Origin of the sequence: Ruthenibacterium lactatiformans (genome assembly GCF_000949455.1) — a bacterium.
Taxonomy (GTDB): domain Bacteria; phylum Bacillota; class Clostridia; order Oscillospirales; family Ruminococcaceae; genus Ruthenibacterium; species Ruthenibacterium lactatiformans.
In genome coordinates, this window is sequence record NZ_JXXK01000004.1 from 1 (window position 1) to 171,803 (window position 171,803).

At 60.4% G+C, this 171,803-nt stretch carries 152 protein-coding genes and 2 pseudogenes; 56 read left to right on the forward strand and 98 right to left on the reverse strand.

Annotation, left to right across the window (positions count from 1 at the left end; all coding sequences use genetic code 11):
* From TQ39_RS04135 to TQ39_RS04145, 3 genes are all read right to left on the reverse strand, one after another.
* On the reverse strand, positions 1-261 hold a 261-nt coding region (locus tag TQ39_RS04135; protein WP_167541522.1), incomplete at its 3' end, for an ABC transporter permease.
* Between the two features lie 6 nt (positions 262-267).
* Entirely contained in the window at positions 268-834 is a 567-nt protein-coding gene (gene rfbC / locus TQ39_RS04140) for a dTDP-4-dehydrorhamnose 3,5-epimerase (protein WP_040910399.1), read from the reverse strand.
* Positions 835-1,031: 197 nt separating this feature from the next.
* A complete protein-coding gene (locus tag TQ39_RS04145; protein WP_050004669.1) occupies positions 1,032-1,778 on the reverse strand; it encodes a M23 family metallopeptidase in 747 nt (248 codons plus the stop codon).
* Positions 1,779-2,053: 275 nt separating this feature from the next.
* Here TQ39_RS04145 and TQ39_RS04150 point away from each other — a divergent pair, with 275 nt between their 5' ends.
* Genes TQ39_RS04150 through TQ39_RS04165 form a run of 4 tightly spaced genes read left to right on the forward strand, consistent with a single transcriptional unit; the run spans position 2,054 to position 5,835 of the window.
* A complete protein-coding gene (locus TQ39_RS04150) occupies positions 2,054-2,983 on the forward strand; it encodes a carbohydrate kinase family protein (protein WP_009324977.1) in 930 nt (309 codons plus the stop codon).
* Positions 2,980-3,897, forward strand: coding sequence for a pseudouridine-5'-phosphate glycosidase (locus tag TQ39_RS04155; protein ID WP_050004671.1), 918 nt, complete (start codon positions 2,980-2,982; stop codon positions 3,895-3,897). The genes TQ39_RS04150 and TQ39_RS04155 overlap by 4 nt, the downstream gene beginning before the upstream one ends.
* 51 nt (positions 3,898-3,948) lie before the next feature.
* Positions 3,949-5,337, forward strand: coding sequence for a zinc ribbon domain-containing protein (locus TQ39_RS04160; RefSeq protein WP_050004672.1), 1,389 nt, complete (start codon positions 3,949-3,951; stop codon positions 5,335-5,337).
* Positions 5,338-5,361: 24 nt separating this feature from the next.
* Positions 5,362-5,835 (forward strand): LURP-one-related/scramblase family protein, encoded by a 474-nt coding sequence (locus tag TQ39_RS04165; protein ID WP_050004673.1) that lies wholly within the window; start codon positions 5,362-5,364, stop codon positions 5,833-5,835.
* A gap of 457 nt (positions 5,836-6,292) precedes the next feature.
* Here TQ39_RS04165 and TQ39_RS04170 read toward each other — a convergent pair whose 3' ends face one another.
* From TQ39_RS04170 to TQ39_RS04265, 20 genes are all read right to left on the reverse strand, one after another.
* Positions 6,293-6,925, reverse strand: a complete 633-nt coding sequence (locus tag TQ39_RS04170; RefSeq protein WP_050004674.1) for a DUF4230 domain-containing protein — start codon at positions 6,923-6,925, stop codon at positions 6,293-6,295.
* A gap of 255 nt (positions 6,926-7,180) precedes the next feature.
* Positions 7,181-7,555 carry a hypothetical protein gene (locus TQ39_RS04175; RefSeq protein ID WP_050004675.1) on the reverse strand — a complete coding sequence of 125 codons (375 nt, stop codon included), beginning with the start codon at positions 7,553-7,555 and terminating at the stop codon, positions 7,181-7,183.
* Between the two features lie 282 nt (positions 7,556-7,837).
* Positions 7,838-8,104 (reverse strand): hypothetical protein, encoded by a 267-nt coding sequence (locus TQ39_RS04180; RefSeq protein WP_050004676.1) that lies wholly within the window; start codon positions 8,102-8,104, stop codon positions 7,838-7,840.
* Between the two features lie 140 nt (positions 8,105-8,244).
* On the reverse strand, positions 8,245-8,544 hold the full coding sequence (locus TQ39_RS04185) for a hypothetical protein (RefSeq protein WP_050004677.1): 300 nt from the start codon (positions 8,542-8,544) through the stop codon (positions 8,245-8,247).
* A gap of 1 nt (position 8,545) precedes the next feature.
* Entirely contained in the window at positions 8,546-9,013 is a 468-nt protein-coding gene (locus TQ39_RS04190) for a threonine/serine exporter family protein (protein WP_050004678.1), read from the reverse strand.
* On the reverse strand, positions 9,010-9,801 hold the full coding sequence (locus TQ39_RS04195) for a threonine/serine exporter family protein (protein ID WP_050004679.1): 792 nt from the start codon (positions 9,799-9,801) through the stop codon (positions 9,010-9,012). The genes TQ39_RS04190 and TQ39_RS04195 overlap by 4 nt, the downstream gene beginning before the upstream one ends.
* Positions 9,801-10,391: a hypothetical protein gene (locus TQ39_RS21195; protein ID WP_009324994.1), complete on the reverse strand. Its 591-nt coding sequence runs from the start codon at positions 10,389-10,391 to the stop codon at positions 9,801-9,803. The genes TQ39_RS04195 and TQ39_RS21195 overlap by 1 nt, the downstream gene beginning before the upstream one ends.
* A 4-nt stretch (positions 10,392-10,395) precedes the next feature.
* Positions 10,396-11,181, reverse strand: a complete 786-nt coding sequence (locus TQ39_RS04205; protein ID WP_009324996.1) for a GNAT family N-acetyltransferase — start codon at positions 11,179-11,181, stop codon at positions 10,396-10,398.
* A gap of 11 nt (positions 11,182-11,192) precedes the next feature.
* A complete protein-coding gene (locus TQ39_RS04210) occupies positions 11,193-11,960 on the reverse strand; it encodes an acylneuraminate cytidylyltransferase family protein (protein WP_009324998.1) in 768 nt (255 codons plus the stop codon).
* A 4-nt stretch (positions 11,961-11,964) separates the two neighbouring features.
* Positions 11,965-12,891, reverse strand: a complete 927-nt coding sequence (locus tag TQ39_RS04215; protein ID WP_009325000.1) for a Gfo/Idh/MocA family protein — start codon at positions 12,889-12,891, stop codon at positions 11,965-11,967.
* 3 nt (positions 12,892-12,894) lie between these two features.
* Positions 12,895-13,872, reverse strand: a complete 978-nt coding sequence (locus TQ39_RS04220; RefSeq protein ID WP_050004680.1) for a Gfo/Idh/MocA family protein — start codon at positions 13,870-13,872, stop codon at positions 12,895-12,897.
* Positions 13,873-13,989: 117 nt separating this feature from the next.
* On the reverse strand, positions 13,990-14,280 hold the full coding sequence (locus TQ39_RS04225; protein ID WP_009325004.1) for a hypothetical protein: 291 nt from the start codon (positions 14,278-14,280) through the stop codon (positions 13,990-13,992).
* Positions 14,277-15,476 carry a UDP-N-acetylglucosamine 2-epimerase gene (neuC, locus tag TQ39_RS04230; protein ID WP_009325006.1) on the reverse strand — a complete coding sequence of 400 codons (1,200 nt, stop codon included), beginning with the start codon at positions 15,474-15,476 and terminating at the stop codon, positions 14,277-14,279. Before neuC ends, TQ39_RS04225 begins: the two co-directional genes overlap by 4 nt.
* 66 nt (positions 15,477-15,542) lie before the next feature.
* Positions 15,543-16,538 carry an N-acetylneuraminate synthase gene (neuB, locus tag TQ39_RS04235; protein ID WP_009325008.1) on the reverse strand — a complete coding sequence of 332 codons (996 nt, stop codon included), beginning with the start codon at positions 16,536-16,538 and terminating at the stop codon, positions 15,543-15,545.
* A 91-nt stretch (positions 16,539-16,629) separates the two neighbouring features.
* On the reverse strand, positions 16,630-17,673 hold the full coding sequence (locus TQ39_RS04240) for a sugar phosphate nucleotidyltransferase (RefSeq protein WP_009325010.1): 1,044 nt from the start codon (positions 17,671-17,673) through the stop codon (positions 16,630-16,632).
* Between the two features lie 25 nt (positions 17,674-17,698).
* The gene (locus TQ39_RS04245) at positions 17,699-18,859 is read right to left on the reverse strand and encodes a LegC family aminotransferase (protein WP_009325012.1); all 1,161 of its coding nucleotides are present in this window, start codon (positions 18,857-18,859) and stop codon (positions 17,699-17,701) included.
* A 92-nt stretch (positions 18,860-18,951) separates the two neighbouring features.
* Positions 18,952-19,638, reverse strand: coding sequence for a hypothetical protein (locus tag TQ39_RS04250; protein WP_050004681.1), 687 nt, complete (start codon positions 19,636-19,638; stop codon positions 18,952-18,954).
* Positions 19,635-21,677: a hypothetical protein gene (locus tag TQ39_RS04255; protein ID WP_050004682.1), complete on the reverse strand. Its 2,043-nt coding sequence runs from the start codon at positions 21,675-21,677 to the stop codon at positions 19,635-19,637. Before TQ39_RS04255 ends, TQ39_RS04250 begins: the two co-directional genes overlap by 4 nt.
* 44 nt (positions 21,678-21,721) lie before the next feature.
* Positions 21,722-23,347 carry a DUF2142 domain-containing protein gene (locus TQ39_RS04260; RefSeq protein ID WP_050004683.1) on the reverse strand — a complete coding sequence of 542 codons (1,626 nt, stop codon included), beginning with the start codon at positions 23,345-23,347 and terminating at the stop codon, positions 21,722-21,724.
* A gap of 68 nt (positions 23,348-23,415) precedes the next feature.
* Positions 23,416-24,399, reverse strand: a complete 984-nt coding sequence (locus tag TQ39_RS04265) for an NAD-dependent 4,6-dehydratase LegB (RefSeq protein WP_009325020.1) — start codon at positions 24,397-24,399, stop codon at positions 23,416-23,418.
* Positions 24,400-24,879: 480 nt separating this feature from the next.
* Here TQ39_RS04265 and TQ39_RS04275 point away from each other — a divergent pair, with 480 nt between their 5' ends.
* The 5 genes from TQ39_RS04275 (at position 24,880) to TQ39_RS04295 (ending at position 30,836) form a co-directional block, all read left to right on the forward strand.
* On the forward strand, positions 24,880-26,409 hold the full coding sequence (locus TQ39_RS04275) for an MBOAT family O-acyltransferase (protein ID WP_050004685.1): 1,530 nt from the start codon (positions 24,880-24,882) through the stop codon (positions 26,407-26,409).
* 13 nt (positions 26,410-26,422) lie between these two features.
* A complete protein-coding gene (locus TQ39_RS04280) occupies positions 26,423-27,484 on the forward strand; it encodes a hypothetical protein (RefSeq protein WP_050004686.1) in 1,062 nt (353 codons plus the stop codon).
* 3 nt (positions 27,485-27,487) lie between these two features.
* Positions 27,488-28,804 (forward strand): surface carbohydrate biosynthesis protein, encoded by a 1,317-nt coding sequence (locus TQ39_RS04285; protein WP_050004687.1) that lies wholly within the window; start codon positions 27,488-27,490, stop codon positions 28,802-28,804.
* A gap of 249 nt (positions 28,805-29,053) precedes the next feature.
* On the forward strand, positions 29,054-30,172 hold the full coding sequence (locus TQ39_RS04290; RefSeq protein WP_050004688.1) for an N-acetyl sugar amidotransferase: 1,119 nt from the start codon (positions 29,054-29,056) through the stop codon (positions 30,170-30,172).
* Positions 30,173-30,269: 97 nt separating this feature from the next.
* Complete coding sequence (locus TQ39_RS04295; protein ID WP_050004689.1) at positions 30,270-30,836, forward strand: GNAT family N-acetyltransferase; 567 nt, start codon at positions 30,270-30,272, stop codon at positions 30,834-30,836.
* A 10-nt stretch (positions 30,837-30,846) separates the two neighbouring features.
* On the opposite strand, the gene TQ39_RS04300 is transcribed toward TQ39_RS04295, so the two are convergent.
* Together TQ39_RS04300 and TQ39_RS04305 are read right to left on the reverse strand one after the other, a co-directional pair.
* Positions 30,847-31,308: an 8-oxo-dGTP diphosphatase gene (locus TQ39_RS04300; protein WP_050004690.1), complete on the reverse strand. Its 462-nt coding sequence runs from the start codon at positions 31,306-31,308 to the stop codon at positions 30,847-30,849.
* A gap of 1 nt (position 31,309) precedes the next feature.
* The gene (locus TQ39_RS04305) at positions 31,310-32,494 is read right to left on the reverse strand and encodes an MFS transporter (RefSeq protein WP_050004691.1); all 1,185 of its coding nucleotides are present in this window, start codon (positions 32,492-32,494) and stop codon (positions 31,310-31,312) included.
* A 460-nt stretch (positions 32,495-32,954) separates the two neighbouring features.
* Between TQ39_RS04305 and TQ39_RS04310 the strand changes: the two genes are divergently transcribed.
* Positions 32,955-33,515: a GNAT family N-acetyltransferase gene (locus TQ39_RS04310; RefSeq protein ID WP_050004692.1), complete on the forward strand. Its 561-nt coding sequence runs from the start codon at positions 32,955-32,957 to the stop codon at positions 33,513-33,515.
* A gap of 102 nt (positions 33,516-33,617) precedes the next feature.
* On the opposite strand, the gene TQ39_RS04315 is transcribed toward TQ39_RS04310, so the two are convergent.
* Together TQ39_RS04315 and TQ39_RS04320 are read right to left on the reverse strand one after the other, a co-directional pair.
* Complete coding sequence (locus TQ39_RS04315) at positions 33,618-35,933, reverse strand: transglycosylase domain-containing protein (RefSeq protein ID WP_050004693.1); 2,316 nt, start codon at positions 35,931-35,933, stop codon at positions 33,618-33,620.
* Positions 35,934-35,970: 37 nt separating this feature from the next.
* Positions 35,971-36,183 carry a DUF896 domain-containing protein gene (locus TQ39_RS04320; protein ID WP_009325111.1) on the reverse strand — a complete coding sequence of 71 codons (213 nt, stop codon included), beginning with the start codon at positions 36,181-36,183 and terminating at the stop codon, positions 35,971-35,973.
* A 622-nt stretch (positions 36,184-36,805) separates the two neighbouring features.
* On the opposite strand from TQ39_RS04320, the gene TQ39_RS04335 reads away from it, so the two are divergent.
* Complete coding sequence (locus tag TQ39_RS04335; RefSeq protein WP_050004694.1) at positions 36,806-37,456, forward strand: epoxyqueuosine reductase QueH; 651 nt, start codon at positions 36,806-36,808, stop codon at positions 37,454-37,456.
* Between the two features lie 104 nt (positions 37,457-37,560).
* On the opposite strand, the gene TQ39_RS04340 is transcribed toward TQ39_RS04335, so the two are convergent.
* The 12 genes from TQ39_RS04340 to TQ39_RS04395 all read right to left on the reverse strand — a co-directional run bounded on the left by TQ39_RS04340 (position 37,561) and on the right by TQ39_RS04395 (position 51,149).
* The gene (locus tag TQ39_RS04340) at positions 37,561-38,103 is read right to left on the reverse strand and encodes a phosphoribosyltransferase family protein (RefSeq protein ID WP_009325114.1); all 543 of its coding nucleotides are present in this window, start codon (positions 38,101-38,103) and stop codon (positions 37,561-37,563) included.
* 40 nt (positions 38,104-38,143) lie between these two features.
* Positions 38,144-39,223, reverse strand: coding sequence for a SulP family inorganic anion transporter (locus TQ39_RS04345; RefSeq protein ID WP_009325115.1), 1,080 nt, complete (start codon positions 39,221-39,223; stop codon positions 38,144-38,146).
* Positions 39,224-39,363: 140 nt separating this feature from the next.
* A complete protein-coding gene (locus TQ39_RS04350; RefSeq protein WP_040910408.1) occupies positions 39,364-40,095 on the reverse strand; it encodes a gamma-glutamyl-gamma-aminobutyrate hydrolase family protein in 732 nt (243 codons plus the stop codon).
* A gap of 391 nt (positions 40,096-40,486) precedes the next feature.
* Entirely contained in the window at positions 40,487-41,560 is a 1,074-nt protein-coding gene (locus TQ39_RS04355; RefSeq protein WP_050004696.1) for a hypothetical protein, read from the reverse strand.
* 100 nt (positions 41,561-41,660) lie between these two features.
* Positions 41,661-42,983: a competence/damage-inducible protein A gene (locus TQ39_RS04360; protein WP_050004697.1), complete on the reverse strand. Its 1,323-nt coding sequence runs from the start codon at positions 42,981-42,983 to the stop codon at positions 41,661-41,663.
* A 40-nt stretch (positions 42,984-43,023) separates the two neighbouring features.
* Complete coding sequence (gene thiI / locus TQ39_RS04365) at positions 43,024-44,196, reverse strand: tRNA uracil 4-sulfurtransferase ThiI (RefSeq protein ID WP_009325119.1); 1,173 nt, start codon at positions 44,194-44,196, stop codon at positions 43,024-43,026.
* 107 nt (positions 44,197-44,303) lie between these two features.
* Positions 44,304-45,437 carry a cysteine desulfurase family protein gene (locus TQ39_RS04370; protein ID WP_242853450.1) on the reverse strand — a complete coding sequence of 378 codons (1,134 nt, stop codon included), beginning with the start codon at positions 45,435-45,437 and terminating at the stop codon, positions 44,304-44,306.
* A gap of 156 nt (positions 45,438-45,593) precedes the next feature.
* On the reverse strand, positions 45,594-47,003 hold the full coding sequence (locus TQ39_RS04375; RefSeq protein ID WP_050004699.1) for a hypothetical protein: 1,410 nt from the start codon (positions 47,001-47,003) through the stop codon (positions 45,594-45,596).
* Complete coding sequence (locus TQ39_RS04380) at positions 47,000-47,893, reverse strand: hypothetical protein (protein ID WP_050004700.1); 894 nt, start codon at positions 47,891-47,893, stop codon at positions 47,000-47,002. The genes TQ39_RS04375 and TQ39_RS04380 overlap by 4 nt, the downstream gene beginning before the upstream one ends.
* Positions 47,890-49,497: a sensor histidine kinase gene (locus TQ39_RS04385; protein WP_009325124.1), complete on the reverse strand. Its 1,608-nt coding sequence runs from the start codon at positions 49,495-49,497 to the stop codon at positions 47,890-47,892. Before TQ39_RS04385 ends, TQ39_RS04380 begins: the two co-directional genes overlap by 4 nt.
* Positions 49,494-50,159, reverse strand: a complete 666-nt coding sequence (locus tag TQ39_RS04390; RefSeq protein WP_050004701.1) for a response regulator transcription factor — start codon at positions 50,157-50,159, stop codon at positions 49,494-49,496. The genes TQ39_RS04385 and TQ39_RS04390 overlap by 4 nt, the downstream gene beginning before the upstream one ends.
* A gap of 144 nt (positions 50,160-50,303) precedes the next feature.
* Positions 50,304-51,149, reverse strand: coding sequence for a DegV family protein (locus TQ39_RS04395; protein ID WP_050004702.1), 846 nt, complete (start codon positions 51,147-51,149; stop codon positions 50,304-50,306).
* A gap of 174 nt (positions 51,150-51,323) precedes the next feature.
* On the opposite strand from TQ39_RS04395, the gene TQ39_RS04400 reads away from it, so the two are divergent.
* Entirely contained in the window at positions 51,324-52,991 is a 1,668-nt protein-coding gene (locus TQ39_RS04400; protein WP_156146186.1) for a formate--tetrahydrofolate ligase, read from the forward strand.
* 104 nt (positions 52,992-53,095) lie between these two features.
* Here the strand turns inward: TQ39_RS04400 and TQ39_RS04405 are convergent, their stop codons facing one another.
* From TQ39_RS04405 to TQ39_RS04415, 3 genes are all read right to left on the reverse strand, one after another.
* A complete protein-coding gene (locus TQ39_RS04405) occupies positions 53,096-53,842 on the reverse strand; it encodes an amino acid ABC transporter ATP-binding protein (protein ID WP_050004704.1) in 747 nt (248 codons plus the stop codon).
* On the reverse strand, positions 53,829-54,548 hold the full coding sequence (locus tag TQ39_RS04410; RefSeq protein WP_009325130.1) for an amino acid ABC transporter permease: 720 nt from the start codon (positions 54,546-54,548) through the stop codon (positions 53,829-53,831). The genes TQ39_RS04405 and TQ39_RS04410 overlap by 14 nt, the downstream gene beginning before the upstream one ends.
* A gap of 118 nt (positions 54,549-54,666) precedes the next feature.
* The gene (locus tag TQ39_RS04415) at positions 54,667-55,581 is read right to left on the reverse strand and encodes a transporter substrate-binding domain-containing protein (RefSeq protein WP_009325132.1); all 915 of its coding nucleotides are present in this window, start codon (positions 55,579-55,581) and stop codon (positions 54,667-54,669) included.
* Between the two features lie 347 nt (positions 55,582-55,928).
* On the opposite strand from TQ39_RS04415, the gene TQ39_RS04425 reads away from it, so the two are divergent.
* Positions 55,929-57,044, forward strand: a complete 1,116-nt coding sequence (locus TQ39_RS04425; protein WP_050004706.1) for an SLC13 family permease — start codon at positions 55,929-55,931, stop codon at positions 57,042-57,044.
* Positions 57,045-57,184: 140 nt separating this feature from the next.
* Here the strand turns inward: TQ39_RS04425 and TQ39_RS04430 are convergent, their stop codons facing one another.
* Together TQ39_RS04430 and TQ39_RS04435 are read right to left on the reverse strand one after the other, a co-directional pair.
* Complete coding sequence (locus tag TQ39_RS04430; RefSeq protein ID WP_009325136.1) at positions 57,185-58,177, reverse strand: GGGtGRT protein; 993 nt, start codon at positions 58,175-58,177, stop codon at positions 57,185-57,187.
* Positions 58,178-58,195: 18 nt separating this feature from the next.
* The gene (locus TQ39_RS04435) at positions 58,196-58,888 is read right to left on the reverse strand and encodes an iron-sulfur cluster assembly scaffold protein (RefSeq protein ID WP_009325137.1); all 693 of its coding nucleotides are present in this window, start codon (positions 58,886-58,888) and stop codon (positions 58,196-58,198) included.
* Between the two features lie 312 nt (positions 58,889-59,200).
* Between TQ39_RS04435 and TQ39_RS04445 the strand changes: the two genes are divergently transcribed.
* From TQ39_RS04445 to TQ39_RS04470, 5 genes and pseudogenes are all read left to right on the forward strand, one after another.
* Positions 59,201-59,446: a hypothetical protein gene (locus TQ39_RS04445; RefSeq protein ID WP_009325138.1), complete on the forward strand. Its 246-nt coding sequence runs from the start codon at positions 59,201-59,203 to the stop codon at positions 59,444-59,446.
* A 195-nt stretch (positions 59,447-59,641) separates the two neighbouring features.
* Positions 59,642-62,394 (forward strand): annotated as a pseudogene (gene secA, locus TQ39_RS21815) (preprotein translocase subunit SecA).
* 424 nt (positions 62,395-62,818) lie between these two features.
* The gene (locus tag TQ39_RS04460; RefSeq protein WP_009325140.1) at positions 62,819-64,657 is read left to right on the forward strand and encodes an ABC transporter ATP-binding protein; all 1,839 of its coding nucleotides are present in this window, start codon (positions 62,819-62,821) and stop codon (positions 64,655-64,657) included.
* Positions 64,657-66,495 (forward strand): ABC transporter ATP-binding protein, encoded by a 1,839-nt coding sequence (locus TQ39_RS04465; RefSeq protein ID WP_050004708.1) that lies wholly within the window; start codon positions 64,657-64,659, stop codon positions 66,493-66,495. Before TQ39_RS04460 ends, TQ39_RS04465 begins: the two co-directional genes overlap by 1 nt.
* Positions 66,496-66,563: 68 nt before the next feature.
* The gene (locus TQ39_RS04470; protein WP_050004709.1) at positions 66,564-67,127 is read left to right on the forward strand and encodes a GNAT family N-acetyltransferase; all 564 of its coding nucleotides are present in this window, start codon (positions 66,564-66,566) and stop codon (positions 67,125-67,127) included.
* A 153-nt stretch (positions 67,128-67,280) separates the two neighbouring features.
* Here the strand turns inward: TQ39_RS04470 and TQ39_RS04475 are convergent, their stop codons facing one another.
* Positions 67,281-67,616 carry a winged helix-turn-helix transcriptional regulator gene (locus TQ39_RS04475; RefSeq protein WP_009325143.1) on the reverse strand — a complete coding sequence of 112 codons (336 nt, stop codon included), beginning with the start codon at positions 67,614-67,616 and terminating at the stop codon, positions 67,281-67,283.
* A 120-nt stretch (positions 67,617-67,736) separates the two neighbouring features.
* Here TQ39_RS04475 and TQ39_RS04480 point away from each other — a divergent pair, with 120 nt between their 5' ends.
* Positions 67,737-68,309, forward strand: coding sequence for a flavin reductase family protein (locus TQ39_RS04480; protein ID WP_371418111.1), 573 nt, complete (start codon positions 67,737-67,739; stop codon positions 68,307-68,309).
* Between the two features lie 129 nt (positions 68,310-68,438).
* Here TQ39_RS04480 and TQ39_RS20700 read toward each other — a convergent pair whose 3' ends face one another.
* Positions 68,439-69,227 carry an AraC family transcriptional regulator gene (locus TQ39_RS20700; protein ID WP_050004710.1) on the reverse strand — a complete coding sequence of 263 codons (789 nt, stop codon included), beginning with the start codon at positions 69,225-69,227 and terminating at the stop codon, positions 68,439-68,441.
* Positions 69,228-69,333: 106 nt separating this feature from the next.
* Between TQ39_RS20700 and melA the strand changes: the two genes are divergently transcribed.
* Positions 69,334-70,656 carry an alpha-glucosidase/alpha-galactosidase gene (gene melA / locus TQ39_RS04490; protein WP_050004711.1) on the forward strand — a complete coding sequence of 441 codons (1,323 nt, stop codon included), beginning with the start codon at positions 69,334-69,336 and terminating at the stop codon, positions 70,654-70,656.
* Between the two features lie 145 nt (positions 70,657-70,801).
* On the opposite strand, the gene TQ39_RS04495 is transcribed toward melA, so the two are convergent.
* From TQ39_RS04495 to TQ39_RS04515, 5 genes are all read right to left on the reverse strand, one after another.
* Positions 70,802-71,020 carry a hypothetical protein gene (locus TQ39_RS04495; protein ID WP_040910232.1) on the reverse strand — a complete coding sequence of 73 codons (219 nt, stop codon included), beginning with the start codon at positions 71,018-71,020 and terminating at the stop codon, positions 70,802-70,804.
* A 176-nt stretch (positions 71,021-71,196) separates the two neighbouring features.
* A complete protein-coding gene (locus TQ39_RS04500; protein ID WP_009325147.1) occupies positions 71,197-71,550 on the reverse strand; it encodes a DUF1667 domain-containing protein in 354 nt (117 codons plus the stop codon).
* A 3-nt stretch (positions 71,551-71,553) separates the two neighbouring features.
* Complete coding sequence (locus TQ39_RS04505) at positions 71,554-72,816, reverse strand: NAD(P)/FAD-dependent oxidoreductase (protein WP_050004713.1); 1,263 nt, start codon at positions 72,814-72,816, stop codon at positions 71,554-71,556.
* Entirely contained in the window at positions 72,806-74,248 is a 1,443-nt protein-coding gene (locus TQ39_RS04510; protein WP_009325149.1) for an NAD(P)/FAD-dependent oxidoreductase, read from the reverse strand. The genes TQ39_RS04505 and TQ39_RS04510 overlap by 11 nt, the downstream gene beginning before the upstream one ends.
* A 628-nt stretch (positions 74,249-74,876) precedes the next feature.
* Entirely contained in the window at positions 74,877-75,731 is an 855-nt protein-coding gene (locus TQ39_RS04515; RefSeq protein ID WP_009325150.1) for a putative manganese transporter, read from the reverse strand.
* Positions 75,732-75,987: 256 nt separating this feature from the next.
* Here TQ39_RS04515 and TQ39_RS04520 point away from each other — a divergent pair, with 256 nt between their 5' ends.
* Positions 75,988-77,496, forward strand: coding sequence for a 4Fe-4S dicluster domain-containing protein (locus TQ39_RS04520; RefSeq protein WP_009325151.1), 1,509 nt, complete (start codon positions 75,988-75,990; stop codon positions 77,494-77,496).
* Between the two features lie 79 nt (positions 77,497-77,575).
* On the opposite strand, the gene TQ39_RS04525 is transcribed toward TQ39_RS04520, so the two are convergent.
* The 4 genes from TQ39_RS04525 to gap all read right to left on the reverse strand — a co-directional run bounded on the left by TQ39_RS04525 (position 77,576) and on the right by gap (position 82,116).
* Positions 77,576-78,589 (reverse strand): GDSL-type esterase/lipase family protein, encoded by a 1,014-nt coding sequence (locus TQ39_RS04525; protein ID WP_050004714.1) that lies wholly within the window; start codon positions 78,587-78,589, stop codon positions 77,576-77,578.
* A gap of 32 nt (positions 78,590-78,621) precedes the next feature.
* A complete protein-coding gene (locus tag TQ39_RS04530) occupies positions 78,622-79,620 on the reverse strand; it encodes a GDSL-type esterase/lipase family protein (RefSeq protein ID WP_050004715.1) in 999 nt (332 codons plus the stop codon).
* Between the two features lie 55 nt (positions 79,621-79,675).
* Positions 79,676-80,887 (reverse strand): GDSL-type esterase/lipase family protein, encoded by a 1,212-nt coding sequence (locus tag TQ39_RS04535; RefSeq protein ID WP_009325154.1) that lies wholly within the window; start codon positions 80,885-80,887, stop codon positions 79,676-79,678.
* A gap of 215 nt (positions 80,888-81,102) precedes the next feature.
* Positions 81,103-82,116 carry a type I glyceraldehyde-3-phosphate dehydrogenase gene (gap, locus tag TQ39_RS04540; RefSeq protein ID WP_009325155.1) on the reverse strand — a complete coding sequence of 338 codons (1,014 nt, stop codon included), beginning with the start codon at positions 82,114-82,116 and terminating at the stop codon, positions 81,103-81,105.
* A 264-nt stretch (positions 82,117-82,380) separates the two neighbouring features.
* On the opposite strand from gap, the gene TQ39_RS04545 reads away from it, so the two are divergent.
* Positions 82,381-83,091: a sensor histidine kinase gene (locus tag TQ39_RS04545; RefSeq protein WP_050004716.1), complete on the forward strand. Its 711-nt coding sequence runs from the start codon at positions 82,381-82,383 to the stop codon at positions 83,089-83,091.
* Here the strand turns inward: TQ39_RS04545 and TQ39_RS04550 are convergent.
* From TQ39_RS04550 to TQ39_RS04585, 9 genes are all read right to left on the reverse strand, one after another.
* Positions 83,042-83,911, reverse strand: a complete 870-nt coding sequence (locus TQ39_RS04550) for a stage II sporulation protein R (RefSeq protein ID WP_050004717.1) — start codon at positions 83,909-83,911, stop codon at positions 83,042-83,044. The genes TQ39_RS04545 and TQ39_RS04550 overlap by 50 nt on opposite strands.
* A 159-nt stretch (positions 83,912-84,070) precedes the next feature.
* Positions 84,071-85,420, reverse strand: coding sequence for a magnesium transporter (gene mgtE / locus TQ39_RS04555; protein ID WP_050004718.1), 1,350 nt, complete (start codon positions 85,418-85,420; stop codon positions 84,071-84,073).
* Positions 85,421-85,850: 430 nt separating this feature from the next.
* Positions 85,851-86,141, reverse strand: coding sequence for a hypothetical protein (locus TQ39_RS21575; protein WP_242853451.1), 291 nt, complete (start codon positions 86,139-86,141; stop codon positions 85,851-85,853).
* Positions 86,142-86,144: 3 nt separating this feature from the next.
* Entirely contained in the window at positions 86,145-86,318 is a 174-nt protein-coding gene (locus tag TQ39_RS21580; RefSeq protein WP_242853452.1) for a hypothetical protein, read from the reverse strand.
* Positions 86,319-86,360: 42 nt separating this feature from the next.
* A complete protein-coding gene (gene ispE, locus TQ39_RS04565; protein ID WP_009325161.1) occupies positions 86,361-87,233 on the reverse strand; it encodes a 4-(cytidine 5'-diphospho)-2-C-methyl-D-erythritol kinase in 873 nt (290 codons plus the stop codon).
* A gap of 15 nt (positions 87,234-87,248) precedes the next feature.
* Positions 87,249-87,452: a hypothetical protein gene (locus TQ39_RS04570; protein ID WP_009325162.1), complete on the reverse strand. Its 204-nt coding sequence runs from the start codon at positions 87,450-87,452 to the stop codon at positions 87,249-87,251.
* Between the two features lie 16 nt (positions 87,453-87,468).
* Entirely contained in the window at positions 87,469-88,614 is a 1,146-nt protein-coding gene (locus TQ39_RS04575; protein ID WP_050004719.1) for a DUF362 domain-containing protein, read from the reverse strand.
* Positions 88,615-88,617: 3 nt separating this feature from the next.
* Positions 88,618-89,787: a pyridoxal phosphate-dependent aminotransferase gene (locus TQ39_RS04580; RefSeq protein WP_009325164.1), complete on the reverse strand. Its 1,170-nt coding sequence runs from the start codon at positions 89,785-89,787 to the stop codon at positions 88,618-88,620.
* Positions 89,787-90,260, reverse strand: a complete 474-nt coding sequence (locus TQ39_RS04585) for an Lrp/AsnC family transcriptional regulator (protein WP_009325165.1) — start codon at positions 90,258-90,260, stop codon at positions 89,787-89,789. The genes TQ39_RS04580 and TQ39_RS04585 overlap by 1 nt, the downstream gene beginning before the upstream one ends.
* Before the next feature lie 272 nt (positions 90,261-90,532).
* On the opposite strand from TQ39_RS04585, the gene TQ39_RS04590 reads away from it, so the two are divergent.
* From TQ39_RS04590 to TQ39_RS04630, 9 genes are all read left to right on the forward strand, one after another.
* Positions 90,533-90,802 carry an ACT domain-containing protein gene (locus TQ39_RS04590; protein WP_009325166.1) on the forward strand — a complete coding sequence of 90 codons (270 nt, stop codon included), beginning with the start codon at positions 90,533-90,535 and terminating at the stop codon, positions 90,800-90,802.
* A 15-nt stretch (positions 90,803-90,817) separates the two neighbouring features.
* Positions 90,818-92,179, forward strand: coding sequence for a PFL family protein (locus TQ39_RS04595; protein ID WP_050004720.1), 1,362 nt, complete (start codon positions 90,818-90,820; stop codon positions 92,177-92,179).
* 492 nt (positions 92,180-92,671) lie between these two features.
* Positions 92,672-93,166, forward strand: coding sequence for a helix-turn-helix domain-containing protein (locus tag TQ39_RS04600; RefSeq protein ID WP_009325168.1), 495 nt, complete (start codon positions 92,672-92,674; stop codon positions 93,164-93,166).
* A gap of 178 nt (positions 93,167-93,344) precedes the next feature.
* Positions 93,345-93,560, forward strand: a complete 216-nt coding sequence (locus TQ39_RS04605) for a DUF378 domain-containing protein (RefSeq protein ID WP_009325169.1) — start codon at positions 93,345-93,347, stop codon at positions 93,558-93,560.
* A 263-nt stretch (positions 93,561-93,823) separates the two neighbouring features.
* The gene (gene tsaE, locus TQ39_RS04610) at positions 93,824-94,249 is read left to right on the forward strand and encodes a tRNA (adenosine(37)-N6)-threonylcarbamoyltransferase complex ATPase subunit type 1 TsaE (protein ID WP_050004721.1); all 426 of its coding nucleotides are present in this window, start codon (positions 93,824-93,826) and stop codon (positions 94,247-94,249) included.
* Positions 94,246-94,938: a tRNA (adenosine(37)-N6)-threonylcarbamoyltransferase complex dimerization subunit type 1 TsaB gene (gene tsaB, locus TQ39_RS04615; RefSeq protein ID WP_009325171.1), complete on the forward strand. Its 693-nt coding sequence runs from the start codon at positions 94,246-94,248 to the stop codon at positions 94,936-94,938. Before tsaE ends, tsaB begins: the two co-directional genes overlap by 4 nt.
* A 62-nt stretch (positions 94,939-95,000) precedes the next feature.
* Positions 95,001-95,447, forward strand: coding sequence for a ribose 5-phosphate isomerase B (gene rpiB / locus TQ39_RS04620; RefSeq protein WP_009325172.1), 447 nt, complete (start codon positions 95,001-95,003; stop codon positions 95,445-95,447).
* A gap of 51 nt (positions 95,448-95,498) precedes the next feature.
* Positions 95,499-96,128: a uracil phosphoribosyltransferase gene (upp, locus tag TQ39_RS04625; protein WP_009325173.1), complete on the forward strand. Its 630-nt coding sequence runs from the start codon at positions 95,499-95,501 to the stop codon at positions 96,126-96,128.
* A gap of 52 nt (positions 96,129-96,180) precedes the next feature.
* Positions 96,181-98,187: a hypothetical protein gene (locus TQ39_RS04630; RefSeq protein ID WP_050004722.1), complete on the forward strand. Its 2,007-nt coding sequence runs from the start codon at positions 96,181-96,183 to the stop codon at positions 98,185-98,187.
* A 242-nt stretch (positions 98,188-98,429) separates the two neighbouring features.
* Here the strand turns inward: TQ39_RS04630 and TQ39_RS04635 are convergent, their stop codons facing one another.
* A complete protein-coding gene (locus TQ39_RS04635; RefSeq protein WP_009325175.1) occupies positions 98,430-98,792 on the reverse strand; it encodes a hypothetical protein in 363 nt (120 codons plus the stop codon).
* 241 nt (positions 98,793-99,033) lie between these two features.
* On the opposite strand from TQ39_RS04635, the gene TQ39_RS04640 reads away from it, so the two are divergent.
* Positions 99,034-99,240 carry a helix-turn-helix domain-containing protein gene (locus tag TQ39_RS04640; protein ID WP_009325176.1) on the forward strand — a complete coding sequence of 69 codons (207 nt, stop codon included), beginning with the start codon at positions 99,034-99,036 and terminating at the stop codon, positions 99,238-99,240.
* Positions 99,241-99,292: 52 nt separating this feature from the next.
* Here TQ39_RS04640 and TQ39_RS04645 read toward each other — a convergent pair whose 3' ends face one another.
* Positions 99,293-99,511, reverse strand: coding sequence for a hypothetical protein (locus TQ39_RS04645; RefSeq protein ID WP_009325177.1), 219 nt, complete (start codon positions 99,509-99,511; stop codon positions 99,293-99,295).
* A gap of 411 nt (positions 99,512-99,922) precedes the next feature.
* On the opposite strand from TQ39_RS04645, the gene TQ39_RS04650 reads away from it, so the two are divergent.
* Positions 99,923-100,636 carry a M15 family metallopeptidase gene (locus TQ39_RS04650; RefSeq protein WP_050004723.1) on the forward strand — a complete coding sequence of 238 codons (714 nt, stop codon included), beginning with the start codon at positions 99,923-99,925 and terminating at the stop codon, positions 100,634-100,636.
* Between the two features lie 297 nt (positions 100,637-100,933).
* On the opposite strand, the gene TQ39_RS21200 is transcribed toward TQ39_RS04650, so the two are convergent.
* The 6 genes from TQ39_RS21200 to TQ39_RS04675 all read right to left on the reverse strand — a co-directional run bounded on the left by TQ39_RS21200 (position 100,934) and on the right by TQ39_RS04675 (position 108,494).
* On the reverse strand, positions 100,934-101,089 hold the full coding sequence (locus TQ39_RS21200) for a hypothetical protein (RefSeq protein WP_167541523.1): 156 nt from the start codon (positions 101,087-101,089) through the stop codon (positions 100,934-100,936).
* A gap of 121 nt (positions 101,090-101,210) precedes the next feature.
* On the reverse strand, positions 101,211-102,635 hold the full coding sequence (glgA, locus tag TQ39_RS04655) for a glycogen synthase GlgA (protein WP_050004724.1): 1,425 nt from the start codon (positions 102,633-102,635) through the stop codon (positions 101,211-101,213).
* A 75-nt stretch (positions 102,636-102,710) separates the two neighbouring features.
* Positions 102,711-103,832: a glucose-1-phosphate adenylyltransferase subunit GlgD gene (gene glgD / locus TQ39_RS04660; RefSeq protein ID WP_009325180.1), complete on the reverse strand. Its 1,122-nt coding sequence runs from the start codon at positions 103,830-103,832 to the stop codon at positions 102,711-102,713.
* Positions 103,826-105,040 (reverse strand): glucose-1-phosphate adenylyltransferase, encoded by a 1,215-nt coding sequence (locus tag TQ39_RS04665; RefSeq protein WP_050004725.1) that lies wholly within the window; start codon positions 105,038-105,040, stop codon positions 103,826-103,828. The genes glgD and TQ39_RS04665 overlap by 7 nt, the downstream gene beginning before the upstream one ends.
* Before the next feature lie 95 nt (positions 105,041-105,135).
* Positions 105,136-107,151: a 1,4-alpha-glucan branching protein GlgB gene (gene glgB / locus TQ39_RS04670; protein ID WP_082052118.1), complete on the reverse strand. Its 2,016-nt coding sequence runs from the start codon at positions 107,149-107,151 to the stop codon at positions 105,136-105,138.
* Positions 107,152-107,558: 407 nt separating this feature from the next.
* Positions 107,559-108,494, reverse strand: coding sequence for a magnesium transporter CorA family protein (locus TQ39_RS04675; RefSeq protein WP_050004727.1), 936 nt, complete (start codon positions 108,492-108,494; stop codon positions 107,559-107,561).
* A gap of 460 nt (positions 108,495-108,954) precedes the next feature.
* Here TQ39_RS04675 and TQ39_RS04680 point away from each other — a divergent pair, with 460 nt between their 5' ends.
* From TQ39_RS04680 to TQ39_RS20100, 3 genes are read left to right on the forward strand one after another with little or no spacing between them, the layout of a single operon-like run.
* Positions 108,955-109,194 (forward strand): FeoA family protein, encoded by a 240-nt coding sequence (locus TQ39_RS04680; protein ID WP_050004762.1) that lies wholly within the window; start codon positions 108,955-108,957, stop codon positions 109,192-109,194.
* Positions 109,194-111,269 carry a ferrous iron transport protein B gene (gene feoB / locus TQ39_RS04685; RefSeq protein ID WP_050004728.1) on the forward strand — a complete coding sequence of 692 codons (2,076 nt, stop codon included), beginning with the start codon at positions 109,194-109,196 and terminating at the stop codon, positions 111,267-111,269. The genes TQ39_RS04680 and feoB overlap by 1 nt, the downstream gene beginning before the upstream one ends.
* Before the next feature lie 37 nt (positions 111,270-111,306).
* Positions 111,307-111,453 (forward strand): FeoB-associated Cys-rich membrane protein, encoded by a 147-nt coding sequence (locus TQ39_RS20100; RefSeq protein WP_009325186.1) that lies wholly within the window; start codon positions 111,307-111,309, stop codon positions 111,451-111,453.
* Between the two features lie 91 nt (positions 111,454-111,544).
* On the opposite strand, the pseudogene TQ39_RS04690 reads toward TQ39_RS20100, so the two are convergent.
* The 3 genes and pseudogenes from TQ39_RS04690 to TQ39_RS04700 all read right to left on the reverse strand — a co-directional run.
* A pseudogene (locus TQ39_RS04690) lies at positions 111,545-112,822 on the reverse strand (NAD(P)-dependent oxidoreductase); the annotation flags it as partial.
* A 200-nt stretch (positions 112,823-113,022) separates the two neighbouring features.
* Positions 113,023-113,460, reverse strand: a complete 438-nt coding sequence (aac(6'), locus tag TQ39_RS04695; RefSeq protein ID WP_009325188.1) for an aminoglycoside 6'-N-acetyltransferase — start codon at positions 113,458-113,460, stop codon at positions 113,023-113,025.
* A 155-nt stretch (positions 113,461-113,615) separates the two neighbouring features.
* On the reverse strand, positions 113,616-114,824 hold the full coding sequence (locus TQ39_RS04700) for a nucleotidyltransferase family protein (protein ID WP_009325189.1): 1,209 nt from the start codon (positions 114,822-114,824) through the stop codon (positions 113,616-113,618).
* A gap of 179 nt (positions 114,825-115,003) precedes the next feature.
* Here TQ39_RS04700 and TQ39_RS04705 point away from each other — a divergent pair, with 179 nt between their 5' ends.
* Positions 115,004-116,203, forward strand: coding sequence for an acetate/propionate family kinase (locus TQ39_RS04705; protein ID WP_009325190.1), 1,200 nt, complete (start codon positions 115,004-115,006; stop codon positions 116,201-116,203).
* Between the two features lie 93 nt (positions 116,204-116,296).
* Here TQ39_RS04705 and TQ39_RS04710 read toward each other — a convergent pair whose 3' ends face one another.
* The 6 genes from TQ39_RS04710 to TQ39_RS04735 all read right to left on the reverse strand — a co-directional run bounded on the left by TQ39_RS04710 (position 116,297) and on the right by TQ39_RS04735 (position 125,191).
* Positions 116,297-118,228, reverse strand: a complete 1,932-nt coding sequence (locus TQ39_RS04710) for a GGDEF domain-containing phosphodiesterase (RefSeq protein ID WP_050004730.1) — start codon at positions 118,226-118,228, stop codon at positions 116,297-116,299.
* Positions 118,229-118,334: 106 nt separating this feature from the next.
* Positions 118,335-119,366: a hypothetical protein gene (locus TQ39_RS04715; protein WP_050004731.1), complete on the reverse strand. Its 1,032-nt coding sequence runs from the start codon at positions 119,364-119,366 to the stop codon at positions 118,335-118,337.
* The gene (locus tag TQ39_RS04720) at positions 119,363-120,847 is read right to left on the reverse strand and encodes an RND family efflux transporter (RefSeq protein WP_050004732.1); all 1,485 of its coding nucleotides are present in this window, start codon (positions 120,845-120,847) and stop codon (positions 119,363-119,365) included. The genes TQ39_RS04715 and TQ39_RS04720 overlap by 4 nt, the downstream gene beginning before the upstream one ends.
* Positions 120,848-120,853: 6 nt before the next feature.
* Positions 120,854-121,708, reverse strand: coding sequence for a carbohydrate ABC transporter permease (locus TQ39_RS04725; RefSeq protein WP_172616002.1), 855 nt, complete (start codon positions 121,706-121,708; stop codon positions 120,854-120,856).
* Positions 121,705-122,640 (reverse strand): carbohydrate ABC transporter permease, encoded by a 936-nt coding sequence (locus TQ39_RS04730; protein WP_242853453.1) that lies wholly within the window; start codon positions 122,638-122,640, stop codon positions 121,705-121,707. The genes TQ39_RS04725 and TQ39_RS04730 overlap by 4 nt, the downstream gene beginning before the upstream one ends.
* 142 nt (positions 122,641-122,782) lie before the next feature.
* Entirely contained in the window at positions 122,783-125,191 is a 2,409-nt protein-coding gene (locus tag TQ39_RS04735) for an extracellular solute-binding protein (protein WP_167541524.1), read from the reverse strand.
* Positions 125,192-125,391: 200 nt separating this feature from the next.
* Between TQ39_RS04735 and TQ39_RS04740 the strand changes: the two genes are divergently transcribed.
* Together TQ39_RS04740 and TQ39_RS04745 are read left to right on the forward strand one after the other, a co-directional pair.
* A complete protein-coding gene (locus tag TQ39_RS04740; RefSeq protein ID WP_050004734.1) occupies positions 125,392-126,078 on the forward strand; it encodes a response regulator transcription factor in 687 nt (228 codons plus the stop codon).
* Positions 126,075-127,442, forward strand: a complete 1,368-nt coding sequence (locus TQ39_RS04745; RefSeq protein WP_050004735.1) for a sensor histidine kinase — start codon at positions 126,075-126,077, stop codon at positions 127,440-127,442. Before TQ39_RS04740 ends, TQ39_RS04745 begins: the two co-directional genes overlap by 4 nt.
* Before the next feature lie 76 nt (positions 127,443-127,518).
* Here the strand turns inward: TQ39_RS04745 and TQ39_RS04750 are convergent, their stop codons facing one another.
* Together TQ39_RS04750 and TQ39_RS04755 are read right to left on the reverse strand one after the other, a co-directional pair.
* A complete protein-coding gene (locus TQ39_RS04750; protein WP_050004736.1) occupies positions 127,519-128,871 on the reverse strand; it encodes a glycoside hydrolase family 1 protein in 1,353 nt (450 codons plus the stop codon).
* A 13-nt stretch (positions 128,872-128,884) separates the two neighbouring features.
* Positions 128,885-131,320 carry a glycoside hydrolase family 94 protein gene (locus TQ39_RS04755; protein ID WP_050004737.1) on the reverse strand — a complete coding sequence of 812 codons (2,436 nt, stop codon included), beginning with the start codon at positions 131,318-131,320 and terminating at the stop codon, positions 128,885-128,887.
* A gap of 507 nt (positions 131,321-131,827) precedes the next feature.
* Between TQ39_RS04755 and TQ39_RS04765 the strand changes: the two genes are divergently transcribed.
* The 5 genes from TQ39_RS04765 (at position 131,828) to TQ39_RS04785 (ending at position 136,891) form a co-directional block, all read left to right on the forward strand.
* Positions 131,828-132,835 (forward strand): LacI family DNA-binding transcriptional regulator, encoded by a 1,008-nt coding sequence (locus TQ39_RS04765; protein WP_009325202.1) that lies wholly within the window; start codon positions 131,828-131,830, stop codon positions 132,833-132,835.
* 60 nt (positions 132,836-132,895) lie between these two features.
* A complete protein-coding gene (locus tag TQ39_RS04770; RefSeq protein ID WP_009325203.1) occupies positions 132,896-134,323 on the forward strand; it encodes an ABC transporter substrate-binding protein in 1,428 nt (475 codons plus the stop codon).
* A gap of 74 nt (positions 134,324-134,397) precedes the next feature.
* The gene (locus tag TQ39_RS04775) at positions 134,398-135,330 is read left to right on the forward strand and encodes a carbohydrate ABC transporter permease (protein WP_050004739.1); all 933 of its coding nucleotides are present in this window, start codon (positions 134,398-134,400) and stop codon (positions 135,328-135,330) included.
* Complete coding sequence (locus TQ39_RS04780; RefSeq protein WP_009325205.1) at positions 135,327-136,220, forward strand: carbohydrate ABC transporter permease; 894 nt, start codon at positions 135,327-135,329, stop codon at positions 136,218-136,220. The genes TQ39_RS04775 and TQ39_RS04780 overlap by 4 nt, the downstream gene beginning before the upstream one ends.
* 203 nt (positions 136,221-136,423) lie before the next feature.
* Positions 136,424-136,891, forward strand: coding sequence for a spore coat protein (locus tag TQ39_RS04785; RefSeq protein WP_009325206.1), 468 nt, complete (start codon positions 136,424-136,426; stop codon positions 136,889-136,891).
* A 61-nt stretch (positions 136,892-136,952) separates the two neighbouring features.
* Here TQ39_RS04785 and TQ39_RS04790 read toward each other — a convergent pair whose 3' ends face one another.
* Complete coding sequence (locus tag TQ39_RS04790) at positions 136,953-137,543, reverse strand: TetR/AcrR family transcriptional regulator (protein ID WP_050004765.1); 591 nt, start codon at positions 137,541-137,543, stop codon at positions 136,953-136,955.
* Positions 137,544-137,804: 261 nt separating this feature from the next.
* On the opposite strand from TQ39_RS04790, the gene TQ39_RS04795 reads away from it, so the two are divergent.
* Both TQ39_RS04795 and TQ39_RS04800 read left to right on the forward strand, forming a co-directional pair.
* Positions 137,805-139,892 carry an efflux RND transporter permease subunit gene (locus TQ39_RS04795; protein ID WP_050004740.1) on the forward strand — a complete coding sequence of 696 codons (2,088 nt, stop codon included), beginning with the start codon at positions 137,805-137,807 and terminating at the stop codon, positions 139,890-139,892.
* The gene (locus TQ39_RS04800; protein ID WP_050004741.1) at positions 139,889-142,210 is read left to right on the forward strand and encodes a hypothetical protein; all 2,322 of its coding nucleotides are present in this window, start codon (positions 139,889-139,891) and stop codon (positions 142,208-142,210) included. The genes TQ39_RS04795 and TQ39_RS04800 overlap by 4 nt, the downstream gene beginning before the upstream one ends.
* A gap of 69 nt (positions 142,211-142,279) precedes the next feature.
* On the opposite strand, the gene TQ39_RS04805 is transcribed toward TQ39_RS04800, so the two are convergent.
* Positions 142,280-142,465 (reverse strand): hypothetical protein, encoded by a 186-nt coding sequence (locus tag TQ39_RS04805; protein ID WP_050004742.1) that lies wholly within the window; start codon positions 142,463-142,465, stop codon positions 142,280-142,282.
* A gap of 268 nt (positions 142,466-142,733) precedes the next feature.
* On the opposite strand from TQ39_RS04805, the gene TQ39_RS04810 reads away from it, so the two are divergent.
* Positions 142,734-143,309, forward strand: a complete 576-nt coding sequence (locus TQ39_RS04810) for a xanthine phosphoribosyltransferase (RefSeq protein WP_050004743.1) — start codon at positions 142,734-142,736, stop codon at positions 143,307-143,309.
* An 86-nt stretch (positions 143,310-143,395) separates the two neighbouring features.
* On the opposite strand, the gene TQ39_RS04815 is transcribed toward TQ39_RS04810, so the two are convergent.
* Genes TQ39_RS04815 through TQ39_RS04830 form a run of 4 tightly spaced genes read right to left on the reverse strand, consistent with a single transcriptional unit; the run spans position 143,396 to position 146,866 of the window.
* Positions 143,396-144,352, reverse strand: coding sequence for a carbohydrate kinase family protein (locus TQ39_RS04815; protein WP_050004744.1), 957 nt, complete (start codon positions 144,350-144,352; stop codon positions 143,396-143,398).
* A gap of 10 nt (positions 144,353-144,362) precedes the next feature.
* Positions 144,363-144,764: a VOC family protein gene (locus tag TQ39_RS04820; RefSeq protein WP_431978761.1), complete on the reverse strand. Its 402-nt coding sequence runs from the start codon at positions 144,762-144,764 to the stop codon at positions 144,363-144,365.
* A complete protein-coding gene (locus TQ39_RS04825) occupies positions 144,761-145,795 on the reverse strand; it encodes a zinc-dependent alcohol dehydrogenase (protein WP_050004766.1) in 1,035 nt (344 codons plus the stop codon). Before TQ39_RS04825 ends, TQ39_RS04820 begins: the two co-directional genes overlap by 4 nt.
* Before the next feature lie 39 nt (positions 145,796-145,834).
* Positions 145,835-146,866, reverse strand: a complete 1,032-nt coding sequence (locus TQ39_RS04830; protein WP_050004745.1) for a zinc-dependent alcohol dehydrogenase family protein — start codon at positions 146,864-146,866, stop codon at positions 145,835-145,837.
* Positions 146,867-147,095: 229 nt separating this feature from the next.
* Here TQ39_RS04830 and TQ39_RS04835 point away from each other — a divergent pair, with 229 nt between their 5' ends.
* From TQ39_RS04835 to TQ39_RS04870, 8 genes are all read left to right on the forward strand, one after another.
* On the forward strand, positions 147,096-148,211 hold the full coding sequence (locus TQ39_RS04835; protein WP_050004746.1) for an ROK family protein: 1,116 nt from the start codon (positions 147,096-147,098) through the stop codon (positions 148,209-148,211).
* A gap of 34 nt (positions 148,212-148,245) precedes the next feature.
* On the forward strand, positions 148,246-149,898 hold the full coding sequence (locus tag TQ39_RS04840) for a response regulator (RefSeq protein WP_050004747.1): 1,653 nt from the start codon (positions 148,246-148,248) through the stop codon (positions 149,896-149,898).
* Positions 149,895-151,694, forward strand: a complete 1,800-nt coding sequence (locus tag TQ39_RS04845; protein WP_050004748.1) for a cache domain-containing sensor histidine kinase — start codon at positions 149,895-149,897, stop codon at positions 151,692-151,694. The genes TQ39_RS04840 and TQ39_RS04845 overlap by 4 nt, the downstream gene beginning before the upstream one ends.
* Before the next feature lie 276 nt (positions 151,695-151,970).
* On the forward strand, positions 151,971-152,963 hold the full coding sequence (locus TQ39_RS04850) for an ABC transporter permease (RefSeq protein WP_009325219.1): 993 nt from the start codon (positions 151,971-151,973) through the stop codon (positions 152,961-152,963).
* Between the two features lie 18 nt (positions 152,964-152,981).
* Positions 152,982-153,896 carry a carbohydrate ABC transporter permease gene (locus TQ39_RS04855; protein ID WP_050004749.1) on the forward strand — a complete coding sequence of 305 codons (915 nt, stop codon included), beginning with the start codon at positions 152,982-152,984 and terminating at the stop codon, positions 153,894-153,896.
* A gap of 69 nt (positions 153,897-153,965) precedes the next feature.
* Positions 153,966-155,549 (forward strand): extracellular solute-binding protein, encoded by a 1,584-nt coding sequence (locus TQ39_RS04860; protein ID WP_050004750.1) that lies wholly within the window; start codon positions 153,966-153,968, stop codon positions 155,547-155,549.
* A 77-nt stretch (positions 155,550-155,626) separates the two neighbouring features.
* A complete protein-coding gene (locus TQ39_RS04865; protein WP_050004751.1) occupies positions 155,627-157,093 on the forward strand; it encodes a sulfatase family protein in 1,467 nt (488 codons plus the stop codon).
* A 39-nt stretch (positions 157,094-157,132) separates the two neighbouring features.
* On the forward strand, positions 157,133-158,506 hold the full coding sequence (locus tag TQ39_RS04870; protein ID WP_050004752.1) for an FAD-dependent oxidoreductase: 1,374 nt from the start codon (positions 157,133-157,135) through the stop codon (positions 158,504-158,506).
* A 103-nt stretch (positions 158,507-158,609) separates the two neighbouring features.
* Here TQ39_RS04870 and TQ39_RS04875 read toward each other — a convergent pair whose 3' ends face one another.
* The 8 genes from TQ39_RS04875 to TQ39_RS04910 form a co-directional block, all read right to left on the reverse strand.
* Entirely contained in the window at positions 158,610-159,926 is a 1,317-nt protein-coding gene (locus TQ39_RS04875) for an FAD-dependent oxidoreductase (RefSeq protein WP_050004753.1), read from the reverse strand.
* A gap of 58 nt (positions 159,927-159,984) precedes the next feature.
* On the reverse strand, positions 159,985-161,280 hold the full coding sequence (locus TQ39_RS04880; protein WP_009325225.1) for an FAD-dependent oxidoreductase: 1,296 nt from the start codon (positions 161,278-161,280) through the stop codon (positions 159,985-159,987).
* 171 nt (positions 161,281-161,451) lie between these two features.
* Positions 161,452-162,363: an AraC family transcriptional regulator gene (locus TQ39_RS04885; RefSeq protein WP_009325226.1), complete on the reverse strand. Its 912-nt coding sequence runs from the start codon at positions 162,361-162,363 to the stop codon at positions 161,452-161,454.
* A gap of 6 nt (positions 162,364-162,369) precedes the next feature.
* Complete coding sequence (locus tag TQ39_RS04890; RefSeq protein WP_050004755.1) at positions 162,370-163,260, reverse strand: carbohydrate ABC transporter permease; 891 nt, start codon at positions 163,258-163,260, stop codon at positions 162,370-162,372.
* Positions 163,261-163,274: 14 nt separating this feature from the next.
* Positions 163,275-164,195, reverse strand: coding sequence for a carbohydrate ABC transporter permease (locus tag TQ39_RS04895; RefSeq protein ID WP_050004756.1), 921 nt, complete (start codon positions 164,193-164,195; stop codon positions 163,275-163,277).
* Positions 164,196-164,324: 129 nt separating this feature from the next.
* Positions 164,325-165,662, reverse strand: coding sequence for an ABC transporter substrate-binding protein (locus tag TQ39_RS04900; protein ID WP_050004757.1), 1,338 nt, complete (start codon positions 165,660-165,662; stop codon positions 164,325-164,327).
* A gap of 281 nt (positions 165,663-165,943) precedes the next feature.
* Positions 165,944-167,212 (reverse strand): Gfo/Idh/MocA family protein, encoded by a 1,269-nt coding sequence (locus TQ39_RS04905; protein WP_050004758.1) that lies wholly within the window; start codon positions 167,210-167,212, stop codon positions 165,944-165,946.
* A gap of 70 nt (positions 167,213-167,282) precedes the next feature.
* Complete coding sequence (locus TQ39_RS04910) at positions 167,283-169,163, reverse strand: beta-N-acetylhexosaminidase (protein ID WP_050004759.1); 1,881 nt, start codon at positions 169,161-169,163, stop codon at positions 167,283-167,285.
* Between the two features lie 323 nt (positions 169,164-169,486).
* Between TQ39_RS04910 and TQ39_RS04915 the strand changes: the two genes are divergently transcribed.
* Positions 169,487-170,638 carry a Gfo/Idh/MocA family protein gene (locus tag TQ39_RS04915; RefSeq protein WP_050004760.1) on the forward strand — a complete coding sequence of 384 codons (1,152 nt, stop codon included), beginning with the start codon at positions 169,487-169,489 and terminating at the stop codon, positions 170,636-170,638.
* Positions 170,639-170,840: 202 nt separating this feature from the next.
* Here TQ39_RS04915 and TQ39_RS04920 read toward each other — a convergent pair whose 3' ends face one another.
* Entirely contained in the window at positions 170,841-171,407 is a 567-nt protein-coding gene (locus TQ39_RS04920) for a 6-carboxytetrahydropterin synthase (RefSeq protein ID WP_050004761.1), read from the reverse strand.
* Positions 171,408-171,803 lie beyond the last annotated feature (396 nt).

The window sequence follows — 171,803 nt, forward strand, 5'->3', positions numbered from 1 at the left end:
TGTTCCTTCATTGAAAAAGTTGAACAGCAGCTGCCCAATGATCAAATATACGGAAAAATTTTCGATACCGCTGCCGCGCATGTCAAAAAGCGTGGAAAACACCACCACCATGACGACATTCATCAGCAGCGGGTTGAGCACGCTCCACACCACGCCCAGCACGCTGCGGCGGTATTTCAGCTTGAAATCACGGCCGATCAGGTTCTGCAGCAGATAGCGGTATCGCCAGAAATCTTTGGCGTAAGCCTTCAGCATCTGCATCCCGGTTTACCACCTTTCAAAGAATTCATAGGTCTGCTCCTTGAAGCCCCTGTGCTCCCCATCCTTGGCGGAAAGGCGGATCTCGCCGTCCACCGCGGGCCACACGATGCCCACGTCCGGGTCATCCCACTTCACGCCGCCCTCGGCCGCGGGGTCGTAATAGTCGGTGCATTTGTAAGTAAACTCCGCTTCTTCGGACAGCACCAGAAAGCCGTGGGCAAAGCCCTGCGGGATATAAAACTGCTTCTTATTTTCCGCAGAGAGCGTCACGCCCACCCATTTGCCGAAGGTCTCGCTGTTCGGGCGGCAGTCCACCGCAACGTCGAACACCTCGCCCGACACCACGCGCACCAGCTTGCCCTGGGTATGCTCCTTCTGGAAGTGCAGCCCGCGCAGCACGCCCCTGGTGCTTTTGCTCTGGTTGTCCTGTACAAAGGGGCCGGGAATGCCCGCGGCAGCGAATTCCTCCGCCTGATAGGTCTCCATAAAATAACCCCGGCTGTCGCCGAACACCGTAGGTTCGATGATGATCACGCCGGGGATCTCGGTTGCGATAAAATTGAATTTGCTCATAAACAAGAACAGTCCTCTCCTGTTTTTTCATTCCGCAGCAGGCCCGTCCGCATGGAACAAGCCAAGTATAGAATATCATAAAACGGCCTCGCGTTCAAGGTATCCCGCGCATGCGGGCTTCCAAAGGCCGCGCGCAGCAAAACGCGGCGCGCGGACAACGGGTCTTCCCGTCCGCGCGCCGCCGTTCGTGCGCAGCCTTATTCTACCGGGGCGAAATATTCCGCCGGGTCCACATAAGCGCCGTCCTCCAGGAACTCCAGATGCACATGCGTTTCCATGGCGCTCTCGGCGGGCAGCTCGCCCACCGTGCCCAGTGCGTCGCCCACGGCCACGGTGTCGCCCTCTTTCACAGCGATGTCCGCAAGGCCGCATACGCGTACCGTCAGCTTTCCGGCGTTCAGCTCCACAACGCCGCCCCACTGGGGGTCCTCATAAGCGCGGGCCACCACAGCGCCGGTGGGCGCCGTTACGGCGTCGCCCGCCGCGCCGGCCAGGTCCATGCCGTTGTGGGTGCGCCAGTCCTTCATGGTGTCGTTGAACACCAGCTCGTCACCACTGAAAGCCTGCAAGGCCGCCCCAGCCCGCGGCGATGCGAACGAGGGCGTTTGCACCGGCTGCGAGCTTGCAGGCGCGGCGGGCGCGGATGAAGCAGGCGATGAGCTGGGCGCAGATGAAGCCGTACTTTGCGGCTTCGATGACGAGGATGGCGATGTGGGCGCCACGGGCACGTCCTCCTGCTTTTCTTCTACGGGGGTATGCTGTTCTTCCTGCCATGGAATGTCCTCCTCACCTTGGATCTGCGGCGCGGGGTCCGCGCCCAGTTTGTCCATCATGCTGTTGATGGCAAGGAAGCTGGCCGTGGCCGCGCCCGCGATGACGAGCGTCAACGCCAGATAAAAGCCCTTGCCCTTCCAAAAGCTTTTGGATTCCTGATTGTTTTTCATATTTTTCCTCCCTGCCGTGTTGCCGCCCTGGCCCGCGCGCGGCGCGCTGGCTGCGGCTGCGGCACATGATAGTAGTATTTTGGACAGGCGCGCCCCGAATATACATGCGGCCGGCCACGCGGTACGGCCGCAAAAAAATTTACATTTCCGCCGCACCGTGCGTTTTAGCCGGGCTTGCGTTTTTAATCTTAAAAAAGTACAATAATGCTATATACTTCCCGGCCGCATGCCGCCCGTTTGCGGGGCGCGGCCTTTTCAGAAAGGAGGCTCCTCCCATGGCGGGATACATTGCCGGGATCGGCGGCGCGAATGTAGACATCCACGGCCAAAGCGACGCTCCCATCGTAATGCGGGATTCCAACCCCGGCCGCCTGCATCTTTCGGCGGGCGGCGTGTGCCGCAACATCTGCGACAACCTGTGCCGTCTGGGCCTGACGGTGGAGCTGTGCAGCGCTGTGGGCGGTGATGCATACGGCGACATGCTGCGCGGCGCCTGCACCGCCGCGGGCATCGGGACGCGGCATCTGGCCGTGTTCCCCGCCCAGAATACGTCCGCCTACATTTCCATCATGGACAGCGAGGGCGACATGCTCGTAGCCATGAGCGACATGCATATTTTAAAAGAGGCTCTGACACCCTCGTATGTGGAGGGGCTGCTGCCTGTGCTGAACGGTGCGGACGTCTGCGTGGCGGACGCAAACCTTTCGGCCGGCGCGCTGGAAACGCTCGCCACACGCTGCACCGTCCCGCTGATGCTGGACCCCGTATCCACGGCATGGGCGCGCAACGCCGCGCCGCTGGCGGGATACTTCCACACGCTCAAGCCCAACCTCATGGAAATGGAAGTGCTTTCCGGCATGCGCATCACAAACGAACGCGAGCTGGACGCCGCCTGCGGCATGCTGCTGGAAAAAGGCGTGTACCAGGTGTTTGTAAGCCTGGGACGCGAGGGGCTTTATTTCAGGCGGCAGGGCTGCGGCGCGCTGCGCAAAAAAAGCCGCCCCTTCCCCATGAAAAACGCCACCGGCGCAGGCGACGCCACAATGGCCGGTATCGTGTATGCATGGGTGAACGGCCTTTCGCCCGGGGACACGCTGGATTTTGCGCTGGGCGCGGGCCTTGCGGCCATCGACAGCGCCGATACCATCAACCCGGCGATGAGCCCCGCGCTCGTCGCCAAGCTTGTAAAGGAGTATGTATTATGAATTTGAAAGAATATCTGTCCATCACGCCGGAAATCTCCGCCGCCATCCGTGACGGCAAGCCCGTTGTCGCGCTGGAGAGCACGATCCTCTCCCACGGCATGCCCTACCCCGACAACCTTGCCTTTGCGGCCGAGGTGGAGCGCATCGTGCGGGCGGAGGGCGCAGTGCCCGCCACCATGGCGATCATCGACGGCGTGCTGAAGGTGGGCCTTACGCAGGACGAACTGGAGCTGATGTGCAAAGGCGAAGGCGTGGCCAAGGTATCCCGGCGCGACCTTCCCATCATGGTGGCGGAAAAGCGCACGGGCGCGACGACAGTGGCCTCCACGATGATCCTTGCCAGCCTGGCGGGCATCCGCGTGTTCGCCACGGGCGGCATCGGCGGTGTGCACCGCGGCGCGGAAAAGACCATGGACATCAGCGCCGACCTGCAGGAGCTGCGCCAGACCTCGGTGGCCGTGGTGTGCGCCGGCGCGAAGATGATCCTGGATATCGGCCTGACACTGGAGTATCTGGAGACCATGGGCGTTCCCGTGCTGGGCCTGCGCACAGACGACTTTCCCGCGTTCTACTGCCGCAGAAGCGGCTTCGGCGTAGATTACAACGCCAAAGACGAGGCTGAGATCGCCCGCATTGCCAAAACGAAGTGGGACCTGGGCCTGGCGGGCGGCATACTCATCGGCAACCCGGTGCCCGAGGAATATGCCATGGACTTTGACGAGATGACAGCCGTCATCGAAAAGGCCATTGCCGGCGCCAACGCCGAGGGCGTGCGCGGGAAGAACATCACCCCCTACCTGCTGGCGCACATCGTGGAATACACAGGCGGCCAGTCTCTCAAGACCAATATCCAGCTTGCGTACAACAATGCCCGCGCGGCCGGCAAAATTGCCGTGGCCTACGCCAAGCTGTAAGCGCCCGCCGCCCTGCGGCGGCTGAAAATCAAGAAAACACGAGGAAGTGCAATGGACACCTGCAAAAACTGCGGCAAGCCGCTGGAAAACCCGGACCAGGAGCTTTGCCCGGCCTGCCGCGCCGTGGAAAACGCAAAGGCGCGGACCAGGCGGGAGGAAAAAGCCGGGCATGCGCGCCGTCGGCGCATGAACCGCACCACGCGCAAAATGCTCATCGCCGTTTGCGTGCTCGCCGTGGTCTTCACAGGCCTGTGCGTCACGGCCACAGTGATGTATGACAAATACAACCCGGACGAGTTCATCGCGTCGGTGGACGCCGCGCTGGAGGCGGGCGACGCCCGCGCGCTGAAAAATCTGCTCAAGGGCGAGGACCTGACGGTCTCCGACGAGGGCGCCGCCGCGCTGTGCCGTGCTTTCACAGACGCGGCGCAGCGTGAAGCGCTGCGCGGACAGCTGGAGGACCAGGTGGTAGACGGCGGCGCACAGGGGGCGTTCCCCGCGCTGGGCGTGGAAAAGGAATCGGTGTTCTTCGGCTACAGCCGCTATTCTCTCACCGTCCACAGCGTGCGGCTGCTGCTCAGCTCCCCGGTGCAGAACCTGCGTCTTTCGCTGGACGGCGTGCCCCGCACAGGCGAACAGACGGCGGACGGAATTTTGTATCAGAACCTGTTCCCCGGCCTGTACACCTGCACGGTGACGGGCACCACCGCTGCCGGGCAGGCGGTGGAGGGCGACGCGACGGACCTTGCGCTGCTGTCCTCCGTCGAACCCACTGTGTTCAGCGGCGCCCTGCCCATCGCGGATATCACGGTGTCCGGCTGTGTGAACGACGGCGCGGTCATCACCGTGGACGGCGCGGCTGTGGAGCAAAAGCCTGTGAACGGCGTTGTCACGCTGCCGCAGGTGGCCGTGGGCAGCACCATCGGTATGCAGTATACGGCTCCGTGGGGCGCTGTGACGACAGCCTCCGTGCAGTTCGCAGACAAAACGGTCACCACACTGGCGTTTGAAAACCCGGTGACTGAGGGCGGCGTACCCGCGGCCGGGGAGCTGAACACGCTGCTCACCGCCCATTATGCCGCATATCTGGATGCGCTGAACAATCAGGACACAGCGCTGATCTCCGGCTGCACCGAGGAATACAAAGCCGCGCTCGCACAGGGCGTTGTCTCCGACACACACAAGGCTAACCTGTATGTGATGGGTACCGCCGAGTGCAATCCCGCCGCCATCAAGAGCACCGCGGCGGACGGCACTGCACGCGTATCGTGCTATGTGAAGCTGACATACACGCATTCAGACCGGGAATCCCACGAGGAGACGCCGGCCACGGCATACCGTGTGTACACGTTCACCTGGGCCGACGGCTGGAAAGTGAGCGCCTCGGCGGACTCCACGGAAGAAGCCTACAATACCGCCTCGATGGATGCGCTGCCCTGAAAATCATAAACCGGAGGATACGGCATGAAGCTCTTGTTCAAACAACGCATGTTTTCATGGTTCGACAGCTATGATATCTACAACGAAGCGGGCGACGCCGTCTACGAGGTCAAGGGCGTGCTGAGCTGGGGCCACTGCCTGAAGATCTTCGGCCCGGACGGCGCGGAGCTGGGCACGGTAAAAGAAGAGGTATTCTCTTTCCTGCCGCGTTTTGTGCTTTACGTGGGCGGCGAATGCGTGGGACAGATCAAAAAAGAATTCACGTTTTTCAAACCCGTGTTTACGCTGGACTGCAGCGGCTGGAGCATCGAGGGCGATATGTGGGAATGGAATTACCTTGTCAGCGATGCGGACGGCCGCACGGTAATGACCGTGCAGAAGGAATTACTGAACTGGACGGACACCTACGTGCTGGACATTGCCGACAGTGCCGACGCACTGTACTGCCTGATGGTGGTGCTGGCCATAGACGCCGCCAAATGCTCGCAGAACGGTTGATCGCGTGCTTACAAAAATAAAAAGTGTTTTCGCGGGACCTGATTGCGGAGTCCGCCTATGGTGTCGCTCTCTTAGTATTAAGAGAACAAGCAAAGAGCGGTTCCTGTGGGGCTGGTAACCGGCCAGGCCGGTTTCGCCGCAGGCGAAACGGAGGTGAAAGCCGACGCGCGCCGAGGCGTTCCGTTCCGCTTAAGAAATCGAATTTTCAATTCCACATCAAATTTGAGTTTGCTGTAAAAGCAAAAGCTGCTGAATCGCTTGTCCCATCGAACGATTCAGCAGCCTTTTTATTTGCAGCGTTCTCCATGCAGCACAGACAGACTGCATTTTTATCAAAGCGGCTCTTTTATTTATGCCGTCAGGAGCAAAGCAAAGTAGAACAGCACGATCGCTGCTGCGATTGCTCTCACGATCAGCAAAAGCATCTTCTTCATAAGCACATCCTTTCCCGGCGTTTTTATTTATTGATGAACCTTATTTCATACTCTTCCAAGTTGTACACGTTGCCGAAAAAACCTCGCAAAATCGTTTCAGCATTGCTTCGCGCATTGTCCAGCAAGCCGTTTGCAACTGCATCCGTTTCCGCATTTTGAACCAGATTTTTCAGCGCCTCATTGTTTTCTTCCATCTTGATCTGTTTAAAAATGCTTTCGTCTTCATGGTACAGTTTAAACGAATCCCATTTCAGCTCACTGCTCAGTATTTTTGCCTCCGGTAATCTCACTGTAATAGCGGTGTCCTTTATCTCCCATTCAATTTCCGTAAAGTCAAAGCCTGCTTTTATAACTATATCATAGCTGTATATGTATTTGCTTTGTGTAAACGGTATTGTCACACCAAAAAGCTCTCTTGAGCCTTCTGTAACATTTACCGACGTGCAATAGGCCGTTTGTGTGGCCAATTCCCCAATGTTTTCAAATCCCAGTTTCGTCGATTTACTTTCAGATAAAACAACACTGCGTATGCCCAATCCAACAATAACCAGCAGCAGCAGCGCTGCCAGTGCTGCTGCAATTCCCGCGGCCAGCCTTGAGGCAAGCATCCTTTTAAACATGGCCTTAAACCCTTGCTTTTCCTTTTTTCCAACCATAAAATTACCTCCTCATTGTTTTGTACATTCTAAAGATCCGCGAATCCGTAACACCTCCCTTGTATATAACCTGCAAATTTCGCGAATCTAAAACATACTTATTTTGATAAATTATATCAAACTCCCCGCATATTTCGACACGCTCCTTCCTGTTTTTAAAATCATCTTTCCGCTATGAGCCGTTCCGCCTCTCCATCTCCACATAAAAACAGAACAGCATGGATAACATCCACACTGTTCTGCCTTTTCTTCTCTCTATTGAAAATCCTTGTTCGGCCCCTGCCGTCCCCGGCGCTGGCGGCGGCGCTTCATGCCCCAGCCCGCTCCCCAGAAGCCGTACCCCACGGCCAGATAACCCGCGCAATATGCAAGCTCCGGCACAGTGTGGAAAACCAGCCACACTCCCAATGCGTACAGCGCGGGATGCACCAGCGGCAGCCACAGGGTGTTCCATTTGCGCTGTGCGGCCGAATGGCTCGCCAGCGCGATGTAAAGCGGGTATACCGCCAGCCAAAGCGCCATCGTGAACATCATGCCCGCTTCGGGCGGCACAAAGCGCACGCCCGCATACGGCACGCCGAAAAACAGCACAGCCCAGACCAAAAGGTTTCCAAGCATCCACCGCAGCATACAGCATTGCCTCCTGTTCTTTCCGTAGTTTTTATAGTTTTGCACAGCAAAGCTATAAAAACCTCATCGTAATGGCCGCAGGCCGGGGCCGGCCCGCATGGCCTAAAAATAGCCTGCGGCTATTTTTTAGTGATTTGATAAAATTGCAATCTTTTTATAGGTCCTTATATAAGCAAAGGGTGATGTTATCACACCCCAAAAGGCAATCTAAGACAACCATGTTTAAACCATTATTGCGAATCTCTCCAACCCTTGCACAAACTGGGAGTTGTGATATTGGTATTATTTAAGCAGCAACAAATTAGTTTGTTCCAAAATGTCTGTTTTAGAAATATCATATGGCATTGGGTCAACGTCCTCAAAGCAATCATTCGATGCATATGAACGATTATCAGTCCACTCTAATATCCACCAGCTTTGAAGAGTGGTAACTTTGAAAAAATCACCATTCAATGTCCAACATTTACCAGATGGCTGTAGTTCAATTTTATTAGCACCAAGTTCCAAAAAGCGTTTTTCACAAATCCTTTTGATTTCATCTTGAGTCATGCAACCACCGCCTTTACAAATTCTTATTTGTTTGATTGGAATGCAGCATGCATAATGGCATTTCTTTCTATCTGCCCATATCACTTTATGTCACCATAGAAAATTCAGACACCATTCTGGCGCCAAAGCGCAAAACCGCCTTACTCTTCCTCCGCCGTTATTTTTCCGCGCATGATACGGCTGGCAGCACATACCACGTTCGCGGCCGCAAGCGCGCCCACGGCATACGCCGCGGCGACAAAGGCGTTCAAAAAACGCTCCCGGGACCAAAAATCGCCCAAAAGATGGTCGCTGAACAGCAGCGGCGCCAGCACACCGCGCACCGAAATACCGTCATTAATCTCCGGCACAAGGCTGGCGAAGAAATTGTATCCCAGATCCGCCGCGGCCAGCACGGCCAGAACCAGTGCGCACAGCAGGACGGCCTGCAATTTTTTCATCTCATCGCTCTCCCTTTTTCTTCCCGGCACACGGCGCGAACGCCTCGAACAGCCGCCCCGGCAAAGCCAGAACCAGCACGATGCCCACGGCCAGGGCCACGGCGATCTTGAACGTCTCCACACCTTTGGCCACGGCCATGGCGTTGTCGCCCATGATGAAATAATAGGCGGTATAGTAAATGCCCGCGCCGGGCACCAGCGCGAAGATGCCGCTGATGAGGAACACTGTGGCCGGGCACCGCCGCACCACTGAAAACACCCGGGAAAGCAGCGCCAGCATCAATGAGGCCAGCAGCGAGGCCACGGCCACCGAGGGCTGCCATTGCAGGTACAGCCAATAGCAGCCCCAGCCCACGGCGCCCGTCACGCCCGCCCAGACAAATTCCCGGGGCGGCGCGTTTACCAGAACGGCAAAACCCACCGTCGCCCCGAAGGCTGCGGCAAGCTGCACCAGAAGCTCCCATATCATATCGTCACCCCCGGCAGCAGAGCCGCGCCCTTGAGCACCAGGCCCACGCCCAGCGCGATACCCGCCGCAATGAGCACCGCGTCGATGGCGCGAATGGTACCCGAGAGGTAATCGCAGTTGGCCACGTCGCGGATGCCGTTTGTCAGCGCGACGCCCGGCACCAGCGGGATGATGCCCCCGATGATGACCTTATCCAGGCTGCACGCAACGCCCGCCAGCCCCAGCGCCTGCACACAGGCAAGGCTGACCAGCGCCACCACGCCCGCCGAAAGCATGTTGGAGACCAGCTTGTTCAGCGGCGTGCGCGCGCGCGCCAGCGCGCGGGTGAACAGCCCCACGGCAAAGCCCGGCGCCAGCGCCGTGAATGCGTCCACGGCCGAGCCGCCGAACAGATAGCAAAAGCACGCGGCGGAAAAGGCCGAGGCCGACACCATCAGCCAGCCCGGCAGCCCACGTGTGGCGCGGATCTGTGCAAGCCGCGCAAAGGCTTCCTCCAGCGGCACGCGCCCTGCCACGATCTCCCGCGAGAGCGCGTTCACCGCCGAAATGCGGCCCAAATTCATCTCCACGCGCGGCGTGCTGCGCACCGCCGCGCTCTGCACCGCACCGCCGTCCTCCATCGAGGCGAACAGCCCATTGGTAAGTACATATACATGAAAGCTGCGCGCGCCGTAGCTGCGCGCGATGATCTCCATCGTCTGCTGCACGCGGTAAATTTCCGCGCCGTTGGCCAGCAGCGTTTCGCCCGCGTCCACGCAAAGGTCCAAAATGCGCCTCTGTCCCTCCATCAGCGCCCCGCCTCCGTATTGGTGATGAAATATTCCTTCAGGCTGGGCGTGATGGTGAGGGAGTCCAGCTGCGGATACAGCATGTTGAAATCCAGCTTCACCTTGTCTTTCGCGCCCCTGCACCCCAGGTCCAGCGTGCGCAGCGCGCACAGCCCCCGCAGGGGCGCAAGGCTCTCCAGCTTTACGGCGCTCCAGGCGCTGTACTGCAAAAACAGGTGCTCCAGCGCCGCAGCGCCGTCCAGCCCGCTGATGTCCCGCAGCTTTTTGCAGTCCGTCACAGCAAGGCCCCGCAGCGCGGGCGTGCGCGCGGTATCCCACAGCGCGGCCACCGCCGGGCAGCGGCGCACATACACCCATTCCAGCGCGGGAAAATTTTCAAGGAAGGAAAGGCTCTGCAGCTCCGGACAGCTTTCGATGAGCACCGTCCGCAGCGCGTCTGGCTCCGGCACGGCCTCAAGCGCGGCGCGCAGGCCCGCGGCGGGCACATTCTCCAGCACCAGCGCGCAGCCGTCATCCGTCGTGCCGTCCAGCGCAAGGCTGTAAAAGCCATGGTATTGCTCCAGTATTTCGGGCGAGACATGCAGCGCCATGCTCTTACTCCTTCGCTTCGGTGTAAAGATCGGGCAGGCCGCCCTTGAACGCGCGGTATTCCCGCACCGGCGTACCGCGGAAGCCCAGCTTCTCGTACAGACGGATGGCCGCCGGGTCGTCGGCGTAGAGGAACACGTCGGTATACCCCATATCCGGGTTGCGTGCAAAGCCCAGCATCGCCAGCACCGCCGCGGCCGCGTAGCCCTGGCCGCGGAAATTTTCGGCCGTATATACGTCCGACAGATAAAACGCACTGCCGTACCCCTCGCCCACGCAGAAGCTGACGGGGATCTCAGCGCGGTTGTATGCAAACGAAACGCGCGCGCCCGCGCCCAGCTGCTTGTCGATGAGCCGCAGGCCAAAGTCCTTTTCGCCGCAGCTCTCCGTCACAAGCTGCGCCGCCGCTCCTGTCAGGGGCGCGCCTGCAAAGATCTGCACCGGACATTTGTGCACCAGCAGCTCGGGGCTTGTATGCGTCAGCAGCATCATACGCTGGCATTCAAAGGTGTGGACGGCATAGCCGTGCGCCTCAAAAAAAGCGCGGCTCTCCTCCAGCGTCACGCTGTCGGGCTTGGAATAGAATTTTGGCGTGACGTCAAGGCCCTCATAGTAGCTTTCCACAGCCGCAAGGCTCTGCTCGGCCTCCTCCATGCGCTTGAGCACGGCATAGTTGGAGTCAAAGCTCTCGGGATTTTCCCTGTCGCGGAACGCGCGGTAAAACGGCGTTTCGGTATATTCCAGATAGCGCTTGGCGCAGTGTATCTCGTGTTTTTCGCTTGGTGTCGCCATAGTTTCCCAGTCTACTTTCTGATATTATTTTGAATGGCCCCGAACGCGGGGTAGGTGGCATACAAATAATGGGCGATGGCCTCCATCAACAGGTAGTCCTCTTCGGAATCGATGTCGATGATGCCGGTGTCGAACATCTGGTACATGCCGCATTTGCCGTCCCAGACAAAGCCCGTGGTGTTCTCGATGAGGAAGCGCCGCTCGAACACATAAATGGACGCGTTGATGTCGAACACAGGCGGCGTCTGCTGGCGCGCGGTATTGTGGTGGTCGATGACCTTCTCCACATGGTCTCCCGCGAGCTTTGCCATATTCATGTACGGTGTGCGGCGGCTGGGCGTGACGGAAAAAATCAGGTCCAGGTCCGGCCGGGATGCCTTCACCTCATACGCGCCCTCAATATCGCCCGTCTGGCGCAGAGGGCTGGTGATATCCAGGTCGATGAGAGTATCGTATTCGTATCCCTTTTTCTGCTCCATCTGCCGCAGGCTGTACTGGTACACGGGCATTTTTGGCACGATGTCGCCGCACAGCTCCTCGGGGCGCGGCAGCACCGTCACCTCGGGATATTTTTTGGTGATAACGTCGATGAGCAGCCCGCTGTCTGTGTTCAGGCACACGTCGACGGCAAGGTCCGGCCTGCTCCGGATGAACAGCTCCGCCGCAGAAAGGCTGTAATACGAGAGCGGGTGGCCGTCGAAGATCTTCAGGTTCTTATTTTTAAACCCCTTGCTGCCCGCGCGGCCGCAAATGGTGATGAGCACACGCTTTTGTTCCATACTTTTACAGTTCCCCCAATGTGAGTTTTAATACGTCAAGCGCGGTCTCGGGCGTGTTCACGCTGGGTCCCGCGCCGCTTTGGGCGTAATCCAGAAAATAGGCCATCTCCCGCAGATAACGCTCGTTCACAGGCTCTGCGTAATTCTGCACCGTGCCGTCCTCCAGCGTCAGCGTGCCCGCACCGAAATCCGCCGTGACCGTGCCGTTTTTGCACAAGAGTTCGATACTGCGCCGGTATTCCCGGCCGAAGTAATCCAGGTGCACCTCGCACAGCAGCGTGGGGTATTGGGCTATATAGACGGAAAGGTCGTCCGAATCGATCTCCAGATGGCTGTACGTCCCTTTAAAATTATACATCTTTTCCGGCTTGCCGAAAAGCTCCACCAGATAATCCCATTCATGGATGAGGTCGATGGTGACGCCGCCGCCCATGTCCTTGTGGGCGGAATACACGGTGCGGTAATCCACGCCGGGCCTCCAGCCGGGCAGGTAGGACGAGCACAGCACCCGGGCCGAATACACCGACAGCGCCGGCAGCGCCTTCTTGAGGGCCAGCATCGTGCCGCACCAGCGCATGGGGGCGGCCACATAGGCCTTCTGCCCCGGGGCCAGGCAGTCCGCAAGGGCCCGGTCCGTGCGTTCAAAGATCGGCTTTTCTATAAAAAGAGTATCCGCTTTGCCCCGCAGATTTTGTAACATCCCGAAATGCAGGTGCGTCGGGTTCGTGATGAACGCCGCATCATAGCGGGCGTGTTCGGGCAGGGATGTGAATTCGCCCGCCAGCAGCGCGCGCGTTTCCTCCGGAAGCGCACGGGCCGAGGAGCGAAGCGCCCACGCGCGCACCGGAATGTCCTTTTGCGCCGCCACCGCGTGCAGGTTTTTCAAATGCCGCGTGCCGATGCTGCCCAGCCCTACAAACAATACGTCCATGCCTTACGCCCCCTCGATGCGTTCGATGAGCGCGATGGCCTCTTTGTCCTTTTCAAAGGACCACCGGGGCTGTTCCCGCCCGGCCAGCACGCCGAAAAAGTTCGTTATTTCATCTACATAAGCGTTCTCCACAATATTGTCGCTGTACCGCGCATCATGCTCGAAGCTGCCGTAGGTGTCCACAAATTCCTTCTCCCTGGTTTCGGCGTTGTAGCTGTACAGCGCCCTGGGGTTGCCCTCCCAGAACAGGTGCAGCCCTTCGCCGAATACCTCAAAGTTCCGCACGGCTTTGGGGCTGACGACATCCGCCGCCAAAAGGCCCTTGGTCCCGTTCTCGTGGCGCAGCGTGACGAAATAGCTGTCCGGATAATCGATTTCCAGACCGCTGAGCTTGTCCTTTTCCGCATAGACGTGCTTCACCGGACCGAAAGCGTCCAGCAGCCAGGGCAGATCGATGCCGAAGATCTCCCGCACGCCCCCCGTGCGCCGGTCGCCCACAAAAAAGTTTTTATAATTTTCCCACGGGTGCCAGTCCGGCAGATACTGCCCGATGTGGTAGATGTAATTGACGGGCTTTGCAAACGCCGCCACCCGGCGCTTGATGTACTGCGTCTCGGCGCGGTAGAGCATGGTGCTGCTCAAAAACAGCGGCAGGCCCTTCTGCGCGGCTTTTGCAATGAGCGCGTCGTAGCCGTCGTCCACCAGGTTCAGCTCGGTGAATACAGGCAGGCCCGCGTCCAGCAGCTCGCCGATGATGCCCGCGTGGGTAAGGGGCGCGGTACACACGAACGCCGCGTCAAAGCGCCGCGCCGCCACCGCCGCCGCGATGCTCTCATACGGCTCGATGCCCAAAGCCCGCGCTTCTTCCCTGCGCGCGGGGGCGAAATCCACGCCCGCCAACGCCGCCGACGGCTCCACGCCCCGGATGAGGCGCGCACGGCGTTTGCCCATGCTGCCCAGACCTACGACCAAAAGTTCCATATCATTTCCTCCCCGTGCCGCGCAGTGCACAGCTCTCTTTTCAATATCGGTGTATCGCTTCCGGGAGCAAACCCCGCATGGACCCTTTTACCGACCCGCCGCCTCGGGGCGTTCCGTTTATGCCCCCGCCGTCCATGCGGGAAAACAGGCCCAAACGCACAGTCCCAGCACCACGACCAGCGTCCCGGCGAAAACGAGGATGCGCCGCGGGCGCTTTCGCCGCGCGAAAACCAGCAGCACAAGCTGCACCAGCAGCACCGCCGCAAACAGAGGCAGCGCCGTGCGCACCACGCGCAGGGCTGTATCCAGCGCGCCGTCCCAGTAAGCGGGCACCAAGGTGTTCAGCTGTCCCAGCGCCGTCAGCGCCGTTTTCCACATCTCGCGGAAGGAATCCGCCAATCCGCTCATCGGCTGCCCTCCTTTTCCCACCCCGGCACGGGGCCGTCGTAAAACAGCTTGGGCTTTCCAAGCGACGGGCTCTGCACGAACGCCTCCAGCCGCCGCACGATGCGCCCGCTGGTGTCGCCGCCGTTGTAAGGGCTTTTCGCTTGCCGGGCCTGCGCGGCAAAGGCGGGCGAAAGCGCCTTTTGCAGCGCCGCATACACAGACGCCTCGTCCGCCGCGCAGCAGATGATATTGGCGCTGAGCAGCCGCCCCTTCTGCCTGTCGCCCACGTTGACGCAGGGCACGCCCAGCGAGGGCGTTTCCACTACGCCGGAGGACGAGTTGCCCGCCACCACGGCGCAGTATTTCATGGCCGAAAGGTACCGCAGTACGCCCATGCTGGTAAAGGCGACATACTGTCCGGGGCGCGCCGCGCACACCGCGTCGATCCGCGCGTTGATGTCGGCGCCGCCCGCATCCGCGTTGGCTTTGGTAAATACGGCGGCCAGCCCGCAGCGCTCCAGCGCGGCGCACAATGCGTCGAACTGCGCCGCCGGGGACGCGCCGCCCGCTGTTTCGGGGTGGTAGGTCACCAGCGCATACGGGCGCTCCAGCCCGAAGCCGATGCTTTCGGCCAGCGCCGCGCGGGACAAAAGCGGCAGGCTGCGCAGGTTCTCGTCCCCCAGGCCGCCCACATTCTCCACCGCGGCCGGGTCCTCCCCCATGCGGATGAGCCTCCGGGCGTAAACTTCACAGGACGGAAAGTGCAGGGACGCCATCTTCGTCAGGCAGTGGCGGAACCAGTCGTCCGCCGCGCCCGCCGTCACGTCACCGCCGCTGATGTGCGCCAGCGGGATCTCCAGCAGCGCGGCCGCCGCGCCCGCGGCAAATATCTCATACCGGTCCCCCAGCACAAGCACCGCGTCGGGACGGTTTTGGCTGAAATAATCGGTAAAGCGCTCCATCGTATAGCTGACGGTGCGCGCAGTAGCCAGCGGAGAGCCGGTGCCGAACTTCAGGATGGGGATGCGCGCCGCGATGGGCATGCCGTCGGCTTCGATCTCGCTGACGGTGTTGCCGAACTCCGGCGCAAGATGCGCGCCCGTCACCACAAGGCGCGGCTCGATGACGTCGCTTTGCAGCAGCTTTTGCAGCACAGGCCGAAGAAGGCCGTATTCGGCGCGCGTGCCGGTGACGACGCACAGGCTTTTTTTCGTCATCTGAATCCCTCCCGGTTTATGAAATAAAAGCTTCCGCGCCTCGTCGGCGGAGTCCTCTCTTTTCGCTCACAGCTCGATCTTCTCGTCCTCGCTGAACGCGCGTTTGGCCGTTTGGCCCAGAACCTCGTGCCAGCGCATGGGCGAAACGCCGTCTCCCGGACGCTTGGTGGTGAGGTTTTCCTCCGTGAACGCCTCACCCGCGGCAATGGCGCGCCGGGCCACGATGCTCTTGCGGGCAATGGCCTTGTTTTTCGCCTCGCTGGACGTCACATGCTTGCGGCCGTCGCCCAAAGCCTGCTCCGTATTGCGCACCGCGCGCACCATGGCCGCAAGCTCCGCCGGGTCCAGGCTGGCTTTGTGGTCCGGCCCTTCCAGCGTTTTGTCCAGGGTAAAGTGCTTTTCAATGACGCACGCGCCAAGCGCCACGGCCGCGATGTCGGCCTCCCAGCCCAGCGTGTGGTCGGAATACCCCACCGCGCAGCCGAAATGGGACGCCAGGTCCTGCATGGCGCGCAGGTTCGCGTCCGCGAATGGCGTGGGATATTCGGTATTGCAGTGCAGCAGCGTAATATCCTCCACGCCGCCGTCCTCCAGCACGGACATCGCGTCCTCAATTTCCGCCAGCGTGCTCATGCCTGTGGAGAGGATGACCGGTTTTTTCAGCGCGGCGATCCGTTCCAGATAGGGCAGGTTCGTGATCTCTCCGGAAGGGATCTTGTATACGGGCAGCTCCAGCGACGCCAGGAAATCGATGCTGTCCAGATCAAAGGGCGTGGAGAGGTATTCGATGCCGATCTCCTCGCAGTAAGCTTTCAGCTCCCGGTGGCCGTCAAAGCCGAAGTGGATGCGGCGCACCATCTCCAGCTGGCTTTCGCCGGCGCCCGTCTGCGCCTTCTGGTATTCGGCCTTTTCGGCAAATTTGCTCACGACCAGCTCCGGCACCGCCGTCTGGTATTTTACGATATCCGCCCCTGCAGTTTTTGCCGCAAGGGCCATTTTTTTTGCGCGCGCAAGGCTGCCGTTGTGGTTCACGCCCGCCTCCGCGATGATGAGCACTGACATATAATTTCCCCCTGTCCGCCCGGTTCCCGCCGGGCCGCTGCGTTTTTCCGGGCCTTGCCCGGCGCGGCTGCCTGTGTTATGCCGCGGCGGCCTACTGCATCTCCAAACGGCGGCGCATGTTGTCCAGCTCCTCCAGCTGGCCCATATCCATCCAGCTGTTCTCGCTCACGGGATACACGCCCACGCGCCCGCCCGCGGCGCGCACATCCGCGATGATATCTGTAAAAGGGATCGGCTCGTTGTACGCAAGGCCGTCGATGACCGACGGCTCCACCACATACACACCCGTGTTCGTGAGGAAATTCATCTCCGGCTTTTCAGTGATGCCGCTGATGTCGCCGTCGCCGCCCAGCTCCACCACGCCGTACGGGATGGTGAAATGCTTCACCGCGCACACCATGGTGATGACGTTGCCCTTTTCCTTATGATACTGGTAGATATCCCCGAAGTCCGCGTCGATGAGGATGTCGCAATTCGTCAGAAAAAACGTCTGCGTAACTTTTCCCTTCAGCAGGCTCAGGCCGCCCCCGGTGCCCAGAGGCGTGTCCTCGTCCACATAATCCACGGTGTAATCCTTTTGCAGATCGTTGAAATAGCTCTTGATCATGCTCTTTTTGTAGTTTACGATCATCGTAAACGCGCTGCAGCCCACATCCGCAAAGCGGTGGATGATATGCTCCACAATGGGCATTTCCCCAATGGGGATCAGGGGCTTGGGCAGTATTTTGGTGTAGGGATACAGACGCGTGCCCAAACCGCCCGCCATGATGACCACGGGCGCGCATGCTTTTTTATGTGTGTCGATGTCCAGCCCGCCCGCGAACACCACGTCCTGCACCCTGCCCCGCTTGTCCAGCAGCGGCAGCGCGCCGATGCCGTGTTCCAGCAGCGCGGTCTTGGCCCGCGCCCGCGCCTCCATGGGCAGCGCGTATGGGCTGTAATTCGCCGCCTCCCGCACCGGCCCTTCCAGCGGCAGGCTCTTCAGGATGTAGCGGCGGATATCGCCGTCCGTAACAACGGCGCGCAGCACACCCTCCGGCGCGACGAACAGCACGCCCAGGCCCGTTTCGTCCAGCTTGCGCATTGCATCCAGCACCGAAATGTCCTCGGTGATGAAAAGGTCGTCCACGCGCATCTTTTTTCCCCCTTCCGCCATGCTTTTACAGCGCCAGCAGCGCGTCCACCACGCGCTGAGCATCCTCCCGCGTCAGGTTCGTGGAGCACGGCAGGTTGACGATCTTCGCGCGGAAATCCTCGGCCATTGCAAGGCCGTAGGTCTCGTTGCGGCCGTAGTCCGCCTGCTCGTGGATGAGCGCCCACACCGGGCGCGTTTGGATGTTCTGCGCCTTGAGCGCGGCGATAACGCCGTCCCGCGTGTGCCGCGCGTCCTCCAGATACAGGCTGTAAAACCACTTGTTGGAGCGCACGCCGTCCCGGAAAGGCAGAATGCGGTATCCGTTTTTTCCGTCCAGCCGCTCTTTATAAAAATCGTACATTTCGTTTTTGTGGGCAATAAAGCCTTCCAGCTGCTCCAGCTGTGCCAGGCCCAGCGCAGCCTGCAGGTTCGTCAGGCGGTAATTGTAACCTACCTCGTCATGCACGAATTGCAGCTCGTCCGCTTTCGCCTGGGTGGAAAGATGCTTCGCCCGCTCCAGCCAGTCCGCGTGGTTGGACACCACCATGCCGCCCGCGCCCGTGGTGATGATCTTATTGCCGTTGAAGCTGTACACGCCGATGTCGCCGATGGTGCCGGCCATTTTGCCCCTGTACGGTCCCTCGGTGTAATAAGTGCCCAGCGCCTCGGTGGAATCCTCAATGAGGACCAGGCCGTACTTCCGGCACAGCTCCACCAGCCCGGGCATATTGGCCATATTGCCGAACACATGCACCGCCAGAAGCGCTTTCACGTGCGCGCCCGTGTGCCTGTTCACGCATTTGCCGTCCCGCTGTTCGGTGTTGGCGGCAAGCCACTCCCCGGCCAGCGCCGGGCACAGGCACAGGCTCTCGCCGCAGCCGATGAACACGGGCTCCGCGCCCGCGTAGCGGATGGGATTCACTGCGGCAATAAACGTGAGCGCGGGCGCGAGCACCTCATCGCCGCGGCCCACGCCCGCCATGAGCATGGCCAGATGCAGGCCTGAGGTACCACTGTTGCAGGCCACGGCCCGGGGCATGTGGGTGTATTCGGCGATCTTTTCCTCAAACTCGGACACCTTGCTGCCACCCGTGGACACCCACTCGCTGATAACGGCTTCGTTTACATACTGCTTTTCGTTGCCGGAAAAATTCGGTACGGACAGCGGGATAAATTGCTGGCTCATATACTTCGCTTCTTTCCTTTATAAAAATAGCGGGCGGGACGGGCGGCTGCTGCGCCGCCCGCGCGCACGCGGTATCGTTTGCCGCGGCCGCCTCAGGTTTTGCCGCCCGCGCGCCTTGCGCCCAGCGCAGCCGCGGCCAGCGCCAGATATTTCAGCACGGAGGCCGTCAGCAGCGGTACGACGACTAGGCACAGCAGCCAGGGACGCGTGGGCAGGAACCATTCGAAAAAGCCGCGCGGTTCATTGATGATGACGCTCTTCAGCCGGAATTGCATGCCGCTGTAAATGCCGGGGTCCAGCCGTAAACCATACAGCGCACCCCGCGGCAGCGTAAAAGTATATACCCCGTCTTCGGCTTCCTTATGCGCCCACACCCGGTAGGTCGCGTCGTATTCCTCCATGTCCGCCCGCGGTTTGTAGAACACGCTCAGCTCGCCGGGGTCCATATTCAAAAACGTCACCCGAACCGTAACGCGTCGCACATAAGCGGGCACGCCCGTGGGCGATACGGCGGCAAGGTCCAGCTCCATGCGCGGGTCCACACTGGTAGAGGTGTATAAATCGCCCTCCTGTTCCAGGTCCGTCAGAGCAAATACGTCTTCCTGCGCGCCGGAAATCTCCGTCTGCGCCACGTTGCCCCGGGCACGCTGGTATGCGTCCTCGGCAAACCCGTACAGAGACGCCAGTATGCTGCCTGCCAGAAACACCGCATAGCAAAGCGCCACCAGCCGCCTGTCGTTTTTCCAGATGCTGTTCCAAAAAGCCTTCACACGCTTCACGACGCCGCCTCCTCTCCGTTCAGCGGCACAAAGTGCATATCCGCCCCCGCGCCCTCTACGCGGTACAGCGTGGCGCCGCTTTTCAGGCCGTCGGCAAACAGCGCGCCGTAATTTTCCGCAAAGGCCGCGTCCCATTCATCCATATAGATGGCCGTGCATCCGCTGGCCTCAAGGTAATCGCACCAGACCGCGGGTGTAAACGGCTGGCTGGTGAAGTAGTCCACCTGTTCTTCCGTAAAGAACCCCGGCATCGCGTCGGCCCGGCGCACGATGTCCGGGCTGAATTCCTCCCCTGCGCCGAAGCTGTAATCTACGGCCACATCGGGATAAAATTCATAATAAAGCTGGAACCAGCCCACGCCCTGCTGCGTCATGGACACGATGAACACTTTGTCGTCCCGCGTCAGGTAGTGCTTCGCGGCCTCAACCTGTTCCACCTGCAAACGGCGGCCCGCGTAATGGCTGTCCGGGTAATCCAGAACCGTAAGCTGGGGCTGCAAATATGCATCCGCACGCCAAATGCAGCCTCCGCACAGCGCCAGCAGGAACAGCGTGCCAAGACTACCGGGCTTTGCATTTTTCAGCGAAGCGCACAGCATCGTTACGGCAAACACCAGCCAGCCCGCATAATAGGGATAAATATAGCGGTTGTAATCGCCCAGCCCATAGGCCAGCTCTTCCTTGAACACATACACATAGGTGAAACCCGTGAAGATATAGAACGCCGCAAAGCCCAGCGTGCTCCACAGCGCCGTCCAGGCCGTGCGCACGCGCATGCGCTTGTCGCCCAGCAGGAATGCCGCCAGCAGAATGCTCAAAATCAGCAGCACGGTGATGAAGCCCGAGCCGTTGAAAATACGCCCCAGCGTGCTGTCCGGCGCGCCAACGCTGAACATCGTGAGCCGTGTGTTGAAAAACGCGCTTTTCATCAGCTCCATGATATCGGTAAATTTCTGGGTGCGGCCGATGCCCAGCAGCTCGGCAATGCCCGTCGTCACCATCTGTACCATGCCCATATCGGCCGAGCCGCCGATGTCGAACCGGTTGGAGCCCAGCACAACGCTCATGTGCGCGGCCCAGCCGAAGAACGCGGCCAGCGGGGCGCCCACAAGCGAGGCGCACCAGCACAGCTTTCCGCCAAGGCCCTTCAGCCGGAAGAACGGCACGTCCTCCTTCTGGACGAACAGCAGGTCAAAGCAGATGATGGCGGCCGCAATAAGGCACAGCGCGAAGCCCATGTCCTTGGAAAGGCAGGACGCCGTAACGGCCAGCACCGCGCCCGTCATCAGTATGGGTGTTTTTTTTCGCGGCGCAAAATACAGCACCAGCCCCGCGCCGAACAGCAGGCCCATGGGAATGTCGGAATAGGCGTTCATATACGTCGTCTGCACATAGATGCCGCGCTGATACACGGAAACCATGTATGGCACCAGCGTAAGCACCGCGGCGGCGGGTACGGCAATGTGCCAGTGCCTGCGGCCCAGCATGGAAATGGCGGCCGCGAATACTGCAAAAAACAAAATGTCGTACGCCGCGTACACTTTCCAGGGCACAAATACGCTGCCCAGGAACTGGAACGCATAATCCAGCATGATGATGCCCGGCACAAAGGTGCTCACGCGCATCTCGCCCGGGTTATAGGTATACAGCTGATTCTCGGTCTTGACGACCTTGGGCGCGATGCCCCAGAAGCTGAACTCGTCCCACTCGTTAAAAATAGGCCGGCGCACGGCAAACAGCACGATAACGGCCAGCGACGCCAGCAGGAAATATACCATGGCGGGCGAAAAAAACTCCCGCCAGCGGATGTCCTTGTGCTTGCGCCACAGCCAGACGCACGCGGCCGCCGCCGCGCCAAACCAGACAATGCCCGCAGGCACCAGCATATGCACGCTGCCCAGCGTGCTGTACCAGACCATCGTGCCGCACAAAACAAACAGCGGCGTAAGGCCCGCGGCCAGACGCATTTTTGTGTTGAGGAACAGGCACAGCGCCGTGAGCGCCGCGAAGGTAACGGTCATTTCAACAAAAGCGATCAAACGCAGGGTCCTCCTTTAAAGCGATACGGAGCCGCCGCACAGCGTCACGGCCCGATGTAATACGCCTGGAACAGCAGCAGCGCGCTGACGAGCGCGAAGCAAAAACCGTAATGCAGCACACGCCACGCGGGCGGCGTTTTCTGCGGCAGGCCCGGGCGCAGGTTCTGCAGGGCCATCGTGCGGCCCATCAGCATGGATGCCAGCGCGAACAGCGCAAACAGCGCCCCCAGCAGATAGCGCGTCTGCACGCCGTTGATCTCCGGCAGGCTGACGGGCGTGCTGGTGAGGTACATGCCCGTATAGGTGAAGCCGTACATCAGCACGGCCGTCGCCAGAAACACCCAGGCGGTGCGCAGCTTTTCCCGCGCGCCCTCCAGCGCCGATACGCCCGATGCAAACAGCAGAAAAAGCGGCGCAAAGTAGCTGACAAACGGCACCGTCATGTCCATCCATCCAAAATTCCCAATGGTAAAGAGGTTTGCCTTGTCACGGTAGACGGAATAGAGCAGGACCGCCAGGTAGCGCGGCAGATTGGAAAAAACGAACGCGAGCTGCCGGCCCGGGTCAACGCCGGTGTCCGCATAAGGCACACGGCCATAATTGCTGGCCAGCGCCGTATATCCTGTCAGCAGCGCATATATGATAACGCCCGCGGCCAGGCATACCGCCAGCACGCCCCAGCGCTGCGCGGCGGCCGAAAGCGCCTTTTTTCCCTTGCGGGGCTTCTGCTCGAACGGCAGCAGCAGCAACAGCGGCAGCAGCGCCAGCGTGGTGTATTTTGCGTGGAACGTCAAGCCAAAGCAGAGCGCCAGCACCGCAAGCCTCTTTTTCGTCACAACGTCCGAAAGGCACAGCGCGATAAATATCCATGTCAGGCCCATGAACAGCCCGTCCGAGCTGCACGAGCCGGCCATAAACAGCGACACCGGAGAAATGGCCAGCGCGATCAGCACGGCCGAAAAGCGCCGGATGACCGCAGCCGCGTAACCGCACAATACGGCATAGCACAGCAGGTTCGCCGCGCGCGCCAAATACATACAGGCCAGCGCGTCCGCGCCGAACAGCCGTCCCACGGCCACGCCCAGCGCCTGGGGGAAGTACGGCACCAGCTGCTGCACCGGGGTGAACGCGCCCGGCGCAACCGCCCCCGCAGCTTTGTCCGCGCTGTACCGTGCAAAGGCGTCCGCGATGGTCGGGTCGTCCGGGGCCAGTTTTTCACCGCTGACGCCGTTGATATACGCCCCGGGGAAATCCCGCACCAGCAGATTCACATCGTTTGGGAACTGCTGTTTTTCATCGAACAGGAACTGTCCGCTGCCCACGGCATAAGCCCGCAGGAAATGCATCGTCTCGTCCGGAGCCTGCATGGGCGGGTTGGCAAACACGAAACAGAGCCCGGCCAGAAAAACCAGCACAGCGGTTTTCAGAGCCAGGTTCTGTTTGAGGAAATGCGCGGCCAGAAACACCAGAAGATACACGGCGGAAAAGCCGCCGCAGATGATGAGTGTCGTCGCTGCGGCAAAGCCGGGCATGCCCGCGCCCAACGAGTACGCCACACGCCAGTAATATACCAGCCCCACGCCGCACAGCAGCACAAAGAAATATCCGCAAAGCCAGCGGATGCCGGGCTTTGTCCAAAGCCGTTTGCATTTTTTTGTAAGTTCCGCCATAAATACTCCATTCGCCGCCCGCACGTTGTGTCCTGCAGGCGGCAGATTTGTAATATTTTGTCGATATATTACAAATTGTATGCATCCACTTTATAGCCGTCCATATTTCCGCGCAGCCATTCGATGGTCTGGGCAAGGCCCTGTTCAAAGGTGTAGGCCGGCTGCCAGCCCGTCAGGGCGCGCAGCTTGGAGGCGTCGCCCAAAAGGCGTTCCACCTCGCTTTTGCCGGGGCGCAGGCGCTCAGCCTCACACACCACCCTGGCTTCGGGATTGATCTGCCGGATCAGTTCATCCGCCAGATCGCCGATCGATATCTCGCGGCCAGTGGCGATGTTGATCTCCTGTCCGACGGCGGCGTCGCAATCTGCAATGGCCATGAAGCCGGCGGCCGTATCCTTGACGTAATTGAAATCCCGCGTGGGCGCCAGGCTGCCTAAACGGATCTCCGTGCGGCCCGCCAGAAGCTGGGTGATGATGGTGGGGATAACGGCACGGGCCGACTGGCGCGGGCCGTAAGTGTTGAACGGCCGCACGATGGAAAGCGGCACGTCAAAGCTGCGGTAGAAGCTCTCGGCCAACCGGTCCGCGCCGATCTTGGTGGCAGAGTACGGGCTCTGCCCCTGATACGGGTGCTTTTCGTCGATGGGCACATACTGGGCCGTGCCGTACACCTCACTGGTGGAAGTCACCATCAGGCGCTGGGTGCCCAGGTCCCGTGCTGCCTGCAGGACATTCAGCGTCCCTTTGATGTTGGTGTCCACATAGCTGTCCGGGGAGTGGTAGCTGAACGGGATGGCAATGAGCGCGGCCAGATGGAACACGCGCTCCTGTCCCTGCATGGCGGTGCGCACGCCGTTGGGGTCCCGGATATCGCCCATGAAGATCTCGATCTCACTGCGGATCTCGGGCGCGAGGGAATCGATCCATCCACAGGAATTAAACGAATTATAATAGCAGAAGGCTTTCACTTTTTCGCCTTTTTTCACCAGTTCTTCCGTGAGGTGGCTGCCGATAAAGCCGTCTGCACCGGTCACCATAACAGTATGCGCCATATGGAAAACTCCTTTTCTGCCGGGCTGCGCCGCAAATTCCGGTCTGGTGCGCGCCGCCCGTTTTTTGCTTACGGGTATAGTATATCACGGTATCCGTGTATAAAAGCAGCAGCGCCCGGCCGGGGCCCGCGAAGCTTTCAGCCGCGCGGCGGGGCAGCGGCGGGGCGGACAGCGTTGCCTTCCCGACAGAAGGCAGCGCGGATAGCGCAGCCGATGCGCTGCCGCGTGCCCGAAAACCGCTGTTTCTTTTGCACACCGATACCAGTTAAGTATAATATAAAACGGGCTAAATAGCAATAAAAGGAGGCTTTTTTGTCGGCCGGGCATAAGCGCCGCCGTGCCTTCCGCCTTGCCCCGCGCAGCCGGCAGGCCCCTTCCTTTACAAAACGCCTGTCCCCCTTTATAATGTAACAAGGATTCCCGCGCGCCGGGCCGCGCTCTGCGGCGCGGTCCATACTCTGTCGATATAGGATGTGCGCTATGACATTCAACTCCGTTTCGTTCTTTGCATTCTTCCCGCTGGCGGTGCTTGTATGCCGGCTTGTCCCCAGGCGCTGGCAGAACGCCGCGCTGCTGGCCGTCAGCTATGCGTTTTATTGCTTCAATACCCCTGCATGGCTGCCCGTGCTGGTTCTGGATTCCCTGGCCACGTGGGCGCTGGTGCGCCGCATGGACGCCGCCGAGGGTCTCTCCCGCAAACGGCGGCTCTGGGCCGCGCTGGGCGTAAACCTCGGCCTTCTGGTGCTGCTGAAAGGCGCCTCTCTGCTGCTCCACGGCGCGGCCGTCAGCGCAGGGCTTTGGCAGGCATTGTCCCGTCTGGGCCTCGCCAGTGAAGCGGGCGGCAGCGCTTTTTCCGTCATCCTGCCGCTGGGCATCAGCTTTTTCACGGTGCAGTCCGTTGGCTACGCCGTGGATGTATACCGCAAAAAATACGCGGCCGAGCCGAGCGCCTGTAATTTCGCGCTGTTCGTAAGCTTTTTCCCGCTCATCTCCAGCGGCCCCATCATGCGCGGGGACAAACTGCTGCCGCAGCTGCGCGCGCCCCGCGCCCTGCGTACGGACCGCGCGGCCCACGCGCTGGTCACCTTTGCGCTGGGGCTGTTCTCCAAGGTGGCCGTGGCCGACCTTCTGGCGGTGTTTGCCAACGCTGTTTACGGCGACGTAACGGCGTATACAGGCCTGACGCTCACCTTCGGCGCGCTGTGCTACGGGCTGCAGCTGTATTTTGATTTTTCCGGCTACTCGCTCATGGCGCTGGGCGCTGCCGAACTGCTGGGCCTTCAGCTGACGACGAACTTCGACACGCCCTATTTTTCGCGTTCCATCCGGGAGTTCTGGGGCCGGTGGCATATCTCGTTTTCCTCCTGGCTCAAAGACTATGTTTACATCCCTCTGGGCGGAAACCGCAAGGGCAAGGCGCGCAAATATCTGAACCTGCTGCTCACATTCCTCGTCAGCGGCGTCTGGCACGGCGTGGGGCTGACATATCTCATCTGGGGCGCGCTGCACGGCGTCTACCAGATCGCGGGGGACGCGACGGACAGGCTGCGCGGACGCGTTTACGCAGCGCTGCATGTCAGCCGCACCGGCCGCCTTGCCTGTGCGTGGCAGTGCCTGTGCACCTTTGCGCTGGTAAACGCCGCTTGGGTATTTTTCCGCGCCGCTTCGGTACACGACGCGCTGTATGTGCTGACGGCCCAGTTTCGGAACGTTTCACTGACAGGCCTGCTGGCGGACATCCGCGCCATAGCGGCCTCCTTCAATGCAAAATCTCTTTTGAGCGCTGCATTCCTGGCGTTCGTGCTTTTGGCACTGGCGGGAGGCGTGCTGCTGGACTGTGCCCGCCGCTTCAAAGCGCCGGGCGGGGATCTTTCCGCACGGATGCTGAGCCTGCCGCTTATTTTCCGCTGGCTGCTGTACTACGCGCTGGCCGCGTTCATTTTCGCGGGCTTTTTGATGAACAACGGATACTTCGCCACGGCGGCGAATTTCCTGTACAACAATTTTTAAGGAGGCGCGCCGCATGAAAAAAATTTTGCCCCGCCTGGCGCTGCTTGCCGCGCCGTTCCTGGTTTATTTTGCCCTGTTTTTCGCCTTTGAGCCCTATGATTATTTCGGCGTCAAAGGCGGTGCTTCCAGCGAAGACTCCGTCATCACGCGCGTGCGGGCTTATCTGTCCGCGCCCGAGGACGCCATCATCCTGGGCGACTCACGCATGGCCCATTTCGACATGAATGCCGTGGCCGAGGCCTCCGGCCGCGGCTGGAGCAACCTCGCCTTCGGCGGCGCTTCGCTGAACGAGAGCATCGACCTGTTCTATCTCGCCGCCGAAAACAACCCCAGCCTGAACACCTGCTATTTCGGCGTCAGCTTTTACACCCTGCGTGCCGGCGATTCCCGCAACCGCATGGAGGCCATCGGCACCGTGGTGAAAAACCCCGTTGCCTATATGCTCAATTTCGATTACAACGCCGATATGCTGGGTGAGCTTCTGCTGCGCCTGCAGGGCGTGCAGACGGGCGCGACCCGGGACGCAGGCGCTTGGGAGGCGATCGATTCTGTGGACGAGGACGGCAACGCGCTGCCCGTACGCCGCAACCTGATCGCCTATGCCGCCACGCTGTACCAAAACTGCGCAAAGCCGGGCACACTGCCCGCGATTGAAACAGAGCCTTATATCGACGCCTGGGGCGCAGCGCGGGAGCGCTGCACCAATCCCCGCGCTTTGCTGGACGCGATGCTGGCCGCAACGCCCGCCGACAGCTCCTATTCCCTGAACTGGGAAAACCTGCGGCGTCTGGAGGAGCTGGCGGCTTATTGTGCGGAAAACGGCATTGAACTGACCTTTGTACTGCCCCCCATCGACGATGCGCTGCGGCAGTATCTCGTTGCGCCGCTGGGCCTGGACGAGCCCATGCGCACCATACGGCAGGCGCTTGCGGACACCGGCGCGGCCGTGCGGGATTTTGAGGTAGAGCCGGAAGCCGTTTACGCGGAGGAGCAATACTACGACGGGTTCCACCTGGATGTGGAACGGGGCCTGCCCGAATTTACACGCGCGCTGTTCGGCGCAAAGGAGGCGTAAGCCATGGCACTGGATTTTCTGATTCTGTATGAGCATGTGGTGCGGGAGTACGAGAGCATCCTGCTTTTGAAGGCGGAGCTGGCCCGGCGCGGCTATACCGTGGAGCTCCGCCAGCTGCTGGACCGGAAAAAGCTCAAATACTTCACCCTGAAAAAGCCGAAGGTTCTGGTGTCCAGCTGCATGTACGACGACGAGGCCATCAACAGCCATGTGTACAACAACATCGGCGTGTGCAACAAAGTGGTGAACCTGCACTGGGAGCAGATGCTCAGCGACACGCAGGAGGAAGGCGCGTGGTTCAACTTCGGCGGCAACGCCAAAAAATGCGTGCAGACCTGCTGGGGCAAACGCACGCAGCAGCGCCTTGTGGCCCACGGCATGCAGGAAAAAAACTGCCCCGTGACAGGCGCGGTGATGATGGATTTCCTGCGGCCCGAGTTCCGGGGATATTTCAAGGATAAGGCTGCGCTGTGCCGGGAGCACGGATTGGACCCGGACAAAAAACTGATGCTGTACATCTCCAGCTTCGGCTATGCCAGCATGACGGAGCAGGAAGTAAAGGAGCTCTCCGACATGGCGGGCGAGGATTTCACCGGCTTTGCCGGTACCAACCGCACCAGTATGGAACAGACGCTGGCCTGGTTCGACCAATATCTGGCCGGGCATCCCGAAGTGCAGCTCGTCTACCGCCGCCACCCCAGCGAGTGGAACAGCCCCGCGCTGGAGGCGCTGGCCCAAAAGCGGCCCAATTTCCGCGTGATCTTCGCGGACAGCGTGAAGCAATGGATCGTGGCGGCGGACCAGATCTTCATCTGGATGAGCACGGCCATTGCGGAGGTATACTTCGCGGGCAAAAGCTGCCGCATCCTGCGGCCCGTTCCCATTGAGCACGAGTACGACCCCGTCATTTATAAGGGGGCGGATCACATCACGGATTACGCCGCCTTTGCCGCAGCGGCGGACGCGCCGGACAGCGCGCCCTTCCCCATTGCCAAAGAGGTCATCGAAGGCTACTTTGACAGGAGCGATACGCCCGCCTATGTGCGCATGGCGGATCTGCTGGAGGACGTTTACAAAAACCCTCCGCGGGACCAGCCCTTCAGCCCGCCCTTCCGGCCGCATTTCAATTTGCTCAAGTTCTGCGCGCTCATCGGTGTGCATATGATGTACGCGGTGAAATTCGACCCGGCCCGCCTTGCCGGGGTCGCACCCGGCTTCGCAGATATGGCTTCACGCATTTACGGTTATATCGACAAGGCGCACATTTCCAAAGAGGAGGCGCGCGCCATGGAGGAAAAGATCGCGCGCTTTGTGGGCTGATGCCCCGGCGTCAAAACGGTGCGCGCCGTCCAGCCGGATGGCGGTTCGGCTTCCCCCGCGCGCGCCGCCGCCCGAAGCGCCACGCATTTGGGAAAAGCCGAACTGCCCGGCGCCCCCCGCCCGGCAGAGCCCCTCTTTTGTGCGCAAATGCGCCGCTGCGCCTTGTGCGCGGGCGCAAAATGGGGTACAATAAGAGTGCTTACGATGCGCGGCTTTCTTCCGCGCGGTTTCTTGTAAAGGAGAAAAGCTATGAAATATTGTAAAAAATGCACCATGCCCGACACGCGCCCCGGCATTACGTTCGACGAAAACGGCGTGTGCAGCGCGTGCAACCATTACGCCCACCGCAAGGATGTGGACTGGGACGCGCGCTGGAAGGAATTTGAGGCTATGTGCGATAAATACCGCGGCTGCAACGGCCCCGGCGGATATGACTGCGCCGTGGCCGTCTCCGGCGGCAAGGACAGCCATTTCCAGGTGTATATGCTCAAGGAAGTCATGCGCATGAACCCCATCCTGTTCAGCGTAGAGGACAACTTCCCCATGACGGAGGCGGGCAAGCACAACCTGAAAAACATCAGCGAGGAGTTCGGCTGCACCATCATCTCCTGTAAGCCCAATATCAAGGCGCAGAAAACCCTGATGCGCACCTTTTTTGAAAAATACGGCAAGCCCACCTGGTATGTGGACAGGCTCATCTATACTTTTCCGCTGCATATGGCGGCCAAGTTTAACACGCCTTTCCTGTGCTACGGTGAAAACGTCTCGTTTGAATACGGCGGCAACGCCGATGTAGAGACCTATTCCGCCAAGGACCAGATCGAGAACGGCGTTGCCGTCGGGTTCCCCAAGGAGGAGCTGCTGGGCTACGGCGTGAGCGAGAACGACCTCATCCTCACCGAGGCGCCCTCCGCCGAAGAGCTGGCCAGGCTGGATCCGTTCTATATGAGCTATTTCGTGCCCTGGAACAGCTACAAAAATTACCAGATCGCCAAGGAGCACGGCTTCCATGACCTGTCGCATGAGTGGGACCGCACCCATCACGCGGAAAATTTCGATCAGATCGACAGCCGCGCGTATCTGGTACACTCCTGGCTGAAATACCCGAAGTTCGGCCATGCGGCGGCCACGGACTACACGGCCCGCTACATCCGCTACGGTATGATGACACGGGAGGAAGCCATTCCCATCATCAAGGAGCGGGACGGCGCGCTGGACCCGCTGTGCGTGCGTGACTTCTGCGCGTTCTGCGGCTACACCGAAACCGAGTTCTGGGCCATCATGGACAAGTTCTACAACAGGGACCTGTTTGAAAAGGACGAATACGGCCGTTGGATGCTCAAGGAACCCATCTGGAAAGAGAACTGATTTTTTTAAACACAAGGCGCGCCGCAGTCTGTCGGAAAAGCAAAGCTTTTTCGACAAGCTGCGGCGCGTCGTTTTTACAGTGAACAGGAGGCTTGTTATGGAGCTTGTCCCCGCCGCGCTGGAAACGCGCTGCCTTATTTTGCTGCCCGCCGCGCCCGGGCTGGCCCCAGCCGTGCTGGACTATTACCTTCGCAACGCGGCGTTTCTGGCACCGTTCGAGCCCGAGCGGCCCGCGGGCTTTTATACGGCGGAGCATCACGCGCGGGAGCTTGCCGCCGATGTGCAGCGCGCGGCGCAAGGCACGGGCGTGCGCTTTTATCTTGCGCTGAAAGACGTCCCCGGGCGCGTCATCGGCAGCGTTGCGCTGAACAATATCGTGCGCGGAGCGTTCCAGTCGTGCTTTCTGGGCTATAAGCTGGACGGCGCGCTGTGCGGCCGCGGCTATATGACGCAGGCCGTGGAGGCCTGCACGCGCTTCGCCTTCGGCCCTGCCGCGCTGCACCGGGTGGAGGCGAATGTGATGCCCCGCAACACAGCTTCCCTGCGGGTGCTGGAAAAATGCGGCTACCGCCCCGAAGGGCTGGCGCGCCGCTACCTGCGCATCAACGGCGTGTGGGAGGACCACATCCATATGGTGCGTCTCAACGAGCCGGACAAAGGCTGACATCCCGCGTTCAATACAGGCGTACGCGCCAGTCTGCGGGCGTGCCGGGCGCGCGCTCGTACTGGAATTCCGTCAGATCGTCGCGGTCGAACACCGAAAGAAGCTCCCGGAAATCCTCTACCAACGGATAAGCGTCCAGCGCGTCCCGCTCCACCCACACCATCTCGCCCTCCTCCGATGAACGCAGCGTGCCGGAAAAACGGTCTGTTTTGAACAGCAGAACGATATACCGCTCGTCCGCGTCCGTCTGGAACTGCTTGATCCCGCACAGGCGCGGCGCATGCACGGTGAGGCCGGTCTCCTCACGCATCTCCCGCGTCACCGCCTGCACAAAGGATTCGCCCTTTTCCACATGGCCGCCGGGAAGCGTATAGCCTCGCCAGTCGGCTTTCACCCTGTTTTGCAGCAGCAGGCGCGTCCCGTCATGTACCATGCACAGTACGGTGACGACAGCTTTTTCGCTTCTTGCCATCTTACTGTTCCCCCTTCGGGCGGCGGCGCAGCCGGGACACCGCCAGCAGCAGCAGCACCGGGAACGCACACGCGGCCAGCAGCCCCGCTTTCAGCGCGCCGCCCGCCATGCCGGACACCGCGCCTACAACGCCCGGGCCCAGCGCGCATCCCACGTCGCCCGCCAGGGCGAACAACGCAAACATGGCCGTGCCTCCCTCCGGACAGTGTACCATGGAAAGGCTGAATGTGCCCGGCCACAGAATGCCCACCGAAAAACCGCACAGCGCGCAGCCCGCCAGCGAGAGCAGCGGCCAGGGTGCGAACACTGCCGCAGCATAACCGGCCACGCACAAAAGGCAGCTGGCCGCCATACAGCGTTTCAGGCTGATGCGCGCGCCCCATATGCCGTACAGCGTACGGGACAGGCCCATCATCACCGCAAACGCACAGGGGCCCAGCAGGTCGCCCATCGCTTTGGGCACCTTCAGGCCCGTTTCGGCAAACAGGGACGCCCACTGGGACATCCCCTGCTCGGACGCGCCCGCACATACCATCATCAAAAGGAACAGCCAGATCATTTTGCTTTTCAGCAGTGCGCGCAGCGGCGTGTGGTGCTCGTCGCCCGCCAGCGTGCACAGCGGCACCCGCGCGAACAGCACCATGTTGCACAGCGGCAGCACGGCCCACAGCACAGGCAGCAGCGCCCAGCGTCCGGTGCCCGCCAACGCGAAATACAGGGTTGACAGCACCACCACCCCCACATGGCCCCAGCAGTAAAATGCGTGCAGCAGGCTCATCGAGCCGGCCTTGTCTTCGCTGGGCAGCGCCTCCACGATGGGACTGATGAGCACCTCGGTAATGCCGCCGCCCACCGCGCACAGGCAAACCGCACACAGCACGCCCACATATGGGTCCGCTGTCCGGTACGGCAGAACGCCCAGCGCCACAAGCCCGGCCGCGGCAAAGGCGTGGGCGGCAACGATGGCCCGCCGCGTTCCGATGACATTGATCCATTTTGCGGATAAAAGATCCACCAGCATCTGCACGCCGAAATTCACGGTAATGAGCAGGCTGATGCGGCCAATGGAGATGCCCAGAGACGTCTCAAATACGACGAACAGCAACGGCGTGAGATTGTTCACGACAGCCTGCGTGATGTACCCCAGATAGCTTGCCGCCAGCGTATGTTTATGCGTAAGTTTCATGTACTTTGCCCCCCTGTTGGTTTCCAAAAACACAGTATAGCACATTTTTCGTGCAAATATGATATACTAATAAATATCATAAAAAATAGTGGAATTATTGTAGCAAGCGATAAGGAGTAAAATAGTGCAAACCCTCATGAAGCTGTGTTTGAATGGCTTTGTGGGCTTCTATGTAATCAGGTTCAATATGCTGTCTGACGCTTTTTTGACGCCCGTGCTTACAAAAAGGACTTATAACGAGATATAGCAGGATATAAGCAGAAACGGCAAAGAGCCTTAATTTACAAGGGCTTCACCGCTCCGCTATAAACATTTATAAGAAGATATAAGACGATTTCCATCTATAAGCCGCAGGCTATTTTGAGGGCCATGCAGGCCGTCCCTGGCCTGCGGCCATTGAGATAAGCTTTTTTGCTCTGCTCCCGCGCGGCGTGAACCTTTTCCGGACAAGGAGGTCCCCATGAGCACTGTACGAAAACTGAACGAGTCTGCTTTGCGCGGCATTTACGACGCATACATGCACGAGGCGTTTCCACCTGCCGAGCTGAAGCCCCTGGCCGTGATGCTGAGGCTGATGGAGCGCGGGCGTTACCTGTGTTACGGATATTACCGGAACGGGCGGCTGGCCGCCTATGCCTTTTTTTACCGGCACGACAGCCGCGTGCTGTTGCTGGATTATTTTGCCGTAACGCCCGAGCTGCGCGGCCGGGGCGTGGGCAGCGCGTTCCTTGCCGCTCTGGACGCCGTGCTGAGCGGCGTCTGCATCCTGGGCGAAGTGGAGATGCCCGACAGCCATGACGCCGGCCTGAACGCGATGCGCCTGCGCCGCATCGCCTTTTACGAACGGGCGGGCTTCTCCCTGACGGGCGCGGCCTGCCGGCTGTACGGCGTACGTTACGCTATCATCGCCCGCCGTCTGCCGGCCGGGCTCACGGCGGCGGGGCTCCGTGGGCTGCTGCGGGAGGTGTACCGCGGGCTGGTGCCCGCGCCTCTGCGCCCCTTTGTGCTTCATCTGGAATAACGCGCCGCCTTTTTCCGTGCAAAACAGACGCGCGCCGCGGGAGCGTTCAGCTCCGTGCGGCGCGCGTCTGTTCCTTTTTCATTTCCGTTTTGCGGGACAATGTCATGCCGCATGGTCTCTGCAGACGGCGGGCAGGTTTCCCTGCGTGTAATAGCCTGTCGCCGTGCGCGGGCAGCCGGGCGCGGCCAGCCCGCCGGATTCCGTGCAGTATTCTGCCGTCACGACGCTTTCGTCCACGGGGAACTCCAGCACGGGCAAACCCTGCTGGGCGCGCTCCATCACATATTTCCAGGCCGTGGTGGGCGCATGGGTGCCCGACGCCGTGTTCAGCGCAAAGCCGGAATCATAGCCATACCAGGTGGCCGTTACATAATAGGGCGTCATGCCAACGAACCAGTAATCCCGGTTGTCAGAGGAAGTACCCGTCTTACCCACACTGTCCATTTCGCCGCGCACACGGTAGCCCGCAGCCGTTCCGCTGCCCTGCATCACCTGCGCCAGCAGGCGGTTCATCACATATGCGGTGTCCGTTCCCAGAACCTGCTTTGTTTTCAGTTCCGGCGCGGCGATCTCGCGGCCGTAGCCCGTCTGCACGCTGGTATAACAGTGCAACGTGGTGAAAGAGCCCCCGTTGCCCAGCATCATATACGCGCCCGCCAGCTCATAGGGCGAAATACCGTGGGTCTGGGAGCCCAGGATCATGGGGCCGGAGTCGTTGTCCTCCGGCGTCAGACTGGTGACGCCCAGGCTGTTTTTCATAAAGCGGTAGATATTCCCCACGCCTGCCTGCTCGCCCACGCGCACGGCGATGGTGTTGATGCTCTGTGCCAGTGCGTCCACCACGAGAATATCATCCTCGGCATAGGTCTTGCTGAAATTGGCGGGCCAATCCTTCAGCTCGCCTGTTTTTTCATCCTCCAGCTGCCGCACGGGCGCGTCCAGAAGCGGCGTGGACCAGTTGATCTTGTTTTTTTCCAGCGCCAGCGCATACGCGCCGATGGGCTTCATGGTGCTGCCCACCTGGCGGGGCACGGTGCCGCGGTTCAGCCCGCGGCTCACCTCTTTTTCCCCGATGCCGCCCACAATGGCTTTCAGGCTGCCGTCGTAGCCCACGCTCACCATTGCAGCCTGGGGCGTCTCGACGACGTCCTCCCGGATGGGATCGCCGTTTTCATCCCGGGCGATGGTGCCGTCCTCATTGTATTTCGTGGCCTGCGTTGCCACACCCAGCCCGCTGGTGGGGAAAAAGCTGCTGTATCCGCGCTCCAGCGCGTTTTCCATCACCGCCTGCAGGTCCGGGTCCACCGTGGTGTAAATGCGCAGGCCGCCGTTGTACAGCAGATTGGTCGTCTCGGCGCTGTCCAGGCCATACTGCTCCGAAAGAGCGGCGGACACATCCGTCAGCACCTTGTCGGTGAAATAGGTCGTGACAGGCGTTTCCGCCACCGGCACATTGCCCGGCGAAAGGCCGATGGGCTCGGCCGAGGCGGCATTGTACTGTTCCTCGGTAATATAGCCCTGCTGCCACATCTCGTACAGAATGTAATTGCGGCGGCTCAAATGCTCTTCTTCATGGGTGCGCGGGTCGTACCGGTAAGGGTTTTTGGTGATGGAGGCGATGGAGGCGCACTGGGCCAGAGATAAGTCCTTGGCGGATTTTCCGAACAGCTTGATGCTTTCAGCCTCCACGCCCGCCGTGTTGTCGGTAAAGCTTATGACGTTGAGGTATGCCTCCAGGATGGTCTCCTTGTCGTACTTTGCGTCCAGACGATAAGCGCGCCAGATCTCCCGCACCTTGCGCATATAGCCCTCCAGGCCGCCGGCCTCGTCGTCCCGCGTCAGGTTCTTGATGAGCTGCTGGTCGATGGTGGAGGCGCCCTGCTTGATGCCGTTGCCGAAATAGGTTCCGGTGAGCGCCTTTTTCATCTCGTTGAGCACCGCGTACGCCGTGCGCGTGAGGGAAACGCCGTGATGCTCGTAAAAATGCTTGTCCTCAATGGCCACAAATGCGTGCTGCATGTCCTCGGGAATCTCCGAGAGCGGCACCCATATCTTCTGCTGCGTGGCCTCCAGCCGGGCATACTCCACCCATTCACCGGTTTCCCTGTCCTGCGCATACAGGATGGTCGCCTCCCGGTGCGGCAGCTGCTCCAGATCCAGCCACAAAAAGTCGTTGCGCGTAGAAGCATACAGATAGCCCCCCACGCTGAGGCACGCGGCCAAAAACAGGCACAGCACGCCCAGCAGCACCCTGCGCAGCACGGGACGCCGCCGCTGTCTTTTGCCGCGGGGCGGCTCCGGCCCCGGGCGCGGGGCGGCGCGGCGGGCGCGGGAGGGACGCGGCGGACGCACGGGGCCGCCCTGCTGCACATAGCTCTCCGGCAAGCGGATGTTGCGTTCTTTTTCACGGTCGCGCATGCGGCTCCCTCCTTTCCCCCTGTGTGCCGATTAGACGTTATTGTTTCCGCTTTTGTTTCAGCGGCATACGGTTGCCGTTCGCATCCACAACGACCGTGTTGTCCAACTGTTTTTTCAGCGAGCCCTTCATGGCGTCGATGTACTCTCTACGCAACGATGCCTGCTCCGCTTTTTCTTCAGCGGTAAGCCCTTCGGGCGTACGGCTCTTTTTGGCCAGCGCATTGATGCGCGCGATCTTTTCGTCCGTCATAGCCTGTTCCTCCTTTTTCAGCGCTCCGGCAGCGTTTCTGCGGCGCGGAGCACAGGGTGTTCAATTGATTTTCAATAGCATCCGTGTACAGAAGCATCAGCGCACGAAATGCGCATGGCCGCGGCTGTGGTCGGTTTGGGGTAATTATAGCACAAATACAGATTTTTTGTATGCTTTTAACAAAATTGTAAGAACTGTTTTTACACTTCCCTCCCGGAAAAAGAAATATGCGGCAGCCCTTTTGCAGCGGGCCGCCGCATATTTCTTGTGAAAGGAAGTTCATGAAAAAGAAGTTGGCTTGTTATAATCTATATAAACCCGCAGGCAATGCCGCGCGGGAATGGCTTTGGCCGCCGGGCGGCGGCTTTGCGCGGCCCGGCTTGGAAGAAAAAGGCTTTGGCGGCCTGTGCCGCCGCGCGCTTTTGGCGGAAGACTTCTTCCGCCCGCGCATATCAAAGAGCGTTCGGCTCCTTTTTATCTATATTCGTGCCGCTCTTTGTGGCATGCTTTTAGTATAGAGGGAAGATGTGAACAAAGTTTGATAGAAACTTTAACCTTTTTGTAATATTTGATGAATAGGGCTTGAAGTGATACAATATCAGACAGGAAAGGAGGCGGTGGCATGGCTGTGAATTATCAGCTGGAGCTGGAACGTGAACTGCAGAAAAACGAGGGCAAAACGCCCCGCCTGCTGCTGCACTGCTGCTGCGCGCCCTGTTCCAGCTATGTGCTGGAATATCTTTCGCCCCATTTTTCCATCACGGCGCACTACTACAATCCCAACATCGACACCCCGGAGGAATACGCCCACCGCGCGCGGGAGCTTTCCCGCTTTGTGCAGGAGATGCCTCTGCCCGGCGCGGTGGATGTTTTGGCGGAGCCTTACACGCCCGCGGAATTTTACGCGGCCGTGAAAGGACTGGAGGACATCCCCGAGGGCGGGCGCCGCTGCTATGAATGCTACCGGCTGCGCCTGCGCCGCGCCGCACAGGCCGCGGCGGCGGGCGGATACGATTATTTCACCACCACGCTGTCCATCAGCCCGCACAAAAACGCCGTTTGGCTGGGTGAACTGGGAGAAGCGTTTGCCGCGGAGTATGGCGTGCGCTGGCTGCCTTCGGATTTCAAAAAGAAAAACGGCTTCAAGCGCAGCACCGAGCTGGCCGCCCGGTACGGCCTGTACCGGCAGGATTACTGCGGGTGCGTGTTCTCCCGGCGCGAGGCCGAGGCCCGCGCGGCGCGCAAAAGCGCGCAGAATAAACATGGCGCTTAAACGGGCCCGCAGACATTGAGATGTATCGTTTTGCGGTACAAAAAGCTCCGGCTGCAGAGAAATGCAGCCGGAGCTTTTAATTGTATTTTTCGGCCGTCCCGCTCTCACAGCGGGAACAGGGGCAGTTCCTCCAAAAAGATGATGTCCCCGCGCCCGGCCGCTTCTCCCTCGGCCAGGATCGCCGCCTTTGCCACGATCTCCGCACCGGCCTTTTCCAGCAGGCGCTCAATGGCGCTCAGGGATTCTCCTGTGGAGATCACGTCGTCCACAATGGCCACGCGCCTGCCCTTTACGGCCAGCGCGTCCTTGCCGTCCAGGCACAGCGTCTGCGCCTTCTGAGTGGTGATGGATACCACTTCGTCTACCAGCGGTTCCGCCATATAGGGTTTCACGCTTTTGCGCGCCACGATATAGTACGGCAGCCCCAGCAGACGGCTGACCTCGTGCACCAGAGGGATGCCCTTGGCTTCAGCTGTGACAAGATAATCCACCTTGGGCAGCTTTTGCGCCAGCAAGGGCGCGGCGGCTGTTACCAGCTCACAGTCGCCCAGGATGACGAAGCTGGCGATGGCCAGCTCCGGCGAGATGGGAATGATAGGCAGCTGGCGCGTTACGCCCGCCACATTCAGCTCATAACAATCAGACATAAATCCAATTCCTTTCTCTGCACGGCTCACGCGCCGCCTGTTACAGGCCCAGCCCGGCCCCGAACAACAGCTTGAGGGCGATGCCCGCCAGCATGCCGAAGAACGGGTCTGTAAACGCTGTCACGCCCATGGTAACGCCCGCTACGATGGTGTCTCCCGCGCCTGTGCCCGCGAAAGCCGCCGCCGCGTTGCCCGGCACCGTCACCACCGCGCCCAGGATGAGCAGAAAGCCCGCGATGGACTGGCTGGGCACGTATTTACCGATCTTGGGCAGCAGGCCGCAAAACAGAATGACGGCCATGATGCCCATCATCAGCACACCCGCCGTAACGGGATGGGGCGCGCCCGCCGTTGCGGAGATGATCGCCTCCACAGGCGCGCCGCCGAACAACGCGCTCACCGCGTCGGCCAGGCCGGAGTATATCGTAAGATGGTCCACATTCTGCGAGGCACCCGCGATGCCGCCCGTGATGGAGCCGAACGCGATGTTCGCGCCCACGGTCAGGCAGGCCAATGCCAGCGCACCGCGCAGTACGCTCAGGTTAAAAATGGGTTTTTCTAGCTTCAGGCGGCCCATTTTTTCCGCCGTGCCCACGCCGCCGCCGATGTCCTGTCCGGCCAGCTTCGCCGCCGCGCTGGACACCACCAGCGAGATGACGATGGTATACACCAGATTCTGTCCCAGAAAGAAGTAGACCAGCACCGCCGTAACCACCGAGGTAATGCCAACCAATTTGTTTTCCTTCATCATGCCCAGCGCCAGCTTCGTCAGCACCAGGCCCACGCCCGCCATCATGGCGTTCAGCACGGTTTCGCCCGCAAAGTTCACAATGGCCGTAAGCAGCCCGCACGCGCCCAGCGCAGCCATCGTCACGCCTGCGAAGAATACCATCGAAAGGCGCTCGCGCATGTTTTTGCCCATCGTGCCCGCCAGCACGATCGTCTCGGCCTGGAAAGAGATCGGAGCCACCGAACCAAGCAGCAGGCAGCCGATAACGCCCACGCCAAACCCCAGCGCCGTCGGTACCGAGGCAAAGCCCATGGAAAGCGCCAGCAGCCCCTGCGGGATGCCGTTGAGCACGACGCCGATCGCCGCAAGGATATCCTGTAAAAATTCCATATCCACACACCTGTTTTCTTTATTTGGCCTTTCCCGCACGGGAACAGCCATTTTCATTATAACGGCGCGTGTACGGGCGTGCAAGCATTTGGCAAAAAAGCGCAGCTTTTGTCACGCAAAAAACTGCGCGGGGGCCTTGTTCAGCGCTTTAGGAGCGCGCCTCCGGCCGCCGCATCCACCAGCCAGGTAAAGATGGCCGCATGGTCCGGATGCTCGGGCGCAAGATTCTCCGGGTGCCACTGTACGCCCAGCGCAAGGCCGTCCGCGCTTTCCACCGCCTCCACAAGGCCGTCCGGCGCGTGTGCCGCCGCCGCAAAGCCCGGCGCAACGTCCCGCACCGCCTGGTGGTGAAACGTGTTGCACTCGTGCTGCCCCGGCCCCATGATACGCGCCAGCAGGCTGTCCGGCGCCAGCGTCAGGCTGTGGAACAGTTCGCCGCGCGCCGCACTGTCCTGATAATGGCAGATAGCCGCCCGGCACTGCGCGGGGATGTCCTGCCACAGCGTGCCGCCGAATGCCACGTTCAGCACCTGTGCGCCGCGGCAGATGCCCAGCAGCGGCTTTTTATGCTGCGCCGCGGCGCGGCACAGCGTCAGCTCCACGTTGTCGCGCAGGCGGTCGGTGCTGGTGAGCTGGGGCACCGGGCTCTGGCCGTAATAGGTGGGCGCAACGTCGCCGCCGCCCGGCAGCACAAAGCCGCCGCACAGCGCCAGCCACTGAGCCATGCCCGCGCTCACGGCGTCGGGCGTGGCGGGCAGCAGCAGCGCAAGGCCGCCCGCGCGTTCCACCGCGCGCACGTAATCGTGCCCTGTGGTATAGGCGGGGTGCACCTCCCGCGTGCAGGCCGCGATGATCCCGATTACCGGCTTCATGCTTTCACGCTTCCCTTCGGCGCAGCGCAGGCTCTTCGCCCGCACGCACACATACTCTCTATTGCTTTATTCCATTGTTGTTGGCCTTGTGTCAAAGTCTCTGTTGGCGGCGTGTTGGAACGCGCCGGAACAGCCTTGAGATAACAATGTGTTGGCAAGCGCGGAGACGCTTGCCGGCCAACCGGTAAAAAGCCCGTCGCCATGCCGTTTCCGTCGTATGGGGCAGCCGGCTTTCGGCCTGTTGGCAAGCGCGGTTTTTGCGTGGTCGCCGGCACGGCTTCGGTATGTTGGCTTGCCCGCGCGCCGCGTGTGAGCCGTGGGCTACCTTCCATGTCGATTTTCCCGCCCGCGCCATCCGCCTTTCAAGCGCGCCGCAAGCGCTTTTTTACCATCAGCCGAAGGGATGCACCACACCCGTGTTTCCGCTGCTCTGGGGAGTGGAGGAAGCTCCGCCCGCATCCGGCGTGCCCGAGCCACCGTCCCCGGCGGGCTGGCTCACGGATGCATCCGTTCCCGGCGCGGAAGCCGGCTCCCTGGTGCTGGCGCCGGCACTGACACTGGTGCTGCCGCTCACAGGCAGCGCGCCGCCCGCGCCGTTCCCGCCGCCCAGTGAAAAGTGTGTGAAGAAATACCAGCACGCCACGGCCAGCGCAACCAGCAGCACGGCCAGCACCGCGATGGGCGCGGCATATTTGCTGGAGCGGCGCTTTTTCAGCGGTGCGTTCCAGTCAAAATCAGAGTTCGCCTTGAACATCCGCGCCCGGTCCACAGGCTGCTTCTGCGCCAGGCGGCGCACCATGTCCAGCGCCGACAGCGCCACCACCTTACCCGCGCCCTCGCCGTTCTTGATGCGCTTGATATACACATAGCCCCGGTGCGCCACAGCCAGGTAAACCACCTCGGCTCCGGTGCCCATGCCCACGCTGGCAACGCCGAAATCCGCATGGGCGAACCGGGCGGCCGCCGCCGCGCGTGCCGCCGCGATCTGCGGCGCATTGCCCTCCTCGGCATATTTGTAGACGGCATTCTTGATCTTCGCCACAACGCGGGAATCGTTGTAGCTGCCGTCGCCGAAATCAAATACGCTGGGGCCGCGCTTGGTGTGGGAGAATTCCTCCGCCAGCAGCGCGCCCGTGGCGGGATCCGCCGCAGCGATGGTGGATTCGCTCTGGATCAGCTCGCCCGCCGTAAAATACGCAAGGCTTCCCTTGCCCCGGCCGTAGGCCGCGGGGCCCAGCGCCAGCTCGAACTGCTCGGCCACGTTCTCCGTCAGCTCGGTGGCGGCGGCCTGGGCATACGCGCGCGCCGTCACAACAATCAGCACCTCGCCCGCCTGCCCGTACAGATTCAAGCTGGTGTCCTGCATGTGGGCCAGCTGCTTTGCCGTCTGCTTGAGCGCGTTCATGTCGGGTTCAAACGTGCGCACGACCAATTGCTTTTCCACATTCTTCTCCATAGGTTGCATGCTGTGTCCTCCTTGCCGCCCCGCCGGGATCTTTGCCGCCGGGCCGCTTTTTTATTTTTTCACGCCGGCTCCGGCGGTTCTGGTATGCTACATGCGGGCGCTATACGTCCCGCGCAGGCGTGCCTTTCTGCATCAGATGGGCCGGCTCCTCCGCCGGGAAGGCCGTGCAGGCCGGCTGCGGCAGGCCCAGCGCCAGGCGGCGCACCATCTCCAGCGCGTGCTGCGTGCTGGACAGCCGCACCACCTCGCGCGTGCGGCCCGTGATAACGAGCTTCTGCACATAGACGGTATCGGCGTTGCAAGCGGCCAGATACACAAGGCCCACGGGCTTTTCCGGCGTGCCGCCGCCCGGCCCCGCGATGCCTGTGACGCCCACGCCGAGATCCGCTCCGGCGGCTTCGCGCACGCCCCGGGCCATCTCGGCGGCTGTCTCGGGCGATACGGCGCCGTATGCCTCCAACGTTTCATGCCGCACGCCCAGCATTTTTTCCTTAATATCGTTTGCATAGGTGCACGCGCCGTAGGCGAACACCTCGCTTGCGCCGGGCACGGCCGTGATGCGCTGGGACAGCATGCCGCCCGTGCAGCTCTCCGCCGTAGCCACCGTCAGGCCCCGTGCGGCCAGCTCCTTCACCACCACTTCCTCCAGCGAATCCGCGTCCATGGCATAGACGCAGTCGCCCAGGATATCGTAAAAATGCTTCGCATAGTCCGAACACATGCGCCGGGCCTCGTCCTCCGACGCGGCCTTGGCCGTGATGCGGATGACGACCTCCGCCGTCTTGGCATAAACGGCGGCCGTTGGGTTGGCGTTTTCCAGCAGATGGCCGATCCTGCTTTCCAGATGGCTCTCGCCCACGCCTGTGACGCGCAGCGTCACCGAGTGCAGCACGCTGTCGCTCATGGCAGCCAGCCAAGGCTTGACGCTGTTCAGGAACATGGGCTGCAGCTCCTTCGGCGGGCCGGGCAGCAGCACGGCATATTTGCCGGGCGCGGCCTGGTCCTCGAAGATCATGCCCGGCGCAGTGCCGTTGGCATTGGGGATCTTGCGGCCATGGGTGGGCACCATGGCCTGCTTTTTGTTGTTTTCGGGCATCGTGCGGCCCCATGCCGTGAAAAACGCGCGGATCTTCTCCAGCTCCGCTTCATCAAAGCGCAGCGTGTCGCCGAAAGCGCGGGCCACGGTCTGTTTGGTCAGGTCGTCCTCCGTGGGGCCAAGCCCGCCGGAAAACACCAGCAGGTCGCTGCGGCCGCGTGCCTGGCGCACCACGCTTTCCAGCCGGGCGGGATTGTCGCCCACCACTGTCTGAAAGTGCACGGTAATGCCCAGCGCCGCAAGTTCACGGCTCAAAAACTGCGCGTTCGTATTCAGGATATCGCCCAGCAGCAGCTCGGTGCCGACGGCAATGATCTCAGCTTCCATATTCGTCATCCCCTGGTTTGCAGAAAATAAAGAGACCCGCTCACAGGTTCACATACACCACTTCAGCCTGCGCCGCGGCCTGTGCCTCCAGCTCAGCCAGCCCCGGCATGCCCGCCTCCGCGGCCTCGATCTCATCCAGATGGGGCTTCGTTTTCGGGTGGGGCGGCGTGAAGATGGTGCAGCAGTCCTCATAGGGCAGGATGCTCGTCTCGTAGGTGTCGATCTTCCGTGCGATGTCGGTGATCTCCGTTTTGTCCATGCCGATGCACGGGCGCAGCACAGGCAGGCTCTGGGCCGCGTCCGTGCAGGCGATGGCCTTCAGCGTCTGGCTGGCCACCTGGGCCAGGCTCTCGCCCGTGACAATGGCGTCCGCGCTCTCTTTTTCGCACAGAACCCTGGTGATGCGCATCATGCTGCGGCGCATCAGCACCGTGAACAGGTCCTCGGGAGCGTTGTCGCGGATATGCTCCTGCGCGGCGGTGTAGGGCACCACATATACGTTCAGGTTGCCGGTATAGGGCGTGAGCTTTTTGGCCAGCGTCAGCACCTTCATGCGGGCGCGCTCGCTGGTATAGGGCGGGCTGGCGAAATGCACGCAGGCCAGCGAAAGGCCGCGCTTCGCCATCATATACGCGGCCACCGGGCTGTCGATGCCGCCGGACAGCATCAGCGCCGCCTTGCCGGAGGTGGACACCGGCAGGCCGCCCGCACCGGGCTTTTTGCCGCCGTGGACATACGCCGCAAAATCGCGGATCTCCACCGTCACGTTCACGTCCGGGTGGTGCACGTCCACCTTGAGGTGGGGATACGCCGACAGCAGCACGCCGCCCAGCTCCCGGGCGATCTCCATGCTGTCCATGGGGAACGTCTTGTCCGAGCGCTTGGCGCTCACCTTAAACGTCTTTGCCGCCCGCAGCGCGCCGCACAGGTATTCCTTCGCGGTGTCCGCAATGACAGCAAAGTCCTTGGGGCACACGGCTGCGCGGCTGATGGCCGCGATGCCGAAAATTTTGCCGATGCGCTCCTCCGCCGCGTCGATGTCCTCATCGCCCGCAGGCTCCGCGTACATCGTGCTCTGCGCCTTGTAGATTTTAAAATTCCCCAGGGATTTCAGGCGGCGGCGCATGGTCTTGAGCAGCACGCTCTCGAAGGTGGCGCGGTTGAGCCCCTTCAGCGACATTTCGCCCTGATAGGCCAGAATGATCTCTTTCATATTCTGCAAAATTCCCTTTCGTTAAAGTAAAGGCGGCCGCCCTTACGGGCGCTTCCACAAGAAAACAAAGCCGCGAGTTTCTGCCGGGCGGGCGCGTCCGCCCCCCGTCAGCGGCGTATTTTCGCCAACGTACGCATGCCCTCGGCCAGCGCGTCCAGCAGCGCACGCACATCCTCCGGTGTGCTCTCGCCGGAAAACGAGACGCGCAGTGCGGTGTCCACACGGCTTTTCGGCAGGCCCATGGCCGTCAGCGTATGGCTGGCCTCGCCTCTGCTGCATGCCGAGCCGCTGGATACATACACATCCCGGCTCTCAAGGAAATGGAGCATCGTCTCGCTTTTGACGCCCTCCACCGAGAAATTCACAAGTTCGGGCAGCGCGTCCGCCGGGCTGTTCAGCACAATACCCGGCATTCCGGCCAGCGCGTCCCGCAGCGTTTTATTCAGCGCCGCGATGCGCCCGGCGCGGCCTCCGTCCGCCAGCATCCGTTCAATAGCCCTGGCCATGGCGGCGATATAGGCCACGTTTTCGGTGCCCGGACGGCGCTTTTGTTCCTGCCCGCCGCCCAGAAACACGGGGGCCAGATTGTAGCCGCGGCGCACATACAGCGCGCCCACGCCCTTGGGCGCGTGGATCTTATGCCCGGACACCGCGTAGCTGTCGATGGCCGTTCCGTTCAGCCGCTGCGGGACCTTGCCCCACGCCTGTACGCCGTCGATGTGTACGGCCGTGCGGCTGTTTTTTTCCTTCACCGCTTTGGCCAGCGCGGCCACGTCCAGAATGGAACCGACCTCATTGTTTACATGCATGGCTGTGACGAGGGCTGTTTTGGAGCCGACGGCCCGTACCAGCGCCCCGGCGTCCACATGGCCGGAGGCGTCCGGCCTCACGACGGTGACGCGCCAGCCCTCTTTTTCCAGCGCGGCCACGGGGTTCTGCACGCTGGGGTGTTCGTAGCCCGTGACGACAATGTGGTCCGCCCAGGCGGCGCGCGCCTTCACCGCGCCCAGAACAGCAAGGTTATTGCCCTCGGAGCCGCAGGCCGTGAACACGATCTCCCCCGGCTGCGCGCCCAGGGACGCGGCCACCGTTTCCCGCGCGCCGGACAAAACGAACTCGCTCTGCGCGCCGGGCGCGTACAGCGAGGACGGGTTGGCGTAATGGGCGCGCAGCACCGCGTCCGCTGTGTCGGCCACGGTGTCAGCCACGCGTGTGGTGGCGGCGTTATCCAGATAATGCAAAGGCAAAGCCTCCCAAAAACCATATATAAAATTATTATACTACCAAACAAAGTGCAAGGCAACGGAAAGAAAGAAAAAACAGCGGCCTGTGAGGAAAAGACCACAGGCCGCCGTCATCGGCATATTGACGCCGGAGGGCGCCGCCTCTTCCAAAAATCATCCCATTGCATCGGGCGGCGTCCACATCCGGATATACTGCAGCTCCCCGCTGCCGGCAAACACGGTCTCCGGCGCGGCGAGGGCATAGGACCGGCGCATCCCGCCCCACGGGTCCTCCATTGCCGCCACCGGCACCAGCCATAAACCGCCGTTCGTCCGGGCCAGCGGCAAGGCCGCCGTTTCCCCGCCCGTATACGGTTCTTCAGCCCGCAGCAAAACTTCGCGCAGCTGCCCGTCCCGCACATCGATCAAATAGGCCGGGACACAGCCCGCGCCGCTTGTGCTGAAAGCACCCGCCCATAAATACGGTTCCTGTTCGCCGCAGCATGCCGGAAGTATATCATGAAGACCAAAGTCCAGCCATGGTACGGAGGCCGACGGCCGGAACGAAGCCAGCGCCCGCTGCGTACCGTTAAAAATATCCCGTTCCAAAAGTGTTTTCAGAGAGGCGTCCCCGTCATCATCCTGAATGAACATCTGGTACAGCTTGCCGTCCCGCACATACATGCCGCCAAGATAGCCGTAGCCATCGTACTCCCCATACCAATCCATCTGCGGGCTGCCGAGGCGCATCCGCGTGCCTGCGGCCAAATCATACTGCACCAGCCATTCGTCCATCTGCTGGCCCCGCACCTGCTCTGCCTCGCCGACAGCCACGCCGGGATAAACGCCGTCATCCAGCGGATATTCATAATGCCGCATGAGGAAGCTGCTGCCGGACACGCCCAATATACTGTCTCCGCCTGTCTCAAATACCGTATATTCCCCGGTGGCCAGGTCTACCCGCACGCCGCCGGAGACATTTTCGCTATGGTCGTAATAGCTTCCGTACAGCGCTCCGCCGTCCGTGTAGGAGAAAGAATCGCTGTACACCTCCCAGCCCTGGGGGAATTCCATCACCCTTTTGCGCCGGGCGCCGGAAGCGTCCACCACGTCGATATAAGCCGCGGCCGCCGATGAGGCTGCGTTTTGTACAAACCACGTCCCATACACGGAGCCCATCAGGTAGACGTTCCCGCCAATGGCCGCAACCGCTATATTGTTTCCCTCTATGTACGCCGGGCACGCGGCGTCACTGTGGCCGCAGCCCGGCACGCTGCACAGCGGCGCCTGCGTCAGCGTAGCGTAATCCGTACGTAAAAGCATGGATACGCGCCGGGTAAGGCCGTCCGGCCCGGCGGCGTTCTCGGCCAGCACAGCCAGTTCGTAATAAGCGTCGCCGCCGTTGCTTCCCGTTCCATAGCCGCTCCACTGCACAGTGTCCAGCACACCTACGGCGAACGTGGGCGCGGGCGGCTCCTGCACCGTTTGGGAGGAGGCCGGCGCGCCGGAGGAAGGGGCGTTGGGGGCGGGCGCGCATCCTGCCAGCAGCGCCAGGACAAGGCACAGTGCAAAAATCCGCTTCATCCCATCGCCTCCTCTTCCGGCTGCTCCTCCTGCAGCCGCGCCGTGTCCGCATCCGCTTGTCTGAATGCCCCCGCGCCGAAGGAACGCTGATATTCCTGCCAGCCGCGCACGGTGCTTTCTTCCACGGACGCCGCGCTCAGGCTGAAATACATACGCTGCTGGTCGCCTCCGGCTTCAAATGTATAATCGGGATATGCAACATAAAACCCGCTCTGGCAGGCGAGCAGCAGCCCGGCCGAGGCGGAATACAGACCGTTCTCTGCATATTTCGTACCCTCCGGCCCGGCCCAGTCTGCCAGGCTGTCCATGCCGAGGTATGTTTTGTAGGCCGCGAGCACCGCCGGCGCGTCGGGCTCCGGCAGGCCCGCCCACTCCTCTGCCGTACCCCAGAGCCCCACCACCTTTTGGGACTGGCTCTCCACAGTGACGCCAATGATATAATAGCCCAGATTTTCATCCCGACGGCCATAGCTTATGTAGTTGACAAAGCCCAGGCTATCCTCGCTCTGATACGTGGACAGTCCAATCTGATCCATAAAATAGGCGGCCCACTCCTCCGGCAGCACGCCCGCCGACGCCAGTTCCTCCACATGGAAGAGCAAGCCGTCCGGCTCGACATAATACATGGAATCCGGGCTGGTTCCCGCCCGCTGGTAACCGCTCAGGCTTCCGCGCCGGCTGTATTTTTTCAGCACCCGCGTTAAATACATATCCTCGCCCGTAAGCGCCAGCGCGCCCGCTTTCTGCGTGCGCGCGTGCGGCTGGGCCAGCAGCCCCGCGTCGCCCAGCCACAGCGTCAGGGCGGGCACGGCCGAGAGGGCCAGCGCCAAAACGCCCGTGCACAGCACCGCGGCCGCGGGGCGCGCGAACCATTTCTTCCATTTGTTCACACTGCCGCGCCTCCTTCTTTGCCGTCTGCCGCAGGCAGGCGCACCGTCACCGCGGTGCCCTCCCCTTCAACGCTTTCAATTTGCAGCCGCCCGCCGTGCAGCGCGGCGATCTTCTCGCACAGGGCCAGCCCCATGCCGCTGCCGCCGCCCGCCCGCGCGCGGGATTTATCCACCATGTAAAACGGCTCCGTCACACGCGCCAGCGCCGCGGCCGGGATACCGCAGCCGGTGTCGCGCACCGTCACGTCCACGCCCTGGCCTTCCGCCGCCGTGTGCCAGCCGATGGACACGCGGCCGTCCTTGGGCCTGGCACGGGCCGCGTTCTGCACAAGATTGTAAAGCAGGTCCACCAGCAGATCGGCGTCGCCCCGCACCCGCACGCCCGGCGCGGGCTGGAACACCGGCTCCACCGGCGCAACGGACGGCCCCAGCGCCGCCCTGGCGCGTGCGAACACGCGCTCCAGTTCCAGCGGCTCCAGCGCGGGCGCCTGCTCCCGCAGGCCCAGCAATTGCAGCAACTTTTCCGAAAGCGCCTCCACGCGCCGCGCTTCACTGAAAATATAGTTCGCCGCCCGCTGCTGCTGCTCCGGCTCGCACTGCATGCTGCGCAGCGTGTCCGCATAACCGATGACCGCCGTCATCGGCGTTTTCAGCTCGTGCGTGAACGCGGACATAAAGTCCTCGCGCTGGCGCACCGACAGCTCCAGCGCATCTACCTTTTCCTGCACGGCGGCCGCCATAGCGTCAAAGCTTCGGCTCAGCACGCCGATCTCGTCCCCGCCCGAAAGGCCCGTGCGCTCGCCGTACGCGCCGCCCGCAATGCTTTCGCTCGCCTGTGTCAGACGCGCCAGCGGTTTTGTCAGCCAGCGGGACAGCAGCGCGATCATCGCGCCCGCGCACACCAGCACCACCAGTTCCATTTCCCAGAAGCGCAGCAGCGCACGGTCCCGCGCGGCGAACACGCTGGTCACGTCGTGTCCCGTCAGCAGCGTGACGGGCGGATTGCCCACGGTCTCCACCTCCGCCTCGAACAGCATATACGTCCTGCCGCCGTCCCGGTGCATGCGGTAAGTATCCGTCTGGCCCGTAGGGCCCTCGTCCCAGGGAAACGAGGTATACACCGTGCGCAGCGCCGCGGGCTGCCGCTCTGCATCGGAAGCCGCCTGTGCTTCCGTTTCCGTCTCCGCCGCGGCGGAGGACGTCCCGCCCTGTGCCGCCGCGTCACCGCGGTACAGGGCCACCAGCTTTCCGCCCACATAATCCTCCAGCGAGCTGCCGTAGCGCGCCAGATGGCTGTCCGTCACGGTCTCGCCCCGCGCGGCCACGTCCAACAGGTCGGATTCCAGCGCATAGCATTGCAGCAGATGCTGCACCTCCGCCTGCTGGCCCGCCTCGTTCAGAGCATCGTCGAAGTTTCCGGCCAGTACCACCGCGCCCCCCAGCGAGAGCGCCATGGCCAGCACCAGAAGCATGGCCAGCGTCAGCTTCTGGGCAAAGCCCAGTGCACGGAGCGTCTTTCCGGCGCCGCCTGCCGGGCGGGCCGCGCCGCTTTCCGCCGCCTGCGCGCCCGTCCGCCTGGCGCGGGCGCGCTTTTCTTTTTTCACGGCTCTCCCTCCATTTCCAGAAGATACCCCACCTTATAGACGGTCTTGATATGCTCCTGCCAACCCAGCTTTTTGCGCAGGCGCTGGATGTGCAGGTCCAGCGTGCGCGTGCCGTCATCCATCTCGCCGCCCCAAACACGCTCGAACAGCACGTCGCGGTACAGTGCCGCGCCCCGGTTGCGCAAAAGCTGTTCCAGAAGGTCGAATTCCCGGGGCGTGAGGGCCACCGGCACGCCCGCCTTGGTGGCGCTGCGCGCCACGGTGTCCACCGTAACGTCCCACGCGCGCAGCAGCGCGCCGCCGCGCCCGGTACGGCGCAGCACACTTTCCACCCGCGCCACCAGTTCCGCCACCTCAAACGGCTTCACGATGTAATCATCCGCGCCCAGGTTCAGCCCACGCACCCGGTCGCCCAGAGTGCCCTTAGCCGTGATGAAAATGACAGGCGTGCCCATGGGCCGCAGATACTCCAGCAGCTCATAGCCGTCCAGCCTGGGCAGCATGATATCCAGCAGCACCAGGTCGTAATCGTTCTGTTCGATCTTATCCGCCGCCGCGCAGCCGTCGTTGACGGCCTCGCATTGATAACCTGCCCGCGCCAGGCTCATTTCAATGAGCTGGGCGATTGGTACTTCGTCTTCTACGATCAGGATGCGGTTCATGCCGCTTTCCCCCTTGCATCAGTTTCTACCATCAGAGTAACGGATGAATGTATCAGATTTGTTTCATTCCCGGGCTTATACGCAAAAAACAACCGTCGGGAACGGGCATACGCCCGCCTCCCGGCGGCTGTTGTTTCACATTTTTCAGTAAGCCAGCACGATGCCGCCATCGTAAGCGTATACCGTGGACAGGCCGCTGGTGGGCACCAGGATCACCTCGCGCAGTGCCGCACATTTTTCCAGAAATTCCTTTTTCAGCATCATGGCGCGCTCGGGGCAGTTGCAGTAGCTCAGCACCATCGTCAGGCTGGAGGCTGCGGCCTCCCGCGTGCCTTCGGCAATGAGCTCCACCAAGCGGCGCATGGCGTTCTGGGTGCCGCGCACCTTTTCGATGGCCACGATGCTGCCGTGGCCGTCGTCGCCCATAATGGGCCGCAAAGACAGCATGCCGCCCAAAAGGCCCGCCACCTTGGAGATGCGGCCGTTTTTCACAAGGTTGGAAAGGTCCTCCAGCACGAAGCGCGTTTTCATCCGCGCAATGAACGCCGTCATCTCGGCGACGATGTCCTCGAAGGAATGCCCGCCGTCGATGCGGTCGCGCAGCATCAGGGCGATGAGCGTTTCGCCCGCGGACGCGCTCTCGGAGTCAAAAATATGAATCTTCTTTTCCGGGCTGCGCTCCAGCACCATCTCCCGGCCAACGCAGGCGGCGTTGTAGCTGCCGGACAGCTTGCCGGAGAGCGTCACCACAAAGCTCTCCTCGCTTTTTTCCATCAGCGCGGCGTATTCATCCGGCGAGGGGCAGGCTGTGGAGGGAGCGTTTTTATACGCCTTCATGTCCGCGATGAGCTTTTTTGTGTCGATGCGCTCGTCGTCCACATAGTGGATGCTCCCCACGTCGATCTTCAGGCTTGCGACAGACACGCGCAGCAGGTTGCGCAGCGCGGGGGTAAGGTCGCAGCAGCTGTCTACAATGATCTGGATATCCATTCCTGTTCTCCCTCTACTCTCACAATATATACCATTCTAACTTTTACGGGGCAAAAAGTCAATTGAAAGGCCTCTTCCCTTGTAATCATATCAGAAATTTGTTAAAATTTTATGCGAACGGCGTGTATATTTTACGCACGCCGCAAAAACGGGAGTGAAAAAGGGAGCGTTTGCATGAAAACCGATATCCAGATCGCGCAGGAAGCCGTTTTGGAACCCATTTCCGACGTGGCCGCGTCGCTGGGGCTGAACGGCGAGAGCCTGATCCCCTACGGAAAGTACAAAGCCAAGGTGGACCACCGCCTTGTGAAAAAGCTGGCCGAAAAAAAGGACGCCAAAGTCATTCTTGTAACGGCCATCAGCCCCACGCCCGCGGGCGAGGGCAAAACCACCACCAGCGTGGGCCTGGCGGACGCGCTGCACCGAATGGGCAAAAACGTCGTCCTCGCGCTGCGGGAGCCCAGCCTCGGCCCCGTGTTCGGCGTAAAGGGCGGCGCCGCGGGCGGCGGGTATGCACAGGTGGTGCCCATGGAGGACATCAACCTGCACTTCACAGGCGATCTTCACGCCATCGGCGCGGCCAACAATCTGCTGGCCGCCATGGTGGACAACCATATTTATCAGGGCAACGCGCTGAACATCGATCCGCGGCGCATCACCTGGAAGCGCTGCGTGGACATGAACGACCGCCAGCTCCGCTTCATCACCGACGGCCTGGGCGGCAAGGCCAACGGCACGCCGCGTGAGGACGGCTTCGACATCACCGTTGCAAGCGAGGTGATGGCCATTTTCTGCCTTGCCACCGATCTGGCCGACCTGAAGGCCCGCCTGGGCCGCATCGTAGTGGGCTACACGTATGCGGGCGCGCCCGTCACGGCGGAGCAGATCGGCGCGGCGGGCGCCATGGCCGCGCTGCTGAAGGACGCTTTTGACCCGAACCTGGTGCAGACGCTGGAGCACACGCCCGCGCTGGTGCACGGCGGGCCGTTCGCCAACATCGCCCACGGCTGCAACAGCGTCATCGCCACAAAGCTGGGCATGAAGCTGGCAGATTATGTCGTCACCGAGGCGGGCTTCGGCGCGGACCTGGGCGCGGAAAAATTCCTCGACATCAAGTGCCGCCTGTCCGGCATCGAACCCTCCGCCGTTGTGGTCGTTGCCACGGTGCGCGCGCTCAAGCACCACGGCGGCTGCCCCAAGGCGGAGCTGGGCGTGCCCAGCCTTGAATATCTGGAGGCCGGCAGCGCGAACCTGGCCCGCCATGTGGAAAATATGCAGAGCAAATTCGGCCTGCCGGTGTGCGTGGCCATCAACGCCTTCCCCACCGACAGCCCCGAGGAGCACCAGTACCTGCGGGACCTGTGCGCCCGGCTGGGCGTGCCCTGCGCGCTGAGCGAGGTGTTTGCAAAAGGCGGAGCGGGCGGCCTGGAGCTGGCCGAGGATGTGCTGGGCATTTTGGAAAAACGCCCGGTGCGCTTCACCTATCCGGACGACGCGCCCGTGGCGGACAAGGTCCGCGCGGTATGCAAAAACATATACGGCGCGGCGGACGTGGCGTTTTCCGCCGCCGCAAAAAAGCAGCTTGCGGAGCTGGACACGGGCGGCTTTGGCCGCCTGCCCGTGTGCATCGCCAAGACGCAGTACAGCTTCTCGGACGACGCCTCGCTGCTGGCCGCGCCCTCCGGCTTCACAATGACCGTGCGGGAGCTGCGCCTCTCTGCGGGCGCGGGCTTCGTCGTTGTGGTGATGGGCAATATCATGACGATGCCCGGCCTTCCCAAAAAGCCCGCGGCCGAGGGCATCGACGTGGACGAAAACGGCGTCATCAGCGGCCTGTTCTGAGCGCTTTCAGGCAAACGCCGCACAAAAAAGCATACGCAAACAGCGCCGCTCCAAAGGTGTGCCTTTGGAGCGGCGCTGTTTTTTGCACTTGTTTTCCGGGCGCTTTACAGCACCTTACCGAGAAAATCCTTCAAACGCGGGTTTTTGGGGCTGCCGAAGAACTCCGCCGGAGCGGCCTCCTCCATGATAACGCCCTCGTCGATGAACACCACGCGGTTTGCCACCTCGCGGGCAAAGCCCATCTCGTGGGTGACGACCACCATGGTCATTCCCTCCCGGGCAAGCTGCTGGATAACGTCCAGCACCTCGTGTACCATCTCCGGGTCCAGCGCGCTGGTGGGCTCGTCGAACAGCATCACGTCCGGCTGCATGGCCAGCGCGCGGGCAATGGCCACACGCTGCTGCTGGCCGCCGGAGAGCTGGATGGGATACGCGCCGCCGCGGTCGCCCAGACCCACGCGCTCCAGCAAGCTTTGGGCCAGCTTGCGGGCCTCGTCTTTCTTCATTCCTTTTACCAGCACCGGCCCCGCGCTCACGTTGTCCAGCACCGTCATGTTGGTGAACAGATTGAACTGCTGGAACACCATGCCGATCTTCTGGCGCATCTGGTCGATCTTTGTCTCCTTGGAGGTAATGTCCACGCCCTCAAACACGATCTGTCCGCCCGTGGGCTCCTCCAACAGGTTCAGGCAGCGCAAAAACGTGGATTTGCCCGAGCCGGACGGCCCGATGACCGCCACCACGTCGCCCTTGCAGATGTCGATGTTGATACCGCGCAGCACCTCCACATGCTTGAAGTGCTTCTCCAGGCCCTTGACCTCAATGAGTTTTTCTCCTTTAGCGGGTGACACTCTTGCTCATCCTCCTTTCCACAGCCGCGATGATCTTCGACAGCGGGAACACAATGATAAAATACATGATGGCCGCGATGACATACGGCTCCAGGAAAATATAGGTCTGCTTGGCGATGGACTGGGCGCGGAACATCAGCTCTACAATGCCCACCATGCCCAGGATACTGGTCTCCTTGATGATGGTGACGAACTCGTTGCACATGGCGGGCAGGATGTTGCGCACCGCCTGGGGCAGGATCACATGGCGCATAGCCTTCCAATGGCTCATGCCGATGCAGCGCGCGGCCTCCATCTGGCCGCCGGGCACCGCGCCGATGCCGGAGCGGATGACCTCCGACATATAAGCCGCGGAGTTGAGGCCGACGGCCACCATGCCCCAGAACATGCGGTTGAGGCTGGAATCCGGCAGCTTGAAAACATTGCCCAGACCGTAGTAGATGATGAACACCTGCACCAGCATCGGCGTGGCACGGAACACCTCCACATATGCGGTACAAAAAAATTTGGCAACAGCCTTGAGCGCCTTGACTGCCAGATTGTCGCGGGACTGTACGCTGGCCATACGGCCGGACGCCAGCACGAGCCCCAGCACAAGGCCCATCAGCACGCTCACAAATGCGAACAGCAGCGTATAGCCAAGGCCGTTCCAGTACATATGGCCGTACTTTTCCCATATTTTCAGCATTCGCTCAAATGAAAACATCGTATCCTCCTTCGTGGTAAAACGGCATTCTCCGCCCGCGGGGCGGCAGAAACACAAAGACCGCGGCGGAGGGACGCGCCCTCCGCCGCGTATCAAATTCAATGCGATGTCCTGCAGCTTACTCGATGCCCATGGAAGCAGCCTTCTCCTGCGCTTCCTGGAACCACTGCTCCAGCAGGCCCTCGGCCTCATATGCCGCGATGCGCTCGTTCACCCAATCCAGCAGATCGGTGTTGCCCTTCATCACAGCCACAGCGTTGCCGCCCTCTTCGGGATCGATCTCCACAGGCACCTTGCCGATGGCCAGGCCCTCGACTGTCTGCATATACTGCTCGGCGCTGATCTCGTCGATCATCACAGCCGCGCACTCACCGTTCTTCAGGTTGGCGATGCACTGGGGGAAGTCCGGCAAAAGCAGGGGCTCTGCATCGGGGAACTGCTCCGCCATCAGCGTCTCCTGCAGGGCGGCTTTCTGAGTGGCCATCACCGCGCCGGCCAGGCTTTCCTTGGTGGCATATTTGTCCAGGTTTTCCTCCAGCACCAGCATGCACTGGCCGCCGGCATAGTACATATCGCTCATGTCCACGCTCTTTTTGCGGTCTGCGTTGGGCGTAAGGCCCGCGATGGCCATATCGGCGTTGCCCGCCTGGACCTCAGCCACAACGGAATCGAACGCGATGTTCTGTATATCCAGTTCAACGCCCAGATCATCTGCCAGCGCCTGCGCCAGGGAAGCGTCCAGGCCCACGACATTGTCGTTCTCGTCCAGGAACTCAAACGGCGCATAGCCGGCCTCTGTCGTTACAACGAGCACGCCCTTGGCCTTGATGGCCTCCACGCTGTGCTCCTCCACATTGCCGCCCGTCATTGCGATGCCGTCGTCGGCTTCGGAAGCGGACGTGCCGGACGCGGCCGGAGCGCTTACCGCGCCGGACGAAGCCGCGGGAGCGGAGCTGGAAGAGCCGGAACCGCCGCAGGCGGCGAGGCCCAGCGCCATTACAAGCGCCATGCATACTGCTACAAGCTTTTTCATAAGTACCATTCTCCTCTTTCAACAAGTGCATATTTACAGGCGGGCGCTTCGCAGCGGCGACCGCTGCGGCCGGCCTGTTGTCTGAGTCTTAGTATACATGCATAAATATACAAAGTCAAGTGAATATTTTGCATATTATTTATTTTTCCATTTTCAATAGAAAGCGCGTTCCTCCCTTGCGTTTTGCAGTCGTTTTGCACAATTGCAAATGCCTTTCCCGGCGCGGCGGGCGGGAACGCAGCGTCGATTCCAGTGTTTCTCCCGCAAATTTGGGGCTTCGGCACTGGATACCGCACAAAAATATGTTATGATAATGGATACGGATTTCACGAAAGGAAGCGTACCCCATGCATCTCTCTCCCGCCCGCATTTTGAACTTTATCCGCAGGGAGGCCGTTCTCTGCTGCGCGGCGCTGGCCGCGCTGGCCTCCACTCTTTTTGTGCCGCCCTCCGCGGCGTATATTTCCTATTTCGACTTCCGCGTGCTGTGCCTGCTTTTCTGCCTGATGGCCGTCGTGGCCGGGCTGCGTGGCTGCGGTCTGTTCGAGGCGCTGGCGCTGCGCCTGCTTCGCGGTAAAAAGACACTGCGTTTTCTGGCGCTCATGCTGGTGCTGCTGCCTTTTTTCAGTTCCATGCTCGTCACCAATGATGTGGCCCTGCTCACCTTCGTCCCCTTTGCCATCTTGATTCTGAACATGGCCGATGCTTCCGCCTATGCTCCGTACATCATCGTACTGCAGACCGTCGCGGCCAATCTCGGCAGCATGGCCACGCCTGTTGGCAATCCGCAGAATCTTTTTCTCTACAATCGTTTTGCCCTGTCCCCCGCCGATTTTTTCCGCACCATGCTGCCCCTTGCGGCGGCCAGCCTTGCGCTGCTGTGCATGGGCGTGCTGTTCGTGCCGCCCCGGGCCGTCACCGTCGCCATGGGAGATGTGCACGGATACAACACGCGCCGCCTGCCCGCGCTGAGCGTACTGTTCGTGCTGTGCCTGCTGTGCGTATTCCGTGTGGCACCATACCAGCTCCTGACGGCTGTGGTACTGGCCATGCTTATGCTGTTCATGCGGGACCTTTTTCGGGAAGTGGATTACAGCCTGCTGCTCACATTTGTATTTTTCTTTATTTTCGCGGGCAACATGAGAAAGATCGGCGGGGTGAACGCGCTTCTTTCCGCTCTTATGGACAAGCACGCGCTGCCCACCTGTGTGTTGGTCAGCCAGGTCGTCAGCAACGTGCCCGCCGCCGTCCTTCTTGCGGGCTTTTCACAGGACTGGCGCGCCCTGCTGACGGGCACGAACCTTGGCGGCCTCGGCACGCCCATTGCCTCTCTCGCAAGCCTGATCTCCCTCAAGCTTTATGCCCGCTCCGCGCCGGGCGGCACACGGCGCTATCTGCTCATCTTTTCCGCAGTCAATGTTGCCGCACTGGCGCTTCTGTACGCCCTTGCGGCGGCCGGCTGACCGGCTGCGGCGCTTTTGCCTTTCTGCAGAAGCGAAATACCGCCCCACGCCCCGCCGTCCGCGAGTGCGGCAGAACATAAAACAGCGGCCGCCCCGCAAGGGGCGGCCGCTGCCTTTTGTGCTGTATTTTGCCGGGACGCTTACGCCTGGCTGGCAGCCACGGCGCAGGCCACGGTGGCGCCCACCATGGGGTTGTTGCCCATGCCGATCAGGCCCATCATCTCCACGTGCGCGGGAACGCTGGAGGAGCCGGCGAACTGTGCGTCGCCGTGCATGCGGCCCATGGAGTCCGTCAGGCCGTAGGAAGCGGGACCCGCGGCCACGTTGTCCGGGTGCAGCGTGCGGCCCGTACCGCCGCCGGAAGCCACGGAGAAGTATTTTTTACCGTTCTCCATCGCCCATTTTTTATAGGTGCCGGCAACCAGGTGCTGGAAACGGGTGGGGTTGGTGGAGTTGCCCGTGATGGACACCTCAACGCCCTCCTTCTTCATAATGGCAACGCCCTCGAGCACGTCGTTGGCGCCGTAGCACTTCACCGCGGCGCGTTCGCCGTCGGAAAAAGCCTTCTCGCGCACGACCTTCAGCTCGCCGGTCTTGAAGTCGTAATCCGTCTCCACATAGGTGAAGCCGTTGATGCGGCTGATGATATAGGCGGCGTCCTTGCCCAGGCCGTTCAGGATAACGCGCAGCGGCTCCTTGCGGGCCTTGTTGGCGGTGCGGGCGATGCCGATGGCGCCCTCGGCGGCGGCAAAGCTCTCGTGGCCAGCCAGGAAGGCGAAGCACTTGGTCTCGTCGCGCAGAAGCATGGCGCCCAGGTTGCCGTGGCCAAGGCCCACGGCGCGCTGTTCGGCCACCGAGCCGGGGATGGTGAAGGCCTCCAGGCCCTCGCCGATGGCGGCGGCACAGTCGGCGGCGCTCTTCAGGCCGCGCTTCACGGCGATGGCCGTGCCCAGCGTGTACGCCCAGACGGCGTTCTCAAAGCAGATGGGCTGCACACCCTTGACGATCGCGTCAACGTCGATGCCCTTGGAGAGGAGCATCTCGCGGCAGGCGTCCAGAGACTCCAGGCCGTTTGCTTTCAGGCATGCCTCGATTTTCGGCATGCGGCGTTCTTGACTTTCAAATTTAGCCATTGTTCTTCTCCTCCTCTCTTACTCTTCGCGCGGGTCGATATACTTCGGCGCGTCCGCAAAGCGGCCGTAGGTGCCGATGTTCTTCTCGTAAGCGGTCTTCGGGTCCACACCGTGGCGGATGTCCTCCATCATTTTGCCCAGACGGACGAACTGGTAGCCGATGGCCTCGCCGTTCTCGTCGACGGCGACCTTTGTGATATACCCCTCGGTCAGCTCCAGGTAGCGCACGCCCTTCGCCTTGGTGGAGAAAATGGTGCCCGTCATGCTGCGCAGGCCCTTGCCCAGGTCCTCCAGGCCGGCGCCGACAGGCAGGCCGTCGTCGGAAAACGCGGTCTGGCTGCGGCCGTAGACGATCTGCAGGAACAGCTCGCGCATGGCCACGTTGATGGCGTCGCACACAAGGTCTGTGTTCAGCGCCTCCAGAATGGTCTTGCCGGGCAGGATCTCGCCCGCCATGGCGGCGGAATGGGTCATGCCGGAGCAGCCGATGGTCTCCACCAGCGCTTCCTCGATGACGCCCTTTTTCACGTTCAGCGTCAGCTTGCAGGTGCCTTGCTGCGGCGCGCACCAGCCAACGCCGTGCGTCAGGCCGCTGATATCAGAGATCTGATATGCCTTTACCCACTGGCCCTCCTCCGGGATGGGGGCCGGCCCATGGTTCGGGCCTTTCGTGAGCGGACACATACGTTCTACTTCATGAGAATAAGTCATAGTGATGCTCCTTTGTGATGTTCTTTTGTGTTTCTCTTTTGACAGTTATTTCACATTTGCGCTATCCTATATTATAAAGAAAGCGCTGCTGCATTGCAAGTGCGTGGGGCCGAAAATCAAAACTTTTTCCCCCATTGTGCGCTTTTGCCTGGTTGCCGCTGTCTTCGCTTCCGTTTTGTATAACATTACAAAAAGTTTTCTATAAATTTGTTGACATTAACGATTCACATGCTATACTGTGGTTGACAGGGGAACGTCGGCCTGTCAAACGGAAGTTGTGGAAAATAGAATTGTGAGAGGAGATATGCGGTCATGGCATCTGTTGATATGCATGATATCGACCTGAAAGAATTCAACGAGGTTCTTGCCGCCTGCAAGGGCGATGTGTTTATGGTAACGCCCGAAGGCGACCGCCTGAACCTGAAAAGCAGGCTGTGCCAGCTCATCGGCTTTACCAAGCTGATCGAGGGCGGCAGCATCGCGGAGGCGAAGCTGGAGTGCTCCGACCCCGAGGACCAGCGCAGGCTGTTCCGCTTTAATATGTTCGGCGAAAAGTGAACCGTTTCACCTTTTGGCGCGCCCGCATCCGCGGGCGCTTTTTTTGTGTCCGAACGCGCGGATGCGCACGGTTTTTGCAGCTTCACCGTTTGTTTGTACGAAGTTGGACGGTTTGGTTTGACACCGTATTCTATAAAGTAGTATTATAAAGTGGAATTGTGCGGCGGCGCGCCGCGCGGAAGGTGAGTGAAAAATTTGTCTTTTTTTGAAAAACTGTTCGGCTCCTTTTCCACGAAGGAGCTCAAGAAGATACAGCCCATCGCGGACAGGGTGCTGGCGCTGGAGGCCCGGTACCAGGCCATGACCGACCGCGAGCTGCAGGCGATGACGCCCGCGCTCCGGGAGCGTCTGGCAGGGGGCGAAACGCTGGACGACATTCTGCCCGACGCCTTTGCCGTATGCCGCGAGGCAAGCTGGCGCGTGCTGGGCATGAAACACTTTCCCGTACAGGTGGTGGGCGGCATCGTGCTGCACCGCGCCTGCATCGCCGAGATGAAAACCGGCGAGGGCAAAACGCTTGTCGCCACGCTGCCCGTATATCTGAACGCGCTCACCGGCAAGGGCGTGCACGTCGTCACCGTGAACGATTACCTGGCCAAACGCGACAGCGAGTGGATGGGAAAGCTGTATAAATTTCTGGGTCTTTCGGTGGGGCTCATCATCCACGGCGTCACAGGCGAGGAACGCCGCGCCGCCTACAATGCCGACATTACCTACGGCACCAACAATGAATTCGGCTTCGATTACCTGCGCGACAACATGGTCACCTACAAAGAGCAGATGGTGCAGCGCGGGCATTATTACGCCATCGTGGACGAGGTGGACTCCATCCTCATCGACGAAGCACGCACGCCGCTCATCATCAGCGGCGAGGGCGATAAAAGCACCGATCTGTACAAGCTGGCCGATAATTTTGCCAAGGGCCTGAAGGCCACCGTCGTGGCCGAGCTGGACGACAAAGAGGACCAGGACGAGCAGGTGGACGGCGATTATGTTGTGGACGAGAAAAAAAGACGGCCACGCTTACCGCCAGCGGCATTGCCAAGGCTGAAAAGTACTTCAATGTTGAAAATCTGGCCGACGGCGCGAACATGACGCTGCAGCATCACATCAACCAGGCCATCAAGGCGCGGGGCGTGATGAAGCGGGACGTGGATTATGTGGTGCGCGACGGCGAGGTCATCATCGTGGACGAGTTCACCGGCCGCCTGATGCTGGGCCGCCGCTACAATGAGGGGCTGCACCAGGCCATCGAGGCCAAGGAGGGCGTCACCGTCGCCCGCGAGAGCCGCACGCTGGCCACCATCACGTTCCAGAACTATTTCCGCATGTACGAAAAGCTCTCCGGCATGACGGGCACCGCACAGACGGAGGCCGCCGAGTTTGAGGAGATCTACGGCCTGCAGGTGGTGGAGGTGCCCACGAACAAGCCCGTGGCCCGCACCGACTACAACGACGTGGTGTACAAAACCGAACCGGCCAAGTTCAACGCCGTTATCGAGCAGATCATCGAGTGCCATGAAAAGGGCCAGCCCGTGCTGGTGGGCACCATTTCCATTGAAAAGAGCGAGCTGCTGAGCAAGCTGCTGAGCCGCCGCGGCGTGAAGCACGAGGTTCTGAACGCCAAGCACCACGAAAAGGAAGCTGAGATCGTAGCGCAGGCGGGCAAAAAGGGCGCGGTCACCATCGCCACAAATATGGCCGGCCGCGGCACCGACATCATGCTGGGCGGCAACGCCGAGCACATGGCCAAAGCCGACCTGCGCAGGGAGGGCTTCTCCGAGGAACTGATCGTGGAGAGCACCGGCCACGCCGATACCACCGACCCGGAAATTTTAAAGGTGCGCGCGCGCTATGCCGAGCTGGAGGCCGCGCACAAAAAAGTCATTGCGGAAGAAGCCGCCGAGGTGTGCGCCGCGGGCGGCCTGTTCATCATCGGCACGGAACGCCACGAGAGCCGCCGCATCGACAACCAGCTGCGCGGCCGTGCCGGCCGCCAGGGCGACCCCGGCGCCAGCCGCTTCTTCATCAGCTTGGAGGACGACCTCATGCGCCTGTTCGGCGGCGAGCGCGTCAGCACCATCATGGATTCCCTAGGCGTCGAGGAAGACATGCCCATTGAGAACAAGATGATCTCCGGCACCATCGAGAACGCCCAGAAAAAGCTGGAGGCCCGCAACTTCTCCATCCGCAAAAACGTGCTGCAGTTCGACGACGTGATGAACAGCCAGCGCGAGATCATCTACGGCCAGCGCGGCAAGGTACTGCGCGGCGAGGATGTATCCGAAAATGTTCACACCATGATCCACGAGTCCATTGCGGCCAATGCCCAGCTGTTCCTGGCGGGCGAAGTTGCCGACGACTGGGATTTCGACGGCCTGCGCAGCCACTACCGCGGCTGGCTGGCCAAGGACGGCGATTTCCGCTACACGCCCGAAGCTCTGGGCGAGCTGAAGCAGGAGGACGTTGTGAAGGTCCTGACGGACCGGGCCGACGCCATCTGCGCGGACAAGGAAAAACGCTACGGCTCGCCTTTGATGCGCGAGTTTGAACGCGTCGTGCTGCTGCGCACCGTGGACACCAAGTGGATGGAGCACATCGACGCCATGGAGGAGCTGCGCAAGGGCATCTATCTGCGCAGCTACGGCCAGCGCGACCCTGTGGTGGAATACCGTATCGAGGGCTTCAACATGTTCGACGAGATGGTGGCGTCCATCCGCGAGGACACCTCCCGCATGCTGCTCACCATGGAGCTGCGCACCGAGCAGCCTCTCCAGCGCGAACAGGTGGCAAAGCCCACGGGTGAATCCGGCGCGGACGACGGCAGCGTGAAAAAGCAGCCGGCCAAGAAGATCGCCAAGCCGGGACGCAATGACCCCTGTCCCTGCGGCAGCGGCAAAAAGTTTAAAAAATGTACCTGTGAGCAGTATAAAGACCTGCGCTCGTGACCGGTGAGCGGGCCGCCCTTTTGGGCGGACGTGTTCCGGAGACTTACAACTGAATCGTTACGCTTGGGAGTGGCGCCCGGGCGTGCGCTGCGTTGCCCTGCTGTTCCGCAGGGCAGGCGGCGCCGTCCCGCGCCGCTCCCCCTTTTCTGTACTTTTTGTCGAATTAAATCACTTTATTACAAATTGTATCGCAGATGCAGCAGCCGGAGGCGCTGTCCGGCGGCCTTTTGCACCAGACCCGGTGCAAAAGCGCTGTAAAGGCGTGCCGCTTGCCGGCCTGTTTATATAAATGCGCGCGGAGTGCCGTTACCTTCCGCGCGCCTGAACGCATTATCCACCGGGCGTGCGGCTGCGCCCCAGCACCGGCGCTTTCTCCCTCCCGCGCACCGTGAGCGGCGGAGCGGGGAACGCCAAAGGAGTAATCATGCAACCCGAACAGACCCATCCCCGGCCCCGCGGCTTCCGGCGAAGGCTGCTGGGCGACATTTTTCACGGCGTGAAGCGGTATCTTATCCTGGGCGTGGCGGCGACGCTGTGCGCCACGTTTCTCACCTACGTCACGCCGCTCGTCGTTTCCTTCACGGTGGACAGCGTCATCGGCGACAAAACGCCGGAGCTGCCCGCCGCTCTGTCCGCTCTGTTCCAGCGCATGGGCGGGCGGGCGTATTTCTCGAGCCACATCTGGGTGCTGGCCTCGCTTGTGGTTCTGGTGACGCTGCTGGGCGGCGTATTCACCTATCTGCGCGGCCACTGCATCGCCTTTGCGGGCGAGGGACTGGCCAAGCGCCTGCGCGACAGGCTGTTCACGCATCTGGAGGCCGTGCCATACAGCTATCATGTGGGCGTGCAGACGGGTGACCTTGTCCAGCGCTGCACCAGCGACGTGGAGACGGTTCGCCGCTTTGTGCAGATGCAGGCCATGGAGGTGGTGCGCACCGTGGTGATGGTGTGCACGGCCATTTCCATCATGCTGCCCATCAGCGGCGCGATGACGGCCGTATCCACCTGCCTGCTGCCCATTCTTGTGGTGTTCAGCTTCTTCTATTTCCGCGGCGTGCAGCGGCAGTTCACACGCTCGGATGAAGCCGAGGGCGCGCTTTCCACCACGCTGCAGGAAAACCTGACGGGCGTGCGCGTGGTGCGCGCGTTTGCACAGGAAAGCTCTGAGCTGGACAAATTCACCCGGCGCAACAAGGCTTACCACGATATCACGCTGCACCTCACCACCCTGATGGGCGCATACTGGGGCCTCTCCGACATGATCGGCTATCTTCAAATCGCGCTTTCCGGCGTGTGCGGCGTCTATTTCGCCGTGCACGGCGGGTTCAGCCTGGGCAACGTGCTGCTGTTCACCACCTACACCTCCATGCTCACGTTCCCCATGCGCCAGCTGGGCCGCATTCTGGCGGATCTGGGCAAGGCGGATATTTCCCTGTCCCGTTTGGAGGACATCCTTGCCGTGCCCGCCGAAGCGGAGCCGGGCAAAGCCCTTACGCCGCAGATCGACGGCAGCGTCGCTTTCGAGGACGTGTGCTTCGATTACGGCGACGGCGTGCCCGTGCTTTCCCATGTTTCGTTCACCGTACGGCCCGGCCAGACCATTGGCATCCTCGGCAGCACGGGCGCGGGCAAATCCAGCCTGGTGCAGCTTCTGCAGCGGCTGTACCCCGTCACCGCCGGACGCATCACGCTTTCCGGTGTTGACGTCAACGACATCGAACGCCATCACCTGCGCCGCAACGTGGGCATCGTTTTGCAGGAACCGTTCCTGTACAGCCGCACCATCGGCGAAAACATCGCCATCGCCCGGCCGGACGCGGATCTTTCGGACGTATATGCCGCCGCGCGCACGGCCTCGGTACATGACGTCATCGAGAGCTTCTCCGAGGGCTACGACACCGTGGTCGGCGAGCGCGGCGTGACGCTTTCCGGCGGACAAAAGCAGCGCGTGGCCATCGCCCGCATGCTGCTGCAGGATACCCCTGTCCTGATCTTTGACGATTCCCTTTCCGCCGTAGACGCTGAGACGGACGCCGCCATCCGCGACGCGCTGCATTCCCGCCGCCACGGCACCATGTTCCTCATCAGCCACCGCATCGCAACCATCCGTAAGTCGGACCTGATCCTCGTGCTGGACAAAGGCCGCGTGGTGCAGATGGGCACGCATGACACGCTGGCCGCGCAGGAGGGGCTGTACCGGCGCGTGTGCGCCATCCAGAACGAGCTGCCGCAGGCGGCGTCCCCGAAAGGAGGCGAGGCGTAATGGCACAGAATGATTTTGAAAACAAAAGAGACACTGCCGACCAGAAGATCGACCTGCGGCTGTGGAAACGCCTGATCGCCTATGCCATGCGCCACCGGCGCACGGTGGTCTCCGTGATGCTCGTGCTGCTGGTGGTGGCGGGGATCGACCTTGCCTATCCGCAGCTCTCCCGCTATGCCATCGACCATTTCATCGAGGGCGGCACCACCGAGGGGCTTTGGCTGTACGGCCTTGTATATGCCGCTCTGGTCGTCGTCCAGAGCCTGGGCGTGTTCCTGTTTGTGCGCGGCGCGGGCCGGCTGGAAATGGACATGAGCTACGACATCCGGCAGGATGCGTTTGCAAAGCTCCAGCAGCTTTCGTTCAGCTTTTACGACACCACCTCCGTTGGCTGGCTGATGGCCCGCATGGTGAGTGATATCGCCCGGCTGTCGGATATGATCGCCTGGAGCCTTGTGGACCTGATGTGGGCGGGTGTGTTCGCCGTGGGCATCGTGGCCGTGCTGCTTGCCATGAACTGGAAGCTGGGTCTGCTGGTGCTGTGCATCACGCCCGTTCTGGCCGCGCTGTGCGTGTTTTTCCAAAAACGTATCCTCAAATACCAGCGCGCCGTGCGCAAAACGAACAGCCGCATCACAGGCGCGTTCAACGAGGGCATCATGGGCGCCATGACCACAAAGACCCTCGTGCGCGAGGAGGCCAGTGCCGCCGAGTTCCGGGAGCTGACGGGCGCCATGCGCACGGCCAGCATCCGCTCGGCTTTGCTGAGCGCGCTGTTCATGCCGCTCGTCATGGCGCTGGGCAGTATTTCCACAGCGCTGGCATTGAGCCGGGGCGGCAGCCTGGTGTTCGCCGGAGCCATGGGCTTCGGCACGCTGGCGGCCTTCATCAGCTATACGACGCAGCTGTTTGACCCCATCCAGCAGCTAGCGCGCATTCTGGCCGAGATGCAGTCCGCACAGGCCAGCGCCGAGCGCGTCATCGACCTGCTGGACACCCAGCCGGATATCGTAGACAGCCCCGAGGTGAAAGCCGAATACGGCACCGCTTTTGCGCCACGGCGCGGGAACTGGCCTCCCATCGCGGGCGGCGTGGAGTTCCGGGACGTCACGTTCGCCTACAAAACAGGCGAGACCGTGCTGCGCGATTTCAATTTAAAGGTAGAGCCGGGCCAGACCATCGCCCTGGTGGGTGAGACGGGCGCGGGCAAAAGCACCATCGTCAACCTGGTGTGCCGTTTTTACGAGCCGACCGCGGGCCAGGTACTCATCGACGGTGTGGACTACCGTGAGCGCAGCCAGCTCTGGCTGCACTCCGCGCTGGGCTATGTGCTGCAGACGCCGCACCTGTTCAGCGGCAGCATTGCGGACAACATCCGCTACGGCCGCAAGGACGCCACATTGGACGAGGTGAAGCGCGCCGCCGCCATGGTGCGGGCGGACCGCTTCATCGAAGCCCTGCCCGACGGCTACGGCACAGAGGTGGGCGAGGGCGGCGGCCGCCTTTCCACAGGGCAAAAGCAGCTTGTGTGCTTCGCCCGCGTGGTCCTCTCCGACCCGCGCATTTTCGTTCTGGACGAGGCTACCAGCAGCATCGACACCGAGACGGAACAGCTCATCCAGAACGCCATCCAGACGGTGCTGACAGGGCGCACCAGCTTCATCGTGGCGCACCGCCTGTCCACCATCCGCAGCGCGGACAAGATCCTTGTCATCCGCGGCGGGCGCATCACCGAGGCCGGCACCCACGACGAGCTGCTGGCGCTGGGCGGATATTATTACAGCCTGTACACCCATCAGTACCGCGCAGAAGCCACACGGAACGCCTTCGAGGCATAAACCGCCGCGGCGCCCCTTTTCGGGGCGCCGCGGCCCATCCTTCCAACCGGCAAAGGGGGAAATTTGAAATGAAGCTTCAAGGCACCGTGCCGCTGGAGACCGGACGCCTTGTCCTGCGGCGTTTTTTGCCCGGCGACGCCCCCGCTGTCTTTCACGGCTGGGCCGGCCGGGAGGATTGCTGCCGGTATCTGCCCTGGGAGCCCTGCGCTGCTCTGCAGGAAACGCAGGTGCGGCTGGAAAACTGGCTGGGACGTTACGCGGAGCCGGATTTTCTCCAGTGGGCCGTCACGCTGCGCGAAAGCGGCACGCTGGCCGGCGTCGTCAATCTGCACGGCGTGGATGAGGCGCACTGCTGCGCCGAGACCTCCTATGCTCTTTCACCCGCGTACCGCGGCGCCGGGCTGATGCCTGAAGCCCTGGGGGCCGTTCTGCGCTTTGGCTTCGCACAGGCGGGGTTCAACCGCATCTGTGCAGAAGTACTGGCGGGCAATGCGGCCTCTGTGCGCGTGCTGGAAAAATGCGGATTCCGCCGGGAGGGCATACTGCGCCGACGCTACCGGAAAGACGGGTGCTTTGCGGACGCCTGGCTGTACGCCGTCCTTTCGTCGGAATTCTCCGACCAAAGCAAATGAAAACAACAAAAAGGCCTCCGTCGGAGGAGAAGGCCTCATAAAGAAGTTAAGGGCAAGACAGACCGCAATGGTTTGCCTTGTCCTTTTTTATTGTGTAACCCACTATGACACTTTCGGGGAAAATGCCAGCGGGGAGAACGATAAAGCTGTTATCTATCCCAATTTGTTCTTTTCGCCCCAGATGCACAGCTGGTCCAGAACGGCCATCAGGGATTTTCCTCGGTCGCTGAGGCTGTATTCTACCTTTGGTGGAATTTGCGGATACTCTCTTCTTATAATCAGCCGGTCTGATTCTAACTCTTTTAGGTTTGTACTGAGAGTTTTATCAGATATGTTTTTCAAATACCGTTTCAGTTCATTGAACCGCACGACTTCATACTCCATAAGGCAGTACAGAATGACCATTTTATATTTGCCGGATATGAGAGACAGCGTATAACTGAATCCGGTATCCTCAAAATTCGCGTTCTCAATAAAATTCTTTATCATCGTACACTATCCTTTTAAGTAGTACCTATCCAAAATGACAGTACTTGAATTGTTGACAACAAACACTATAATTATATATAGGATAGCTGATCCTGTCAATTCTAACGATGAAGTGAGGTAATGATGATGCGGACAAAGCTAAGCATCACAGAGGGCATTTTCCCGATGCCTGTTCTGATGGTCGCCACCTACAATGAAGATGGCAGCGTTAACGTGATGAACGCCGCTTGGGGCACCATGCAGGAGCGGGAAACCGTGGTTCTCAATTTAACCGAAACCCATAAGACTGTGAAAAATATTAAGGCACGCGGCGCCTTTACTGTCAGTATAGCCGATGCCGCTCACGTGATAGAAGCGGATTATTTCGGCGTGGAATCCGGGAACAGGACTGCCGACAAGTTTACCCGCAGCGGCCTTACCGTCAGCAAAGCCCAAATGGTAGACGCCCCTGTTATCAACGAGTTCCCACTTTGTCTCGAATGTGAATTTGTTGAATATCAGGATGGCAAATATGGCTGTGGAGTGATTGGAAAGGTCGTCAATGTCACTGCGGATGAAAGCGTTATGGAAAACGGCAAGCTTAATATGTCGTTGGTAAACGCCATCGCCTTTGATCCGTACACTCATGGGTATTACAAGGTGACGGAGCGTGTTGGTGAAGCATTCAAAGATGGTCTGAAGCTGAAAAAATAAAGTTAACGCCCGCTGGAAAGCAAACACTTTTCAGCGGGCGCTAATTTCCTTATGGGAGTTCTTCCGACAGCGGAAGCCTTTTTGTTCTATATTCTTCGCACACAGCACGGCAAAGGCGGCGCGCCCGGCCTATCCCCCCTGCTTTTGCCTGGCACGCGCGGCATAACGGCCGGGCGGCATGCCGTATTTGCGCCGGAACATGCGCGAAAAGGAAAACACATCCGGATATCCCGCCTGACGCGCCGCTTCTTCCTGAGACATGCCGTGCTCCGTCATGAACTGCGCCGCTTTTGCCAGACGGCAGGACACGATGTACTCCTGCGGAGAAAGGCCCGTCTGCTGCCGGAAGAGCCTGCAAAAATAACTGCGGTTCAGGCCCAGCCCCGCGGCGATATCCTGTACCCGCATAGGCTGGGAATAATTCGATTTGATGTAGTTCACAGCCTGTCCCACATAGTTGCCGCCGTGCCCCTGCGCCGGGCCGCGGGCCGCGTCCAGCTCCGCAAACAGCTCATAGAGCTGCGCGCAGATGCGCCACTCCTTTGCAGGCATATCTCCGCAGCCTGCAATGCGCGAAAAATTTTGCAGCGCGCCGGGCAGGCGCAGCACGTCCTGCTCCAGCAGCGCCGCAAAGGGCGGCGCGCAGTCAAATCCGGCCCACATGTATTCCCACGGGTCGCGCATATCCGCTTCGTAATATGTCACCTCGCCGGGGCGTATCACGAATATTTCGCCCGCCTGCAGTGTGTACTCCCGTTTCCCGCGGCGGAATATTCCCTTCCCGCGCACAACATAATGCAAAAGAAAGTATTCCCGCACCGCCGGGCCGAAGGAATGCCCCGGCGCACACGCCTCCACTCCGCATATCCTCGGATTGATGTCTGCCATGTGCAGATTGTCCAGAAGCGTATCCTTCATTTCTCCCGCCGCCCTTCCATCAGTCACATTATGCCAAAAATGCAGCGCAGTTTGCAATACCCTTTCCCGTATTTTTTTGCTAGACTGTGTGTAAGGAGGCGGTACAATGATAAAGATCACATTTATGGGCGCAGGCAGCACGGTCTTTCTGCGCAACGTTTTGGGAGACTGCATCTACACGGATGCGCTCAAGGGCATGGAGATCGCCCTGTATGACATCGACGGCCAGCGTCTGGAACAGAGCGCAGCCATTCTGGAGGCCATCAACAAGGGCAACGGCTGCCCTGCTTCGATCCGCTCTTATCTGGGCGCAGAGAACCGCCGGAAAGCGCTTTCCGGAGCGGATTTCGTCATCAACGCAATCCAGGTGGGCGGCTACGATCCCTGCACCATCACAGATTTCGAGATCCCTAAAAAATACGGCCTGCGCCAGACCATCGGCGATACGCTTGGCATCGGCGGCATCATGCGTGCACTGCGCACCATCCCCGTGCTGGAGGATTTCGCCCGTGATATGCAGGCGGTATGCCCCAACGCATGGTTTCTGAACTATACCAACCCCATGTCCATGCTCACGGGATATATGCTGCGTTATACAGGTGTGAAAACGCTGGGCCTGTGTCACAGCGTACAGACGTGCAGCAAAACTCTGATGGACGCCATCGGCATGAGCGACCGTCTGGAGGGACGCCGGGAGCTGATCGCCGGCATCAATCACATGGGCTGGCTGCTGGACATCCGCGACCGGGACGGCAACGATCTGTACCCTGAGATCCGCCGGCGTGCAAAGGAGAAAAACGCCTCCGAGAAGCACCATGATATGGTCCGCTTCGATTACATTGAAAAACTGGGTTATTACTGTACGGAGTCCAGCGAACACAACGCCGAATACAACCCATTTTATATCAAGGCGCGTTATCCGGAGCTGATCGACCGCTTCAACATCCCACTGGACGAGTATCCCCGCCGCTGCATCCGGCAGATTGCCGAGTGGGATAAGGAATACGCGGACCTCAGCAGCAAGGGCGTGCTGCCCCACGAGCGTTCAAAGGAATACGCATCACGCATTATCGAGGCTATGGTTACGGGCCGCCCCTATAAGCTGGGCGGCAACGTGCTCAACACAGGCGGGCTGATTGAAAATCTTCCCCGTGAGGCCTGCGTGGAAGTGCCCTGTCTGGTGGACGGCGCCGGCGTAGCCCCGTGTTATGTGGGCAGGCTGCCCGTACAACTCGCGGCCATGAACCAGACGCATGTCAATGTACATCTGCTCACCATTGAGGCCGCCGCGACGAAAAAGCGCGAGCACATCTATCATGCCGCCATGCTGGAGCCGCACACCGCCGCCGAGCTCTCCCTGGACGACATCATCCGCTTGGTCGATGACCTGATCGAGGCCCACGGCAGCTGGCTGCCGCAATACCGGTAACGCCGTCTGCTGTCCCGGCGAAGCCCCCCGGCAAAGTCGGGGGGCATATCCGGGCAAAGCCCTATATTGCCAGCATACGCGCCAGATGGCGCAGGCAGGGTCCGCCGGCCACGGAAATTTTACTGCCGGCGGCCCGCAAGCGGGCTTATTTCAGCATCGTCGGCGGCTCTCCTGCTCTGCCTTTCTTCATCTGATGTTCGACGCGCTCCACGATTTTTATCGCATTCTTTCCTGCTGTGTTTGCGTAATATCCTCTGCGCCAGAATTCCCGCCTTTTTTCTCCGCAAAAGGCTTTCCTGCGATATTTTGACGCAACCGTAATATGATATTTGCAATTCCATCCTGTATCCGATAAATTATTCATCTGAACGGCCCGCCCTGTTTTTTCGTTTGTGCAGTTGGCCGGCCGCACTTCCCTATCCTGTCACAGGGATTTTTCATCGTCAGCATTATCCTTCTTTTGTACCGCTCGCCCAGCGAGTGGTTTTCTGCATGCAAAAAGGGAGGGGCTTAGGCCCCTCCCCTTTTTTATTTTCTCCCTTATTCCGCCGCCGGCAGCTCCCGCGTAGCCACGACGTCCACGCCCGTGCCGCACACGTCCGCCAGCACCACGTCTCCGCAATGCACAGGCGCGTGCAGGCATACGCCGTCCAGTGCGTCCATCACGGCAAACATTTTCTCCTTGGGCACGCTGCCCGCGGTTTTCACCGGGCAGCGGCAGATATCCGCGCCCTCCACACGCACGGTGCTCGTCACCACACGCACCGGGTGCGTCAGCTCGTTTTTGCCGTACTCCGCGCCCCGCGGGCAGCCGTTCCCCGTCACAGCCAGCGTGTTTTCATCCACCGTCAGGCGGCAGCCCTTGGGGCACACGATACAAATGATATTCGCCATTTCTCATGCCTCCTCCACGCTGACGGTGATGCAGCCGTCCGCCTTTTCCAGCAGTGCCCTCGGCACGCTGATGCGCTCCATCTCGCCGGGGGCCAGATGCTCGCGCTTGTATGCCGCCAGCTGTTCGCTGCCCGCCGTCACGCGGATGACGGAATTGCCGCACACGCGGTTCACACGGAAAAATACCTCCACGGCTTTATCCACATTGGCCAGGCGGATCTTTCCGGGCACCGTATAGGTGACGGACGCACCGTTTTCCACCTCCAGCACGCGCCCCTCAGGCGCAGGACCCTGCCGTGCGAACCGGGCCGCGGCCGCGCCCGCGCGCTGGCTCTCGCCCGTGACAAAATCCACAAGGTCATGTACATGCACCACGTTGCCCGCCGCGAAGATGCCCGGCACACTGGTCTCCATGTTTTCATACACCATGGGGCCGTTGTGGCGCCGGTCCATCTCCACGCCCGCGCCGCCCGAAAGCTCGTTTTCCGGAATGAGCCCCACGCTCAAAAGCAGCGTGTCGCAGTCGAAATGCATCTCCGTGCCGGGGACGGGAGCGCGGTTTTCATCCACCTTCTGCACGGTCACGCCCGTCAGGCGGCCCTCCCCCTCGATCTTCGTCACCGTGTGGGACAAATACAGCGGGATATTATAATCGTGCAGGCACTGCACGATGTTGCGCGTCAAACCGCCGGAATAAGGCATCACCTCAACGCAGGCCAGCACCTTCGCGCCCTCCAGCGTCATGCGGCGGGCCATGATAAGGCCGATATCGCCCGAGCCCAAAATCACCACGCGGCGGCCCACCATATAGCCCTCAATGTTCAGATACCGCTGGGCCGCGCCCGCGGTGAATACGCCAGCCGGGCGTGCACCCGGGATGGAAATGGCGCCGCGCGTGCGTTCGCGGCAGCCCATGCACAGCACGATGGACGCGGCCTCCAGCACAATGTAGCCGTCCTTTTCATTGACGGCGTGGACGCGTTTTTCCGGCGTGACGGCCAGCACCATCGTGTCCGTCTTTACCTCTATGTTCGTCTTGCGCACCAGCTCGATGAAGCGGCCCGCGTACTCGGGGCCCGTGAGCTCTTCTTTAAAATAATGCAGGCCGAAGCCGTTGTGGATGCACTGGTTGAGGATGCCGCCCAGCGTGTTGTCGCGCTCCAGGAGCAGGATGCGGCCCGCGCCGCCCTTGTGCGCGGCCTCGGCCGCCGCCAGCCCGGCGGGGCCTGCGCCGATGACGATGACGTCGTACCGGTTATTCTCCATGATGCAGGCCCCCTTCCTTCGTGGTGCCGGTGATGATATAGCTGCCGGCCCTGTCCTTCAGGACGTCCTGCTGGGGGATGCCAAGCTCCCGCGCAATGATCTCATGCACCCGGGGGCCGCAGAAGCCGCCCTGGCAGCGGCCCATGCCAGCGGTGCAGCGGCGTTTTACGCCGTCGATGGTGCGCGGCGGGATGGGGCGGTGCAGCGCGTCCACGATCTCGCCCTCCGTCACGGTTTCGCACCGGCAGATGACACGGCCGTACAGCGGGTTTTCCCGGATGGCCTCCGCCTTCTGCTGCGGCGTCATTTCGTTGAATCGTTTTTTGGTGCGGGTGTGGACGAAGCTCTCCTTTTTCTCCAGCGTCACGCCCGCGCCCGCAACCAGCGCCAGCGCGTCCTCCGCAATCGCCGGCGCGCTGGAAAGGCCCGGGCTTTTGATGCCGCCCAGCGTGATGAAGCCGGGCGCGGTCTCCCCAATGATAAAATCGCTTTGGTCGGTATTGGCGCGCACGCCCGCAAAATTGCGGATATTTTCCCGGAAGTTTACGCCCGGCACGCTCTTGACGGCCTTTTCCCGCACGAATGCCAGCGCGTCCGCCTGTGTGGAAACGTCCTCGCGGCCGCTGGGCTCCGCATTGGGGCCGACGATAAGGTTGTAGTGAACCGTAGGCGAAACGAGCACACCCTTGCCGTCGCGGTTGGGACACTGGAAAACAACGTGGTTCACCACATAGCCCTGGCTTTTGTCCAGAAGGTAGTATTCACCCCGGCTGGGAATCGTGGTAAAGCCCGGTTCACCCGCCATCGCGGCCACCAGGTCCGCCTCCACGCCCGCCGCGTTCACCACGGCACGGGCTTCAAAATCGCCTTTTGCAGTATGCAGCCGCCAGCCGCCGCTGATTTTCTCCGCGCCTGTCACAGCTGTTTCCAAATGGAGTTCCACGCCGTTTTCTACGGCGGCCTCGGCCAGCGCCAGCGCCAGATCCCACGGCTCCACAATGGCCGCACTGGGCGCATACAGCGCGCCGCACACCGCATCGGAAAGATTCGGCTCCATGGCCAGCGTTTCCTCCCGCGTCAGCACGCGCACGCCGGGCACGCCGTTCGCCACACCGTTTTCGTACAGGCGGCGCACGGTTGCCATTTCCTCATCGGAAAAAGCCAGCACCAGGCTGCCGATCTGGCGGTATTTGACGTCGAACGCAGCGCACTGCTCTTTCGTCAGCGCACTTCCCCGCACATTCAGCCGCGCCATGGCGGTGCCCGGTTCAGGGTCGTACCCCGCGTGCACGATGGCGCTGTTGGCGCGTGTGGTGCCCATGGAGACGTCGTTCTCCTTTTCAAACACCGCCGCGCGCAGCTTGTGCTGCGACAGCAAATAGGCCACGTTTGCGCCCACGATGCCGCAGCCGATGACGGCCACATCCAGCATATCGTTTCCCTCCGCAGCGGCCCGCCGGCGGCACAGCGGACCAAAACCGCCCGCACCGGGGGACACGCCTTTATTTGCCGCACGCGCTTTGAGGCGCGCCGGATTTTCCGTTGCTCCAGGCAAACTATGTTTCCCATCGCGCACTTCGCGTACCGCTCGTGTTCACTAAGAAACATGGTATCTATGCCGCCAGGCTCATGCTTCGCCTGCGGCTCGCATTCACCAACCGGACATATTATACCATGACGCCGCCACAGGCGGCCTCAACAAAACCGCATTCACTGCGGTTTTGCAGGGTTCAATGTTCTCAAAGCCCTGTGCGCCAGCACAGGGGCGTGTGCAGCGCACACGCGCAGCCGCGTAAGCGGCAACTTTGAGGTTATTATACCATATTTCTAAGCTCACACTTCGCGTACCGCTCGTGTTCACTAAGAAACATGGTATCTATGCCGCTAGGCTCATGCTTCGCCTGCGGCTCGCATTCACCAACCGGACATATTATACCACAAACGGTCCGCCGTGTCATTCGGCAATTGGCGGAAATTGTATGGCGCACGGCCTTTCCCTGTCCCTTGCCCGCACCGCGCAAAAAGCACCCCGCCGTGCGGCGGGGTGCTTTTTGATTTTGCTATGCAAACAGGCTGCAAACCAGGCCCGCCGCCACGCCGATGCCGTACAGCAGCGCCACGATAAATAAATTCTGTTTGGCGTTTTTGTTGGCGCGCAGCAGCACCGCCAGCCCCACGCCTGCGCCCGTGCACAACCCCGCCACCACGCCTCCCAGCGAAAGCTGGCCCGCGGCATACAGCTGGGTGATGAGGACCGAGGACACACAGTTGGGAATGAGCCCCACAAGCCCGGCCAGCACAGGCTGCCACGGGCCGCTGGCCGCCAGGAATGCCCCTATGGCCTCCTCGCCCACCAGAGCCACCAGCGCGCCCAAAGCAATGTTGAACAGCAGAATGAACAAAAAGATGTGCAGCGTGTGCTTGAGCGCCGCCGCCAGGATGCCGTCCCGTTCCTCGTGCTCGTGGCAATCCACAGCGCTGCTGCTGCCTGTGTAGCCGCCGCGCACGCTCTGAGGAATCAGCCTTTTGAACACAAAATCAATGCAGAAGCCCGCGGCAAGCGCCACAGCCAGCTTGATGCCGAGGATCAGCGCCAGCGACCGCCAGTGTTCCGGGTTTGCGATGAGCAGCGGCACCGCCTCGTCGGACGTGGCAAGGAACACCGCCAGCAGGGTACCCAGCGTGACCACCTTGCTGGCGTACAGGTTTGCCGCCATGGCCGAAAACCCGCACTGGGGCAGCAGGCCCAGTACGGCGCCCGGCACAAAGCCAAAGCGCCCGCCGCCCGCCAGTGCTTTTTCGATGCCCTCCGAGTGGCGGTGCTCCACATATTCGATCAGCCAGTACGCCGCGAACAGAAAGGGCAGCATTTTCACGCTGTCCAGCAGCGCGTCCAGTAAAAGTTCCAAAATCAAAACAGGGTTCTCCTTTTCTCACAGCCGGCGCATGCCGCGCCGGAAAATCATACCACTCCCGTATTATATGCCCTTCGCCCGGCCTTTACAAGAAGCCCCCGAGGGGCATCCGCCCGGCGCTGGGCAGATGTACCACTATTTTTTTGTGCGGAGCAAAGAACTTTGTCACGGCGCGCACTTGCGCGGCTTTTTGCACTATGGTATGATACTTTTGTAACAGTCTGTCCACACCTGATTGATAAAGGAGTTTTCACACATGCGTGGTATTTATTCTTCCGTTACCGACATCCGCCGCCAGGTATTCACCGAGGTGGCCCGTATGGCATACGAAGGCGGCGATTACAGCCGCGTTGAGGAGCTGCCGTACAAGATTTTGCCGGGCGAGGTGAGCAAATACCGCGACAGTATCTTTCTGGAGCGCGCCATCGTGGGCGAGCGCCTGCGCCTGTCCATGGGTTTGCCGCTGCGCCCCATCGACGAGCACGCGCCCCTTTCCACCGGTATCGAGGAGGCCGCCCGGCCGGAGAAATACTACGAGCCGCCCCTCATCAATATCATCAAATTCGCTTGCAACGCCTGCCCGGAAAAATCTTTTCACGTGACGGATATGTGCCAGGGCTGCCTGGCACATCCCTGCGTGGAAGTATGTCCCAAGGGCGCGGTGTCCATCGTGCACGGCAAAAGCGTTATCGACCAGAGCAAGTGCGTCAAGTGCGGGCAGTGCGCCAACGTATGCCCCTACGGCGCCATCCATAAGATGGAACGCCCCTGCGCCAAGGCCTGCGGCATGGATGCCATCGGCTCCGACGAGCTGGGCCGCGCGAAGATCGATTACGACAAGTGCGTGTCCTGCGGCATGTGCCTTGTAAACTGTCCTTTCGGCGCCATCGCGGACAAAAGCCAGATCTTCCAGGTCATCCAGTCCATCAACCAGGGCGACCGTGTCATCGCCGCCGTGGCTCCGGCCTTTGTGGGCCAGTTCGGCCCGGACATGACGCCTGAAAAGCTGAAGCCATCCATGAAGCTCCTGGGCTTTGACGATGTGGTGGAGGTCGCCATCGGCGCGGACCTGTGTACCATTGAAGAAGCCAAGGATTTTATGCGCGAGGTGCCCGAGCAGCAGCCGTTTATGGCCACGTCCTGCTGCCCGGCCTGGAGCGTGATGGCGAAAAAGCTGTTCCCGGATTTTGCGCCCTATATCTCCATGGCCATGACGCCCATGGTGCTGACGGCCCGCCTGCTGAAAAAAGAGCACAAAAACTGCAAGGTCGTTTTCATCGGGCCGTGCGCCGCCAAAAAGCTGGAAGCCAGCCGCCGCACCATCCGCAGCGACGTGGACTTCGTGCTCACATTTGAAGAAGTGATGGGCATGTTTGAGGCGAAGGCCATCAAGTTCTCCGAAGTGGCCGCCGGGCCCGAGCTGGTGGAGGCCACCGCCGACGGCCGCGGGTTTGCGGTTTCCGGCGGCGTGGCGAACGCGGTGGTGAACGCCATCCACAAGATGGACCCGGACCGCGAGGTAAAGGTGATGGCCGCCCAGGGCCTGCAGGAATGCAAAAAAATGCTGATGCTGGCCAAGGCAGGCAAGCTGAACGGCTACCTGCTGGAGGGCATGGCCTGCCCGGGCGGCTGCGTGGCGGGCGCCGGCACGCTGCAGAACCCGGTGAAATCCACTGCCGCGCTGAACAAATACAAGGCCAGCGCACCGGAGAAGTATTCAGTGGACAGCAAATACGAGATCACGCTCAACCTTTTGCACGATTGACAGCGGCTCACAGCAGATACAGCAGGGCCCCGGCTTTTCAGCCGGGGCCCTGCTGTTATCTTTCACCGGGGCCGGTGCGTCAGGCATACGGCCCCTCCGTCACGAACTGCTTGTTGTAATCGCTGTATACGGTGTGAGTCAGGATATAATCCGCCCAGGCCGCATAGCCCGTGGGGTTCATGTGAATGCCGTCGTAGGTTCCCACATAGTCCCCGCGCAGGTTTCCGTCTGCGTCTGCCAGAGCCTCCTGTGCGTCCAGATAATAAAGGCCCTTGCTCACGGCCAGCTTGGCGATGGCGTTATTGATAAGACGGATGTGGCCGTTCTCCAGCGGCGGCTGCTTTACACCCTGTTCGGCCGTGGTGGGCGTGATGCTCTGCACATAAATGGGCACGCCCGCGAACCGCTCCCGCAGCTTGTCGAGCAGATCGCTGTAATATTTCAGGAACGCTTCATCCGACTGGCTGATGAGCGCGTTGGTGCCGTACAGCACATAGATATTGCTTGGCGACTGCACCTTGATGTCGTCCCACATCTCAATGCGCGAGCCGTCCGGCCGCTGGCCCACAAAATTTTGCAGCACCTGATTGGGGCTGGTGCTCTTATACGCGCATACTGTTGCCACATCCCGCGTGGGTGCATACAGCGCAAAGCCCTGGGACAGGGAATCCCCGATGAACAGCGCCGTGCGGAAATACTCCGTACTCAGCCTGCCGTTGGCAGGCACGGCCAACAGGCGGGAATCGCTGGCAGTAACGTCGCTTTCCAGCGTGCGCTCCACAGGCACTTCCGTGTTCCAAGCCTGCACGGGCGCCGCTGCCTCCGGCCGGCCGCCCACCTCCTGCGCACCGCCGCCGGAGGGCGTAGATACGCTTTCCGGCGCAGGCGGCGTGCTTTCGGACGATGGCGGGCCCCCGTCCTGCTGCGCGCCGCGCACCGGGAACACAGGCTGGCCGTGGATGATCTTCACCGACGAATAGGAAATGCCGAACAAAAGCGCCACAATGAGCACGCCAAGACCCGCCTGCACCAGAAGCGTCTGGTTGCGGCGGCGTTTGCTGTGCACTTTGTACGGCTTGATATTGTTTGCCAAATTGGTGCCTCCAAAGGATATTTGCGGGCGTGCTAACGGTATGCGCCCCCGTCCGCCAGGGCGAACTGCGCGTTGTGCGCGCTGTATATGGTGTGTGCGGCAAGGTAATCCAGCCACGGGCGGTATTTGGAGCCGTCGAGCAGGTGCAGGCCGTCGCTCCCTGCCAGGTCCGCCCGCAGGTAACCGTTCTCGTCCGCCATCACTTCCCACAGGTCCACATAATAAAGCCCTTTGCTCACGGCCAGCTTGGCGATGGCGTTGTTGATAAGCTTCAGATGCTCCCGTTCTAGCTGCGGTTTCTTCTCGCCGTATTCCTGTGTCGTTGGAGTGATGCTCTGCACATAGATGGGCGTATCCGGGAAACGCACCCGCAATTTGTCCAGCAATTCGCCGTAAAATTTCAAAAAGCCCTCGTCCGTCTGCTGCAGCAGCGCGTTCGCTCCCAGAAGGATATAGATGTTCGCTACATCCTGCTGGACGTTGATCTCGTCCCACATCTCGATTTTGGTGCCATCGGCCCGCTGGCCCACATAGTTTTGCAGGATGCTCTGGGGGTTCACGCCCTTGTAGGCGCACACACGCATCCAGTCCCTGTATTCCGGATACCATGCGAAGCCCTGTGTAACGGAATCCCCGATGAACAGCGCATCGCGGAAATAGTCATCGGATACACGCCCGTTTTCCGGTACGGCCAGAAGGCGGGCATCACTGGCCGTCACATCGGCATCCAGCGTGCGCTCCACAGGGGTTTCGGTGTTCCACGCCTGCACGGATACGGCCGCTGTCACGGACGGCGCATGCGGCTGGCTTTCCAGTGCAGGCCCCGGCGCGGGGACCCCGCCGGGCTGTGCCGGCGGCGCGGCGGACACGGCGGCACGCGCGCGCAGCAGCGGCTGGCCGTAAATGATCCTTACCGCAGCATAGGAAATACCGAACAGCAGCGCCACAATGAGCACGCCAAGGCCCGCCTGTGCCAGAAGCGCCCGGCTTCGGCGGCGTTTGCTATACAGTTTGAACGTGCTCTCTGCCAAGGCCAGTCCCTCCCACAGGGCGTTTTCCGCCGTCCGCGCGTGTGCCGTGTTTTCGTCAGGCCGCCGGGGCCGTGTAATAAGGTGAGCCGGGCAGGTACGGATTCTCCTTGCTGTACGCCGTATGTGTCACAAGGAACTCCCGCCATACATTGTAGCCTTCGTTGTTCAGATGGATGCTGCCCGAAGCAATATCCGCCCGAAGCGCGCCGTTTTCGTCGGCCAGAGCGGAGAACAGGTCCAGATAATGCAGATCCCTGTCATATGCTATTTTCGCCAGGTTTTCGTTCAGCCCCCGGATGCGTTCCACTGAAAAGTTTTCGTCCCCGGCCATCTTCTCCGCCGAGACAGGCGGGATGCCCTGGATGTAATACACCGTATCTTGCGGCAGCTGCGGCAGCAGGAAGTCAAGGAAATCGTTGTAATACTTCAGGAATGCCTCATCGGTAAGCGTAGCCATGGAATTGGTGCCCAGCAGAATATACACCTTTTTAGGCGCCGCGGCCAAGATCTCATCTATGGCGGCCACCTGCTGGCCGCTGATGTTTTCCACAAGGCCCTCCATGAACTGCTTGGGGCCCGCGCCCAGATAAGCGGCGTATTTCGCGTTGGGGATGCCGCTGGAATATTCCTGGAAGCCCCGCGTCAGCGAATCGCCGATGAACAGCGCATCGTCAAAGTAGCTCATATCCACACGGCCCGCCTCCGGCAGCGCCACCAGTGAAGCGGAAGGCTGCGTATACGAAGCGTCTGTTTGCTGTACAGGGCCAAGCACCGCTTCCCCTGTCTGCGCCACGCTGCCGTCCGCCTGAGAGGAAGCAGCCTGAGAAGCCGACAAAGCAGCCAAGCTGCTGGCCGCCGCGCGCTTGGCGGGCAGCTCTATGAGCGTGGTAATGACCCACGAAAGGCTCAGGATAACAACGGCCACACAGGCAAAGAACATACCGCCGCCTGGCGCGCGCCTGCGTTTGCGCGGCTTTGCGGCATAGTGGCGTCCGCCCGCAGCCTGCCCGCGGGGCGCTGTGTGTGCCGGAGCGGGCGCTGCGCGCCGCCGCTGGGCGCAAGCGTCATCCCGGGGGCGTGCCGCTTGAGGAGGACGCTGCTGTGCGCCCGAAGGGTGTCCGGCCGTGCTTTGGGCGGCCGGGCGCGCATTGCCGGGCTGCGCCGGACGCGGGATATGGATGATCTGCTCCTGAATGGCACGGGCACGGGCGTCTACATCAGGGCGCGCCGCGCCGCGGCTCTTTTCCTGCATGTGCCGCTGCTCCATGTGCGCCCTCCTTTCCGGCTCATTTTTACGGATACCAAAAGTACCCCAATATACAAAATATTATACCCTGTTTGTCCCCGTTGTTCAACCGTGATTCCTGCCACTTTTTAGGCGGCAGTGTGTGTTTTGTGTGAAAAAGCTGTAAATGCTGCAGATACAAAGAACAAAAAACGCCCCCGCCTCGTTTGAGAAGCGGGAGCGCCGGAAAACATGGGTTACGCCAGCTCAGCGAAATACTTGATGGTGCGGACCATCTGGCTGGTGTAGCTGTTCTCGTTGTCGTACCAAGACACGACCTGCACCTGATAGGTGTCGTCGTCGAGCTTGGTGACCATCGTCTGCGTGGCGTCGAACAGGCTGCCGTAGCGGATGCCGATGACGTCGGAGGAGACGATCTCGTCGGTGTTGTAGCCGAAGCTCTCGGAGGAGGCTGCCTTCATAGCGGCGTTGATGCTCTCCTTCGTTACGTCCTTGCCCTTGACGACGGCCACCAGAATGGTGGTGGAGCCGGTGGGAACAGGCACGCGCTGGGCGGAGCCGATGAGCTTGCCGTTCAGTTCGGGGATGACCAGGCCGATGGCCTTGGCGGCACCGGTGCTGTTGGGCACGATGTTGGCGGCGCCGGCGCGGGCGCGGCGCAAATCGCCCTTGCGGTGCGGGCCGTCCAGGATCATCTGGTCACCGGTGTAGGCGTGAACGGTCGTCATGATGCCGCTTTGGATGGGATAGGCGTCATTGAGGGCCTTGGCCATCGGCGCCAGGCAGTTGGTGGTGCAGGAAGCGGCGGAGATGATGGTGTCCTCAGCCGTCAGGGTGTTCTCATTCACGCTGTAAACGATGGTGGGCAGGTCGTTGCCGGCCGGAGCGGAAATGACGACCTTCTTGGCGCCCGCGTCGATGTGGGCCTGGGATTTGGCCTTGGAAGCGAAGAAGCCGGTGCACTCCAGCACAACGTCAACGCCGATCTTGCCCCAGGGGAGGTTCGCCGGGTCTTTCTCGGCCAGGATCTCGATCTTCTTGCCATCCACGGTGATGGAAGTCTCGTCGGACTCGACGGTGTGGCCCTCGTAACGGCCCTGCGCGGTGTCATATTTCAGCAGGTGGGCAAGCATTTTCGGGCTGGTGAGGTCGTTGATCGCGACGATCTCGTAACCCTCGGCGCCGAACATCTGGCGGAACGCCAGGCGGCCAATGCGGCCAAAGCCATTGATTGCAACTTTTACTGCCATATTAGTACATCCTCCTTATATTCAGGCACGGTGTGCGCCGCACCCTGCGGCGCTGTATTTTGCCCGTAAGACTATCACTTATTGTACCCCAAAAGCCGCCGGACTGCAAGAGTTTGATAAAAGTTTAACGCCGAAAACACGAACTTCTTACACTTTTGTAACAATCCATACATAGCGGCGTGCAAACTTCATACACTATGTGCAGTTTGACCCTGCGCGCCGCCTCCAGCTCCCTGTGGCGCGCATGCGGAAAGGAGGATTCCCATGGCCCCGACGCCAAACAGCGCACTTCTTGCGGCGCATCTGCGTGAGGATACAGCCGACCTTCTGGCCCTGCTGCCCGCGGCCCGCCGTGCGGCGGCGGGCGGCCCCGGCGGCGGCGAAGCCACGCTGGACGGCATCGCCCGCGCGGCCTACCGCACGCTGCGCACCGCCGAAAACCTGGCCGCTCACGCCGCGCTCTGCACCGCACCGCCCCACCCGCAGCCGGTGTGCGTTACAGCGCTGGCCGCGGCCTACGTCAGCGGCGCGGCGGGTGTGTGCCGCAGCGCGGTGTTCGTGCCCGAATGGCCTCGGGCGCCTCTGTGGGCCATGGGAGATGCGCGGCTGTTTGCCGCCGCACTGGGTAATTTGCTGGCCAACGCGGTGCAGTATGGCGGCGAGCGGCCCGCAATATCCGTGCGTGCGGCGCGGCGCGGGGAAACGCTGCTTCTCACTGTGGCCGACAACGGCCCGGGATGCGCGCCCTCCGCCGGGGACCGCGGCCTGGGCCTTGGGCTTGAGGTTGCACGGCGCTATGCCCGCGCCTACGGCGGCCGCCTGCTGGCAGGCAGCGCGCCGGAACGCGGCGCGTGCTTTTCCCTTTGCCTGCCGCTGTGCCCGCCCGGTGCCGCCCCCAGCGTGCCCGACTATATGGCCGATCGCTTCAGTCCTCTGTACGTGCAGCTTGCGCCTGTGTGCGATCTGCCGTTGTGACCGTCCGCCCGCCGGAATGCTCCGTCCCTGCGCGAGAGGCGTTCTCTTTTTTGTCCGCCCGCCGCGCGTCCTGTTCCGCCCCGTCCGCCTCCTCTTGTGCTTCGTCGTCCTGTTCCGCCTGCCCGTCCGCCTCGGCCATCGTCCGCACCCCCTGGCCGGACAGGCTTTCCTTCAGCCCCTCCAGCCATTCCACAGCCGCAAAGCCGACCTTATAAGAACTGCACACAGCCTGCTGCTCCGCACCGGAATAAGCCGACATGTCCTGCCCGCCGTCGGATGTTGCCGCGGGAACGCACATGGGCGGAAACAGCACGCAGAACCAGTTTTTCCCGGCATGCGCGCCGATCTCCACCCGCACGGCGTCGTAGCGCCCGGCGGGCAGCGTGAAGCCGTCATATTCCCGAGTGGAAAAATACATATTCTCCAGCCGAACCGCTATAGGGTAGCTGTATCCGCGGGAACGCACCGTGCGCTGGGCCACAGCGCGGATGGCCTCCAGGTCCGCCCCGGCGGCGCGCAGCGCCCCTTCCTTTGTCCGTTCGGCAGCGAACATGCCGCCCTCCGCCTGAAGGATCGCATCCCGCACCGCCAGCTTCAGTTCCTGGTCCGCCTCTGAATCGGAGTTGGCCAATATATGCAGGCGCAGCGTATCCTCCCGTACACCCGCACATGCGGCGGAAAACCGGGTAAAGCTGCTCAGGCTCAGCGCCAGCGCCAGCCCCAGCAGGACGGAAAGCTCCCACCGGCCCCGGCGCCCCATGCGGGCAAGGCGTCCGCCCAGCGCCGCGCGCAGTGTCTTGCATTTTTTAAGTAATCTCATCGGTATTCACACTCCCTATGGCCGAAGTGTGGACAGACCTTACGCCAATTATTCCCAGCATTCCCGCAAAACAAAGATTTCACATTTTTACGGCGGTTTTGCCTGCCGGCATGAAAAAGCCGCCGCTCCCGGACACGGGGCGGCGGCTTTTCCGGCGCGTCACAGCGGCAGCAGCCGGTGCGCCACGGCAAAATAGATCACAAGCGACACCGCGTCCACAATGGTGGTGATGAGCGGCGAGGCCATGATGGCCGGGTCCATCCGACAGGCCTTTGCAATGAGCGGCAGCACGCCGCCGATGGTTTTTGCCACGATCACGGTGCACAGCATCGTCAGCGCCACAGTGAGGGCCACCATCTCGCTGCCGGGATAGGTGAGGATCAGCCGAACAAAATTCACCGCGCTGAGCACCACGCCCACCAGCAGGCTGACACGCAGCTCCTTCCACAGCACCCGGGGAAAATCCCGCAGGGTAATCTCGTTCACCGCAAGGCCGCGGATGACCAGCGTACTGCTCTGGCTGCCCGCGTTGCCGCCGGTATCCGTAAGCATGGGAATAAACGTGACGAGCAGCGGCATCGCGGCAATGGCCGCCTCATACCGACCCAGGATACCGCCTGTGATCATGCCGGAGATCATCAGCACCAGCAGCCATACGATGCGGTGCCTTGCCAGGGAAAACACGCCCGTTTTCAGATACGGCTTCTCCGATGGGGCCATGGCGGCCATCTTCTCGAAGTCCTCAGTGGCCTCCTGCTCCATAACGTCCACCGCGTCGTCTACGGTAACGATGCCCACCAGACGTCCTTCCGCGTCTACCACGGGCAGCGACAGGAAGCCGTACCGCTGCAGCAGCCGCACGGCCTCCTCCTGGTCCGTCCCGGTGGCGACGGAGATGACGCCGTCCTCCATCACATCGCTGACGAGCTGGCTGTCCCGCGCCAGCAGCAGGCTGCGCACCGTCACCACGCCCAGCAGCCTGCGGCGGGGGCCAACCACATAGCAGGTGTAGACGGTCTCCCGGTCCTCTCCGGTGCGGCGGATGTGCTCAATGGCCTGCTCCACCGTCATCGTGGGGCGCAGATCTGTAAATTCCGCCGTCATAATGCTGCCGGCGGAATGCTCGGGATACTTGAGGAACTGGTTGATCAGGCCGCGCATCTCCGGTGTGGCGTTCTTCAGGATGCGCTTGACCACATTGGCGGGCATGTCCTCCAGCATATCCACCGCGTCGTCCACGTACAGGTCCTCCACGATGACGGCCAATTCCGCATCCGTCGCCGCGGCGACAATGAGCTGCTGCGTCTCCGGCTCCAGCTCTGCGAACACGTCGGCCGCCACGCCCTTGGGCAGCGTACGGAAAGCCAGCACGGCCTCCTCACCGTTCAGCAGTCCCAAAAATTCTGCAATATCCACTTCGTTCAGCTCCAGCAGGGCCTCGCGCAGAGCCTTAAAGGAACGTTTTTTCAGCAGCGCCTCCAGCGCTGCAAAATCATACTGCCGATCCATTTGTGTTTCCTCCTTCTTCCTGTGTGTCGGAGGACGAACACGGGGTGCCTGCCCGGACAAAAAAGCCGCGGAAGCAGGCACCAGAGGCCCGCCGCCGCGGCAAACAAAACCAAAACACGCAAATGCGGGCGTGCAGCGCGCACAGCCCGCTCTGCGCCCCGAAAAAGAGCGTCAGAAAACAGGCCCGAAGCGCCCTGCGGCCGCCGGTGGTGTCTGATCCGGTTGTCTGCCGGGCAATCCCATACTTCGTCCAACGGGTTCCAAAGACGCTTCCTCCTTTGTCGTTTCAATTTGCGCGGCAGCACAGCGCCCCGCGCCACTCTATTGTACGATGCCCGGCCCGGATTTGCAACCCCTTTGGGCACGGTCCGGCGTCCGCCGCAAAGCGGCCCCGTCCGGCGCACTGCCGGACGGGGCCGCTGCTCCGCTCTCACCGCATTGTTTTTCCGTCTATCATCGCCACCTTGGATGTCCGGCCCATCCATGCGTAATATCTGCGCCAGTCCTCCAGAGATTGCAGCGGGATATCTTCGCCGCGTACAAGGATATGCTCCGCCACCTGCTCCGGCTTCAGCGCGCAGTCGTGTTCCTGTCCGTTTTCCAAGATGACGAACCCCGCCATCACGTCCACATCCACGCCGCGGACGGTGAATTCCAGGAAGCAGCGCGTCCTATACTGTGCGTTCGGGTCGGACGGGGCCGGCGCGCCCAGCGGCAGCATCGCCTACTTCAGCTTTTCCACATCCGTTTCACAGACCATCAGGTCAATGTCGCGGAACACGCCCGTTTTCCCCTTAAAATACAGCAGCAGGGAACCGCCCACGGCCCAGGTGACGCCGCTTTGGTTCAGCGCCCGCGCAATATCGGCCAATACATCCAGCTTGCGTTCTGTTTCCATGGCACAGCGCCTCCTGTTTTTCGGTCCCACAGCGTTTAATCCTCATCCGCGCCCCACGACGCGCGCACCTTTCGCCTCCGGCCGCAGCACCCAGCACTGTGGGTAAACCCGCAGCAGCGCCGCTTTCGCGGCCTGGGCCGGGGCCTCGTCTGCAAACACGCCGAACACCGCCGCCCCACTGCCCGTCATCAGCGCTGCCAACGCGCCGTGGGCGCGCAGCGTTTCGCAGATGGGCTTTGTCGCGGCGCTGGCGCTGGAATATTCCAGCGCGTTCTTCATCTGCGCGCACAGGCCCGCCAAATCGCCCCGTGCGATGGCGGCCGCCGCAGCCGCGCTGTCCGGACGCACGTCGGTACCAATGCGGTCGTACCTTGCATATGCCTGCGGCGTGGAAATGCCGCCCGCGGGCATACATACCGTAAAAAAGCAGGGCGGGCAGGGCTTCAGCGGCTCCAGGATATCGCCCACACCGGTAACCCGGGCCGTGCCGCCCACAATGGAAAACGGCACGTCCGCGCCCACCTGCGCGCCCAGCGCGCACAGCTCTGCCGCGGAAAGGCGCGCACCGTACAGCTCGTTCAGCCCCACCAGAACGGCGGCGGCGTCGGCGCTGCCGCCCGCCATGCCCGCGCGCACGGGCACATGCTTTTCCACCGTGATGGCCGCGCCCGCCAGGAGGCCCGTGCCGTGGAAAAACGCCAGCGCCGCTTTATAGGCGGTGTTGTGCTCGTTGGCCGGCACGCGGGAGCCGGGCAGCGAAAGCGAAAGTCCCCTGCTTCTGCGCAAAGTGACGCGCTCCCGCAGGCTGACAGCCTGCATGATCATATCCAGCGTGTGATATCCGTCCGGCCGGGTCCCCGTCACGTCCAGCGTGAGATTCAGCTTTGCGGGTGCAAGCACGGTGACGCTGCGCATGAAAACGACCTCCCTTTACCGCTGTTCCAGCAGTTCAATGATCCTGAAAATCCCCAACAGCACCATCCCCGCAAAAAGGCAGGCGAGGAAAAGCAGCGGCTCTCTGTAATTCCAGTCGAACAGCATGCCGCCCAAAAAGCACTGCAGCAGAAATACGGCCGCCAGCGTGAGCAGCAGGAGCGCCGAAAGCAAAACAGCTGTTGAAATTCCTTTTTTCATTTCTGCCTCTTTCCGTCTACAGATTGAATATCCCAGCCCGCTTCACATCGATGGCCTTTGCGGGGCACATCTCGTGGCAGCAAAAACAGCGGATGCAGGCCCTCGGCACGATATGCGCCTTTCCGTTTTCCACTGTGATGGTGTGCCCTGGGCATATCTCGGCGCACTTGCCGCAGCCGATGCATTTGCTCCGGTGGATCTTCGGGCGCGGGGCAAGCCACTTTTCCACGCCCGGAACGGCCCAGCGCAGCGCCCGGGGTGCCTTGTCGGCAAAGCTGATGTCTGCAAAGCCCGCGGGCAGTTTATAGTCCGCTACGGGCGCTGCCGCCTGCGTGTCGCCGCGCAGCAGCGCTTCCTCCAGTGCCGCCTCGCACAAGCCGCGGGCATGGGCGGCGGCAAGGTACGGCACCCGCATCGCGGGCATCCCCATCAGGCGGCACACAGCAAGGTCCACCGCATACGCGTCCTCTCCGCCCAGCACCAGCCCCAGCGCCCGGGGCGTGCCGCCCGCGGGGCCGTCGCCCTCCATGGCCAGCACGCCGTCGGCAATGATAAGCTGCGGCCGCACGGTCTCGCACAGGTCCACCAGCATTTCTCCAAACGGCTCCTTTTCCGGGAAGCGCATATGGAATTCGGCTTTCTGCAGGCCCGGCACCGTGCCGAACAGATTTTTCACCGCGCAGGACATGCCCGTCATCACATGGGTCTTGACCTTGGGCAGGTCGATGATGAAATCCGCCTCCAGAACGGGGCGCAGCAGGCTGAACTCCTTCACCCGCACGCCGTCCGTTTTACGCGGCGCTGCCTCGCACGCCGTGTAGGCCAGCGCGCCGTGGCGCTCGCACACCGCCAGCAGGCCGCTGGCCTTATAGATGCTCTTCATCACAGCGGGGTTGTACAGCCCGCCGGGGGAATCCGCCACGGTGATACTTTCAACGCCACGCCGCCGCAGCGCCGCACACACGGCGTCCAGCACGGCGGGGTGGGTGGTGACGGCCTTTTCGGGCGCGTGTTTCGCCACCAGGTTCGGCTTCACAAGCACGCGGCTGCGCGGGCCCAGCGCCCGGGCGGCCGCGCTTTGGGCAAAAATGTCCTCCACGTCCGCGGCCAGCGCCGCGGACGCATAGTCCGGCACGGAATAACAATGTACTTCCTTCCCCATCGCTTACACGCCCAGCTCCTGCAAAAACAGCTCGATGCGGTGCAGCGCCTCGGACAAATGGCCGATGGAATACGAATAGCTGATGCGCACATGCCCTTCGCCGGAATCGCCGAAGGCGTTGCCCGGCACCACGGCTACCTTTTTGCCGAACAGCAGTTTTTCGCAGAATTCCTCGCTGGAAAGGCCCGTTTTCCGAATGGAAGGAAAGGCATAAAACGCCCCCTCCGGCTCGAAGCAGTCCAGGCCCATGCGGTTCAGGCTGCTCACGAGGAAGCGGCGGCGCATGTCATACTCGCTGCGCATGGCCTCGATATCCGCGTCGCAGCGGCGCAGAGCCGTCACGGCCGCGTACTGGCTGGTGGTGGGCGCGCACATGATGGCGGACTGGTGGATCTTCGTCATTACCTTGATGATCGGCTCCGGCCCGCAGGCATAGCCCAGACGCCAGCCCGTCATGGCATAGGCCTTGGAAAAACCGTTCACCACAACGGTGCGTTCCTTCATGCCCGGCAGCGAGGCGATGCTCACATGGCGCTCGCCGCCGTAGGTCAGCTCGGCATAGATCTCATCCGACAGAACGATGATGTCCTTATCCCGCAGCAGCGCCGCGATGGGTTCCAGGTCCTCCCGGCGCATCACGGCCCCCGTGGGATTGCACGGGAACGGGAAGATGATGAGCTTTGTGCGCGGCGTGATGGCCGCCTCCAGCTCCTGCGCCGTCAGCTTAAAGCCGTTTTCAGCTTTCAGCGGCAGCGGCACGGGCACGCCGCCCGTCAGCGTGGTGATGGGGTAATAGCAGACAAAGCACGGCTCCGGGATGATGACCTCGTCGCCGGGGTTCACCAGCGCGCGGATGCACATATCGATGGCCTCGGAGCCGCCCACGGTAACGACGGTTTCCCCGGGCGTGTAGGAAAGGCCCATGCGGCGGGAAAGGTAATTGCAGGTCTCTTCCCGCAGCTCCGCCAGGCCCGAATTGCTCGTGTACCAGGTGCGCCCTTTTTCCAGGCTGCGGATGCCCGCGTCGCGCACCGTCCAGGGCGTTTTAAAATCCGGCTCGCCCACGCCCAGCGAGATGCAGTCCTTCATCTCGGCCGCAATGTCAAAAAATTTGCGGATGCCCGAGGGACGCATGTCGCGCGCGGCGGCGGAAATGATCTTTGCATAATCCATCACAGCAGCTCCCGTTCGTCGGTGGGTTCCAGGCCGTACAGCACGCCGTCTTTTTTATAGGTGCGCAGCACGAAATGCGTGGCCGTGCTCAGCACGTCGTCCAGCGGGCTCAGCCGCTTTGCCACGAACAATGCAATGTCCTGAAAGCTCTTGCCGCTCATCACCAGCGAAAGGTCGTACCCGCCGCTCATCAGCATCACGCTGTCCACCTCGTCAAAGCGGGCGATGTTGGCCGCAACCTCGTCAAAGCCGCAGTCCCGCTTGGGCGAAACGCGCAGCTCGATGATGGCCTGCACCCGGTCGGCTCCGGCCTTGTCCCAGTCGATCAGCGCCTTGTAGCCGTTGATGACGTGGGCCTGCTGGTACGCGTCGATCTGCTTCGCCACCTCCTCGGGCGTGCTCTCCACCATCGTGGCGATATCCTCAAGGCTGATACGGGCGTTTTCCTCCAGGATCTTGAGTATCTTTTCCATGGATGTTCCCCTCTTTCTTCGCTGTACATCTCGCCTCTTCATTTATGAGGCGATATTTATTAGGCGATATTAGGTACATTATAGTAAATCCGGCGCCGAAAGTAAACATCCGCACAAAACACACCGCGCACGGAGCCGGGATTTCGGCGGTTTCGGCTCTTTTCCCCGGCGGATTTTTTTGTTATACTGGTAAAACAGACCGCGGGCCGGACGGGCCCGCCTGCGGACGCCGCGCCCCGACGGCGCGGGCACAACGGAGGAGAGGGAATAAAATGGAAGCTGTTATCACTGTCGTGGGCAACGACAAAGTAGGCATTCTTGCACAGGTATGCACCGCGTGCGCCGAGGCCAATGTAAACGTGGAGGAAGTGACGCAGCGCATCCTGCGCGGCACCTTCGCCATGATCATGCTGGTGGATGTGTCCAGCTGCTCGATGGATTTTACGGCCTTTGCAGAGAAGATGAAGCAGAAGGGCGACGAGCTGGGCGTGGATGTGCGCTGCACCCGGCAGGAAATCTATGACGCCATGCACCGTATTTAAGGAGATGGAGCGCATATGTTGAACACGAACGATATTCTCGAGACCATCCAGATGATCACGGACGAGCATCTGGACGTGCGCACCGTGACCATGGGCATCTCCCTGCTGGACTGTGCGGACCCGGACGGCCGAAAAGCCTGCGAAAAGATCTACCGCAAGATCACCGAAAAAGCAAAGGACCTTGTCAAAACAGCCGAGGACATCTCAGCCACCTACGGCATGCCCATCGTAAACAAGCGCATCTCGGTAACGCCCATCGCCATGCTGCTGGCCAGCGCGCCGGACGCGGACCCGGTGTGGTATGCCAAAACGCTGGACGCTGCGGCCAAGGCCGTGGGCGTCAACTTCATCGGCGGCTATTCGGCGCTGGTGCACAAGGGCTTTTCCGCCGGGGACGAGCGACTCATCCGCAGCATCCCGGAGGCGCTGGCCTGTACGGACTACGTCTGCAGCAGCATCAACGTCGGCTCCACCAAGAGCGGCATCAACATGGACGCCGTCAAGATGATGGGGCCCGTCATCAAGGAAGCCGCGGCGCGCACGCGGGATAAAATGTGCGCGGGCGCGGCAAAGCTTGTCGTATTCTGCAACGCGCCGGAGGACAACCCCTTCATGGCGGGCGCGTTCCACGGCCCGGGCGAGCCGGACTGCGTTATCCACGTGGGCGTCTCCGGCCCGGGCGCGGTGCGTGCGGCTCTGGCCCAGCTGCCCAAGGACGCTTCGCTGGACACCGTGGCCGAGCTGATCAAACGCACGGCGTTCAAAATCACACGCATGGGCCAGCTTGTGGGCAACCTTGCCAGCGAGCGGCTGGGCGTGCCCTTCGGCATCGTGGACCTTTCACTTGCGCCCACGCCCGCGCCCGGCGATTCCGTGGCGAATATTCTGGAAGAAATCGGGCTGGAGAGCTGCGGCTGCTGCGGCACGACGGCCACGCTGGCCATGCTGAACGACGCGGTAAAAAAGGGCGGCGTGATGGCCTCGAACCACGTTGGCGGGCTTTCCGGCGCGTTCATCCCTGTGTCCGAGGACGACGGCATGATCAAAGCCGTGGAGCGCGGCAGCCTATCCATTGAAAAGCTGGAAGCCATGACGGCCGTGTGCAGCGTGGGCATCGACATGGTCGTCATCCCGGGTGAGACGGACGCCGCCGTCATCTCGGCGCTCATCGCGGACGAGGCCGCCATCGGCATGGTGAACACCAAAACGACGGCCGTGCGCGTTATCCCGGCCATCGGCTGCAAGGAGGGCGACGTGCTGGACTTCGGCGGCCTTTTGGGCTATGCGCCCATCCTGCCCGTGAGCACGTTCTCGCCGTCGGTGTTCGTCAACCGCGGCGGACGCATCCCCGCTCCGCTGCAGGCGCTGAAAAACTGAACTTTCTCTGTGCCGCCCCTCTGCGGGGCGGCTTTTTTTATAAAAATGCAGCTTGCACATTCGGCACTGGGATGATACTCTTTAAACAGGTAATAACTCCAAATCTTGTGAAAGAAAGTTCAATTGAAAAGCAGAGAAACTGGTTGCAGCTTGTCAGAAAAGCTGCCTGCGAACAGGGCCTTTCGTCCCGTTCACCGCGCACAGCGGCCTTCGGCGGTCGCTTCGCTCTATACTGGCCCTGCGGGACGTCGCGGGGTTATTTTAAATGAAAAAGTGGCGTCTAAGCGCTAAGAGCCGCGCTTTCAGCGCGGTTGTCCGCAGGGGAGGCTTCGCACCGCTCCGACACGCGCCCGCGGGCGCGGTCACCATCCCTTTTTCAGGCTTTTCCCCAGATGCTTCTTTGCCTTTTTCGACATTCTGATAGGTTGTTCGCTATCTGCGGGATAGAATTCTCATGGACACCGTGGTACTCTAATGCCGGAGGGGATTCTCATGGATCAAGTAAAAATCGGAAAATTCATTGCTGAACTTCGCCGACGGGCCGGACTTACACAGGAAGCCCTTGGCGAAAAAATTGGAGTTACCAACAAAACCATCTCCCGTTGGGAAAACGGAGATTATATGCCGAACATTGAAATGCTTCAGCTTCTCGCTGAGGAATTCAGTATCAGTATCAGCGAAATTCTGGCCGGGGAAAAATTTTCCGATGAAGAATCTCGTCATAAAGCAGACGAAAATGCAATCGCAACAACAAGTACAAGCGCCTTTTCGTTGAAAGAAAGAAAAACATTTTTCAAAAAGAAATGGCGCAGGGAACATTTTTCTCTTTTTGCTGTCCTGGCTTTGATTTTGATTGCCGCCGTCGTATTTCCCCTGGTATTTCACAAACCATGGCTTCTCGGTATAGCACCTTTGGTCGCGCTCGTTGAATACGGCTTTCAAAACAACCGAATGATGGTCTATGTCGAAAAATGCCTATATAAATGAAAGCGGCGCAGCTGTTCCCAGTTCGTGGAACAGCACGGAAGTGCCGCCGCCCCGCTTTCCTTTCGGCCGAACAGCCCCCGGAACGCACCAATCACGCAAAAGGACGCGCCGCACAGGGCACGGCGCGCATATTTTCCCTTTTTGCCGCTCAAACTAAGCGCAGAAAGGATGTGTTCCCATGAATATCTTCTATAAGATCTGCGTTATTCTCATCATCATCGGCGGCATCAACTGGGGCCTCATCGGCCTGTTCAGCTTCGACGCCGTGGCTTGGCTGCTGGGCGGCAGCGCAAGTTTGCTCTCCCGCGCGGTATATACCGTGGTTGGTATCGCCGCGCTGTGCGCCATTCCCAGCCTGTTCGGCAGCGAGCCGCAGGCGCGCCGGGCGGAATAACGCCCCGCGCGTTTTCCCTCTCTTCCGGCCGTCCGGTGCGCCGCGTTCACAAAACGCGTTTTCGGGCGGCCCCTCTCCACGGCAGCGGGCCTCCGCTGCCGTTTTTTGTCGTTCCAATTTCTCCGAAAGCCCCTCCCGGGCGGGATTTCCAGTCCATATCGTGCGCCGCGCACTTTACAGAAACCCCACTTTTGGTATATAATATGCTATAAATGCGCGCACCTGCGCGCACTTTGATACAAACAGCATGCAGGAGGCGCGCCATGGCGGTATACGAAACAGGCAGCAGAGCCGAAACGGCAGCGCTGGGCGAGCGCCTGGCCAAGGTGCTGCGCAGCGGCTCCCTGGTGCTGTTTACCGGAGGGCTCGGCGCGGGGAAAACAGCCTTCTGCGAGGGCATCGCCCGCGGGCTGGGCTGCACCGACGAGGTCTCCAGCCCCACGTTCGCCATCGTGAACGTATACCGCGGCCCTCAGCCCTTCGCCCATTTCGACATGTACCGTATCTCCACCATGGAGGACCTTCAGGCAACGGGCTTTTTTGATTATCTGGACGACGGCGCGGTGGTTGCCGCAGAGTGGAGCGAAAACGTCGCGCCGCTCGTGGCGGGCGAACCCGCTGTTCATGTGGACATCGCAGTGCTGGACGAGCACCGCCGCCGCATCACCATCGAGGGGGCTCAGCTTTGACGATCTTTGGCCTGGATTCTGCGGGAAAGACCGCCGGCATTGCCATACTGCGGGACAGCCGGCTGATTTATGAATGTTATCTGGCTACGGGCCATACACACAGCGAAACGCTGCTTTGCCTGTGCAAAAACGCCTTTGACGCCGCAGGGCTTTCTCCCGCGGAAATAGACGTGTTCGCCGCCGCTGCCGGGCCGGGCAGCTTCACGGGCCTTCGCATCGGGCTGGCTGCCGTCAAGGGACTTGCTTTCCCACACGACACGCCCTGCGCCGCTGTCTCCACACTGGAGGCGTTGGCATACAGCGCGGCTGTGGAAGGCACGCTGCTGTGCGCGCTGGATGCGCGCCGGGGCGAGGTGTACTGGGCCGGTTTTTTCGCCGCGGACGGTGCGGTGGAGCGCTTATGCCCGGACGAGAGCGCGCCCGCCGCTTCCCTGCGCGGGTTTGTGGAAAGCGCGCGGGAGCCGGTGTGGCTGCTGGGCGACGGCGCGCAGCTGGTGGACGAGGCGCTGAACGGCACGGGCAAGACCCGCCTGTATCCCGAAGCCTACCGCCTGGGCCGCGCCGGCGGCGTGTGCCGGGCTGCGCTGGCAGCGGGTGAAACGGTGCCCGCTGCACAGCTTATCCCCGATTACCACCGCCTTTCGCAGGCGGAGCGGGAACGGGCGGCGCGTCTGCAGGCCGCGCCCTGACCGCGCAAAAGATAAAAAACATACCGCGCCGGCTTGCGCCCGCGGACAAGGAGTTGTATCATATGGAGAAACCCGTTGCACTGGGCGCCGACCATGGCGGTTTTGCCCTGAAGGAGGCCGTCCGGGCGCACCTGGACGAACGCGGCGTGCCCTACGTTGATTACGGCACGCACAGCGAAGCATCCGTTGATTATCCCGATATGGCCGTGCCTCCCTGCGAGGCCGTTGTGCGCGGCGAATGCGCCTGTGCATTGCTGTTCTGCGGCACGGGCGTGGGCATCAGCATGGCGGCCAACAAGCTGGACGGAATCCGCGCCTGCTGCTGCAGCGACGCTTTCAGCGCCAAATACACACGCCTGCACAACGACGCCAACGCCCTTTGTCTGGGCGGGCGCGTTGTCGGCCCGGGCCTTGCCTGCGAACTGGTGGACCTGTTTCTGGACACCCCCTTCGAAGGCGGCCGCCATGCGGGCCGCGTCGCCAAGATATCCGCGCTGGAGCAGCGCTGACATACACGCCGAGCCATCCCGGAAAGCCGAACATAAAGGAGACTGAAAACAATGAGCAAAACAATGATCATGGACCATCCCCTTGTACAGCATAAGGTAAGCCTGCTGCGCAACAAAAACACCGGCACCAAAGAATTCAAGGAGCTTGTGTGCGAGCTTGCCACACTGCTGTGCTATGAGGCCACGCGGGATCTGCCCACCGAAGAGGTGGAGATCGAGACGCCCATCGCTGTGGCAAAGACGCGCATGCTGTCCGGCCGCAAGCTGGCGCTGGTACCGATCCTGCGCGCGGGGCTGGGCATGGTGGACGGCATGCTGGCGCTCATCCCGGCCGCTAAAGTCGGGCATATCGGCATGTACCGCAACGAAGAGACGCTGGAGCCTGTGGAATACTACTGCAAGCTGCCCGATGATATCGCCGAGCGCGAAGTCATCGTTCTGGACCCGATGCTCGCCACCGGCGGCAGCGCCGTAGACGCCATCACGCAAATCAAAAAGCGCGGTGCAAAGAGCATCAAGTTCATTGGCATCATCGCTGCGCCCGAAGGCATGCAGCGCCTGCAGGAGGCGCATCCCGACGTGGACATCTATGTGGCCGCGATGGATGAAAAGCTGAACGAGAACGGCTACATCGTGCCGGGTCTCGGCGATGCGGGCGACCGCATTTTCGGCACAAAATAAAACGTTCCCTCCCGCGATGCGGGGATGAACGCTCTATGAGTGGAGCTATGATATGGCAAGACGAGAACTGAGACGAAAAATCACCGCGACGGTGCTCACGGTAACTGCGCTGTGCTGCCTTTTGGGCGTGTGCGCGTGGCTGCTGCTGGGCAGCAATGTGTTCAGCGACACCATCCGCATCATGATGCTGGTATGCACCGTGGTGCTGGGTGTCGCCACCATTGGCTTGCTGGTGGCCAAGGTACAGGAAATCCGTGCGCTGAGGGAGATCATCCGCAGCGAAGACGCCCAGCAGCAGAGCGAGGCCGAAACGCCTCGCCCGGAGCTGGCCCCCCTGCAGACACTGGACCATACCACCATCGAGCTTCCGCCGCTGCCGGACATCCCGGCGCCGGCTGCACAGCCCGCGCCCAAGCAGGCCAAGCAGCAGCCGAAAACCAAGCAGGGCCGCAGCAAAAAACGCGGCCGTGCAATGGAGCAGCCTGCTGCTGAGACTATGGCCCCGGCGCAGCCCGTGCTGCAGCCCATTGAGGTGGTGCCCCCCACGCCCGTCGCCCCGCCGCGCCCTGTACAGCAAGCGCCGCAGCCCGAACAGCCGTCCGTTGAACGCAAGTGGAAGCCCATTGATTTCAACGCCGCCATGCAGCAGCGCCTGGCCGAAGAAGCCGCCGCACGCCAGCGCGCCATAGAGGCCGCGCGGCGCGCCGAAGAAGCACGTTTGGCGGAAGAGGCCCGCCGCGCCGAGGAAGCACGTTTGGCGGAAGAGGCCCGCCGCGCCGAGGAAGCGCGTTTGGCGGAAGAAGCCCGCCGTGCCGAGGAAGCGCGTTTGGCGGAAGAGGTTCACCAGGCCGAGGAAGCACAGGCCGCATCGGCTCAGACGGGCCCCGTCGCAGAGGGCCCCACAGAGGACGCTGCGCCTGCATCTGTGACTGCTGGGCAGACGGACGCGGATGCAATCCCTCTCTCCTGGGACGAGCCTTCGGCTGAGATATCCTTCTCCATTCCGGAGGAACCCGCGCCGCAGCCTGTGGCCGAGGTTTCTTTCTCTATTCCCGCAGAGCCGGAACTTCAGCCTGCCGCACAAGCGGTTCCGGAAGCACAGGCGCAGCCAGCGCCTGTGTTTCCGGAACCGACGGCGGACACTGAGGCCGCCCGCCGCGCAGAAGCGAACGCCATGCGCCTGCAAGCCGCCCGCCATGCACAGGAAGCCCGCCGCTCTGCCGAGAGCCGTGCCGCCGAAGAGGCTCAGCTTGCTGCTGTTGCGCGCCAGGCTGAAGAAGCACGTCTGGCTCAGGAGACGCAGCGAGCTCAGGCATCCCAGACTGCTCAGCCCGCACCTCAGGCGGTACCTTCTCAATGCGCTCCCCAGCCGTCGAAAGCCGAACAGCCCGGTACAAACCAGTGGGTAGCATGGACGCCCATCCAGTTTGATATTCCTGCTGAACCGGTACCGCAGCAGCTTGCTGCGCCTACGCCAGAAACCACCTGGACGGCTGCAGCACCCAATGCCGCCTTCAATGAACCCGCGCGTGTCGCACAGGCCGCTCCGGCACAGGAAAAGGCTCCGCGCAAAGAAAAACGCGGTTTTCTGGGCCTGTTCGGCCGGCGTAAGCAGCAACCTGCGCCCCAACCGGAAGCAGAGCCGGTTCCGGCGCCTGTGCAGGTTCCCGCGCCTCCCCCTCAGCCGGCACCCACGCCGCAGCCCACCGTGCAGCAGCCCGAGGGCGACCAGCGCGTAAAGCTGAATGTGAAGCCGATCTCCTGGCCTGCGCCGCCTCCGCCTTCACGCAACTTTGTGCATCCGCCCCGCTCTACGATGCCGTTTACAGCCATCACACAGGAGCAGATCCAGCAGGCGCAAGCCGTACAGCGGCAAACCGCGCCTGCGGCACAGCCAATATCTGCGGCAGTGCGGGAAACTTCGCCGCAGACCGTTGCTGCTCCCGCTCAGCAGCCCACACAGCAAACCGGCGCTGCAGTTCCTCCTGTTCAGCAGCCCGCTGCACCAAAGGCTTCTCCCGTACAGACGGGTTCTCCCACGCCGTACTGGCAGGAGTAACGCAGCCTCACGGGAGTTGGCGGGAAATACAGCTGTTATTGCCGCAAACAGATTTTAACCAACACAAAACGCCTCCGGGACCACGACAGGTCCCGGAGGCGTTTTTGGCTTTTGGCATCCCATCGCTGCGGCATCTAAATATTCTTCCGAGTTTCCCATCCGCATTCGCCACGCAGTGCATACCCCGCTGCGCGAGACCGCTTGCGGTAGAATGAGCCCCGGAAAAACATCCGTTTTTCCGTTCATCCGCCTTGTCCCGCCTCATCTTGTATTGCCGGGGATGCGATCTGCTCTCTGCGGACCGCATACACCAAACGCCAGACGCCGTTCTCCAGCCGCCACAGCACCCGCACAGACTCACGCCTGCCGGAGCCTCCGGTGCGCACCGCTGTGGCACATACCGCATATTTCGGAGCGGAAAGCATCTGATAACTGTAAAGCCAATTTCCGTCCCCTTTTTCCATTCCCACCATTGTTTGGAATTGCTTCTCTATGTGTGCCAGCCCCGGCGGCGCCGGGCAGCAGACAGCACGCTCCAGCATTGCGCCGCTCACCGTGCAGCACAGCGCCAGCGCCGCAGCAAGACCCACAAACCGCTGTTTCACATATCAGCCCTCCTCCCGGACAGGCTCTCCGAGCTGCTTCTCACAGCCCTTGCACAGGCTCCATCCGTCTCAATCTTCAAGTATGGGCCCGGGAGCCGAAACGGCATCGTCCGCGCGCTTCTAAAATACCCCTCAGTCAACCCCTGCCGGACCTTTTTGTGTATTCTGCGTTCATTATACTCAATATATTTAGTATAGTCAATGATTTGAGTATGATAAAGTGAAGCAAGAGGTGGGGGAAATGATCAGCTACGAGCCGTTTTACCGCACGCTGTACCGGAAAAACATCACAGAATACCAGTTGATCTTCAAGCACGGCGTTTCGGCCAATACCCTGCACCGCATGAAGCACGGCGAGACCATCACGCTGAAAACACTGGATACCCTGTGCTTTATTTTGGATTGCCCGGTGTCGGATGTGATTGAATACCGCAGGGACGGAGAATAACAAAAGAGGCGCGCCTGTAAAGGCACGCCTCTTTTGTCTGTTTCACACGTTTTCAGCTGATGGCTTCGTAAACGCGCTGCAGCTCTTTTTCGTTTTCGCTCACAAGCATCACCGGATGCGTATAATCCAGGCTCATCAGCCCCAGAATACTTTTCGCGTCGGCAATGCTGCCCTTTCCATCGTGCACACCGATCTCATCCACACAATGGGTCGCGGCATTCATGATGTTTTTAACCTCTGTGAAGTTTGAAATTTTGATTTGCTTTACCATAACGCTTTTCCTTTCTGTAACAAACAGGCTCTTGCCCGTGCCGTAAGGTGTCCCATCTAATTTATGGAACGCTTCCCCTATCCTTACATTTGGCATTATAGCACAAATTTATACGTTTGTCTTGTGAAAATCTACCAATGCCGGTACTTTGTTCCTTCTTTCTCACTATTCAACAAATCTACATTTTCGAAGAAGCTGCTTTTGTACATATTTTCAATTATTTCTTTTATAATAGGAGATTTTTGGAATCGTTTCCAGACGGAAAATCGCCATTTTATGCTTGTTTTTACCGTCAAAAAAGCGTTTAGATTTTTGGCTTTACATAAATTGTATTTTACATCCCATATTTACAGTGCTAAAATATAGGAGCGAAAAACACATAAATGATATACGGCAAGGAAGATGATGAAAATGGCTGGCATCAATTTTTACGCTCCAGTACCGCGCGTGCGCAGCGAAAGTCTGCCCGCCTGTCCCCGTCCCCGGGATAACGGCGAATCCCTGGTGCGCATCGACGGGCTGGACGCGCGTATCCGCTATGCAGCCAGCTACCGGGCAGCAGGCATCGCCTGTGCGCCGCAAGGCTGTTGGGTACGCGAGGGGGTCGTGCCGCTGCTGCAGCAGGCGCTTGGCCTTCTGCCGGAGGACTATAGCCTGCTGATTTTCGACGCTTATCGTCCGCTGGCTGTACAGCAGGCGCTGTACGAGGAGTATTCTGCCCTGGTGCGCCGCAGCCATCCTGAATATACGCCGGAGCAGCTTGCCGCCGCAGTGGACGACTTTGTTGCGCTGCCCCACCCCAACCCTGCCCGGCCGGCTCCTCATGCCACCGGCGGCGCACTGGATCTGACGCTTTGCTATCGGGGCAGGCCGCTGCCTATGGGCACAGAGTTCGACGATTTTACGAATCTTGCCCAAACCGCATATTTCGAGACCAACGGAATGGCCGGAGAGGCGGAAGCCTTCCGCAACACACGGCGGCTCCTCTATAATATGATGACCGCCGCGGGTTTTGTGAATTACAGCGAGGAGTGGTGGCATTACAGCTATGGCGACCGTCTGTGGGCCCGCACCTTCGGCAAAACGCCCATTTACGGTTTATGTGACGAAAAAAACGTGGAGTAGGGGATGTTTGAAACAGAGGAAAGACTGTATTTCCCGCAAAAATCGAGCGGTTACAAGGCAAAAATCCTCGGAATACCTGCTGTATTCCGAGGATTTTCAGCGCAGTAAACGCCGATTCCTGTTGGGGAAGACAACTTTTTTGATTTTTCAAGCAGCCCCTGGCCTCCCAACATACAGAACGCCCCGGAACGGCAGTCCGTTCCGGGGCGCAGCTTGGCGAAAAAGCAGCGCTTTTCCGCCAAGCTGCCTACGAACAGGGCCTGCGGCCCCGTTCGCCGCGCACGGCGCGGGGTTATTTTAAATGAAAAAGGGGTTCTCCACCCCTTTTTCAAGCTTTTTCCCCGGACGCTTCTTTTCCTTCTCTGCCTTTTTCGATAGTCTGCGCCCCGGAACGGCAGTCCGTTCCGGGGCGTTCTGCATTCCTGTTCGTGCTTTGGCGAAGGCCAGCGTCATTTAGGCGCTGGCCTGTATTACGGCCTTATAGGCCGCGTGCCAAGCCACCTCTCTTAGGGGTGGGCTTGACTTCCTGCAAAACCGTGTGCAAAAACTTGCCTCTTTACAGCCTGAAGCAGCGTCACCAGAGCTGGCACACCTGCTCGTACATCTCTACATACTGCTTGGCACTGGCGCTCCAGCTGAAATCGCACTCCATGGCGCGCTTTACAAGCTGCTGCCAACCGTCGGGATATTCATACCCCGTTTTTGCGCGCAGCACCGCATTCAGCATGTCGTGGGCATTGTAACTGCGGAATGTGAAGCCGTTGCCCCAGCCGTCGCCGGAATCGTGGATGGAATCCCGCAGGCCGCCCGTCTCGCGCACGATGGGGATGGTGCCGTAACGCAACGCCACCATCTGGGACAAGCCGCAGGGCTCGGATTTTGACGGCATAAGGAACATATCCGCACCTGCGTATATTTTGCGGGCCAGCGAGGGCACAAATGCGATCTTCACGCCCACTGCGCCCGGGTTGCGGGCCGCCAGTTCGCTGAAAAAGCTCTCGTAAGCCGCTTCGCCCGAGCCCAGTACCACAAGCTGCAGGCCGCTGTTGACGATGTCCTGCGCCACATGGCGAACCAGGTCTACGCCCTTGTGGCCCACCAGCCGCGTGACCATGGCCACCACCGGAACAGGCCAATCGTGCAGGCCGAAAATCTCCTGCAGCTCCTTTTTGCACTTGGGCTTGTTCTCCGCAAAACTGTTCGCGTCGAAGTTTGCCGCAAGATTGGGATCCGTAGCCGGGTCGTAGCTTTTGACGTCGATACCATTGAGGATGCCGCACAGCTTATACTGCTTCTGGCGCAGCAGGTCGTCCAGGCCGTGGCTGTACCAGGGGTCAAGTATCTCGCCTGCATAGCTGGGCGAAACCGTCGTCACCTTGTCCGCGCACTCAATGGCGCCTTTCATGAAGTTGACACAGCCGTCATACTCCACCAGGTGCGCGTCCTGCCGTCCAATGGCCAGCGTATCCTCCAGGATCTCCATGCCGTATTTGCCCTGATACTGGATGTTATGGATCGTGAACACGGTTTTGATGCTGCGGTACTGCTCCAGATGTCGGTAATACAGGTTCAGATATACGGGCACCAGCGCCGTCTGCCAATCGTTGGCGTGGATGACGTCGGGGACGAAGTCCACATGAAACAGCATCTCCAGAATGGCGCGGGAGAAAAACGCAAACCGCTCGCCGTCATCGTAAAAGCCGTACAATCCAGTTCGTTTAAAATAGTATTCATTGTCCAAAAAGTAATATTTTACGCCGTTGTGCGTCAATTCAAACAAGCCGCAATACTGGTTGCGCCAGCCTACGGGAACCGTAAAATTTGTGATATAGGTTAGTTTTTCGCGATATTCCTGCTTCATGTCGCCGTAAAGCGGCATTACCACACGGCACGCCACCTTGCGGTTGCGGATGGCGCGGGGCAGGCTGCCCGCAACGTCGCCCAGACCGCCCGACGCGGCAAACGGGGCCGCCTCGCTGGCACAGAACAAAACGTTCATGGAAACATCTCCTTTTCTGCATCAATGCCGATGCAAGCGGGGCGGGCAGTACTGCCCGCCCCGCTCCCGGCCTGTTTACACGACGGTGTTTTTCTCTACATACACCGGGAACGATTCATTCCCGCGCAGGTGCTTGTCGGCGGTGATGGTCACATTCTTGTCGGTGACGATGTAATCCAGCGTGACGCCCGGTTCCACAGTGGTCCCCTGCATCAGCACGCAGTTTTTCACCTTCGCACCCTTGCTCACTTTTACGCCGCGGAACAGCACGCAATTTTCCACCTCGCCCTCAATGATGCAGCCGTCCGCCACGATGCAGCGGTGTACCTGGCAGTCCATGGCGTAGCGCACAGGGGCCTCGTCGCGCACCTTGGTGTATACAGGGCGCTCGGTGGGGAACAGCTGCGCTACATTTTCCGGGCACAGCAGGCGCATATTCTCGTCAAAGTAGCTCTTGATGTCATAGATGCGTGCACGGTAGCCGCTGTATTCATAACCCTGCACATGCAGGATCTTCAAACTGGGGCCCAGAATATCCCGCTCCAGGTACATGCGGTTCTGCACGGCCGCATCCTTTACCATGGCAATGAGCTCCTCGCGGTCCATCACGATGACGCCCATGGAAAGGTTCTGCACACCCATGCGGTAATCGTTCCAGCGGATCTCCGTCACACGGCCTGCATCGTCCATCGTAAACGTATAGTTATCCGTGGTGATGGGCTTTGCGATCTCCGCGCGCTCATATACCATTGTTACATTGGCGCCGCTCTTCACATGCGCGTCGATGAGATGAGCAAAATTGAGGTCAGAGGCCACGTTGCAATCGCTGATGACAACGTATTTTTCCTTTTGCTCGGCCAGAAAGTTCACAATGCTGTACAATGCTTCCACGCGGCCGTGGTACACCTTGCTCTGAGATTGCGCGTAGGGCGGCACGATGTTCAGGCCGCCGCGCTTACGAACCAGGTCCCACTCACGTCCGGAGCCTAGATGGTCCATCAGAGAATGATAATTCTTCTTTGCGATAACGGTGACGTTTTCGATGCCGGCGTTCACCATACCGGAAAGCGTGAAGTCGATCATGCGGTAGCGCCCGCCGAACGGCACGGAAGCCATGGTGCGGTGCTTTACGAGCTGCGGCACCAGCTCGTCATAGGTATTGGGGAAAATGATCCCCAGCGCGTTGATGTTTACCATAAATTCTCACCGTCCTGTACGTCTTTTTCCAGCATCGCCTTCGGCCCCACCTTGGCGTTTTCACCGATGGTGACACCTTCGCCCACAACGGCGACGCCCCATTTGGATTTATCCTCCACATTTTCGGGCCGTGCGCCCACGACGGCGCCCTTTTTAATGGTGACGTTTTCGGCGATGATGGAATAATACACCTCGGCGCCCTCTTCTACGACAGCGCCGGGCATCAGGATGGTGGATTCCACCATGGCGTCCTTTTCCACACGGGCCCCTGCAAACAGAACGCTGTTTGCAACGGTGCCTTCCACCGAGCAGCCCTCGGTGAGCATCGCATTGTCAACCAGCGCGCCGGTGCCGATGTAGTGGCCCGGACGGCCGGAGGTACGGGAATAGATTTTCCATTCCGGGTCCCATACATCCAGCGGAACATTGGGGTCCAACAGGTCCATATTGGCTTCCCACAGGCTGTCGATGGTGCCCACGTCCTTCCAGTAGCCCTCAAAGGGGTACGCAACCATACGCTGCTGGTCCGCCAGCATATTGGGAATGATGTTTTTGCCGAAATCATTGGAGGATGTTTTATCGGCTTCGTCCTCGGTCAGATATTTGCGCAGCTTCTCCCAGGTAAAGATATAGATACCCATGGAAGCAAGATTGGATTTCGGCTCCTTCGGCTTCTCCTCGAACTTGGTGATGACGTTGTTCTCGTCCGCCGTCATGATGCCGAAGCGAGACGCCTCCTCCCAGGGCACCTCCAGCACGGCGATGGTACAGTCGGCATTGCTGTCCTTGTGGAATTCCAGCATCTTGCCGTAATCCATTTTATAGATATGGTCGCCCGACAGGATGAGCACGTACTCGGGGTCGTAGCGTTCAATGAAGTTGATGTTCTGGTAAATGGCGTTGGCAGTGCCCTTGTACCAGTCGGAACCAGTGGCCGTCTGATAAGGCGGCAGCACATGTACGCCGCCGTACAGGCGGTCCAGGTCCCATGGCTGTCCGTTGCCGATGTACTCGTTGAGCAGCAGCGGCTGGTACTGCGTCAGGATACCGACTGTGTCGATGCCGGAATTGACGCAGTTGGAGAGCGGGAAATCAATGATGCGGTACTTGCCGCCGAACGGAACGGCGGGCTTTGCCAGCTTTTTGGTGAGGGCGTACAACCGTGAGCCCTGACCGCCAGCCAGCAGCATGGCGATGCATTCTTTCATGTTTTTCTCCCCTTGCCGGCGCCGGGAACGCGGCGCCCGATTTTATGTTGGCTCCCCGCCGCGCTGGGCGCGCCGGGAACAAAAGGCGGGAACGCCTATGCGTCCTTCGCCTGTTTGCCGGTGGTTTTGCGCGCCGCGGTTTTTCTTGCGGGCTTCGCCCTTGCGCCACGGGCGGCGGCTTTTTTCGGCGCCGGCCCGTCCGCTTTTGCGGGCTTTGCCGCCGGCGTACGCAGAATGACGGCGCTCATGGGCGGCACGCGCAGCGAGATGCTGTAATCAAAGCCGTGCATGGGCTGCTTCTTCGCGCGCACCGGCGCGTTGTGCTGTCCCGTGCCGCCGAATTCCTCCGCGTCGGAATTGATCAGCTCTGCATACTGCCCCGCGCGGGGCACGCCGAATTTATAGTCCGGGCGCAGCACGGGCGCAAAGTTGCACACCGCGATGACCTCGCCGCCTTTTTTATCCCGTCGCAGGAATACCACGACGTTTTGGGACGAATCGTCCGGGACGATCCACTGGAAGCCCTCCCAGGAGAAGTCCTCTTCCCACAGCGCAGGGGTTTCCTGATACAGATGATTCAGCCTGCGCACATATTCCTGCATCTGTGCGTGACGGTCGTAGCCCAGCAGCATCCAGTCCAGCTGCTGGTTCTCATTCCATTCGATGAACTGGGCAAATTCCTGTCCCATGAACAGCAGTTTTTTGCCGGGGTGCGTCATCATATAGCCATAAAATGCGCGCAGCCCCGCAAACTTCTGCTCGTAGTCGCCCGGCATTTTGTTGATGAGGCTGCATTTGCCATGCACCACCTCGTCGTGGCTGATGGGCAGCACGAAATGTTCGCTGAACGCGTAGAAAAAGCTGAACGTCACCTTATTGTGGTTGCCTGCGCGGAACAGCGGGTCCGTGCTCATATAGCTGAGCATGTCGTTCATCCAGCCCATGTTCCACTTGAAGTTGAAGCCCAGGCCTCCCTCACTGGCGGGATGGGACACCAGCGGCCACGCGGTGCTCTCCTCCGCGATGAGCAGCGCGCCGGGTTTACGTTCCAGCACGGCGGTGTTCAGCTTCTGCAAAAAAGCAACGGCCTCCAGGTTCTTGTTGTCGCCGTTGACGTTTGGCTGCCATTCGCCGTCGCGCCGGTTGTAATCCAGGTACAGCATGCTGGCCACGGCATCTACACGCAGGCCGTCGATGTGATACTCCGTCAGCCAGAACAGCGCGTTGGAGATCAAAAAGCTCTGTACCTCGGGCCGGGCGTAATCGAACACCATCGTGCCCCATTCCTTGTGCTCGGCGCGCAGCGGGTTCTGATCCTCATAACAGTTGGTGCCGTCGAACTGGTACAGCCCGAATTGGTCTTTCGGGAAGTGGGCGGGTACCCAGTCCATAATGACGCCGATGCCGGCCCGATGGCATTCATCCACAAATGCCTTGAAATCCGCCGGCGTGCCGTAGCGGCTGGTGGGGGCGAAATAGCCCGTCACCTGATAGCCCCAGCTCCCGTCGAAAGGATATTCCATCAGGGGCATCAGCTCCACGTGGGTATAGCCCATGTCCGTCAGGTAGGGAACAAGCTCCCGCGCAAGCGCCCGATAGTCAAAGGGGTTCCCGTCCGGATAGGTCCGCCAACTGCCCGCGTGCATCTCATAAATGTTCATGGGACGGTCCAGAGGGTCCCGTGCGGCAGCGCGCTTCTGCCATGCGTCATCCGTCCAGTTGTAGCAATCCTCCAGCGCGTACACCTTGCTGCAGTTCGCGGGGCGTGTTTCCGCATGGAAGGCGTACGGGTCTGCTTTGAATACCAGCTCGTCCGCCGGTGTAGTGACGCAGTATTTGTAGATATCAAACTGCCGAATGCCGGGGACGAAACGCTCCCAGATGCCTCCCTGGGGATCGATATTTTTCATCGGAGTGGCCGAGGGGATCCAGCTGTTGAAATCCCCCACCACGGAGACGGCCTTGGCGCGCGGCGCCCAAACACGGAACATCACGCCTTCGGTCTCGCCCACGTTCTCAAAATGCGCGCCGAAAAAACGCTGGCTCTCGAAGTTATTCCCCTGCTTGAATAAGTACACCGGTACATCAGCAGGCGATGCTTTCTGTTTCATTTTGAACATCCTCCCTCTCTCCGGGCGCGGGCTGGGCCGCGCCGCCGCAGCAGGGCGTTGTCCCCGCAGGCGGCACATAAGGCGCCGGCCCTTCCGGCTAAAGCACGAATGAAATGTGCAGCGCCACAGCTTTTATTACCTATAATAATACCTATTTCTTCCACAGTTTTCAAGGCTTTTCTGGTACAATTATGCAACGTCACGCCAAAAATAGCATCTATCTTTATCTATTTTGTACAAAAAAATTGTAAAACCCGCAAAGTCGCTCAAATTCTTTTCCGTTTCCTGTTATTTTTGCACAAAGGACCAGGCGTTTCTTTTATTCCCCCTGCGGCATTGCAAAAAAGAAAACCGCCGCCCGCATATTATGCAGGCAGCGGCGTGTATTGTACATCGAAATATGTCGGTCACAGCCACTTTTTCCGCACCATGACCACGACGGCCACGGCGGTGCAAAGGGCAGCGATACCAATGATGGCGAAAAAGCCGTAGGGCGAGCTTTCAAATGGAACGGGCACATTGGAACCCCAAAGGCCGAAAATGATGGACGGGATGGTAAGAATGATGGTAACGGCTGCCAGCACCTTCATTACGATGTTCAGGTTGTTGGAGATAACGGAGGCGAACGCGTCCATGGTGCCGGACAAAATGTCACGGTAGATATTACTCATCTCGATGGCCTGCTTATTCTCAATGATAACGTCCTCCAGCAGCTCGGTATCATCGGGATAATCCTTCACAAAATCCATGCGCAGCAGCTTTTCCAGCACGATCTCGTTCCCCTTGAGGGAGGTGGAAAAGTACACTAGGCTCTTTTCCAGCCCCAGCATCTGGATCAGTTCCTTGTTCTTCATCGAAAGATGGAGTTCGTTTTCCACACGGCTGCTGGCCTTATCCACCTCGCGCAGATAGAACAGGAACAGCGTGGCGTTGCGGTACAAGAGCTGCAGCGTCATGCGGTTTTTCTTTTTGGTGGAAAAATTCTTCACCGGGCTTTCGCTGAAGGCCCGCGCCAGGGCGCTTTCCTTCAGGCATACGGTGATGATGTTCTCCTCGGTGAGGATGATGCCGAACGGCAGCGTGGAATACACAAAGCCGCGGCCCTGCTGGGCCTCGACGGTGGGCGTATCCACCAGCACGAGCATATGGCCGTCCTCAAAGTCGATGCGGCTGCGTTCTTCCTCGTCGAGCGCGGCGCGCACGAGGTCCGGCTCGACGCACAGCTTGGCACACACGGTTGCCACTTCTTCCTCGGTGGGCGCGCACAGATGCACCCACGCGCCGGGCACGATCTGCTCCAGCTCGCGCAGCTTGCCATCGTCGGTAAGATAAATCGAAATCATACAATATCCCTGCTTTCCGCGCCGAAACGCACAGCCGCAGAGATCAGAAAACGGCGGTGCGCGAAGCGCTGTTCAATTTTTGCGGGCATGATCGCCCTCGAGGATCGCCCTCCACGCACTGTCACTCCCTTTTTGTGTCAGCTTTTGCGGTTCCGCCGCAGAAAAAGCCCCCGCGCGTCCAAGGATTCTTCGGTTCACGAAGTCCCCGCCGAGCAGGAGCTTTACTATTATTAGTTTATGCCCTGAGAGGGCGTTTTGTCAAGGTTTTGCGGCGTTTTCCTGCAGCCGGGGCCAAACGGCGGTTTCGACCGTCCGCATCCGGCTTGCACAAAATTTAATTGCTCTTTTCGGTTATTTTGTCGTTTTCCCGGCTTGACATCCCCGCGCCGCGCGTGTATTCTTATAGCAGAGAGTTAGCTCAGGCTAACATTTTGCATTTGGAGCAATGGGGGAAACGGATATGACGCTGGACAAACTGCCCGTCGGGCAGACGCGGCGCATTGCTGCCGTGGGCGGACAGGGCGCGCTGCGCCGCCGCCTGCTGGACATGGGCCTCACGCCGAAAACACAGGTGACCGTGCAGAAGGTAGCCCCAATGGGCGACCCCATCGAGCTGCGCCTGCGCGGCTATGAGCTTACGCTGCGCCTGGACGACGCGCGGGAAATTGCGCTGGAAGCGCCGGACGGGGAGGCGGAATAATGGTATTTGCACTCGCCGGCAACCAGAACTGCGGCAAGACGACGCTGTTCAACCAGCTCACGGGCTCCAACCAGCATGTGGGCAACTTTCCGGGCGTCACAGTGGACAAAAAAGAGGGCGTCATCCGCGGACATAATACCTGCGAACACCGCCACGGTCCCCGCAGCTGGGGCCATCCCAAAACGCCGGCTCCCGCTGTGTGCGAGATGGCCACCGTGGTGGACCTGCCCGGCATCTACTCCCTTTCACCGTACACCAGCGAGGAGATCGTCACCCGGGATTTTCTCATCAAGGAAAAGCCGGATGGTATCATCAACATCGTGGACGCCACCAACATCGAGCGCAACCTTTACCTCTCCATGCAGCTCATCGAGCTGAACCTTCCCATGGTCATCGCGCTGAACATGATGGATGAAATGCGCGCCAACGGCAACACTGTGGACGTAAACAAGCTGGAGGAGGAGCTGGGCGTACCCGTGGTTCCCATCTCCGCCGCGAAAAACGAGGGCATCGACGAGCTGATCGAGCACGCGCTGCGCGCCGCACAGCTGAAAATGCTGCCCAAGCGGCAGGATTTCTGTTCGGGCGCGGTGCACCGCTGCATCCATTCGCTGGCGCACATCGTGGAGGACCACGCCGAGGCCGCAGGCGTGCCCATGCGCTTTGCCGCCACAAAACTGGTGGAGGGCGACAAGCCCATGATGGACATGCTGCGCCTTTCGGAAAATGAGGTGGAGCTCATCGGCCACACCGTCGCGGAAATGGAAGCCGAGCTCGGCACCGACCGCGAAGCCGCGCTGGCCGATATGCGCTATGCGTTCATTGAAAAGCTGTGCGCCCAGACCGTGGTGAAAAAGGGAGAAAGCAAGGAGCATCTGCGCAGCATGCGGCTGGACCGCGTGCTGACGGGCAAATACACGGCCATCCCCATTTTTCTGGGCATCATGTTTCTGATCTTCTGGCTGACGTTCGGCGTCATCGGCACCTGGCTGAGCGACCTGCTCTCGCTGGGCATCGATGCTGTGACGTCTCTTGTGGACCGCGGGCTCACCGCTTACGGCATCAACCCCGTGGTGCACAGCCTCATCATCGACGGCGTGTTTGCGGGCGTGGGCAGCGTGCTCAGCTTCCTGCCCATTATCGTAACATTGTTTTTCTTCCTTTCCATTCTGGAAGATTCCGGCTACATGGCGCGCGTGGCTTTTGTTATGGACAAGCTGCTGCGCAAGATCGGCCTTTCCGGGCGCAGCTTTGTGCCCATGCTCATCGGGTTCGGGTGCAGCGTTCCGGCCATCATGGCCACGCGCACGCTTTCCAGCGACCGGGACCGGAAAATGACCATCCTGCTGACGCCCTTCATGAGCTGTTCCGCCAAGCTGCCCATCTATGCGGTGTTCACGGCGGCGTTCTTCCCCCAAAACGGCGCTCTGGTGATGATTCTGCTGTATGTGATGGGCATGGTCATCGGGGTGCTGATCGGCCTTTTGATGAAAAATACGATGTACCGCGGCAATCCGGTGCCCTTTGTGATGGAGCTGCCCAACTATCGTCTTCCCAGCCCCAAAAGTGTGGGGCTGCTGCTGTGGGACAAGGCCAAAGACTTTCTCACCCGCGCGTTCACGGTCATTTTCGTGGCCACCATCATCATCTGGTTTTTGCAGTCCTTCGACATCCGTCTCAACGTGGTGGCGGACAGCTCCGCCAGTATGCTGGCGGGCATCGGCAGGGTCATTGCGCCCATATTCGCGCCGCTGGGCTTTACCGACTGGCGCGCCTCTACAGCGCTCATTACGGGCTTTTCCGCAAAGGAGGCAGTCGTCAGCACCATGGCCGTGCTGACGGGCACCACGGTCTCCACCCTGGGCGAGGCACTGGGCGCCATTTTCTCGCCGCTGGCAGCGTTCAGCTTTTTGACGTTCACGCTGCTGTACTCGCCCTGTGTGGCGGCCATCGCCGCAGTCAAACGGGAAATGCGCTCCGGCTGGGGCGCGGCGTGCGTGGCGCTGTTCCAGTGTGCGGTGGCCTGGGTGTGCGCTTGCCTGGTGTACCAGATTGGCAGCCTGTTCCTCCGCTGATACATGTATCTCCGTTTCAACAGAAAGGTATTTTAGGATGGATCTTCTCGATTGGGCGCTGCTTGCGCTGGTGGCGCTGGCTTTTGGGCTGGCGTTGTACAAAACCATCGACAACAAACGCAGGGGAAAGAGCTGCGGCGGCAATTGTTCCGCTTGCGGTGCGGCCTGCTCCCGGCGGAAATAAAGCCGCCGCAGATACCCGTATGCAAAAGGTCCGTGAAGGCAACCGCCTTCACGGACCTTTCCGTTTGTTTTCCGCAGAGGCCCGACAGGCACTACCGCTGCGCGCCGTCCGGCCCCATGGCCCGTCCCTGCGCGGGCATCCCCTGCATATAAGAGTGCATGGCCTCGGCCACCCGCTTGGAGTATGCCACAGCCTGCACCACCGTCTTTGCGCCCAGCACCACATCGCCGCTGGCAAACACGCCGGGCCGCGTGGTGTGGCCCTCTTCATCGGTCACCAGCAGGCCGCGCCGGTCGGTGTCGATTCCCTTCGTAGTGCTGACGATGCGGTTGCGCGGGCCCTGGCTGATGGATACGATCACACTGTCCGCCGGGTACAGCTTCTCCGTGCCCGGTGCCTCGATGAATTCGCCGTTCTCATCCTCGCGTACATCGACGAAGATCACGCCCTCGTCCGTGATCTCCACAGGCGCTTTGCAATATTCAAAATTCACGCCCTCCAGCGTGGCGTAGCTGAACTCATGCTGGCTGGCGGCCACCTCCGGCGTGCGGGAAAAGCAGGTGAGCTGCCGCACGCCCTTGCGCAGCGCGGTGCGCGCCACATCCATGGCCGCATTGCCCGCGCCGATGACGATGACACGCTCCCCCAGGCGGAAACTGTCCGGATTGTTGAGGTAATTGATTGCAAAATGCACATGGCCCAGCGTCTCGCCCTTAATGTGCAGCGCGCGGGGCTGCCATACGCCCGTGCCGATAAAAATGGCGCGGTAGCCGTCACGGAACAGATCATCGATGCCGATGGCGCTGCCGATGGTGGTGTTGGGCCGCACACGGATTCCCTTTCGGATGAGATGGCGGTCCTCGAAATCGTCCAGCACGGTCTTAGGCAGGCGGAAATCCGGAATACCGTAGCGCAGCACGCCGCCAATCTTATCCTTGCCTTCAAAAATGGTCACCTGATAGCCGTACCGCGCCAGGATGACCGCGATGGTCAGCCCCGCGGGACCGGAGCCTACGATGGCCACCCGCATGCCGTTGGATGGCGCGGGGCCTTTTACCATCTTGGTGCTGTACGTGCTGGAAATGTAATTCTCAATGGCGGAAAAATGCACGGGCGCTCCCTTTTTGCCCAGCACACAGTGGCCCTCGCACTGGTTTTCATGGTTGCACACCAGGCTGCACACAGTGGTGAGGGGGTTATTTTCAAACAGGGTGCGCCCTGCCTCGTCCAGCCTGCCCTCCTGCAGCATCGTGATGATCTGCGGGATGGGCGTATGGATGGGGCACCCTTTCTGGCACTGGGGCGCCTTACAGTGCAAACAGCGGTTGGCTTCGTCCAGCACATGGATCGACATGGCGTTTCTCCTTTTCCTCTCAAACTTGTGAAATGTTTATCAGATATTGATATTTGCTTCACATTATGGATTTTTCGCTCATTTTCTATTGTACTGAAAAAAGCCGCAGATGCAAGCCAAATGTTGCGTTTCTGCACGTTCTCTTTACAAATCTGCCCAGCAGCGGCGGTAATTTTTGGCTCACGCATCCCGCAAAGGCTCACTCTCCACGTTCCTCACAGCCGCTTTGTGAAGCAGATGATGCGCCCCGCCTCGGCAAAGCCTGCGCGCAGATGAAACACGGCGCTTGCGGCGTTGTCCAGCCCACAGTCGCTTGCAAATTCGGCACAGCCTTTTTCCCCGGCCCACGCCTCGCAGGCGCGCAGCAGCGCCGTCGCAACGCCCCGGCCCCGGTATTCCTCTTGCACAAACACGCCTTCCAGATACCCCACCGGGCTGGTGTGCGTTCCCTCCACATAGTCGCGCCGCAGGCCGCACTGCGCAAAGCCCACGTCCGCGCCGTCCTCCCGTGCAAGAAACACCGCACCCTCCGGCCCCTGCAGATATCCCGCCAGCTCCTGTTCCAGCTCAGCCTGCGCGTGGCCCGGCCACAGCAGCTGCGCCAGAGCCGCCGCCCGGCCCGCTTCCTGCATCCCTGCCCGAATGATCTCCATGTGTTTCAGCTCCTTTGTATTTTCCCCGTCCGGCGTTTTCCCTTGAAAGAATGCACGATCCGCTCCCGAACAGTGCATACTATTCCCATATCCGGCGTGCATCCTCCAAAAATCGCGGAAGGCCGAAGGGCGCTGCGCGTTCCTTTTCCCGGCTCTTATTTCGCCCCGCTTGTGGGAAACACGGGTTTTGCGGTATATGCAGCGCCCATGGGCGCAGGATGGCGCAGGCACAGGGCCGTCAGGTCCTCGGCCGCGGCATGGGCCGCTGCCACGCGCGCAGCCGGGGCGCTTCGGGCCGCCAGATCCGCCAGTGAATGAGACAGCGGCAGCAGAGCCGCCTGACGTGCGCAGCGCAGTACCGCAAGGCCCGTTTCATTTGCTCCCAGCACATGCAGATAGGGCGGCAGTGCAGGCAGATCCCCGGTGTATCCCAGGGCCGCGTCCAGCACCAGACGGCGCAAACGCGCCGTCGCATATCGTTTTGTCCGCATGGCCTGCACCAGCTCGTCCAGCGTGCCTGCGCCCTGAACGGCGGCGGCGAGCCGGTTCTCCAGGCCCTCGGCCGCGCCCCGCACGGCGCGGAGACCCGCCGCATCCATAGCCCGCAGGCGGGACAGCACCGCAATACCGAACGCGCGCCCGTCCAGAATGTCGCCCTCGGCCTCGGCCTGCATATACAGCCGCAGGCAGGCTGGCGGCACATGCGGCGCGAGAGCCGCCGCTCCCCCGGCCCGCACCAGCGCGCGCAGCGCCGAAGCCGAAGCGTACCGCCCCGGCGCCGCATCCAGCGGGGCATCGTGGGCCGCGCCCCGCCGGGGCAGCGCAAGGGGCACAAGTGCGCTGTGCTGGCGCAGCAGGGCCTTGCAGTATTCCACGCCCAGGATGTCATTGGGCGCGCGCAGCACCGCGCCTGCTCCCGGACACAGCGCTTCCGCCGCCGCCGCGCGGGCGGCGGGGAGCGGCAGGCCCGCGTCCAGCTGCCCGCGCAGCGCTGCTGGAAAGTCCGGGCTTTCCAGCAGCGCTGCGGTTTGGGCGATATCCTCCAGCCGCCGTGTCTCTGTGCCGAAACACAGAGCATCCACACAGCCCAGCGCACTCAGCAGCGCCACACCCGCCGCTGCAAAGCCCTCGGCGGACAGCGTAGCGTAGGGTGCCGGCAGGCTGAGCACCAGGTCCGCCCCGGCGGCCAGCGCAGCCCGGGTACGCACCCGGGCGGGAAACAGCGCCGCAGTACCGCGCTGCACCACGCCCGGGCTGCACACGCACACCACCGCCTCAAAGCCGCGTTTTTTCAGCTCCGCTATCTGCCAGGCGTGTCCGTTGTGGAAAGGGTTGTATTCCGCGATGATACCGGCTGTTCTCATGGCTGCCTCGCTTCTTTCGGCCGCTGTGCACGCATAAATTGCGAATCTTGGCCGTTTTTCTCGCTTTTTCTTGCGCGTTTCCGGCCGTGCGCTTGAAAATGCTTTATAATCATTATATAATAATGGAGCGATTTTAAAAAGCATAACTGCGCTTTTTTGTGAATGGGAGGAAATATCGGATGAAAGTTTTGGTCATCAACTGTGGTTCCAGCTCGCTGAAGTATCAGCTCATCGATATGGAGGGCGAACGCGTGCTGTGCAAGGGCCTGTGCGAGCGCATCGGCATCGAGGGCAGCAAGATCACACACAAGGCCAACGGCGGCGAGTGGGAACAGGAAGTGCCCTTCCCCACCCACACCGAAGCGTTTATGAAGGTCGTTGAAATGATGACCAGCGGCGAGGGCGCCGTCGTGAAGGACAAGAGCGAGATCTCTGCCATCGGCCACCGCGTGGTGCAGGGCGCCGAGTTTTTCACCAAGTCCGAGATCGTCACCGACGCCATCATCGACAAGATCGAGGAGATCGCCCCTCTGGCCCCGGTGCACAACATGGCCCATGTGCAGGGCCTGCGCAGCGCCAAGGCCGTGTTCGGCGAAAAGGTGCCCAACGTTGTCGTTTTCGACACCACCTTCCACCAGACCATGCCCAAAAAGGCGTATATGTACGGCGTGCCGTATGAGATGTATGAAAAATATTCCATCCGCCGCTACGGCGCCCATGGCACCAGCCACCGTTATGTGAGCATGGCCGCCGCCCAGTACCTGAACGATTCCGACCTGAAAATGGTCACCTGCCATCTGGGCAACGGCAGCTCCATCAGTGCCGTGAACGCAGGCAAATGTGTGGACACCAGCATGGGCCTCACCCCGCTGGCCGGCGTGCTGATGGGCACCCGCTGCGGCGACATCGACCCCAGCGTCGTCACCTACATGGAACAGAAGCTGGGATTCCACGGCCAGGAAATGGCTGATTATCTGAACAAGAAATCCGGCCTGCTGGGCATTTCCGGCGTTTCCAGCGATATGCGCGATGTGACGAGCGCCGCCGACGCGGGCAACGAGCGCGCCAAACTGGCTACCGAGATGCTTGCGTATCAGATCAAGAAATATGTAGGTTCCTACGCCGCCGCTATGGGTGGGCTGGACTGCCTGGTGTTTACCGGTGGCATCGGCGAGAACGACAACCGCGTGCGCGCCAGCGTGTGTGAGAATATGGGGTTCCTGGGCATCTCCGTGGACCCCGCAAAGAATCAGCAGCGCACCTCAGATATCCTGGACATCAGCGGCAAAGGCAGCCGCGTGAAGGTGCTGGTCGTCTGCACCAACGAAGAACTGATGATCGCCCGAGACACCAAGGCTCTGGTGGAAGCACGCCGCTGACGCCGCCTTTTCCTTTTGATAAAACCGAAGCGCCCTGCCGCATTTCTACGCGGCAGGGCGCTTTTCATTTCAGCGGCTGCAGCCAGAGCCGTTTCAGGTTCTGCGCGTGCGCCGCGCGCCGCTGCGCATCAGAGCACAAAGCTCCTCTCCCGGCATTGGGCGCGCCAGATAGTATCCCTGCAGCCGGTCGGCACGCAGCGTGCACGCCAGCGCATACTGCTCCGGCGTTTCCACACCCTCCAGCAGGATGCCTCGGCCCATGGCCCGGAACGTTTCCACCACCGCGCGCAGCAAAAGCGCTCCCCCGCCGCCATTCGTCGCGGCTTCCAAAAGGCTTCTGTCCACCTTCACATACTGCAGCGGCAGAGACACCACACTGGAGAGATTGGAATATCCGGTGCCGAAATCGTCCAGATAAAATTCCACGCCCCGGGCGGCCAAAGCCTCCATCACGGCACGCACACGCCGGATATCTCCGGCCAACACGCGCTCCGTTAATTCCAACTTCAGCCGAGTGGGCGCAAGCCCGTGGCGTTCCAGCGTATCCAGCACACGACGTTCCGCATCTGGCGCAAGAAACTGCCGGGCCGAAAAATTCACAGAGACCGCGCATCCATCCAACTCACGGTGTGCACCGAAAAACGCGCACACCTGTTCCAGCATCATCCAGTCCAGCGCAACGATAAGGTCCATCTCCTCGGCCACGGACACCACATCCGCCGTGGGTACGGGCGTCCCATCTGCGCCGCACAGGCGCAGCAAGGCCTCCGCCATACAGGGAGTATCTGCATCCAGCGCGTAGATGGGCTGGTACGCCACACCCGCCGCCTGCCCGCTCAATGTGCGTACGACCACATCCCGCAGCGCGACGCGCCGGGAGAACCGTTGTTCCATCTCTGTGTCAAACGAGAGCGCCTCCGGTGCGCCGGGCAATTTCAGCTGCTGGATGGCGTATTCCAGATGAGCTGTCAGACGCTCGGCTGTGTCGCCAAACCGCGGGCAGGCGATGCCTGCCACGCCCGCGTCCAGACGACAGCACACGCTCCCCGCCTGCCAGGGCGCTGCAAAACGCTCTGACAGTTCCTTTTCCAGCACTGCATAGCCCGCAGCATCCATGCCCGGGAATAACAGCACGAATTCCACGCCGCTGAACCGGCAGGCGACGGCCCGGCGGCCCAGCGCTTCCAGATATGCGCTCACCTGGCGCAGCACTGCGTCGCCGCCGGTGTGCCCGAACTGTTTGTTTACGTCGCCGAAATGGCGCAGGCATACCGCTACGCAATAAAAGGATTGGCCCGAGCGAAGGCACGTGCCCGCCGCATACCACAGCGCGCTGCGGCTGGAAAGGCCCGTCAGAAAATCCGTATTGATGCGCTGGCTCTGGAAATTAAAAAACAGCACCAGCAAAATGCACGCCGGGATAAAGCCCGTCATCATGACGGGCGGGAACAGATACTGCACCGTCCCCAGCACCATCGCCAGAAGGGGCAGCGTGGCCATCATTCGGTGGATGGCGCGCGACGCCATGCGGAACTGCTTTATATAACATATCACCAGCAACAAACAGCACGCCACCAGCAGCGCATACAGCAGCCGGTTGTACGGACCGCGCACATATGTGCCCGCCGCGTCCAGATAAAACAGCCAACCTGTGAACGGGTTTGTGAACACCACCGCCAATGCGGCGGCCAGCATGACGCCGAGGCATATGGCAACGCGCGTGAAGCACGGGCCGCGGCCGTGGATGAGATAGGCCATATAGTAGGTGAGCGCGGCTTCCAGCAGCGGAAAGAACGTAAAATACAGCATATTGAGCGTGTAGCAAAGCCAGCGCGGCAGCAGGCCCGGCACGCCCATCAGCACCACTGTGGCGATATTGAGCAGAGTGGAAAAAAGCGCAAAACCCAGACACGCATAGTATAAGCGCGTCTGGGGCATCTGCGTATAAAATTTTTCACGCGAAAAGCACAGCACCAGTACGATCAGGACACAGGCCAGGCATTCCGCACCGATCTCCCATTCCATAGGGCTCCCCTTTCAAGGGCGGATTTTACTTCTGTGTGCCTATTATACAGGAAATCGGTCAATATTTCTACCGGAAGTAAATATTTTGTAAATTCGGCTTTGACTTTTACGCTTCAACCGCTTTTTCATTCCGCGGCGCGGGTGGGCGGCGCAGCGCAAACAGGCATCCCGCCAGGCACAGCGCGCCCTGCTCCAGAAGCAGCCACTTTACCGCTATGTCCTTGTGCTGGGGCGGCAGAGCGAACCACGCGTCCACCCGCGCTGCCGCGCTTTTGCCCAGCGCCGCCCAAAAGCCGAAATCGCTCCAGCGCGTGGGCACCCAGGCCCCCGGCACCATTGCCAGCAGCACGGGCAGCAGCGCCGCGAAAAACAGCAGCGCCGCGAACAGCAGCGTCTGCCGCTGCCACGGCCGAAGCCGCCGTGCGCCGCGTGCCAGCCGCCACAGCGTGCATGCGCCGCACAGCGCCAACGGCAGCCAGCACAGCGCACAGGCCAGCCCGGCCAGCGCCGGGCCGTCCACCACATGGGCGGGCGTCCCCAGGCCGCTGGCACCGGCAAAGGCCAAGGCCGCCTCTGTGCCCTCCGGAGCGGTTTCCATCGCCGTCAGTTCCACATTGGCGTACTCTGCAGTGCGGCTGTCCGCCGCCTCCTGTGTCACAGTGCGCGCCTCTCCGCTTTCAAACACGCCGCGCACCGTATAACGTTCGCCGTCCAGCTCCAGCTCCAGGCCCGTCACATCCAGCGCTCCCCAAAGCTGCCAGGCCAGCGCGCTGGATACCGCGCATCCGCCCTGGCCTGCCGGGCCGGGCAGCGCACCGTATAAAAGAGGCTCCGTTGCCAGAAGTTCTGCATCGCCGCACACCCGCAGCATCCGGACGGTCTCCTCCCGCCCGTTGGCAGAGGCCGCTCCCTGCCGCACAGCCCAGAATGTGGGCGACCAAGCCGCATTGTTCCGCCCGTCCCGGGCATACTCCAGCGCCGAAGCCACAACGCGCGGCTCCAGCGCTTCGCCGTACCGCAGGGAAATGCCGCCCGCGGCCCGCGCCAGACGCTGCGCGTTCCAGAACAGCAAAACGCAAACCGCAAGGAATGCGCCCCAGAACAGCGCACCGCCCAGATAATACCGCACGCGCCTCATGGCTGCTCCACCCGCACGCTGTCTCCCGCTGCAACGGGTCTGGCGCTGCTTTTTACCAAAACATCCTGGGGCGACAGCGGCCCTTCCACCGCAACACCGGATGCACTTTGTTCCAGGACTGTCACATCCACGCGGGAGAGCACATTGCGCAGGCCGAGGATGGTCTGCGTCTGCTCGACGCGCAGCACGTAGCTGCCTTTGTTGTCCATGCGCACCGCTTCAGGCGGCAACACCATTTCGTATGTGGTGCGGGACAGCTCCGCCGAGGCAGTCACGGGCTGCGTCTTGCGCAGGCCGGCATCCGCAGGTACATCCGCCGTTACGGTAACGCGCCCGTTTTCATCCGGCACGGAGATGGCCCGCACCGTGGTGCTGACAGCCGTGCCGCCCTGCCGCAGTGTCAGCGCGGCGCCCACAGCCAGCTTTTCCGCTTTTCCCGAGTCCAGCGTGAATGTCGCCGTCATGCCTGCGTCCGCCGGGGCCAGCGCGGCCACCGGGGCCTCCGTAACGGTTCCGCCCGGTTCCAGTGTCAGCGTCTCCACCGTACCCGCCGATCCCGCTTTCAGAACGCCGTCGTTTTCCGCCAGCGCCGCCAGCGCGTCCACAACAGCCTGCTGTTTTTCAATGTCCAGCGCGGCCGTCTGGGCGTCAAGGTTGTTTTGACGGTTCTGGAATTCCGTTTCCTGCTTTGATTTTTCATACGCCTTTGCCGCTGTGTCCAGCGCGGCCTGCGCGTCGGCCAAAGCCCGCGCCGCGTTTTCCCCGGCGGTATCGGCGGCGCTCTGCGCGGCAGCCAGCGCCGCCTGCTTTTCAGCCAGCGCCGCGGCCGCGGCGTCTGCCGCCGCCTGCGCCGCAGCCAACGCTTCCTCAGAGGCGGGCGGGTCCGTCTGTGCCCGCAGTTCCGCCAGCGCGGCATTTGCCGCATCCAAGGCGCTTTGAGCCGTATCCGCATCGTTCCGGGCAGCGGCCACGGCCGCGTCGTTCTGCGCTTTCTGGGCGTTGTAATCCGCCTGTGCCCTGTCCCGCTGGGTAGAGGCGGAAGAGAGCGACGAGGTGTCCGCCGTGTCCCCTGCCAGCAGCTTTTCCCGCTGCAGGCGCAGGCGCGCCAGCTCCGTTTTTGCGCGAGCCAGCGCATCCTTCACACCGTCGGGGTCAAACTGTGCCAAAGGCGTGTCCGCCTCCACCCTGCCGCCCGCCGGAACGAAATATTTTTCCAGCACCAGCCCCGTGGGGGCCTTAACGTTCTGCACCTCTCCCGCGGAGAGCGCTGCGTCCGCCGTCAGCCCCTGTACAAGCTCTCCGCGCCGGGGGGACGCCGTCTGCACTACGGCCAGCGTTGCGCCCGCCGTGCCGCGCGCAATCAGCGTACAGACCAGCATGGCCGCAAAGAACTGCGCCACACCCTTCAGCGCGCGGCCCTGTGTGCCGCTCAAGCGCGGCCTGCGGGCCCAAAGGCCCGTGACTTTTTCTTTGATATGCAACGTTGTCTACTCCTTTAATCCGCTGGCCTGGATTCCCAGCTCCAGATATTTCTGCCCGAACCGGAAGATCAGCACCGCCGGGGCCAGCATCACAAGGCTGGCCACCATGGCCAGGCCCAGCTTTTCCGCCGCGATCTGGGGCAGGTACAGCGAAAGCGGCCACAGGGCTTTTGTCTTGAGAAAGGTCATAGGCTGTTCAATGGCGTTCCACGCTTCGAGAAAGCCCAGTACCGCCGCCGAAAGGATGCCCGGCACACCCAGCGGCACGCCGATATGGAAAAAAGTGCGCAGCGGCCCCGCACCGTCGATGGACGCGGCCTCCAACAGCGCGATGGGCACGGCATCGAACCCCTTTGCCATGATAAATACCGGAAATGTACTGAATACACCCGGCAGGATGATGGCCCAAAACGTATCCATGATGCCCATTGCGTCCGCCACCAGATAGCCCGAAACCATCGTGACCTGAAAGGGCATCAGCATCAGAACGATGTACAGCGTGAACAGCGCCCGCCGCCCGCGAAACCGCAGCCGGGAAAACGCCCATGCCGCGGGCGCGCCCACCAGCACCTGTCCCAGCACTTGGGGGAACACGATGGCGCAGGTGTTCCAGAACATGGTGAAAAACTGCGGTGTGTCCAACAAAAGCTCCGCCAGTGGCTGGAGCGTGGGCCAGCTTGGCAGCAGGGGCCAGAAAGCGCTGCCCTCTGCACCCTGCAGCACCGGGCCCAGCGCGGCCCGCAGCTCGTCCAAGGGCATCAGCGCGCCTGTGCCCATGAACCACAACGGCCACCACACCGCCAGCGCAGGCAAAAGAAGGAACAGCACAAGCACCGCGCGGCCCAAATTTTTTCTTTTCATCGCGCGTCCTCCCCGCCCCACAGTTTTTGCAGCAGCAGAATAGCAGCCAGCAGCACCGCCGCGATGAGCACCGCCGCTGCACACAGGCGGCCCACGTCCAAGTCCAGGAACCAGTTGTTGAACAGGTGCTGCAATAGATAGATGCTGTCGTGCGGATATGCTCCGCCCACCAGATATGCCTCACGAAACACCTTAAAGGTGTTGAGCAGGCTGAGCACCGCCGTCATGAACAGCGTGGGCAACAGCCCGGGCAGCGTGACACGCCAAAAGCACTGCCATGCCCCCGCACCGTCCACGCGGGCGGCCTCATACAGGCTGTCGGAGATACCGTCCAGCCCCGCCATCCACAGAATCATGTCATAGCCCGCATTTTTCCAAACATAGGTGCCGATGAGCACCCAGAAAGCCGCGTCTGTGCCCATAAAATCCACCGGCTGCGCGCCCAGCGCCGACAAAACGGCGTTGACGAGCCCCTGCCTGTGGAACAGCGCCTGCCACAGCAGCACGATGCTGGCCACCGGGATAGCCATGGGGATCAGATAGGTTGTTTTAAAAATACGGCCGCCGTCCTTTGCGGCGCGCACGGCCACGGCCAGCAGCAGGCTGACGCACAGCAGCAGGGGCACACACACGCCGATGAAGCGCGCAGTATTGCCCGCCGCCAGGCGGAACGCGCTGTTGCCCAGCACCGAGGCGTAGTTCGCAAACCCCACGAAGCGGCTGCCCATGGCGTCGGTAAAGCTGCGGCGCACCGCGTCCGCAAACGGCACCAGCACGAACACGCACAGCCCCGCCAGGCTGGGCGCGAGGAACAAATACGGCGCGGCGCGGTTCATTTTGTTCGGCGAAATAGAGCCGCGTGGCGTCGGCCGCTGCCGCCACAGCCTGTTCCAGCGCGGCCTCGCCGCTGTATCGTTTTGTTGCTTCGGCATATATTTTTTCCTTTAATTGATCATTCTGATAACTCGGAACCGTAAATTCCTCCAGAAATGCTTCCGCGCCCCAATGCTTCCAATCGCTGAATACGGCATCCGGCCGCTCCTTTCGGGTTTGTTCCTGCCGTTCTGCGGCAGGTCACGCCCGCTTTTCCGCCAGATAGGTGGCAAGCTCCGTCTTTGCTCCCGTCACGGCTTCATCCATAGTCTTTTCACCTTTGCACAGCGCCTCAGCCTGTGCATACAGCTTTTCGGCCACCGTGCTGTCGTCCCGCACGGGTGTCTTCAGCCCGGACAGCAGTGCAGTCCAGTCCACCCGGGGCACATCCGTGCCTATCGTCTGGCCGCGTTCTGCATAGAGCTCCTGCACGTACGCCACCTGTTTTTCCAGGCCGGAGCGCAGCACCGGGAGCCCCTCTCCCAACGAATAATTCTGCACACCGGGCGCGAGCAGCGCCTGTATGAACTGTGCAGCCAGCTCCTGCTGGGCGCTCTGTGCCGCAATGCCGGCAAGCACCCGCGGTGTATATACGCCCTGCTCCATGCCGGGCGCCGGCGTAAGCGCCGCCTGTCCGTCATCGGACATATATGCACCCAGCACATCCCTGAGTATAAACAGCGCCGCGTTTGCCCGGCCGTAGCTGTATTCCATCACGCCCTGCGGAACGTCCGCGGACATTCCCAGCCCGGTGGAGGCATTTGACGTCACCATAAACGCAATACCGCCGTCGTTCGCCTTTTTCCCCAGTCCGTATCGGTCCGAAACCGCCTGCATCACGGAAAACAGTTCCCGCAGAGCGGCTTCGTTCAACGTGCCGTCCCGCACCACGGCGGGTGCGCTGACACTGTACAGCTGGTCGAACAACTCCCGCAGGGTGGTAAAGCTCAGAAGCGGGCGCTGCTCCTCCGGCACAGCTTTGAAAATATCATTGATATCTCCGCTGGCGGCCAGCGCCTCTGGTCCGTCCTGTACCGCCGCGGCCAGCGTCTCCAGGCTGTCCAGCCCTTCCAGTGTCTCCGGCTTTCCCATCAGCACAGGTACGGTAAAACGTGTGGGCACTGCGTACAGCTTTCCGTCCGTTCTCATAGGGTCGACCACCTGCGGGATCAACCCGTCGGCGGAGATCACCTGTGAAAGCTCCGCCAGCACGCCCTTGTCGATGAAGCTCTGCAGCGGCATGCCGTCCAGGATCAGCACATCCGGCCCCTTGCCCGCCACAAGCTCTGTGTTCAGCGTGCGCAGCGCGTCCTCGGCGCTGGCGCCGCCGGAGGTTCCAACCTCAAAATTCACGCGCACATCCGGATTTTCCTGTTGGAAATTGGTGATGGCCGCGCGCACGGTGGGGGAATCGTTCAGAGCGTAAACACGCACCTCCTTGTCCGGCACGGCGCTCACCGTCTCATCAAATACATAGTGCAGCACACGGCCGCCCTCCTCCGTCTGCACGGCCAGTGCAAAGGTGTTGCCCGGCAGCGCCGTAAAGCCGCGCACAGCGGCCAGCGGGGAACCGAAGGTATACATGCTGCCTTCCATCACGGTCTCCGCCAGCGTGCCGCCCGGCACGGCGCGGCGCACGCCTTTTTCAGACAGCAGATACAAGTTGCCGTCCGCGTCTGCCGCAAGGCTGGACGGATAATCCTCTCCACCCGCCGCGCTGGCGGCCTCAGTCTGCATATGCCCGGTCTCCAGATCATACGCCGCCGTGCCGCCCTCGTAGCCGTAGACAAAAAGCGTCGTCCCGTTGCAGGCTGTCAGGCCTCCCATCCAGTTGGGAATCTCATACAGCTTTTTTCCGGTGGCCATATCGTATACAGCCGTTGTGGCGGTATCCTCCGCGCTGAATACGCCCATATCGTCCCCGGACTGCTCCGTGCCGTCCGCAGCTTCTGCGTCGTCCGTCTCTCCGGCGGCGTCCTGCGTGCCGGAAGATGCCGCCTGCGCGCCTGCGTCTTCCCCTGCAGCCCCGTTCTGCACCGCGGCAAAATCGCCCCCAAAGCTGGTGAGCAGCAGTCTGCCGCCCGGCAGCACCTGTGCATCCGCCGCCATAAGCCCGCCCTGCGCGGAAAGGCCCTCCGGCTGCACGGGAGCGGCCGTGCCGTCCGCCGCAACGCGTGCGTAGGCCACCGCGCCCATACCGTCCTCTGTCTGCTCTGTCAACATTACAAAATATTCTCCCTCAGGGGTAACGGTGACCTTTTCGATCTGGCGTTTCTCTCCGAAACTCTCCTGCCAGTCCATCGTATTTTCCGTCCATTCTTTGCCGCTGTCAGCAGAATAAAAATGGGTATATGTATATTGACCGGGCGTCTCGGCAGGCCGGAGCGCGATGTAGTCCAATCCGCCGTCCGGCCGTGCCGTCAGGCTCACCGGGGTACAGCCCGCCGCGCCCGGCGGGGTGATGTCGTTTTCCACGAACCGCCCCTTGGCCTGCATGGGCGTGCCGTCCCCCTGCGCACTTGAACCGCCGCTCGTGCCGGGCTGCGCACCGCAGCCCGTGAACAGCACCGCCGCGGCCAGTACGCCGCACAAAAGTTGTTTTATCTTCACTGTTTCCCTCACCTTTCCGGTATGCTCAAAATGATGCGGAGAGAAGATGCTTCCCGTCCAGCCTGTTTCCATCATAAAAAAATCAACCTTGAAAAGTCCTTGAAAAACAGTGAGGGATTTGTGAAAGCCTCTGTTTTTCAGGGATTTTTAAGGTTGCATCCATTATAATGGTTTTATTGCGGAACAGGAGGGACAAAAACATGCGGATACTGCTTGTGGAAGACGACGAAGCCCTGTGCGCGGCCGTGGCGCCGCTGTTGGAGCGGGAGGGCTACCGTGTGGACGTATGCCGAGACGGCGACGATGCGCTGTACTACATGCGCCAACGGATGTTCGGGCTGTGCATTCTGGACAGGATGCTGCCCGGACGGGATGGGCTTTCGGTGCTGCGCGCAGCGCGGGCCGAGGGCCTGGACACGCCGGTGCTGATGACGACGGCGCTGGGCCTTGTGGGCGACCGAGTGGACGGTCTGGACGCGGGCGCAGACGATTATCTGGTAAAGCCTTTCGACGTACGCGAGCTGCTGGCCCGGGTACGCGCACTGGCCCGCCGCCCCGCTCCTGTGGCGGTCTCCGGCCGTCCCTGCTGCGGGGATCTTACTCTGGACATGGGCACACTGGTGCTGACCGGAGACAAAGAGCAATGCACGCTCTCGAAAAAAGAGGCGGAGCTGCTGGCCGCACTGATGGAAAACGCCGGACAAACATTGTCCCGCAGTTTTTTATTCGGCCGTGTCTGGGGGCCGGGCGCCGACGTAGAGGAAGCCAGCCTGGACAGCTATGTACACTTTATCCGCCGCAGGCTGCGTGCCGTGAGCAGCCGGGTGACAGTGGACACTGTGCGCGGCGTGGGCTACCGGCTGCTGGATGGAGGAACGGGCGCATGAAACGCCGTGCCGCACAGCCTCCCCGCGGCCCGTACACCACGCCGCTGCGCCAGCTGCGCCGCCGCCTGACATTTGTTTTCACCGTGCTGACGGGCACAGTTCTCACGGTATTCCTGGCCATCACCCTGGGGTTGGCACAAAAGCAGACGCAGCTCTCGGCACAGAGCATGTTCGACGCCAGCGTGGACACCCTGATCGTCACGCTGCAGACGGGCAGCGTCTCCGACACGGCTCTTGCCCAGACGGAGGCCGCGGATGGACTGCTCATTTTCATCACGGACAACGGTACCCCGCTGTTTTTCAGCGGCGGCTGGGCGCCCGCTACCCCGCGCGGGACCTTGCTGGAGCGTGCGGCGGAGGCAGGGCTTGCAGAGGGTGTGAATATGGATGCCGCGCCGCGTTCGTCTGTGTATGCCTCCCGCGTCACCGTCACAGTGGAGGGCAACGCAGGCGAACATTATACCGCCGCCGTATGCTCCGTCCCCGGACAGCGCGGCTGGTACGGCCTTGCCGTGCTGCGGGACGACGGGCCTCTGCGCCGGACGCTGACGCGCCAGGCCCTGCTGTATGCGGCGCTGCTGTCGGGCGGGCTGGCACTTCTGGGCGCGGTCAACTGGTTTTTGGCGGGGCGGGCGCTGCGTCCCACCGCCGAAGCACTGCAAAAACAGCGGGAATTCGTGGCCGCCGCCGGACACGAGCTGCGCGGCCCGCTGGCCGTCGTCAAGACGAGCCTGTCGGCCATGCAGGCCAGCCCGGCGGACACGTCGCAGTACCTGGCGGCCATCGGCAGCGAGGCCGACCGCATGGCCCGCCTGGTGGACGATCTTCTCCTGCTTGCAGGCAGCGACGCGGGCACCTGGCGGATGCGTATGGAACCTGTGGATGCCGATGCGCTGGTGATCGGCGCGCATGAACAGTTTGCGCCTTTGGTAAAAGCGCGCGGCCTGCGCCTTGCGCTGGATCTGCCCGAGGAAACACTGCCGCCCCTGTGGGGCGACGCCGGACGGCTGCGCCAGCTGCTGCTGGTCTTCATCAGCAACGCCTGCGCCTACGCGCCCGCCGGCAGCGACGTCACGCTGCGCGCCCGCGCGGAAAAAGGCTGGGTACTGCTTTCGGTGGAGGACCACGGCCCCGGCGTGCCGGATGCGGAAAAGGCACATGTGTTCGAGCGCTTTTACCGCGCCGACAAAAGCCGCACGGGCAAGGAGCACTATGGGCTGGGTCTCTCTGTGGCACAGGAACTGGCCGCGCTGCACGGCGGAGATATCCTTCTTACAGACACACCCGGCGGAGGCGCCACATTCACGCTGCGTCTGCCTGTCCGCGCCCGAAAAGCACAGCGCACGCATACAGGCCCCGCATGAAACCGCAAAATGCCCCCGGCGTCCGGTTCTTTTCCGGGCTGCCGGGGGTATTCTGCAGCCTGCATGCCATGCGCTTTTACAGGTTCTCCCCGTTGGCGCGCACGGTTTCGGCATACCAGGCAGCGCTGTCCTTCGGGATGCGCGCACCCGTAACATAGTCGATATAAACAAGCCCGAAGCGCTCGCGATAGCCCTCGCTCCACTCAAAATTGTCAGTGAGCGCCCAGTGGAAATAGCCCCGCACATCCGCACCTCCCTCCGCCGCCGCACGCAGCGCCAGCAGATAACGGTGCAGGAAATCAATGCGGTCGGGATCATGGACACAGCCGTCCAGAAAGATGCGGTCGTTGCAGCTCTGCCCGTTTTCGGTGATGTAAATCGGCCGGCCGTACCTCTGCCAGAGAAAACGCACGCCCCAGTTCATCACCAGCGGCGTAACGGGCCATTTCAGCGCTGTCACAGCACAGCCGCGCGGGCGCGGCACATAAACCGGCCGCTTTCCCGTCCCTGCACATACCGCGTGGCCATTGTAGATGTTCAAGCCGATAAAATCCGGCCGTATGTGGATGACCGCCAGGTCTTCCGCCGGGAGCGCCGCCGTCATACGCCGCAGGCCGGGCCCGCAGTTTTCCGGATAATGTCCGAAACAGACAGGGTCCAGCACCATCTGATAGGTAAATGCCCAGTCGCTGTCCGGCGTGGCGAAGGTAGCGCTGCAGGCAGCCTCCACATCGGCGGGGCTGTCCGTGCCGGGCCAGCACAGCCGCCCTGTCGCGGCGATGCCGACGCGCACGCCGGGGCAGGTCTCCCGAATGGCGGCGGCGGCAAGGCCGTGAGCCAAAAGCTGATGGTGCAGCACCAGAAGCTGGCGCGCCTCGGGCAGACGCAGGCCAGGGGCATGCACGCCCGTACCGTGGCCCAGCTTTACAGTACACTCCGGCTCGTTGAGCGTAATGTAATTCTCTGCAAGGCCGCTGAAACGGCGCGCCGCCTCGGCGGCATAGCGGGCAAAAGCACGGGCGGTCTCTCGGCTGCGCCAGCCGCCCGCATCTTCCAGCGCCTGGGGCAGTTCCCAGTGGTACAGTGTGACATAAGGCTCCAGGCCCGCAGCGCGGCAGGCCTGGAGCATGCGCAGATAAAACGCAAACCCTTCCCCGTTCCAGCGGCCGTCGCCGTAAGGGTCCACCCGCGCCCAGCTCACGCTGAAACGGTAAGCACCGAGGCCCATCTGCGCCGCGCAGGCAATGTCCTCCTCATATCTGCGGTACGCGTCCGTGGCGGCGGAACCGTCAAACCCGTCTGCAACGGCGCCGGGGCGGCGGCAGAATACGTCCCAAATGGATTCCCCGCCGCCGTCGGCCCGCGAGCTGCCCTCGGTCTGGTAAGCGCTGGAGGCCGCGCCCCATACAAAATCTTTTGCAAACGCCATATGTCCCCTCCGTTCAGCCCATCGTCACCTTTACATGTACTGTCGTTCCGGCGGGCGCGGCGGGCAGAATGCCGTCCACGCAGGGCGCGCCGTCCGCCGTGATGCATTTTACCCCTTTTTCCACCCCTGCCGCGTTGTCCACTGCGATCTCGTACACCGCGCCTCTGTAGGTGCGCGTGACGGTGAAACCGGGCATCGCGGCGGGAATGCACGGGGCGATCCGCAGGCCGTCCAACGTGGGCTGGATCCCCAGGATATACTGGCTGATGTTGACGAATGTCCATGCGGCCGTACCCGTCAGCCAGCTGTTTTTCGCCTCGCCGAAGGCGGCCGCGTCCCTCCCGGCGATCATCTGGCTGTACACATAGGGCTCGGTGCGGTGGATCTCGCTGATTTCCTCAAGATAGGCCGGACAGGTGCGGCGGTATACCTCAAAGGCGCGGCCGCCGCGCCCCGCCGCACATTCAGCGCAGCTGATCCATGGGTTGTTGTGGCAGAAAATACCCGCGTTCTCCTTATACCCCGGCGGATAGCTGCTGATCTCCCCCAGTTCCAGATGATACTGCGTGTATGCGGGCTGCAGCAGCAGGATGCCGTACTCTGTGTCCAGATGCCGCCTTACGCTCTCCAGCGCCTGAAGCGCGCGGCCGTCGGAAAGGCCCACGCCCGCCATCACGCACATGCCCTGGGGTTCAATGTAAATTTTGCCCTCCGCGCATTCGGCGCTTCCCACCGGCCGGCCGTTTGCGTCATAGGCGCGGCGGAACCAGGCGCCATCCCAGCCCGGGCCGAGGATGGCCGCTGTCATTTCGTCCACCTGTGCGCGCACGGCCCGCGCTTCCTGCGAAAGGCCTTCCCACGCACAAATGTCCGCGTATTCCCCACCGTATTTTACAAACATCCCCGCAATGAACACGCTCTCCGCCACAGGGCCTTCGCTGGGGCCGGTGGTCTGGAAGCTCTCGCCCGGTTCGCTGGAAAAGCAGTTCAGATTCAGGCAGTCGTTCCAGTCGGCCCGGCCGATGAGCGGCAGTCCATGAGGGCCTTTGTGCGAAGCGGTAAAGCCCAGGCTGCGGCGCAGATGCTCCATCAGCGGCGCCGTGTCTTCCTCCCGGCAGTCAAAGGGCACCTCCTCGTACAGGATGGAACGGTCGCCTGTTTCCCGCAGGTATGCGCTCACACAGGCGATGAGCCACAGGGGGTCGTCGTTGAAGCCGCTCCCCACGTCCAAATTGCCCTTTTTCGTCAGCGGCTGATACTGGTGATAGGAGCTGCCGTCCGCGAACTGGGTGGCGGCGATGTCCAGAATGCGCTGCCGCGCCCGGCCCGGCACCAGATGCACGAAGCCCAGCAGGTCCTGGCAGGAATCCCGAAAGCCCATGCCCCGGCCGGTGCCGCTTTCATAATAGCTGGCGCTGCGGCTCATATTGAACGTCACCATGCACTGGTACTGGTGCCAGATATTGACCATACGGTCCAGCTTTTCGTCGCCGGAGCGCAGCGAAAAGCGCGCCAGCAGCCCATTCCAGTACGCGGCCAGCGCGGCCAGCGCGGCGTCAACCTGCGTGTCCGCAGCATAGCGGGCCAGCATGGCGCGGGCGCGGCTTTTTTCCACCACGCCGGGCGCGGCCCATTTTTCCCGGGGCGGGTTTTCAACATATCCCAATACAAAAATAAAGCTGCGGCGTTCGCCCGGGGCCAGCGTCACGTTCAGCTGATGCACGCCCACAGGCGCCCAGCCGTGGGCGATGCTGCCCGTACACGTGCCCCGTTCCACCGCCAGCGGCCCGGCCGGGCCGCGGTACGGCCCCAGAAACGCATCCCGGCTCGTGTCGAAACCGTCGGGCGTCCGGTTCACGCCGAACACGGCATAGTGGCTGCGGCGCTCGCGGTATTCCGTTTTATGATAGATGGCGCCGCCCTCCACCTCCACCTCGCCGGTGCTGTAGTTGCGCTGGAAGTTGGTGGAATCATCCACTGCGTTCCACAGGCAGAACTCCACATAGCTGAACAGCTGCAGCGCGCGGGGCTCTGCCCCGGCGTTGTGCAGCGTCAGGCGTATCACTTCACATGCGTCGCCCAGCGGAACGAACATTTCCTGCTTTGCCTCTATGCCGTTTTTCGCACCCTCGATGACCGTATAGCCCAGCCCGTGGCGGCAGCGATAGGAATCCAGTTCCGTGCGCACGGGCTGCCAGCCCGGGTTCCATACGCAGGCGCCGTCGCGGATATAAAACCGGTGGCCCTCGCCGTCCGCCGGGGCGCTGTTGTAGCGGTAGCGCGTCAGACGCAGCAGCTTTGCGTCACGGTAAAAGCTGTAGCCGCCCGCCGTATTGGAAACAAGGCTGAAAAAATCCTCGCTGCCCAGATAATTGATCCACGGCAGCGGTGTGCGCGGTGTGGTGATCACATATTCCCGGTTCTCGTCGTCAAAGTATCCATAGCGCATAAGGTATTCTCCTCACACCCGTGCCCTGCGGCGCGGGCTACTCGATTTTGGGGAGCATGCTGCGGCCCCGTTTGCGAAAACGATTAAGTCCGCATACATTCAAGCGCTCTGTATTTTTATCATACTGCCATTTCAAAAAAAAGCAAGCCTTTTTTGCTGATAAGTGCTGTAAAGTACGGATCTCGCTTGTTTCTTAGTCTTTTTTCCATTTAGATAAAGGTATAGAACAAGAGCGAAAATGTTTTCGTATCATTGGCGAAAATAAAAGGTATATTTTCGGATAGAATCGCCAAATACTCTTTGTCGAAATTGGAAAAGGCTCCAAACTTCGTGATTTCGCTTAAAAATCGCTTGATTTCTGTTGAAATTAAAGCGAGATTGCGGTATATTGAAGTTGCGAAAACGATTAAGTATCCGGTTTTGCCAAACAAGCCGCCTTTCGGTATAATAGATGCCAGAAAACGATTTCGATTTAGCAGAGCAAAACTGCGGGAAAGGCGGACCGTTATGATTTCGATTCGGGATATTGCAAAGGAATGCGGCGTGTCCGTGGCGACAGTGAGCAAAGCGCTCAACGGCCACCATGACATCAGCGCTCAAACGCGGGAGACCGTATGCCGCAAAGCGGCCGAAATGGGCTACCAGCCCAATTCCGCGGCCCGTGCGCTCAAGACGAACCGTACATACAATCTGGGCGTTCTGTACGAGGACCCGCAGCACAGCGGCCTGGGGCACGAATATTTTTCGCGCATTCTGGAGAGCTTCCGCGCGCAGGCCGAGGCCTGCGGCTACGATGTCACCTTCATCAACCGCAATGTCGGCAAGCGGCGCTCGTCTTACCTGGAGCACTGCCGCTACCGCGGCGTGGACGGCGTATGTGTGGTATGCGTGAACTTTCTGGACCCGCAGGTGCTGGAACTGGTGCAGAGCGAGCTGCCCGTCGTGACAGTGGACCACATGTTCAACAACCGTACTTCCATCGTTTCGGACAACGTCAAGGGCGTTCAAACGCTGGTGAACCATGTGTTCGGTATGGGGCACAGGAACATTGCCTTCATCCACGGCGAACGCACGGCCGTCACCGAAAGCCGCTGCGCCAGCTTTTACAAGACCTGCTACGACCTGGGGCTGCAGGTGCCCGACGCCTATGTACGCGAAGGCGCTTACCACGACTGCGACAGCTGCGAACGCATCACCGCCGAGCTGCTGGCGCTGCCGCAGCGGCCCACATGCATCTTTTTCACCGATGACGTGTCGGCTCTGGGCGGCCTCGCCGCCATCGCCCGGGCGGGCCTCCGCGTGCCGGAAGACATCTCCGCCGTCGGTTATGACGGCATCCCTCTCGCCAAAATGATGATCCCCAGCCTGACGACTTACCACCAGGACACCCAGGCCATCGGCTACTGGGCGGCGGACCGTCTCGTCAGCCTGATCGAGCACCCCAAAACCACCCTGCCGGAAAGCATCCTCATCCCCGGCAGCCTGTTGGAAGGAGCATCGGTCAGGCGCATCTGATTTTGTGATCGCGCGGCCAAACGGCCGCCTGACCGAACTTTACAAGGAGGAAAACAATCTATGAAACGTACACTTGCGACCCTTATGGCATTGTGCATGATGCTTTCCCTGGCCGCCTGCGGCGGCTCCGGCGCTTCCAGTGTTCCCGCCTCCGTTTCCGCCTCCGCCCCCTCATCCGGCAGCGAACCCGCACCCGCCGATGGCGCCGTGCTCAACATCTGGTGCTGGAACGACGAGTTCCAAAGCCGGTTCAACGACTATTATCCCGAGGTAAAGGAAGTGGCGGAGGACAAATCCACCACCACGCTCAACGACGGCACGATCGTCAAGTGGACCATCAATCCCAACGAGAACAACAATTACCAGAACAAGCTGGACGAGGCCCTGCTGGCGCAGGATTCCGCCGCAGCCGACGACAAGATCGATATTTTCCTCATCGAAGCGGATTACGCGCTGAAGTATGTGGATTCCGACTACACGCTGGACGTACGCGGCGATATCGGCCTGACGGACGCAGACCTGTCCGGGCAGTACCCGTACACCCAGGACATCGCCACGGCCGGCGGCAAGCTGAAGGGCGTCACCTGGCAGGCCACCCCCGGCCTGTTCGCCTACCGGCGCAGCATCGCCAAAGACGTACTGGGCACCGACGACCCCGCTCAGGTGCAGGAGGCCCTGTCTGATTGGGACAAATTCAACGCTGTGGCCGAACAGGCCGCCGCGAAGGGCTACAAGATGCTGTCCGGCTATGACGACAGCTACCGCACTTTCTCCAACAACGTCTCCGCCCCATGGGTGACGGGCACCACCGTAACTGTGGACGAAAACCTGATGAAGTGGGTGGAACAGACCAAGACCTACACCGACAACGGCTACAACAATAAATCCAGCCTGTGGAGCGACGTGTGGGCCGCGGACCAGGGCCCCGACGGCAAGGTGTTCGGGTTCTTCTATTCCACCTGGGGCATCAATTTCACGCTGCTGGGCAATTCCCTGGAAACGCCCGAGGCCGAGGGCGGCAAAGCCGAAGCGGGCAACGGCATCTACGGCGATTACGCCGTCTGCGAAGGCCCGCAGCCGTATTACTGGGGCGGCACATGGATCTGCGCCGCGGCCGGCACCGACAACACCGCCGCCATTGCGGACATCATGCGCAGCCTCACCTGCGACAAGGCCATCATGAAGCAGATCACCGAGGATACGCAGGATTACACCAACAACGCCCCGGCCATGGAGGAGCTTGCCTCCAGCGACTTCAAATCCGATTTTCTGGGCGGCCAGAACCACATCGCGCTGTTCGCCGCAGCCGCGCCCAACATCGACATGAGCAACGCCGGCCCCTACGACCAGGGGCTGAACGAAAGCTTCCAGGGCGCGTTCAAGGATTATTTTGACGGCGCGGTGGACCTGGAAACAGCCAAGACCAATTTCCAGACGTCCATCGGGGAAAAATACCCTGAACTTACCGAAGTAGTGTGGCCCGAATAAACGCAGCCACGGCTCAAACGCGCGGGGCGGGCGACGCCCGCCCCGCATTCCTCTGAAAAGGACAGGTGACCGATATGCAAGCGCGCACGGCAGGCCGAAAGCACCGCTCCATCCGCTACGCCAAATGGGGCTATCTTTTCATCGCCCCGTTTTTCATCGCCTTTGCGGTGTTCCAGCTCATCCCGCTGGCCTCCACGGTATATTACAGCTTTTTTGAATATTTCCGCAGCGGCCTGAAGGAGATCGGCCCCAATTTCGTGGGGCTTAAGAATTATGCCGAGCTGTTCCGCACCGATTTGCCGAAATACTTCGGCAACACGCTGCTGATGTGGATCATCGGCTTTGTGCCGCAGATTGCCGTGTCGCTGCTGCTGGCGGCCTGGTTCACGGACACGCGGCTGCGCCTGCGCGGCCAGGGCTTTTTCAAAACGGTCATCTACATGCCCAACCTCATTATGGCCTCGGCCTTTGCCATGCTGTTTTTCGCCTTGTTTTCCGACAACGGGCCGGTCAACGCCGCGCTTGTTTCCGCCGGCTTTCTGGAAGAGCCGTTCCGCTTTTTATCCAGCGTGGCAGGCACGCGCGGGCTGGTGGGCCTGATGAATTTTCTCATGTGGTTCGGCAACACCACCATCCTGCTGATGGCCGCCGTCATGGGCATCGACCCCGGCCTTTACGAGGCTGCCGAGATCGACGGCTGCACGCCCGGCCAGATGTTCCGGCGCATCACACTGCCGCTTATCCGGCCCATCCTTGTGTATGTGGTCATCACCTCGATGATCGGCGGGCTGCAGATGTTCGATGTGCCCCAGATCCTGACAAACGGCAAAGGCAGCCCGGACCGCTGCGCCACCACGATGATCATGTATCTGAACAACCACATGTACAGCAAAAACTACGGCATGGCGGGGGCGGTCTCCACGGTGCTGTTTCTGGTGTGCGCGGTGCTGTGTATCGCCGTGCTGAAAACACTGGACCGCAGCAAGGAAGGAGGCGCAGGGAAATGACGTCTGCCCAAACGGAAAAAGCAAGCTCCCGGCTGCGGCGCGCAGGGCGCGCCCGCGCGGCTTCAACGGCCCGGCGGGCGGCAGCCTACACGGTGCTGGGGCTGCTGTGCTTTTTGTGCCTGTTCTTCTTTTACATCCTGCTCATCAACGCAACGCGCACCCATTTTGAGATCCAGCGCGGCTTTTCCCTGCTGCCCGGCCGTTCGCTGCTGACGAACCTGAAAAGCGTGCTGGCCAACGCCAACATCCCCGTGCTCTCCGGCATCCGCAACAGCCTGCTTGTCTCGGCGCTCTCTGCGCTGCTCAGTGTTTATTTTTCAGCGCTCACCGCCTACGGCATCCATGCCTATGACTTCAAATTCAAAAAGCTGGCCTTTACGTTCATCCTGCTCATCATGATGATGCCCACACAGGTATCCGCGCTGGGCTTTGTTCGGCTCATCACCAAAATGGGCATGGCCGACACCCTCGCACCGCTGTTTCTGCCCAGCATCGCGGCGCCCGTTGTATTTTATTTCATGCTGCAGTACATGGAAGGCAACCTGCCCATGGAGATCGTCGAGGCCGCGCGCATTGACGGTTCGGGCGAGTTTTCCACCTTCAACCGCATCGTGCTTCCCATCCTCAAGCCCGCTTTGGCCGTGCAGGCCATCTTCACTTTCGTCAACACCTGGAACAACTATTTCACCCCCGCCCTTGTGCTGAGCAGCAGCGGCAAAAAGACGCTGCCCATCCTCATTGCACAGCTGCGCAGCGCGGATTTTCTTAAGTTCGATATGGGGCAGGTGTATATGATGGTAGCCATCGCCATTCTGCCGGTCATCGCCGTATACCTTTGCCTCTCCAAATTTATCGTGCGCGGCGTGGCCCTCGGCGGCGTGAAGGGCTGAGCGGAAAACGCCTGCGTTTACAGCACAAAAGGCGGCGCCGCCGCATCCGGCAACGGGTGCGGCGGCGTATTTTTTATTTTTGTGCCGGCGCAGTGCATATCCGCGGCCGCGCCCGGCACACTATCACAAGACGCATGCGCCGGCGGGCGGGGCGCACCGCTCCCCCGGCGGCCGGCCCAACGCAAAAAAAGGAGCGAATGAGGATGACTTTGACAAAAAAGGAGCAGGGCCTGCTGAAGGACCTGCAGAATGAAGAAAAACTGTGCGTGGAAAAGTACCGCAAGGCCGCCGAAAATGCCTGCGACGCCAAGCTGCAGCATATCTTTGAAAAAATCGAAAAAGCCGAACAGAGCCATTACGACACCGTGACGGGTATGCTGGCGGGCACCCTGCCCGCCCAACAGGGCCAGCAGAGCAAAGGGCAGGCCTCCCGTCAGAAGGCGGAAAAGGACCTGAAATCCACGGCCAGCCGCGCTGAAAAACAGCGCGACGCCTATCTGTTGTCCGATCTGTTGGGCACGGAAAAATATGTCTCCGGCGTGTACAACACCGCCGTGTTTGAGTTCAGCGACGCCAAGGCGCGCCAAGTGCTGGCCGCCATCCAGCAGCAGGAACAGGAACACGGCAAACAGCTTTCGGACTATATGCAGGCCAACAACATGTATTGCTGAGACACCATCTTTTTCATCCGGAAAGGCTGCCCGCGGGGCGGCCTTTCTTTTTGTGGTTCCTTCAGCTCAGGATCTTGCGGACGATGCCGTACAGCACCGGTTTCATATTGTCCACGGTGTCCGGCTTGCCCTCAATGATGGAGGAATAGCATACGGAACCCAGCATCTCGATGATGACGAATATCATCTTGAACAGCTCGTCCTCTGTATACCGGGCCGCCAGCGGGCTTGCCTCCAGGTCCCGCATCAGCCGCGCCCAAAGATGGCCGCGCCGCTCGCTCATCTGTTTTGCCACCATAGGCCAAGAAAAATTCCGCTCAACAAGCCGAAGGACCAGCTTGTTGCGCTTGAAATATTCCACCACATAATCCAAAAGAAGCAGCACGTTCTCCACAAAATCCGGCGTGCGGCGTTCATCCAGCCATTCGTATGCTTCTTCCAGAACCTGGGCCGAGATATTATAGACCAGCTGTCCCAGCAATTGATCCTTATCGTGAAAATACAGATAAAACGTGCCCTTGGCCACGTTCGCTCCGCGGACGATCTCGTCCACCGAAGTCTTGGCCACGCCCTTTTCCGTGAACAACGCGTAGGCGGCGTCCAGCAGGCTCTGACGCTTTTGTTCCTTGCGGGATTCCATCGGTTCGCGCATACGCGTTTTCCCCTTTCCGCCGCGGCGCGGCATTTTCCCCGTTCTTTCCCGCTTTTAGTATACCTCCCGCGCGGCGGCGATTGCAAGAGCTGTCTTTCGGTTCAGCAAAATGACCAAAAGTCATTGTTTTCGTTTTGTGACTATTGGTCATTAATTGGATTGACTAACGGTCATAACAAGACTATACTATTCAACGTTGACTGTTGGTCAGTTTGATCCGCGGCATCGGCTGCCGCAAAAATTCAAAGGGAGCGTTGAGCAATGGAACATTTTGCGCGCTGGGTGGTACGGCACCGCAAAGCGGTGCTGGCGGCCGCCGTGCTGCTGCTGATCCCATCCGTGTTCGGTGCCGCAGGCACCTATATCAATTACGATATCCTCACCTATCTGCCGCCGGAGTTGGATTCCATGGTGGGCGAAGGATATCTGGAGGACGATTTCAACATGGCCTCCACCTCCATGATCACCGTGGAGAATATGTCCACCGCGGACACACTTGCCCTCAAGAGTGAGCTGGAGGCTGTTGCGGGTGTAAAAAACGTGCTGTGGACGAGCGACATCCTGGACGTAACTACGCCAAAGGAAATGCTGCCGGCCGACATCCAGAAATTCTTTTACAGCGAAAACGGCGCCACACTGCTGCTGGTCCAGTTCGAAAACCCAAGCGCCCATGCCGTGACCATGCAGGCGCAGCGCACCATCAAGGATATCCTGCGCAAGGACTGCTTCATCGGCGGAATGTCCGCCATTCTGGAAGACACAAAATCCCTGGTAAACCAGGAAATGCCCGTCTACATCCTGTGTGCCGTGGGGGCGTGTCTGGTGGTGCTGTTCCTCAGCATGAAAGAAACGGTTGTACCCCTCATCTTCATGCTGGGCATGGTATTCCCCATTGTCTACAACTTTGGCACCAATATCTTTCTGGGGCAGATCAGCTACATCACCGAGGCTTTGGCCACGGTGCTCCAGCTGGGCGTGACGATGGATTTCTCCATCTTTCTGCTGCACCGGTTCGAGGAAGAAAAGCGTTCCTGCCCGGATGAGGACGAGGCAATGGTGCGCGCCGTGCAAAAGACGTTCTCCTCCATTCTGGCAAGTTCGCTCACCACCATCGCAGGCTTCCTCGCAATGTGCACCATGCGCCTGACACTGGGGCGCGACATCGGCATCGTAATGGCCAAGGGCGTGTTGCTGGGCGTTGTCAGCACTGTGACGATCCTGCCCGCGCTCATCCTTACGTTCCGGCGCTCCATCGCGCGGCATACCCACCGTACCTTCATCCCTAAGCTGCGCCGTACCTCCCGTTTCGTGGTGCGCCGGTATATTCCCATCCTCGCAGTGTTCGTGCTCTGCTTCATTCCATTCAGCGTGGCGCAGGCGAAAACGCCTGTATACTACACACTATTCGACAGCCTGCCGCAGGACCTCGCGGGGATTCAGGGTACCAGCCGCCTGAAAGAGGACTTCGGCATGACGACTTCCCATTTCATCATCGTGGACGACGGCTTGCCGGCCCGCGACATGGAGGCGCTCACCGATGAGATCGAGCAGGTGGACGGCATCCGCCAGGTGCTCAGCTATGAAAAGTTTTTGGGCGGCGGCGTTCCCCGGGAGGTTCTGCCCACCGAGGTGCGTCAGATCTTCTGCGCAGGCGGCCACGAGATGCTGCTGGCCAATTCCAGCTATGAGAGCGGCACCGAAGCTCAAAACGCCCAACTGGACGCTCTGAACGCCATTGTCAAGCGTTACGACCCCAACGGCGTGATTACCGGAGAGGGTGCAATGACAAAAGACCTGATCGAAGTGGCGGACGTGGATTTCCGCAGCGTCAGCATCGCCAGTATCGCAGCGGTTTTCCTCATCATCGCCATTTCATTCCGCTCAGCGTCCATTCCGGTGCTTCTGGTGGCCGCCATCGAAAGTGCCATTATGATCAATATGGGCATCCCCTATTTTACCGGCACGACGCTGCCCTTTGTGGCCAGCATCGTCATCGGCACCATCCAGCTCGGCGCAACGGTGGACTACGCCATCCTGATGACCACCCGCTTCCGGGAAGAGCTGAATGCGGGGCGCTCCACCAAGGACGCCGTGCAGACGGCCGTGGAGCAGTGCAGCCAGAGCATCCTCACCAGCGGACTGACGTTTTTCGCGGCAACCTTCAGCGTTTCACTGGCTTCCCGCATGGAACTTATCAGCAGCCTGTGCCGTCTCATCAGCCGCGGCGCGCTCATCAGCATGCTTGTGATTCTGCTGGTGCTGCCCGCGCTGCTTATCCTGACGGCGCCTCTCATCCGGAAAACCACCTACCATTGGCTCAGCAAAGAAAAGGAGACGAAAACCGTATGAAAAAGTTATTGCAGAAAACCACGGCCGTTCTGGTAAGCGCGGCACTGGCCGTCACCTGCGCCCTGCCCGCCTTTGCCGAACAGCCCACAGAGGGCGTGACGAAAGACGAAAATGTGTTTCTGATCCTGAACCCGGACGGTTCGGTGAGCGAACAGATCGTCAGCGACTGGCTGCACAGCGATACCGGCTTTGACGCTGCGGCGGACCGCAGCACACTCTCCGGCATCACCAACCTGAAAAGCGACGTGCTGCCCGCGCAGGACGGCGAAAACCTGACCTGGACCACCGAGGACAACGATATTTATTATCAGGGCACCACAACGCAGACGCCTCCCGTGACCGTGGATATTACCTATACGCTGGACGGCCGGTCCATCACCGCCGATGCGCTGGCGGGCAAAAGCGGACACCTTGTGATGCGCTTGGCTCTGACCAACAACGAGGGACAGGAAATGGAGATTGCCGGCAGCCGGCGCAAGGTGTACACGCCGTTTTTCACTGTGGCCGCGGCCACGCTGCCCACGGGCTCCTATACCAACATTGCCGCACAGCACGGCACCGTGCAGACGGACGCAAAAACGCAGCTCGTCTGCTTTCTCGCCATGCCGGGCATGGCCGAGACCTTCGGCGGTCTGCTGCCGGAAGCGCTGTCCGGTCTTGAAGATTACATGCTGGACGAACTGGTCATCGAGGCGGACGTAAAAGACTGTACACCTCCGGCATTTATGCTGGCCGCAGCCACAAGCATGGACCAGTTGACCTCAGAGCTGGACATTCCCGACCTCTCCGGCCAGATGAGCCAGCTCGAGGATGCGACCGCGCAGCTCCAGAGCGGCGCAGCCACACTGCATGAGGCTACGGGCACGCTGCAGAGCAAAATGGACGAATTCGCCGCCAGCTACGCCACCTTCGACACCGGCCTGGACAATGCTCTCAGCGGCGCGCAGCAGGTGCAGAGCGGCGCGCAGAACCTGCTGGACGGTGCAAAAAGCCTGGACAACGGCACACAGCAGCTGGCGGATGGCACACAGCAGCTGAACAACGGCGCACAGCAGCTGGCCGGCCGGCTGAACGGCACTCTCGTACCCGCTCTGGAGGGTGCCGCCGCGCAGCAGGCAGCCCTGCAGCAGCAGATGGACGCGTTGGCAGACCAGCTCGGCCATGTGCAGCTGCCCGATGTGGACGCGCTGAAAAAGCAGCTCGGCGCAGGTGTGGGCCAGGTGTTTGACGGCGCTGCACAGGGTGCGGCGAAAGCCGCCGCCCAAAGCGTGGGCGACGCTGTAAAGAGCGGCGCACTGCAGGCTGCGGACGCAGCCGTTGCGCAGGCAGCACCGGCCGCGGCGCAGGGCGTTGCATCCAAAGCCGCGCAGGATGTTTCCTCCGCGCTGGCAGCCGCGCTGCAGCCCTATGTGGACAGCGGAAAAATGACATCTGACGAAATGAACGCCGTCATTGCGGAGGCCGCCGGAGCGGCTCAGGGCGCGGCTGCCAAGGTGGATGCGGCAGGCATGGTTCAGGGCGCGGTGGGCAAAGCCGTTACCGGCAATGTGACCGTGGATGCCGACGCAGCGGCCGGACAGATTGTGGCCGCGATGGCTCCCGAAAAGGAGGCCGCCGTAAACCAGGTGACCGCCGCACTGAACGGGCTGGACACCGCAGCGCTGAAGGCCATGCTGCTGCAGTTCCAACAGCTTTCCGGCGACGCGCAAACGATGATGGGTTCGGTAAAATCCCTGACGGACGCACTGTACAACACCGACGCTCCGTCGGACCAGAACACTGTTGTAGGAGCGGCCGGAGCTCTGGCGGCCGGCGCGCAGAGCGCGCAGGACGGCGCGGCCTCCCTTCGCGACGGCGCGGCGCAGCTCACCGCCGGCGCGGCACAGCTGAGCAACGGCGCCTCCAGCCTGAGCGCCGGCCTGACGCAGCTCTCCGGCGCAAGCAAAACAGTCCGTGACGCCATCGGCCAATTCCGCACCGGCGCGGGGAGCCTGAACGACGGCGCGGCACAGCTGCAGGACGGGCTGGACACCTATGCCAGCCAGGCCATCGGAAAGCTGACCGAGCTTGCGGGCTCCGCCGACACCTCCGCGCTGCAGGACGTGCTGAAGGCGCTGGAAACCCGCGCGCAGAGTTACACCTCTTACACGGGCAGTGCGGACGGCGTGCGTGCCAATGTAAAATTCGTGATGAAAACAGCCGGTCTGCCGGAGGAGGAAACGACATCCTCTTCCGACACGGAAGATTCGGAGGCCGCACCGCAGGACAAAACCCCGGACGCCTCCTTCTGGGACCGGGTCAAGAATCTTTTCTCCTGACATGCACGGAAAAAGCGCGTGGAATGTTCCACGCGCTTTTTCCGTGTGCCGCTTTCCGGCGGAGCAGGCTCAGCGCTTTTTCGCAAGGAAGCGCCACAGGCGCGTATACCAGGCCGGATTGTTTTTCCGCCAGGCCTTGCGGTACGCCTTGTCCGCCTCTCGGGTGGACATCGGGCGCACCACGCCGGGTGTCGCGCCCGCCAGTTCCGTATTTTTGCCATACCGGACATGGGCCATTGGTTCGCGGAAAGACATTGCGCTCCTCCTTTTCTTTTCTATACTATACGTATCATAACATTTTTCAGATCTTGCTTCAACGACACGATGCAGCGGCCACAGCAGAGCCGCATGCGCTACGGTTCTGCATGGTTGAACGCCCTCAAGCCCATCGCGCACGGAATGCGCGTGGCAGCGGAGGGCTGCCCTATCCCCGCCCGCGTGCATACCGGCGACCGACGTGTCTGGCCAAAGGCGCACAGCTGTGCTACAATGTCAAAAACAACAGGTACGGAGGCAACCGGATATGGAGCTTTTAAAACAGCGGATCCTGCGGGACGGGCAGGTGAAAGAAGGCGGCGTACTCAAGGTGGACAGCTTTCTCAACCACCAAATGGATGTGACGCTGCTGAATGAGATCGGGCGTGAATTCCGCCGCCGTTTCGACGGAGCGGCCATCACCAAAATCGTTACCATCGAGGCGTCCGGCATCGGTATTGCTGCCATTGCCGCGCAGCATTTCGGCAGCGTTCCCGTCATCTTCGCCAAAAAGACGCGTTCGCGCAATCTGGACGGTGCGCTGTATACCGCCAAGGTCCATTCTTTCACCAAGGACATTACCTACGATGTGCAGCTATCCAAAAAATTTCTCGGCCCGCAGGACACTGTGCTCATCCTGGACGATTTCCTCGCCCGGGGACAGGCGCTGCTAGGCCTCATCGACATCGTGCGGCAGGCGGGCGCGCAGTGCGCTGGCTGCGGCATCGTCATTGAAAAGCAGCAGCAGGGCGGCGGCGCGCTGGTGCGGGCAGCGGGAGTGCGCCTGGAATCGCTGGCCGTAATCGCCTCGCTGGAAAACGGCACGGTCACCTTTGCGCAGTGACCGGCATAAAAACAGGGCCTGTGCTCCACAATGGGGGCACAGGCCCTGTTTGCATGCCGCGCATGAAAAAACGCGCAGGCTGTTCGTCATTCGCCGCACAGCCGCAGGATCTGCTCCCGCGCGGGCATGGCCGGGATGGCCCCCTTTGCCGCGGTGGTCAGGCTGCCCGCTGCGTTTGCAAACGCGACAATGCGCTCCCACTGTGCCTGCGGCAATATCCGCAGCTCTTCCAGCGTCTTGCCCGCAAGGCACGACAGCAGCGCTCCCAGAAAAGCGTCGCCCGCGCCCGTAGTGTCCACCGTGTCCACTTCGCAGGCAGGCAGCAGCCCGCGGCCCGCCGCAGCACGGTAGTACGCGCCCCGCGGCCCCAGCGTCACCAGAACCAGCGCCGCGCCCCGGGACGCCAGCGCGTCCGCTCCCGCCGCCAGCTGCACTTCGCCCGTCAGCAGTTCCATTTCTTCCTCCGATACTTTCACGATATCCGCCAGAGGCAGCGCGGCCAGCAGCGCTTCTCTCGCCCGCTCGGCGCTGTCCCACAAAAACGGACGGTAGTTTGGGTCGTAACTGATCATCGCCCCCGCTGCTTTTGCCTCCCACGCCGCCTCCAGCGTAGCCGTGCGGCACGGCTCGTCCGTCAGCGAAACAGAACCAAAATGAAAGATACGGCAGTCCCGCAGCAGCGCCCTGTCCACTTCGGCAGGCGCGAGCATCACGTCCGCACCCGGCTTGCGGTAAAACGTGAAGCTTCGGTCGCCCTCCGGCGTCAGCTGCACAAAGGCCAGCGTCGTGGGATATTCCCGCGTCATACGCAGACCGCGCACGTCCACACCAGCATCCTCCATCGTCTTTTTCAAAAACGCGCCGAAAGCGTCGTCCCCCACCTTGCCGATAAATGCGGTTTTGCCGCCCAGCTTTGCGGCCATTGCCAGCACATTGGCAGGCGCGCCGCCCGGGTTGCGCGCAAACAGCGCCATCCCCTGGCTGTTTTCCCCGCTGGGTGTAAAGTCGATCAGGCTCTCGCCCAGCGCCACGATATCAAACATACTTTCCTCCTCAAAGTTTTTGGCTGAATTCCACCTTTTCCCCATTGGGGCCTAGGATGGTGAAAAAGCGCACGCCCCGCGCCCAAAAAGGAAGAAACCGCACTGCGTCGTCCAGCAGCTCGTATCCACCGTCCCGCAGCAGCACGAACAGCGTATCCACGTCCGCGACGTCCAGCGCGATATGGTCGACAGCCCCGGCCCTGCCGGCCGCGCGGCCGGTTTGATAGGCTTCGATCATCAGTTCTTTCAGCTGCAAAAAGGCTACCTGTTCCCCTGCGGCTTCGTTGACCGTACGCAGCGCAACGGAGAAGCCCAGCCCTTCGTAAAAGGCCACCGTTTTCTCCAGGTCGTTTGTAGGCAGGCCGATGTGCTGCAGGCCATTTATGGTTTCCGCGATTTTTCCCACGTTCACGCCTCGCTCTCATCCACGTCGATAAGCACTTTCATCGTCGTCTCCCGGTTCGCGTCGATGTACCGGTATGCCGCCAGATAATCCCGGAACGGGAAGTGCCGGCTCATCAGCGGCTCCAACCGAACCTTGCCTTCGTTCACCAGGCGAATGGCCTCAAGATAGTCCTCATGGCGGTACATCATGCTCGTGTTCAGATCCAGTTCATGGTCGTTGAGCACCGCAAGGTCCACGTTTGCCATACCCGCATACACCGCCACAAGGATGATCGTGCTGCCCTTGCGCGCGTGCCGGATGGCCTGTCCCATGGTCGTATCGTTGCCTGCGCAGTCGTAGATCACATCCGCCTTGTCCGGGCCGAAGCATTCCGCCAGTGCTTCACCGAAGCCGTGTTCTTTTGTATTCACTGCAAAATCCACGCCGCATGCTTTTGCCAATTCCAGCCGCGGCGTGCTGATGTCGGTGATAAGCACCTGCGCCGCGCCCAGCGCCTTTGCGCTCTGGGCCAGCAGGATGCCGATGGGCCCCGCACCCAGCACGGCGATCTTCTGTCCGCGCACATCCCCGGCGCGCCGCACCGCATGTACCGTCACGGCCAGCGGCTCTATCATCGCGCCTTCGCTGTATGTCATCGTTTCCGGCAAAGGCGTCACCTTGCCCGCGTCCACGGCAAAATATTCACTGGCTGTGCCTGTCGTCTGGAACCCCATCACCCGAAGCTCCTCGCACAGATTGTACTTGCCGTGCGTGCACGGATGGCACCGGCCGCAGTAGACCTGCGGTTCGATGGTCACCTTCTGCCCTACGGCAAATCCCGTCACGCCCTCGCCCAACGCCGCGATTTTCCCCGACACCTCGTGGCCCTGGGTGACCGGATATTTTGTGAACGGATGCTCGCCGTGATACACATGGATATCCGACCCGCACACGCCGATCTTCATGATCTTTACCAATACCTCGCCCGCGTTGGGTGCGGGTACGGGCGCCTCCCGGAACTCGATGTGCCCCGGCGCCGTCATCACCTGCTGCAGCATTTTCTGCATTCTGAATCATCCTCTCCCGTTTGTACGCGTTCAGCGTTTGTTTGGCAGCACCATCACTTTGATGGATTCGCCGCCCATCTGCATTTTGATCGCCTGCTCCATTTCCCCGATGCCGAACGTGTGGGTGATGAGCGGCTCCACATTGATGCGCCCCGCACTCAGCAATTCCACAGCCCGAAGATGCGTATCCGGGTTGATGAAAGAGCCGCGGATGGCAAGCTCTTTTTTGTATACGTCGAACAACGGCAGCGGAACCGTAGCCGTAGGCGCGGGCACACTGAACAGCAGCACCGTCGCGCCGAAGCCCGCGGCCTCGAAGGCACTGCGTGTGGCCGCCGTGTTCCCCACACATTCAATCACCACATCCGCGCCGCTTTTGCCCGCAGCCTCCCGCACACGGGCGGACAGGTCCTCCCGGAGCGGGTCGACAGCCAGATCCGCTCCAACGGACAGCCCGGCGCTGCGGCGCAGTTCCACCGGCTCACTGAGAATGACCTTCGCCGCGCCGGAAAGGCGGGCCAGCTGCACCATCAGCAGGCCGATGGCTCCCCCACCGATCACACATACCGTACTGCCGGGCCGTATACCCGCGGCATCGATACCGTGCAGGCAGCACGCCAGCGGCTCGGCCATGGCTCCTGCCTCAAAGGGCAGCTCCGGTGCCAGTTTGAAGCACTGTGCCGCCGGCGCTGCGCTGTACTGTGCAAACCCGCCGTCCCGGGTGACGCCAAGCGCCTGCAGATGCTCACAGAACTGCTTTTTACCGTCCCGGCAGGGCGTGCAGGCGCCGCAGTAAATATTGGGGTCTACGGCGACATGATCGCCCGGCACCAAACCTTTCACATCCGCGCCTACTTCTTCTACAATACCCGCATATTCGTGTCCCAGAACCACCGGCGGCGTCACTTCGGCCGAGCCCGCCTCGCCGTGGTAAATGTGGACATCTGTACCGCACACGCCGCACGCCATCACGCGAATGCGCACTTCGTCCGCGGCCAGCGGCCGTTTTTCCATATCCCGGACTTCAAATTCCCGGTTGCCCAGAAAAAAAGCTCCCTTCATCGTCGATCCATCCTTTCCGCATGTTCCCATGCCCAAAACTTTTTTAACTCAGTTTAAAAAGATTCCAGCATTAGAATGCGTCTTTTTTGATGCGTTGTCAAGCGGTCTCTTCCAATTTTGTTGGAATCTCCAAGAATGAGTCTTTCTTTTTGTCAAGTTTTTAAAACGATTTTACAAAGTGTTTTGAATGTGTTACAGTAAAACCACAAACAGGCGGGAGGCACTCAGGATGGAGACAGTAAATCTTTTCGGCGCACAGCGCGGGCGGGCGGCGCAGGCGGCTGCATGGGCCATGGAAAAAGAACGTTTTTCCACACAGGAGATGGCGAACGCTCTGGCGGTGAGCACGCCCACGGCCATTACTCTGCTGCGCCGCCTGGAGGGCCACGGCCTGGTGCAGCCCTGCGGGGAATTCAGTTCCACCGGCGGACGCAAGCCCCGGGCCTGGAGCGCCTGTCCCGGCGCGCGGTACGTTGTCGGGGCCGACATCACTCTGCGCCATGTCAGCCTGGTGGCTGTGGATCTCTCCGGCCAGGTGACGCGCACGCAAACCCGCACTCTGGCCTTTACGCGTACGCCCGCCTATTTTCGGGCGCTCGCCGCGTTCATCAGCGAGCTGTGCGCGGAGCTGCCCCGGCAATCGGTTTTGGGCGTCGGCCTGTCCATTCCCGGCATCATCGGCAGCGGGCAGGACCTCGTCCTGCGCTCCCACGCGCTTTCCATTCAGGGACTGCGGGCCGATGAATTCGAACAATATCTCGGCCTGCCCTGCCGCATGATAAACGACGCAAACGCCGGCTGCCTTGCCGAGGCCTGGGCCGACGTCTCTCTGCGGGACGCGGTTTATCTCTCCCTGAGCAACAGCGTGGGCAGCGCGGTGCTCATCGGCCGCAGGCTGTATCTGGGGCACAACCTGCGCAGCGGCGAGGTGGGGCACACCACGCTGGTTCCCGGCGGGCGGCCGTGCTACTGCGGCAAAAGCGGCTGTGTGGACGCCTACTGCCGCGCCGGCCTGCTGCACGGCCACACCGGCGGCAGCCTGAAAGATTTCTTCCTGCGGCTGCACACGGGTGACGCCGCGCTGCGCAGCGTGTGGGACGCTTATCTGGACAACGTAGCCGTCGTAGTGAACAACCTGCGCATGATGCTGGACTGCGACGTGATTCTTGGAGGCTATGTAGGCCGATACATGGATGCAGAGCTGGCCGGGCTGCGCCGCCGCGCGGCCTTCCGCAACACCTTCGAGCCGGACGCCGGCTATCTCAAGGCCTGTGCCTATAAAAAAGAAGCGGCCGCCCTGGGCTCGGCCATCCCGTGGATCGAAGAATACCTGCAAACACTTTGAGCGCGCGGCAAAACCGCGGAAGGGAACGGTAAAGATGTACAAAGCCATTATCGCAGACGATGAGGAAACGGTTCGCCGTGGGCTTGTAACGCACTTTAACTGGGGCAAGCACGGTGTGGAAGTGGCCGGGGTATTCGACGACGGCGTCCCAGCGCTGGATTTTGTCCGCCGGAATGAAGTTGACATCATCGTCACAGACGTGCGGATGTCCCATATGGACGGCATCACACTGGCCAAAAATGTGCTGGAGAGCTATCCCGGCGTCAAAATCATATTTATCAGCGGCTATGCAGATGTGGGATATCTGCGTGATGCTCTGAAGATGGAAGCCGTAGACTATATCCTCAAATCCATCGACATTGACGAACTGGACGCGGTGATCACCAAAGTGGTGGCCATGCTGGACCAGAGGTCTTCCCAGCAGCTGGCCCTGGAAGACATGGCCCGAAAGCTGGAACAAAGCATGCCGCTGCTGCGCCAGCGCCGTTTGTGCGATCTTTTGCAGAACAATGACGAAAGTGAGGAGGACATTCTGCAAAGCATCGAATTCCTGGGCATTCCTTTGAACAGCCAGACACATTACGCCGTGCTGGTACTGCGGCTTCAGCCAAAATCAAAATGGCTCACCATGGGCAGCATGCCTGAAAAAGACCGCATCACCTTCAGTATGGCGCTGGAAGAATTGTTTGCCCGCGTATTGGCGGAATACGGCGTCAATGTCGTGTTCAAAGGGCGGCTTTCCGAATACATCGCCATTTTGGACGTAGAACATGACGAATACGAAGAAGACCTGTTGAGCGTGGCCGAGCATCTGCAGGCGCGCATACGCAGCGAAATGAAACTGGATACCATGATCGGCATCAGCGAGCCGTTCCGCGGGCTGCGCAGCGTACGCTCCGCTTACGCCAATGCCTGCGAGGCAATCAGCCGCTGTTACCTGATCGGCAAGGATATCCCGATCTCCATCAAAAAATATGAGGACGACGGCAGCGGACGCACTCTTCGCGAACAAGCGGAAAAAGAGATCTGTGACAGCATCCTCAATGGAGATACGGCGGCGGTGCATCTGGCGCTGGAGCGCGCCGTTGCCGGCATCCGCGCCCTGCCCGGCGAGGACGAGCAGCAGAATTTCATGCTTTTCCTTCTTTTGCTGCCCACGCGCCTGATGACCAATATGCGCACGGAAAATATGGGCCCCTATGCCTCACACCTTAAATTGACGGCCAGCTTTCTGCAATGCAACAGCCTGGGAGAGCAGGAGGCGATGCTTGCTTCCGTATATGAAGATTTGACCCTGCACCTGCAAAAAATGAGCACGCCTCACACAAATACGGTCATCAAGCGCGTGCGGGAGATCATCGCCGCGCAGTATATGGAGCAGCTTTCAGTAACAAGCCTCGCAGAAGCCGTATATCTTACGCCCACCTATCTGTGTGTGCTGTTCAAGCAGGCCACAGGAAAGACCATCAACGAATACATCACGCAGGAGCGGCTGAACAAAGCCAAAGAATTTTTAGCGCAGACAAACATTCATCTGTATGACGTATGCTATAAGGTGGGATACCTTTCCCCCAGTTATTTTTCGCGCCTGTTCAAAAAGTACACGGGCCAAACGCCGGGCGAATACCGCGAAAACATCATGCTGAACGCCCGCCCCGCGGCCGAAAAGGAGGCGGAGCAGCTTTGAAACAGGCGACCGCCCGCTTCAGGCGTCCCGCAAACGGCGGCGTCCGGCTCGGCCGTGCCCGCAGCGCCGCCCGTCTGCTGATGTTCGTGCTTTTGCTGGCTGCGCTGGTGCTTCTGACGCTGGCCGTATTCTACTACACCCGCAACACCGCCCAAGCCATGGAAGCGGAGCTGTGTCAAAAAATGCTGGTATCCGCCGGGCAGACCCGCAACAACATCGATTACCGTTTTGAACAGGTCAAAGAGAGCGCATCGGCATTGATCGGCACATTGTATCCCTATCTCAATTCAGACGCGGACACAGCCGTGCAACTGGAAGAATACGCCAAGATACGCCGCGCGCTGTCTGAACAGCTGGACAAGCATATGATCACGCGCCTGCGGCTGTATGTGCCCGACGAAAAAATTTATTCCGGCCAGAAAACAACGCTTTACTCCTTGGACCCTCTGTCCAGCCTTGGAGAAAACGGGTCCGTTTATCAAAAAGGCGGCGTATTTTGGCACGGAACACACCTTGTCAGCCTGGGCATATCCGAGCCCACCGCCGTTGTTTCCTGTGCTGTGGCGCTGAAAAGCCAGGCGGATTACGACAAGCTGTGCGGTGTGCTTTTTGCCGATGTGAGCGTTTCTCAATTTCATGAGATATTTGCCGCAGGCAGCACCAACCATGACGAAATGTTCCTTGCGGATGCGCAGGGCCGTATTCTGGCGCACACAGACGACGCGCATCTGGGTGAAACGGCCCTGCCTCCGTCGCTGATGGAGCAGGTGTGCAGCCTGGGCTCCGGTTATCTGCTTGAACCGGACGTCATCCTTGCATTCAGCCGGCTTGAAACGACGGAATGGTATGTTATCTCCTCCATGCCGCGGGCACAGGTCTACACCATGGATTCCGGCGCGGTAAACACCATTGTATCCATGTGGGTAGTCGCGTGTCTGATTTTGTTTATCATCGCCGTCACGGCAGCCTACAGTCTCAATCTCAACCGTACCGTTAGCCGCCTCAACGCAGCCATCCATACGCTGGATGCCGAAAACGGGACCGGAAATACCGCTTCCTGCGCGGGACGCCGCAAAGGAGGCCTCATCACGCTGGAACGCGATACCGAGCAGATCGTACGCTCCATCGCCGCTGTTGTGGACGCCCGTTACCGCGACAGGCTGGCTATTTCCGAATATCAAATGGAGTCGCTGCAGGCTCAGATCAAGCCGCATTTTCTTTACAACACGCTGGATGTCATCAAGTGGATGATCCTGGACAAAAATCCGGATGACAGCGTATGGATGGTGAACGCGCTCTCCCGCTATCTGCGCATGAGCATCAATAAAGGCGAAGCCATCGTACCGCTGTCCGACGAGCTGGATCTTACCCGCACCTACCTCGGTATCATGCAAAAACGCTTCTCCCATCAGTTTGAGGTGGAGTATGATTTGGATCAGGCTGCAATGGAATGCCTGATCCCCAAACTTTCGCTCCAGCCGCTGGTGGAAAACGCATTGCTCCACGGCATTTTGTACTGTGACAAAACGGAAAAGCGTCTGGTCATCCGCGCATGGCGTTCCTCCCGCGCTTTCGGTGTAGAGATCGAGGATAACGGCAACGGGATGGCGCCCGAAACGGCACAGAAGCTGACCGAGCTGGATATCCGCACCAGCAAAAGTTACGGCGTAGCCAATGTACATAAGCGGCTCGATATCTTCGGCCAGGGGAAATGCAAGTTTTATATCTCCGCCCGCGAAGGCATCGGCACCTGTGTGATGATTGAACTTCCGGTGCAGCCCCATGACAGCGATTGAACGCTCCTGTACGAGGTCGTCCGCAGAGCCGCGAAGGCGGCTCTGTTTCATTTTTTTGATTCTGTTTCATTTCTTCTGCGCCCATGCCGAAAGGCATGGGCGTATTTTTGTAAGAAGTCTACAACGTCTTTGAATTGAGCAACAATTACATAAAGAACGGACTAGAAAACGAAATTTTGTGATATTTACCACAACGCTGGCCCGTACTACAATTGATATCAGAGAACAAACAGCCCGGAACGCTCCGGCAGCTGAATGGAAAGAAAGGGTTTTACAATGAAGATGGCACTTGACACAACGGCTGTACCGTCCGGCGGACTGAGAGCCAAAACCGGATTGCGGCATAAACTCCACAGTTTTTTTGTGTATGTAAAGCATCATCCCATGCTGTATCTGATGCTGATACCGGGCTTGTTTTTCCTTTTTATTTATAAACTCGCGCCGCTGTATGGTATTCTGATCGCTTTCAAGGACTACAATATTTTTCTGGGCAGCAACCCCATCGACGCCATCGGCTTGAGCGACTGGGTGGGGCTTGAACACTTCCGGCGCCTGTTCGCCAGTTCCCAATTTACGAAAGTGCTGGCCAACACGCTGATCATCAACGGATTGAAGATCCTCTGGCTGTTTCCCATCCCTATCATCTGCGCGATACTTCTCAACGAGATCCGCCGCGCTACCTACCGCAAATTTGCCCAGACCGCTATCTATATGCCCTATTTCTTTTCATGGGTCGTCATCTTCGGTATTTTTTATTCGCTGTTTGGTTCTTACGGCATCATCAATACCGCTATCACCGCGATGGGCGGCACGCGCATCGGATTCTTTACCGATAACAGTGTATTCCGCAGCGTGCTGGTGTTTACCGAAGGCTGGAAAGAAGTCGGCTACAATACGGTCATTTATCTGGCGGCCATCACGGGGATCGATATAACGCTGTATGAGGCGGCCCGCGTGGACGGCGCCAGCAAATGGCGCCAGATTTGGAACATCACCATGCCCGGCCTGCTGCCCACCATCGTCCTAATGCTCATTCTCAAGGTGGGCTATATTTTGGAAACGGGATTTGAGCAGGTGCTGGTATTTTACAATCCTGCCGTATATGAAGTTGCAGATATAATCCAGACTTATGTATACCGTCTGGGTATGGGGCAGATGGATTTCCCTCTGTCCACCGCTTTGGGACTGTTCAACTCCGTGGTGGCGTTTGTTCTGATCGTAAGCGCCAATGCGATAAGCCGCAAGCTGCTGGGACGCAGCATCTGGTAAGAAAGGGGATGCAATAAAATGTTAAATACCAAAAAGAAACCGCTATACCGTGAAAAAGGCATTCCCCTGTCCGGCAGTGAAAAATTCCTGTCCGGCTTTGCCTACATAGCCATGGCATTGCTGAGTCTTATCGCCATCCTGCCCTGTCTGCACGTCATCAGCAAGGCTGTCAGCAATGGGCCGGACGTCACAGCCGGCAACGTTTACTTCTGGCCCGTTGGGTTCCAGCTTGAGACCGTCAAGTATGTGCTGACCCAGACTTCATTTTTTACGGCGCTGAAAAATTCTCTCATCGTTACGGGAGCAGGTACACTGCTCAGCCTGTTTACGACGATTACGACAGCCTATCCCCTTTCCAAGCCCGGCTTCAAGGGGCGCAGGGTCGTTTCACTGCTGTATGTCATCAGCATGGTGTTTTTCGGCGGTATGATCCCCGCTTATATGGTCGTACGAAGCCTGGGGCTGCTGGATACCTATGCCGCCTGCATCCTGCCTTTCGCCATCGTGCAGTTCAATATGTTCATTGTGAAAAATTATTTTGAAAGCCTGCCTGAAAGTGTAGAGGAATCCGCCCGGATCGACGGCGCCGGAGATCTGCGCACGCTGGTGTCCATCGTGTGCCCCATGTCCAAACCGGTGATCGCCACCGTCGGCCTGCTGTATGCGATCAATTACTGGAACAATTATTTCCATGCGATGATGTATACCCGGTCCCCGGATATGAACACCCTTCAGGTATACCTGTACAATATCATCAACAACAGCCAGGATTTTATTCAAAATCTCGCCAGCAACAACTACATGGCCAATATCACTTCCGAAGGCATGGTCGCGGCCGCCGTCACGCTGTCCATCATTCCCATTGTCGCCCTTTATCCCTTTGTGGCCCGGTTTATGGTACAGGGCATCACAATCGGCTCCGTCAAGGGATAACCTTTTTGGATCCATTCCGGGATGCACCGGTAGGAGATAGTCGAATCGATCAAAACAGGAGGTAACAAGATGAAAAAAGCATTGTCTATTCTGCTGACCGCAGCGCTTCTGCTCACATGCCTTGCAGGCTGCGGAGGCGCCGGAAGCGCTTCGCCGTCCGGCACGGACACATCCGGCACCAGCCAAAGCACGGCGGGCGCAAACGTCCCCGCATTGAAGGGCCCGGGCAACGTAACATTAAAGCGTCTGGGGTATAACGTTGCATGGGACCCCACCACCGATATCATGGTGGACGTTCTCAAAGAGACCACGGGTTATGATGTGGAATATTATGCTCTGCCGGCCGAGAATGCCGACGAAAAGCTTGTGATGGAGGTTGCCGGCGGCGCCTCCTATGATATCATCCAGTGCTCGCCCGACCAGTTCCAGACACTGATGAGCCAGGGTGCCCTTATGCCCCTGAACGATCTGCTGGACGTCTATGGCCAGGATATCCTGAACGGTGTATCCGAGGATTCCTGGCGTGCTGTCTCCGGCGAGGACGGCAACATTTACGGCATTCCTTATAAATATCCCTATGCCCAGGAGGTGCAGGGCTTTATGGTATGCCGCTGGGATCTGATGCAGGAGGCAGGCATCGAGGCCATCCCAACCACGATCGACGAATTTTATGACTGTCTCGTAAAATTAAAAGAACATTTCGGAGATCAATACATCATCTTCTCTGGCCCGTACCGTTCCGCCTCGGAAGGCAACGGCACCTGGATCTTCCCGCAGGCCATTGCCGCGGCGTTCGGCATCTACAACGACTGGATGGTAGATGAGGACGGCAATGTATATTATATGACGGAGCATGAAAACTTCGGAAAGATGATCGAATTTCTGTCTAAGTGCCAGCAGGAGGGTCTGCTTGACCCCGACTGGGCCGTAAACACCTCGTCCACCGTGCAGGAAAAGCTTGCAGGCGGCAAGGCGATCATCGCTCAGATCAACCGCAACGGCCTGGGCGAGACCACTCCCACCATGCTTGAGACTCTGGGCCTCACTTACGATGACCTCGGATACATCGGCGCACTGAAAGGCTCTGACGGTACCTGCAAATACATGCGCACGGAAGCCATCAACTTTGTCACTGTCATTCTGCGCGGCTCGGAAAACGCCGCCGATGCCGTGAACTGGATCAACCTGAAGCAGCAAAACCAGCTTTATATCAACATCGGTGTGGAAGGAACTCACTTTAACTATGATGAAGACGGCGGCATCGCCCCCATCAACCCCATTTTTGCCGAGGAGCGCGGCAATTCCTACTGGTATATCGACTCTACCAACGAGGAAGAGTTCGCAACCGAATGGCCGTCCCGCGTCCGCAAATCCGACGCCCAGTGGGCAGGTTTCGAAGCTGTTACTTTGTATGCCAACGAAAATACGCCTGAAATTTTTGTAAACAATGATTTCGCCTTTAAGCCTGCCACCGAAAACTATGCCAAATACAATACAGCACTGTTCAGCAGCATGAACGATTATATCCTGCAAATTCTGGCCGGGAGCAAAACGCTGGACGATCTTCCCACTTTCCAGGCGGACTGGAAAAATGCCGGCGGCGATGCAGTTCAGGCTGAGCTGCAGGCCTGGTACGACAGTTTTTATGGCTGACCATATTCCAACCGCACCAAAAGGGGCCTCAGGCCCCTTTTTTGTGGAAGGTTGCAGATAAGAACGGAGGAATTGCTATGGACAAAAGGCCCAATATCCTTTGGCTTTGCACAGACCAACAGCGGTGGGACACGATCCATGCTTTGGGCAATTCATTCATTGATACGCCCAACCTGGACCGCCTGTGCCGCCAGGGTGTCGCTTTCACCAACACATACTGCCAAAACCCCATCTGCACACCCAGCCGCGCCAGTTTCCTGACAGGGCGTTATCCGTCTTCGATCAACGCCAATATCAATGGGGCGTGCAACCTGCCGGAGCACTGCACGCTGATCACAAAACGCCTTGCCGACGCCGGATATTATTGCGGGCTCGTCGGGAAACTGCATATCACCTCGGCCTGGAACGATTACGAGCCACGCATGGATGACGGCTATTCTTATTTCTGTTACAATCTCGCGTCCGGGCATCACCTGAACAGCCCCGGCAACCCCTATGTGGAATGGCTGAACCAAAAAGGTGTGGACTGGCATGATATTTTTACCTCCGATGAAAAGCACGATTATCACTGGTACCGCTCCGACGCTCCTGCGGAGCTGCGGCAAACCGCATGGCTGGCGGAAAAAGCCGTCTCCTTTATACGGGAACGGTCCGCCTGCGAGCAGCCATGGCTGTTATCGGTCAACTGCTACGACCCTCACCCGCCTTATGACGCGCCGGCGGACCTGGTGGAGAAATATCTTGCCCGCAATCTGCCCGACCCCATTTACAGCGATGCCGACCTCGCTCTGAACAATAACCTTAAAGATTTTTTCTTTCAAAGTACGGCCCATCCCACAGACGATGCGATGCGGAGGAACAAGGCGTCCTATTACGGGATGATAGAATTGATCGACAGACACTACGGACGCATCATTGACGCACTGGACGAAATGGGGCTGCGGGAAAACACCATCGTTATTTTCAATTCCGATCACGGTGAAATGCTCGGCGACCATGGGCTTACCCATAAAGGCTGCCGCTTTTACGAGGGTATTACACACGTCCCGCTTATTATTTCCCTGCCCGGTACCTTCCGGCAAAACGCCGTGTACGGCGGCCTAGTGGAACAAACCGATCTGGCCCCCACCATCGCCGACCTGTGCGGCATCCCACCAGCCGACACCCATGGGCGCTCCCTCGTTCCCGTCCTCACAGGGCAGAACGCGCCGGCGCCGCGCAAATTCGTGCGCGCTGAGTTCTACGATACGCTGGAGGTGGATATGAACTACGACGGACTTCGCGCCCCTGGAGAAATTCAGGCGGCCGGCAAACCGGCCGAAAGCTGCTACGCAACCATGTATTACGACGGACGGTTCAAACTCAGCGTTTATCACGGCATCCAATTCGGAGAGTTGTACGACATGGAAAACGATCCGCAGGAACAGCACAATTTATGGTATGACAAGGATCATCAGGATGTCAAACAAGCCCTGATCCTGGATTCTTTCGGAGTTTCCACAAAATATTCGCGCCCGGGGCAGACCAGGCGGGGCCGCTATTGACCCCGCACCTCAGGCAGAACAAAAGAGCGGAGGTAAACAATGGAGACCGTATCCTTTACCAGGCAACTATCCGTTGCTGAAAATGTAGACGTTCTGGTAGTCGGCGCCGGCCCCGCCGGTATCGGTGCCGCTGTCTGTGCGGCCCGCAATGGGGCCCGGACCCTTGTGTTTGATCAGAACGGATGTGTAGGCGGCCAGGCCACAACCGGCCTCGTCGGTCCGTTTATGACCTGCTATGATGCACAAAACAAGAAAATGGTCATCCGGGGTATCTTTGAGGAGGTTGTGGCCCGTATGAAAACTCTGGGCGGCGCCGTTGATCCGGCCGATGTAGAGGCGGAAGAACCGTTTTCCGGCTTTTATAAAATCGGCCACGCCCATGTTGGCCCCTTTGACCATGAGTGCTTTAAACTGGTATGTACACAGATGCTTGCTGAAAGCGGTGCAAAGCTGCTGCTGCACACCCAGTTTATAGATGTACTGCAAGAAAACGGCCGCATCACCGGTGTCGTAGCCGCCAATAAATCCGGCCTGTTTCTGTTTCGTGCCAAAGTTGTGATCGACTGCAGCGGCGACGCAGACGTTGCTGCACGCTCGGGCGTAAAATTTGAACTTGGGCGCGTGGAGGACGGCAATATGCAGCCAGCCACGTTGTTTTTCCGTGTCGGCAATGTGGATACGCCCCGCCTCAAAGCGCACATTCGGGAACACCGGGATGAAATACGCCCGTTTTACGGGCCTTTCAGCTGGCTGATCCGGGAGAAAGCCGCAGAATGGGGCGACGTGCCCCGAGGCGAGGTGTGTCTGTTTGAAAGCCCCGCAGCCGGGGAATACCGTTTGAACGTTACCCGAATCCTGGATGTGGACGGTACAAACGCGGAGGATCTGACCCGCGCCGAACTGGAGGGACTGCGCCAGGCGCACCAGGTATTCGGATTTCTGAAAAAATACGCGCCCGGCTTTGAAAACGCGCGTTTCCTTGACACTGCAGCTACCATCGGCATCCGCGAAACGCGGCATGTCGACGGATTATACCGGCTCACCGTTGACGACGTGCGGGCCTGCCGTGTACCGGATGATTCCATCGCCGTCATGGCGACCAATATGGATACCCACAATAAAAACGATCCCGGCGGCACCTACTATACGCTGGAAAACGGTCCGTTTTTTGGTGTTCCTTACCGCTGCCTTATCCCGCGCGGAATCTCCAATCTTCTGGTGGCGGGACGTTCCATTTCCGCCGACGCAATGGCCGGCTCTGCCATCCGTATGATTCCCTGCTGTCTTGTGTTCGGCCAGGCGGCGGGAACCGCCGCAGCTATGGCCGCATCCGGCGCCTGCGATCCGTCCCGTGTCGACGCTCAGGCACTGCGCAGCCTTCTGCTGCAGCAGGGAGCTTATCTGGGGCAATAGCTTGGTCACACGCAAAAGCCTCCCGGCGGGAGGCTTTTGCATTATTCATTAAAGAAAGCGGGCGGCAGCTGAAAATGCTACCGCCCGTTTTTTCATACCGTCATTATTTGCTGTACAAATCTACTCCTTTTGATTCCAGCGCCGCCTGAAGTTTTTTCACATCCAGAGTGCGGGGCGTACAGCCTTCCCGAACACACAGTGCCGCCGCCATCCCCACAGCCTCGCCCATCGCCATGCAAATTGACATCACCCGGTAAGATGCATGCGCCCGGTGTGTGCCCGAAATGCACCGTCCTGCAGTGAGCAGATTCTCCACCTTGAGCGGCACAAAACAGCGGTAAGGCAAGTCGTAGGGCATTACATACTGTATCCTTTCCTCCGCCTGGCCCGCTCCTTCCGGATTATGGATATCCACGATGAACTCGGCCTTGTGTACCGCCACATCAGAAAAGCGCTTTCCCGCCGCCAATTCTTCCGCAGTAACAGTATACTCCCCCATCACACGGCGTGTTTCCCGCACGCCCAGCGTAGCGCCGCTGGCAATGCACCTGCATTTTTCATACCCGGGCAGATTCTCCCGAAAGAAATGCACCAGTATGTCGATTTGGCGGCGCAGCTCCAGCTCCGAGGAATAAAGCGCACGCACGCAAGTAGCGTCTATGCCGTTGCGCTGTGTCGTGTTCACCTGCCGCTGTCCGGGATGCGTGGTACGGTGCAGCCGCACAGCCGCCAGCTGCTCCGGCAGCAGCCCCTGCCGCGCGCAGCGCGCACAGTAATCAAGAAACCGCTCACCGTTCAGCTCCACATCGTCTACGTCGCCAATACATGCCACAGCCCGGCTCTCGTCCACACCATCCAGTGTAAATTCCAGCGTCACCGGCTGCATCAGTCCATCGGCGCGCCCCTTTTCCACAGGAGCGCCCGCAAACCAGGCCACGTCGCCATCCCCGGTGGCGTCTATCACGATTTTCCCCTCCATGGCGCGCAGCCCTTCCTTGGTTGCCACCAGCAGCCCTTCCAGAGAGGCGCCAGCCATAAGCGCGTCCACGACGGGCGTCTGCAGAAACACATCAAGATTCTCACATGAAACAAATTCGGCCAGAACCCGTTTGGCCTGTTCCATATCGTGGGCGACGCCCACCTCTCCGATCATATCATTCTCCGGTACCCCCAGCAAGGCCATCAGCTCATCCCGCATGGTCCCACTGCCGACCATACCCAATATCGGCCCGACATAACCGGCCGTCAGATTTCCTCCCAATACTCCGTAACGTTCCACCAGCGCCACGCGCGCCCCGCTGCGGGCCGCTGCCACCGCCGCACATATCCCCGCCGGGCCTGCCCCTGCTACCACGACCTCATAAGAGCCCAGCACCGGTACGTTTTTTTGTAGTCGACTGTCGTCATCCTCTTCCCTCATTTCCTATGCCCATGCAATCTATTCGCCTGCTTTGCTTTTTGAAAGCCCTGACGCTCCTTTAAATCAGCGCACCCCATTTGCGCAGCATGGCCTGCAGCGTGTGCACATCGGCTTTGTGCACGCTCGTGCCCGCACAGGCACACTGGGCGGCGGCACAGCCCGCCGCCTGGCCCAGCCCCATCACCGAGGCCTGCACCCGCACCGAGGCTGAAGCCACCTGGTCGGCTGAAAAACAACGCCCCGCCACCAGCAGATTGTCGAAGCCCGGGACGATCAGGGAACGATAAGGGATATAGGCCGCGTTCTTTAGAAACTGGCACTTCTGCGTCGTGTCACCCGCGGTATGGATGTCAATGGGATGCGCTCCCCGGCTTACGGCGTCTTCAAAATGTACGGCATTCAAATATTCTTCTCCGGTGAGAACATGTTCGCCTTTTATATGCCGGGTCTCGCGCACGCCCGTTTGCGCGGCGGTAAACAGCAGTTCTGCGTTTTTGAATTCCGGAAAATATTTCTTCAGCAACGCTACAAAAGCGTGTACGTCCTCCCTCAGCCTGCATTCGGCACGGGTCGCCTGGGCAGGGTCCAGCATATCCGCGGGCGTCCTGGTCATGTTCACCATTACTCTGCCGTCGCGGTGAATACTGCAAAACCAAGGGCCGCCGAATACTGGAACATCCTCCGTCTCAGCCAATTCACGCAGCTTTGTCTGGACGCGCAGATTGTGATAATTGAGCCCCTGCTTTTCATGATGGATCAGCTCCAGAGCGTCCGTATCCACGCCGCCGATACAAAAGCACAGGGAAGGCGGCTGAAGCGGCATTGTATTTTCCTGCATCGGCACACCCGCCATAGCGCAGAGATCGCCGTCTCCGGTGCTGTCGATCACATATTTTGCCTCCAGCGCCCTGGGACCGCTTTTGGTGTCCAAAATCACATGCGTTATCCTGCTGTCCTCCCGGACGCAGCCTGTGAGCACTGCGTGAAAATGCAAATCAACGCCGCTCTCCAGCAGCATCCGCTGCGCGATCAATTTATAGCATTCCGGATCATGGGAAATATTCCCCAACGGATGCTCTACCTCCGCTCCGTCGGCTTCCACCATACGCTGTACGAATTCCCAGGGAATCCCCCCGCATACCAGCTGTCCGTTGTAGGTGAATACGCTGATCGGCACTACAAGGGCCGCCGTAGCCATACCGCCCACAAACCCATAGCGCTCTACCAACGCGGTACGGGCGCCTGCGCGCGCAGCGGCTACCGCTGCGACCCAGCCACCGGGGCCTCCCCCGCACACTACAACGTCATAGCTTCCCATCACAGGGACGCTGCGCGTCTGCACGATCTGTTCCATCTCCGCATCACTCCTTTTTTGTTCTGTTTTCATCATACTCTCCGGTGATTGCAGCAGGCAAGAATCTGGACCTATCTTTGAAAAAAAGCGACAGAATCATAACAAAGCAACATAAATGACCGCGCCCGGCCGTTGTTACGGCCGGGCGCGGTTTAGTTTTGTTTTCTGCCGCTACGGCAGGCTCACGTCCTGCGAGCTTTTCAGATACTCGCGCAGCGTGTGCCCTGTCTCGCGCTTGTAAAACTTGGAAAAATAGTGGATGGAGCTGAAGTTGAACAGATCCGCCAGTTCGGTGAAATTTTTGTCCATTTGACGGATGTGATACTCGATACGCCCCACCACGCTTTTGCGATAGTACTGCATCACACTGTATCCCGTCACCTCACGGAACAGTTTTTTCAGCTGCGTCTCGCTCAGGTTGAAATGGCTGGCAACGTCCACAAAGGTGATGTTGTTGTAGATGTTCTGATCCAGAAAGGTGACGACCTGGCGTACGATCTGATACTCCATCCCCAGAGACTGCATGGGCAGCGACTGCACCTGTGCTGGGCATTCCTGCTGCTTGCGGTAAAGCGAGATCAGCAGCTGCTCCAGCAGATTGCGTATCATCTGCTTTGCGCCGGGCAGATGCTCCGGTTCATGCGGCGCATCCTTCCGGTAAACCAGATTTTTGCCGAAGGGCTTATCGTATACCTGTTTTCCTTCCTCGATCATCTCCCGGAACAGATGGCGCTCGTGCATGCTCAGGGTAAAAATATGGTCCCTGAACTGCTCCAGCATCTCCAGCTCGCCGTTGAAGGATACCACAAAGATGTCGCAGTCCGCGCCATCCTCAGCGTCGGGCGCGCCGTCCGTTCGAAAGTTGTGGAAAACATTGGGATGGTGAAAAATGATCTGCCCTTTTTCCAGCGTATAGGGCTCGGTGCCGTTGATGCCGCTGGCACGCCCCTTGTCCACATAAATAATTTCCCAGAAATCATGGCTTTCTCCCGCAAAGCGGTAACCGCTTTCATGGTGAAAATAATACAGCGTATAAAGCTCTTTTACGCTGAGTACTGGCTCGACAGGTACCGGCTTGAGCATCGTTTCTCATCCTTTGACTGCGCCGGCCGTTGCGCCGGACATGATCTGCTTGGACAGCAGCACATAAATAATCACCGTGGGCACGAATACGATCACCACACCCGCGAACAGGCCCTGATAATTGCCTGTCGTCTGCATACTGGTCACCAGCGTCTGCAGTGCCACGGCCAACGTGCGGTTGGCCTGCTTGCCGGAGAACACCAGTGCCCAGATATATTCATTCCAGTATCCGATGAAATTGAAGATGGTGATGGTCACGATCCCCGGTTTTGCCAGCGGAAGGATAAGCCTGTAAAACGAGGTGATATGGCTGCACCCGTCAATGAGGCCGGATTCAAACACCGTCATGGGCACCGTGGCGAAAAAGCCCATCAGATACACCGTTGTCGCGGCAATGCCCGTGCACAGGTAGACTAGGATGAGCGTGCCGCGGAAATTGTGCAGGTTCGCCCGAACCAGCATCATGTACAGCGGCGCCAGGATCATTACGCCCGGCAGGCCCAGCGCAACGGAGAACAATGTCTGGAACAGGCGGCGGCCGCGGAACACGAACTTCGTCATCACGAAAGCCGCGGGCGCGCAGAAGACAATGAGCCCCGCACAGGCGCAGACCGTGTACAGCACGCTGTTGAGGAAATAATCCATGATGTGATACCGTTCCATCACCACTTCATAGCCGCTCAGGTCCAGCCCGGCGGCCAGCAGGTCGTTTTGGAAGATGTCCCGGGTGGGCGTGAAGGACGCCAGCACCACCCAGCCGATGAGTGCGACCGTGAAGGCGCACCAGCACAGGATAAGAGCCTTGCCCAGAACGTGCACTGCCTTTCCCGCCCAGCCGCTGACGCGGCCTGCGGGAGGGCTTTTCTGCCGCAGGCAGAAAGACGGATATTTTCGCATAGGGGCCGTCCTCCTTACATCTCGTATTTTTCCTTCGGGAAGATCAGATTGATGAGCGCCATCGCCGCGACGGTAATCAGGCACAGCACCACGCCGATGGCCGCGCCCATGCCCACGTTCGTGCCCGACGCCACCGCATTCGAGCTGATGGACGTACCGAAGATCTGGTCGTACATATAGCTGGCGGGCGTGATGGTCGTGGGGTCCGACGGGACCACGCTGAACACGCGGGACCACAGAAAGAAGCCGATGCAGCCGATGGTCCAGAAGGTGAACTGCGTTTTAACATTGTCCGCGATGAGCGGCAGGGTGATGCGAAAAAAAATCTTTCCTTCCGTCGCGCCGTCCATAAACGCCGCCTCGAACAGGTCGTCCGGGATCTTTTTCATGGCGGCCATGTACACCAGCAGGTTGCCGCCGATGCTGCAAAAGCAGAAAGCGATGAGCATGGACCAGAACGCGTATTGAGTGCTTGTCCATGGTATGGCCGCAAGGCCGTCCAGGCCCAGCGTCTCGAACACCGTTTTGAGCAGGCCGTACCGGCTGTTGTACGCATACTGCGTCCACACCGTGATCATGGCCACGGGCGTGATGACCGTGGGCAGATAGATAAGGTTGCGCCACAGGTTGCCCATGAACATGCCCTTGTGCAGTACCCAGGCAAAAAACAGCGAGATCAGAAATACCGCCGCGCCTCCCGCCAGGAAGATCAGCATCATATTCTTGAACGATACCCGGAACAGCTGACGGCTGAACAGGTCTACATAATTATAAAGCCCTACGAATTCCCAGGTATCCCGCGCGGCGCTGATATCCGACACCTCAAAAAACGACATCTGAACCGTGCGCAGCACGGGATACAGATAAGCGATTAAAAATGCGATCACCACGGGCGAAAGGAACGCCAGATACATTCTGCGCAGCCCTTTTTTCACCGCTGCCCCTCCTTGTTGCTTTGCCGGGAAGCCTGCCCCCTGGCTGTATCATTTGAAAAAGCGGATGCCGGCGCGCATTTGTGCGCGGCCGGCATCCCTATCCTGTTTCCTTGTTTTATCCGGCCGGCGTCAATATTTGGAAGCTTCGCCCGTCAGGGTGGATACCGCCTTGTCGGCCGTCGTCTGCTGGGTGAGCACCTTGTTCATCTCCATTGTAAACACTGCGCTCACAAACTCGCTGGAAAGGTCGCAGTTCAGGCTGGCCACCTTGTCCGCAGCAGCGATCACATCCGTGCATTCGGCACGGGCGCCGGGCCACTCGGAGCCGACGGTCGCCGGAGCGCCGCCCTGCTCGGCCAGATAGTCCTGCACTTCCTTGGACGCCACATAGCGCAGGAACTCCTTCGCCGCCTCGGGGTTCGGGGAGCCGCTGTATACGGCCAGGGGAACACCTCCGACGGAAACGTAGCCGCTGCCCTCAGCTCCGTCTTCCACCTGCGGGAACGCGAAGAACCCCCAGGGGAAGTCCTCGCCCGCCGTGTCGGCCACCTCGGAAGGCATCCAGCTGGCGTTCAGGTACATGGCCGCCTCGCCCAGCGCGAATTCCTGCTGGCCGGCGGGATACTTATTGGTGGCTGTCTGCGGGGACATAAACGGCGACAGCGTCTCCATGGCGGCAAACGCCTGCTTCACTTCCTCGGACTGCCACGCCGGGTCGGACGCGCTGGCACTCATGGCTGCGATGGTATCGCTGCCCACCAGGCGGGCCAGATAGTTGTTGGGGATCAGCGTCATGTATGCGTCATCACAGGTGACGGCATTGATGCCCGCGTCCTTCAGCTTCTGGCATGCTTCCATGAATTCCGTCCAGGTCTCGGGCGTTTCGGTGATGCCCGCCTGCTGGAACAGATCCTTGTTGTAGAAGAAGCCCACCACCCAGGGGAACATCTGCACGCCGTAGTATTTGTCCGTCTCCAGCCCGGCCTTTTCCTGTCCCTGGGCGTTGGCGAGATTCAGCACCGGCAGAATGCTCTCGGCCACGGTCATATCCTCCTGGCCGAGGGCCGGCTCGTTCATCATGTCCGTGATGTCAAGATAACGGTCCGTGCTCTTATCATACGAAAAATTGTCCAGGATGTCCAGCTGCTCGCCGCCCTCCAGCGCCGGGCCGGTGATGTCCTGGTTGGAACGGCCGATCCACTGGATCTCCACCTCGCAGTCGGGGTAGTCCTCCATGAACATATCAGCGGCCTTTTGGATGGCCATTGCCTCGGGCTCTCCCTCGTTGTACATGGACCAGTACACGACCTTGCCCGAAAGCTGCTTGCCGGTGGCAGAGCCGCCTGTGGAAGCAGAGCCGCTGGCGGAGCCGGCGGCCGGCGCTGAAGAAGAAGCTGCGCCCGAGCATCCGGCGAACACAGCCAGTGCCATCGTCAGCGCAAGACAGAGTGCCAATATTTTTTTCATTTGCGTTTTCCTCCTAAAAGATCCTTTGGAAAAGGCTGCGTCGCCCTTCCTGTTCTGCACTTTCAGTATAACAAGGACGCCGCGCAATGTATTTGTCTTTTTCGGCGCTTGTTTTACTGTTTTCCGGCACCATCAAAAAATATTATCATATTTTTGCAGCAAAATGAACAAAGAAATTTAAATCATTTGCAAAACAGAGTCCTTTTTTATTCATTCTGTTTTCAATATTGAAGCATCAAAAAACGATCTCCTTAACAAAAAAGACAAATTCCGAACTATGCTCACAGCTCCACGGGCAGGCTGCGGCCATGTTCCAGGCGGGAGCGCTCGGCCAGAAGCGCCACCAGATGGCTTTCGATGGAGTGTTCCACAGAAGAGAGCATCTCGTCGTCCCGCCCGCTGGCCAGCAGTTCTACAAACTGTTTCACCATAACGGCGTCTCCTCCGCCATGCCCGGCCATGGAACCGTCCGTTACATTCAGGTCCATTTCTTCGCTGTGGCCGAAGAAGTCGTGCCACACCAGGTGGGAGAGATCCATATTTCCCTCCACACAGCCGTGGGTACCCATCACCTTGATGGTGCGGTAGCACCGTTCGGTGAACGCGGACATGGTAAAATTGATGGTGGTGCCGCCGTCCAGCTCGATATTTACCACCTGGTGGTCCACAACGTCGTTGTCGCAGTGATAAACACAGCGGCCGTAGGGGCCGGTGCGCAGCGCCTGCTCGATGTTCTCGGGTGTGGGGTGAGGGTCCAGCACGTTAATGGGCCAGTGCACGCGCCCCGCGCGTACGCTGGTGCGGCCGCTCTCCAGATAATACCGCACCGCGTCGTAGGGACAGCCGGCGCGCACAGCGCAGTCCATGCAGCGCTGCGCCGCGCCCGCGGGGGCTTTTTCCGCACGGAACAGATAATTGTTGCCGTAAGAGCTTACATAGCGCGCCCGCTTGCCCGTAAGCCAGATGAGAATGTCCATATCGTGGCAGCACTTTGCCAGGATCATCGGGCTGGATTCGTCCGCTCGGCGCCAGTTGCCGCGCACATAGCTGTGCGCCTGATGCCAGTAGCCCACCTGTTCCATGGCCTGGATGGTTACCACCTCGCCGATGCGGCCGTCCTCGATGATCCGCTTGATGGCATTGTAAAAAGGCGTATAGCGCAGCACATGGCACACCACCACATGGCGCTGATACCTCCGCGCCAAACGCAGTACCTCCAGGCAGCCCTCAATGTCCACCGCCACTGGTTTTTCCAGCAGCAAATGGTACCCCCCTTTCAGCGCGGCCTCCGCATGGACGACATGCTGCCGGTCCTGCGTGGCGATGACCGCCGCGTCCGCCAGCTGCGGCTGCGCAAACAGTTCCTCCGCCGTTGCGAAACAGCGCTCCGCCGGGATGTTCCACTCCCTTTGCGCCAGCTCCAGCCGCTCGGGACGCGGGTCCGCCACTGCAGCGATCTCCACCTCATCCGGGTGCTCCATGGCATAGTTGCCGTAAATGTCGTGGCCGCGGCCGCCCAGGCCTGCGATGACCATCGTGATTCTTTTCATTGCATAACCATCCCTTTCCCTTTTCCCCGTTCCGGCTCTTTCGCGGGCCGCGGCGCGGGAGCGCCTGTTCTCAAAAGCATTTGGATGCGCTTGCGATCTCGCGCCAGAAATACACGCCGTGCAGGCGGCTGGTGCCGGGTGTGCGCAGCAGGAGCAGCCGCCCCTCTTCCAGCTCCTCCAGGCGCTGCACGCTGCCTGCGCACCAGTCTTCCGTTCGAGCGGCGGCCGCTTCCAGGCGGGCCTGTACGCCGGCCAGCCGCAGCTCCAGCACTTCAAACCCCTGCGGACGGCATTCCGCCATCCACAGCTGCCGCCAGCATGTGCGTAGCGCTCCGCAGTCCTCTGCGGCCTGCCGCGCCTGTCCGGCCAGCGCTGCCAGCCGGGCGCGGTCCTGCTTTTGGTAAGCGCGGTACAGCCCAAGGCCCAATTCCGCCTTGTTTTTCAGCACGCGGGCCAGCAGCTCATAAAAACGGTACAGCAGCGTCCACTGGCCGCCCTCCTGCGCATATGCGGCAAACTCCGTCTCCAGCGAGGCGTAGTGCTGCGCAAAGCCCAGCCCTTCGATATCCAAATCGTACAGGCCCAAAAGCGGGTCTTGATACAGCAGAAATTTTGCGGCATTGGGCAGATCGCTTTCAGCGTCCAGAAGCGGCGTTTTGTTGAACGCGCTGATGCGCGCCAGCGCCCGCCCGTCCGCGCCCGTGCAGGCGGCGAGCCTGCGGCAGATGTGCCCGCGGTCCATCCCGCCGGTATAGCAGAACTCCGCCCAGGCCTGCAGGCCCAGCAGCATCGCCTGAGGGCTCGTCTCTCCGCCGTCGTCGCCCCATGTGGTGATCATCACATCCGTCACGCCGTTTCCGAGGCAGGCACGCAGCGCGGGCTCCGCTTTTTTGAAAAACACGTCATAGTCAACGGCCGGGCCCAGCCACGTCCACATACCGCCCGCAAACCGCAGCGGCGCGGCAAATTTCTGGTGCAGGCGGATGTATCTGTCGTAGAACGCCTCGTCGTCGTGGTAATAATCCCAATATACCAGCGTCATGTCCGCGGGCGCGGCGTCTATTACCGTCTGGGGGATCTCGATGTCGTCCTCGTAGTAATCATCGTTGGGGCTGGCGCAGCGGAAATACATGTCGCTCCACATCATTGGCTCAAAGCCGTGCTTTCGGGCCAGCGCGCCCACGCGCTCCACATGGCGCAGCATAATGTCAAAGCTCTCGTGATAGCCGTTCTTTTTCAAGTACCCGCCCAAGCCCAGATTCATGGCTTCGTCCATGCCCAGGTGTATTTTTTTCGTGCGGTAGCATGCACGGCACCGGCGCAGCATGGCCTCGATCAGCCGGTAGGTTTCCTCGTCCCCGGCCAGCAGCACATCCGGTGTATCCCGCAGAGGCGCGCTGCTTTCCCAATGCAGAAAACGTTCCAGATGCCCCAGTGTCTGGATGCAGGGGATCAGTTCGATGCCCAGCGCCGCCGCCCAACCGTCCAGCGCACGCAGATCCTCGGCGCCGTACCTTCCCCGCTGGTAGCCGAAAAACGGATATTCCGGCAGCGCATAGGTATCCTCCGTATATAAGTAAGCCTCGTTGTAGCCCATCAGCGCCATGCGGCACAGCATCCGCTTGAGCGCATCCACCGTCATCACTGCATTACGGGAAAGGTCAAAACTGGCGCCCAGGCCGCGGAACACCGGCGCCTCGGTCTGTTCAAAGGGAGCCGCGCCGCCTGCCAGGCGCTCCCGCAGCAGGCCCAGCCCGCGAAAAAACTGCGCTTCGCCCGCACCAGAGAGCTGCGCCCTGCTGCCGTCCCAGGAAATGCCCGGCACACCGGCTTCACTCCAGCGCACAGGTACGCCGTCCCCGGCCAGCTTAAAGCCGCCCAGCACCTCCAGCTCCCGCACACCCGTCTCAAACCGCCGCGCGCTTTCTTCCAGATAGATCCGCACTGCCATGGTCCCTCCTGTCCTGTATTGTTATTTTTTATCATACCGCAAACCGCAAAAAAAATCAGACGCATTTTTTGTCTTTTCAGACGCATTTCTCGGTTAAAAATCTCCTGTTTTGCTTTTTTGCGCCGTTTTTCGGCAAAAGTACCGCATCAAAAAGCACAATACCGTTTCTCAATTCACGTCCGGCTGCGGCCGCCGTTTTATCTTTTTCGTTCTTTTTTTGCATCTTTGGTCCGTTTGTTTGACTGCGGGCATCCTGCTTTCTATAATAAGTGCAATGCCGTCCGGGCATGCGCGTCAAAAAACACCGGAAAGAAGGAATCACCATGAAAAAAATCGGCTTTATCGGCTACGGCCTGCGCAGCGAGACCATGATGAAAGCATTTACCGGCGCGGGCCTTCCTCTCGCGCCGGCCGCTGTCGCGGACCCGCGCCTGGAAACGCTGCAGCCGCAGCTGGCCCGTGACGGCCGCTTTGCAGACACCCGCTATTACGCGGACGCGGAGGAGATGCTGGACCGTGAGGCGCTGGATGCCGTGTTCATCGGCACCCGGTGCGGCCTGCACGCCCGGTACGCCGCCCTTGTGATGGAACGCGGCCTGCCCCTGTTCCTGGAAAAGCCCGTATGCATCGATGAAGCGCAGTACGCCCGGCTGCTGGCCGCGCCGCCCGCGCAGCGAGGCCGCGTTATGGTCTCTTTCCCGCTGCACGTCACCTGCATCGTACAGGAGATGAAGCGCCTTGTGGACAGCGGCGCGCTGGGTGACGTCGTTTCCGTGCAGGCCGTCAACAATGTGCCTTACGGCGGCGTTTACTATCACAGCTGGTACCGGGACGCCGCCCTCACCGGCGGGCTGTTTCTGCAAAAAAGCACCCACGACATCGACTATATTACTCACATCCTGGGCAAGCGTCCCGTCTCGGTGGCCGCCCTCACCTCCAAAATGTATTTCAAAGGCAACAAGCCTGCGGGGCTGCATTGCCCGGACTGCCCTGAATACCGCACCTGCCCGGAAAGCAGCTTTGTTGTGGAACACCGCCGCAAGGAAGAGCCCTCTGGCGAGCTGTGCTGCTTTGCCAGGGACACCGGAAACGAAGATGTGGGCGCGGCGCTGTTCACCTGCGAAGACGGCACGCTCATTTCATACCATCAGACATTTCTTGTAAAAAACGACGCCGGGCGGCGCGGCGCGCGCTTTATCGGCACAAGAGCCAGCGCGGAGTTTGATTTTTACACAGCACAGCTCCGTGTGGACTATTACGACGAACGCCATACCGCCGTCCATCAATTTCATTATCCGGAAGGACTGGTGCACTTCGGCGGCGACGAGGCGCTGGCCCGCGGCTTTGCGGAAATGCTGGAAGGCGCGCCCAGCCCGCTTGGGCTGGAGCACGGGCTCGCCAGCGCAGCCGCATGTCTTGCAGCGCGGCGCGCGGCGCAGACCCACCGGGAGGAAACCATCGAATACGGCTTCTGAGCGGCGCTTTTCCGCAGCGGAAGCAGGAGCAGAGCAGGCGCTCGGCTCCCGCTCCATACAAAATAGGGTACGGGGATGCTGCATTCAGCCCCCAGCGTCCCGTCTGCTCCGCCGGGCGGCATACACACCCCAAACAGGCAAGCGCCCTATGCTTTTCAGCATAGGGCGCTTGCCTCACTTCAGCCGCGGGCGGCCGGAAGATTTATTGCTTTTTGTATCCGCACTTCGGGCAGACGCCGTTTTCATTCAGCGCAATGCCGCACAGCGGGCAGCGGTCAATTTCATTTTTCGTGTCAAATTCCGCGCTGGCAGCGTTTACGCCGCTGGTAAAAGTGAGCTTCGCAATGTTCAGCTTATCCTTCAGCAGGTCATAAACGATCTTGATCATGCCCTCAACGGTCATGGTCTCCTTAGTGACGACCAAACGGCAGTCCGGATATGCGGTGGCAAGCTCTGTCTTAAACGCCTCGCCCTTCATAACGTTGTTGGGATGTCCGTTTTTGATGCCCTGTTTCTCGTATACGTCAAGGATCGCAGGCAGCAGGGGGTCATCCTCCCGCAGGATCAGCGCGTGGTCAAAGTTTTTCAGAACGTCCCATGCGGTTTTCTGAATTTCATTGCAGGGGAACACCATGTTCACGCCGGCATTCACGCTGTCCTCCACTTCAATGGTCAGAACACCCGTATGGCCGTGCAGGTACTGGGCTTCGCCCTTGAACCCATAAAAGCGGTGTGCATATTGCAGGTCTAATGTTGTAATGCTTCTCATAACTTACTCTCCTTCTTCTTTTTATATTATTTACGGGGGTCTCCGCGCCCGTATGCGCATCTTTTCGCGTGATACCATGTCCTTGCTTCCGCCGCGTCCCAGACGCCTGTATGTATAGGCTCCGGCTGTTCTTTGGGCAGGATGTCTTTTGAGTTTAATTTAATTATATATTAAATAATATTCATTGTCAATAGACAGTTAAAACAATTAGCTCTTTCCCTGAAAGCAGTTTTTATTCCGTCTCCGGCCGACAGAAAAGCTCAAATTGGAACATTCAAAAAATCAGGGCAAAAAAGTTCCAAAAGCAACATTTTAGTACAAGAGAAAAGCAGAGCGAAAGGATATATTGTAAGTAAGGCCGAAAGGCATTTTCAACCGAGAATAATCAAAAAGGGA

Excerpts from the sequence above, each read along its gene's own strand:
- rfbC (WP_040910399.1), bottom strand. The coding sequence starts at position 834 with ATGAGCAAATTCAATTTTATCGCAACCGAGATCCCCGGCGTGATCATC.
- TQ39_RS04145 (WP_050004669.1), bottom strand. The coding sequence starts at position 1,778 with ATGAAAAACAATCAGGAATCCAAAAGCTTTTGGAAGGGCAAGGGCTTT.
- TQ39_RS04150 (WP_009324977.1), top strand. The coding sequence starts at position 2,054 with ATGGCGGGATACATTGCCGGGATCGGCGGCGCGAATGTAGACATCCAC.
- TQ39_RS04155 (WP_050004671.1), top strand. The coding sequence starts at position 2,980 with ATGAATTTGAAAGAATATCTGTCCATCACGCCGGAAATCTCCGCCGCC.
- TQ39_RS04160 (WP_050004672.1), top strand. The coding sequence starts at position 3,949 with ATGGACACCTGCAAAAACTGCGGCAAGCCGCTGGAAAACCCGGACCAG.
- TQ39_RS04165 (WP_050004673.1), top strand. The coding sequence starts at position 5,362 with ATGAAGCTCTTGTTCAAACAACGCATGTTTTCATGGTTCGACAGCTAT.
- TQ39_RS04170 (WP_050004674.1), bottom strand. The coding sequence starts at position 6,925 with ATGGTTGGAAAAAAGGAAAAGCAAGGGTTTAAGGCCATGTTTAAAAGG.
- TQ39_RS04175 (WP_050004675.1), bottom strand. The coding sequence starts at position 7,555 with ATGCTGCGGTGGATGCTTGGAAACCTTTTGGTCTGGGCTGTGCTGTTT.
- TQ39_RS04180 (WP_050004676.1), bottom strand. The coding sequence starts at position 8,104 with ATGACTCAAGATGAAATCAAAAGGATTTGTGAAAAACGCTTTTTGGAA.
- TQ39_RS04185 (WP_050004677.1), bottom strand. The coding sequence starts at position 8,544 with ATGAAAAAATTGCAGGCCGTCCTGCTGTGCGCACTGGTTCTGGCCGTG.
- TQ39_RS04190 (WP_050004678.1), bottom strand. The coding sequence starts at position 9,013 with ATGATATGGGAGCTTCTGGTGCAGCTTGCCGCAGCCTTCGGGGCGACG.
- TQ39_RS04195 (WP_050004679.1), bottom strand. The coding sequence starts at position 9,801 with ATGGAGGGACAGAGGCGCATTTTGGACCTTTGCGTGGACGCGGGCGAA.
- TQ39_RS21195 (WP_009324994.1), bottom strand. The coding sequence starts at position 10,391 with ATGGCGCTGCATGTCTCGCCCGAAATACTGGAGCAATACCATGGCTTT.
- TQ39_RS04205 (WP_009324996.1), bottom strand. The coding sequence starts at position 11,181 with ATGGCGACACCAAGCGAAAAACACGAGATACACTGCGCCAAGCGCTAT.
- TQ39_RS04210 (WP_009324998.1), bottom strand. The coding sequence starts at position 11,960 with ATGGAACAAAAGCGTGTGCTCATCACCATTTGCGGCCGCGCGGGCAGC.
- TQ39_RS04215 (WP_009325000.1), bottom strand. The coding sequence starts at position 12,891 with ATGGACGTATTGTTTGTAGGGCTGGGCAGCATCGGCACGCGGCATTTG.
- TQ39_RS04220 (WP_050004680.1), bottom strand. The coding sequence starts at position 13,872 with ATGGAACTTTTGGTCGTAGGTCTGGGCAGCATGGGCAAACGCCGTGCG.
- TQ39_RS04225 (WP_009325004.1), bottom strand. The coding sequence starts at position 14,280 with ATGAGCGGATTGGCGGATTCCTTCCGCGAGATGTGGAAAACGGCGCTG.
- neuC (WP_009325006.1), bottom strand. The coding sequence starts at position 15,476 with ATGACGAAAAAAAGCCTGTGCGTCGTCACCGGCACGCGCGCCGAATAC.
- neuB (WP_009325008.1), bottom strand. The coding sequence starts at position 16,538 with ATGTCAGTGCTCATCATCGCGGAGGCGGGCGTGAACCACAACGGCAGC.
- TQ39_RS04240 (WP_009325010.1), bottom strand. The coding sequence starts at position 17,673 with ATGCGCGTGGACGACCTTTTCATCACCGAGGACATTTCGGTGCTGGAT.
- TQ39_RS04245 (WP_009325012.1), bottom strand. The coding sequence starts at position 18,859 with ATGAGCCAGCAATTTATCCCGCTGTCCGTACCGAATTTTTCCGGCAAC.
- TQ39_RS04260 (WP_050004683.1), bottom strand. The coding sequence starts at position 23,347 with ATGGCGGAACTTACAAAAAAATGCAAACGGCTTTGGACAAAGCCCGGC.
- TQ39_RS04265 (WP_009325020.1), bottom strand. The coding sequence starts at position 24,399 with ATGGCGCATACTGTTATGGTGACCGGTGCAGACGGCTTTATCGGCAGC.
- TQ39_RS04275 (WP_050004685.1), top strand. The coding sequence starts at position 24,880 with ATGACATTCAACTCCGTTTCGTTCTTTGCATTCTTCCCGCTGGCGGTG.
- TQ39_RS04280 (WP_050004686.1), top strand. The coding sequence starts at position 26,423 with ATGAAAAAAATTTTGCCCCGCCTGGCGCTGCTTGCCGCGCCGTTCCTG.
- TQ39_RS04285 (WP_050004687.1), top strand. The coding sequence starts at position 27,488 with ATGGCACTGGATTTTCTGATTCTGTATGAGCATGTGGTGCGGGAGTAC.
- TQ39_RS04290 (WP_050004688.1), top strand. The coding sequence starts at position 29,054 with ATGAAATATTGTAAAAAATGCACCATGCCCGACACGCGCCCCGGCATT.
- TQ39_RS04295 (WP_050004689.1), top strand. The coding sequence starts at position 30,270 with ATGGAGCTTGTCCCCGCCGCGCTGGAAACGCGCTGCCTTATTTTGCTG.
- TQ39_RS04300 (WP_050004690.1), bottom strand. The coding sequence starts at position 31,308 with ATGGCAAGAAGCGAAAAAGCTGTCGTCACCGTACTGTGCATGGTACAT.
- TQ39_RS04305 (WP_050004691.1), bottom strand. The coding sequence starts at position 32,494 with ATGAAACTTACGCATAAACATACGCTGGCGGCAAGCTATCTGGGGTAC.
- TQ39_RS04310 (WP_050004692.1), top strand. The coding sequence starts at position 32,955 with ATGAGCACTGTACGAAAACTGAACGAGTCTGCTTTGCGCGGCATTTAC.
- TQ39_RS04315 (WP_050004693.1), bottom strand. The coding sequence starts at position 35,933 with ATGCGCGACCGTGAAAAAGAACGCAACATCCGCTTGCCGGAGAGCTAT.
- TQ39_RS04320 (WP_009325111.1), bottom strand. The coding sequence starts at position 36,183 with ATGACGGACGAAAAGATCGCGCGCATCAATGCGCTGGCCAAAAAGAGC.
- TQ39_RS04335 (WP_050004694.1), top strand. The coding sequence starts at position 36,806 with ATGGCTGTGAATTATCAGCTGGAGCTGGAACGTGAACTGCAGAAAAAC.
- TQ39_RS04340 (WP_009325114.1), bottom strand. The coding sequence starts at position 38,103 with ATGTCTGATTGTTATGAGCTGAATGTGGCGGGCGTAACGCGCCAGCTG.
- TQ39_RS04345 (WP_009325115.1), bottom strand. The coding sequence starts at position 39,223 with ATGGAATTTTTACAGGATATCCTTGCGGCGATCGGCGTCGTGCTCAAC.
- TQ39_RS04350 (WP_040910408.1), bottom strand. The coding sequence starts at position 40,095 with ATGAAGCCGGTAATCGGGATCATCGCGGCCTGCACGCGGGAGGTGCAC.
- TQ39_RS04355 (WP_050004696.1), bottom strand. The coding sequence starts at position 41,560 with ATGCAACCTATGGAGAAGAATGTGGAAAAGCAATTGGTCGTGCGCACG.
- TQ39_RS04360 (WP_050004697.1), bottom strand. The coding sequence starts at position 42,983 with ATGGAAGCTGAGATCATTGCCGTCGGCACCGAGCTGCTGCTGGGCGAT.
- thiI (WP_009325119.1), bottom strand. The coding sequence starts at position 44,196 with ATGAAAGAGATCATTCTGGCCTATCAGGGCGAAATGTCGCTGAAGGGG.
- TQ39_RS04375 (WP_050004699.1), bottom strand. The coding sequence starts at position 47,003 with ATGAAGCGGATTTTTGCACTGTGCCTTGTCCTGGCGCTGCTGGCAGGA.
- TQ39_RS04390 (WP_050004701.1), bottom strand. The coding sequence starts at position 50,159 with ATGAACCGCATCCTGATCGTAGAAGACGAAGTACCAATCGCCCAGCTC.
- TQ39_RS04395 (WP_050004702.1), bottom strand. The coding sequence starts at position 51,149 with ATGGATATCCAGATCATTGTAGACAGCTGCTGCGACCTTACCCCCGCG.
- TQ39_RS04400 (WP_156146186.1), top strand. The coding sequence starts at position 51,324 with ATGAAAACCGATATCCAGATCGCGCAGGAAGCCGTTTTGGAACCCATT.
- TQ39_RS04410 (WP_009325130.1), bottom strand. The coding sequence starts at position 54,548 with ATGTTTTCATTTGAGCGAATGCTGAAAATATGGGAAAAGTACGGCCAT.
- TQ39_RS04415 (WP_009325132.1), bottom strand. The coding sequence starts at position 55,581 with ATGAAAAAGCTTGTAGCAGTATGCATGGCGCTTGTAATGGCGCTGGGC.
- TQ39_RS04425 (WP_050004706.1), top strand. The coding sequence starts at position 55,929 with ATGCATCTCTCTCCCGCCCGCATTTTGAACTTTATCCGCAGGGAGGCC.
- TQ39_RS04430 (WP_009325136.1), bottom strand. The coding sequence starts at position 58,177 with ATGGCTAAATTTGAAAGTCAAGAACGCCGCATGCCGAAAATCGAGGCA.
- TQ39_RS04435 (WP_009325137.1), bottom strand. The coding sequence starts at position 58,888 with ATGACTTATTCTCATGAAGTAGAACGTATGTGTCCGCTCACGAAAGGC.
- TQ39_RS04445 (WP_009325138.1), top strand. The coding sequence starts at position 59,201 with ATGGCATCTGTTGATATGCATGATATCGACCTGAAAGAATTCAACGAG.
- TQ39_RS04460 (WP_009325140.1), top strand. The coding sequence starts at position 62,819 with ATGCAACCCGAACAGACCCATCCCCGGCCCCGCGGCTTCCGGCGAAGG.
- TQ39_RS04465 (WP_050004708.1), top strand. The coding sequence starts at position 64,657 with ATGGCACAGAATGATTTTGAAAACAAAAGAGACACTGCCGACCAGAAG.
- TQ39_RS04470 (WP_050004709.1), top strand. The coding sequence starts at position 66,564 with ATGAAGCTTCAAGGCACCGTGCCGCTGGAGACCGGACGCCTTGTCCTG.
- TQ39_RS04475 (WP_009325143.1), bottom strand. The coding sequence starts at position 67,616 with ATGATAAAGAATTTTATTGAGAACGCGAATTTTGAGGATACCGGATTC.
- TQ39_RS04480 (WP_371418111.1), top strand. The coding sequence starts at position 67,737 with ATGATGATGCGGACAAAGCTAAGCATCACAGAGGGCATTTTCCCGATG.
- TQ39_RS20700 (WP_050004710.1), bottom strand. The coding sequence starts at position 69,227 with ATGAAGGATACGCTTCTGGACAATCTGCACATGGCAGACATCAATCCG.
- melA (WP_050004711.1), top strand. The coding sequence starts at position 69,334 with ATGATAAAGATCACATTTATGGGCGCAGGCAGCACGGTCTTTCTGCGC.
- TQ39_RS04495 (WP_040910232.1), bottom strand. The coding sequence starts at position 71,020 with ATGAATAATTTATCGGATACAGGATGGAATTGCAAATATCATATTACG.
- TQ39_RS04500 (WP_009325147.1), bottom strand. The coding sequence starts at position 71,550 with ATGGCGAATATCATTTGTATCGTGTGCCCCAAGGGCTGCCGCCTGACG.
- TQ39_RS04505 (WP_050004713.1), bottom strand. The coding sequence starts at position 72,816 with ATGGAGAATAACCGGTACGACGTCATCGTCATCGGCGCAGGCCCCGCC.
- TQ39_RS04510 (WP_009325149.1), bottom strand. The coding sequence starts at position 74,248 with ATGCTGGATGTGGCCGTCATCGGCTGCGGCATCGTGGGCGCAAACGTG.
- TQ39_RS04520 (WP_009325151.1), top strand. The coding sequence starts at position 75,988 with ATGCGTGGTATTTATTCTTCCGTTACCGACATCCGCCGCCAGGTATTC.
- TQ39_RS04535 (WP_009325154.1), bottom strand. The coding sequence starts at position 80,887 with ATGGAGCAGCGGCACATGCAGGAAAAGAGCCGCGGCGCGGCGCGCCCT.
- gap (WP_009325155.1), bottom strand. The coding sequence starts at position 82,116 with ATGGCAGTAAAAGTTGCAATCAATGGCTTTGGCCGCATTGGCCGCCTG.
- TQ39_RS04545 (WP_050004716.1), top strand. The coding sequence starts at position 82,381 with ATGGCCCCGACGCCAAACAGCGCACTTCTTGCGGCGCATCTGCGTGAG.
- TQ39_RS04550 (WP_050004717.1), bottom strand. The coding sequence starts at position 83,911 with ATGAGATTACTTAAAAAATGCAAGACACTGCGCGCGGCGCTGGGCGGA.
- mgtE (WP_050004718.1), bottom strand. The coding sequence starts at position 85,420 with ATGGATCGGCAGTATGATTTTGCAGCGCTGGAGGCGCTGCTGAAAAAA.
- TQ39_RS21575 (WP_242853451.1), bottom strand. The coding sequence starts at position 86,141 with ATGCTGCCGCTGGGCGCGCCGGCCCCGTCCGACCCGAACGCACAGTAT.
- TQ39_RS21580 (WP_242853452.1), bottom strand. The coding sequence starts at position 86,318 with ATGGAAACAGAACGCAAGCTGGATGTATTGGCCGATATTGCGCGGGCG.
- ispE (WP_009325161.1), bottom strand. The coding sequence starts at position 87,233 with ATGCGCAGCGTCACCGTGCTTGCACCCGCAAAGCTGAATCTCACGCTG.
- TQ39_RS04570 (WP_009325162.1), bottom strand. The coding sequence starts at position 87,452 with ATGAAAAAAGGAATTTCAACAGCTGTTTTGCTTTCGGCGCTCCTGCTG.
- TQ39_RS04575 (WP_050004719.1), bottom strand. The coding sequence starts at position 88,614 with ATGGGGAAGGAAGTACATTGTTATTCCGTGCCGGACTATGCGTCCGCG.
- TQ39_RS04580 (WP_009325164.1), bottom strand. The coding sequence starts at position 89,787 with ATGGATTATGCAAAGATCATTTCCGCCGCCGCGCGCGACATGCGTCCC.
- TQ39_RS04585 (WP_009325165.1), bottom strand. The coding sequence starts at position 90,260 with ATGGAAAAGATACTCAAGATCCTGGAGGAAAACGCCCGTATCAGCCTT.
- TQ39_RS04590 (WP_009325166.1), top strand. The coding sequence starts at position 90,533 with ATGGAAGCTGTTATCACTGTCGTGGGCAACGACAAAGTAGGCATTCTT.
- TQ39_RS04595 (WP_050004720.1), top strand. The coding sequence starts at position 90,818 with ATGTTGAACACGAACGATATTCTCGAGACCATCCAGATGATCACGGAC.
- TQ39_RS04600 (WP_009325168.1), top strand. The coding sequence starts at position 92,672 with ATGGATCAAGTAAAAATCGGAAAATTCATTGCTGAACTTCGCCGACGG.
- TQ39_RS04605 (WP_009325169.1), top strand. The coding sequence starts at position 93,345 with ATGAATATCTTCTATAAGATCTGCGTTATTCTCATCATCATCGGCGGC.
- tsaE (WP_050004721.1), top strand. The coding sequence starts at position 93,824 with ATGGCGGTATACGAAACAGGCAGCAGAGCCGAAACGGCAGCGCTGGGC.
- rpiB (WP_009325172.1), top strand. The coding sequence starts at position 95,001 with ATGGAGAAACCCGTTGCACTGGGCGCCGACCATGGCGGTTTTGCCCTG.
- upp (WP_009325173.1), top strand. The coding sequence starts at position 95,499 with ATGAGCAAAACAATGATCATGGACCATCCCCTTGTACAGCATAAGGTA.
- TQ39_RS04630 (WP_050004722.1), top strand. The coding sequence starts at position 96,181 with ATGGCAAGACGAGAACTGAGACGAAAAATCACCGCGACGGTGCTCACG.
- TQ39_RS04640 (WP_009325176.1), top strand. The coding sequence starts at position 99,034 with ATGATCAGCTACGAGCCGTTTTACCGCACGCTGTACCGGAAAAACATC.
- TQ39_RS04645 (WP_009325177.1), bottom strand. The coding sequence starts at position 99,511 with ATGGTAAAGCAAATCAAAATTTCAAACTTCACAGAGGTTAAAAACATC.
- TQ39_RS04650 (WP_050004723.1), top strand. The coding sequence starts at position 99,923 with ATGGCTGGCATCAATTTTTACGCTCCAGTACCGCGCGTGCGCAGCGAA.
- TQ39_RS21200 (WP_167541523.1), bottom strand. The coding sequence starts at position 101,089 with ATGACGCTGGCCTTCGCCAAAGCACGAACAGGAATGCAGAACGCCCCG.
- glgA (WP_050004724.1), bottom strand. The coding sequence starts at position 102,635 with ATGAACGTTTTGTTCTGTGCCAGCGAGGCGGCCCCGTTTGCCGCGTCG.
- glgD (WP_009325180.1), bottom strand. The coding sequence starts at position 103,832 with ATGGTAAACATCAACGCGCTGGGGATCATTTTCCCCAATACCTATGAC.
- TQ39_RS04665 (WP_050004725.1), bottom strand. The coding sequence starts at position 105,040 with ATGAAAGAATGCATCGCCATGCTGCTGGCTGGCGGTCAGGGCTCACGG.
- glgB (WP_082052118.1), bottom strand. The coding sequence starts at position 107,151 with ATGAAACAGAAAGCATCGCCTGCTGATGTACCGGTGTACTTATTCAAG.
- TQ39_RS04675 (WP_050004727.1), bottom strand. The coding sequence starts at position 108,494 with ATGATTTCGATTTATCTTACCGACGATGGCAAGCTGCGCGAGCTGGAG.
- TQ39_RS04680 (WP_050004762.1), top strand. The coding sequence starts at position 108,955 with ATGACGCTGGACAAACTGCCCGTCGGGCAGACGCGGCGCATTGCTGCC.
- feoB (WP_050004728.1), top strand. The coding sequence starts at position 109,194 with ATGGTATTTGCACTCGCCGGCAACCAGAACTGCGGCAAGACGACGCTG.
- TQ39_RS20100 (WP_009325186.1), top strand. The coding sequence starts at position 111,307 with ATGGATCTTCTCGATTGGGCGCTGCTTGCGCTGGTGGCGCTGGCTTTT.
- TQ39_RS04700 (WP_009325189.1), bottom strand. The coding sequence starts at position 114,824 with ATGAGAACAGCCGGTATCATCGCGGAATACAACCCTTTCCACAACGGA.
- TQ39_RS04705 (WP_009325190.1), top strand. The coding sequence starts at position 115,004 with ATGAAAGTTTTGGTCATCAACTGTGGTTCCAGCTCGCTGAAGTATCAG.
- TQ39_RS04710 (WP_050004730.1), bottom strand. The coding sequence starts at position 118,228 with ATGGAATGGGAGATCGGTGCGGAATGCCTGGCCTGTGTCCTGATCGTA.
- TQ39_RS04715 (WP_050004731.1), bottom strand. The coding sequence starts at position 119,366 with ATGAGGCGCGTGCGGTATTATCTGGGCGGTGCGCTGTTCTGGGGCGCA.
- TQ39_RS04725 (WP_172616002.1), bottom strand. The coding sequence starts at position 121,708 with ATGAAAAGAAAAAATTTGGGCCGCGCGGTGCTTGTGCTGTTCCTTCTT.
- TQ39_RS04730 (WP_242853453.1), bottom strand. The coding sequence starts at position 122,640 with ATGCCGAAGCAACAAAACGATACAGCGGCGAGGCCGCGCTGGAACAGG.
- TQ39_RS04740 (WP_050004734.1), top strand. The coding sequence starts at position 125,392 with ATGCGGATACTGCTTGTGGAAGACGACGAAGCCCTGTGCGCGGCCGTG.
- TQ39_RS04745 (WP_050004735.1), top strand. The coding sequence starts at position 126,075 with ATGAAACGCCGTGCCGCACAGCCTCCCCGCGGCCCGTACACCACGCCG.
- TQ39_RS04750 (WP_050004736.1), bottom strand. The coding sequence starts at position 128,871 with ATGGCGTTTGCAAAAGATTTTGTATGGGGCGCGGCCTCCAGCGCTTAC.
- TQ39_RS04755 (WP_050004737.1), bottom strand. The coding sequence starts at position 131,320 with ATGCGCTATGGATACTTTGACGACGAGAACCGGGAATATGTGATCACC.
- TQ39_RS04765 (WP_009325202.1), top strand. The coding sequence starts at position 131,828 with ATGATTTCGATTCGGGATATTGCAAAGGAATGCGGCGTGTCCGTGGCG.
- TQ39_RS04770 (WP_009325203.1), top strand. The coding sequence starts at position 132,896 with ATGAAACGTACACTTGCGACCCTTATGGCATTGTGCATGATGCTTTCC.
- TQ39_RS04775 (WP_050004739.1), top strand. The coding sequence starts at position 134,398 with ATGCAAGCGCGCACGGCAGGCCGAAAGCACCGCTCCATCCGCTACGCC.
- TQ39_RS04780 (WP_009325205.1), top strand. The coding sequence starts at position 135,327 with ATGACGTCTGCCCAAACGGAAAAAGCAAGCTCCCGGCTGCGGCGCGCA.
- TQ39_RS04785 (WP_009325206.1), top strand. The coding sequence starts at position 136,424 with ATGACTTTGACAAAAAAGGAGCAGGGCCTGCTGAAGGACCTGCAGAAT.
- TQ39_RS04790 (WP_050004765.1), bottom strand. The coding sequence starts at position 137,543 with ATGCGCGAACCGATGGAATCCCGCAAGGAACAAAAGCGTCAGAGCCTG.
- TQ39_RS04795 (WP_050004740.1), top strand. The coding sequence starts at position 137,805 with ATGGAACATTTTGCGCGCTGGGTGGTACGGCACCGCAAAGCGGTGCTG.
- TQ39_RS04800 (WP_050004741.1), top strand. The coding sequence starts at position 139,889 with ATGAAAAAGTTATTGCAGAAAACCACGGCCGTTCTGGTAAGCGCGGCA.
- TQ39_RS04805 (WP_050004742.1), bottom strand. The coding sequence starts at position 142,465 with ATGTCTTTCCGCGAACCAATGGCCCATGTCCGGTATGGCAAAAATACG.
- TQ39_RS04810 (WP_050004743.1), top strand. The coding sequence starts at position 142,734 with ATGGAGCTTTTAAAACAGCGGATCCTGCGGGACGGGCAGGTGAAAGAA.
- TQ39_RS04815 (WP_050004744.1), bottom strand. The coding sequence starts at position 144,352 with ATGTTTGATATCGTGGCGCTGGGCGAGAGCCTGATCGACTTTACACCC.
- TQ39_RS04825 (WP_050004766.1), bottom strand. The coding sequence starts at position 145,795 with ATGCTGCAGCAGGTGATGACGGCGCCGGGGCACATCGAGTTCCGGGAG.
- TQ39_RS04830 (WP_050004745.1), bottom strand. The coding sequence starts at position 146,866 with ATGAAGGGAGCTTTTTTTCTGGGCAACCGGGAATTTGAAGTCCGGGAT.
- TQ39_RS04835 (WP_050004746.1), top strand. The coding sequence starts at position 147,096 with ATGGAGACAGTAAATCTTTTCGGCGCACAGCGCGGGCGGGCGGCGCAG.
- TQ39_RS04840 (WP_050004747.1), top strand. The coding sequence starts at position 148,246 with ATGTACAAAGCCATTATCGCAGACGATGAGGAAACGGTTCGCCGTGGG.
- TQ39_RS04850 (WP_009325219.1), top strand. The coding sequence starts at position 151,971 with ATGAAGATGGCACTTGACACAACGGCTGTACCGTCCGGCGGACTGAGA.
- TQ39_RS04855 (WP_050004749.1), top strand. The coding sequence starts at position 152,982 with ATGTTAAATACCAAAAAGAAACCGCTATACCGTGAAAAAGGCATTCCC.
- TQ39_RS04860 (WP_050004750.1), top strand. The coding sequence starts at position 153,966 with ATGAAAAAAGCATTGTCTATTCTGCTGACCGCAGCGCTTCTGCTCACA.
- TQ39_RS04865 (WP_050004751.1), top strand. The coding sequence starts at position 155,627 with ATGGACAAAAGGCCCAATATCCTTTGGCTTTGCACAGACCAACAGCGG.
- TQ39_RS04870 (WP_050004752.1), top strand. The coding sequence starts at position 157,133 with ATGGAGACCGTATCCTTTACCAGGCAACTATCCGTTGCTGAAAATGTA.
- TQ39_RS04875 (WP_050004753.1), bottom strand. The coding sequence starts at position 159,926 with ATGAGGGAAGAGGATGACGACAGTCGACTACAAAAAAACGTACCGGTG.
- TQ39_RS04880 (WP_009325225.1), bottom strand. The coding sequence starts at position 161,280 with ATGGAACAGATCGTGCAGACGCGCAGCGTCCCTGTGATGGGAAGCTAT.
- TQ39_RS04885 (WP_009325226.1), bottom strand. The coding sequence starts at position 162,363 with ATGCTCAAGCCGGTACCTGTCGAGCCAGTACTCAGCGTAAAAGAGCTT.
- TQ39_RS04890 (WP_050004755.1), bottom strand. The coding sequence starts at position 163,260 with ATGCGAAAATATCCGTCTTTCTGCCTGCGGCAGAAAAGCCCTCCCGCA.
- TQ39_RS04900 (WP_050004757.1), bottom strand. The coding sequence starts at position 165,662 with ATGAAAAAAATATTGGCACTCTGTCTTGCGCTGACGATGGCACTGGCT.
- TQ39_RS04905 (WP_050004758.1), bottom strand. The coding sequence starts at position 167,212 with ATGAAAAGAATCACGATGGTCATCGCAGGCCTGGGCGGCCGCGGCCAC.
- TQ39_RS04910 (WP_050004759.1), bottom strand. The coding sequence starts at position 169,163 with ATGGCAGTGCGGATCTATCTGGAAGAAAGCGCGCGGCGGTTTGAGACG.
- TQ39_RS04915 (WP_050004760.1), top strand. The coding sequence starts at position 169,487 with ATGAAAAAAATCGGCTTTATCGGCTACGGCCTGCGCAGCGAGACCATG.
- TQ39_RS04920 (WP_050004761.1), bottom strand. The coding sequence starts at position 171,407 with ATGAGAAGCATTACAACATTAGACCTGCAATATGCACACCGCTTTTAT.